The organism is Bacillus sp. PAMC28748, from assembly GCF_014250415.1.
In the GTDB taxonomy this organism is placed as follows: domain Bacteria; phylum Bacillota; class Bacilli; order Bacillales; family Bacillaceae; genus Bacillus; species Bacillus licheniformis.
In genome coordinates this window covers 1,381,974-1,612,659 of the sequence record NZ_CP060192.1, presented here as the reverse complement: position 1 = coordinate 1,612,659, position 230,686 = coordinate 1,381,974, and the positions used below count along the sequence as shown (strand labels likewise).

Genomic DNA, 230,686 nt, shown 5'->3' with positions numbered 1-230,686 from the left:
AAAGCTCGCCGGCCAGAATGGAGGCTTCTCTATTCAAATCGATCACTTCTCCGGTAAATGCGTCCGGCATCGTTAATCCGCTTTGCGTCAGAAGCAGTTCTGCACCGCTGTCTTTCAGTACGTATCCGATCCGCTCGGCCGGATAGCCGGGGTCGATCGGTACATAGGCCGCTCCCGCTTTCAAAATCGCGAGCACGCCGGCCGCCATTTCCAGCGAAGGCTTCACCATGATCCCAACCCGCTGTTCAGGGCCGGCCCCTTTTTCGATCAGCAGCCGGGCCAGACGGTTGGCGCGCGCATTCAGCTCTTTGTACGTCCACTGCACGCCGTTGTACACCGCTGCCCCGCGGTCAGGCGTGCGGAGGACTTGCGCTTCGAACAGCTCATGGACTGTTTTGTTCTGCGGCACGTCGAGAACTGTTTCGTTCCATTCGTACAAGATCCGCCGTTTATCGGCTTCATCCAGAAGCGAAAGGTCTGAAAGGCTTGCATCCGGGTTTTCGGCAATCGCTTCGAGCAGGTTGACCCAGTACCCGCTCCAGCGTTTGATCGATTCGCGCTTAAAGAGAGCTGTATTGTATTCCATTTCAAAAACGAGAAGTCCGTCTTCTTCCGCCGCTGTCAACGTCAGATCAAATTTCGCAGTCTGATGGGCAAAATCATACGGTTTAAGTGTGACTCCTTCCATTGACAAGTCTTTCAAATCGGCATTTTGCATTGAAAAGACGGCATCAAATAACGGGTTTCGGCTCATGTCGCGCTGGATGTTCAGCTTCTCGATCAGTTCTTCAAACGGGTAATCTTGATGCTCAAATGCGCCGAGCGTCGTTTCTTTTACTTCCTCAAGGAATGCAGAAAACGGCTTGTCTCCTTCAGGACGCGTTCTTATCGCAAGCGTATTGACAAACATGCCGATGATACGGCTCAAATCTGCATGCGGCCGCCCGGCAGCCGGAGAGCCGAAAATGACCTCGCTCTGTCCGCTCAGTTTCGATAAAAACGTACTGTATGAGGCAGCGAGCACCATGTATAAAGTGCTTTCCGTTTCCTTGGCCAGTCTTCTGAGCTGCTGGACAAGCTCCGGTTTCAGAGAAAAGCTGATACGGCTTCCTTCAAACGTTTGAACAGAAGGACGCGGATAGTCTGTCGGGAGCGTCAAAACAGGCAGTTCGCCGTCAAGCTCCTTGAGCCAGTATTCCTCCTGCATTTTGTGCCGTTCAGTGAGCAAGTGCTGCTGCCATACAGCATAGTCTTTATACTGAATCCTCAGCGGTTCAAGCGCCTCTCCCGCATAAAGCCTTGTCATCTCATCGATCAGCACGCTGACGGAAGCGCCGTCTGAAATGATATGATGCATATCGACAAGCAAAAGATGTTTTTCTTCCGTGACACGTATGATGCTCATTCTAAATAACGGAGCCTTTGTTAAATCAAACGGCCTGATGAACTCTTTAATCAGCTTTTCCGCTTCTTGTTCATCTGCATCGATGACATCAATGGTCAATTCCGCAGCTTCCCAAATCCGCTGAACAGGTTCGCCGTTCCTGATTTCAAACGTCGTGCAGAACGCTTCATGGCGCTTGATCAGCATTTGCGCGGCAGACTCCAGGCGCTTCAGGTCAAGCTTTCCTTCAAGTTGGAGAACGGCCGGCATGTTATAGCTTTTCTCAGCGCCTTCAATCTGCTGAAGAACGTACAGCCGTTTTTGCGCCGACGAAACGGGGTACGTTTCCCGGTCCGGCGCCGCTTCAATATAAACGGCAGATTTTTTCTCAGATTTTGCCGCCGCCTGGGCCAGGCTTTCGATTGTCGGCGCCTGGAACAAGTCTTTCAGCTGCAGGTCAACATTCATCTCTTGCTGGATGCGGGCGATGAGCGTCATTCCGAGTAAAGAGTGTCCGCCGAGTTCAAAAAAATTGTCATGCACACCGATTTTCGGTACATTGAGCACCTCCTGCCAAAGATCGGCAAGCTGCGCTTCTGTGCCGCTCCTTGGCGCCGTATATTCCTTTTGCGCGGCCTGCGCGATATCCGGTTCAGGCAGCGCCCTTCTGTCGATCTTTCCATTGCCTGTGAGCGGAAGCTCATCAAGCTGCATAAACACAGACGGGATCATATAGCCTGGCAGACCTTCTGCCGCATGTCGGCGAAGCTCTTGGCTCGAAAGCTCCTGATCAGCCGTAAAGTATGCACAGATCATTTGATCTCCCGCCCCGGTGTCAACAGCAAGAACAGCGGCTTCCTGAACCATGTCATGCGTTAGGAGATGATGCTCGATTTCGCCCAGCTCGATTCTCTGTCCGCGAATTTTGACCTGATGATCAATCCGACCGATAAATTCGAGGCATCCGTCGGCAAGCCATCTCGCCATATCACCCGTCCGGTAAATCTTTTCGCCGGTTTTGAACGGATGCGCCGTAAACTTTTCAGCCGTCAGTTCAGGGCGGTTAAAATAGCCGCGGACAAGGCCGTCTCCGCCGACGCATAATTCTCCCGCAACCCCTGCCGGCTGTACATTGCTGAATGAATCAAGAATCAGAACCTCCGTATTGCTGACAGGCTTTCCGATCGGTATAGCCTGCGCATCGTCCGGCACTTCATTGACTGGATGGTAGGTTGTAAAGACCGTGCTCTCAGACGGACCGTACATATGAAGCAGCCGCCCTCTGCCAACTGTCTTCAGAGCTCTTCTGACATGATCGACAGATGCACGTTCGCCGCCGAACAGAACCCTGCGGAGTCCCTTCAAACTGTCCGGCCGCATGTCTGTCAGCAGATTGAATAATGCGGTCGTGATCATTAAAATCGTAATCTTTTCTTTTTCGAGTACATGTGCGAGCCGGCTCATATCAAGAATCGTGTCTTTTGGAGCTATCACCAGCTTGGCGCCGTTCAGCAATGAACCGAACACATCAAACATAAAGGCGTCGAACACATAATTTGAAATCGAAAGAACGATATCGGATTCCATCACTTCCAAGTAATTCGCGTTTTTTACAGTACGCAAAATATTCCGGTGAGAGACCATATTGCCCTTCGGCGTCCCTGTCGTTCCAGATGTGTACGTTAGATTTGCCATTGCTTCCGGAGAAATCGGAAGGCGCAAATCAGACGCATCTCCCATATAAAGGTTTTCATCCTCAACAAATAGGATGTCGCCGCCAAATTCCGCCGCCTCAGCGAGCGGCTTCATCGCCTTTTGCGTTAAAAGAACCGCCGCTCCGCTGTCCTTGAAGAAATGTTGCACACGCTTTTCCGGATGATCGGGATCGATCGGCACATAAGCCCCGCCGGCTTTCAGCACAGCGAGAATGCCGATGACCATTTCAGCCGACCTGGCCGTAAGAATGGCCGCCGTCGTGCCGGCTTGCACGCCACTTTCGCGGAGGCGCCTTGCCAATTGGTTCGCTTTCCGATTGAGCTCATCATATGACCATACTTTGTCTTCAAATTGCAGGGCGGGATAACCGCCTCTTTCTGCAGCCTGTTCCTCGAATAGCTGAACGATCGTTTTCTCCCGCGGATAATCGCTTGTCGCGGGGTTGAACGCGACGAGCTGGCGATTCGTTTCTTCTTCTGTCAAAAGGCTGTACTCGCCGATCCTGAGCATCGGATCAGCCGCCATGTCCTCCAGAAGGTTCAAGTATGCTTTCAGCATCCTTTCAGCCGTATCTTTTTTAAACAGCTTCGTGCTGTAATCCAAATCGAGTATCAATTCTCCCTGCTCTTCTTTTGCCTGCAGCGTCAAGTCGAATTTTGCAATATTGAAGTTCGTTTCATAAATCGAGAGGTGCAAATCGCCGAGCAGCGGAATGTCTTCCCATGCATTCTGCAAAATAAACATCGTGTCAAAGATGGGATGACGGCTTAAATCGCGCGATGCGCCAAACTTCTCCGCAAGCCGCTCAAACGGATAATCCTGATGCTCAAAAGCATCGATTACCGTTTTCTTTACATCATTCAGGAAGTCTGCGAACGTTCTGCCCGGGTCCACTTTTGAACGGATCGCCAGCGTATTGACAAACATGCCGATGATTCCTTCCAGATCGGAATGTCTGCGGCCGGCCGCCGGCGTCCCGACGATCACATCTTCCTGCCCGGAGTACTTTGCAAGAAGCATGTTGTACGCAGACAGCATGACCATGTACAATGTCGCGCCGTTTTGCTCTGCCAGCACGGCTAATTTTTCTTTCAGGTCTTTTGGCAGGACTGCGGATACCCTGTCTCCTTCAAAGCTTTGAACAGGCGGCCTCGGCTCGTCCGTCATCAGCTGCAGTACGGGAAGCTCGCCGGCAAACATGCTTTCCCAATAGGCCTCTTCTTTTTGAAAGCCTTCTTGTGCTTGCGCCCTTTGCCAGAAGGCATAATCTTTGTAATGCAAACGCAGCTCCGGCAATTCCTCCCCGTTATACAGCGCGGCCAGTTCATTCAATATGATCGAAATCGACACGCCGTCAGATACGAGATGATGCATATCGAACAACAGCAGATGTCTGCCGTCTGCAAGGCTGACGAGACCCGCTCTCATCAGCGGAGCTTTGGCGAGATCAAAGCGGCGGACAAATGATTTCGCGATTTGTTCGATCGGCTTGCCTTCCGCCTTAACCTTCTCAATCTTGAACTGAACCCTTTGATGAACGGTCTGCCTCGGCTCGCCATCCACAACTGTAAACGAAGTACGCAGCGCCTCATGCCTATCAATCAGTTTTTGAAAAGCAGCTTCAAGGCGCCCAGAGTCAAGAGTGCCTTCAAGCATCGCCGCGGCCGGCATATTGTAGCCGACTCCGGCACCCTCCAGCTGGCTGACGATATAGATTCGCTGCTGCGCCAATGAAAGAGGATAATCGTCACTTTCCGGCGCCGGTTCAATTACCGCGAATCCGTCTTTCTCGGCTTCAGAAACAAAGCCGCTCAGCGCCGCTACTGTCGGCTTTTCAAATAGGACTTGCAACGGAACTTCGACTCCGAAAGCTTTATGAATTTTTGCCAGCATGGTCATCGCTTTGAGAGAGTGGCCGCCCAGATCAAAAAACTGGTCGTGGATTCCGACTTGTTCAGCTCCGAGCACTTCCTGCCATATACCCACCATTTTTTCTTCACATTCATTTCTCGGCGCCGCATATTCTGCAGTCCCGCTGACAGACACCTCATGGCGAAGCAGCGCTTTCCGGTCGACTTTTCCGCTTGCCGTCAGCGGTATTTCATTAAGCTCGACAAAGCAGGAAGGGATCATATAATCAGGCAGGTGTTTGGATAAGTGCTCCCTCAGTCCCTGAATGTGAATCTTTCCGCCTTGTTTCGGAACGACATAAGCGCAAACCTCAAGGCTGCCGCCGGTTTCATGCCGCGCGAGGACAACTGCTTTTTCGACAGCAGGGGCTCCTTGCAGCACCGACTCTATCTCGCCAAGCTCGATCCGGAAGCCGCGGATTTTCACTTGATCGTCTCTTCGGCCGATAAAATCAACTGTACCGTCAGGAAGCCAACGTGCAGTATCCCCTGTTCGATACATGAGACCTCCGGATACAAACGGGTCTTTCAAGAACCTGTCTCTGGTCATGTCAGGCAAGTTCAAATAGCCTCGCCCGACTCCGTCTCCTGCAATATACAATTCCCCTTCGACGCCATCAGGAAGGAGTGCGCCGTTTTCATCCAAAATATAAAAACGGTTATTTCCTATCGGCCGGCCAATCGGTACATAGGCCGTATCGTATTGAAGATCTGTGCGGTTTGTAATCGTAAAAGAAGAGGCATCCACACAAGTTTCCGTCGGTCCGTAAACATTCGTAACAGCAGGCACGGATTCAGCTGTTTCTGCAAATAACTGAAGCAGCCTTTCCGTCGCAACCCTTGATAAAGCCTCTCCTCCAACAAGCATATGCCTCAATTTGACGCCTGAAAGATCATCAGCCGCAGCCAAAAGCTGCAAATGTGCCGGTGTACCGTCTGTCACATCGATTTGATGCCGGCGGTAATAATCCGATAAAGCGCGTCCGTCGGAAACCGTCTTTTTCGGTACGATGTACAACGTTTGCCCGAGCAATAGAGACGTAAAAATCTGCTGAACGGAAGCATCAAAATGAAATGGAGCCAGAAGCGCCAGTTTCAAATCATCCTGATCGTATGTACCAACGGCCTGTTGAAGTCCTCTGACAAGGTGGTGGACCTGCCTGTGTTCAATCATGACGCCTTTTGGACGGCCCGTTGTACCGGAAGTATAAATGATGTATGCAAGGTGCCCGGCGCCTGCCGCTGAAGACGGATAGCCGTTTTCCCGCGATTCAGAAAGCGCTTCGCTGAACTGCACCGTTTCAGCCGTTTCAAAAGTCAGCCCGCTGTCTGTGATAACCGCTTTCGCCTTTGAATCCTCCAGCATAAAACGGATTCTTTCTTCCGGAAATCCAGGATCGATCGGTACATAAGCTCCGCCGGCTTTCAAAACGCCCATCATCGCCGTGATGACCCGCTCTGACCGCTCCATCACTATCGCAGCCGGAGCATCAGGCCCGATGCCTCTTCTCCGAAGCGCCATTGCCAAGCGGCTCGATTGTTCATTCAACTCCCGGTACGAAAGTTTTTGTCCTTCATATACAACCGCTGTTTTTTCGGGATGATCGGCTGCTTTTTGTTCAAATAAACCGTGCAGGGTCATGTTCTTGTCATATGCAATGGTTTGGCTTGATGCACGCTTTAACAGCCGCTCTTTTTCAAAAGCGGGAACAATCTCCAGTTCAGCGATTGTTTTTTGCGGAGACAGCAGGGCATCTTCAAGCAGCGTCATCAGCCGTTCATATAACACGGCCATTTCTTCCGAAGTAAAAAGCTCCTCCCTGTAATCAAAATCAATCGCAAGCGTCCCGGTATCCCATCTCTCTTTCACATGAATGGAAATATCGTTTACTTCACTGCCGCTGAAAATCGGCTCGGTAAGAAACGACACCGTTTCTTTTTGCTGCCATTGCATAACCTGATATTCCAGTGAGACGGCGAACAATTTGCTGACATGCGGCTGTCTTTCCCGCAAATCATTAATCAGCAGATTGTACGGATACTTTTGATGCCGAATGATTTTCAGCTGGTCCTTCATTCTTTCCTGCACAAATGCACTAAAGTCTTGGTGTACTTCAATGGAGGCTTTCATCGGAATCGTCGACACAAACATCCCGAGCATCTGTTTTTCTTTTGCATTTGTCCGGTTACCCATAAATGTTCCGAGAACGACGTCTTTTTGTCCGGTTACCCGGTGCATATAGATGTGCAGAATGGATAGGAACAGGGAGAGTACACTGATGTTGTGTTCATTACAATACGTTTGAATTTTTTTATACAGGTCAGGGGAAATCTCTTTTGAAAAGCGGGCTGCATCCAATTGGATCTGATACGTATCGCTCGCTTTTAACGATACGGGCTCCGGAATCGCTTCATATTGTGCGTTCCAATATGCTTTATCCTTCTGGAAACGCTTCGAATTTTCATACTCCAATTCGCTCTGGATATGTTCCGTAAATGATGACTGTACAGGTTCAAGGTCGGTTTCCCCTTTGGCAAGCTTCAAATAAATATCTGTAATCCGGTTGCCTAGGATCGTCATAGAAATGCCGTCGGAAATGATATGATGAACTTTTGCAAAAAACCAGCTTTCTTCTTCACTAATGCGAACAACGGCAAATTTAAACAGCGGACTGTCATACAAAGGCAGGGGCCGGCGCGCCTCAGCTTGTCCCCATTTAAGAACGCCGTCTGCTCCTCCGCTTTCTGAAGCATCAAAATATTCAATTTGGAAAGGTTCGTCTTCCGCTATATACTGCTTCGGCTCATCCTCTCCTTCAAACATCAGCCTGAATCGCATCGTGTCATTCGTACGAACAAACTTGCGAATCGCTTCAGTCAATAACCCGGAATCGATTCCGGATGCAGATTTTAATTTTCCAAAGCCGCTCAAATTTGAAACACTTGTACCGGGATAGAACTTTTCCGTGTACCAAATTCGCCTTTGAGCATGTGTCAGCGGGTAAAATGTGTTTCCCATTCTTTATTCCTCCTTTATCTCTTGTTATGTATGACGATGCGAACAGCCAAGCCGCAATGCAATGTTGCGGTTTTGCGATGAGCGAAAAACGCTGTCACAGATTTGTCGTTTCCAATAAAACATTATATTGGAAATAAAAAGAAAAGAGCCCGCCCGAATAAAAACGGGCGAACTCCCTGTTTATTCGGCAACCTGTCAACCGTAGCACCGTCAGCACCTTAGGCCATGGCTTTGCGTCCCTGCGTTTCCGCAGGTTTGCCTTTATCTGCTTTTCTTGATATAAATTCATTTTCTGCTCACAGTTAACTTTAAATGAAAATTTTGTTTTTTTCACCGAAAAATAGGTGAAAAGTTTCATGCGGGATACCGAATGTTGTACATGAATGTTAATGCGCGATCCCGAAATCGACAAAAAAATATGCGGGAAAACGAAAAAAATCGTTTAAATCCGCAAAAAATTCCAAATCTTAGATAAAGAGTATATTAAAATATTAAAAAAACAGCATGGACTTCATAAATAAATCATGAAGGTCTGTTAAAGCTTCGGCGCTTCCTTTTACAATGTTCATTCAATTAAAACGTTTCTTTTACCAGGCCGTTTAAACTGACGAGAAAAGACAAACCGGCTTGCGAAAACATTGAAGCAGAATGTTAAATTTGCTGAACTGTCTCATTCTGAACGGTATCTTGAAATACTTCCGATGCTCCATACAAAAAAGCAGGCTGAGTTTCGCCTGCTACATGGTTTTTGAGAGCCCGATCGTCCGTTCGATGATGATCAGCGCAATCACTGAAACCGTGATAAAAATAACCGAAATCGCATGAACGCTCGGATCAAATGTCTGGTCAATATAGCTGAATGTACGAACCGGTACAGGCGTGACAGCCGGTGAAGAAACAAACAGACTGATTGATATTTCTCCGAATGACGTTACAGAGGCAAAAACGGCTCCCGCAATGATTCCCGGTTTAATAAGCGGCAAGATGACATGAAAAAAGGTATGCCAGGGACCTGCGCCGAGATTCATGGATGCCAGTTCAAGCTTCTGATCCACGTTTGCCATGCTGACTCCGACCGTCCGAACGACATACGGAAGGCTGATCAGCATATGCCCGGCGGCCAGCCCGGCAAACGTGCCGTTTACCCCAATCATTGTCAATAAATAGAGAAATGATACGCCTAATGCGATTTGGGGAATCATCAACGGCGATAAAACAAAAGCCTGAATCGCCTGTTTTCCCGGAAAGTTCAGCCGCGCCAATGCATAGGCTGCAACTGTTCCAAGGATCACCGCAAGAGGCGTTACAACGAGAAGCAGCATAAAGCTGACCCAAATCGATTCCATCCAGCCGCTGCTGCTGAAAACTCCGGCAAACCAGCGCAGCGAGATGCCTGATGGCGGGAACTTCGGATATTCGTCCGGGCTGAATGCCGACAGTATGATCACGAAGACGGGCAGCGCCAAAAAGAAGTATACCAATAAACCCGCTGTCCAAACACACGCATCAATCCATTTTCCCCTGCGCATACGTCGCAATCGCCTACCCATTTATTCTCGCCTCCCAACGCTTTTGGAAAATGCCAAGGATTCCAATAACCACGCTGACAACGGCTAATAAAGTAATCGACATTGCGGCTGCAAGAGGAAGATGAAAGACTTGCATGACCTGCTGATAGATGGACAACGGCAGGAGCGGCTGCATCCTTCCCCCGACGAGAAGAGGCGTAATATAGCTTCCGGCAGAAAGCGAAAACACGATCATTGCTCCTGTCAGCAATCCCGGAACCGTCATCGGCAAGGTAACGAAAAAAAATGTCCGCAGCCTGCCCGCTCCAAGGCTCATCGAAGCAAATTTAAGATCAGGTTTCACTTCGCTTAAAGAACTGGCAAGCGGCAGTACTGCAAACGGCAGCATAACCTGGACATATGCAATGATGACTGCGTTCATATTCCATAAAAGCGGCAGGGGCTTTTCAATCATCTTCATACTGATAAGCGCCTCGTTGACGATCCCGTTTTGCGAAAGCAGCACAATCCAGGAAAACGTCCGAATGACAACACTGGTCAATAAAGGGGAAACAAGCAAAATGTAAAACAAAGCCCGCAGCCTGCCGGTTGGCGCCTTAACGAGTAAATATGCCGCCGGATACGCCATCACAAGGCATAAAACAGTGGTCTTCAACGCCGTCCAAATCGTTATACCGATTGTTTTCAAATAAACGTCTGAAGAGAACACCTCGACATATTGAGAAAAACTATACGTATCGAGCGTATTCATCATAGCGTCCACGTCTCTGAAACTTAATAACAGCAGCAGAACAAGCGGCAAAACAAGAAAAACGCCGAGAAATAAAAGGACAGGAACTAGCAAAAACCAATAAAACCGTTTTTGTTCAACAGCCCTCATCTGCATCCTCCTTAACATCCAGCGGAACAAAATCGCCCGGCTCCAAAGAAAGATACACTTGATCTCCCGCCTTCGGCAATCTAGGGAATTGAGGATCGGGCGCCTGAATGATCCATTCTCCTTTGAAAACAGCGGCTTTCAGCCTGAGAGCATGCCCGGCGTAACTGACTTCGGTTATTGTTGCAGGCATTTCAATCAGCCTGTTCTTTTGCTTCTCGAAGGAGACTGAGATCCTCTCAGGCCGCACCATGAACAATACAGAAGTTTTTTTTGAGAGTTCCTGGTTGATTTCAAATGTCAGCGGAACGCCTTCATACACTTCGAAATCGACCGTTTCGTATCCATAGCCGCCCGATGAAGGCTGTATCTTCGACGCACGCGCTTTCAGTAAATTGACCTGTCCGATAAATTCGGCCACAAATTGATTGGCAGGCGTGCGGTACACGTCCAACGGAGTGCCGAGCTGCTGAAGCCTCCCGCATCCGAGAATTCCAATCCTGTCCGATAAGCTTAAAGCCTCCTCCTGGTCGTGCGTCACTAAAATCGTTGTAATGCCGACGCGCTTTTGGATGCTGCGCAGCTCCGTCTGCATTTCTTTTCGAAGTTTCGCATCCAGGTTGCTCAGCGGCTCGTCTAGCAAAAGCACAGACGGCTGAACGGCCAATGCCCGGGCAATCGCCACCCGCTGCTGCTGACCCCCGCTCAGCTGATGGGGCATGCGATTAGCAAACGCTTCAAGCCTGACAAGAGCGAGGCATTCCATCACCCGTTCTTCAATCTTGCGGCGGGGCCATTTTCGGACTTTCAAGCCGTATGCAACATTGTCAAAAACGCTGAGATGCGGGAATAAAGCATAATCCTGAAAAACCATTCCGATATGTCGGTCGTATGGCGGCAAATCAGTTACATCTCGTCCTCCTATATATACAAAACCTGACGTCGGTTCAAGGAACCCGGCAATAATATTCAGGAGCGTTGACTTTCCGCAGCCGCTCGGACCAAGGAGGGAGAAAAACTCCCCTTCTTTGACTTCAAGCTGTACGTCTTCCAATGCGATGGTGTTTCCGAAATGCCGGCTGACATGCCTAATCTGAATTGCGCTCATGTTTGTCACCTATTTTCCGCCAAGTACTTGATTCCAGCGATTTGTCCAATCGCCTAGATCTTTTGCCGCGACTTCATAGTCAACCCATTTTAAATTCCTGTAATAATCCTCCCCTACTTTGATCTTCCCTTTTAATTTATCGCTGTATTTCACTTTTTTATTGGCCATGCCGTAAAACGTTCTATCGGCAAAATCTCCTTGCACTTCTGGACTGAGCAGATGATTTAACAGCTTGTACGCATTATCCTGATTAGGACTTCCTTTCATTAAAGCCCAGCTTGCAACTGCTGCGACTGCACCTTCCTCGGGATATGCAAATCCCAGGTCAAGACCTGCATCCTGCAAAGAAAAAGCGCGGCCGTCCCAAAACGGAACAACCCATGCATCCCCACGTTCCAGAAGCGTTTGTATCGAGCCTGGATTATCGGGATAGGCCGTTATGTTGTTCTTTAAATCAGCCAAGCTGTTGAACGCTTTATCCACGTCTTTCCCGTTTGACTCCAGGCCGCCCTGGGCATTGATTAATCCTACAAAAAACTGAAGCCCCGCCGAATAAGCCGGCGATGATATGGCGACATGACCTTTATAGCTGCTGTTCCAAAGATCCGTCCAGCGCTTAGGCTCCTGTGGTACAAGATCCTTTCGGTAGACAATTCCGAGCTGTCCCATACTGAAACCGGCCGCATACTGCTTTCCATCATCGGTGAAGCGTTTCTGAACAGAGTGGTACAGATCGCGGACATTCGGAACCTTTTCCTGATCGATCGGTGCCAGCAATCCCGCCGACTGCGCTCTGTGAATCGTGTCCGGCTGCAGAATTAAGAGATCATAGGGAGCATTTCTGCCATTCGATGCCTTGAGTTTTGTGAACCACTCAGAGTCTGTCCCTGCGACAACTTTGACCTTCAGCCCTGTTTCTTTTTCAAAAGATTCGAGGCTCGGCTTGATATGTTTTTCCCAATCGCCCCCATAGACGCCGATAACGACTGTATCTGATTGTTTGCTTTCCTGACTTCCGTTTCCGCCGCATCCCGAAAGGAGGAGCACCGCTGCAAGAGACAGAATAAATAAAGCAGAAATTTTACTTTTCATTGTCATCTCACCATTCCCGTGTTATTTTTTCCAGCCAGTTTTTCCACAGCGGCCGCAACTTCGCTTTTACTGATCGGACCGTTATGTTCTTTTGAGAAATAACGGTGGACTAAATGTTTAACATGTGACCTTTGATGAGCCGGAAGCTGTCGCAGAAGCCGGGCCAATGTGCTGCTGGCTTCTTCTGTCCAGCACCGTTCGTATTCTTCTCTGGCGATTCCGAAATCCCATTGTTTCCGATGTTCGCCTGCTTTCTTTTTTCTGATTTCAGCTGTTTCTTCCAGATCAATAATGAAGGAGCCAGCGCCGTTTTCTTTTACAGCAACGCCGTATTGATGATATGCCGCTTCCGGGCTCAGCAAGCCCGCTTCAACTTCTCCTAAAATCGATTCAGCTTCCCGGCGGAAGGGATTTCCCCAGCCTCCGCCGCCTGGTGAATGAATGCTGATAACATCCCCTTTATTGAGCTTTAGAACATCGATCTTCGACATCGTTTTCTCCTGAGGCTGATCCGGATAAAGGCGCACCCGCCCGAGCGCTCCTGCCGTTCCCCCGGCGAGCCCCCACGGATGAAAACGCATCCTCTCCATCCCTCTTGCGGTCACAATTGATTCTGGTGCCGCCGCTTCAAACTCCAGCCCGATTGCATGGCCTCCCCTGTGAAAACCGGCTCCGGCTGTATTTTTGATCAATTCATAGCGGCGAACATGGATGTCGATGTGCTGTTCAAGGCTTTCAATCGGCGTATTTTTCAAAAATCCGGAGGCATGGTCAATTCCATCTGCTCCGTCCATGTCATGCTGGCCGCCTCCTCCGCCTCCCATCGGTTCGACCACCGACATCTTCCTGCTGCCAGTTGATTCATCGGGAACCGACAGTACGACAATCGCTGACTGACCGGCGCCTGCTGCAGGCACGGCTTTCGGAAGCGCCTTTGCCAAAGCGCCCAGTACAGCATTATAAAGTCTCATCGTGATCGAATGACGAATGCCGACCGCCGCAGGATATTCCGGATGAACCAGCGTACCCTTTGGAGCGATAACTTGGATCGGCCGTGTCAGCCCCCCGTTAATCGGAATATACGGGTCTTCACTTATGATATAGTTGATCAGGCCCTGATATAGAAATGAATGTTTGCTTCCATTAGTGACAAGGTTAAATGCTGTCTTCACCTGAGGATCACAGTCTGAAAAGTCCAATGTGATCTCCCCTCCCGAGACGTTTGCCGTAACAGCCAAGCGGATCGGAACGTCAGAAATCATATCGTCATCAAGATAATCTGAAAAACTGTATGAACCTTCCGGAATCCTGCTGATTACCCGTCCGGCTCTCATCGCGGCTTGTTCGAGCAAATCATCCATTCCTTGTTGGACCGCTTCTTTTCCAAACTTTCCGACCATTTCTGTCAATCGATTCTCCGCCGTATTGACCGCGGCCACCATCGCATGAATATCCCCTTCATTTAAGTCGGGAACCCTGCTGTTTGCCCGCAAAACCTTCAATATATCGCGATTTTCTCTCCCCTTTTTGTAAATCCTTGCCGGCGGTATTCTCAGGCCTTCCTGATGGATGTCTGTCGCGGTCGGCGAAATGCTTGCCGGGACAAGGCCGCCGACATCGCTGCAATGGACAAAGCACCACGCGTAACTGATTATCTCGCCCTCCAAGAAAATCGGCTTCACCACATGAATATCAGGCAAGTGGGTCGCCAATCCGTCCGTTGTATAAGGATCGTTTGTGAGGATAATATCTCCCGGTTCAAATGGGCCGCTTTCTTCGATGACCCGTTTTAATGAAAGCCCTAAAAAAATCGTGACGCCGATTGTTTTCGGATAAACGAAAAACTCCCCTTCCGGCGTCGCAAGCGCAGTAGCGAAATCAGCCGATTCTTTTACAAATGTGGTAAAGGACGTCCGTTCAATAACGTGCCCCATTCCCGCGGCTATCGCGTTAAAGTAGCTTCTCATCATTTCCAGCCGGGCAGGATCTGTGCGCATGGTCAGCTCTCCTTCCGTTCAATGATCAAATTTCCGGCATGATCGGTTTTCCCGCTCCAATTTGGCAAAATCAGCGTCGTTGTATCGTCCTGCTCAACAATGGCCGGCCCATCTATTCTCTGTCCGCTCCTTAAATCTGAACGGCGGTATACGGAGGCTTGATATGTACCGCCTTTCATGATGATCTTTCTTTGGCTGACAGGTTCAGCTTCGGGCAGATTACTTTGACATCCTTTTCCGCCTGGCGGTTTCGGCGTCTTGCCTATAATGCGGACGCGCATATTCATCAATTCAATGCTTGCTTTCCCATCGCTGTGTCCATATTGCTTCCCATGTAAGAGATGAAAGGAGTCTGCGATTTCACTCGTACTTTCGCCTTCCAGCCATTCCGGTGAAACAGGGAGCTCAATTTCATACGCCTGACCTTTATAACGGGCATCAAGCAAGTAAAGAAGAGAGGCTTCAGTCACCATGTCCGCCCGTTGTTTCCGCAGCCATGTTTCCGCCTGTTCTTGCAGCCTCATAAACTCCACTTTTAACTCAGCCGTTTTTATTTGCTCAAGCAGCACCTGTCTTGAACATACAGCATCGTAGATAAAATCAGCCGTCAGTGCGCCCAAAGCCGATAGAGTTCCCGGATGCGGCGGGATCAGCACATTTTTGGCCTGAATTTCCTCAGCCAAAAAATTAGCAGTAACCGGGCCTGCGCCTCCAAAAGCCATAAGGCTGAATTCACGCGGGTTAAACCCGTGTTGCTCCATGACATTGCTTAGTTCCGTGTACATATTGGCAAGCGCAACTTGAATCATCTTATCCGCGGCTTGCTCCACATCTGTGCCTAAATACTCGGCAACCGGGAGGAGCGCTTTTTCGGCTCTTTCCCGGTACAGTTTCATATTTCCTGCTGCAAACCTGTTTGGGTTTAAATAATGACATATAAGAAACGCATCTGTAAGTGCGGCCTTTGTTCCTTTTCCGTAACAGGCCGGCCCCGGATCAGAGCCAACTGACTCCGGCCCTACTTTCAAGAGACCGCCGCTGTCAATCCATGCCACCGATCCTCCGCCGGCACCGATCGAATACATTGCTACAGATGGAATCGCAATCGGAAATCCCGAGATTTGATTTGACTGGGTAAAGGTCGGCTCTCCTTTTTCAACAATCGAAATATCTGCGCTGGTTCCTCCGACATCAAAGGTGATGATATTGGCCTCGCCGGCGGCTTCCGCCGTTCTGATGGATCCTATGACCCCCGCTGCCGGTCCGGAAAAAAGCGTTTTGACAGGTGCCTCGGCAGCCGATTCAATGTCCATCAGTCCTCCGTTGGACTGGGTGATAAACGGCTGCGCCGATATTCCTTCCTGGACAAGCCTCTCTTTCAGCGTTCCAAAGTAGTGATGGATATTCGGTTTGATGTATAGATTCGCGACGGACATAACCGTTCGTTCGTATTCTCTCATTTGCGGCCAAAGCTCCGCAGACGTTGCCACCTCAAGCTCGGGCGCTATTTGCCTGATCCGTTCGGCAGCCTGGCGTTCATGGAGCGGATTCCGATAGCTGTGCAAAAAAGAAACAACGATTCCTTTTAAGCCTTTTCTTAAAGCTTGTCCAACCGCCTCATCGATATCTTCCATATGAAGCGGCAGCTTTTCAGAGCCGTCATAAAGCATTCTTTCTTGAATGGGAAACACGTTTTTCCGAGGAATGAGGGGCTCCGGCATTCTAGATCTAAAATCGTAGGGTACCGGAAGCCGGAGACGCTGAAGCGAAAGAATATCACGGAAACCTTCGGTTACGAATAAAGCAATATCAGCCCCTTTGCGTTGTAATAATGTGTTCAAACCGATTGTCATGCCGTGTACAAAGTGATGAATTTCTGAAGGCTGGACACCCCGAGTTTTCAAGAGAGCCAAGCCGTTGATGATTCCTCGGGCCGGATCTTCGGGAACGGTCGGCGTTTTAACTGCGGTCATGCTTCCGTCCGCCGGATTTAACAATGTAAGATCGGTAAAAGTTCCTCCAATATCAATTCCAAGCCGGTAACCTTCTTCATTCAATCCCGATCTCCCCTTTTAAAAATATCCTTTTTTTTAAAATATTTTACTATCATACTAATCAAGCATGAGAAAGTAGTCAATTATGTTTAATTACAATATTCCAAGTCTTTTTTGTTTAATATTTTATTTTAAGATACCATAAAATCACATTTTCAATTGTGTTGTTCACAGTATTTCACATTTTTGGTGTTCAGCTTTTCTTCGGTCCATCGACACATTCCTGTCATAAAGAGGACTAATTAACTACTAAAGCAAAGATCATCTGTTGCGACAAAAAACCTAAACGTCTCGCAGATTTGATCATAAAGATTCATTTTCATGGATATTCAGGATTTATTGCCCAATTCCCTGTGGCAAAGTGGTACACTCTGTACTATATAAGTCGCAGGAAGGGCAGATTTCCAATGAAAGTCTACGAAGCGGAAACCCTAATTTCAGCTATGAAGCAAAGATCTGATGAATATAAAAATTTGAGAGAACAGCTCGTCAGCTTAAAAAAAGCGTTAAACAGCGTCGCAGAACTTGATGAGTTTCAAGGAAAAGGCGCCGATGCCATTAAAGCGTTTTACAGAGACCTATCAGGAGTCGTAGACGGCTGGCTGGATTTAACCGATATGCAGATTCAGTTTCTGAATGGTGTATCTTCTGCTGCCGAAAATGCCGGACTTTCAGAGGATACGTTCGTTGATGTTCAATTTCTTGAACAGGAGCTTGCAAATGTCCACATTCACTCTCAAAACATGGTCTCCGCACAGCAGCAAGAGCTGTCGAATATTTTAGGACAGATAGATGATTTAATATCGCTACAGCCGTTCTCATCCGATGAAATCAAACAGCAGCTTGACGCTGCAAACCAAAACAGAAAAGACACAATCAAGGCTGTCGAAGATCTTGATGGACTGCTCAAAAGAGAATACTCGGCCTCTGAACATATTCAGCAAATGATCCAGACCGACTATTCCGCCTTAATCGACGCAACAGGAAAAGGGAAAAACGCGTCTCCGTTAAACTACAATTCACATATCTATCAAAACAGTGAAGTCTATAAAATGAAACATCGCATGCATCAAGAGGCAAGAAGCTACATCGCAAATAAACAAAAACAGTATGAAACAGGAAAAGCCGAAAAAGCAGAGGAACTTTAGGCTTTCAGATTGTCCAAAACCCCGTTTTCACAAGCGGGGTTTTCTTTTTCATTTTGTCAACACGCCTCCGTTTTAACCGATATTGTATACAGGTGAAACATGAAAGCGATTTAAGCTGAAATTGGGGACGAAAATTAATCTTCTCGTGTTAGCCGTTATTCTGATCTTTTCGTCAGCACTCGGGATTTTCATTATCAAAGAGCTTTCAAAAGAGTTAGAACAGATGGCGACAGAGAAAGCCAAAAGCGATTTGAAATTGAGCTACCGTTATTTGAATGAATCTCTTGAAGGTGATTGGGAAGTCAAAGAAGACAGGCTCTACAAAGGTTCGACCCTTATCAACGGAAATGAAGAACTCGTCGACCAAATCGGCAATGATACGAAAGACACTGTCACCATCTTTCAATATGACACGCGCGTATCTACAAATGTGACGGTAGACGGAAAACGCGCTGTCGGAACGAAAGTGTCTTCGGAGGTAGCAAATGCGGTTTTAAAAGAAGGAAAAAACTTTTATGGAAAAGCAGATGTAGCGGGAAAAACATATCAAACGGCATATATGCCGATCAAAGACAAGAGCGGTGAAGTTATCGGCATCTTTTATACAGGGGCCGACCAGGATATGATCACAAGCACTCTTCAATCGTTCCTGAAAATTTTTGCTATCGTTCTGACTGCTTCAATCATCATCTCCATTTTGCTTGTCCTCATTTTCACCAAAAGGATAGGCGGAAGGCTCAGAATGCTGACTCATGCTTTTGAACAGGCGGGCAGCGGCAATTTGACAACCGAGATCCAGGATGATTCGACAGATGAACTGGGCGACTTGTCACATCATTTCAATCAAATGAATGACAGCCTAAACCGGCTGATGCAAAAAATTTCACAGTCGTCGCACAGTGTAGCTGCCGCTTCTGATCAGCTGACATCTGGAGCTGAAGAAACAAGCCTCGCTTCTGAGAAAATCACCGAAGCCGTCCAGCATATCGCAAGTTCATCGGAAATGCAGACATCGGGGATAGCAGGCAGCAAACAAGCCGTTGAACAAGTTTCCGCCGATATTCAAAACATATCAGAAAACGCTGCGATCCTGAATGAAAAGAGCCAATACGCCCGCAAAAAAGCAAAACAGGGGGCAAAAGATATCTCCGAAACGATGCGGCAAATTCACACGATGCATCAATCGGTCCATCAAAGCGGAGAAATCATTGAAATGCTTAAAATACAAGATCATATGAAATCGGCAGCATTTCAAAAGCGATCACGGAGATTGCCGATCAAACCAACCTGCTCGCTTTGAACGCTTCAATAGAAGCTGCAAGAGCAGGAGAACACGGAAAAGGATTCGCCGTCGTTGCGGAAGAAGTTCGCCGTCTTGCCGAACAGTCGCAGCAATCAGCCAATCAGATCTCCCACCTCATTTCAGGGATTCAATCAGAAATCGCAACCACAACCGATTCAATCATGACAGTGAAAACGGAAGCGGTCAACGGCGTCAAAATGATCGAAAAGAACAAAAGGACATTTGAATCTATTGACGGCTTAATGGAAGAGTTCAGCGTAAGAATTTCCGACTTGTCTTCCGACGCCCGGCATATATCGCAAAGCATTCAAAACATCACAACATCATTTACAGCAATCTCAAAAGAAGTTCAGGAAACATCTGATTATTCACAACAAGTCGCAGGTCTGACAGAAGAGCAGTTTGCGGCTATGGAAGAAGTCACCGCCTCTGCAAATGAACTCTCCAAACTGGCTGAAGATTTGCATCAGCTCATCGGTGAAGTCAAAATGAAATAGCAGGGAAAAAGGGCTGCCGTTAAAACGGCAGCTTCTTCTTTTCCGCCGTACAGGAAATCAAATCGCCGATAATGTCTTCTGCACGCTCATACGGGAGATCAATCTGCAGCATCTTCCGCAGAACAGATTTAAGCCCAGACGATATGCTGAGCTCTTCTTCCCAGCATTTTTCTTCCTCGTCGGACGGGGTAAAACCGGAGTACAGGAGAAACAATGCAAAATGCCCTAACGCATAAAAGTCACTTTTGACTGAAACTGCACGCATCAGCTTTTTTTCCGGGTGCCGGTTATCAACGCGTTCTCTCTCAGTCAGGCGGCATGCCAGTCCGAAATCTATGATGCGGATCGTTCCTCGATTCACAATCAAATTTGGGATCCTCAAGTCCCGGTGAATAATCCCCCGGCTGTGAAGAAGTGAAACGCTGTGAAGCACCTCCTTCAATATGCTGATCGTTTGCTGTTCATCAAAGACACGCCCATCATAAAAGAGCAAATCTTCAAACGTTTTTCCTTCAATATACTCCATTACGATAAACCGCTCGCCGGCCGCTCGAAGCACCTCATATAGACGGGGCGCGGCAGGCAGATCCAATTCCCGCAAAATTTCAGCCTCGCGGTTGAAAGACCGCCGGCCGGCTGATGTCCATGCTTTTGTTTTTCTCTGCTGCTTGATGACGCGGAAACCGGATCTTCCAAGTTCTTCGGCAAGATATGTGATGCCGTAGCTGCCCATCCCGAGCACACGGTTGATTCGATATCTCCCCTCCAAGACGGTTCCTTTTTTGAGCGGGCGGTCAAACAGCCATCTTATCAATGTTTTCACGTGATTTAGCTGCTGCCGAAAAATTTCTTGTGCTTTCTTTTGTAATGGCGATGACCGTACCCTTTTCTTTTATAATCGCTGCTGCTGTACTTTTTGTATGATTTCCGTCCGTAATCGCTGCTGCTGTATCGTCGGTTTTTGCCGTTTTGAAGTGCCTTCAATAGCTTGCGAAGCAACTCGATCAGCTCCTTTTCTGTCTTGTATTTCATATCATTCGCGCAGAAAGGCTTGATAAAGGGGGCTCTGAAAGTTTTTCTTTCATATGAAAAATTTAAATTTTGAACCTCTAAAACTTTCTAAACGACCGGCAAAATTTTAAAAAAAGCGATTTGATAGACGGAAACTCAGCATTTCAAGAGGAAAAACTTATTAATCTCCCCTTTATTTCTCAAATCATTTTTACGATAATAAAGTTGTATTTACTTCCGGTCCACTGCGGCCGAATGATTTAACATAAGAAAGCAGGACAACAAGAATGGACAAGATTAAATCTTTGCTGATCACCTTGCTCGCCGTCGCCGTCGTGATCATCGGTATTGTATCTGGCGACTTTTTCACTTCAGAACACCAGCCTTCGGGCCGGCAAAACGGCTCAAACTACGATGAAGTGCTGATTTTTCCTTCGGACCGCTATCCTGAAACAGGCGCACACATTCGAAAGGCTATCAAAAAAGGGCACTCCGAAATCTGTACGATCGACAGGGACGGAGCCGACGAACGCCGAAAGGATTCATTGAAAGATGTTCCTTCCAAATCAGGCTATGACCGCGACGAGTGGCCGATGGCCATGTGCGAAGAAGGCGGAACAGGTGCTTCTGTCGAGTATATCAGCCCGTCTGATAACCGTGGAGCAGGATCTTGGGTGGGCAATCAGGTAAGCGATTATCCGGACGGGACGAAAGTACTTTTCAAGATTAATTAACACTGGGGGTACGGTCTTTGATCAAAAAGTGGGAAGCACAAGAAATGACGATGTCATACCATCAGTTTACCGTTTATCAGAAAGGCGGAAAGCCGCCCGTTATGGATTGGACAGACGAGGATATTAAAAGAGGATATACAACGGGAGAGCACGCGGTCTCGTTTGAAGCTCTCGAAAACACGGCATCTTCAGTAGAAGTCCGTTTGAATGCCCAAAAACAGGTGCCCTCCTTCAACAGGCGCGTCACCGTTCCTTTCGAAGTGCTTTATGACGGGGTAGAAATTGCAAGCGTCCTATCCAAGAAATTGACATGCGATATTCCGCAAGGCGCCTATCAGCTGACATGCTATACAATAATGCCTGATCACAGCGGCACTGCACAGATCACCTATCTTCTCGATTTTAAACAGGCTTGAACAACGGATAAAGGCGCCGGTTTCATCCGGCGCCCCTCCTAAAGCTCTTCCCCGTTTGTCTGAATGACGTTTTGGTACCAGTAAAAGCTGTCTTTTTTAATTCTCTTCAAGTCCTTTACATTCTCTTCATCACGGTTAATATAAACGAAACCGTATCTTTTCTGGTAGCCGTTCAGCCAGCTCAATAAATCTGTAAATGACCAGCTGCAGTAGCCGATTAAATCGACTCCGTCGTTTAAAGCCTGTCTGCATTGTTCAAGGTGCGCACGCAAGTAGGCAATTCTGTAGTCATCATGAATCGTGCCGTCATTTTCAACCTTATCGAATTCCCCCAGCCCGTTTTCCGTTATGAAAAGCGGAAGCCCATAGCGGCTGGAAATCCTGCGAAGTCCGATTCTTAGACCGATCGGGTCAATGGCCCAATCCCAATTCGATGTCTCAAGATGAGGGTTCCTTTTTGTTTTGTATAAACCCGGCATGCCTGTTTCCTGATTGCTTCCCTTTTGGCCGGTCGTATTCATCTTTCCTTCCGATACCCCGTCAAGAGGATTCATTTCATATGTGATGGTTTGATAATAATTCACACCGACAAAATCGGGTTTTCCTTTTGCTAAAAGCTCCATATCCCCATCTTCAATTGTCGGCGCCCAGCCTTTTTCCTTCAGATACTTTAAAGGGATGTCCGGATATGTTCCCCGGCAGTACATATCAAGCCACCAATAGTTTGTAAATTCCTCGGCATTCTCGAAGGCGAGGATATCATCCGGACGGCTGGAGAGGGGATATGCAGGCGAATAAGCAAAACTCGGTCCGATTTTTCCATCGGGAACATACCGGCGAAAAGAATCGATTGCCTTTGCATTCGCTAGAAATGCAATATGGTTAGCCTCATAGAAGCGTTTTCTATCCTTCACACCCGGGGGATGCATCGCTGTGATAAAGCCGTGATTAAAGTTGTAATTTTGCTCGTTAAGGGACACCCAATATTTAACCCTGCCTCCATACCGCTTATAGAGCGTAACGCAATACGCATTGAAATCCTCTATAATTCTTCTGGATTCAAAGCCGCCGTATTCATCCATTAAAGCCTGGGGAAGATCCCAATGATAAAGCGTCAAAACAGGTTCAATATCATGAGCAAGGAGCTCATTAATCAAGTCATCGTAAAATCTCAAACCCGCTTCATTGGCTTCTCCCCTGCCCTGCGGAAAAATCCTCGGCCAGCTGACTGAAAAGCGGTATGCTTTTAACCCCATCTCAGCCATTAAAGCAACATCTTCTTTAAAACGGTGGTAATGGTCGACCGCAATGTCTCCATTGCTTCCTTTAAACGTTTTTCCGGGAATCTTTGTGAACACATCCCAAACCGAAAGCCCCTTGCCGTCTTCATTCCAGGCTCCTTCGATCTGGTAGGCTGCAGATGCTGATCCCCATAGGAAATGATCTGGAAATGGGCGTAGTCGCTGATGAATCATATAGCTCAACTCCTGTTTCATATTTTGATCCGGATGCTCCTTATCATATCCTATGAAACGCGTTTCAGATCAAACGTCATCTAAAAACAGCTCCGCCAAAAGCTTTTCCCGGTGCTGAAGAAAATACTTGGTTAAAGTGTAATGATCCGTATCCTCATAGTTCACTTCAGCGATTTGTTCACCATCAAAACTAAAGATTTCGGCTTCCGGATACCCTAATAAAATGGGGGAGTGGGAAGCGATGATAAACTGAGCCTGGCTGGATTTCGTCAAATCATGAATGATTTTCAAGAATGCCAGCTGTCTTGCCGGAGATAAGGCCGCTTCAGGCTCATCTAGAAGATAAATCCCCTTTTCTTTAAAACGATGCTTGAAAAGCGATAAAAAAGATTCGCCGTGCGACTGCTCGTGAAGAGATCTGCCTCCGTAGCTTCGAAATCCCGTGATATCCACTTCATCAATATGAGTGGCAAAATGATAGAAAGATTCAGCGCGCAGAAAAAAGCCGTTTGTTACTTTGGGAAGCCACGACAATCTGATATAGTCTCCAAGAGCCGATCCGGAGCCGTACACTTCATATGTGTTATTTCTTCCCCCGCCGGCTGTGTTAAATTCGCATTTATCTGCGATTGCTTCAAGCAGCGTCGATTTGCCCGATCCGTTTTCCCCGACAAAAAATGTTACGTTTTTTTGAAACGTCAGTTCTTTTAAATGTTGAATAGCAGGAATTGAAAATGGATATTTTGCATAAGAAGGAACTCCTTCCCGAAGTAAAGTCAGCTTTTTTAAAAACATGCGGACACCCCCTGCTTTGCTTTTACTCAACTGTATCACGTTTTCTTGGAGGGTAACGAAAAAAAGAGGTCTGCGCTTGTGCACAAACCTCTTTACTTAAATCGAAAATACTTCTTTTAAATGGGCGTCCAGATCAGCTAAATATTGATCCACTTGCGGATTGCTGATTACATCATGGACAGAGAATGTTTTTAAAGGCTTCATGCCGATGAATTCCTGCATTTTGTGCAAATGAAACAGCGCTTCATCAAGGCTTTTACCTTCGAAGAATGTCCCCGCCTTGGAGAATACATCCTTCGGCGCGTTCCATGTGGTTGAAAACATATACTTTTTATCGGTAAACAGTCCGCCTCTTCCGTAGTCTTCAGACCCTTGATAAAAAAGCCCGTACTCATAAATTTCATCAATATATTTTTTAAATAAAGCAGGAACGCTGAACCAGTAAACAGGCGTCTGATAAATAACGGCATCAGCCCACTTGAATTTCTCGTGTTCCTCCGGGATTTGATAGCCGTCTGCCACCACTGTTTTTTTCACTTCATATTTTTCGCTCAGCTTGTCCGCCATCGCTGTAAAAATAGTGTGATTGAGCTGTCCTCTTGCATGGGGATAGGCTTCATGCCCGTTGATGATTAAAATATTTTTCATCTTTCTTATCCTCCTTATGTTTCAATTTGCCAATACCTTTATGATTCCATCTTTCACCTTAAAAAGTAAAGCAGGTTGCACAATCAATCATTTTATTTTTTCCCAATACTAATTATCTTATTGCCTAATCCCTACTTCAGTGCTATGGTTTACTTGACTAAAGGAATAGGAGGATTGTTTTAAGTGAATAAATTGCATACGTATAAGCGCATTACATTGTTGATAACTGTGTTGGCGCTTGCTCTTATAACAGCTGCATGCAGCACAGCTCAAAATAAGGCTGAAAACAAAAAAACGGCCTGGGATGAGATAAAGGAAAAAGGGAAGATCGTGGTAGCGACTTCAGGAACCCTTTACCCCACTTCATATCATGACACTGATTCCGGCAAGGACAAGCTGACCGGCTACGAAGTTGAAGTCATCCGTGAAGCGGCTGAACGGCTCGACCTGGATGTCGAATTTAAAGAAATGGGCTTTGACGGCATGCTGACTGCGGTGGGGAGCGGACAAGTAGACGCTGCCGCCAACGATATTACGATGACAGACGACCGCAAAGAAAAGTTTTTGTTCTCTACGCCTTATAAATATTCATTCGGAACGGCTATCGTCCGCAAAAAAGACTTATCAGGCATCCACACGCTTGAGGACTTAAAAGGAAAGAAAGCCGCTGGTGCAGCTACGACAGTTTACATGGATATCGCACGCAAATACGGAGCAGAGGAAGTCATTTACGACAACGCGACAAATGATCAATTTTTAAAGGATGTAGCGAATGGAAGAACCGACGTCATCTTAAACGACTACTACCTTCAAAAGCTCGCGCTCGCCGCAATGCCTGATCTGGATCTGACAATTCATCCCGATCTTAAATACTATCCGCATCAGCAAGGCATGATCATGAAAAAAGGAAACACTGAACTTAAAAAACAATTCGACAAAACGATTGATGAAATGCTGAAGGACGGCACAATCAAAAAGATTTCGAAAAAGTTTTTCGGCGGTGCCGATGTTTCGAAAAAGCAGGATATCGACTATATCGATGTCGATGTGAATAAATAGAGGGATTTAAATTGGGCTCTATTCAATGGGAGTATATTTTTAATGCAGAATTGGCTGCGAAATCGTTTCCTTATGTGATGCAAGGCATATGGAATACGCTTTTCATTTCTTTTGCGAGCATGTTTGCCGGTTTAATTCTCGGTTTTTTCATCGCGCTTGGGCGCATGTCCGGGCTCGCTTTGCTTCGTTGGCCGGCAAGAATCTATATCTCGTTTATGAGAGGCGTTCCGATCCTTGTCATACTATTTATCCTTTATTTCGGTTTTCCTTATATCGGAATCCAATTTACGGCTTTGGCTGCTGCCTTAATCGGCTTCAGCATCAACAGCGCCGCATACATTGCCGAGATTATCCGCTCGGCCCTGTCGTCCGTTGACAGAGGGCAGTGGGACGCTGCAAAATCGGTCGGATTCTCCTACTGGCAGACGATGCGCCACGTGATTGTCCCTCAATCGGTTAGGATTGCGCTCCCGCCTCTTGCGAACGTGATGCTTGATCTCGTTAAAGCGTCTTCCCTGGCCGCCATGATCACCGTGCCTGAATTGTTTCAGCAGGCAAAAATCGTCGGCGGACGGGAATTCGACTATATGACGATGTACATTTTAGTTGCCTTGATTTACTGGGCCATTTGCTCGGGGATCGCTTTGCTCCAGGATTTCCTGGAAAAGCGGACAGAGGTTTATATCAAAAAATAATATGAAGCTGCCGGGTACTCCGGCGGCTTACTATACTGTGAAACGGAGGCGGTATTATTCATTTCCTCAGATCAACTCATTTTCACGCAGAAAACCTTTATACGATCGACAGAAACAAAGTAAGCTATCAAACCGATTCATCTGGCCATTTCCAAGCCTCATACGTCTACTGCAACCATGCGAATGAGGAAGACCGAATTCATATATCCGTCTTCTTTGAAGGAAATGACCGGCCCTCGCAAACCTTTCCATTCATCGTTCCCGCTCATTCGTCCAAGGAAATCAACATCAGGCTCCAGCATGTGCCCGCGGGCAGACATATCGTTTATATCATCACCCAGACCTTCATGTTCGATCCAAAGGCTGAGTGCGATTGCAAATGGAATCGGGATGCCGACTATGTAGCGCCCTACTATTTTGAATTGATTTCACATGCTCCGCATCCTGACCGGCTGCCGGCACACCCTGCTTATATTGAACCCGTTAACTGTCAAATATACAGCGGAAGCGCATCTCAAACGGGATTGATTTACCTGTCTGACAAAGCAGGAAACCCCGTTGAAAAATCCGGCCGAGAAGGTCTGTATATCTCTTTGGTCAACCAGGAAGCGCATCGTTTAAAGGGCTATTTATATTACTTTCAAAATGGAGAATATCAAGAGTTCATGATCAGTCAAACTAAAGCTCAAGCATTCTCCTACGAACTCGCTCCTGAAACCGTCCAGACTTATCCGATAAACTTAAAAATACTCGGGAGCAATTATTTCCGATTTCTGTCGACATCCATCCCGCCGGACGGAGCATACCGGGACGCTCCTTTTCCGGCGAGGATGATTTACTACTCCAGGCTTTATACGTGGTAGACTCGGACCGGAATGTTATTCCGTTCCATCCCCCCGCCGGACCTTCTTAGGCTGCTTGTGCGGCAGCACAGGCAGCTCCTTATACCAAAGGACAACCCGCCTTTCACCCGAATATTGCATGGATGAGAGCCTTTTGCAGCATTAAACACCCGCCCCATCCGCATATTCCAAATACAACAGAAATGATAACCGGGAATGATGCTTTTAAACTCAAAACCACGATCAAAAGAAGAACCGCTGTGGCTGGAAACCCCCATAGCACGCCTTTCGCAAATTGGCTTAAATGCTTTAAAGATTCCCCTTGTACACTCAGCCAAAATAAACTCAGCAGACTGACAAGCGGCAAAGCCGCAATCATTCCGCCCATTTCAGGCGATTTTCGTGCAATCTCGGTTATAATGGCAATCAATATTGCAGAAACCCCGATTTTTACTATTAAAAACATGATTTTGCCTCCCGGCTTAACAAGGAAAATGCTGTTTTAACCATTTCGACTTCTTCCTCATTTAATTGCTCCAGCACCTTTTGCAGTTTTTTCGGATTAAGTCTCGTATGCCGTTTCACTGCTTCTTCACCTTCAGGCGTTAACGTGACGTAGACTTTGCGTTCATCGCTGCTGTCCCTGTTTTTCTGTACAAGCCCTTTTTGTATTAGTCTTTTCACATGTTCTGATGCCGTATTATGAGAGACATCCAACAATCTTGCTAAATGGCCAATGGTCACAAAGCGGTTTTTTTCGATATGCTGAAGCATCCGAACCGCTTGGTGAGACAATTGATCATCATGTTTCATGTGCAGATGGTAGTAAATATCCGTCCAGTTCTGATTCATCACTTCTATGGTTTGTTCCGTATTCACTTTCATCACCCTCTCTAATTATATCTTATAATACGATATATTCTTAAATCAAGACATAAAAAAACCCGGCTTCACCGGGTGTTCGCTTTTATTTATTTCAGATGCTTTCTCAGAAACGCCAGCTTTTCGGTTTGGAACGGCGGAATGTATTCGTGTCCAAAATAACGGTACACTTTTATTTCTTTATCCGTTTCCAAGTGATTGTAAGCCGCAAAGACGGTGGATGGCGGAGTGATGGTGTCAACCAGTCCGATCGACATGAGTACGGTCGCTTTGACCAATTGGGCAAGGTTCATGACATCGAAATAAGACAGGGTATGCATGGCCGCCTGCTCAATATCCGGACTGGTGTTTCTTCTGAAAAAGGAGTTGATTTCGAGATATGGCTGGTCGATCGCTGTATCGATCGCTCGTTGAAAATTGCTTAAATAAGGGTATTCGGACACGGCTGCTTTTGGAATATCGGACAGCGCCGAAACCGCGACGGCCAGCCCGCCTCCTTGGCTTGCCCCGATCACCCCGATCCGCTTTTCATCGACTTCAGCAAAACCGCTGACCACTTCGACTGCTCGTACGGCATCTAAATAGACCCCTCTGTAGTAATATGTTTTCGGATCGAGGATTCCTTTTGTCATCCAGCCGGGTACATGTCCGTGATGAGAGATCTCTGTATCTTCACTGCTGTTCTGTCCGCGGACCAGCATACCGAATGCCGCATAGCCGTGAAGAGCCCAATTGACAATATCGTGAATGTCTCCGTCATAGCTTGCGTTATAGCCGTGGTATTTGACGATCGCAGGATGAGGCCCTTGGCGGTCGGGTACTGCGTACCAGCCTTTAATTCGCGCTCCCCCGATGCTTCTGTATGTAAGCCAGTAGACTTTTACCCCGTCAGCCGGATATTCATGCGGTTCAAGCTGCGGTCCCGCTTTTTCATTTGCCAATTCCTCCAATGAACCCTTCCAGAACTCTTTAAAATCGGCCGGTGCCGTCCGTTCAGGTTTATACTGATAAAGCTGTTCAAGCGGCATATCATAAGGCTGCTGCATCTTTCTTTCCCCTCTTCTTTTCATTTTTTGAATATTCTTATCATAACATTCCCTTTCAAGGCTGTGTATTGATTCTGTTACTCATGCGCCTCCCATTATCTGACCCCCGCCACACAAAACCGCTTTTTTCAATTTATGTTATAATGCTAGATTGAAACTAAAAATATGGATTTGCGCGGAGGTTTTTTTGTGGCTTCACAATCCTTTCTGCAGCTGAACTCAATATTTATCAGTATATTAATAGAAGCGATTCCGTTCGTCTTGATCGGGGTTTTTATATCAGGTTTGATTCAAATGTTTGTGACGGAGGAGATGATGGCGAAAATCATTCCGAAAAACCGATTTCTCGCCGTTTTGTCAGGAACATTTGCCGGGGTATTGTTTCCGGCTTGCGAGTGCGGCATCGTTCCGATTGCCCGCAGGCTGCTTTTAAAGGGAGTGCCGCTTCATGCGGCGGTCGCCTTCATGCTGACGGCCCCGATCATCAATCCGATTGTATTATTCTCGACATTCATCGCTTTCGGAAACAAATGGGATGTCGTGTTCTACCGGGGCGGGTTGGCGATTGCGGTGTCTCTCATTGCCGGGCTGATCATCTCTTATCAATTTAAAGGGAATCAGCTGATCGAAAACGGGACGCACGGACATCACCACCATGTCCATGAGAGCCAGTCTTTCCTGCAAAAGCTCGGCGGGACGCTCCGCCATGCAGTTGACGAGTTTTTCTCAGTCGGAAAATATTTGATCATCGGCGCATTTGTCGCAGCAGCGATGCAGACGTATATTAAAACATCGACTCTTTTGGCGATCGGGCAGAATGATGTATCTTCCTCCCTCGTTATGATGGGGCTGTCATTTGTGCTGTCCCTTTGTTCAGAGGTCGACGCTTTTATCGCTTCTTCTTTCAGCAGTACGTTTTCCCTCGGCTCCCTCATCGCCTTTCTCGTATTCGGAGCGATGGTGGACATCAAAAATCTGCTGATGATGCTCGGCATCTTCAAAAAGCGCTTTGTGTTTGTCTTAATCCCCTACATCGCCGTTATTGTCTTAGCCGGATCACTGTTGGTAAAGGGGTGAGAACATGTTTCGCACATTCATTTTAATGTTGTTTACGTTTTTCTTTTTTCATCTTCATGCATCCGGCAATCTGACAAAATATATTAATATGAAATACGCTTACCTTTCATACATCGCTATTATTCTTCTGGCCATTTTGACAGCTGTGCAATTCTACATTTATATGAAAAGCTCGGATGAAAAAGGATGTAACCATGAATGCGGATGCGGCCATGACCACGATCATGAAAAAGATAAGCCTTTTCTGCAAAGAATGTTCATTTATTTCGTGTTCTTCTTCCCTTTATGCACCGGACTTTTTCTGCCGGCAGCGACGCTTGATTCCAATATCGTCAAGTCGAAGGGCTTCTCGTTCAAAGCGATCGAACAGCCGGAGCATTATGCCCAAACCCAGTACCTGCGCCCCGACACAAGCATCTACTACGGCCAGGATGGGTATGATGAATTGATGAATAAAGCGCTGAAAAAGTATAAAGAAAAACAGCATATTACATTAAAAGATGATGATTTTTTGAAGGGCATGGAAACGATCTATCATTATCCGGGAGAATTCCTTGACCGAACGCTCGAATTCGACGGCTTTGCTTTTAAAGGGGAAGCGATCAGTGACAAACAGCTGTTTGTCCTCCGCTTCGGCATCATTCATTGCATCGCCGACTCCGGCGTCTATGGCATGCTGGTCGAGTTCCCTGAAAATATGGATATTAAAGACGACCAGTGGCTTCATGTAAAAGGAACGCTGTCTTCCGAATACTATCAGCCTTTCAAATCTACAATTCCCGTGCTGAAAGTGAAGGATTGGTCTGCAATAAAAGAGCCGAAAGATCCTTACGTTTATCGGACATATTAAAAGCCGGCACTTCATGTACCGGCTTTTCTTTTTCTGTTTACGATTTGTAGCCTGCTTTCTTCATCAGCATTAAATCGATAAACAACTGACATCTTGTATTAAAATCATTGAGATCAATCGATGTCATTTCCAATATTTGTTTAATTCGGTAGTTGAGCGTGTTTTGGTGGATAAACAGCTGTTCTGCGGATGGCTTGACCTTGCAATTGTTGACGAGATAGATTTCAAGCGTTCTTAAAAATTCGGTGTGGCTTTCTTTATCTTTTTCTTTCAGCAGCTGAAGGTCCGGGTTTACATATTGCAGATGATCGTTTTTTGCGGCGATTTGGTCAAGATATTTGAAAAGCCCGAGCTTTTGATATTCATAGGGAATGTGTTCTTGGCTTCCCGTGATCTCCGCTGCTTTCGTCACTTGGAGCGCCTCTCTGTAGCTTTTGCCGAGGGAGAGCAGGCTGCTGTACTCATTGCCGACCCCGATCAAAATAAGGGGCAGCATTTGCGAGCGCAGATGGGTCAACAGACGGTTGATCAGTTCTGAGGCAGCGGCCAGCGCGGAACGCTTGCGCGACACACTGCCGACAATGATTGCGATATTCGAATGATCCTCCAGTACGTGACTGATGTTGTCTTTCAGGTTTAAATAAGACCGGATCGTTTCCTTTAGATCTTCGAGCAGTTCATCCTCCCCGTCAACGACTTGAAGCACCATGACGGTAAACACGGCCGGCAGGACGACGTTCGCTTTATCGGCGGCGGCCTTCAGCTCTTTTTCCGTTTGAAACTGATCGTTAATTGCCTTTTTGTAAAGCTCTTCCGCCTGTTCTTCTTTTTCTTGTTTGAGGCGTTTTTTCTTATAAATGATCTTCCCGACATGAAAGGAAGCTTGATATAAGAAATCAAGCTCTTCATCAGACAGGTTGTCTTCAATCTCCTGCACCCAGATATAGCCCATTATTTCGTCTTTATGCTTGGCGCTGACGACAACCCGCTGGTTTAAGCCGATTTCTTCAATCTGTTTTACCCGAAAAGGAGTCGGAATCGTTTTCAATTGATCAATAATGCCTTCTTCGACGAACTTTTCAAAGATCGGCAGCGGACATTTTTTGGAGAAAATCGTTTGCTGGTTTGCTGCATCAAAATGGTTAATATAATAGGAGTTGTAAGCTAATAAGAAAAAATCTGCGCTTTCCAGTATGACCGGCTTTTTCAGCTCCCCGCTGATAAAGTCAATGATCTCATTAATGTTTGAAAGAGAAACAACTTGTTCTAATAGCTCTTCCATATCCTTTCTCCTACTCGTTTTTAACTTAATCATACTTCTCCTTTACACTCTTGTATAGACTTATATGCGACTTTTAAAAAAATGGGATCAATCCCCTGTTAGAAGGGGGAGAAGGCCTATAAAAAGAGAGACGGAGAATGGTTCCCCATCTCCGTCATCGTTACAGCGTTTGTTTGTATTGCTCGAATTCATCAAGCACCTGCTGCTCCGGTTTTGACGTCAATAGACTGACGACAAACACAAACAGCAAGCTGGCGGCAAAGCCCGGAATCATTTCATAAAGAACATCGGAAAGCCCGGCTTCCGCCCAAATGATGACGGTAAGCGCTCCGGCAACCATTCCGGCAAGCGCCCCCCATTTTGTCATCCTCTTCCAAAACAAACTTAAGATGACCACGGGGCCGAACGACGCTCCGAAACCCGCCCAAGCATAGCTGACAAGACCGAGAATCGTATTGTTTTTTGTCCAGGCGAGACAGAGTCCGACAATGGAAACCGCCAAAACCGAAAGCCGTCCGAAAAAGACGAGTTCTTTATCAGATGCAGAGCGCTTAAATAGTGTTTTGTATAAATCTTCAGTTAGAGAACTTGATGTCACAAGCAGCTGGGAGGAAATTGTACTCATAACCGCTGCCAAAATCGCCGAGATTAAAAATCCTGTGATTAGAGGGTGAAACAGGATGTTACCCAATTGAATGAAGATGGTCTCCGGATCATCCAAGTGAAGCCCGTTCTTCGAGTAATACGCAATACCGAGCAATCCGGTCAGCAGTGCGCCCGCACTTGAAAAGATCATCCAACCCATGCCGATCCGGCGCGCTTTCTTCGTTTCCTTGATGGAGGATATCGCCATAAAGCGCACGATAATATGAGGCTGTCCAAAATAGCCGAGGCCCCATGAGAACAAGGAGATGATGCCGAGGACGCTCGTACCTTTAAAAATATTGAGGAGGTTTGGATCGATCGACTGGATCTCGCTGAAGGCTTCTCCAGGTCCTCCCGTCTGAATGACCGTCACAATCGGAACAAGAATTAACGCGACAAACATAATGATGCCTTGGACAAAGTCCGTCCAGCTGACTGCCAAAAACCCGCCGAAAAGCGTGTAGGCCACGACAACGCCTGAAATGATCCACAGCCCTGCATGGTAATCCAAATTAAATATGCTGTTAAATAAAACGCCCCCGGAAACCATTCCAGATGATACATAAAACGTAAAAAAGGTAATAATGACGACTCCGGAAAATATTCGCAGGATCTTTGATTTGTCATGAAAACGGTTTTCTAAAAATGCAGGGATAGTGATTGAATTGCCCGCTACTTCGGTGTATGACCTTAGACGCGGCGCTACAAATATCCAGTTCGCCCAAGCGCCGAGTACGAGTCCGATGACAATCCACGAACCGCTCAGGCCTGTTGCAAACATGGCGCCCGGCAGCCCCATCAAAAGCCAGCCGCTCATGTCTGATGCGCCGGCGCTGAGCGCCGTGACAGCAGGCCCGAGCGTTCGTCCGCCAAGCATATAGTCTGAGAGGTTTGCTGTCCGTTTGTAAGCGTAATACCCAATATAAAGCATCCCTACCATGTAAATCACGATGGAAATGATCAATTGTACGTTCTGAATAAGAATCTCCCCCCAAGATGCCGTTTATCTAAATTTTTAGACTAATTTCTCTTTTTTTGAAGGCAGCCTATAATAGGCTGCCTTCGTCCCCCTGTTTAACCCCTTTTCTTACACCTTAAAACATTTCGCTGATCGTTTTCGCCTGCATGTGAAGCGCAAGATAATCAGGTCCGCCCGCTTTAGAGTCGGTTCCCGACATTTTGAAACCGCCAAACGGATGGTAGCCGACGATCGCCCCTGTACAGTTGCGGTTGAAATACAGATTTCCGACATGGAATTCTTGTTTTGCCCTGTTGATATGATCGCGGTTTTTAGTAATGACCGCGCCTGTCAGGCCGTATTCGGTGTTGTTGGCAACTTCCAGCGCCTCATCAAAGCTGCTTACTTTTGAGAAAGCAACAACAGGTCCGAAAATTTCTTCCTGCATTAACCGGGCTTTCGGATCTAAATCGGCAAAGATCGTCGGTTCGATGAAGTAGCCTTTTGAATCATCGCCTTTTCCTCCGCTGACTAAGCGGCCTTCTTCTTTTCCGATTTCGATATAGTCCATGATTTTGTTAAAGGATGCCTGATCGATGACAGGTCCCATGTAAACGTCCGCGCTGTCGGGCTCTCCGACTTTCTTGGACTCCGTAATTTCAATCACGCGCTTCAATACTTCGTCATATACCTTTTCATGCACGACAGCCCGTGAACCTGCTGAACATTTTTGGCCTGCAAAGCCGAAGGCAGATGTGAAAATTGATTGTGCAGCCAATTCAATATCACAGTCTTCATCAACGACGACCGTATCTTTTCCGCCCATCTCAGCGATCACTTGTTTTAAGTGGGTCTGACCAGGCTGAACCTTCGCTGCACGCTCAAAAATGCGCGTTCCGACTTCCCTTGAACCGGTAAACGTAATGATGCTTGTTTTCGGATGGTCCACCAAATAATCCCCGACTTCAGCTCCGCTTCCAGGGACGAAGTTGACTACTCCTTTTGGAAGTCCGCTTTCTTCAAGCACTTCAACAAACTTTGCGGCAATGACAGGCGCTGCGCTTGCAGGCTTCAGTACAACTGTGTTTCCTGTCACGATCGGCGCAACTGTCGTTCCGGCCATGATCGCGAACAGGAAGTTCCAAGGCGGAATAACAACCGTAACACCAGTCGGTGTGTACACATATTGATTTCGTTCGCCTTCACGGCTGTTAACCGGCTTTCCTTTCGCAAGCTCAATCATTTGCCGCGCATAGTATTCCATAAAATCGATCGCTTCTGCCGTATCCGCATCCGCTTCATTCCAAGGTTTTCCTGCTTCTTTGACTAAAAGCGCAGAGAACTCATGCTTTTTGCGGCGCACTTTGGCAGCCGCGCGGAATAAAACAGCCGCTCTTTCTTCAGGATCTGTGTATCTCCAAGTTTCAAACGCTTTCGCAGCCGCCTGAATGGCCTTTTCCGCATGATCCTGAGTAGCCTTGGATACCGTGCCTACAACTTCTTCTTTGTTTGCAGGGTTGATCGATACGATCTTGTTTTCCGTTTCATAACTTTCTCCATCGATAACAAGAGGATAGGACTGACCCAGCCATTCGTTATTTACCGTTTCCAGAGCTTTTTCGAATGCCTTCCGGTTTTCTTCGATCCCGAAATTTGTAAATGGTTCGTGTTTGTAAGGTGTTGTCATGCTAATCTCCCCTTTTTATCGTTTTATTTCTTCGTCATGCCTTTAAACGCAAAAGCGATGTTGGCAGGCCGCTCAGCAAGCCGTCTCATAAAGTATCCGTACCAGTCATCTCCGTAAGGAAGATACACGCGCATATTGTAGCCTTCCTTCACCAGTTCCAGCTGAGTTTTGCTGCGCATCCCGTACAGCATTTGAAATTCGAAGCGGTCTTTGCCGATTTGATGCTCATTCGCAATTTCTTTGGCGAAATCAATCATCTTGTCGTCATGAGTTGCGATAGCTGTGTAATGGCCGCTCAGCAGCTGCTTTTTAATGAGCTTTTTGTAATTCTCATCCACATCCTTTTTGTCAGGGAAAGCCACTTTCGGCGATTCTTTATAAGCTCCCTTCACAAGACGGAAAAACGGATTTAATGAATTGAGCTCCTCCAAATCCTGTTCGGTCCGGTACAAATAAGCCTGCAGGACGGTGCTGACATACTCGTATTTCTGCCTGAACTCCTTAAAGAGGTCAAGCGTCTTTTGGCAGCGCACTTCATCCTCCATATCGATTGTGACCATCACTTGGTGCTGCTCGGCACATTCCAGAATACTGTTCATATTATCCCTGACAAGGTCAAGGTCAATATCGAGTCCCAATGACGTCATCTTTAATGAAACATGTGAATTAAGCTGTTCCTGAGCAATCAGCTGAATGGCCCGAATGCATTCCTGCGTGCGCTCCCTTGCGACTTCCCTGCTGTTCACAAATTCGCCCAAGTGATCGACTGTCACAGTCAGCCCTTGTTCGTTAAGCCCCTTAATAATCGGAATTGAAGCTTCAAAATCTTTTCCTCCGATAATTTTTCCGGTCGCGACGGAACTCCCCCAATTTCTCGCCAGGCGATTCAGGATGCTGCTTTTAGATAAGAATAGGAAAAAGTCTCTTGTTATCACTTCCATTATCACACCCCGCCATCTCATGAAATATTTCTTTATATTCTTAATTTTATAAGAGCCAAGGGTCGATTCACAATATTTCGAAAAAACAAAAAAGCTGACGATTTTTGTGGTTTTTCCACAATGTTTTACATCTGGTGGGATTTTTTCAGAAACTTTCTTCCTGAAACTTGGATGGTATACAACAATAGAATCAGGAAGAAACTTCGGTAAAGAACAGAATGCGTTTTTGGCGAATGGCCTTGCTGCCGTTCCGCCCCGCTTTTTCTGAAAACGCTTTCTGTTATACTAAACCATTTCCCTATGGATACAAAGAAAAAACCCTTTAAGAATACTTAAAGGGAATATCATTTTATGCCCACACCTCGTCTAGCGTTTCTCTAAACAGACGGTCAAGCTCCTGCGTCAGATCTTCATGATCCGTTTTATATGCTTTGGCAACTGTCTGAAGCCGCTCAAGTTCACGCTCAATAAATGCGTGGAGAATGGGGTTTTGAGGTTCAAGATTGAACTCCTCCCCTTTCTTTTTCCTTTCAAGCAGCTGATGGATTTCTGTTTTCAGCGGTCCGTCTTCCGTAAGTTCGTCAAGCAAAACCTGAAATTCAATCGGAGGAACCGTCCGGCGGCTTTCGATCCACTGGCAAGCCAGAATCGGGCGGAGTACATAAAAATATTTTTTGATTTTCACTTCTTCACGCGTCAGGTAGTCTCGGAAATTTCCCGACGCCATATTGAGATAATGGTACATACAGGAGACTGGAGAAAAGGCGCGGCTTTTGAGCCGCCTCATTTTTTCTGCCAGCGAATAGGCTTCATCATAAACGGGTCCCGAAGAGAGCCATTCGAGAAGCGGAGGATTTGATTTCCGGAACAGCCTTAACGCTTTTGTCAGCTCCCAGCCGCTGATATCGAGAGAATCGTCAATCGGCAGTTCAATCACATCGCGCTTTGCATCAATTGACAGATACCAGTCTTTTTGATGGACATAAATAAATCTGACGTCGTAATCGCTGTCCTGTGAAGGAAAGCCCCATGCCCTGCTGCCAGATTCAACGGCATAGAGGATTTTGACGCCATATGTTGCTTCAATGTTTTTCAGTTCTTCTTCAATTCGCTGTTTCATGATAAGTACACCGCCAGTCTATCGTTTCTATTATTTACATTATAGTGTCCGGGCCGGCAATAAGCGACTTTTTTAAAGCCTTAGGGGCGGAAAAACCTTATCCAGGGAAAAATTGGTGGCGGGGTGTAACGTGATGCCCATCCTGATCCCCTATACTGTATCAAACGGACAAACGGTCAAACAAGGCCGAAAAATCCGGCATTCATCTGCGGATAACGGAAAGAGCCAATGATCAGACAGACCATTGGCTCTTTGCTTATTCCGGTATATTTAGCTTAATTAAACGTTTGTTTAAGATTGACCAAGCTTTAGCATCTCCACAATATAGTCGGCCGTTTCTTCGGCAGACCGGTTATCGGTTTCCACTTTTAAATGGTGAAATGCATAAATGCTCTTTCTTTCATTGAACAGCTGTTTCATTTCTTCAATTGTGCGGTTATGAAGAACCGGCCTGTTTTCAATCAAGAGATCCATCCGCTGCTTCCAATTCTCCCATCTTAAATCAAGAAAGATGACAAAGCAGTGTTCGAGGCACTTCTTTCTGATTTCCTCCTGCTGAAAAGCGCCGCCCCCTAAGGATACGATGTTGCCCATTGTATGTTCGCACATCTGAAAAATATATTCTTTTTCCGTCTGTCTGAAAAACGCTTCCCCTTTTTGCTGAAACATCTCCGGAATGGTCATTTGAAAGTCTTTTTCGATCTCGTGGTCGATATCGATAAAGTCACGGCCTAATTTCTTTGACACAAGCTGGCCGATGGTTGTTTTTCCGACGCCCATAAACCCGATCAGCACAATATTCTTATCTCTTATTGCGGCATTCATTTCCAGCTTCTACTCCTCCCTGCATAAAGGAATCAAATATCTAAAGTATATGACAATTCCATCTGTAATGATATAGTGTGCCTGTTAATAAAAAAAGAGGCTGACTTCAGCCTCTTTTTAGCTTATTTCCACCAGTCGTCAAACATTGAAGCAGGGACTTGGCGTTTGTGCTCGGATGCCTTGTAGCGTTTTTCGATGGCCTCTGCCACCTCGCTGGAGACGGCTTTTCCTTCAAGGTAGTCGTCGATGTTATCATATGTCAGGCCGAGCTCTGTTTCATCGGATTGCTGAGGTTTTTCATCAAGCAAATCGGCGGTCGGGGACTTCGTATAAAGCCGCTCCGGCGCTCCCAGCTCTTCCAGCAGGCTTCTGCCCTGGCGCTTTGTCAGTCCTGTAAGCGGCAAAAGGTCTGCGCCCCCGTCTCCGTATTTCGTAAAAAATCCGGTAACAGCTTCTGCAGCATGATCTGTCCCAATTACCAGCAGCTGATTTTGACCTCCGATCGCATATTGGGTGATCATCCGGACTCTCGCTTTTACATTGCCTTTGTGAAAATCGGCAAGCGCCTCTCCCGTGACTGACTGATATTGAGCAGCAAATGAACCTACAGTTGAAGCAATGTCAAAAGCAAAAGACTTGTCCGGCTGGATAAATTTCAGCGCCAGCTGGGCGTCATCTTCATCCTGCTGAACACCGTAAGGCAAGCGGACCGCAATAAATTCCGCCTGAATGCCTTCTTCCCTCAATTCTTCAACAGCCAGCTGGGCCAGCCTGCCCGCCAATGTGGAGTCCTGTCCTCCGCTGATGCCTAAAACAAAGCCTTTGGCACCCGTTTTTTTCAAATAGCTTTTTAAAAAACCGACCCTTTTTTCAATTTCCTGTTTCGGTTCGATAGAAGGCTTTACATTCAGTTCCTGCATGATTTTTTCTTGTAAAGTCATCCGTCACTCCTCCTTTTGACTGAATGAACCGTAATGATTATGTCTTTAACTATAGCATATGTCTCATTTCAAAGTGAATATTGAGGTGCGCAAAGAACCTCCCCCTTTGCGAATAAAAACGGAGCCCCCTGGCAAAATAACAAGAAGATTAGAGGGGTTGAAACGATGAAACGACAAGCGAAAAAAGGAGATTTAAAATGGTGGCAGCTGTCCATGATCGGGGGCGGCTGCACAATTGGAACGGGGTTTTTCCTCGGCTCAAGCATCGCGATTAAGAAAAGCGGCTTTTCCGTATTAGCCGCCTTTCTTCTTGCTGCCCTTGGCACTTTTCTTGTTTTTCAGCAGCTGGCGAAATTAACGGCAGATCATCCTGTTGAAGGGTCTTTTTGTTCTTACGCCAGAGAGGCCTTCGGCAATTGGGCGGGGTTTAGCAATGGCTGGGTCTACTGGTCATCGGAAATGCTGATCATCGGGAGCCAGTTGACAGCGATTTCCCTGTTTACGCGCCATTGGTTTAACGAGATTCCGCTGTGGGTGTTCGCCTCTATTTATGCGATTCTCGGATTGATCGTCATTTTCACAGGGCGCAGCAGCTTTGAAAAAACGGAAAACATATTGGCCGTGTTGAAAACGGCGGCCATTTTAATGTTTATCATCATCGCTGTCTTGGCATTGTGCGGGCTGCTGCCTGGAAAAACGCCTGAAGTGCAGTTCCCTGACCGGGTTCACGAATTGTTTCCTTTCGGCTTTATGGGATTGTGGACGGGGTTGATTTATACATTTTACGCTTATGGAGGAATCGAAGTCATGGGTCTGATGGCGATTCACTTAAAAGACCCGAAGGATTCATCAAAGTCAGGCAGCCTGATGCTCATAACCCTTGCTGTGGTCTACGTCGTATCGATCGGGCTGGCCATGCTCCTTGTACCACGCGGAACATTCACCGAACAGAACAGCCCGTTTATTACGTCATTAAAAGACTTTCATCTCGATTTGATCATGGATATTTTCAACGGCATTTTTATTATTGCCGGTTTTTCAACGCTGACCGCTTCCCTGTTCGCCGTCACCACACTGATGGGAACAATGGCGAAAAACGGGGATGCACCGGCCTGCTTTGCCAAAAAAGAAAAGGCGAAAGTATCGTGGCCGGCACTCGGCCTGACAGTGCTCGTTCTCGCTGCTTCCATCGTCTTGTCGCTCATTTTGCCGAAGCAGCTTTATGAACACATGACGACGGCCGCCAGCTTGATGCTGCTCTATAACTGGATGTTTATCCTGCTTTCCAGCAAAAAGCTCACAAAACCGAAAATGAAAGGGAATGTCCAGATTGTCACAGCGCTCGTCCTGATTTTGTTCGCCGTTTCGGGTACGTTATTTGAAAAAAACAGCAGACCCGGTTTTTTTGTGAGCCTTCTCTTTCTTGCCGTTATTGCTGCTGTGACGATGCTCATGAAAAAAAAGTGGGCGGATCAGGAAGAGAAAAACGGGCAGACATGATCAGCGCCCCGCCTGCAGCAGTTCGAGAATTCCCTGATAGCCGAAGTAGCATCCAAATACGATCAGACTGATGCCCGCGAGCCAAGTCGTTCCCTGGATCATCCGCGGGCTTAAAAATGTTCTGAATGTCCCGGCTAGAAAAGACATGGCCAAGTCCCACAGAAAAAGTCCGATTAAAATGCCTGAACTGCAGATCAGCAGCTGGTATGATTCGTACGCCTCTACCGTTTTCGCCAAAATGCTTCCGTAAATGCCGAGCCAGAACATGATGCTCAGCGGGTTTGAAAGGGAGATTACCAGCCCCGACAAAAAAGATTTGCGGTATGACCCTTTCTCTCCCGCACCTCTCATCAGCGATACTTCCTTCGCCTTGACCAGGCTCTCGATCCCCGTATAGGTCAAAACAAAAAAACCAAACAGCCATAAAAACGTTTTTAAGAATGGCGCTGTCAAAAATTGCGCAACTCCAAAGTAGATTAAAGCCATATATAGGACATCCGCCGTTACAGCGCCAAGGCCAAACAGCCAGGCATGAAAGAATCCGCCTTTCATGCCTCTGTCGATCTGCGCGGCATTCACAGGTCCGACTGGTGCGGCCAATGACAAACCCAAAAACACATAGCTCAGGAAGATGTTCAACATATCGCGTCCCCCTTCCGCGGATAACTTGTACAATGTATTCAAAAAGAGGACATGATAGAACAAGCAGCTTAAAAAGCCTTTTCCCGCAATGGGAAAAGGCTCTTCTTTATATGCCAAGCTTTGATAGCGCAAACGTCCAAATGCAAATGATGAAAAGCAGAACCAGGCTGTATTTAACGGTTTGGCTGAAAAGCTTTGATTCCTGCCCTGTCTCTTTAACCGCGGCTGTTGCAATCGCAATCGACTGCGGTGAGATCAGCTTGGCCATCACGCCTCCCGCGGTATTTGCGGCAAGCAGCAAAGCCGAACTTGTCCCGATTTGCGCTCCGGTGACTGCTTGCAGGTGGCCGAATAATGCGTTGTTGCTGACGACTGAACCTGTGATAAAGACACCGATCCAGCCCAATACGGGACTGACGAACGGAAAGATATCCCCCGCTTTGGCGAGCGCCAGTCCGATGGTTGAACTCAATCCGGCATAATTGGCCAAGTTTGCAAAACCCATCACAAAGCAAATGGTGAGAACGGGAAGCCACAGTTCCTTGACCGTCTCTTTCAGACTGGAAAGTCCTCCGCGGAAACTGATGTTTCGGCTCATCACAATCGTGATGATCACCGCGATCAGGATCGCCGTACCCGTCGCTGAAATGAAGTCAAGCTTCATCACAGCATCAAGCGGTGCCTGTTCCGGAGATATCGGCGGCGTTTTCAGCACTTCCCGGTGAAGAAAAGGCATGTTGAATAAAATTGTCGTTTGCTTCAGGAATCCGCCTTCCTGAAAAAGCCCCTTAAAACCGGGCAGGCTCCACACCGCAATGACGGCGGTCAAAATATAAAACGGTGACCAAGCGTTCATAATGTCTGCTGCACGATATTTTTCAGCGGGCACATGTTCATTCCCGGTTTCCCTGTATATGTGGCGCGGCTGCCACTTTTTCAAAAACAGCGCCAGCGCTCCCATGCTGATTAAAGCGGCCAAAATGTCGGCAAGCTCCGGCCCCAAACTAATCATTGTTAAAGTCTGCACCGCCGTATAGCTGCCGCTTAATACGAGAAGAGCCGGCAGCGTTTCCCTTATTCCTTTAAACCCGTCCAATATGAAAACGAGCAGGAACGGGACAAAGAAAGCGATGACCGGCAGCATCAAAGCGAGCGTTCTGGAAAGCTCAACCGGTGTTAAGCCTCCCATCTGCGCTCCTGTGATAACCGGAATTCCGATGGCTCCAAAGGCTCCGGATGCCGCATTCGCTATTAAACATAGGGATGCCGCTTTCAAAGGTTTAAAACCAAGCTCGACAAGAAGAACGGCGCTGATCGCAATCGGCACACCGAAGCCTGCCGCACCTTCCAAAAAGGCGTTAAAACTGAACCCGATCAGCAATAGCTGAAGCCGCTGGTCGGACGAAATTCCGGCAATGCTCGCTCTGATCACTTTAAACTTTCCGGTTTTGACAGAAATTTTGTAAAGCCATACAGCCATCAGGACAATATATCCGATCGGCCAAAGGCCGTTAGCAATTCCAAGTAAAACGGCGGAGACAGCTTTCGCAGCCGGCATGTGAAAGAAGAACACCGCTACAATAAAGCTGACCGCCAGCGTCAAAAATGACGCAATGATTCCTTTCATCTTCAACACGGTCAGTGCAAGAAGAAAGAAAAGAATCGGCAGTATGGCGGCAAAAGCGCTGATAAACAGATTTCCAAACGGATCGTATATCTGCTGCCACATTTTCATCATCTCGCAATCTTCATGATGTTAGTATCTTCATGGTGTTCAGTTACGCCTGCAGTTCAAAATGCGGTTTTAGAATTGCTTTTAACACACCTGCGCTATGCTTGAATTGTTGTTTTTCCTTTTCGTTCAGATCGAGCTCAACAATTTCCCTCGCTCCGCATCGGCCGACAACCGCCGGAACTCCGATATAAACATCATTTTCTCCAAATTCACCATCAAGATGAGCGCTCACGGTCAAAATTGCTTCTTCATTTCGATAAATCGCTTTCGTAATACGTGCGAGGCTCATGGCAACTCCGTAGTATGTCGCGCCTTTTTTCTCAATAATGTGGTAAGCGGCGTTTTTTACATTGTCAAACAGTTCATCTAGATCTTCCGCTTTGTATTTCTCATTTCTTTTCAGCAAGTCGCTGACGGGAACTCCGCCGATATTCGCATGGCTCCAGACAGGCAGCTCCGTATCTCCGTGTTCACCAATGATATAGCCGTGCGCATTGTGGGCAGCGACACCGAAATACTCGCTGAGCAAGTAGCGGAAACGGGCAGTGTCAAGCGTTGTGCCGCTTCCGATGACGCGTTCTTTTGGAAGGCCGCTGAATTTCCAAGTCGCATAAGTCAAGATGTCGACAGGGTTTGTAGCGACGAGGAAGATGCCGTCAAAACCGCTGGCCATGACTTCTCCGATGATTCCTTTAAAAATTTTCAAGTTTTTTTCGACTAGATCAAGGCGGGTTTCACCCGGCTTTTGGTTCGCTCCGGCGCATACGCAGACAATATCAGCTTCTTTGCAGTCATCATATGTGCCGTACCATGTTTTCACAGGATGCGGAGCAAATGCTTTACCGTGGTTGAGATCCATAACATCGCCCATTGCTTTGTCTTTATTTAAATCAATGATCACAAGTTCGTCTGTGATACCTTGGTTAATTAACGTAAATGCATAGCTGCTTCCAACAAAACCCGCACCGATCAAAACTGTACGATTGACTTTTTGGTTTCTCATGACTCATCATTCCTTTGCCGTTTGTTTTAAACTAAGCTGTTTGTGAAATTCTTCACATTCATATTGTGCAATACTTCACATACTTTTTCAAGTGATATACATTTTTATTTATGTCTATTTTGTGTCTCCACGTATTTCTTCCTTAAATTTGTACATTTTCTGGTAAAAATATGCCTTATGTCTAAAGAAAAATTGATAAACGCGTTGCAAAAGACGGTTTTATCTGCAAGTGCATCGGGCCTATATCAATATAAGGTTTCCCATTTTCAGCGCTCATAACACCACTATTCTTCAGCATGATTCAATTATCGCCTGCTATAGTGCTGTCCAAACTAACATTTTAAATATTCAATCTTTTAGTTTGTTAGTAAAGCTTACAAAAATACTGCCAACCCTATTCGATTTTGTCATGATAAATTCTAGAATCTATCGGATGGGGAGTGTTGCAATTGAAATTGGCGGATTTGAGGAAGAGCGGACACGCGCCTTCCTTGTTGTCATCTTTTTTATATTTCGATGTCAGCTTTATGATTTGGGTGTTGCTGGGGGCGCTTGGTGTTTATGTTACGGCTGATTTTGATTTATCGCCTTCACAGGTCGGATTGATTGTCGCCATACCTACTTTGGCCGGATCGTTTTTCCGGATTGCGCTCGGCATTTTAACCGACCGTTTCGGACCGAAAAAGACGGCTGTTGGCGGAATGCTGGTGACGATGATTCCGTTGTTATGGGGATGGCAGTTCGGTTCATCGGTCGCCGAGCTGTATATCATCGGAATTTTACTCGGTGTGGCAGGCGCAAGCTTTTCCGCTTCCCTTCCTATGGCGAGCCGCTGGTATCCGCCGCACTTGCAAGGTCTTGCCATGGGGATCGCCGGGGCGGGAAACAGCGGAACACTGCTTGCTACGCTATTCGGCCCTCGCCTTGCGGAGCAAGTGGGCTGGAACGGCGTCATGGGACTGGCGCTGATTCCTTTAACCCTCGTGTTATTCAGCTATTTCCTTATGGCTAAAGAACCTCCGAATCAGCCGGCTCCTAAACCGCTCAAAGACTATTTTGCCGTTTTCAAAGAAAGGGACACTTGGTATTTTTGCCTTCTCTACAGCGTGACATTCGGGGGTTTTGTCGGCCTGTCCAACTTTTTAAGCTACTTTTTTGCATCCCAGTATGCCGTTCCGGCGGTAAGAGCCGGCGAATTTGTCACGCTTGTCGTTGCATCCGGAAGCTGCCTCCGCCCTGTCGGCGGATTGATTGCCGATAAAATCGGCGGCGTGCGTTTGCTTCAATTCCTCTTTATCGGAGTGGCTCTGTGCATGTTCTCGGTCAGTATGCTCCCGTCTCTAGGCGTTGTCACAGCCGCATTATTTATCGGCATGGGCTGCCTCGGAATGGGGAACGGCGCGATATTCCAGCTTGTACCGCAGCGATTTCAACAAGAGATCGGGATGGTGACGGGGATCGTCGGCGCTGCGGGGGGAATCGGCGGATTCTTCCTTCCGAATATCCTCGGAACGCTGAAGCAAATTACAGGTACGTATTCAAGCGGGTTCCTAACCTTTACCGTTATTGCATTTTTAGCGCTCGGTCTGCTTTTGTTTGCTCAGGCCGGATGGAAAAAACAGTGGAAAGCCGAGGAGAAATCAATCCGAATTTAAGGGGTAGCCGCTCGATTCTTTTCGGGCGGTTTTCTATGCGGCATATCCTGTTTGATCTTTTGGTTATCCGGCCCGATCATGACAATTGGATGCTCATCATCACCCTGATCCTCCTGAATCATGAAATGCAGATTCAATCGCTCTCTCCGCAAATTCCATAATCCCGCTGTCAAGCGGATAAAGCCCGTTTGGCTCCTCAGACTTGCGAACCTCCCAGAATCGATCGGCTAAATCCTCATGTCCCTTAAACGAATGATCAGACAGGCATATGATATCCTCCGCAATTTGCTTTCCCCATTCAGATTCAGGCGGCACCTCTTGTTTTAAACACAGCTTAATCCGCTTGATGATAGAGAGCCATTGCTTTGTGATGAAATCGTCACTCTCCGCCTTCGGAAGCCTTTCTGCTAAAATCTCAGCCTCCTCTTCAGAGAATGATTCCTTCCATGGTTTATGCCGGGGCTGTCTGACGAGCTTGAGAAGGTCTTCCCAGCTCAAGCTTCCTTCGATTTGATACATGTTCAGCAAAGTATTTGTATGCTCCAGGCTCTTCGTCAGCTGTTCGATCTCCGAATTAAGGCGCCTTTTATGCATTTCGATGATACTAATTGTATCCAATTGATTCATTAACGTCTTGATATGCTCCAATGAAAATTGAGCAGATTTCAAGATCATAATTTTTTCGAGCTCTAACAAATCTTCCTTCGAATATTGCCTTCGCCCATTCGGCAGTGTAGAGCCCGGTTTTAATAAACCGATTTGATCGTAGTAGCGGAGCGTCCTTACGGATATCCCCATCATCTTCGCCACCCGCCCGGTTGTCAGTTCCTCTTTCACCATATCTCCCTCCTAAAATATTGCTTGAAGATTACGTTACGTCACCATTTAAAATGATTTTATCTTAAAAACAGGAGGGTTTTGTGATGGAATGGAAAAATCCTTGGAACAAAAAGCAGCTGGTCTGCTTGTTTTTGATCGCATTTGCAGCCGTGCCGATTTTCATTGAATATTTATTAAAGAATGCTTTGGATCTGCTTTTAGGCGAAGGCATGCTTTCAGCCATGTTGATGAGTATCGCAATGGCGGCCGTTTTTATTCTAAGCTTGTACTATATCGCCTTAAAGCCGGACCGTCTGTCTTGGCGGGAAATCGGAATCTCCCGGTTCGCCCCTGCATACTTGATTCAAATAGCGGGATGGACGGTTTTTTTAATCGTGATGACGTTTGCCGTTATGGAAATCCTGATTTGGTTCGGCGCAGGCTACGAAAATACAAAAACAAAAACGATCACTGCCGATCCTTCATGGTTGAGCATTGCAATGTCTTTCGCTTCTGCCTGCATCGTTTCTCCCATCTACGAAGAATTGTTTTACCGCGGTTTTCTTTACCGCTGGTTCCGCGCTGAATTCGGGGTTGTATGGGCACTTGTTGCAAGCAGCGCCCTCTTTATGATCGCTCATATCCCCACATACAACACCCTGGCCGTTAACTTTGGAACAGGGCTCGTGTTTGCCTGGACATACGAAAAAACACGATCGATTATACCTGCGATGATCATCCATAGTTTATTTAACGCGATTTTGCTGTTTTTCACAATCTTACTCACATAATGCAGCATGCGGAAGTTTTTCAAAAGAGATTCGTCAAATTCGAATACCAGATGTTAATCCATATCATGTTGTCCGTATAAAGCAGGATGCCGATGACGATCATCAGCGCGCCTCCGATCTTCATGAGCATATTCGAATATTTCATAAGCGGCCTGATGTTTCCGATAAAAAACGCCATGAGCAAAAAAGGAATGGCAAAGCCTAAAGAATATGCGGTGATCATCATGAATGCGCTCCCAAAATCAGGGTTCTGAAAATTTGCGTATGCGATCGTTCCGAATATAGGCCCGATGCACGGCGTCCAGCCCGCCGCAAAAATCATTCCGACCAGCATTGAATTCAGCAGGCCTATTTTTCCCTTTCTAATCGAAAAGCGCCGCTCCTTCATCATAAAAGCCGGCCGGAAAACGCCGAGTAAGAACAGTCCCATGACGACGAAAAATATCCCGCCCAGCATGCGGATTAAGTTATGGTATTGCAAAAACAGCAGACCAACCGAGCTGGCAGAGAAACCCAATATGTAAAAAATCACAGAAAAACCGGCCAAAAAAGCCGCTGCGTGAATCATCACCGATTGTTTGATATGCTTTGCATGCCGGTTTTTCAAATCGCCGACCGAAATCCCGGTGATGTAGGAAATAAATGATGGATACAAAGGCAGGCAGCAAGGAGAAATAAACGACAGGAAACCGCCGCCGAATGCCAGCCATAAAGCGGCCATATACTTCCACCTCTTTCATGTTTATATATTTTTTACCATGCGATTCTCTTTCTCTAGCATAACATAAAAAACCGCCTATCATGGCGGTGATTTTTTGTATATTTGAAGCCGCCGCCAGCTGATCTGGGGGCGGCTTCTTCTTTATCCTTTTTAACCGTTTAAAGCGGCTTTTTTCATATTGTCCTGAAGTTCCAATATGCGTTTTGCCCCTTCTTCGCGCAGGCGTTTGTTCTCATCTTCAATCTGCTTCGTCTCCTGCATGCCTTTGACAATCGTATTCCAAGATTGTTCGATCGTTTCAATATCGATGCTCGGTCTTCCGGACATTCTGGCGATTTCGACGGACTGGCTTGAAATATTTTCCGCGTTGCGCTTCAGCATTTCGTTGGTGCGGCGGTCGAGTTCGCTCATTGAATCGGCGACAAGTTTTTGGCGCTTGGCGGTAACGGCCTGGATGATGCCGTTTTTGAAAATCGGAATCGTAATGATGAATGCCGAGTTGATTTTTCCGATCAGCTTTGTGTTGCCGCGCTGGAGCAGGCGGATTTGCGGCGCCGTTTGAATTGCGACCATCCGCGCCATATCGAGATCATACACCCGTTCTTCCAGCGCTTGAATGCCGTTTCGAAGCGTATCAAGCTCCATCTGCGCCATCTGGTTTCCGCTGGCCGCTTTCGCTTCATATTCGGGGATGAGCCGCTGCAATTCTTCTATTTTCATCTGGCCGGCTACGACGTATTTTTCCAGCTCCACATAGTATTTAAGGTTGCTTTCATACATTTCATCAAGCGTCACGGTCGATTTTGTCATTTCATCTTTATATTTTGAAATTTCGACATTGATTTTTTCGATTTCACCGCCGAGCGTTTGATATTTTTTAAATATTTTCTCGATCATGCTGTTGCCGCGCTTAAATAATTTAGAGAGCAAGCCTTTTTGTTCTTCAAAGTCATTCTTGTCAAAGCGGTCCATGATTTTTCCGAGCTGCGTCAACATCGCGCCTGAATCTGTCACACTGTTCGTTCTCATCATGGAAAGAATGCGGTCAGAGAACTTGGATATTTCAAGAGCGGGCTCCTTACCGAATTCTAAAAGCTCCACTTGGTTTTTCACGTCAATTTGTCGGGCCAGAGCTTGCACATCCGGCTCCTGGCGGAGTTTCGCACGGATGTCCTCCGCTTTTTCAACCGTGATCTCTTCCTCTTTGCTAATATTGACGATGCTTGTTTCATTTGGATTTGCCATCAGAATGGCCCCCTCCTTAAAAGATTTTATTGATGAACTTCCGGACGATTGACGGCTCTTTAAACTCCTGGTTGAAGGACATTTCATCAAGCCAATGGGTATCAAAGTGCTGCCTGTCGATATAGTGGTCAATACACTTATGGCCCGGCGGATTATAGATGATAATGTCAATGCCGATTTCATTTAACAAAAGCAAGGCGGCCGCGTCCGACCGGGTGAGTGTCCCCGTCTGTTCCGTGTGATACAAGATCAGCTTCGGCACGGTCTGTGAATAGTCAAATGTCTGAATCATATTCAATAGCGCTGCCGGAAGCTGTACCGCTTGGGTAAACAAATACAGCTGTACATCGGCTGTCTTTTCATTGTTCAAAGCCAGCATCTTCGGGCTTTTGCACATCCTGGAAACCGCTTGGGCAATGCCTCGCTGTACTCCCTCAGGCAGATGCTTGTAGCGCCATATATTGCTCTCCATTAAACGGCCTGGATCGATCATCCCCGTTTGATCAAGCGCATCGCTGTAATGGAATTGATAATTCGACGTCTCTTCCTTTGTAAACGGGAAGCGCCGGATCGTATGCGACTCCTTATACTCCGTCAGTGTCTGCAGACGGTCCCAGTACTCTTTTTCATTGCTGGAGACGCCCATGACCATCGCGAATAAATTCGGAATGTTAACCGTTGATTTAGACGCCTGAAAATTAGGTCTGATAAAGGCTCGTTCCTTCGCAATTAAAAACAGTTCATCATATGTTGTCTTCAAAGTCACAGAGGCCGGAGTATGCTCCCTGAACTGCCAAGGTTTGTACATTAGCGAATCCTCATTGTGCAGGACAGTATCCAGCTCCTTCGCGGAACGGTACGCCACCGTTGCTTTGCGCTGGGGCTTTTCAGTCGGGAACGGCTCTAATGCAGACGTGTCCGGGTATGTGAAGACAAAAGAAAGCTTTTGCTCGGGATCAAGCTGGCGAAATTCGTCTTTTCCCTCCGGATGAAACAGCAGCACATCGCATCCGACAAGCATCAAATAGTATAAAAAATACCGTTGGCTTTTGGTGGTGTCCCCGTACCAAACCACTTTCGGCATCGCCGTTTCGCAGTCGGCCCCTTTCAGCCACTTCTCCAAATGGTTGCCCATCCATTTGACAAGGTCAAGGAGGACCCGGCGAAAATCCGGATCGTTCAATCCTTTTTCATGAAAGGACTGAAACAGCTGCAGCACTTCGATAAGCGCCTTCCTTAAATGCCGGTGCATAGCGGGATCAGGGTGCTTAGGAATCAGCTGCTCCCCGTCAAGAAAAGCGGCAAACCGATTGACGGAAAGTCCTTTTTCTTTCTGGTTCACCATATGGATCCGCTGTATGGCCTGAAACCTTTCCGGAGAAATGGTCTTATCAAGCGTCTCGCTTAACACATGCACATCACCGGACGCATACAGCTCATGGAAATATATGTAGTAATCCGTTTCATCGTGCGGAGTTCCAAGAATCCGTCCCGCCAGACGGCTTATCGTCAAATGACTGTTTTTTTCATACGGGGTTCTCTCCGGGAGCGGCTTCTTGATGATCTGCTTCCATTCATCATCATTGACCAGGGCGTTTTGAATATTAATCTCTTGATTCATAGCGCTCAGCCGTCTCCCCTTTCTTCTGAGTCAGTGTCGCTCTTACGTCCAAATACGGCACACATGCCCGCTCTTGTCACGGCATAGGTTGTCCCGAACTTTCTGATTGTTCCCGCAGGAAAATCATGCGCTCTCTTTCGGAGCGTAGACGAATCAATCCCCCACTCTTCACATGCCTGCTGGGAACTGAGAATCTCGCTGCTCGTGAGATCGACTATTTTCATCATGGCTGTTCATCCTAAAATTTCATTTGTTTTCTCCTGAGAAATTCACAATGTCTGCCTTTGAGATCATGGTGGTAGTGCGGCTCTTTTACAGTAGAAGCACTGATCTTTTAAGCGTTTTGCCCATTTCCAATCACCCGTCCCAGACTAACTCCCGAACGATCCAAGGTTTGAAAACGGTTTGGACGCTCTAAGTATATCCGTATAGCTGTGGTTTTCATGATATACCCCGTAGATTTCAGCCTTTAATAATATTTTTTTGGCCCAGCTAAGGTACGGCTTGATTTCGATCATTTTATTTGAGAAAGAACTTTTTACAACGCCGCGGGTGCCGTCGGCACTTTCGACGATGCTTAAGGCATCCAGATAATCCTCCATTGATATAACGTGCAGGCTTTGGACCGCTTTTATTTGTGACGGATGAATCACGCTTTTTCCGTGAATGCCGTTGGCCAGGTCAAGAAGCGTTTCATTGATCAATCCGTCCATATACCGATTGATCACAAGCGAAGATTCCCCCGCCTCAGCCCAATTCGGCGCAAAAGGCGGAACCGTTCGCGAAGCATCTCCAAAGTACTCCCAGACAGGCCCCGAAATCACGAATTGCAAGCCGAAATAATTGACGATATCTTTGATGAAATCAGAGATGACCAAAATGTCGTAAATCGGCGTTTCCGGTTTTCTTCTTAAGCCGTAGAGACCGCACAAATCAGTCGCCCCGATTCTGATATTCAGAATGATATCCTGATAAAAGCCAAGCGTTGATTTTAATTCCTGCAGCGCCTTTGCCCTCGTTTCCATCGCCAGCAGATCAGGTGTCTCAAAGATCGGCATTCCGTATAGCACAATGCCGGATTCTTGCGACAGCTTCGTTAAAGTATCAAGGTAGTGCTCTGCATTCAACATCGAAAACTTCGGAAATACGAATCCGGCAAACAAGTGAAGCGCGCGGCCGAGCTTGTTGCCCAATTCGAGCATCTGCTCAGGTTCCCGCACTCGGATAAACATCAGCGGCAGCACATCGCTGTTGATGTTCTGCAGTTTTTGCGCCTGATAAATCATATCGGCCTGACTGACAAGATTGTTTTCAGCCTGTAGAACCTCACAATCGCCGATCGAATCTTCAAGGCAAAAAACGACCGAGCACAATTCTGGATACTTGTTATTGATGATGACATCTGCTATATCTTTTCGGTTCCCCGGAACATAGAGCGCAGCTCCAAGCGCATACTCGAGAATGCGCTTCGGAGAGTCCTTTGTAACCGTACCCGGCAGTTTGAAAAAGACATCTTCTTTTTGAGAGGCGGATAAAAAATCAAAGTATTGCACATGGGTCACCTTCTTTGAATAGGAATCATACACCCCTTTGATGTAAAAAAAGGGCGGAGCAGATCTACTCCCCCCTTTATGTTTTGCAGTTTGTTATTCTTCCTTTGAAGCCGCCGTTTGCTCTTTTACAGCTTTTTGCTTGTTCATATAGTGAATGATAAATGTTGCGGCAAAAGCAATAATCAGAATGATAAAGAAGACGCTGTGCGGCATTTCAATATGCCATACACTCGCAGCCATTTTCAGTGCGATGATTCCGATTAAAACAAAGGCCGTTGTTTCAAGTTCAGGCACTTTGTCAATCAGCGTCAAGAAGAATTTCGCAACGGTTCTCATCATCAAGATGCCGAGCATGCCGCCGATCAGAAGCACCCATACCTTTTCAGATACGGCAAATGCCGCCAGGATGCTGTCGACCGAAAATGCAAGGTCCATGAGCTCTACCGAAATGACAGTCGCCCAGAAGACCCCGAAAACGCGTACCATCCAGCTGTCTTTTTTGATGGCGTTTGCTTCATCATCGCCCTCACCGATGAAGAAGTGCTTGATGACGAGCCATGCCAGATATGCGGCTCCGAGCAGTTTGATCCACCAGAATTTAATCAGGATCATACCGAGTCCAATGAATAGAAATCTAAAGAAGTAGGCCCCGATTAAACCGTATGTCAACGCTTTTTTGCGTTGTTTTTCCGGAAGGTGCTTCACCATGACGGCGAGAACGAGGGCGTTATCCGCAGATAAAAGCCCCTCCAGCACGACCAGCGAGCCGATCAGCCCCCAGGAAACAGGGTCCGTTAATACTTCCACCCACATTTCCCAATCGAAAAATGAGGCGTAAATTGACATAATATGATGAAATAACTCCACTTTCGTTACCTCCTAATGATGAAAAAGCAAGACTGAATCACGCAAAGGTGACTCAGCCGGCAAAACTAGACTTGCAGGCCGTAGTTGCGGCAAAGCGATGCCAATCCGCCGGAAAACCCGCTGCCGATGGCATTGAATTTCCAATCTCCTCCGTGACGGTACAATTCGCAAACAACAACCGCTGTCTCAATTGAAAAATCCTCTCCCAAGTCAAAGCGAAGCAGCTCTTCATTTGTTGATTCATCTACGAGCCGGACAAACGCATTTGAGACTTGTCCAAAGTTCTGGCTGCGGCTTTCCGCCTCGTGAATCGTCACCGTGATGCCGATCTTTTCAACATGAGCGGGGATTTTTGAGAAATCGACGATGATTTGCTCGTCATCGCCTTCACCTTCTCCTGTCCGGTTGTCGCCCGTATGAATCACGGCGCCGCTTGGATGCTCGAGGTTGTTGTAAAAAACGAAGTCGTGATCATTGATGCATCGATCGTTCTGATCGACAAGAAAAGCCGACGCGTCCAAGTCAAAATCGGCGCCGCCGGTATATTTGTTTGTATCCCAGCCTAAACCGATCAGCGCTTTCGTCAAACCGGGGTTCGTTTTCGTTAAATCGATCCTTTGTCCTTTAGATAATTGAATCGCCATCGATACTACCTCCTTAAGAAAATGTCAGCCGGACCAACGGACGCCATCCGGCGCCTGCTGTCCGGATCTTCAAAATCAGCCGACCTGCAGGCCGAAATCGGTGGCGATCCTCGCCAGCCCGCCTTGATAGCCTGAGCCGATCGCTGAGAACTTCCATTCCCCTCCGTGGCGGTACAGCTCTCCCGTGATCAGCGCTGTTTCAATCGAGAAATCTTCACCCAGATCATAGCGGATTAACTCTTCGTTCGAGTCTTCATTGATCACGCGAACGTAAGCATTTGACACCTGTCCGAAATTTTGGCGGCGAGCCTCCGCTTCATGAATCGTAATCACAAAAGAAATCTTTTGAATATCGGCCGGCACTGCATTCAAATTGATTTTTACCTGCTCATCGTCTCCTTCGCCTTCCCCTGTCCGATTGTCGCCTGTATGTATGACAGCTCCGCCTGCGCCCTCGGTCTGATTATAGAAAATAAAGTCCTTTTCAGAAGAGCACTTGCCTTCTGCGTTGAGCAGGAACACGCTAGCATCCAGGTCAAAATCAGCACCGCCGTCATATTGATTGACATCCCAGCCAAGGCCGACGACAACTTTCGACAATCCGGGATTTGTTTTTGTTAAATCGATTTTTTGTCCTTTTGCTAATGAAATTGCCATGTTGATCTCCCCATTTCTTATATGAATGTCAGGCGTAGCGTTTAACGATTTCCGTAATGCTCGTATCGTTTGTGCCTTCTCCGACAGCGGTGAATTTCCACTCGGCGCCGTCACGGTAAATTTCGCCCGCAATCAGGCTTGTCCGCCCAGAATAATCGTCCCGCAGATTGTACTTGACCATCTCACTGCGATCATTCATGTTGACGATGCGTATAAAGGCATTTTCGATCATTCCGAAATGCTGGCTTCGTTTCACGCAATCGTATATATTCACGACAAAGACAAGCTTATGAATATGCGAAGGAACTTTTTGCAAATCTACAATGATTTGTTCATCATCTCCGCTGCCTTCGCCTGTCAGATTATCTCCGGTATGTTCGATGCTGCCGCATCTGCTCCTCAAGTTTCCGAAATAAATGACGTTCTTGTTCTCTGTGACTCTTCCGTTTTCCAGCATCAGCACGGATGCGTCACAATCAATATTCGGGGTTCCTCCCCCAAACAGCTTTCCAAAAAAACCGCCGCTTCCGGACGCTACCGGATCCCAGCCGAGACCGACTAAAATCTTCGAAAGCCCCGCTTTTCCTTTTGTTAAATCAATCCGCTGACCTTTCTCTAAAGAAATAGCCAAACTGTTCACTCCTCCGTTGAATCATAACCTTAAAGATCACAGTGCTGGATGAGAATAAGAGTTTGAAAGATCCAATTATCACGCCAGCGTGATTCATATCTTTACAAATACAAGACCAATGAATCATTATTTAACCTGCTTAACTATATATACGGAAAGATTCAGAGAAAAGTTTCGCGGTTTTTCGATATTTTTTTATCACATTTTCATCCCGGTCAAATTATCGACAACAATAGTAGCGATTGCACGAAGTCAGCGCCTTTGATATGATGTATCTAAAAGATATATATCAAATAGATATAGAAAGGCGGTTTGTATGACAAAAAGAAATCACACGACTTACGCGCTGCTTGGATTGATTACGGCCGGCTACCGAACGGGTTACGAAATGAAACGAATGATCGACCAAAGTTTGAATCATTTTTGGAAAATCAGCTACGGGCAAATTTATCCCGCACTGCGTCAATTAACGGAAGCAGGCTGGGCCGCGGCTTCTCCGGCGCTCTCGGACAAAAAGCAGGACAGAAAAGAGTACATGATTACCGCTGAAGGTCAAAAAGCGCTGCAGAGCTGGCTTGAAGAACCGATCAATGACATCGCTTCAGAAAAAAACGAGTTTTTGCTGAAGCTGTTTTTCAGCAAGGAAGAATCGCGGGAGAAAACCGCTTTGAAAGTGAAGGAGTACCAACAAAAGCTTGAAGAACGGCTTGAAGCATATAAAGCAATCGAGCAGTCAATTCTTTCGTGCAGCTCCCATTCAAAGGACAGAGAGTACTGGCTTTTCACGTTGGATTATGGAAAACGCACCACCTCGGCCGGAATTGAATGGTGTGAGGCCACAATCAATCGGCTGAATGGAAAGGAAGGGACCAATGGGTAAAACGATCATCAACAAGCCTTTTACGGCCGCCCCTGAAGATGAAGTCGTTGTATTTGTGATCGGGATGAGAGTAAACAAGTGGCATGCTGTTCATAAATGGTGGCCGGTTTTTACCGCCATGCCCCCTATGATAAAGGAGCTTTATCAAAACAAAAACCTCGGCTTTTTAGCAATGGAATCATTCATCAATTTCAGGACGATTTGTCTTATTCAATATTGGCGTTCTTTCGAAGATTTGACAGCATATGCAAAGGGTGATAAACATATGGCGGCTTGGCGCCGTTTTTATCAGAAAACAGCCGCATCAGGCGCTGTCGGCATCTATCATGAAACGTATTCGGTTCCAAAAGGGCGCTATGAGGCTTTTTACCATAACATGCCGGTGTTCGGCTTGGCAAAAGCGTACGGACATCAACCTGTCACCCGCGGAACCAAAACTGCTGAACAGCGAAAGCGGGGAACTGAAATAATCTGAAGGGGCTGTCGTTGCGACAGCCCCTTTCAACTTAAAAAGCTCCTGCCCCGTCGCCTCCGCCCGCTCCGGAACCGCCTGCATCATATGCACCGGCGTGCTGCTGCGAATCCGGCAGCTGCCAGCTGTAAAACGGATAATGCAAACAGCCGGCTGCAGCCATACCCAGTACAGGGGAAGCGTAATCAAGCCTGTTTGCTGATTGATTGAGCCACACGGCAGATTCATCCTCCACTTCAAGCACAATTGCAAAGATCATCGTTTTTTCGTTTTGTGACAGGCTTCTCCCTGAGAACAAATCTTCTTTTCTCAGATGGTTCCTCCAGGAAAGAATCGATCTTCGGCAGATGGAGGCATACCTGCTTTCTTTCACGGCCGGAATGAAGGCAATTAATAAAATAGACAGCCCGACGCATATGCCGTAATACAAAATGGTATGAACGCTGTCGGTAAAAACAGACGCCAAAAACAATCCGGCCAAAAACAGAATCGTATACAGCTTTGACTTCGCAAGAACAATGCCTGCCGACAGTGCAAAACCAAATATGACGCAAGCCGCCATGAATCCGGCCTGATGTACCACATCTGCATACAGAATAAAGAGCAGGAGCCCGGTATGGACTGAAAGCAGTGAAAGCGACAGCATTCTCAGCCAGCGGTTTTCTTGAAACAGTTCCCTGAATTCAGGCGCTTGTCTGACGCTTTCCGTCCATTTTTGAACCACGTTTTGAAGAATGATCCTCTTTCGTTCATATTTTCCCAGCTGCTCCTTGTGCTTGCATTCCTCCTCAGTCGGCCCGCTGAGGGAATCCAGCCTGAACATATAGGTATCGCTGACCGTCTGCTCAAAAAGTTTTTCGATTAAGAGCTGATCAGGCTTTGGCAAATCTGCCTTGCTTCCGGAGAATTCAAATTCATATGTGTCATCAGGCGCCTTAGGATCGTCGAGAAACCTCTCTTCAGCCTGCACCTTCTGCATAGTGACCAATCCCCGCTGATAAAGCGAAAGCAGGCCGGCCAGGAGATCGCGGTCTGTGAAACGGCCTTTTTTGTAAAGAAATGCGACAAGCACGGGATCAAAGGACTCGAGTTCTTCAAACGAAAGCATGGCGCGGCGTCTCTTCTTCAAAAACGAAAGCATGACAGCCATGATGACCATGAACCCCACAATCCCCGAAAAAATCAAAATCATCCTTTCAGCGCCGGCAATTCGTTCATCCCGCTCAGCGTAGCGTTTCGCCTCGTCTCTCTCCTCCTTCAGCAGCTCATCCTTTGTCTGGTAAGAAGGGTGCCGGACCGCCTCCTTCAAGGCGCTTTGCGGAAAATATATCCTCAGCTCGGAGCCCGTGCCTGCGCGATAGAGTCCTGTCTCATAGGTGACCGATGAATCGTTCACCTTCGTAATCTTTCCGTTTCCTTTTTCACGCAAAAACGCATGAATATCCCGTGCCTTTACCGAATCAGGCAGGCGCACTTCAATCTTTACGCGGCCGAAATCGGTATTTGCCTTTTGGTAAAATGAATGGATCAAAATCGACGTATCTTCAAACTTTTGTGCGGCATCTTCGATCACATAGCGAAACATCACATTTTTCGTTTCATCCTTTGATGCCGAATAAGCAAAATAAGTCCCGTCTTCCTTCTTTGTCTTTAACGGGATGGCTTGACCGCCTTTTCTCCGGTGGTCGGGAAGGAGATAGGCTTTAAAATTCTTCAGGCGGCTCGCGGTTTCTTCGCTGAACGATCTTGTCGCCCCTTCAAAAGAACCTTTAAAATCGTATCTGTAAACTTCCTCTACACTTAAATCGCCGTTTTCTTTTACTGTTGCGCGTATATCAGCCCGCTCGATCGAAAAGGATTTGCCTGCTTCAGAAAAACCAGTGACGAGAAAAAAGGCAATGAACATAAAAAAGAAAAAGGAGTGCTTCATCGTTTAGTAAATCCTTTCGTTTTTTGTATCTGCCTTATATACGGAAAAGCAAGGAAATTGTTTCAAGCGTTCACAGAAATGACAGAGATGTCAAATTTATCACTACGGTCTGCCGCACAAGCCATAGAAGAAAATGTGCAGCATTTCCTCTGTAAACTTCCTGTTTTTTTCAAAGGCTTTACCCAATGTTTTTGAATGTTCAATGATCATATTCATAAAGATGAGAAAGCTTTCCGCGGTGATTTTGGAAGAGATTTCGCCTGTCCGATGACCTTCTTCAATCATTTGGAGCATAAGGGGAATGATTTTTTCATCGTATTGCTGCTTCACATAATCCATAATTTCACTGTCTTCGATCATCACCTCTTTGATGACCGTTAAAGCGAATTTTTGATTATTGGCTGCCCTTTTTTGCAAAATCATCAATTCAATTTTTTCTTTAACAGAAATATCTTTGTTCATATATTCTTCAAACTCGCTGATGGACTGATCGATATAATCTTTAAAAACCTCTTTCAGGAGCGCTTCTTTGCTTCCAAAGTAATTATAAATCGTCACCTGCGAAACGTTTGCCTCTTTTGCGATATCGGTTATCCGGATGCGCTTTGGCTCCCATGTTTTGAGCATATCCAAAGCCGTCTTTTTGATCTTCTCCTTAATCAGCAAAGCCCTTTTTTCAAATCCGTTCATATAACCATCCTTACTTATCTTTCTTAATGAAATTATAACATAAATATATTTCATTAATTTTCATTGACAAAAAAGTTCATAAGAACTTAAAATAATTTATGTAATTTATAATTATTAAAATTTCATTATTTTCATTACGGAGGTTCCACATGCTTACTGTTGAACGGCTCACGAAGAAGTTTTCCAATGGCAAAGGTATCTTTGATGTTTCTTTTCATGTTCAAAAAGGGGAAGTTTTTGGGTTTTTAGGGCCGAACGGAGCCGGAAAATCGACGACCATCCGACATATCATGGGGTTTATGAAGCCTGATCAAGGCGACATTAAAGTAAACGGAATGGATGTTTTGAAGCAGCAGGGCGATATTCAGCGGCATATCGGCTATCTCCCCGGAGAGATTGCATTTATCGAAGGAATGACGGGAAAACAATTTCTCGATTTCATGGCAGACATGCACGGCTTAAAAGATACAGCCAAGCGCAATGAACTTATTGAACGGCTCCAGTTCGATGTTCATACTCCGATCAGAAAAATGTCAAAAGGAATGAAGCAAAAGGTCGGGATTGTCGCCGCCTTTATGCACAGCCCCGAAGTGATTATTCTTGATGAACCGACATCAGGCCTCGATCCGCTGATGCAAAAAGTATTTATTGAAATCGTCCTCGAAGAAAAAGCGAAAGGAACGACGTTTTTAATGTCTTCCCACAGCTTTCCGGAAATCGAAAGAACCTGTGACAGAGCAGCCATTATAAAAGACGGCATCATCATTGCCGTCAAGGATATTCATGAACTGCAGTCGATGCAGCGAAAAGTATTTGAAGTCACATTTGAAAACACGGGCGACATTCCCGCCTTCATGAATTCAGGTCTGCAAATTGAGTCCCGGACGGACAACCGCGTCAAAGTGGCCGTTTTAGGGAACCATGATCAATTTATTAAAGAAACCGCCAAATATCACATTCGGCACATTGATGCTTCATCACAAAGCTTGGAAGAAATTTTTATGAACTACTATAACAGAAAGGGGACAGCGCAATGAACCTCTCCCTGTATAAACAAATGCTGAGAACAAACATGAAAGGAATCATGAGCTACGGAGTAGGCTCCGCATTTTATATCCTTTTGATACTGGGCATTTATCCAAGCATCGCGGGCAATGCGGAGGATATTGAGAAAATGATCAAATCGATGCCGGAAGGCTTTCTCAATGCTTTTGGGTTTGAAAACGGACTTGGGAATCTTGAAGATTTTATATCTGGAGAATATTACGGATTAATCTTTATCGTGATCTTATCGATCTTCTCTGTCATGCTGTCGACAAAGCTTTTGGCAAAGCTGGTGGATCAAGGGTCAATGGCCTATATTCTGTCTGCGCCGACAACGCGCGGAAAAGTGGCTTTCACCCAAGCAGCCGTCTTAACGACAGGTCTTTTGATCATTATGGCCGTGACGACAGCGGTCGGACTGGCCGGCTACCATTTGATGCTGGGCGGTGATTACGATTTTAATGTGTCAAGGTTCCTCGTTCTGAACCTGCTTGGCTTTCTGCTCTTCTTTGCAGTCGGCGGCATTTCGTTCCTCTTTTCGGCCATTTCAAATGATGAAAAAAGAGCCCTCGGACTTTCCGGAGGCATCACGTTCTTATTCTTCAGCTTCGACTTGCTAGGCAAATTAAGCGAAAAAACAGAATGGCTGAGGAGCCTGTCGGTTTTCTCTTTATTCAGACCGGGCGATATTGTGAACGGAAGCACCGACATCGCTCAAGTGTCTCTTGTTCTCGCCGCAGTCGGTTTTGCCGCCTTCGCACTCAGCATTCTCATTTTTAAAAAGCGCGACTTGCCGCTGTAAAATAAAAACGCCGCTCCCGATCGGGAACGGCGTTTGTCTCAGTATAATATTTTATTCAACGACCCGTCTTACAACTCCGTTGAAAGCTTTCTTCCAGTACGGGTTGCTCATAGAATCGACGGATACCCCGCGTGAGCTGTTATCGTTCAGGAATGTGCCATTGCCAAGATAAATGCCCACGTGGCCGTTCGTTTTGTATGTGTCAAAGAAGACCAAGTCTCCGCGCTTCATTTCAGACGCGCTGACAGCTCGTCCCTTGCCGACAAGCGTGCTTGTTGTCGCACCGAATCCAAGCTCTACGCCTGCTGATGCATAAGCCCAGCGTACGAATGATGAGCAGTCGAAGCGGCGGTTGTCGATATCAGCTTGTGAACGTCCGCCTCCCCATTTGTACGGAGATCTGCCGACAATGCTTGAACCTGTGCTGATGGCAGCTTCAATCGCGTTTCCATTGCTGCTTACAACAGAACCGGAAGAGTAGTTTCTTGACGGGCTGCTGCTTTTCTTGCTGCTTGAAGAACCGCTGTTGGACGATCCGTCAGATTTGCTGACTGAACCTGAATTTGAGCTTGATGAAGATCCTGAATCAGACTTTTCAGCCGTCGCAGATTCTTCTTTCGCTTTTGCTGCTGCAGCCGCCGCAGCTCTTTCTTCTTTAAGCTTTTGTTCAAGAGCGGCTTCTTCTTTTGTCAGAGAGCCCGCTTCTTTTTTCAGATCGCTCAGCTCTGATTCTGCTGCCGCTTGCTTCGTTTGCAGCTGCTTAGAAAGGTTTGCCTGTTCTTTCAGCTGTTTATCAAGATCCGATTTAAGCGTTTTTAAATCGGCTAGTGTTTTTTGGATTTCGTCCAGTTTTGTATTTAAATCAGACATTGCTTTTTCAAGCTTGTTTTTATCTTTCTCCTGCTCGTCAAGCAGGTCTTTGTCCGCATCAACAATTGTTGAAACAGCAGTTGCACGAGTGATAAAATCTCCGAAGCTTTGTGCGCCCAGAAGGACATTCAAATAGTTTTGGGATCCGCCGTTTTCCTGCAGGCTGCGCACGCGATTTTTAATCACTTTTGAACGCTCTTCAATCCGTTTTTCGGTTTCTTTGATTTCTTTTTTCAGAGCTTCCACTTCTTTTTTCGTTTTTTTGTTTTCTTTTTCTTTGTCTTCGATTTTGTTGCTTGTTTCAAGTGCTTTTTTATCAAGCTCTTGGATTTTACCTTCAAGCTTTTTCTGCTCGTCTTGCAGCTTGGCGATTTCTTTCCGCTTGCTCTCGATGCCTGAATTCACTTCAGAACGCTTTTGCTGAATTTCTTGTTTTTGCTGAGATGTTTCTGCCGATGCCGTGTTGTTCATAAAGGGGGTAAATAGACTAGCTGTTCCGAGAATCGACGCTAAACCAAAAGTATAAACCTTTTTCTTCACTTTCTACTCCTCTTTCCTTTATGTATTCTTGTTTTTTCATTATGTAAATTCGATTGAACATTATTAAAAAATGAATCTTATGACCTATGATTTATATATCCGTTTCTAATGTACAGACGTTATTATACCATCTATTTTCGACAATAGGCGCCAATTTATATTACATTTATATTTCGTTTTTGTTTCAACGGTGTCATGTTTTGACTAATCATGTTTTGTCTCTCGTATTCTCTTCGATTTGACCCTATCTGCTGTTTTTCATATGCTTGTCTTACTGAACAAGAAAACGAAAGGAAGGCCGGTGACAATTGATGCAGCTCAGCATTCTTGACCAGGTTCCTATATCAAAAGGCTCGGATGCGCATTCAGCTCTAAAGCATTCTGCAGAGCTGGCGGAACTTGCGGATCAATGGGGGTACAAAAGGTATTGGTTTGCCGAGCATCACAGCACACGGGGGCTTGCCAGCACCGCTCCAGAAATCATGATCGCACACATTGCGGCAAAGACGGCGAATATTCGCGTCGGTTCGGGCGGCGTTCTGCTGCCCCAATACAGTCCCTTTAAAGTGGCTGAAAACTTTCGGCAGCTTGAAGCCCTTTATCCCGGGAGAATTGACCTGGGGATCGGCCGCTCTCCGGGAGGCACAACTAAAACGAGGCTGGCGCTGACAGACGGGGTTCATAAAAGCCTGCACGAATTCCCGAGACAGTTACAAGACTTGGTTAGCTTTCTGACTGATTCCGTGCCTTCCGGACATGATTACTTCGGAATTAAAGCCTCCCCTTTGACGGATTCGCCCCCGGAGGTGTGGCTTTTAGGCCTGGGAGAAAACAGCGCAAAATTGGCCGGTAGCATGGGAGCGGGATACGTATTCGGCCATTTCATCTCTCCCGCGAGAGGAAAGAACGCCTTTCAATCATACCGTGAAAGCTTTCGGCCTTCCCCTTTCTTTAAACGCCCCCAATCATTGGCCGCCGTTTTCGTCGTTTGTGCGGAGTCCGATGAAAAAGCCGAGGAGCTCTGCTTGAGCCAAGATTTATGGCTTCTCCGGGTTGAAAAAGGGCTGGACAGCCTTGTCCCAAGCATTGAAGAGGCGAAATCGGCCGCTTACACAGCTGCCGATAAAAAGAAGCTTGCCCAAAACCGCAGCCGTATGGTGATCGGGTCTCCTCAAACAGTCAAAAGAAAACTGCTCGAGCTTTCTGAACGATATCAAACAGATGAGTTTATGATTTTAACTAACGTCTACCGGTTTGAAGATAAGAAGCAGTCTTACGAAAGACTGGCAGAATTATTTTGAACGAAAAACATCCCTTTTCAAAAACCGTTGAAAAGGGATGTTTTTGTTAGAACGTATTATAGACATTCTCACACTCTTCCGCTGTCGGCTCGTAAAAACAATGCGATTTAAAGCGGCCGACATGCGGCTGATTGTACCACTGTGCGGGACACGCCCCCGCCGGTCTGAAATACCACAAACTGAACTTTGCCGGCCAAAGCCGCTCCCCGTTGACCGCCCTGCGTGCCAAACGCCTTTCGCTTTCCCGCGCCCTTTGATAGAAATAACCGTGCGTCACGGCTTCAAAGGCATGCGGCTGATGGATCATTTGCGGAATGGTGCGAAGTCCCACAAAGTCGGAACAGTTTGCCCTGATGCGATTGATTCCGACATTTCCGACCATAAGCATACCTTGCACGCCCTCGCCTTCAGCCTCCGCTCTCAAAAGTCTTGCCAAAAGACTGATATCTTTAGAAGAAGCCTGAACGACTGCCATTTTTAGTCACCCCCATGATGTCGTCACCTTTATCATATTCTGTTTCATTTAGGTGATGACGATTTCGGGATTTATCTTTGACATTGCCCATGAAAGAAAGCTATTCTTCTATTATCAGAACCCGAGAAAAAACAAAGGGGAACGGAGGGATCGTGAATTGTCAGTATTAAAAAGCCCTGAATGGGTATACAAACGATTAATGGAAAAAACGGACCAAACAGTTATTGTCGACGTGAGGTTTCATTTGACAAAACCGGACGAAGGCCGAAAAGCGTATACGAAAGGCCATGTGCCCGGAGCCGTTTTCATTGATTTAAAAGAAGATCTGTCGCGCAACCCGGAAGAGCACGGCGGCAGACACCCGCTTCAAGACCCTGACCTTCTGGCCGCGAAGCTTGGAAAAATCGGCATTGACCGGCAAACAGATGTCGTTGTTTATGATGACAGCGGCGGCATGTTTGCAGCGCGCTTTTGGTGGCAGCTTCACTATCTCGGGCATGACAGCGTCTATATCATGGATGGGGGACTGTCCAACTGGATCAAAGCGGGCTACGAGGTGAACGCCGAGGATCCTCGTCCTAGCGAGCGCGAATTTAAGCCGGCGCTCAGAGAAAACGAACTGCTCGATGCCAAAGAAGTACTGAAGCGAATCGGCAGAGAAGGCTCCATTCTGATCGATGCGCGCGATCCTTCAAGATACACCGGGGAAACCGAGCCTCTCGATCATCGGGCCGGCCATATTCCCGGCGCTAAAAACTTTTTTTGGAAAGGCAATCTAACCGAAGGCGGATTATGGAAAAGCAAAGAACAGCTCAGACAGCATTACGCTGCTTTGGACCCGGGCAGTGAAATCGTCGTCTATTGCGGATCGGGCGTATCAGCCTGCCCGAATGTACTCGGCTTAAAAGAAGCCGGATTTGAAAATGTGAAGCTGTATGCCGGCAGCTGGAGCGATTGGATCAGCTACCCAGACCATCCGATCTCCACTGGAGCCGAGGACGATATTTGATCTTACAAGAGGCGGCGGCCGGGGGCTTTTCCACCCCAGCCAGCCGCCGTTTATTATATGTTTTTGCTCATAAACGCCTTTCCGTCATGGGCATCGATAAAGTAAGGGTATACCGGCCGGTAGACAAGCCTGTAGAAGTCATCCTTTTCCCGACTGTAGTCCCTTTCCCACTGCAGCTTCACATCAAATGCCGCTGCAAAAACGGCTTTCGCTTCCTCCTCTGAAATGGATGGCGAAGGACTCAGATCGATCAGCGTTTCCGGCTCGATTTCCGGGCCGTGATAACCGACGACCCTGCCGGTTGTCCGATTGATGCTGATATTGGCAGAGCCAAGCCTTAACGGCACCCCTTTGTATTGAAGATCAAATTGAAAAAATGCGTTTGACCTGTCCCCGTCATTTTCCGCCGGATGCATTCGAAAAAGCCGATCAGCGTCGGGATAAAGCCTGTACAAAAATTGCAGCGCCCGTTTCAAGCAGTCTTCCCCGCTCAAGACAGGGGGTCCTTCCGATTTGATAAAAGAAGCGATTCCTTTGAGCTTCCCCGAGTTTTTGTCTTTCACGATTTTCAACGTATTTTGGTTCCATGTTTCAAAGTAGCCGGCTATACTCCGATCTCTCGGCTCAGGGTCGTCTCCCAGGCGCCACACTGTTCCAATTGACTCTCCCAAATCGGTTTCGCGGATTTTTCGCATCGAAGGGGTAAAGCCGATCATGTCATCGATATCAGCATGACGGTCAGCCTCAGGCAGCACAGGGAGCGGCAATGTGTCTTCTTCTTCCTCGTCATCAGCCGCAGGCTTCATCTGGCGTTTTTCCGTGATATCGGCGGGATAGCTGAAAAACGGCAAGTCTGCTTCGTAAATAAGATGCGGGAGATCATCTCCCCCTTCATAAAGTTCACTGCGGATTTTTTCAACCGCCAATTCGAATTGAACATGTTCAAGATAATCGGCTGTTACCGATTGCTTATCAGCTATCTGCTTTGGAATGGAGAAAGAGCTCGTCCCGCCGTTATAGCGAAACTCAATCACCTCTCCGTTCTTGGCGACCCGGACATAAAAGCCCGTCTGCGGCAGCGGAAGATCAAGGACAGTCTGAACATACGTAAAACGAACGAATTGTTCTGTTACCTTCTTTTCATGGAAAACAAATTCATAAGGCGCATTCGGGTAATGCTGTTCTGTAAACTGAAGGGCGATTTGCAGCAGCCTTTCATCAGGAAGAGCTTCCTCCACCACCGGTTCATACTCTTTTGTCAAACTGATTAAGCGGCCTTGATGATCTAACTCCACCGATATGTCCCGCTCCGGCTCTTCAATGTCCTGCCAAGCGAAAAAAACCCGCCTCTCTTTTTCGTACTTCTCTCCGTAATCTTCGATCATGAGCTGATAATGTGGGGGAACCTTACTGATGGATTGCGCTTTTTGTTTTAACTGTTCACGAACCAAATCCTGTCTACCTCTCTTTCATTTTCTTCTCCTTATGTATACGAAATATACTATCAATCGTTTCATGAAAATTGAGATAATTGGATTTAACTGGTGAACTTACATGACATTTTTTAACCTGACATTAAAATATCTCATTCCTTTTGTTGTGCCTTTCATCTCAAAAATACCTTTGCGGATCAGCTCTAAAATGCGGTACTCGATAAATTCATCTCCGATGTTCTCCTCCAGATGGCCAATGACTTCGCCGATCAAGCTGAGACAGTTGATAAAGGTGTTGGCTGAACGGTTTTTTTGAAGCTGAGCCAGTTTTTCGATTATGAACGAATCAAAAAAATCCTCCTTCACGCTTTTGATTCTACCGTCTTCCCATACCCGCAACACGCTTGTCTGCTGAGACAGCGCTGTCCATTCCTCTGCAAGGCGCCGTCCTTCAGCGGCTGTCACAGCCGCCTGATCCCCTTGTTCATAAATGAATCTCAGGTTTTCATCATTCAATTCACCAGAACTCCGGGTATGGGGGAAGAACTTCGTCGTATTCAAATGGAAAACAGCCAGGTTCATTTGTCGGAGGATATGGTGTACAAACCTCAGTCCAGTCTGTTCGTGTGCATGATCTCCTGTCCATATAAAGACAGAGGCTTGCTCAGGAATGCCGGACAATGCAGAAACCGCCACTTCAAAACGGCTGTATCTCTTTCCAGACTCGTGAAATCGGTCATTCAGATATGTTTTCAACCATTCATAACGATTGACCCTGCCTTCTTTGGCTTCCAGCTTTTGAAGCGGTCCGATGGAAAATAATTCAGGCAGAACGATCAGACTCTTTTCATGGGTTCCTCCCGACTGTTTGAGCATCATGTTTATACTGCCGCCGGCAGACTCGCCGAAGGCAATGTGAACGATATTGTTTTGCATCATAATCTCCTTTTATTGAAAGTTGTAATAGCAACCTGATCAGCGCGATGCACGGTATATATTAAACTCGTTTCTTTTACTATAAAATAAAAGGTAACACAATTAAAAAAGCCCCCATTCCGCCATTCAATAAAGGGCAGAACGGGAGCTGAAAAAACGGCCTTTGCTATTCCAGCTGTGATGGATACAGCGTCATGCCGCCGTCAACGAATAAAGTCGCGCCCGTTACATAGGCGGCTTCTTGCGACACAAGCCATGCCGCTGCGGAAGCCACTTGTTCAGGCTCGCCAAATTCGTTCATGGGTATCTTTTTCAGCTGTTCCGACTTGCGGCTTCCCTCCAAGTCTTCATTGCTTTCGGTCGCAATCGTTCCCGGCGCAATCGCATTGACGCGGATTCCTTTGTCCGCATAGTCTAGGGCAAGCGTTTCTGTTAACAGCTTCATTCCGCCTTTTGAAGCGGAGTAGTGAACATTTTTCGGTCTCGGAATTTGCTGATGAACGCTGGATATATTGAGTATGCTTCCTTTCATGCGGCGGTCCGCCATATATTTTAAGGCTTCGCGTGCGCAGAGAAACGCACCGGTTAAATTAACGTCGATCACTTTCTGCCACTCATCAAGCTCAAGTTCGTGCGGAAAGGCGCCCGCGCCGTTAAATCCTGAATTATTGACCATAACATCAAGTGAACCAAAGTGTTCAACTGCTGAATTAATCAGCTTTTTCACGTCCTCTTCGGAAGACACGTCAGCTTCTATCGCAAGGGCGTTTCCGCCCGCTGCTTGAATATTGTCGACGGCTTCCCGTGCGCCTCCGGGATCGCTGTGATAATTGACAACCACATTCATCTTTTCTTTTCCAAACCGTTCTGCAACCGCCTTGCCTATACCTTTTGAAGAGCCGGTCACAATTGCTGTTTTTCCTTTTAAATCACTATACAACCTAAACACCCCTCAATTTCTTTTCTCCATGTACATTACCCGGTATCAATATGATCAAACAAAATGTTAATACACACCTTTAGTATGATCTTTTTTAAACATATGGAAAATTCAGAATTATTTTGTTAATATCTAACTTGTACTTACAACAAAATAAGGAAGTGATATGATTTGGTTAGTAAAAAGAGTGTTAAACGAGGTTTGATCACAGGTCTCATTGGTATTTCTATTTATTCTTTAGGTATGCACCCGGCCCAAGCCGCGCCATCGCCTCATACTCCTGTTTCAAGCGATCCTTCATACAAAGCGGAAACATCGGTTACTTATGACCCAAACATTAAGAGCGATCAATACGGCTTGTATTCAAAAGCGTTTACAGGCACCGGCAAAGTGAATGAAACAAAGGAAAAAGCGGAAAAAAAGTCACCCGCCAAAGCTCCTTACAGCATTAAATCGGTGATTGGTTCTGATGATCGGACAAGGGTCACCAACACAACCGCATATCCGTACAGAGCGATCGTTCATATTTCAAGCAGCATCGGTTCATGCACCGGATGGATGATCGGTCCGAAAACCGTCGCAACAGCCGGACACTGCATCTATGACACATCAAGCGGTTCATTTGCCGGTACAGCCACTGTTTCGCCGGGACGGAACGGGACAAGCTATCCTTACGGCTCAGTTAAATCGACGCGCTACTTTATTCCGTCAGGATGGAGAAGCGGAAACACCAATTACGATTACGGCGCAATCGAACTAAGCGAACCGATCGGCAATACTGTCGGATACTTCGGATACTCGTACACTACTTCATCACTTGTTGGGACAACTGTTACCATCAGCGGCTACCCAGGCGATAAAACAGCAGGCACACAATGGCAGCATTCAGGACCGATTGCCATCTCCGAAACGTATAAATTGCAGTACGCAATGGACACGTACGGAGGACAAAGCGGTTCACCGGTATTCGAACAAAGCAGCTCCAGAACGAACTGCAGCGGTCCGTGCTCGCTTGCCGTACACACAAATGGAGTATACGGCGGCTCCTCGTACAACAGAGGCACCCGGATTACAAAAGAGGTGTTCGACAATTTGACCAACTGGAAAAACAGCGCACAATAATACACGAAGACAGCCCGCTTCCTTTTGGAACGGGCTGTCACATCTAACGGCCGTATACTTAATTTCCTTTAAGCCTGTACTTTTTGCCATCTATTGATATCGTGAAATTTGAAGGACCGCTGATCGGCAAATAATAGACAAGCTGAAACTCCGCTTCCTCACCAGGTTTAATGGTTTTCCAGATTGATAGAGTCACTCTGATGCGGTGGAAATCTCCTGTCAGTCCGCCAATGTTCGGTCCCGTATGCCCTTTAGAAATCACTTCAACATGATCGCCGCTCCAGCTTCTAAACCGAGGGGAAGTGGATGTCGGCGCATCAAATTCGATAAAAGAACCTCCCGTAATCGTGACATCGCTGTTGTTGATCAGCTTCATCACCGGGTGGATCGGGTAATTTTGATCTCCTAACGGAAAGTTCGTCAACTCTACTTCTGCATCTAGTGATTCATCAGGCAAAGGTGATGTGCTGAGTCGATTATCGTATGGTGTTGTATCCGAGAATTTATGATACATCGTTCTCGTTAAGGTATTGCCGATACCGTATTCTCCTTTACTGCCGTTTCGTTCGGGATACCAGTCATAATCACCGCTCAAATCCCAAAACATGACACCCCCGATTCCTTTATCAATGACATAATCCGCCTTCGTTTTGATCGATTCCTCATCCTCTGTCGATAGAAATACTTTCTTTTCTGGATTCCAAAGCCAAGGCGCTGCCAGCCCTGCGTCATAATGCCTTTTATAAACGCCTGTCAAATCAGCCTTGCTCAATCCATACCTTTCCAGATAAGAACCAGCAATGCCCTTTTCAAGGTTTTTGGCGTGCCACATCGGGTTTGCCCCTGCTCCAATTTCATTCCCCTGCTCATCTTTATCGTGCCAAATATTATCGATTCCGGTTGCTCCGTCACCGCATTGCCTGAGTCCCTGAGGGCAATCTGCGCTTTTGGCTCTTCCCCACAGCCCATTTGCTCCGCCGGTCACATTTTTCCAGCCTCTCGTATAATAAGGCACACCGATATTGATTCGTCCCGATTCTACTGCCCCTCTAAAATAATGGTAAGCCCAGTCCGTATTTAAATATCCGATCCCTTCGTATTCCGGCGTAGTATAAATGTTGGACTGCTTGAGTTCGGCATCTTCGCCGTTATCGAATAAAGAAGCGTTCGGTCCGACAAACTCATTCCAGGCTCCATGAAGATCGTAGGACATGATATTGACATAATCGACATATCGAAGCGGCTTAAACGTTTCCATCCCCCTCAGTAAATATGCCGAGGATGGTGCTGCAATGGTCAGCATGTAGTACTTTCCATCTTCAGCGGACGCTTGATCAAGCTTTTCTCTTAATGTTTTCATCAATGCCTCGAAGCTTTTATTTAATCCCTTGCGCCGCGGATTGGCGATGTTCCAATCTGCCGGATTCCCTGCATCCTGCATCGATGTAGGGTACTCATAGTCAATATCGATTCCATCGATCTCATATTTTCTGAGAAACGCAACGACCGATTCCGCAAAGGTGTGAATACCCTTGTGGTTTACAGATCCATCTCCATTCGTTGTCATCGAGTAAAAGCCGCCGCTTGGAATTCGCTTTCCGTCCTTGTCGACATAGCCGCCGGTTTCGGCCCAACCGCCGACAGCGGCCAAAACCTTCACATCCGGGTATCTATCTTTATATTGATGGATAAGGTTAAAATGCCCCTTATACGGCAAGGTTTGATCCATTTTTACATCGGGATGCTCCGGCCAAGTCATCCCGATGGACGGGTTGTTCTCATCTGCCTCTTCTCCGACTGAAATCCGATGATCTTCCCCGATGTGGGCAAACGCATAATTAATGTGGCTCAAGTACTTCCAGGGGATATCGCTTACTAAATAACGATCTTGATTTCCTTTTCCCGTACGCCAGCTCGTAAAGTAACCGATGATTCTCCGGTCTAACTGATTGGCCAGCTTTTCACGGCCGTCCTTGTCGTATACATCGCAATACGGCACATGTTCAACGCCCGAGTCCCATAGCCCTTCCGGACGGCAGTCCGGTCTTTCGCTTGAAGTCTCTGCGGAAATCTGCCGGTTCGGGATAAAAAGCGCGAGGAGCAGCATACAAGATAAAAAAGATGAAGCGGCTTTCTTCATGTTTACTCAGACTCCTTTGTCCATAAAGAGAGACGTGAGAAGCTGTTCCCCAAATCTCTCTTTATCGTTTTCTATCCATTTGACTTTCTCTTATTCGCAGCCTCCGATCAGCCGCCATACGCCCCATTCACCGGATTGATCAGGCCGGTCGCCTTTCGTCCACCATTTCGCTTCATACACTTTTCCGTTAAATGCAACCCGCTCTCCGCCTGTGTATGCGCTCGTCTCTTTCCATTCGTCATATGAACAGGCTTGGTCAGAATTCGTCGTGACCTCTACCGTTGGTCCGGCATGGAGCTTTCCATCCGCATCCTTTGCTGAAACAGTAAATGAGTAGGCCGTACCCGGCTTCAAGCCGCCTATTTCCGCTGATGTTTCTTTTACAGATATCGACCGGTTTTCAAATGACACGACATATTCCGCAATGTTTGCTCCGCTGCTCGGCGCATCCCACGCCAGGCTGACACTTGTAGCAGTTTTTCCGGTTACACGCACATTCACAGGTGCCGATGAAGGCGGCTCCGGATTGCCTCCGTCCGGTGCAAAATCTAAATCGGCTGCCAATTTATTGAGAAGCGTCCGATTGGAATCGCCGCTGAAATCCCAGAACATTGCTCCGCTTAATCCGTTTGCTTTAATAAAATCCGTTTTGTGGCCGAATGATTGTTCATCATCATAAGTGATGAAATTGCCATTTTCCGCATTATACAAAAACGGCACTTTTGCTTGATCGTTCCAATACCTTTTATAGCCGTTTTGATTCACATAGTTCCTTTCAAGATCTGAAAAATCGAATACGCCCTTTTCCCATGTCCCTTCTTTAGCCGGTCCGCATTTCTGATATTCTCCGTGCCCCCCTGGTTCACAACCGCTCCAGCCCCTTCCGTAGAACGGTGTTCCAAGCACTAATTTGTCACCCTTGACACCGGCTTCCTTGTAGCGTTTCACAGTGTTTTCAATATTGTAGGTCTCAGCGTTTGGAACGCCTGCTTCTTTCGCTTTTGGATCATAGAACAGCGGTGCATTATGGGCGCTTATGCTTTGCCATCCGCCATTAAAGTCATAGGTCATAATGTTAATCCAATCCACGGTTTGAGCGATTTTATCGAGCTCAGTGTTGCTTACATAATCGGGACTTGCGCCGGATGCGATCGTCAGCAAGTATTCCTTGCCGTCTTTTGCTTCTGCAGCGTCAAGTTTTTTGCGCACCTCTTGCAGGAGCAGCGTGTAGTTTCTTTTATCTTCCGGACGTGTGCTGTTCCCCGGCAATCCTCCGCTGACCGGATTTTCCCAGTCAAGATCGACCCCGTCAAACCCGTATTTCCTTAAAAACTCAACGGCCGAAGCGGCGAAATTCTCCCTTGCCGCAGGATCTGCCGCGACATCTGAAAAGCGGTTAGACCAAGTCCACCCCCCGACCGATATGAACGTTTTCAAATGAGGGTGGCTCTTTTTCAGCTTCAACAATTGTTTAAAGTTGCCGCGGATCGGTTCATCCCAGACATCCCCGGGATTTGCCTTTTGTGCGTCAATCCAGGGATCGCCCATCACGATTGTTCCATTTGGCGCGTCGATCACTCCGTTTTCATCCTGGCATGACCACGTTTGAGGATTGGGGCCTGTCGGATCAGGGTTCCCATGCCTTCCCTCCCAGCAAATATCAGCAAAGGCATAATTAATGTGGCTGACTTTCGAAACGTCCATATCCCAAACTTGAAAATCCCTTCCATAAGCACCCCATGATGGATAGTAGCCGATGATTTTATAGTTTTTTCCGGAATCGGCTTTTGCAACTTCCCCATTCACAAATGAGAGGCTCAGCATCATAACAAAAATGAAAGAAAAAACGAAAAACTTTTTGCTTTTGTTGATCAACACGATTTTCATCTCCTTTACAAGCAATTTTTTGGCAAGCTATGAAACTAGAACTCTCTTTTTCCTCACCGCCTTTTTTGCTGGTTTTATATTTTTCCTTGTCATCTAATAGCAGCAGATACATTGAAGACAACAAGGGAAAACGCTTACAAAAGTGAGATCGACAGCATGGTTTCATTAAAATTTTGGCGTTTGAAAAGCTGGTTCTGCAGAGGGTGAAACACGTATAGACGTCTATACATTTAAGTGTAAAAGAAGACTTTCCAATGGGTGAAGAATGCATAAATTTGTTATGACAAATTTATATTAATCAGAATTTTCTGAACTGTCAACATGAAGTAATTGAATAAAACAACCGCCGCTTTCTACCCCATTTCACATCTTATTAAGCCAAGGAATAGAAGCGGCATCTCTTTCATAGACCGGCGTAAGACGTGAGGCGAATATCCGGACAGTGTTGTAAAGCGGCTTTGAGAGAAGGTTCCGTCAGCAGTGAAAGTTCATATGCCCGAGGATAATGGAAGGACGATTTTTCAAGCAGACATTTATCGACATAAGCCGGATGGCACATCACTTCAATCACAGCTGCGTCTTGATAATCATTAAAGAAGCTCGATAGATCCTTCAATCGGTCGACTTTCAGCTCAAAAGCATCGTTCGACCTTACACCCTTCCACAGTGAAGGATGGTCATGATTGACCTTTCTGCAAGGCAGATCATACTCTTTCGCAACCTCTACAAACACCTCAGGGAGATTTCCGTATGTATGAATATGATGATGGCTGTCGATATGTGTCGGATTTAAACCGCAGGACAAAGCCTTCTCTATTTGCGCTTTCCACTCTCGATATACTTCCTCAAGATCAATGTCGAAAAAACCTTGGTAATACAAAAGCTTGCGAAAATTCCCTTCTTCATCTGTTATCGTATGCAGTCCGCCAAGAATCGGACGCCCGGCCGTCAATGTCAAGTGGATCCCGACTCCGAGTTCTGGATTTTGCCGTGCGAGTTCGACGGCATGATCCGCTTCTTGCATATTGACCATGAGGGTAGTCGATGTGAGGACCCCGTGCTGGAAAGCTTCAATAATGCCAAGGTTGACTCCCCTTGAAAATCCAAAATCATCTGCATTTATGATTAGAGATTTCACGCTTTCATTTCCCCCTTTGTCCATAATCGCGTTCAATGAAGAACTCAACGCGGTCACCGCGAAAATAGGCCATAGAATACTCGACAACCTCTTCAGACGCCAAAAATGTTTGCGTCGATATCTGGAAGCAAGGCGTGCCTTGTGTAATATTTAAATGGTGTGCAATCTCCTCATCAGAAATCACAATCTTGATTTGCTCCTCTGTTCTTTTAATGTTGTTTCCCTGCCTGCTGATGCACTGGTAAAGTGAGATATTCGCCATTTCTTCCGTTACTTCGGGTACGAGATCCGTTCTGATATAGGCTGTTTCAAACTGGATTTCTTCATCGTCTGCATAGCGGATTCTTTTTACTTGATAGACCATTTGTTCAGCGTCGATTCCGAGACGGGTTTGGAGTTTTTCGGACGGCTTTATTTTTTGCAAATCAACAACCTTGATTTTCGGTTTAAAGCCTTGAGCCTTCAATTGTTCTGCATAGCGGAGGCTGCTGGAGCTTAAGATCTGCTTTACTTTTCCTTTGGCGACAAATGTCCCTTTTCCCTGCTTTCGGTAAATAGCCCCTTCCATAAGCAAATGATTCAGCGCGGTCCGCAGCGTCGTCCGGCTGACATCATAAATTTTGCAAAACTCGGACTCCGTCGGCAACAGGCTGCCCGGCGGATAATAACCGCTTTCAATCTTATCTACAATATCTTGTTTAATTTGACTGTGGAGCTGTGGTTGTTTCGCCATACATTTTCTCCTTTGGGGTGAGTTCGTAATTATAGAATAACACAAAAAGTTCCCCCAAAAAACAATTTGTTATAACAAATATGTATGGACAAATTTGTTATAACATGTTAAGTTTCAATTGTGTGAAGCGCTTTCATAAAAGAGAGTTAAGGAGGGGGATTATGGCGCTGAAAGTAGTTGTTATAGGCGGAGGTTCCAGCTACACACCAGAAATCATTGAAGGCATCATCAAACGGCATCATCAATTTCCAGTGAATGAGATTGTACTGGTTGATATCGAGGAGGGCAAAGAAAAGCTTCGCATCGTCTCAGAACTCGCGAAGCGAATGATCAGACATGCGGGGGTTCCCATCGAACTGAGCCATACAATAGATCGGGCAAAAGCATTGAAAGGCGCCGATTTCGTAACGGTTCAAATCAGAGTCGGCGGACTGAAGGCGAGAGCTTTAGACGAAAAAATTCCGCTCAGCCACGGCCTGATCGGCCAGGAAACAAACGGGGCGGGCGGCATGTTTAAAGCTTTGCGCACAATTCCCTTTATGCTGGATATCGCCCGCGATATTCATGAGATTTGTCCCGAAGCATGGCTGATTAACTTTACCAATCCGGCGGGCATCGTGACGGAAGCTTTGCTGAAGCACGGACCTCATCAAAAGGTCGTCGGGGTATGCAATATTCCTTACAACATGAAAAATAGCATCGCAGAAATTTTCGGCGTGGATGTAAACCTCGTCATGATTGAATTCGCGGGCATCAATCATTTTGTTTTCGGAAAAAGAGTTTGGATCGACGGGATCGACCGGACAGAAGAGACGATTGAGCTTCTGTTGAATGATCACTTCGGCTACTCGCCTTCCAATATTGCGGCGCTGCCGTGGAATCGCCAATTTTTGCGGTCTTTGCGAATGCTTCCGAGCCCTTATCATCAGTACTATTATCAACATGAAGATGCGCTCGCAAAAGATATCGAAGCGTACAATAACAAAGGGACGCGCGCAGAAACCGTCATGGAAGTGGAGCGGCAGCTGTTTGAGAGATACAAAGACGCCAAGATCCATGAAAAGCCTAAAGAACTGGAAAGCCGCGGCGGAGCTTACTATAGTGAATCAGCCTGCTCATTAATGAACTCGCTTTATCATCATTCAATGGATATTCAGACCGTGAACACACTGAATAAAGGAAGCATACCAGACCTTCCAGATGATGCGGTGATCGAAGTCAACAGTGTCATTACAAAAAGCGGACCGATTCCCCTGACCGTCGGAAAACTGCCCGATGCCATCAGCGGGCCGATCATCTTGATGAAAAAATTTGAACAATTAGTGATTGAAGCTGCGGTCACCGGCGACTACGATACGGCATACTTAGCCATGATCACCAATCCATTGGTCTCTTCTGATCACAAAGCTCAAAAGGTGCTCGATGAAATGCTCGAGGCTCATAAACGTTATCTCCCGCAATTTTTTGAGGAGGTCCGTGCACATGAAACAAAATAAAATGATGGCATTCATCGAATCAAACATCATGCCGATCGCCGGAAGGATCGGTTCCCAAAGGCACCTGATTGCAATACGCGACGGATTCATCGCCATTATGCCTCTTATCATCATCGGTTCCCTCGCCATCCTGGTCAATAATTTTCCAATACCGGCGTTTCAAAACTTTATGACCGGTCTTTTCGGCGAGGGATGGACGGCTGTCGGCGGAGCGATATGGAATGGCTCTTTTGCTCTGTTGAGCCTTTTAGCCGTTGCGGCTGTCAGCTTCAAGCTGGCCGAGTCATATCACACAGATGGTCTGTCTGCCGCATTAATCGGGGTTGGCGCATTCGCCGTGCTTACACCGACCACTGAAGACTTTGGCTTCTCAATGACTTGGCTGGGAGCCCAAGGTCTGTTCGTCGGCTTAATCGTGGCTTTGCTGTCGACAGAAGTCTTCCGGCTGTTTTCCAAAAATGAGAAATTGAAAATCAAAATGCCTGAAGGAGTGCCTGACGGCGTCACAAAATCCTTGAATGCTCTATTGCCGGCTGCCGTCATCTTATCCACTGCCGGGCTATGTAACGCTCTGATCGTTCACTTTTCGGGGCAAAGCATCCATGAGCTTGTTTTCAGCACGATTCAAGAGCCGCTTCAAGGCCTTTCCAACACGGTTGGGTCAGCCTTGATTTTTACTTTCTTGAATCATTTGCTCTGGTTCTTTGGATTGCATGGAACAAACATCCTCGGGCCGATCATGGAATCCGTCTACCTCCCGCTCATTCAGGAAAATCAGCACTTATTCTCGCAAGGAATGAGCGCTTTTGAAGTGCCGTATATTGTGACAAAGCCTTTCTTCGATTCTTACGTATTTATGGGGGGATCGGGAACAACATTGGCTCTGCTTGCCGCCATTTTAATTGCCGTGAAATCGAAGCACTACAAAACGATAGGAAAGGTGTCTCTCGCACCCGGCCTTTTTAACATCAATGAACCCGTTCTGTTCGGCCTTCCTATTGTATTAAACCCGATCATGTTCATTCCGTTTATCTTGATTCCATTAATTTTGACGATTACATCATATATCGCTTTGGCTTCCGGTCTCGTCCCGAAAACTGTGGCGATCCTTCCGTGGACGACGCCTCCGATTGTCAGCGGATATCTTGTCACCGGAGGATCAGTCCGAGGGGTCTTTTTGCAAATCTTCAACCTGGTGCTGGCCACCCTGCTCTACCTCCCGTTTATAAAAGCGGCTCAACGTTCCGCCTTGCACCAGACAGAAAATGAATAAATAAGGAGTGAATGTTATGGCAGATACACTTCAATTGGAACAGGTCTCATTTGAAATCATCCTTCACGCCGGAAATGCGCGTTCTTCTGCAATGGAAGCGTTGCAACTTGTGAAACATCACGAATGCGAAACCGGTTATCAAAAGATACAAGAAGCAGAATCGGAGCTGAACCAAGCGCATCAGGCACAAACCCGCCTCCTGCAAAAAGAAGCACAGGGCGCAGGCCTTTCACCCAATCTATTATTAATCCATGCTCAGGACCATTTAATGACAGCCATAACTGTAAAAGATTTGGCGAAAGAAATGATTGATTTATATCAAGAGCTTGGGAAAGGAAGAGAAAAATGAAGATCGCACTTGTATGTTCAGCCGGAATGTCTACGAGTATATTGGTAAAAAAAATGCGGGAAGAAGCGGAAAACCGTTCATTGAAGGCGGAAATTAATGCGTATGCTGAGGCAGATTTGCCAAGCGATCTGGATGAAATTGATGTGATACTGATTGGTCCGCAGGTCCGGTATTTAAAAGGGCAAATGACAGAGCGTGCCAAGCCGTATCATACACCCGTGGCCGTCATTGACCAAATGGCTTATGGAATGATGGACGGGGCAAAAGTGCTTAATCAAGCAATCAGCCTTGCAACCTGATGCTTTCCGCAAAGAACCTCGTTTCCTTTGAAAACGGGTTCTTTTTTATATTTGAAGTTTAAAAGAATGATTTTTTGAAAGCGTTTGATTTTGTATAATAATTGGTAAAGGATGTGATCATACATGATTTCCTCACAAGTGAGATCCAAGCTGATTGAGATTGTCGGCTCTGCCAATTATGACGATTCGAACGCCGGACGGCTCGTCTATTCCTATGATGCGACACCACAGTTTCAATCGATGCCTGACGCGGTCATTGCCCCGCGCAGCAAGGAAGAAGTATCGCGAATCGTGAAAATCTGCAACACGCACCGCATTCCGATTGTGCCGAGAGGTTCAGGTACAAACCTATGTGCCGGCACATGCCCGACTGAAGGGGGGATTGTCCTCCTGTTTAAGCATATGAATCAAATTTTAGAAATCGATGAAGAAAATTTAACGATAACCGTCCAGCCCGGTGTGATCACACTTGACTTAATTCACGCCGCTGAAGAAAAAGGATTATTTTATCCGCCCGATCCGAGCTCAATGAAGATCTCGACAATCGGCGGGAATATTAACGAAAACTCAGGCGGCCTCCGCGGCTTGAAATACGGAGTGACCCGCGATTATGTCATGGCGCTGGAAATCGTTCTTGCAAACGGGGACATCATCCGCACCGGCGGCAAGCTGGCCAAAGATGTTGCCGGCTATGATTTGACGCGTCTGTTCGTCGGTTCTGAAGGAACGCTCGGCGTCATCACTGAAGCAACATTAAAACTCATCCCGGCACCCGAAACAAAAAAAACCGTCCTCGCTCTCTATCAAGATATCGACTCTGCAGCACAAACTGTTTCAAATATCATTGCACATAAAATCATTCCGACGACACTCGAATTTCTCGACCAACCTACGATTCAGGTGATCGAAGACTTCGCGAAAATCGGCCTTCCCGTCCATGCCAAAGCGGTTCTCCTGATCGAACAGGACGGCACCGAAGATGCAGTTCGCCGTGATATCGCCGTGATTGAAGAGATTTGCAAAAAAGGAAATGCTGTGTCCGTTCAAACTGCGCAAACAGAAGCTGAAGCGGAAAATCTTCGGGAGGCCCGCCGCACCGCCCTTTCGGCTTTAGCGCGGTTAAAGCCGACGACCATTCTGGAGGATGCTACGGTACCGCGTTCTGAAATTGCTGAAATGGTAAAAGCGATTAATTCGATCGCCGAAAAGCACCAAATATCGATTTGTACATTCGGGCACGCAGGCGACGGCAACCTTCATCCGACCTGTACGACAGATGTCAGAAACAGTGAAGAAATGAAACGGGTCGAACAGGCTTTTGAAGACATCTTTAAAAAAGCGGTTGAACTGGGAGGAACAATTACCGGAGAACATGGGGTCGGCGAAATGAAAGCCCCCTATTTGGAACTGAAGCTGGGCAATGCGGGAATCGCCGCCATGAAGGCGGTAAAACAGGCATTGGATCCAAACAACATCATGAATCCCGGGAAGATATTTGCGAAAGACTCCCGCAAGCGAGTGGTGGTGACAAGATGACGACAGCTGACGAAAGAAAGGTCATTGAACAGCAGTTTAAACAAAGAATGGATGAGGAAGAGCTGCTGAATTGCATGCGCTGCGGCTTCTGTCTGCCGTCATGCCCCACCTACATCGAATCCGGTTTTCAAGAAAGCCATTCTCCGCGCGGACGCATCGCGCTCATGAAAGCGGTCGTCGATGGGACGATCGAGCCTGATGAGGATGTCGAACGGTCACTCGAGCTTTGCCTCGGCTGCCGCGCGTGTGAACCTGTTTGTCCGTCAGGCGTAAACTACGGACGCTTGCTTGAAGAAGCGAGAGATATTATTCAGCAGAACAAAAAGCACGCCTTTCCGGTTAAAGTGCTTCGCCGCGCAGTATTCAAAGGGCTTTTCCCCCATCCAAACAGAATCAGGGCGCTGACCGGAATGCTCGGCTTGTATCAGCGTTCCGGCATGCAAAACGTGATTCGCAAATCCGGCTTGCTCCGGCTTTTGCCGGACCACCTCGCGAAGATGGAGGCGGTTTTGCCGAAGGTTCCTAATATGAAACAGCTGAAAAAACGGCCGCACCTGCTCCCTGCGATCGGGGAGAGAAAAAAACGGGCCGCCTTTTTCTCAGGCTGTCTCATGGATACGCTGTTTTTGGATACGAATATGGCAACCATTGAGCTGCTGCGGCTGGCTGGCTGCGAGATCATAATTCCCGAACAGCAGACCTGCTGCGGCGCCCTCCACGGACACAGCGGCGAAAAGTCTGAGGCCATCCTGCTCGCAAAACGAAATATTCAGGCATTCGAGGATTCAAACGCGGACTTTATCATAACAAATGCAGGCGGATGCGGAGCTTTTTTAAAGGAATATGATCATCTCCTGAAAGATGACTCCGAATGGCGGGAACGGGCAGCATCTTTCACAGGAAAATTGAAAGACTTTTCTTCCGTCTTGTTGGAACTGAACTTCGATCAGCAATCCCTTGAACTGCCGGAGCAAATCGTCACATACCAAGATTCGTGCCATTTGCGAAATGTCATGAAAACGTCCACTGAGCCGAGACGCCTTATTCGCAGCATCAAGGGCATTGAATTCAAGGAAATGAAAAATGCCGAAAGCTGCTGTGGATCAGCCGGCATTTATAACATTGTCGAATCCGAAATGTCGATGAAAATTCTCGATACTAAAATGGAAGCAGCAGCAGCGACCCGGGCCGCTACGATCGTTACGGCTAATCCCGGATGTCTGCTGCAAATGAAGCTCGGCATTGAACGAGCAGGACTTACAGACCGAGTGAGAGCCGTTCATCTGGCGGATTTATTACTGGAAGCCGTCCAGAAGTGACCAGACTGGCTCACACCTGTATATTTCTCGGGAAATAAATCGAAATATGTCCTTTGCTGCTATTTCCGGACAGCAGGAAATTCTCCATTCGGCTGGATGAAGCGCAAACCTGTTACCTGTCCGGAATCGCCGGCTTCAAATCGGACGCTGAATCCCGGCAGATTTTTTATTTGAAATGTCAACTCACGGTAAGGTTCAAGTTCGTAATCAGGCTGACCGGGCAATGAAACCCAGAGCGTCCGGTTGTTTCTGAGAGACACAACGACATCTGTTCCGTCTTCCAATGCATACTTCCCTGTTAAAGAAGCAAGAAATTCAGGGTCGTACAATTGCTGATCCGGCTTCCTGACAAATTCGATTTCTCTAGCGCCTTCCGCCATTTCAAACGGTATGGAAAGGCGGCTGATATGTCCGTGTATATCGGTGTCGAATGATGCGAGCATCGCCATCTCCGTGAGCGGCATTTTCATCTCGAATATATTGTAATGATAATGCTTCAAAGGCATCACAAACGAATTGAAGAGCGCCTGTAACACGCCGTCTTTAAGCTCTATTTTGATTTCGCCGTAGCCGGGATGCTCATATACACCTGTGTAGTCCTTCAGGGCATGAGAAGGATTCGTTCCTTCAATTTTGGTAAGATCCGCGGTTCGATCCACTCCTAAAGCGGCTTTCATTATTTTTTCCGCTTCGCCTTTCAGCCGGCCGCTCCAATCGATCTCTTCCAATCCAAGCAAGCGGTCAAAAATGTTGTACGCCAGAACATTTGGAAGAAAGCTGCCGTTCATATTTGTCAAAATGACAATGCCGATCTTTTCATAAGGCATGAAAGCGACAAGCGATGAAAAGCCGTCGATATTTCCGCCATGATGAATCATATGGCGACCGCGGTACGGTTCCACAAACCAGCCGAGTCCATAGCTGCAGACCGGAAGCTCCTTCGCTTTAATAATGGAGTCGCAGGAAATGCAAGGCGTATGCAGTTCATGAAGGCTTCCATCTGATAAAACCCCGTTGAATTTCTCGCTGCCAAGCTGAAGAAGCAGCCAATTTGCCATATCCACGGCATTGGAATTAATCGACCCAGCCGGCCCGATCGCATCGATATTACGAAAAGGTATTTTTTCAACCGTTCCGTTGTTCTCTTGATATGGAAAGGCAAAATCGGAAAGCTTTTGCATATCTTCGACCGAAAAGCTGCTGGATGTCATATGCAAAGGTTTGAAAAGCCGCTCATGAACAAGATCCTCCCATGTCGTCCCCGCTATTCTTCCAGCAAGATAACCAGCCGTCATATACATCAGGTTCTGATACTGCCACTTTGATCGAAAATCCTGATTCGGCTCAAGGTAGCGGATCCGTCTGAAAAGCTCCTCCCTTGAAAAGGAGGAATTGTACCACATCATTTCGTGTCTTGGGAGACCAGAACGATGGCACGCCAGATCACGGGGAGTCATCCGTTCAGTTGCTACCGGATCGTGCATCTTAAACTCAGGGAGATATTCCCTTACCGGCTTATCCCACTCCATTTTCCCTTCATCAGCCAATACCGCCATCGCCGCCGTTGTAAATGCCTTGGAGGCGGAACCGATCGCAAATACCGTTTCCGGGTTGACCTTTAATTTCCGTTCTTTATCCCTGAATCCAAACCCTTCCGCCATGATGATCTCGTCTTCCTTAATGACTGCAACCGCGGCTCCAGGAACGTTCCACTCTTTCATTTTTTCTTCGGCGAATGCCCGAAAGCCTTTTAATGCCTTTAATGACTGTTTCATCTTACTCTCCTCACTTGATTTAAGAGTCTTATGACGGTTCATGGTGTCCGTATTTCATACGTTTGTTCGCCCAAATGGTTTCATTTAGAAAAAATTTGTATATTTATTCACGAATTCCAAAAGATAGGTATAAGGCTTAAAATGTCTAAAAAACAAGGAGGTACTGTTCAATGTTTGGTTTTATTTGGTCATTGATCATTGGCGGAATTTTGGGCTGGCTGGCCGGCCTCATTATCAGACGTGATGTACCCGGAGGAATCATTGGAAATATTATTGCGGGATTTATCGGTTCATGGCTCGGCTCGATGATTTTGGGGCGCTGGGGTCCGGTGGTCGGCGGGTTTAATATCATACCGGCCTTGATCGGGGCGATCATTTTGATCTTCATCGTCAGCCTCGTCATGAGAAGCATGGGCGGTCGAAATCGCAATGCTCAATAAGCAGACGGTTTGCGACGGTTTCTTTAGAAGCCGTCGTTTTTTATTTCATTATGCTGCCGTCTTTTATATAATTAATTAGAAACACGAAATATTTTCAAGGGGAGGCTGCACATTGGAAAAAGTGGCAGAAAAAAGACCAAAGCGCTGTGAGGTGCCGGAGGAACTGACTTGGAATCTTACTGATTTATTTTCTTCTTATGAAACTTGGGAAGACGCACTTGTGAAAATTGAGGAAGATCTCGCATCCATCGGCTCATTTAAAGGAAGGCTGCATGAAGGAGCCGGCGTATTGCTGGATTGTTTATCGCTGCGGGAGATACTGCTGAAGCGCCTAGTCCGGGCCGCCGCCTATACTCACCTCAGAAAGTCCGAAGATTTGACAAACCCCGTCAACCAAGCTGATGCTTCAAGGATGGCCGCGCTGCAAGCAAAAATAAACGCCGGGCTTTCATTTATCCAATCGGAAATTCTTGAATTCCCCGAAAATCAAGTGGAGACGTACATAAAAAACGAGAAAGGACTGGAGCCTTTCAGCAAAATGCTGACGGAGATAATGGAACTCAAGCCGTATAAACTTGCTCCCGAAACAGAGGAAGCGCTAGCCGTTTTAGGCGAAATACATGATGCCCCGTACAAAATTTTCGGGATGGCGAAGCTTGCGGATATGCAATTTTCCCCGATTCAGGACCGAAACGGCAATACACTCGCCAATTCGTTCGCGTTATATGAAGGAAAATACATGTTCTCTCCTGATACGCATATTCGCAGAACCGCATTCGACTCCTTTACCAATACCCTGCAAACATACAAAAACACCATCGCCGCCATCTATGAAACAGAGGTCAAAAAACAGGTCAGCATGTCAAGGCTGCGCGGATATGAATCCGTCACCCATATGCTTCTTCAGCCGCAAAGCGTCACGCTCGAAATGTACCGCAACCAGCTTGATGTGATTAAAAACGAACTTGCACCTCATATGCGCAAGTATGCCGCCTTGAAAAAACGCGTATTAGACCTCGACGAAATGCGCTTCTGCGATTTGCAGGCTCCGCTCGATCACGACTTCAGTCCAAAGACGACTTACGAACAGGCCGGCCGGATGATCTTGGACGCTTTACAAGTGATGGGGCCGGAGTACACGGAAGTCATGGAAACCGCCTTGACTGAGCGGTGGGTTGATCTCGCTGACAATATCGGCAAATCAACGGGCGCGTTTTGTTCAAGTCCGTACGGAGCGCATCCTTTCATTTTGATGACATGGACGGATACGATGCGGGATGCCTTTACCCTTGCCCATGAACTCGGTCATGCCGGCCATTTTTACTTTGCCAACCGAGAGCAGCGCATCATGAATGTCAGACCGTCTCTATATTTCATTGAAGCGCCTTCTACAATGAACGAAATGCTTCTCGCTCAGCATTTGTTTTCCAAAACAAATGATCCGAAAATGAAGCGCTGGGTCATCAACCAGCTGATGGGCACGTATTACCACAATTTCGTCACCCATCTGCTTGAGGGGGAATATCAGCGGAGAGTCTATGAGCTCGCCGAACAGGGGCACGCACTTACCGCTTCCGTACTGTCTGAGCAAACTAGCGCCGTGCTCTCCGAATTCTGGGGCAGCGGAGTTAAGGTTGATGAAGGAGCAAGCTTAACATGGATGCGTCAGCCACACTATTACATGGGGTTATACCCTTACACCTATTCTGCCGGGCTGACAGCATCGACGATCGTCTCGCAACAGATCAAAGAAGAAGGCCGCCCTGCCGTAGACAGATGGCTGAACGTTTTAAAAGCAGGCGGTACCATGAAGCCGCTGGACTTGTTGAAACACGCCGGTGTCGACATGTCGACAGACCAGCCGATCCGCCGGGCTGTGACGTATGTCGGAACATTGGTTGACGAGCTTGAAAAACTGTACGATAAAAAAGAAGACCGGCCTGATTAACGGGCGGTCCTCTCTTATACGGTTACAGACTGCCGAGCATTGGATTTCCTTTCATTCCGATCCATAAGTCTGATTGCTCTAATAAATGGGCGGTGCGCAGCAGCCAATGTTCCTTTCCTTTCGGAGCCGTCACTTGAACACCCAGCGGCAAACCTTCATTTGTCAGATGGACCGGGACGCTCATTGCAGGCTGTCCGGTTAAGTTGGCAAGCTGTGTGAATGGTGTATATGTCAAGCTTTTCAAAAACATTTGATAAATCAGCGACTGCTGCTCGATTTTTTCCAGCTCACTCACTTTCAGGAGAGCTTCGGCTTCTTTTTCGGTATGGGTGAGCTCGCCGACCTTTGGAGCGGGGTAAGCCGTTGCCGGGGTCACATACAGATCATAGGTCTCATGAAACGCCGCCATTTGTGCAGCTGCTCGATCCCAGGAAGCAAGGCTTGCTGTAAATTCGGCTGCCGACACTTTTTTGCCTGCTTCATTCAGCACCCATGTGACAATTTCAACGTCCTGAACAGTGATCGCTCTTCCAAGCGTTTTTTCCATTCCAAGAATCATCGCGGAAATTTCACCGCTGTTCATTAAGTAGTAGTTCTCCATTAACCGGATTCCGTCAACGCCGTTCGTCTGCTCTTCGACATGGTGTCCCTGCGCTTCCAGCCATCGAACGGTGCGGCGGACGGCTTGTTTGGCTTCATCGCTGACAGGCGTTCCGACGGGTGATTCTACAGAGAATGCGATTTTCAAAGGGCGCTCCAGCCCTTTTTTCATATCCTCTTCATACTGACCTGGAAATAAAGGCGTTTGAAAAGCGGCTTCAGGCTGAATGGTTTGCAGAATATCCAGGAGCGCCGCGCTGTCCCTGACCGTACGGGACAGCACAAAATCGATCGATGCCCCCTGCCACTGCCGTCCGGCGCCCGGTCCTACAGGCGTTCTGCCCCGGGTCGGTTTCAGACCGAATAGTCCGGTAAAGGAAGCCGGTATCCGGATGGAGCCTCCCCCGTCGCTTGCCCCTGCAAGTGGAACGATTCCGGCCGCCACCGCAGCCGCAGAACCGCCGCTTGAACCCCCGGGTGAATAATCAGTGTTCCAAGGATTTCGCGACGGCCCATACAATTCAGGCTCAGAAATATTTTTTAATCCGTATTCGGGTGTATTCGTCTGTCCGAGAAATAAAAAACCGGCGCCGCGCAATTTCGCGACGAAATTCGAATCGCGCTTTGGTTTATAAGATGAAAGCAGCTTGGCGCCGGCTGTGAGAGGCTCCCCTTTCAACGCTTGGGAAATGTCCTTTAAAAGAATCGGCACCCCGGCAAACGGCTGGTGTCTGATGTCAAGCTGTTTGGATTCAATTTTGACCTGCTCTTTTCTTGTCCGAATGACTGCATTCAGTTCTGGATTGACTTCTTCAAGACGGGAAAAAGCAGCGTCGATTAATTCGTTGACCGTTACTTCCCCATGTTTGATAAGCTTAGATAAAGCAACCGCGTCATGCTTTACATAGTCAGATATATTCATATCAGTACCTCACTTTACTGTTCGCTTGTGCTTACTATTGTGCATGAGCCTTTTGGGGATTTCAACGATTTCTGTTTAGATCAAAAGGAGATGAGTGAAATGAACATTCGGAGATTGCATCCAGAACATGAGCCGCCGCTTGATTTGCTGTTGACGGCAGACCCTTCCGAAAAACTGGTTAACGATTACCTCGAACGGGGACAGTGCTATACAGCCGAAATCGACCGCCGGATTGCCGGTGTCTATGTGCTGCTGCCGACGAGGCCTGAAACGGCAGAGCTCGTCAATATCGCCGTCAAAGAAGATCTGCAGGGAAAAGGAATCGGCAGACAATTGGTTATGCATGCGATTGAAACAGCGAAAGCTCAAGGATTTAAGACGATTGAAATCGGAACCGGGAATTCAAGCATCGGTCAGCTGGCGCTCTATCAAAAATGCGGATTTAGAATCACCGGCATCGACCGGAACTTTTTCCTGAGACATTACGAGAAGCCGATATACGAAAACGGCATGCGCTGCATCGATATGATCCGCTTATCGCTCGACCTGTAAACGACTGTTAGTTTTGGGATTTTGTCATCTTTTCAGCGTGAAACGCAATCCTTGCAGTCTAGAACAGCCAATGTTTGTAATTCCTAGGCACCGGCGCGCAGGCCTGACAACGAATGCGAGGGTTTGTCGACACGCTGAAGCCGCCGGGCTCCCCGGCGGCTTCTCGTCAATATTCATCAAAACAGGACTTGATCGTTTTCGGATCATCCGTTTAGGCCAGCGCCTTTAAAAGGTTGAATTCTTCCTTTATTTTTTTCAGCAGCTCTTCATTGATGAGCACATCATATGCGGTGAATGCCATAGATTTTGCGCCGAGCATCAAGCCTTCGAACCCCCGGCTGCTCATGGCCGCTTCACGAAACTCGGGTGTGTGGCACGCATACGGCTCATCGCAAATTTGCACATAAGGATGAATGGAAGGCGCGATCTGGCTGACATTCCCCATATCAACCGAACCTCCTCCGTCCGCTTTTTCATGAATCGAATCCGGATCGACGCCCAACTCGATCATGTTTTGTGTAAAAGCGTCTGACAGCGTTTCATTTGTTTTCAAATCATCGTAAGACAGCTCATAAAAAGAGCTCTCAAGCCGGGCTCCGGTCGCAAGTGCGGCCGCTTTTGCACAATTTTTCACTTTATCGAGCAGTTCATTGACATAAGCGCGTTCCGTTCCTCTGACGTAAAACTGGGCAACCGCGTAATCCGGCACAACATTCGCCGCTTTCCCTCCCTCCGGAATAATCCCGTGAATCCGGGCATCAGGGAGAATGTGCTGTCTGAGCGCATTAATGCCGTTGAATGTCTGAATGACGGCATCGAGCGCATTGATTCCTTCGTGAGGTGCTCCCGCCGCATGAGAAGCCTTTCCGAAGAATTCGAATTGGATCGCATCCATCGCCAGCGATGTCCCGCTTTTTTCATGCCTGCAATACGGATGAACCATCATAGCGGCGTCCAAGTGATCAAAAACCCCTTGTTCGGCCATGGTTACTTTTCCGCCTTTCGTCTCCTCCGCAGGAGTTCCGTAAACATACACTTTTCCTCCGCACGATGCAATCACTTTGCTGACGCCGATTGCGGCGCCGACCGCCATCGTGCCGATCAAATTGTGCCCGCAGGCATGGCCAAGGTCAGGCAATGCATCATATTCAGCCATAAATCCAATGGAAGGACCGGGACGGCCGCTGTCAAACTCGGCCGTAAACGCCGTCGCAAGGCCGCATGTGCCTAATTCCACCTGAAAACCGTGTTTTTTCAGCTCCTCGGACAGAATCTTTGAAGCTTTGAATTCTTCGTGCCCCAGTTCAGGATGATTGCCTATATACTGGCTGATATGCAGCAGCTCTTCACGAATATTTTCGATCTCTTTCTCAATTTGTTTTTTCATAACGGTTCTCCCTTCTCGATTACCGAAAGTTTTTTCCAGGGTTGACAAAGTAAAGCTCATATCCTCAAAATGTTTAAATATATAATTATCTGAATATTAATACATTATAAAGGAGACGAACGGAATGAGCAATGGCACCCCACAGAAAACAAAACTGCACTTCCCACATACTTATGCTTTGATTTTTTTCATTATCATTTTAGCTGCACTGGCTTCATACTTCATTCCATCAGGAGAATTTAAGCGGGTTGAAGAAGACGGCCAAACGGTTATCGTACAAGGGAGCTACAAGCAGACTGACGCAGGTCCGGTCGGTTTTTTCGAGATGTTTAAAGCCATACCGGAGGGCATGATTCAATCGGCGGATATTATTTTTTATATCTTTTTAATAGGCGGAGCTTTTGGCATCATCCATCAGACCGGTATGATTCGCGCCGGTGTCCATGTGCTCGTGCAGCGCTTGAAGAAACGCGGCTTCCTCCTGATCCCCGTCACCATGTTCGTCTTTTCCATCGGAGGCGCAACGATCGGTTTGTCTGAAGAGACGATTATTTTTATTCCGATCGGAATCGCTGTTGCGAGAGCGCTTGGCTATGATTCAATGACAGGGCTGGCGATGATTTCTCTAGGCGCGGCTGCAGGGTTCACCGGCGGCATGTTGAATCCGTTCACAGTCGGAATTGCACAGACAATTGCGGAAGTCCCGGTGTTTAGCGCCTTCGGTTATAGACTGGCCGTTTATGCCGCCATGCTCGGTTTCTCCATTTTTTATGTCATGCGTTATGCTCAACAAGTCAAAGCGCACCCGAATACCGGTTTGATGTATGGAAGCGAAACAGAGATAAATGAAGAGACAGCCTCAGGACACGCTGATCTTTCCTTCACCGGAAGACACGGCCTCGTCCTGCTGATTACAGCATTGGGCTTCGGCATCAATATGTTCGGTGTTTTTCAATGGGGATGGTTTTTAAGCGAGCTGTCGGCCGGCTTTCTCATCATCGGCTTTGCCGCCGGTCTTGCGGGAGGACGCGGCATCAACAACACCTTCCATTCGTTTGTCGACGGCATGAAACAGGTTGTATACGGAGCGCTGATCGTCGGCTTCGCCCGTGCCATCGTCATCGTATTGGAAAACGGACATATTATCGATACGATCATCAACAGCCTTGCTTCAGCAATCAGCTCGCTTCCGAATGAAATCAGCGCCATCGGCATGTTCGCCGTACAAATCGCGATTAACACGTTTATTCCATCCGGAAGCGGACAGGCAGCCACAACGATGCCGCTTATGGCGCCTCTGGCCGATTTATTGGGATTCGAACGTCAGATTGCCGTATTCGCTTATCAATACGGAGATGGGATCACCAACTCAATCATCCCGACCTCCGGCGTATTGCTGGCTTCACTGTCAATCGCAGGCGTCCCTTATGAACGCTGGGTCAAGTTTGTCTGGAAGCTGATCGCAGGCTGGATTATCATCGGCGCCGCTGCGATTGTTATCGCTATGATAATTGGTATTAAGTAAACATCCGGTCCACAATATGCAGCCGGTGCCCCCGGCTGCATTCCCCCATATATGCCTCCATCTCTCTGACTATAGAAAAGCCTTACACCATCAAAACCGCCGTTTCTAAGACAATTGATCTACTAAATTTTAAGCTCAGGTTAAGGAAACCCGAAAACGGGACTTTTTATTCACTATGGCCCAAATTTGAAATTCACCAACATAAGGGCGTCTCCTAAACAAAATACTTATATTTTTAACCTGATCTGACCAGGATCTAAAGTAAAAAATGGATAAACATCAATTAAATGCACCGAAGTGCATGTCATTAGTTTTAGTCTCTTCTTACTATCCAAAGTTTGAAAACATGCCTAATCCTGCAAATCATTGACCAAAATTAGTATTTAACACCTATTTATTAATGATTCTTCAAACCTTAAAATGAGTGATGTTGTTTCTGTTTTTTTAAAGAAACTAAGGAAAAAGGAAGAATTATAATCAAATTTTCACTGTTAGATAAATGAAATGACCGGGACTTGAGTAAGATTTGTCCCGATGAAGGGCCTTTATGCCCTGGCCGCCTCATTCTTTTCATTTACATAACATTGAAAAAAATAATAAAAAAGGAGACAGACCATGCGAAGTAAAAAGTTTTTTCTGATGATGCTTTTGATGATTGTAGCAGTCGTGTCAACAGCCTGCGGAGGCAGCAAAAGCGCGAGCGGAGAGAAAGAAGATACGAAAAAAGCAGATAATGCAGAAGTTAAAATCCTAAGCTCCGAATATACGCTTCCTGATGATTCATCAACAAACCTGCACGAAAATGAACTTATACTAAAGATCAATGTTTCCGTGAAAAATACAGGGAAAGAACCATTAATGGTTGATAAAAGCCAATTCAGCCTTTACGAAGGCGACTCAAAAATGTCGGACGTCAGCGTATATGATGAAAGAAACAAAAGGCTTCGCTCTTCGACGCTGAATTCTGACAAAGAAGTCGACGGAAATATCTATTACATCGTTGAAAAAGGCAAAAAGTTTCAGCTTGAATACACACCTGACATGTACGGTGAAAATAAAGCCGATCCTGTCAAATTCGAGATCGACGGCGGCAGCGACGATTTGCTGAAAACGGCCAAAAAACTTGAAGATCCGGCAAAAGCTTTGCTAGCTTACACAGACGTAACGATTTTCGGCAAAGACAATAATAACTTTGATAAACTGGTCGACGAAAACAAACGTGAAGTCGTTACCGATTACCTTGAAGGCGCTCAAAAATCTATCGTTCGCTCTTTAGGATATTATGATGAAGAAGATGTGGATAAAAAGAAATTGAATAAACTGATCAGCGCCATCCAAAACGCCTATCAAGAAAAATCTCAAGTCAAAGCAGTTACAAAATCAATTTCAGGCGATGAAGCAACTGTTGAGGCAACCGTTACGCCAATCGATAATACAGATGTCCAAAAGAAAGTGAAGAAAAGACTGGAAGACTATGTGAAAGACAGCGGCAAAGACTTCATGTCCAGAGATGAATTGATCAATCCTGCGATTGACATCATGAGTGAAGAAATCAAAAAAGCAGAGGCGACTTCAAGTGAGAAAACCGTTGAAGTCAAACTTGAAAAATCAAAAAATGACAAATGGAAAATTGATGCTGATAATTACAAGACCGAACAATACTTCTCAAGCTTCCTTAAAAGCAACAACTAAAAAAAGCACCCTAGAGGTGCTTTTTTTCAATTACAATAAAACAAGTGCTGTCCGGCAGCGGCACACGCCGGCCGAGCCGGTCTGTCAGCTCGATTTTAGGGTAAAGGTGTTCTTCATATCCTTCCTGCACATAGTGTTCGAACACCAGAATGTTCGCACGTTCCCCTAATTCTTTCTCGATACAGCGGCGGAATTCAGACGGCGTAAAATAGCCGAACTGCTCCTGCACTTCATGCGGATAGGCTTCTTCTCCCCATGTATATGTATAGAGGAATTCCATTGCATCATTCACAAACAGTACAGCCGCGTCCTTCTCAGCCTCAAGCATTTGCACCTTTCTCCCTTTAAAATCATGGACATACCGCTTCAAGAAATCCATTCCATCCGGGTCTTTAAACCGTATCCGCCGCGTTTCCTCTTTGTTTTCGGTCATGATTCCGTCCCTGATGATGATTCTGCCTCCCGGCTTCAGAATGTCAAAGGAGCTTTTTAACGCTTGGGCAATGACGAGATGATTAAATTTTTTCCCTTCATACGGAATGTATGAAAACAATTCGTGCAATATCGATGAGAATACGATGGTGTCGACGCTTTCCTGCTCAAAGTACTCAGGCAGGTCCAATGCATCAGCCTGTTTCACATGCCAGGGCTTATGTTCGCGCACTTTTCTTTTTTGGAGCTCCTCAATGACATTGACGGAAAGGTCGATTCCGATGACCTCTGCTTCTGGATGCTGGTCTGTCAGCAAATCAAGCATCACGCCGCCTCCGGCTCCGATGTCGAGCATTCTTTCTCCAACGGCATAATCGGCAATCTTCTTTTTATAATCTTCAGCACCGTTCATATCAGACAGATAAGCCGCTTCATTTTGCAGCCGGTCAAACGAATCCTTGCGAAACTCAAAAAAATCATAAAGCAGCACGATCGCCCGTTCATATAAAGGCGATTTCTCCGCTTCCTGGCAAAATTCAATCAGCTTCAGTCCTGCCTGCGAAAATGAAAACGTGACGCCGACAATCTCAGAAGCCTGATCAAACGGCTGAACAGCAAGCGAAACGTGTTCATTTACAGGCACCTCGCCGTAAAGCAAATCGCTGATCGACATCTCTTTTAAGCACGCTTCGATAATTCGTTTTTTATAAACATTTATATGCCTCACACCCTGGTAATCACGGTACATGTCCTTCATCAGCGGCTCAAAGCTGATGTGCTTGACTGATAAAGGGTTGACAGAACGAAGCACGAGCAGAAAGATTTTGACAAACTCTTCAAAACTGAATGATGACAAGGCGGATTCCACATACCATAAATCAATCCGCTGAAAGAAGCGTCTCAGCGTATCTTCCGCCGAATGCTCCCTCAAAAACCGCTCGTACCGGCTGCTGTCTTCACCGGAATCGAGCGCTTGTCCCCGCAGTTTTCTGATCCTTTCCGCAAACGGCCAGTCTTTATTTCTTTCTCCTGTGCAGATTTGGCCGATTACCCGGTTCACGTCTCGTTCTATCGAATCCCAAAGCGCCGGCGATACCGCTTCAATGATACATTTGTTCAGCACGTATAGAACCCGCCTGATATCGATGTGCTGAAGTTCAGATGTTTCAATCCAATCGATAAGAGGAGTGAATTGGCGATACCTTGTTTCCCCGCGGATATACTGTCCGACGAGTCCATGCGTCACAATCAAAATATGGATGAGTTCTTCAATATCCTGCCGTTCCGGCATGTACGCCTGTCTTCGATCAGCATAAATCTGCGCCGACCCGATATTATGGATCGCAAGCTGAAAACCTTTTTCACGCCATTCCTTTCTTTTATGAGGCTGGCCGCACTTAGCCGCTTCACTCCATATGAGAACCTCTTCAATGATTTCTTTTTCCAGCTCAGGAATGTCAGCTTTCTCCAAAATAGAGAGCGTCTGTTCAACATAAAGAAAAACGGGATTCTGAGGCATGTTCTCTAGCGAAGAAATCCGCTCCAGGTTGATATTTTGCTCTTCAGTTAAAACGAGATACTTCAGCCATTCGGCATCCCGCAAAACATGATAATCCCCGTTTTTTACTTTTTCAATGGCTTCTAACGATTGTAAACGCCTCATACGTTCTTCCCTCTTTTTTCTATTTCGATATGATTTATCATAAGGTAAATGGTTTCATATAGAAATAGGATAATAGGCTTATAATCGCTATAATGTTTGACCGCAGTCAGCCGTTAAGATTTGGCCTGTAACTGTTTCTTGTTCGAGCAGCGCACAAATGAGCAAGGCGATATCTTCCGGTTCCGCTATCCGCTCAAGCGGGAGCTTTTGGCTGAGCCGCTTCATTTTCTCTTCATTCCCCTCCCACCATCTCGTTGATACCGCGCCCGGTGCCACACAGCTGACTCTAATATCAGGAGCAAGCGCATGCGCCAATGATTTCGTCAGACCGTGGACCGCCGCTTTTGATACGGCATAGGGTAACGAAGAGCCTGAACCGGTAAGCCCGGCGATGCTGCCGACATTTACGATGGCGCCTTGTTTATTTCGCTTCATAAAAGGTGCCGCCGCTCTCGCACAATTAAACATCCCTTTGACATTTACCGCATACAGTTCATCCCAGACTTCTTCAGAAGCCCCTTCCAAGTCATCAAGCTCGATATGCCTGGTGATGCTTGCATTGTTGACGAGCAGATCGACGGTACCGAACTCGCCCACCGCCCGATCAAACATGTCTTGAACTTCACTGATCTTAGAAACATCGGCTTTCACCGCGAGCGCGCGGCCGCCTTGACTTTCAATCATTCCAACCGTCTCTTCAGCCTCCGCTTTGGAACGCGAATAGTTGACAACAACCGCTGCCCCTCGGTTTGCCAAAGAGAGCGATACCGCTCTGCCGATCCCTGTGCCGCCTCCTGTGACAAGGGCTGTTTTATTTTTCATTTCCATTTTTCAACGCCCTTTCAACTGATGCAAGCTGTGCTGTTCCATTCCCAAACGACCAGTTCTCTTTCACGTTTTCGGCTGCAATGATCATGACGTCCTCTTGGCGGATGCCGGCGTTTTTTTGCAAACGCTCTGCAATGCGTTGGTACAGAGCCAGCTTTTTTTCGATCGGTCTCTCTTTCATTGTGATGTGAATATAAATCAAATCCTTCGTCCGTTTGATGTTCATATAGCTAGGATCGAAAAAGAACTCTTCCTCATCGTGCTGGGTGATGACCTGAAAATAATCGTCTTCCGGAACATCGATCGCCTCCGTCATCGCCTGGTGAACTGATCTGCTGATCCGGCGAAGCTCTTCCTTTGATCTTCCTTTTAAAAGATCCATCCTGACAAATGGCATATATTCATTCCTCCTTTGTATTGTTTAATAGTGTATAACGGTTATATCATTTTGTATAATTGAATCATTTGAAGGTTTCATTCAATTTTATTGAACTTGAGGTGATGGGATGGATTTCAAAACGTTAAAGACGTTTCATAAAATCGTGGCTTGCGGAAGCTTTAACCGCGCGGCTGAAGAACTGAATTATGCGCAGTCCACGGTCACAATGCAAATCAAAAAGCTCGAGGAAGACCTCGGCATTCGTTTGCTCGAGAGGGGGAAAACATTCCGTCTGACTGAAGCCGGCAGGCTTTTTTTTGAAGAAAGCAGACATATTGTCAAGGATATAGATCACCTTCAACATCATATGGCCGACTTATTGCTTGGCGAAGGGGGGAAATATCCGCCTTGGAGCGGTCGAACCGATCGCGAGCTGTGAATTGCCCCAGATTTTGGGGAGATTTTTAGCGGATTATCCGAAGATCCGGGTTTCCGTTGATATCGCCAACTCGTCGGCATTGGGGGAACGGCTGGTTCAAGGAAGCCTGGATCTTGCCGTCTGTTCGACTCCGGCAATGGGAACAGATCTTTATTTTGAACCGCTTTATGCTGAAGAACTCGTAGTGCTGCTCCCTGAGGGACACCCCGCCGGAAACAATGAACGCATTCATCTGAAAGATATTAGGGAGCACCGCCTGCTGATTACGGCCAACAATTGCACCTACCGGAAGAAAGTCGAAATCGCGTTTCAAGAGCTGCCGGGGAGCCAAATGAACACGATGGAGATCGGAAGCATGACAGCTTTGAAAAACTATGTTGCCGCAGGACTCGGCGTTGCCCTGATTCCGAAAAGCATCGTTTCCCCTCCTCCTCCCGGAACGATTGTCCGGTTTATCGACGATGACCCGATCAGCGTAACCTTCGGCATCCTTTGCAAAACCGCGGCGTTTCCGCTGAAACAGGCTGATGCAAAGCTGTACCAATATTTGAAACAGGAACTTGGAGAACCGTAAAAAACCTTCCCGGCCGATGCCGGAAGGTTTTTGATTATGAGAATGACGAGATATGGAAATGATGATCTGGTCTCAGAGGGGGATGGTCACTTGTACCTGTCCGCCTCCTGCTTCGCTGTTTTTAATCGCCAAATCGCCTTGATGAAGCTTAACAACACGAAGTGCAAAGGTAAGTCCCATCCCGTAATGACCATTCGATGTCCGGGCTTTATCTTCCATATAGAAAAGCTCGGCAGCTTTCTGCAGGCCGTCTTGAGAAAACCCTTTTCCGCTGTCAGTGATTGTGAAAATCAATTGATCAGCCGTACACACAGCTTCAAAATCGATTCTCCCGCCTTCTGGTGTGTGATCTGCGGCGTTCGTCATGATGTTCATCAACGCTCGGTGAAGCAGCTGTTTGTCAAACACTGCTTTTTTTCCTTCAAGGTTCTGCTCCTTCAACACAATGTCAATCGATTTGTTCCCTATATATGCTTCAGTCTCATGGAGAACACTTTCGACTAGCGTTTTCACAGCGCCTTCTCTGTACTCGGTATGTAATGCTTCCTCAGTTTTTGAGAGATGGATTAATTGGTCAATGTACTGTTCGATTTTTTGCCCCGCGTCAAGGATGTATCTGATATATTCCGACTGCTCTTGATTTTGCGGAGATAAGCTCAGCAACTCCGCATTTCCTTTGATGATGGTCACTGGAATTTTAATATCATGAGCCAATGCGCCGATCTGTTCTTTTTTCGTTTTCTCTAAATGCCACTGCGCCCGTAGGGAGGCTTGGAGGGCATTCCTCATGTCCATCAGGGAACTGATTACATGATCAAATTCCTTAATATTCGAGAACTCCGGAGTAAAATTTAAATTCTGTTTTTTAATTTGCTCGGCAATGGTGTTTAAAGTTTGAAAATGTTCTTTTAATCTGTTTGCAAATCGGGTTGTCACCGTAAAAACGACCGTAATTAAAAGAAGAACGATGATGCATATGCTTGTCAGCTCATAGTTCGGGAGAAACCGTCTCAGCAGTGGAGACCGAAACTCAGCGCGCAAAGGATACTCCAATACACAATACTCGTCTTTGCGTTCGATAATCATATAGCCTTTTTGACTAAAGCTGACATAAGGCCTGCTCTCTATCTTTTTCCGTACAATCGAAAGATTCGTCTCTTTCATGTTTCCCGCTGTCTTTTGTTTCGACTTTTTGTCCAGTATGGCGTACAGCATTGTATCCGGTATCATGTCTTCCGTTATCTGTTCAGCCGATTGAAGCCTGGGCTTAAGCTTTTCAGCTTCGATTTCATTGTAGTTGGCAGGATAAAACAGCCCTGCATTCATTCCTATCATATTGACCAAAACATATAAAGCCGTGATCGCGATCAGGCTGAAGCTCAAAGTGAGCATATATTTGATCAGTTCTCTGCGCAGTGTCTTTTTTTTGCGGATTATTCCCATCTGTATCCTACGCCCCATACCGTTTTGATCGGATCTCTATTGTGTTCTTTGCATTTTTTCCGAATCGTGCGGATAAATTCGGTTATCGTCGAATATAAAGCATTGCCTTCCAGCCCGTATACATGATCATAAATTTCTTCTCTTGTAAAGGTTCGTCCTTTATGCTGAGCCAATAGCTCACATATTTTAAATTCATTTTTTGTTAAATTCAGCTTTTGATCATGAATAAATACTTCTTTGCTGTCAAAGTGAAATAAAAAACCGGAAATCACCCGTTTAGTCTCGTATTTCTCTCTTCTTTCCCTTCTCAGGTGTGCATTTACTCTTGCACTGAGCTCAAGAACGCCGAAGGGTTTTGAAATATAGTCGTCTCCCCCAGTCAGGAGGCCTTTAACGATGGCCTCTTCCTCCGTCTTAGCGGTGAGAAACAGGATCGGACAATCTACCAGCGGCCGGATTTTCTCGCATAATTCAAACCCGTCCATCCCCGGCATCATCACATCAAGCAAAATTAAATCATACCCTGAAAACACGTCGAGAGATTCGGTGTTAACTTGACTTAGCGTATGAACTTGATGCTGATCGCGGCGCAAAATATTTTGTATGAGTACAAGAATATCTTTCTCATCATCTACTGCCAAAATTTTCGCCACTTGCTGACCACCCTTTTTTCATTATTCAAAAGCTTTTCTTCCTTCCCAGCGGATAAACCAAATGATGCTTAGAGCGAATACAGCTATTATAGCAAACACCATGATGAAAGCCCCCTGCTTGATTTCCCCATCTAGAACAGAGCGGAGAGACGGATCAATTTGGACAAATCGGTCAATCCCCTTATACCCTGTCAGCCTGATTCCCCATGCCCAGGGATTATATTTCCAAATGACATCGCCCAATCCCGTGTTCATCAGCGCTGTCATCAAAAGGCCTGCCCCGCCTGCTAAAATCGAAGCCCCCATTCCGAATGTACAGCTGATCAAAAAGTATATGAAATAAAGTGTGACACTTCCGGCTGCCAGCCATGCCCCAGCCTCTAAAAAAAGGGAGCTTGGCAGGTTCGGCACATGAAAAAGAGCTCTGAGCCCCAATAAGTAGAGTCCAATAGCCAAGAATACCGCAAAAATGTTCATGATCAGAAGCAGCGTGACTTTGCTTAAATAAGCCGTTAATTTGGGAGCCGTGCCGCCCAACAGCACTTGAAAACGGCCTGCCTGCTCCTCTAAGGAAGCCGTCATTCCGCACACAATTCCAATCAGAAGCGGCAATGCAATCGCAATGGCTTCAAAATACGTGCGATATAATTGATATGGATCGGGCTGTCTGTTATAGAAATAAAGCAGAAAAACACCCGCACAGATAACCGGAACACTCAAGTGAAGCCAAATAAAAGACGTACGCTTTGTTTTTTGAAAATCAGCCGCCAGGCATCTGAAAAATAACAACAAATTAAACCGCCTCCCGTTTTATCGATTTGCGATCAACGGCAGGAGAAAAAGACCGCCTAGTCAGACGCGCCAAAATAGCAAATAACAGAACAGATAGAACAACAGCCGGAGGAACGACTGCCCAGCTCGTTAAAGGATCGCCATTCTCAAGAGGCACACCGTTTGGATGGATGCCAATTGTCGGGCACATGACCCTGATCGGCCAGCTCCAAGGATTCAGCCACCAAAAAGGGCTTGATGCCGACATGATGCCCAATATGATAGTGCCCAGCATATTGAACAAAACGGCAGATATAAACCCGTACTTTCGCGCTATCCATAAACAGACGGGGATCTCCCATAGTGTCGTGAGCCAAAGCAGCAGATTCGCGGCAATGACTGTCAAATGAATGCTCGAAAATTGAGGAATGACAAACTGCATCCCAACCATGAATCCTAAAAAAACAGCTTGAGATGCTAAAGAATAGAGCGCAATGACGCTTATTTTTGCATACCAAATCTGATGCAAATCTACAGGAGAAGAAAAAATGCCGTTATAATTCGACGCTTTCTTTTCTTTCTGGTGTGATTGTGCACAAAGCAAGGCGATCATGACCGGCATTAAGATGACAGACCACCAATTATACGTACCTGCTACAAAAAATCCCGGATTCATTAAAAAGGCGAAGCAAATATTAATCAAAGGCACAATGAAGATCATTTTTCTCGAAAATGTTCTTTTAAACTTCAGGTTTTCCGCTTTTACATAATATCCGATCACTTTTCTCCGCCCTCTTTCTCCCGCGTTGATTTGACAACATCCATAAAAAGCCGCTCAAGATCGTCTCCCTTATTGATTTTCCCCTGATATCCGAGATACCCTCCGCTGATAATCCCGATATGGTCTGCGATCTGCTCGACTTCCGATAAAATGTGGCTTGATAAAATGACCGTCATCCCCTGTTCGGGAAATGACCTGATGAGTTCCCTCAACTCTTGTATACCGATCGGATCAAGACCGTTAGTAGGCTCATCAAGTATGAGTAGTTTAGGGCGATTTAAAAGAGCGATGGCGATCCCCAGCCTCTGCCTCATCCCCATAGAAAACTGCCCCGCCTTTTTCTTTCCGGTATGATGCATATCAACAGTTTTAAGCACCTCTGTTATTCTCGCATCTGGAAGGCCCAATAATGCGGCATGCACCTTGGCATTCTCGTAGGCTGTTAAATTATCATACAGAGGCGGGGATTCTATTAAAGAACCGATGTCTTTTAATACGGACCTTTTCCATTGCCGCCCCTCAAACAAAATATCCCCGGCAGTTGGGTTTAAGATTCCGGTTAAAAGTTTTAAAGTCGTTGATTTTCCTGCTCCATTCGGTCCAAGCAATCCGTAAATACTGTTCTTTTCAACTGACAATGAGACGTCTGAGACCGCTTGCGATCTTCCGAACTTTTTTTGAAGATGCCTTGTTTCCAGTAGAATTGTACTCATCATAATCTCTCCTTGTTTGATCTGATCGTACCGATATCTTAAAATATCTTTCTCAAGATTTAATCAGAATCAAACGCAAAAAACCTTCCGGTTCCCCGGAAGGTTTAGCAGTTGTGTGAGCTTTTTTAAGATGGCATAAGCTCAAGATGATGGTCAAGTTCATCCTGCAGGACGGCTTCAATATCTTTAAAACGATTCGATACGGTCGAAGCGCTGACGCCGTATTTTTTTGCAAGCTTTGCTTGGGATATCGATTTTTCCGATTTGGAGATCGTATTGATAAAATACTCCAAAGCAGCTGCAAAGGCTTCTGTTTTTTTGATGACCGGTGCTTTTTTGGCACAATACGATTTCCAAAGGCCGACCGCCCAGGACACAAATGGTTCAGAATGTCCTTCGTCAAGCATACCTTTCTCAAAAACGAGCGCTGTTTCTTTTTCCATCTCATTGGCCCATTCGATGTCTTCGGACACTTGTTCAGACGGTGTACTCTCTTCCTGCCGGCAAAGATGCATTAACACATGATGGAAATCCTCTCTCATCAGCTGCTCTTTCGTCCCGCCTTCTTCTGTAAAACGGTTCAAAGCCTCGCTTAGCCTGTCTTTGAGAGCATCCGCCATTTTTGCAGGATAGATGGTGAATTGCAAGAAGAACTCGGTATGGCTTCCGATCTTGATCGGAAAGCCGAGCACGTACTCGCCTACAAAAGGCCCTTCCCGTTTCACATTCATCCTCACGGTCAGCTCTTCATTCGTTACAGCATCCTCAAAGCGAATGCCGCCATCTGTTATATGTTTCACACGCAGCAACGCAGGGGAGAGGTCTTTCCACGATTGAACGGCTTCCTTTGTCTGCGATCTGAGAATCGAAGATCCTTTTTTCTGTAAAAAGTCTTCAAAAATCGTCAATCCTCCATCTGCCAGCGGGCGGGCAAATACTCCCCACACGCCCAGGTTAAAAACACATATCTTTTGCGCAGACTGATCCAGGTCTGACAGAAAAGAATACTGATTGAGAAATTGATCGATTGTGTCTTTATGTTCCGTAAAAGCGAATTCCATGACGTCTTTCTGGATTTGTTTCAATTCTTGCACCGCGACAGCCGGAAACGCTCCCTCTGCTTTGCCGCAGCATTTTTTATATTTCAGCCCGCTGCCGCAGGGGCAAGGCATATTTCTTTTTACTTTTCCCACGTTTAAACCTCCGTATCTTATACTACAACTTATTTATTTTATCAAAACTTTCAGGAGGGGGAAATCCGATAATGAAAATCAGTATGATTTAGCTGAAAAGTAAAATTTTATAAAAGAGGCCAAAAGGTTTATTTAAAAATAGAAAAAAAGACTATAAAATGGTTAATGTTGTGTTTTTATCATTCATTTATAATAGAGAGGATGTTATACATATTGCAATACGCTCGTTTTTGGGTTAGAGCGGGTGCATGGTTGATCGATTGCGTATTGGCGGTCGGGTTACACTTTTCATCCGCATGGATATTCGGCGACGGATCTCATGAAGTTGCTGCAGCCGCCCTGCTGGTATACGTTTTGTATCCGCTTCTGATGCCGCTGACAAAGCTCCAGGGCACGATTGGAAAAGCAATTTTTAGAATTCGTATCGTTTCTGATGATACGGGCCGACGGATTAAGCTTTGGCAGGCTTTCGTGCGCTACATCGTCTCATGGGTGCATATCTTTTTCGGTCTGCTGTATTTAACCGTCGTTTTTTCAGGAACGAAACAAGCGGTCCACGATTTCGCGGCTAGAACATATGTCATGAAAACGTCCGACACTGAGTAAACCACCTTTATTCATTTAAACAGAAATAAAAAGGGATATGAATCCCTTTCTCTATTTCCGGTATTCCAGCAGACTAACCGTCAGGTGCACTAGCAAGCACCCCAGCCACTGAACGGGAGTTAAACGTTCGTTTAAAAACAAAACACCTCCGAAGATGGTGAGGACGGGGCCGATCATGGAAATGACGGCCCCTCGTTCCGCTCCTATCCGCTTCATGCCTTCCAGCATGAATAAAAAAGGAATGACCGTCGTCACCGCCGCAATGATCATAAAAAAACCATACATTGCGGGAGGATAAGAAAGCACGATTCCCGGTTGTTCTCTCAGCGAGCGAAGCAGCGCATAACCGGCCATCGCAAGACTTGCTGCCGACATTCCATAGGCATTCATTCGAATCCCTCCGATTTGACGGACAAGTCCTCCCGCCACAACAAGATAGGCCGCATAAGCGACAGCGGACAATAGGATCAAAAAAGCCCCTGACAGGTTCGCTTCCAATGCTTGCACATCCCATCCGCCGACAGCCAAAAACAGCCCGGCATTCACAAGCAAGATGGCAGCAAACGTTTTACCCGAGACCATTTTTTTATTTACAAAGGCGGTTATGATCAATACGAACATGGGGTAGCTCATCACAATCATCCGTTCAACGGTTGCAGAAACACCGTGAAGGCCGATAAAATCAAGCAATGGCGATAGAAAAAAACAAAGCAATCCGGCCGCACAAGCTTTAAAAATCTCCGCTTTTTCAGGCTTAGCCGGAAGCTTTGAGCGATACACAATAAAAATCAGCCAAAACAGCGGCGCCGCAAATAATTGCCGGTACAACAGCACCGCTTCCGGCTGTGCACCTTGTTCATAAGCCCATTTGACAAAAATGGATTTTGAAGCAAAACACATCGTCCCAAAGACCATAAAAACGACCCCGGCCGCTTTTCGAACACCGTGTTGAATATGGCCGCTCTGCTCAGCTGTACTCTTCTCTGCTCGACTCAACTCTAAACACCCGTCCTTTTTATTCGTTGAGATGTTTTTTTATAAAATGGAGCAATGTGCTGCCCTGCACCGTCAAAATCACGCCTTTTCCCGAACATTTTGGACAAGGCTCCGGCTCTTCTCTTCCGCTTCCATTGCAATTTGGACATGTCGTTTCCAAATCGTCCGTTGCAATCACCATTTACGATCACACCTCCGTTTCCGTTTAGTATTATGCGGCCACTCCGGCCAGCCTTCCTCCATGGCCACCACCTCCTTAAAAATGCAAAAAACCCCCGTCACAAAAGGACGAGGGTCTCGCGGTACCACCTTTATTAATCGCATAAACGATTCGCTCGGAACATACGGAAAGGGGACAGTCAGCCCTTTCGATACGCTTCTCTTGATAACGGAGAGAACATCCCGGCTCCGCCTACTGCCCGTTTCAGCGAAGCGATTCAGAAGCCCATTCGGCATCAGGAGGGCATCGGTTCACACCAGCCACCGACTCTCTTAAGCCCATGCTCTGACACGTACTTGCTCTTCTTCAATATCGTTTAGCCGTACATGATTTGTAAAAAATATATTACTCTGAAAATTAGCGGGTGTCAAACAGCGTCAAATTCTTGTTTTTCTACGAACCTTTAATATACACACGATCAACAGGCACAAAACAAAGAGATTGAATGCTGCTATCCAATAAAAATATCCCGGGATGCCTATGATAAGAATCGGAAGTCCCGAGCTGAGAAATACACTGGCAAGTGCAGCATATAACACTTTTAGTAAGCCATTATATTTTTCCGCTTCAGATTCACGGTCTGTATAAATCACATTTGTTTGAACTTGACTCGGATCAGCCGCAAAGTAATGCCAATTTAAAAACTGTGTCACATGCTTCCAGCCTGCATCTTCGTAAATATGAATATATTCTTCTTGATCAAGGTTTGATGTTGTCTTATAGTCGAGCCGATATACTGTATTGCTTGGTTTTGTCTTTTCAAATGTATAGATAAATAAAAAGAATGACTTTAACATCCACCCTTGTTTGGCCATTTCATTCAGCCAGTCCTCTTCCTTCCGGTCTTGCCAGGCAAGAAAAAAACGGAATTTACGCTTTCTTTTTTTACTCATTGCTTGTATCTCCCTCTTTTTGAAAAATAGATTGACTGATCGCCACCAATTTAGACAGACGTTTAAATTCGAGTTCAACAACCGCCCATCCTTCATTCGTTAAAATATACTGCTTTCTCCGATTATCGCCGGTTTCGCCTTCCTTTTTAATCAACCCCTGCTTTTCGAGTTTGCTTAATGCACCATAAAGAGTGCCAGGCCCTAGTTTGACCTCTCCCTCGCTCATGCTCTCAACCCTTTGCATAATGCCGTAGCCGTGTAATGGTTGAGTTAATGACAATAATATGTAATATGTAGCCTGCGTAAGCGGTAGATAGTTTTCCGCCGTTTTTTTCATCACTTTTCGCACCTCATTATTAAGTATGGCTTTTTTCATTTATATATCTCATGAGCAGTACAACACCTATTAGATTGAAAATGATGCTGCCCCCAAGAACCAGCCCCCACAATACACCGTTTATCCCTGATAAAACCGCTAGATTTAATAAAAGAATTCCGCTCAAAACAAATAAAATCCCGGTAAGGTATGTATTCAAATCATTTGCCTCCTCATTTTGTATCGTCTTACGATATATCGACTAACGATATAATAGCATATTAGACGATTCGACACAAATCAAACACAGCAATCAGCCTGCAAATCAAATAAGTCAGCACAGGCTATTGCCCAAAAGGAATATCTCACATTAAAATCTAAAAAAACCGCCTAAAAGGTCATTTCACAACCTTATCAGGCGGTTTCCAGCGATTATTCCTGATTTCTGTCAGCAAACACCGTCATGGCGTCGCACATGAACTTCGCCAAGCCGGCGCCGTATTGATCGATGTTTTTCGTAAAGCGCTTGTCAGCCACATACATTTGTCCTAGACCTTTGAAAGCTTCCAGCGAATAGCTGTGGCCGGTGTTATTGTTCAGAAAGTCGTACCATTCCTTTATAGCCGCCTGTGCTTCCTCTGAGTCGGGGGCGCCTTCTCTGAGAGCGGCGATTTTTCTGTAAATGGCGTCATATTGCTGTTCCATTTTTTTTCGTTCACCTTCGGACATCGATTCGATATAGGCCTTCGATCTGTCGACGGCTTCATCTCCCCAGCGTTCCCGCGCTTCTTCCTCATACGGGTTTTGACTGAAATCAAAACCCGCGAATTTTTCCTCGTTTGTCATGTTGATTTCTCCTTTCGCAAATTGGATCGTTTTATCGATTGTCGCAATCATTTGGTCAAGCCGGCTCCTTTTCTCCAGCAGCGCTTTGCGGTGGAGCTGAAGCGCCTCATTCTTGTCAAATGAAGGGTTCTCAAGAATGCTTTTAATCTTTTTTAAAGGGAAGTCAAGCTCTCTGAAAAATAAGATTTGCTGCAGCTTTTCCAGATCGTCATCTGAATACAGCCGATATCCGGCTTCGGTTGTCTCCGACGGAGCTAATAACCCGATTTCATCATAATGATGCAGTGTGCGCACACTGATGCCGACTAAATCGGCCACTTCCTTTACTTTCATTTTCATCCATCTGACCTCCCTTCGATATTGACTATAAAGTATCCCGCAACGTGAGGGTCAATGCGAAATTTGAAATTTTTTTCGTGCAATTTTTATGCAAACAAAAAACCCGGCAAAATCACTTTGCCAGGTCTTTTAAAAATTGTTCAGCAGGACTTCTCTAAGAAACGGATCATCCAGCCACTCGTTCAGCTGGCCCGCGGAGAATCCTTTTGATACATTGAGATCGATAAGCGTTCCGCCGGCATAGCCGAAAGAAGCCGACCTGTCCGGAATGGTGTCCGGCCCTTTCGCCAGGACATTCTTCAGCTTCTTCAGAATGTTTTGAAAACTCTTCTCCAAGTCGCTTTTCGGGTCTTTGGCTGATTCAATCACTCTGGTGAGCTTCTCATTTCCGCCTTCAAGCTCTCCTCTTTCATCCAAACTGACATCAGCCAAAGACAGCCCGGCGACCGTTTTCAAAAACTCATTCACATGCCATTTTTCGTAAGCCTGTTTATCCAGCGGCGTTCCGTTTTGTTCACCGATCAGTTCTGCGTGGCCCAACAGACGCGCACCGAACCGTTTATCGCTGTCGTTTAAAACAGCTTCGATACGGGTTCTTTTTTGTTCGTCTTCGATGCCTTCAACTGTAATCCGGTTATGTCCGTCAACATGCAATGTCAGATGTTCGCTTTCGGAAAGGGAAATTCCGCTCTCCCGCAGCGCCCCTTCGATCTGGCTGTTCAAACGCTGCCTGTCCACATAAAGATTATAGATCTCAAATTGAACGCCGTTCATTTGTGACCGTAATGACGGTGCATTTTTTTGGGCTGATTCAGCCTGTTTGCTGATGGAGAGAGTGTCTGTTTGGCTGGCGGGCATCCTTTTGGAGCCTTTAGTCTTTGCCGGCACATTCGCGGCGGCCGGCTTCATCAGCTGCTCGGAATAAAGCGAAAGTTTTACCCTGTCTCTAATATTCATGGGAGCTCCTTTCATGCCAATTACATTCTATTACTTTTTATATCGGCCGGGATTTGGATCTGTTTACCAGCCGTATGTTGAATCGTATTGATAATTGATCTTCAGCTGCGGCGATCTCCAAGTTGAACTGCTCCAAGCGAGCGAATAGTATCTCACATTCCATGTCGTTTTGACGGGAAGCGCAAGTTCAGGCTTTAGATCCGGAAACAGTGTGCCGCCTGAAACCGATGTGTGCCAAACGCCTTCTTCCTTGTTCAGGACTTCTCTGTAGGTGTGTCCGAGACTTGGATATATCGTTCCCTCGGCAGAAACGCTTTTCACAGTCGCTCCTTCGGGAATGGCCGAGGCATTGGCAAGATTGACGGCGGCAACCGGAGAAACGACTCCCTGTCCCGGGCTTGAGATGGATGACGGAGACAAATTCGCCGTATAAGCACCGCTCTTCATTCTGTCGATAAATTCAAGTCTGTAAAATCCCCAGCCGTCATATGAACCGTCTTTAGACATGACGACCGCAATGTATCGGCCTGTCTCGGGAACATCCAAGCGGATGATTTCATTTTGGTTTCCCATTCTTTCAGAAGATCCTACTGCGGGATAGCCGTAAGCATCTTTAAATAAATATAGATCATAATCTGTATTTGCCGGGATGTTCTTTAGGTGAATGGCAAGCTGTTCTCCCTTTGTCGCGTAAAATTTGTAATAATCTTTATCGCTTTCGCTGTGAATCGTCGCCGAAATCGTCTTGTATTTCCACAACCCTACATCGTAAGCCTCAGCGAAAGAATTGTTGGGTTCATACTCATCTTCGTAAACATTCGCCGAAGCCGAAAATGCTGGAATCGCCATCAAAAACAAACTGAACACGAACAGAAACAAACTTTTTTTCATTTGTCCTTGCCTCCTGTTTATTCATCACCATAAAGGAACTCCCTTCCTAATATCGGTAATAAAACAGGAAGTTTAATGAATTTTTATAAAATAATGGTATTTCCCCAGATTTAATCATCTTTCGGCTCTGCCACACTGCCCAAAAAGAGAATCATTCCGGATGCTTCATCAACGATCGCAAAATAAAACGGGTGGTCTGCAGTCATGGTCACTTCAGGGACGGGGGCTGATTCGATGATTTCAACCGCCGTTGCCGCGGATGCTTCAGTGCCCGCTTCATCCACTTTGATAAATGTTTTATGTCTGACTTTATTAATTTGAGCGGCGCCATGCCCGGTAAACATATTTGAAAAATTCGCGCTGCTAAACACGGTTTTCATTCCAAGGCGTTTAAGCGGTTCATTTAACATGTAGTCTGTTTGAAATGAGAAGCGCGGCAGCTTGAGCTCCACCTGTTTCATCGTCCAGCCCTTTTGCAAGGCGCGCCATTGATCATGCGTCATGCCAGTCAGAAGCTGTTCTAGATTTGCCGCTTTTTTCGGCAGAAAAACGGCTAGTGACAGGCCTTCGTCTTGAAATGGCAGCTTGACGGCTTGAAAATGTTCGTTTTCCAGATAAGGAAAGCGGTTTGTCTGCGTCATCATGGGGTGTTTTTTTGCGGAGCCGTCCGCTGAATAAAATGGCTGTTCCGCTGTCATGTGAGGATCAAATGGGTGCTTCCAGCTTTCTTTAAAATAGACGGCATTGATGATGTAGGCAATCGTATTCGACGAGACTTTATCAACGATCTGATCGATGCGGTCTTTCGTTTTCTTTTTGACCCAGCTGTTGATTTCCTCTGTTGCCCGATTAGGATCAATTTGAAGCTGATAGGCGTCGCCAAGGCCTTTGATCGCGTCTTGAAAGCTTTCTTTCAGCTCCCTTTTGGTCCATATCGAATTAGCTGATGAAAATTCACCGTGAGGCAGCGTTTCAAGAGAACGATTAACAGATTTTGATATCCCGTTGATCGATGCCATATCCGCCTGGCTGAGATGTAAAGTGCTGAGCAGTTCCTTTCTGCTGTCTCCCGCGGCACCGTTTGCCGTCATCAAAAGTGCCTGCTGAATACTGTAAGGCGAGAGGAAGATGTTTTTCCGGCTCCCTTCTTCTTTTATCATGTCTTGAAACAAGGCGAGCGCAAATCGCTGTTCAGCTTCAGAAAACGAGGCTTCCGTTTTTTGCGCTGATCTGCCGCGCGGGGGATCAGCCTCCTTCAGTGCACCGCATCCGGCCAGCAATAAAAGACCGGCAATAACCACCATTGCACTCCATTTCGATTTCAATTGTCAACACCTCCTAATGTTGTAGTGGGTTTAGCACTGGAAAACGTTACAAAAAACGGCAGCTGATGCAAGGAATCAGCAAAAAAAGCTTATCCAATGCTGGATAAGCTTTCGGTCAATCATTGCGCTCACTGCCCTTTGACTGCCAGTTCACGCAGATCTTTTTTGACGATTTTGCCGAGCCTGTTTTTCGGAAGGCTGTCGATAAAGACGATTTCAGGAATTTTATAGTCGGACAGGCGCTCTTTGCAATACGCGATAATGTCCTCCTTCTTGAGGCCGGCGCTTTCATTTTTCACCACATACGCCCTCGGAACCTCGCCGTACATTTCATCCGGGACGCCGATGACGGCAGATTCAACTACTCCGGGCACTTGATCGATGATTTCTTCCACTTGGTCCGGATAAATGTTGTCGCCTCCGTAGACAATGACGTCTTTATACCGGCCGGTAATATATAAAAATCCGTCTTCATCGAGTTTGCCGGAGTCCCCCATATAGAACCAGCCGTCTTTCAGCACCTTTTGCGTGGCGGAAGGATTTTGGTAATACCCTTCAAAAACATACGGGCTTTTGACGACGACTTCTCCGACTTCTCCCGTCGGCAGCTCTTCATGTGTATCAGGGTCTTCGATTTTTATGCTGACTTGCGGAATCGGCTTGCCGGCTGAAGTGACTTTATCCCAGCCCATGTCAGGCCGCCATACGCTGACCGTCCATGCTTCTGTGCTGCCGTACCCCTGCACCATCATGATTCCATGGTCATTGTACTCCTTAATCAGCCGCGCCGGCACCTTGGTGCCGCCGGAAACAAGCATTTTCACAGATGACAGGTCGAATGGATGTCTTTTCATTTCCTCCAGCATGTAGGTGTAGACGGAAGGAAACGCCATCATCATATGAATGCGTTTCTTCTCGATCTCCTGCAGGATTTCAAACGGTTCGGGATCCCATAAGAAATAAAGGGCAATTCCTTCAAAAGCCGCCTGAAAAACATGGTTGAGCGAGCTCATATGATAGAGCGGGTGGCTCGCTAAAAAGCGCGTGCCTTTCAGCTGCTTCGATTTCACGTTCACCTCTGTCAAGTATGCGGCCAGACTGCCGTGGTTGACCATGCAGCCTTTCGGGTTTCCCGTCGTGCCCGAGGTGAACAGCATTAAAGCCAAATCATGCTCTGTCACCTGCTCAGCTTCCACCTTCAGCGGCCTGTTTTTAAATAAGCTCTCAAACTGTTCAGTCGTGTTCATTCCCGCACCCGCTTCAATCATCAGGCAGAACTGAAGCTGTTCGCGGAGCGGCGTTAGTATATCGGCAAATTCCAAGTCATAAAACATCACCTTCGGCCGGCAGTTGTTCAAGATTCCTTTTAATTCATACGATGTCAGCTGCCAGCTTAACGGCACGACTGTCGCTCCGATTTTAAGAGACGCCAGCAAAATGACGGGAAAATGATGATTATTTTTACATAAAACCGCGATGTGGTCTCCTTTTTGAACACCCTCCTCCAGCAGATAATGAGCCAGCTGGTTCACCCGTTGGTGATACGCTTTGAACGTAAACGTTCGATCTCCTCCGGACAATGCTTCCAACCCATCTGACGTTTCCATATGATGATTGATTAATTGCTGAAGTGTACTCAAAATTTTCATCTCCAAATTTTCATTGTTTCTCACAAAACCTGGTGAGATTATGTGACGCACAAATTCATTCTAAAACAAAATATATCCATTGTAAAACTATTTCATAATAGAATTATTATCTTTATGAACTGATAACAAAAGGAATTAAACCACTCATTTTAAAATTCACAAAATCGTTTTTTGCGGAGCATTCGCTTATGATAAAATAGACCTATGTTTGTTTGGTCAGTATGAAATTGCTGATCTACTACACGATGTCGGAAATGAGGAAACCTTCATGAATCACCATCGGATTGAAGCGAATCTATTGGACCATGCTTTCACGAAATATTTGCGGTCTTCAAAGAAATTAGACGAAGAAACGATTCCGAAAAGTATCACGAGCGGCAAAGGGTTTATTTTGCGTATCATTTACAGACACGGAACATGTACGATAAAGGAAATTTTACAGGAGGTCGCGCTGTCTCCATCAGCAACGACAACAGCTCTGAACCATTTGGAGAAAGAGGGTCTTGTGATCAGATCGAGAAATAACGATGACCGGCGCACCGTCTGGATCGAACTGTCGCAAGAAGGAACGAGGATCGCCGCACAAATGGTGGAAAACCGCCAGGCCTTGATCGACAAGCTCTTCGGCAAATTGTCAGAGGAAGAAAAAAAGGCTTTTTTTGCTGTGATTGAAAAAGTGATGATGTAAAACGGGCCGTCGATCGAAATCGACAGCCTTTTTTTATTGTGTGACGCCAAGCGCGTCCAGCGCCATTTTCAAGTGCTCTTCTTGTTTCGTTTGAAGGGCAAACATGCCGATTTCGATGCCGTAGGCGGCCTGCATTTCTTTAATATGCTCTTTCATCCGCGGCCAGACGCGTCCTCCTTCTTCTTCGTAATAAGAGATGAGCCGTGCGGTTTCGGCTTCTCCTAAAATCGTCTGGTATAACAGAAAGTCTTTAGCCGGGTCGGCGATTTTTGCTTCTGTCCAATCCAACAGCCCAGTTATGCTCTGATGCTGGTCAATCAAAATATGCGGAGGGTGCAAGTCGCCGTGGATAAACACCGTATGTTCAGGCCAATACGAGTCGTCAGACAGCCACTTTTGCCATCTTTCCCAGAGCTCGGCGCTAACCCCGAGCTCACTTTTGATCCGCTCCATATGCTCTGCTTTTGTCTGCCTGACGTCATCCGGATTCATCACATGCATGCCCGCTTCTTCTGCGTCCTTATGATCGATGCCGTGCAATAGCGCGAGCGTTTTCGCCAATGACCTGGTAAACGCTTCAGCCGGAGGCTCATGCTCCATGTTCCATACGTAATTCTTGATGTCCATGTCAATGACTGCGGCAGGCACACCCGGAAGCTCCGGATATGCAATCAGTTCGGGAGTATGAATGCGCCAATCCGGCACAGCCGCGGGAAGACGGTTTTGCAGCAGCTTCAGCACTTTCCCTTCATACACTGCCCTTTCAATCACATCGTCGCGCCGCGGTTTTCTCAACACCCAACTCTTACCTGCTTCATCTTCTGCAAAAACGACTTGAAAATCCATGCCGGACTCGTTGATTTCCGCATGCTTTCGTTTCAGCCGAAGGCCGTGTTTTTCCGCAAGTTTTAATGTATGTTCAATTTGCTCATTTACAGTTGTCATATACGATTTTCCCCTTTGCTGAAGGTTTTGAATAAAAAAAGCGCAGGTCGTCTGCCTGTGCTGGAAAGTAAACGGAAAAAAGATATGGCTAATAAACTGAAGGCAAGCTTCAGAAATGCTATTTTTAAAGGCAAAAAGAGGCGCTGGAATCCGCGCCTCTCCCTCTATTACTGCATAAGGGCTCCCTAAAAACAGGCAGACTAATCCCGATTACCCTGCACACAGGCAGAGTCTTTGTTCACGATTTAGTTAGCGAGGACAAAGTTCAATCGGAATCTGATGTATGCCATTTGGGAAATCCCTCCGTTCTTAAAAGTTAGCCTTATTTTAACAGGTGTTGGGAAGACCCGCAACGAAAAATTCAATTATTAAGAAAATCACCCTGATAAAGGAAACTCGTTCCTGGCTTTTAAAACTAATCATTCACACCCGTTCGGCGCTTTAATTCTCTTAGCCAAGCCGTATCCCCGGTTCCATAGCTCTTCTTTTGCCCTGTATCCCGCAATGACCCGTTGCTGTAGTCAATAGACAAGATGAAATCCGGAACAGAATCATATTCGGCTTCCGCAAGCCTGTCCAGCTCTGCTCCATAATGAGCGATTGCGAGATGAGCCGTTTTCTTGAGGACGGGATCCTTCTCCAGCTCTTCTTTATACACTTCTAATAAATCACGGCCGGAAGGTGTTACATATCGGCCATCAACCACTTCCAAATCTTTCAGGTGATACCCTGTCACCTCATATATCTCGCGAACCGTCTGATATTTTTGGTGCGCTTCTTTGGAATATTGTGCCGAATCGCTGCTCAAGCTTTTCATGATATGCAGAAATAACTGTTTGCTGTTTTCTCCTGATTGCAATATTTGTTCAATTTGATGGATGAGTTGCTCATCATCTGTTCCGCTTACCTTTACTTGATAATCAATCGGTGTAATCGTAAAGGTGAGCGCCGCATCCGCTGGAATGGCAATATGATATTGATCCAGCAGCGCTTGAAGCTGTTTGTTGACTTGGCTGCGCTGATATACTTTCTCATTCTCCGTCTCTACTTCCCCATTAAAAGTCACATTTCGAAAGGCGGCATCCTGCATATTATAGCTTTGCGCCTTTCCTTTGAACAGCCACTCAGTTTCATTGTCATATGCAGCCTGTCTTTCTGCTGCCGACAAGTCATTTCTGAAATAAGGGGAATTGGGGTTTTTGTATTTATCCTTAATGTAGCCTAAAGGGTCGGGTTTCGTTTTGTTCATTGCATTTATTTTGCTGTATTTTTCATCTAAGATTTTTTTCCTGATGTCACTTTCTGACACATAGGGGTTTTGGGCATTAATCTTCGTTTCTTTCCCTGTATCTGTGACAGTTCGATCATTTGCTGCTTCGTATGCCCGCCTGAAAGCTCCGGCATGATTCACAATACTGTCCTTTGAGTAGTTCAGCTTACTCAAACTTTCTTTCGATGCTCTTCCTGCTTGACTGCTGGCCTTCTTCGCAACGGCAGTGATATCGGAAGAGACATTTTTTAAAGTTGTATCAGCCGCATTTCTTTTCAATATATTCTGGACCATCAGCTGTGTACGGATGTATTGACTATTGAGACGCATTGGGCACCTCCCCTCAATTCTTTCTATACTCCCTATATCGGCTTGATTATGTTTATATTAACCTTATTAAACAGTAATTTACATGAAAACCTATTTAGCAGTCTCATCTATCTGGATGAAAAATCAAAAGGCATCCAAAAAACGGATGCCTTTTCTTATTTCTCATCTTCCCTGTCAATTTTATTCCGTATCCGCTCAATCACCTCATGCAGACCCTCAGGTTTATAAAACTCGACCGGAGAGCTCCCCTTTTCAAACGAAATCGTTTCGGCTTCAATGAGCGCCACATAGCGGCCGTTTACTTTGGCGAGGTGGATCGAGTCTCCGAACTCGGCCAGCAATCCTTTAATCTCGGTTTCTCCCAGCTTCATTTTCAGCTCTGCCTCAGGCATGTGCTCAACGATTTGAGCTGAGGCTTCGATGACTTGGTGGGTATCAAGACGTTCCTGAATCTCCCGCTTTTCGCTCGCTTCCCAGATTTCGAGGTCGTGTTCAAACTGCTGGAGTTCTTCGCTTTTGTCTTCAAATGCTTCGTACACGTGCTCCTGCACCATGTTCATCACTTGTGACTTCATGATTTCCGGCATCGACTCGCCGTACTCGACGAATTTTAAGAAGTCTTCAAAGTAGCGGGCGTGCGAGGCCTGGTGGATTTTCACTTCGCTTTCCTCTGTCATGCCCTCTTCAGGCATGTGCGGGTACTGAATCGATTTCATGTTTTTCGTCGTAATCGCCATTTCGACCTTGCGAATCAGCGACGATTCATCGGCGATCGTAGCGACCTTCGGTTCAAAGTCGCACTTCATGACAAAGACAAATGTATCATCGAAGTATTTGCGCGGTACGGCTGTCGCCACTAAAAACACGCCTCCCCTGACGGCGCTCGTGTCGAGGTATGTGCGGACGAACTGTTCGCTCAGTTCATTGAATTCTTCCTTTGTCTCCGCCAGTTTTGTTTTGTGAAACAGATTGTAGTTCGGATTAGAATCAAGCTCATGCCCCGGCTCTGTGATGAAGCGGCCGATTTTCGTCGGCACCTGCTCCGATTTCGGATGGCGTTCGGCTTTCCGCTTGACGATTTTTTTCAATTCCCCGTCTAAGAAATCCTTCAGCTCGCTGTTTTCAAATTCCTCTGTATCCAGCGTCTGAAAATGTTTATATTGCTTGTTGGCCTGCTCATCCTTGCCGTCGACCTGGATGACGTAAAAGGAGATGTAGCGAATTTCAAATTCCATGACATGTTCACCCGTTTTCCTTGTTGTTTCAGTTCTTCAAGTATAGGTAAATGCCGGTATTCCGTCAATTTGCACCTTCAAGATATACGGAGATCTTATAATACGTCTTCCTGGTCAATTTTTCGTATCGACCAAAACGCAATGGCAATTCCGACTAGAGCCAATGAAATCGGAATGTAAATGATGGAAGCAAGTGAAAATTCATCGCTTTGCTGACCGATCAACGTGGTCAAGATACAGGATGTCACAATGGTGGCAGGAACTGATTGTTTGCGCATCCCAAAGTATAATGGAATAAAACTCAGTCCTGTAGAGGAAGCAGCATAAATGAGCATACTGCCAATCTCATTCCCTACGTCATGCATCGTCAATTTTTCCGGGCTGAATTGATAGACATCATTGAGCTGCGAGAAAATAAATGCAAGAATCAGTTCGGACACGATCATTGTCAAAAAGGTCAATCCGCCAGTAAGCAGCAGTTTTGCTGCCATTAGTTTTTTTCTGCTGACTGGATATGTAAACATGACCGTGATGGTTCTGTTTTTATACTCTCCGATGACCAGTTTGGCAATCAGCACGCCGGCAAAGACAATAAACACAGACCTCACGAAAATTCCTATAAATAGCAGCATGGATGCGGCATCAGCCATCGACATTTTTGCTTGAGGGAGGTTTTTTCCTCTGATCCGATCAGGCACAATAAACCGAGAATACATAGATTTGCAATTACTGCACCTTTGTAATACCACCCTAATTTTGTTTTTTTAAACTCCAATTTAATTAAATTCAGCATTGAACTTCAACTCCGTTAAAAAACATCTATTTTTTCAATACGCCTTACAGCCAAAAAGGAAAAAAACAGACCGACTGCGGCAAGAGATAAAGGTATATACACAATTGAAGAAATAGAAAAGCCAGGGCCTGTGGAACTGATCGGCATGATGATTACAACAGATGAGATGATCGTTGCCGCAGTGGAGTACTTTCTCATTCCAAAAAAGATGGGTACTAAACTCGTTCCTGCGGCGCCAAAAGCAAAAACGATCATTTTCAGAGCCTGCTGAGACGCGATAGAAGCTGTTAATTCGCCGGGGATGATCCCATAGATTGAGTTCAGCAGAAAAAAACCAACTGCAACGCATGCGTTTGATATCAATATCGTAACGAAGGTCAGCCCGCCTGCGATCAGCAGTTTAGCAGCCAGCAGTTTCTTTCGATTGATCGGATACGTGAACATCACCAGTATTGTCTTGTTTTTAAACTCTGAAATCACTAATTTTGAGATCAGCACAGCGCCGAATACGATAAAAACGGCTCTAACAAAAGTGCCGATCAATAGAAAAGTTTCATCAATCGTTTGGAACGTCTCCTTGCCTTCTGTGCAGGTCACCATCCACAGAAAACCAAAAATGATGAAATTGGCAAAGACGGCTCCGCGTATATACCATCCCAGCTTCAGCTTTTTCATTTCAATTCTCATCAAATTCAGCAAATTTCTCCGCCTCCTTATGCGTTGACCGCATTGCCGTTGATTAAGCTGAGGAAGTAGTCCTCAAGCGAAGTATGCTTTTTATTCATGGATTCAATTTCTACATCATTCAAAATCAGAGCTTTAGAAATGGCTGTTTGAGAAGCTTCGGCATCATAAATTCGGATCGTTTTATCATTTAGTATTTTAAAATTAGCAATCTGCAGCTCATGTTCAAGCACAAAGCAAGCATGCAATTGGTTCGGCGTCACGAGTTCAATGTACTCTGTGTTCCGTCCCCTTACGCTTTCCATCGATACTTCTTCAACAAGCCTGCCGTCCCGAATCACTCCGATTGTATCTGCAATTTGCTCTACTTCGTTCAAGATGTGGCTTGAGATGAGCAATGTCATGCCATACTCTTTGCTCAATACTTGAAATAAGTTTCTGATTTCTTTAATTCCGATGGGATCAAGGCCATTAATCGGCTCATCCAAGATGAGCAAGTAGGGTTTGGTGAGAATGGCCCGCGCGATTCCAAGACGCTGCTTCATACCGAGGGAAAATGTTTTGACAGGTTTGCTGTCGATATTTTTTAAATTCACCATGTCCAGCACTTCCTGAATCTTGGCTTTATTGTGATATCCCATATACTCACAATGCAGATTTAAATTTTCTTTGGCTGTCAGATTTTCATAAAAAATCGGGTATTCGATCATGCTGCCTATTTTCCCGAGAATCTCGTATGATCGATTTGTCAGCTTATGCCCAAGGATATTGATTTCGCCGCTTGTCGGTTTCACGAGGCTCGTCAGCATCTTCATGATGGTCGTTTTTCCGGCTCCGTTCGGGCCGAGAAAACCGTATATTTCTCCCTTTCGTATATGCATGCTTACATTTGAAACAACTTCTTGACCTTTGAATGTCTTGGTAAGCCCGCTTGTTTGTACGATGTAAGTCAACTCTGTTTCTCCTTTCCTGTCTCTGCTATGTGTCTATTGTAGCGATGGACGCTGTCTTTTTTATTTCTTGTTTCTTAAGAAATTCTTACGTTTGCTAATAGGTCATTCGTTTTAACGTAATGGAAAACACTGTCCGTTCATGCGGCTTGCTTTGGAGAGAGATGTTCCCTCCCATTTTCTCAATGAGCCTTTTTGTAATTGTTAAACCGAGCCCGCTTCCCTGGAACGCTTTATTTCTCGATTCCTCAAGGGTATACAGTCTTTCAAACACCCGCTGCTGATCGTACTCACTAATTCCTTTCCCACGGTCCCATACCGTAATGACAATCCACGTCTCATCATATGTAAGGGACAATCCGATCAGCTTTCCGTCTGCACCATATTGAATCGCATTTGATAAAAGGTTTTGCAAAATCCGGTCAAGCGCTTCTTCATTTCCATGTGCATAAACCGGGGTATCCGGGATGTCGATGACAGCTTTAAAACCTTTTGCCTGAACGGCATCATAGTGTTGGAGAATGTTTTTTCTGCATATTTCGTTGATATGTATTTTAGTGAGCAGTATTTGCTTATCTTCCGATTCCAGCTTGGCCAAGTCAAAGAAAGAATTCATCAGCTGAATGATTTCGCCTGTTTTTTGATAAAGCTTCTCCAGCAGTCTTTCACGCTCCTCTTCCGCCATGTCTGAATCATTTTGGATCGCCTCGATATACCCGAGCACGACGGTCAGCGGAGTTTTCAGATCATGGGACATATTGGTCAGCATTCGTTTCATTGACTGCTCCGTTTTTGCAAAACGGGCTGTTATGTGCTGATGCTCCTCAACAAACAGGTTAATTTGCACGAGCAGAGCCCGCAGTACTTTATCAGCCGTTCCTAATAAAATTTGATCAGCCTCATGCTCATTTAGCATCACACTGAGCTTTTCCGTGATGTACTTCAAGTTTCGATCCCGTTGTCTTTTCATTTTATATTGAACGATATTGAGAGACGCCAAAATTATCAGAATGCCAATCCATAACATTGTCATCCTAAAACTCTCCTAATTTATAGCCGATGCCCCAAAGCGTTTTAATATATTGCGGGGAGGAAGGATCATCCTCTATCTTTTCTCTCAAGCGCCTCATATGAACGTTAATAATATTTTGATCGCCAAAATAATCATCATTCCAAACCGAACGATAGATTTGTTCTTTTGTAAACACTTTTTTAGGGTTTGTCACAAACAAAGTCAGCATTTTCCATTCCGTCGATGTCAGCTGAAGCGGTTCACCATTTTTTTGTACGGATACATTTTCTATATCAACCGTAAGCTCGTGAACACGTAATATTTTTTGATTTGCCGGTTCACTGACGGAATATTGCGTTGCCCGCCGAATGGCGGCTTTTATTCTTGCGGTCAGTTCGATCATCGAAAACGGCTTGGCAATATAATCATCCGCACCAAAGCCCAGCCCCAGCGCTTTATCGACATCCCCGTCTTTTGCGGAAATCATTAAAACCGGAACTTTGCTCTGTTCACGGATCATTTTCAGAAAATCCATTCCATTCAGCTTAGGAAGCATGATGTCGAGCAGAATCGCATCATAATTGCCTTGCTGAAACAAGCGAACGCCCTCTTCTCCGTCAAAAGCAAGCACGACCTCAAATCCTTCTTTTGTTAAATAATGATCGACCATTTCACTGATCGAATGATCATCTTCAATAAGCAATATGTGCTGCATCTTGTTCACCCATCCTTTTCAACATAAAAACACACGTGCAATTACACTCATTGTAATTGAAAAACGTGTGTTTTTTACAAAAATTATTCATATTTCTAGTTGAAACCTATTGTATCTCCGGATCTTTTGGCCGATACCAATCTACTTTCCCACTAGCACGGATCAAGTCACAGGCGCTGGGTTGAATAAACACAAGTCATTGGAGAGTCCCCAATGTTCCGCCCATGTTTTCCTTCCGCTTGCGACGTCAAGTATCGTCCGGAAGATTTCCCAGCCGACTTCCTCTATTGAAGCTTCGCCTGTAGCGATCCTTCCGGCATTGACGTCGATCAAGTCGTGCCAATCTTCTGATAATGACTGCCGGGTCGCCACTTTCAAAACCGGAGCCATTTCAAGGCCGTACGGCGTTCCCCTTCCGGTTGTAAATACCTGCAAATGCATGCCAGAAGCCAATTGCAGGGTGCCGCATACAAAATCGCTTGCAGGTGTCGCCGCAAAAATGAGTCCTTTCTGTACAGCCCTTTCACCGGGCGCAAGTACGGCACTGATCGGGCTGCTTCCCGACTTCGCGATCGACCCGAGCGATTTCTCGACCACGTTTGCCAGTCCGCCTTTTTTGTTTCCCGGCGACGGATTGGCGCTTCGGTCTGATTCGCCTCTTTCCAGATAGCGGTCATACCAAGCCATTTCCCGAATCAGGGCGCGGCCGACTTCTTCATTGACAGCGCGCGGTGTTAGGAGATGAACGGCATCGCGGACTTCGGTGACTTCCGAAAATAAAACCGTGGCCCCTGCCCGGACAAGTAAGTCGGCCGCATATCCGGACGCAGGGTTTGCGGTCACTCCTGAAAAGGCGTCGCTGCCTCCGCACTGTAGGCCGATCACCAGGTCTGAAGCGGGACATGTCATCCGCTTCCGTTCATTCAGCCTTTTTAAGCGCTCTTCGGCCATTTCCATAATCGATTGTATCATTTGCTGAAACCCTTGCCGTTCCTGCAGTGAAAGAATGTTTTCAGCGTCTCCTTCCGGCTCTATCTTCGTCGGAAGGAGCTTCTCGCAGCCGAGTCCGATCACCATCGCTTCACCGCCGAAATTAGGGTGCCTGGCGATATTTTGAATCGTTCGGATCGGGATTTTGGCTTCCGGCGCATTAATCGCCACGCCGCAGCCGTACTGATGATTTAATGCAGCGACACCGTCAACGTTCGGATATTTTGGGAGCAGTTCCTCTTTAATTCGTTTCACTGCGTAATCGAGAACGCCTGCGACGCATTGAACGCTTGTCATAATGCCAAGCACGTTTCTCGTGCCGACGCTCCCGTCTTCATTCCGGTATCCTTCAAATGTATACCCCTCAAGAAGGGGAGCGGGTTTTGGAACTTTGTTGGCGATGGGCAGTTCATCGAGCGGCGGAGCTTCCGGAAGCATGATATGCGACTCGGAAATCCACCCGCCTTTTTCGATCGGTTTGACGGCATAGCCGATAATTTCGCCGTAGCGAATAACGGCACCGCCCTGTGTGATGTCTGTTAAAGCCACTTTATGCCCTTGAGGAATCCGCTCTTGCAGCTTAAGCCCGCAAGGAAACACCGTCCCTTGCGGCAGTCCGCCGGCATTGGCGATGATTGCGGCATTGTCTTTTTCGTTCACCTTAATGTACAACGGGGTTTCAGTTTGATTGACAAGCATAAGGATTGATCAACTCCCCTTTTCGATCAGCGCCTTTCCGCGGCCCTTCTCCCGCCGCGGCACATGTTAGAAAGCGCTGTCAAACAACTTAATGATTGTTTTTTTCATCACGAAGACCATTCAGTATTTTGTCACGTACAAATTTTAAATGCTCATACATATGGTGATAGGCTTGATATGGGTCCCTTTGTTGAAGGGCTTTCAAAATATTCGTATGATATTCGACAGTCCGGTCCCTTTCCCTATATGGAATCTGGCTGTCGATTTTGGCGTGTGTGATCAAGAGCGATTGAATCATCCCTTCAAGCACCGGGTTGTTCGCGCTCAAAGCGATAATCCGGTGAAATTCCTTATCCGCTTCTCCATAATGATTATCCGTGCTGTTTGCTATAATATCGATCGTTTCCTGAAGCCTTTCGAGCTGACTGTCATTGATCTTTTCTGCGGCGATCGTGACAAGCCCGAGCTCCAGCGCCATCCTCGCTTCAATAATGGCCGGCAAATTATCGACTGCCAAAGCCAGCATGACAGAAAACGGCTGAATGCCGATTTTATCATTAAAATATGTGCCGTCCCGGGTTTTTCTTTTGATAATTCCGAGCGTTTCGAGCGATATTAAAGCTTCGCGGAGAACGGGTCTGCTGACATTCAGCTTTTCCATGAGCTCAATCTCCGTCGGCAGTTTGTCCCCCGGTTTCAACTGGCCGCTTGATAATAAATGGACGATTCGTTCAACAACCTGTTTTGCCAAAGTCTTGCGATTGACTGATTCGACCTGCAATGTTTCCATATCTTCTTCCACGACTGTGGGCCCCCTTTCAGTTGTTCATATTGTAAGACAAAATATCGCGTATGACAATGTCGGCTAGGGGCCTCTCAAACCGCTGTTTCCGCAATTATCGAACAAGACAAGGACGTTTAGGGTCGAAACGCCAATTTTCAATCAAAAACTGCATGGCAGCGGCATCATTGCGCTCGCCTGCTGTCATTTTCTCATATAGTTCATTTGCTTTTTCCACCCGTTCCATGTCGATTTCAATGCCGAGCCCAGGCTGATCAGGAACTTGGACATATCCGTCAGCAATTGAAAAAGGCTGTTTTGTGAGACGCTGTCCATCCTGCCATATCCAATGCGTATCAATCGCCGTGATATCGCCCGGAGCTGCTGCGGCAACGTGGGTGAACATGGCCAGTGAGACGTCAAAATGGTTATTGGAGTGAGAGCCCCATATCAGCCCCCATTCATGGCACATTTGAGCAACGCGGACGGATCCCTGCATCGTCCAAAAATGCGGATCTGCCAGCGGTATATCAACGGCGTGCAGCTGTATCGCATGCCCCATTTGCCGCCAGTCTGTCGCAATCATATTCGTCGCTGTCGGAATGCCTGTCGCACGGCGGAATTCGGCCATGATTTCCCGGCCTGAGTATCCGGCTTCCGCTCCGCAAGGGTCTTCCGCGTAGGCAAGTACATCCCGCTTTCCCTTACAAAGCGCAATCGCTTCCTCCAATGACCACGCCCCATTCGGGTCAAGGGTGATTCTCGCCTTAGGAAACCGCTTCGCTAAAGCGGATGCCGCCTCGATTTCTTCTTCTCCGGAAAGGACGCCGCCTTTTAATTTAAAATCGTGAAATCCGTATCGTTCTCGGGCTGCCTCCGCAAGACGGACGATCGCCTCGGGAGTCAACGCTTCTTCACGGCGGAGATGGAACCAGTCGTCATTTGCCTCTTGTTCACTGATATAGGGAAGCGTCGTGCGCTTTCGGTCCCCGATGTAAAACAAATAGCCGAGCATCTTCACTTTATCCCGCTGCTGGCCTTCCCCCAAGAGCGCCGCCACAGGGACGCCGAGAAATTTTCCGAGCAAATCGAGCAAAGCTGCTTCCAATGCGGTCACAGCGTGTATCGTCGTCCGCTGGTCAAAGGTCTGCACCCCGCGTCCTCCGGCATCCCTGTCTTTAAACCGGCGCCTGACGGACTGCAAAATCGATTGAACAGCGCCGAGCGGCTGATCGATGACGAGCGGCTTCGCCTGCTCCAGCGTCTGGCGGATCCGCTCGCCGCCCGGCACTTCGCCGACGCCGAGAGCGCCTGATGAATCCTTTAAAATCACGATATTCCGTGTGAAAAAGGGGCCGTGAGCTCCGCTCAAATTCAAAAGCATGCTGTCCCGCCCTGCCACGGGTATAACCCGCATGTCGGCAATAGACGGTGTTTGCGATGCTTTCTCCTCTTTTACATGCTGATGGATGTTTGTATTCATATCGATTTAGCCTCCCTCTTATTAAAGCGCTTACATTTCACATGGATAAAGTGGTGTCCGCAGGGTCTTTCTCTTTCTGCAGTTCGATGCGCTTGATCGGCCCGACGAGAAACAAATAGCTTAATACCGCGGCAATCGCGTTGGCTCCGACAAACACAAGCGCTCCGTTAAATGAGCCTGTCGCATTCACGATATATCCGATGATGATGGGCGTCGTGATGGACGCAATGTTTCCAAAGGTGTTGAAGATGCCGCCGCTCAAGCCGGCACACTCCTTTGGCGAGGTATCTGACACAACCGCCCAGCCCAGCGCGCCGAATCCTTTTCCGAAAAAGGCAAGCGACATGATGGAAACGACCAGCCAGGACGAATCTGCATAGTTGCATATGATCATTGAGCAGGACATCAGCATGCCGAGGATGATCGGCGTTTTTCTGGCAACCGTTATGGAGCAGCCCTTTTTCAAAAGGAAGTCTGACACGAACCCGCCCAGCAATCCTCCTAAAAATCCGCAGATTGCAGGAAGCGATGCGACAAAACCCGCTTCAAGGATCGACATGCCGCGCGCCTGAACAAGATAGACCGGAAACCATGTCAGAAAGAAATAGGTCAGCGTTGTGATGCAGTATTGAGCGATATACACCCCGAGCAGCATCCGGCTTCTTAAAAGCTGCTTAATATAAGGCCATTGCGACTCCTTTTCTTTTTTTTCCGCGTTCTTTCCCTCATCCATCGAGACAAGCGCGCCGCCTTCTTCGATGTACGCCAGTTCGGCGGCGTTTATTCTCGGGTGTTTTTTCGGTTCGTAAATCGTTTTCAGCCAAATGAACGACATCGCGATCCCCAGTGCACCCATAATGACAAAAACCGTATGCCAGCTGAAAGAGTGGGCGAGCCACCCCATCAGCGGTGAAAAAATGACGAGTGCGAAGTACTGCGCCGAGTTGAAGATCGCCGAAGCTGTTCCGCGTTCAGAACTTGGAAACCAGGAAGCCACCACCCGGCCGTTGCCGGGGAAGGACGGGGCTTCTGACAGACCGACGAGAAATCTGAGCGCAAATAAAAGGATTACGGCCGTTCCCGCGGCGAAAAAGCCAAGCGCACCCTGCAAAAGGGTAAACAATGACCAAAAGAAGATGCTGGCGGCGATGACGATTTTCGACCCAAAACGGTCGAGCAGCCAGCCTCCGGGGATTTGGCCGACAACATACGCCCAGCCAAATGCGGAAAAGACATACCCCATCGCCACCGAACTCAGCCCAAGCTCATGCTGCACAGAATCGCCGACGATCGAAAGTGTCGCACGGTCGGCATAATTAATGGATGTGACGAGAAACAGCATAGACACGACAAACCAGCGGACAGAACTTCTTTTCCCCGCGGTATCGGGGGAGGCTGCACGATTTTTTTTCATAGCATCTTCTCCTTTATTCATTTGTACCGAAACGACTGACTTACGGTTTGACAAATACGGTTTTCACGGCTGTAAAAAATTCTTTGGCTGCCTCCCCCTGTTCCCGTGAATGCGAGCTCGATTGTTTAACGCCTCCGAATGGCGCCTGCAGTTCGACACCGGCGCTTTCGGCGTTGACGCGAATGAGCCCCGCTTCGATTTCATCTGTGAATGACAGCATCCGCCTAATGTTTTGCGTAAAAATGGAGGCGCTCAGGCCAAATTTGACGTCATTTGCCGTCTCCAACGCTTCCTCAAGTGTATCCGCCTTGATTAAAGCGATGACCGGGCCGAAAATTTCTTCTTGGGCAATCGTCATGCCGGAAGTGACGTTGTCAAAAATGGCCGGCCTGATATAATAGCCGTTTTCGTATTTTCCATCTGCCAGCCTCTCACCGCCGAAAATGAGGTCCGCGCCTTCTTGCTTTCCTTTTGCAATATAGGACAGGCAGTTGTCAAGCTGCTGTTTGTTCGCAATCGGCCCCATCCAGACATCTTCTTTTAAGCTGTCGCCGATTGTAATCTCTTTTGTCTGTTGAAGCAGCTTTTCTTTAAAACGGTCATAAACACCATTTAAGACGATGACGCGGCTTGTCGCTGTACACTTTTGGCCTGTCGACCTGAACGCTCCGCTGATGACCGCTTCAACCGCAATATCAAGGTCGGCGTCATCCGCTACGATCACCGGGTTTTTGCCGCCCATCTCAAGCTGGTACTTCGCCCCTCTTTCAAACGCCGTCCGGCCGATGATTTTTCCTGTTTGATTCGATCCTGTGAACGTAATTCCGTTCACATCCGGGTGCTCGGCAAGCCTTTGGCCGGCCGATGATCCCGGTCCTGTCACCGCATTGACCACGCCTGAGGGAATCCCTGCTTCTTCAAAGCACGATATAACCTTAAGGCAGGTGACTGCGGTTTCCGTAGCCGGCTTAATGACAACCGTATTTCCATAAATAAGAGCAGGCGCCATTTTCCAAATCGGGATGGCAACAGGGAAATTCCACGGTGAGATGACGCCGACGACGCCGAGCGGCACCCTGTCTGTGTACATAAAAGCGGATGAATCGGTCGACGGAATCACATCACCTGTTTTCCGCAGCCCCTCTCCGGCATAGTATCTGAGAATCGCGATTCCCCGCGCTGTTTCGCCTTTTGCTTCAGGCAGTGTTTTGCCCATTTCACGCGTCGCACATTCGGCAATTTCATCGAGGCGCTGTTCCATGATGTCAGCGGCCTTGTAAAGGAATTGACCGCGCTCCGCGCCCGACAGCTTTCTCCACGCCTTTTTGGCCTGCTTGGCCGCTTCAACTGCCCGGTCTACATCCTCAATCGAAGATTTTTGCACAAGCCCGACGATATCCCGTGTATCTGCCGGATTCAAGCTCTGTTCCATCCCGCCCGATTCAGCCTTCACCCAGCGGCCGTTGATAAAGTTGAAATACGTTTTACTTTCAGCTGCAACAGACATCTTCAAGTTCCTCCTTTTTGTTTATAGGGCAGCGGTCGTTTTCGGATAACGCGCCATCGCGTTTTTCAGAATGTTTTCGAGCTGCCGGCAATGTTCTTTTTCCACCGGAACGATCGGCGGTCTCGCCGTGTTTTTCACATGAAGCCCCATGATTTCCATGCCGGCTTTGATCAAGGACACGGCATAGCCTTTCCGAAGTTTGCGGATCTCGTTGATCGGTATGATGACTTGCTCATAAATCTCTTTGACAAGCCGGTCATTGCCGTTTAATAATGCCTCGTAAAACATTCTGGAAATATGGGGAATATAATTGGATATCGCCGAAGAATATGATGTAAAGCCAATCGGAGCATAGGCCGGCATCGTGACTTCAGCCATCGGCATTCCGTTGAGCCAGCCCAGCCTGTCACCTATCGTATATGACAAACTGATATTCAACGCCATATCCCCTATGCCGTCTTTAAGTCCGACAAGCTGCTCGAGATCGGTCAGCCGCTGAATCTGTTCAAGCGTCAAAACCGCATTGTCTCGCTGATAAATGATTGCGTTTAAATCCGTGCTTTCAATGATTGTTTTCGTGTATTGATAGAGGCCTTCCTGCTCTCCGTGTATCAAGTACGGCGGGAGAATCAGATAGCCGTCGGCCCCTTTTTCCTCGGAAATCCGCGCCCATTCCAAAGCGGTGCTTAAGTTGCCGCCCACTCCTGTGTAAACAGGCACCTTCCCGTCCGCAGCCGAAACGGCGATTTCGACCATTTGCTCATATTCCTTTGTGCTGAGAGATTGAAACTCTCCTGAGCCGCAAGCGATAAAAACCGCCTCAAGCCCTTCATCCAATAAAAAGCGGATGTTTTCGTAAAGTGCTTCTTCCTCCAGTTTTCCTTCCCTGTTGAAGGGCGCCACCGGAAAACCCAATATGCCTTCCGGCGCCTTCCGTAATTGACTCATCTCCGTCATCCCCCTGTCGTTCATTTTCTGAGAAAGCGTTGTCATTCTGTTGAAATACGATGTCTCTGTTTTAGTAAATCCCTCCATTCATCTTTTTGTTTAATTGTAAGACAAATAAACAAATTGTCAATATCATTATTTTCTGATTTTTTCATTTCAGGCAAAAAAAAAAGAGACTGAAGACACAGTCCGTCTTCAGCCTTGGGCCTCAGCCCCTTGTTGTGCGGCGGTTTTTTTCCGGTAGATAAATGCCGATAAAGAGATGCTCAATTCGTATAATACAAGGAGCGGGACGATCACCAGCACATCTGAGATGAAATCGGGCGGCGTGATCACAACCGATACGACAATCAGCGCAAAATAAGAAATTTTTCTCATTTTACTGAGCTTGGCCGGATTTAAAATCCCGAGGCTCGTTAAAAACATCACGATGAGGGGCATTTCAAACAAAAACCCGAATGGCAGTGTGAGGTTCATCATAAAGCGAAAATAATGCTCCGCCGTAAACATCGTTTGAAAATGGCCGGCGGACAGGCCGATCAAAAACTGAAGAACGAGCGGAAAGAGTACAAAATAACCGAATACAATCCCCAAAATAAAAAAAATGAACAGCCCCGGAATATAAAATAATGCCGTCCTCCGTTCGTGGTCGGTCAGCGCAGGCGCCACAAACCGCCATGTCTGAAAAGCAGCCACCGGTATGGTGGCTGCGATCGCCAGCACCCCCGCAATCATCATATAAACCCAAAGAATATCCCCCGGCCCCAGTACAGCAAGCTTTTCATCAAGGTCTCTGATCAGCCAGTCATAGATGTCCTGAACAAACAAGAAGCCGGTGATGAGAAACAGAATAAACGTAAGAAGCGTTTTAATGATTCGCTGGCGCAGCTCTTCAAGATGGGCAATCAAATGTGTTTCCCTTTTTTTCACCTTCGCCTTCCTCCCCTTCGCATGTTAAACAGAAAAAAGAACAGACGGGTTCACCCGCCCGCTCTATTGATCATCGTGCCGATGGATCGCTTTGCTTCTTCGCATCAGACCCCTGTCCGATCTCATTGTCATCGGCAGAGACTAAAGACTTTGTCGCGCTTTTGAATTCGGTCAGCGTTTTTCCAAAAGCCCGGCCGATTTCCGGGAGCTTTGAAGGCCCGAAAATGATCAGCGCAATTACCAGAACCAAGATGAGACCAGGAATACCGATATTTGAAAGCATTTGCTGTCATCCTTTCATTGATTACTGGGTTACTTTTTTCTCCTTTTGCTTCACTTGCTTCTGATGGGCCCTTGTATGTGCGAGGAAACGGTCTTCTTCTACTTCGTTTGACTTCTTCACGCCTCCAGGCACAATGTTGGAAGCGGTCCGTTTCAGCCCTGTGTAGTCTTTATGATAAACATAGGAAGCTCTTGTCGAAACCGCCGCACCCGGCTCTGTCACATACGGGACGACGCGGTAATCTGTCCGCCATTCTTCCGGGGTGACCGTACAGCGCACATAGCCGCGGTAATCATTGAAAAACTTTATATGAGGATTGTTCGATAAAATCTTATCCGTATCCGCTCTTTTATCAGCGCCGTTTCCTCCCGATGTAATCGACGTCCCGACGAACTCCACGCCAAAGATGTCCGATTTCGGATTGTCAAAATCAACGAGCAGATTATTTGCCCAGCTGGCATGCACATCACCGGTAAGGACGACGATGTTGTTCAGTTTTTGAGATTTGATGAAGTCGATCACCCGCTTGCGCTGAGCGGGATATCCGTCCCACGAATCCATGCTGTAAATCGGCGCCGCGCTTGTCCCAAAGTTCCACTGCGCAAAGAAAATCTGCTGTGCGATAATGTTCCAGTGCGCCTCGGAGCGACTCAGATTGTCAAACAGCCAAGCCTCCTGCTCCGCTCCAAGCAGCGTCCGCTTCGGATCATTCGATTCATCAGAAGGCGGCTTATTGCCATCGCCGTTAGCCTGGTCATCGCGATACTGACGGGTATCCAGCACGCTAATGTCAGCTAAATTGCCGTAGGAAAAATTCCGGTACAATTGCATATCAGGACCGTTCGGCAAGGATTGGCGGCGGAGCGGCATATGCTCGTAATAAGCTTGGTATGCGGCGGCGCGCCGTTTAATAAACGCTTCAACTGACTGGCCTTTTTCCGGGATGACATTCGCATAGTTGTTCTCCACTTCATGGTCGTCCCATGTGACAACCCACGGGAAGGCGGCATGCGCAGCTTTCAGGTTTGCATCTGAACGGTATTGGGCATGACGGTTTCGGTAATCGAGCAGTGACATGATTTCAGGACCGCTGTGTGTTCTGACATTTCCTGTTTTCGAAACATATTCATTCGGACCGTACTCATAAATATAGTCGCCGAGATGAAAAACAAGATCGAGCTTTTCCTTTGCCATATGCTGATAGGCGGTATAATAGCCGTGTTCGTACTGCTGGCATGAAGCAAAAGCGAATGTGAATTTAGCAACATCTGCCCCGGGCGCCGGAAGCGTCTTTGTCTTGCCGACAGGACTCAGCTGGTTGCCGCATTTAAAGCGGTAATAGTATACATGATTCGGTTTCAGCCCGGATACCTCGGCATGTACCGAATGTGCAAGGTGAGGTGTTGCTTTTTCGGTTCCCCGTTTGACGACACGGCGGAAGCGTTCGTCTTCTGCGAGCTCCCATTTCACGGATACAGCTTCATTTGGCATCCCGCCCCCGTTTAGCGGATCGGGCGCCAGCCTTGTCCACAATACGACGCTGTCAGAAAGCGGATCTCCCGATGCAACGCCAAGTGTAAACGGATATTCGGAGAACCTCGGTGCTGCATTGACTTCCATTGCCCCCATCGATTGCGCGATCGCAAGTCCGAGCGAAAGCCCGGCTATTTTGCCGGCCCCTTGAATAAAGCGGCGGCGGTCAAACGTATTGTCCTTGAGGCTTTCCTCGCTCAGTTTTTTCATCCATTCCTCCAGCGGTCCTTCATGTGTCATTCGTATTACCCCTCTCTATACAAATGATTGATCGGGTTCTATTATAGGCAGAATTTATTAACGTTCTGTAAAGTATTGCAAATAGGAGAAGAAACGCGATACATGGTCGATCAAGTCACTCCGCCAGTATATATGTCGAATTTTGTCGCAAATCAATCCAATCGCCTATGATTTCGACAAAAACCCGGTCGTTTCCCGCAGACCGATTCTCCCGTTTTTCTTCACATTATCTTTAAAGAGAGAAAACAAAAAAGCCCACACCATTGCCAGACAATGATATGAGCTTGATCACCAAGTGACTTTATGTAAGACGATGTTTTAACAAAATGTATTGCAATGTTTTTTTATTTGCTTTCCATGTTTAAGGCTTTCACTACCACTTTTGTTGCCTCTGCAATAAGCTTATCATCATACTTGGCATCCTTTTTATCCCGGCTGGATAATACTGCGAGAACTACAGGATCTCCTTTTGGCGGCCAAATGATGGCAATGTCGTTCCGGGTTCCATATGATCCCGCTCCAGTTTTATCAGCCACTTCCCAGCCTTCCGGCACACCGGCGCGGATTAAGGCGTCCCCGGTGGTATTTCGTTTCATCCAATCGATTAAAAGCTCGCGTTTTTCACTTGGAAGTTTATCTTCAAGAGCAAAAGCTTGAAGGCTTGTCGCAAGTGCTCTTGCTGTACTGGTATCCTGAGTTTCTCCCGGATTCACTTCATTTAACTCCGGTTCGAATCGTTCAGGATTTGTAACCTCATCACCAATCTTCCTCAGTTCCTTTTTCAAACTTTCAGGTCCGCCAATTTGTTTAAGAATGAGGTTCTGTGCCGTATTGTCACTATATCGAAGCGAAGCATCCGCAAGCTCTTTAAGCGTCATTCCCGTATCAACATGCTTTTCCGTAATCGGGTTGTAGTTTACAAGATCATCACGTGTATATGTTATTCTCTGGTTCAGATCTTCTATTGATTTCTGTTGTAAAAGCACGCCTACGGTTAAAGCCTTAATCGTCGATGCAAAAGCGAAGCGCTCATCCGGCCGATACGTTACCGTTCGGTTTGTACCAGTATCTAATGCAAAGATCCCGAGTTTTGCATCAAATTGCTCCTCGAGTTTTGCAAAATCATCTTTCATCTCCGTCTTTTCATCTTTCTCGGCAGAATGTGAGGCATTCGAGTGATTGCTGCCGCATCCTGCAAGTGCGACGCAAGAGAAAAGCAACACAGCTGCAACTTTTTTCAGTTTTAAAGTACTGAACCATAATTTCATCAAAATCGTCTCCCTCCGTATGAATATTTGATTGATCGTGACTAGCTGTGCTAATCAAGAGGCATTTCAACTAAGGCTGGCAACATTCGTGAAAACCCCTTGCACCTGAAAACACGGACGGCCAACTCAAACATCAAATCTTACAAGTGTAGTCTTTTGAAGTATTACATACGTAAGTTTTAAATGCAACCGTTTTTTTGGAAGGAATAAAAAACGAAAAGGTCATGAGGGGAATGGCCATGAATGCCGACAGAATGATGACCTCGTTTAAACCGGTGACAAATGAATGGCTGGGGGCATCATCTTCGAGTGATGGAATAAAAAAAGGAAAAAAACATTTTATGTCACTCCAGTTAAATTGACTTCTTAACATGGCAAACCTATAATGAAAGTATTACATTTGTAAGTATAGGATGATGGAAATGAAAAAAATACCTCAAATCTCTGATGCGGAATTAGAAGTGATGAAAGTCATCTGGAAGCATTCTTCGATCAATACCAATGAGGTGATTAAAGAGTTGTCCAAAACCAGTACATGGAGCCCTAAAACCATCCAAACCATGCTGCTGCGCCTCATTAAAAAAGGAGCATTAAACCACCATAAAGAAGGCCGGGTTTTCGTTTATACGCCAAATATAGACGAAAATGATTATATAGAAGTGAAAAGTCACAGTTTTTTAAACCGGTTTTACAATGGCACTCTTAATTCGATGGTATTAAACTTTTTGGAGAATGATCAGCTGTCAGGTGAAGAAATTAATGAGTTGTATCAAATACTAGAAGAACATAAGAACAGAAAGAAGGAATGAAATGAGCAGTTCTTTCTTTATTCCCTTTTTGGTTAGTCAAATTCTATTGTCTCTGTTTTTTTCTCTCATCATACTCATAAAAAAACTGCTGAAGGCTCAAATCACTGTAGGCACCCACTATCATCTTAGCGTGATTTCTCTTTTGGCATTGATCGCTCCTTTTCTCCCCTTTCATTATCTAAAAAGCAATCATTTTGACTGGATTCTGAATTTAGGAGGAGCTAGCTCAACGCTATCTCACACCCGTTCCACAGATAAGACGGCGGAAGCAATTGGCCAACATGCAAACTGGGTGCAGGATTTTTCGATGTCGATTGAACAATCGTCCTTCAAAATGATAGATTCAGCCTTTTTCGCAGTCTGGATATTGGGCATTGCTGTTATGCTTATCGCTACTCTTTATAGCAATCGAAAAATCGGCAAAATAAAAAAGAGCCTGCAAATGGTTAACAACAAAGAGCTATTAACCCTTTTTCGTACATGTAAAGAGGAAATACGCTTTCATCAAAAAGTGATTTTAGGCTGTTCCCCATTGATAAAATCCCCCATAACATTTGGGGTTGTCCGTCCATATATTATCTTGCCAAAGGATATTTCAATGTTTTCTGCCGACGAGATGAAATGTGTTTTGCTTCATGAACTGTACCATTGTAAACGAAAAGATATGCTCATCAACTATTTTCTTTGCCTGTCCAAAATCGTCTATTGGTTTAATCCTCTCGTGTGGTATTTATCAAAGGAAGCAAAAACAGAGATGGAGATTTCTTGCGACTTTGCCGTATTAAAAACGCTTGATAAAAAATTGCATCTCAAATATGGCGAGGTGATTTTAAAATTCACTTCACTTAAGCAAAGAACGTCATCTTTGGTAGCCGCTTCTGAATTCAGCAGCTCATACAAACATATCAAAAGGCGGATTGTCACAGTTGTCAACTTCAAGGCGGCATCACCTTTGCTAAAGGTGAAAAGCGCCTTAGTGTTCGCCCTTGTTCTTGGGATCATTCTAGCCGGCACTCCTTCTGTATCTATATTGGCTATGCAAAGAGATACGCACTTTTTATCTGGTGCAAATGTAGAATACGAAGATGACAGCACCTTTTTTGATGGCTTCTCAGGAGGTTTTGTCCTGTTTGATTCTAACAGGAAAAAGTATACAATATACAATAGGAAAGAAAGCACCGCCAGATTCGCACCTGCTTCTACATACAAGGTGTTCAGCGCATTGCTCGCACTGGAATCCGGGATCATCACGAAGAACAATTCTCAAATGACGTGGGACGGAACTCAATATCCGTATAAAGAATGGAATCAAGACCAGGATTTATTCTCTGCGATGAGCAGCTCCGCAACATGGTATTTTCAAAAACTGGACCGGCAAATTGGAGAGGATCATTTGCGTCGCTATCTCAAATCTATCCATTATGGAAATGAGGATTTCTCAGGTCCGGCGAATTATTGGCTGGATGGCTCTCTTCAAATTTCCCCTCTTGAACAGGTTAATATGTTAAAAAAGTTTTATGATAACGAATTTGATTTTAAACAGTCTAATATTCAAACTGTGAAAGATTCGATACGTTTAGAAGAATCAAATGGCAGAATTCTATCCGGTAAAACCGGGACTTCAGTTATCAACGGAGAACTTCATGCCGGCTGGTTTGTCGGATATGTAGAAACTGCCGAAAATACTTTTTTCTTTGCTGTTCATATTCAAGGTGAAAAACGGGCTGCCGGAAGCACTGCTGCCGAGATTGCACTTTCCATCTTGGATAAAAAAGGGATTTATCCATCCGCTTCCCGATAACAGTTTTGCATTTTATCCTATGAACATGAATAATGCGCAGATAGATGAATGGTTCTTTCACCTTCCTAAATAAAACGGAACTTGGAGGCAAGATCATGGAAACCCTTTATACAGAAAGATTGACTTTGAGAAAGATGGAATTGGAGGATGCAGATGTCCTCTGTCAATACTGGTCAGACCCGGAAGTCACAAAATATATGAATATCGCGCCTTTTACAGACGTCTCACAAGCGCGGGACATGATCCAAATGATCAATGATTTAAGCCTTGAAGGGCAGGCAAACCGCTTTTCGATTATTGCAAAGGAAACGGGTGAAGTCATCGGGACATGCGGCTTTAATATGATCGACCAGGAAAACGGCAGAGCTGAAATCGGCTATGACTTAGGAAGAAATCATTGGGGAAAAGGCTTTGCTTCCGAAGCTGTCAAAAAACTGATCGACTACGGCTTTACAAGCTTGAACCTCAACCGAATCGAAGCGAAGGTAGAGCCCGAAAACACGCCTTCAATCAAACTTCTCAACTCGTTATCCTTTCAAAAGGAAGGACTGTTAAGAGAATACGAGAAAGCAAAAGGAAGACTGATTGACGTATACATGTTTTCACTGCTGAAAAGAGAATACGCTGGGTAACCGGCATGCAGAAGAGCTTCCTCACTTTAGAGGAAGCTCTTTTTAACCTCTTTTTCCAGCGCTTTCACTCAACCGCTTGGCTTCCAAAAAGAAAACCTGAATGAATTTTTTCGTGTTGACGCGGGCGGAGGGCAAGACGGCGGCAGAGTCTTTCTGCAGTTCTTTCATTTTTTTGCTGATGACGGTAAAGTCAAAAAACCGGGACGCATAGCTTTCAAACCGCGGATTTGAAAAGTCTGTTAAACCGAGTGATGCAAAATGGTTTAGCGAATGGCTGACCGCCCGCCGTATCCGCTGCTCAGACGCTTTAACCTCCCTGTTGATCTCTGCGGGTGAAGCAGCCGGTCCGAGCTTTTGCACGGCAATCTGATGAAAAATCTGTTTGAGCGGCGGAAAGTCCTTTTCATATAATGAGGTCTGTTCATCATCAAACAAATACTGAAGGATGGCGATTAAATCCTGGGATCCGCTCTCCCCGACGATTCCGAGTTCAGACAGGAGAAATTCGCCCGTTTCCTGAATGCTTTTTTCCCTAAAGCCGTTTTTCCCCCCGCCGCCGAGGCTCACAAGCCGGTTCAGCGAAGATTGTATGTCATGGATCGACCGTTCCAGCTCGATGCGCTCCTTGACTTTTTGAATGACATTCAAGATTTCAATGCGGTTAATCGGTTTATGTATATAATATTCGATCCCCAGGGAATAGGCTTCACCGATCATTTCCTTTGATTCCACCTGGGAGATCATGATGATCTTCCCTGAGAAAACGCCGTGCAAATGACGAACCGTTTCAATTCCGTCGCGGAGCGGCATTAAAAGATCGACAAATAAAATATCAATTTGCTGCAAATTCAGGACGTGTCCTTCCAAATCGCAGCCGTCTTCCGCTTCTCCGGCCACTTCACCCAAATCTTCGTCTTCAATGATTTGTTTTAAAATCGATCGCACAGCACGGTCATCATCTGCAATAAAAAAACGCACAGGCCTTCACCCTTTCTGAATCAATTGTTGAACCGGAAGTCTGATCGTAAACACAACACCGCTTGCATCATTCCGGAATCGAATGCTCCCTCCAAGCTCCTCGACAGTTTCCTTCACATAAGACAGACCGATTCCGGTTGAAGGAGTTCCGAATTCATCATATTTTGACGTGTATCCCGGCTCAAACACCACATCTCCGACTTTCTCGGGAATGCCCGGTCCGTCATCTTCCACGCGGCATTCCAGCATGTCATCGCCGCGCCTATAGAGGCTGAGTCTGATGGAGCCCTGCTTTTGAATCGCTTCCACCGCGTTCGCCATAATATTATTAATTACGGATAATACGGTATACACATGGTATTTCGGATGTTCTCCGTCTATCGAATAATGAAAGTCAATGTCTTTTTCGAGCGATTCAGCATACTTTCGATTTATGCCGGTCACAAGCCGGACCAGATCCTCTGCAGCCATGTAGTCTCTGAAGCTTTCTTTGGAAATTAATTTTGAAAGTCCGGCGAAAATGCGCTGATTGTCTTTTTTGACCTCATGGATTTCACCGGCGAGGCGCAGCACTTTCTGGCTGATCTGCCGGACGGAGGAATTGTTATCGCTCTGTCTATTTAAGAGCCTGTACAGCTGATAGGACTCGTTTGTAATCTCTTCAGTATTCTTCAACGTCTTTTTCAAATGAACGGTTTCTTCATATAAGTTTGAAACGATCATCAGCATGTGCTCATTTTGTTCGCGGATCTGCTTTTCCCGCGATTGCGTTTCATACAGCTTCATGACATTAAAAAAGCTCAGCACAATAAAGCTGTGGGAAAAAGCAATCGCCATCATGTCGCGGATTTTTCCCGGGGTGACGGTAGACTCGAACATCATATATTGAACGGCCAGTTCGGCTCCATCGGCAATCAGTTCGATTCCGAAGCCGAGAAACCCGATGTAGAGCGGGCGAAATTGAAATCGTTTCACTTTTGCCAAGTAGAATAGAAACGCATATGTGAAATAAAAGAAAAAAGTCGGATAATGGTAGTAAAAGGATGACAGCCAATCGATCTGCCCCGGCCCAAATCCATCAAGCAGCACACGAAATCCGACGACTGCCGCCCCCGTTAAAAAGCCGGACAGCACAGCCGGCACATTCCGCAGCAGCAGCAAAAGAAAGAAGAAAGTCGGAACCCCGAAGCTGACCCTGAAGGTCTCGTTCAGCGGATAAAACTTCAGCTCTCCTGCCAGCGGCACAGTTAACATCATCACCATTAAGATATAGCCGTCTTTTTTAACAAGCCGGGCCGCTTTTGTCATCACGCTTCCCCGATTTCCACCCATCATGCTGATCCTCCATTACAAACGTGTTGCTTTATTTTGGCGTTAATCGCACAATATCCGCAACTCCCATTTTACCCACAGTCGATTTGATTTTTAAATCAATCGGCTTATTTTTTAAATTTTTTTGTCGCTTTTTGTAGGTTTATGTAGGTTCCATTATAAATTGAATGTATATTTTCTCTATTTGAAAACGCTTATATTTTTCCGCAACTCACTCCCTTGTGCAATCCAAACCCCTTTTTCCCAGGAAAGAACAGGCTTTAAAACAACTTGTGCGGAACAGGCTTTTACCCCTTTGCCTTCTGCCGCCATGCTCAAATCACCGCTTTTAGAGCCTCGTATTTTTTCAGCAAACCTGCAGGCTTTAACAGGTCAGGATTGGAGGAATTTCGATGAATGAAGTATTGGAAGAACGCTATGACGCCCGCTTCTGGCAATCCCGCCTTGAAGATTTGGTCGAACATTACCGTCCTTTTTCCTCAAGCGGACGCAACGCCGAATACATTCCCGCTTTAGGAAAAATCGACTCTAACCAGCTCGGCATCTGTGTGATCGGCTCTGATCAAACGATGATCAAAGCAGGAAATTCGGACGTATCATTCACACTCCAGAGCATCTCGAAGGTGATCAGCTTTATCGCAGCGTGTTTGACGAAAGGGATTTCTTACGTATTAGACCGTGTTGATGTAGAACCGACGGGAGACGCGTTCAATTCAATCATCCGCCTTGAAATGCACAAGCCGGGAAAGCCGTTTAACCCGATGATCAACGCCGGAGCGCTGACCGTTTCGTCGATCCTTCCCGGTGAATCGGCACTGGGAAAAATGGAGTCGCTTCATGACGTCATTGAAAAAATGATTGGAAAACGGCTTGAGATCAATGAGGAAGTCTTTCGGTCAGAGTGGCAGACCGCCCATCGGAACAGAGCATTGGCCCATTATTTAAAGGAAACCGGCTTCCTCGAAGCAGACGTTGAAGAAACGCTTGAAGTCTATCTGAAACAATGCTCTATGGAAGGAAGCACTGAAGACATCGCCTTGATCGGCATGATTCTTGCAAATGACGGATACCATCCTTTCCGCCGTGAACATGTCATTCCGAAGGATGTCGCGCGGCTGACAAAAGCTTTAATGCTGACGTGCGGAATGTATAATGCATCAGGAAAATTCGCGGCCTTTGTCGGCATTCCGGCAAAAAGCGGCGTCTCCGGCGGAATCATGTGCGCGGTGCCCGCCAGCGTGAAAAGAGAACAGCCTTTTCAGCACGGATGCGGCATCGGCATCTATGGTCCGGCGATTGACGATTACGGAAACAGCATGACGGGCGGAATGCTTTTAAAACATATAGCCCGTGAATGGGATCTCAGTATTTTTTAAAATTACAAAAAAAGAGGTGAAAGCATGCAGCAATTCCTTCAAGAAGTCATTGGTGTCACAAATGATTTTCTTTGGTCAAAACTATTGATTATTATGCTTCTTGCTTCGGGACTGTTTTTTACTTTTAAATCTAAGTTCTTTCAAGTTCGCTTGCTGAAAGACATGTTCCGTGTTTTAAAGGAAGGAACGCCCGACAAAAACGGAATTTCGCCTTTTCAGGCTTTTTGCATCAGCATGGCCGCGAGAGTAGGAACAGGAAATATTACGGGGATTGCGATCGCCATTGCCTTGGGCGGACCCGGCGCTATCTTTTGGATGTGGATCATCGCCATCATCGGTTCGGCGTCAAGCTTTGTCGAAAGCACGCTGGCGCAAATTTATAAAATAAAGGATAAAGACGGCTTCCGCGGCGGCCCTGCTTACTATATGGAAAAGGGCTTGAAAAAACGCTGGATGGGCGCGGTTTTTGCCGTCTTGATCACATTGTCCTTCGGGATCGTGTTTAACGCGGTCCAGTCCAATACAATAACGGTCGCTTTTGAAAACTCGTTCGGGACAGACCGTCTCACACTGGGAATTATCATCACGATTGTTTTCGGCATCATTACATTCGGGGGAATCAAACGGATCGCCAAGCTGTCCGAATATATCGTCGTATGCCTGGCCGTCTTATATATCGGCGTCGCCGTTTTCGTCATGCTGATGAATATTACGAAACTGCCGGACGTCATCTCTTTGATTATCGGTCATGCGTTTGGCCTTGAACAAGCGGCGGGCGGAGCCATCGGCGCGGCCCTGATGAACGGGATCAAACGCGGCCTCTTCTCGAATGAAGCCGGGATGGGCAGCGCGCCGAATGCCGCAGCCGCAGCCACTACGAGCCACCCTGTCAAACAGGGCCTTGTCCAGGCTTTAGGAGTCTTTACGAGCACTTTGGTGATTTGTTCAAGCACGGCTTTTATCATTTTGTTTTCCGATGCGTATAAAGAGCCGGGGCTTAGCGGAATCGAGTTGACGCAAGCGTCGCTCAGCACGCACATCGGAGCATGGGCCTCAGGCTTTCTCGCCATTATGGTGTTCCTGTTTTCTTTCAGCACCTTGATCGGAAACTACTACTACGGCGAGACGAATATCGAATTCCTGCACACGAACAAAGCATGGCTCTTCATTTACCGGATCTGTGTGCTTGCGATGGTCATCTTCGGATCGGTATCAAAAGTCCAGCTTGTGTGGGACCTCGCCGATTTGTTCATGGGCCTGATGGTCATCGTCAACCTGATTGCGATTTTCCTGCTGTCAAAAGTGGCATTTGCCGCCTTGAAAGACTATGTGAAACAGCGCAAAGCGGGCAAAGACCCGGTCTTTTATAAAGATGTCATTAAAAACCATGAAGGCATCGAATGCTGGGAGCACTCCGGCACCGAACAAAAATCCGAAAGAAAAAATGCGATATAACACGAAAAGCCGCCGGGTACGGCGGCTTTTTCACGTTCATTTTAAAACCGCTTCACGCCAAAAGGTATAAAACATTTTTCCTCTCGTATCCGTCATGTCTCCGAAGATTTACTTAACCTGCTTTGGCAGAAACGGGGTTCAGCCATGAATATGAAAAGAAGCCGGATAGGCCCGCTTGCGCTGACATTCGCAGCAATGGCGGCGGGGCTTGCTTCAAGAAAGACGGCCGATATGCTGCCGGACATCGTGAATGTATATTTAGGGGATGCGCTGTGGCTGATGATTTTCTTCGGCGCAGGCTTTCTGTTCAAAAACGCGAAGACGGCTTCCGCGGCGCTGATCGCGCTGGTGTTTTGTTTTTTGATCGAATGCAGCCAGCTGTATCACGCTCCATGGATTGACAATATCAGAGCCGCTCCGCTCGGAGGGCTCATTCTCGGTTATGGATTTTTGTGGAGCGATTTATTGGCTTATGTGCTCGGCGTTTCCGCAGGCGCCGAGGGCGAAATGCTGTTCCGCAAACGAAAAAGACAGCCGTAACGCCGTCTTTTTGGGGAATATTTACACACTTTGATTTTGAGTCTTTTTACGGTTTAAAACAAACATAGCAAGTCCGATAATAAGAAAGATCGGTCCAATGAGTAAAGCACGATACAGACCGGCATTTCCTGTATTCGGCAGCGGGTTGCCTCCTGTTTTTTCGACATGTCCAGTGTCTCTATCCTTTTTGGCAGGAGGAGTTGCGGTATTTGTCTCTTCCTTATGATTCTCTACCGCATGCTTTACGATTTGCCCATCTTTTTTAGCTTCAAATTCGAATCTCTCCTCATTTAAAATAGATCCTCAGGGCAATCGTTTCCGTGTGTTTGTTAAAACGGGCGATCCCGTTTTCATCGGTTTTCCCAAAATTCCCGCACCAATTGATTAGTGAAACATACTCCATTGCTTTATTAGCCGTTGTCTCCTCCATATCCTCTTTTTTGGTTTCAGACCGCCGCCGCGCTTTTATTAAATAATATTCCCGTTTTTTAGGCAGACTACCTGAATAAAGGAGGCAGGTCATATGAAATTAAGCAGCAAACTCATCCTTGGATTAACGGTTTCATCACTCGCCGGCAAGTTTCTTGAAAAGTTGCTGATTCAAGATAATGTCAGCCCCAATATCACGGCGTCATTTAATCAAGAAGCAGATATTCCGGACATTGATGCGTCCTCTTACATCCATCATTTCGCCTCGGTCATCGGCAGTGTGGTCATCGGGCGCAACGTTTTCATCGGGCCTTTCTCTTCGATCAGAGGAGACGTGGGATTAAAAATCTTCATCAGCCATGACTGCAATATCCAGGACGGAGTTGTCTTGCACGGATTGAAAAACTATGAATACAACAGCCCTGTTACTGAACATTCCGTTTTTAAGGATCGTGAATCGTATTCCATTTACATAGGCGAGAAAGTGTCACTCGCCCCGCAATGTCAAATTTACGGCCCCGTTCGAATTGACAAAAATGTTTTTGTCGGGATGCAAAGCCTTGTTTTTGATGCCTATATCCAGGAGGATACGGTGATCGAACCGGGAGCAAAAATAATCGGTGTTACAATCCCCCCAAAACGATTTGTCTCGGCGGGTCGTGTGATTTCAAACCAGGAAGATGCCAACCGGCTGCCAGAAATAACCGATTCCTATCCATATCATGATCTCAACTCCAAAATGACATCCGTCAACCTTGAATTGGCAAAAGGCTACAAAAAGGAAGAAAGACAATGGAAACTGTGAAAGAAATTTTGGTTGTCTACGGGCGAATCATTACCATCCTTCCGCTTTTATTGGTTGTCACATTGTTCATGGGAAAACGCTCAATCGGAGAAATGCCTGTGTTTGATTTTTTAATCATTATTACATTGGGTGCCGTTGTCGGAGCGGACATAGCCGATCCGAAGATTGAACATTTGCATACCGCCGCTGCGGTGGCTGCGATTGCCCTATTGCAAAGACTCGCTTCAAATCTCATGATCAAATACCGAACGCTGGGACGTCTAATTACATTTGAACCGACCATCGTCATCAAAAACGGAACGTTTATCGTCGGCAATCTGAAACGAATCAAATATTCAGTGGATAATATTCTGCAAATGCTTCGGGAAAAAGACGTTTTCAATGTCAGCGACGTAGAAATGGCGTTTGTAGAGGCGAACGGAAATTTAACGGTATACAAAAAGCCAAATAAAATGGAAATCACAGCTGAAGATATGGGAATTCAAAAAAGCAGCGGCGAATTTTCATATCCGGTCATCGTTGACGGAAAAGTGTACACGTCTGTCCTTCAGCAATTGAATGTAACAGAAAGCTGGCTCAAAAACCAGCTGAAGAAGAAAGGGCTTGAACGAATGGATGAAATCTTTTTCGCTTCGGTTAATCAAAACCATGAACTGCATGTTTCGCTCGATAATCAAACGACGAAAATTGAGCCGGAGCTTTTGCATTAAAAAGCTCCGGCGTGTTTTAAATTCCGCCGGAACTGCCTTTTTTCATCCGCCGCTTTCGGGACAGAAATCGTTGTGAATCATATAATATTCGAACACCCGCTGCAGCCACTCTTCTTCTTCTTTTGTAAATGGTGAAGGAAATTTCTCTGCCAGCTGCCGCGATTCTATTGTCTCCATCTGTCCTAAAGCCGACAGCACGCCCTCTCCGACAAACTCCAAACTCGTCTTCATATACCGGTCTGCCATGTCCTGCACCTCGGGGTCATCAACCGGTTTTCCCATGAGCCGCTTGGCTTCCTTAGATAAACGAACATACTCTTGATCCAATTTGGCCATCTCTTCCTCTGATTTGCCGAATACATCATCGGCAAAACTTTTAGACACCTGCTGTTCAAGCCATTCGCGCTGCTCCTTCTCCGTCTGGATGCTGTTCAGCAGGCTCATGAAAACAGAACTGTCGATTTCCTCTTCCTCTTCCAGAAGACCGATCGTCCTGTCGATCGCTTTCAGCCCTGTTTCAATATGCTCCTTCCTCTCCTCCAGCACCCTTTTCTGCTCCTGCAGCGCCTCAATCAGACCAGCATCGAAGCATGCATCCTTCATGAAAGCGCGAATTTGTTCAAGGCTGTACCCCAGAAACTTAAAACATATGATCTTCTGCAAATCTTTCGCATCTCTGTCTGTGTAGAGACGGCGGCCGGTTCCCGTCTCTTTTTCAGGTTTCAACAGGCCGATTTCATCGTAATAATGGAGCGTCCGAATGGATGTCCCTGTCATTTCTGAGAAAACACCGATTGAATAATACTCATCTTTTTTCATAAGAGTCACCTCCAACTGACGATTCATATCCATCATAAAGCCTCACGCTGCTGGAGGTGCAAGCTTATTTGTTCAAAAATCGTACGATGCTGCGCAGATTCCTCAAAAGCAACTTCAGTTTTTAATCCGGAGCAGATTCGTCGATCAAGTTCTGCAAGTCTTTTTTTAAAGTCCCCGCATCCGTTCCAATCACAATTTGAATATGATGCCGGTCAATTATGATCACACCGTGCGCCCCCAATCGCTTTAATTGGGCTTCATCCGCCAATGACGTGTCTTTTAATTTCAGTCGCAAACGGGTAATACAGTTTTCACAAGTGACGACATTCTCACGGCCGCCGATATACTTGAGAATACCTGCCGCCATAGACTGCTGCAGCCGGTCTCCTTCAGGTGTTTCCTGCTCCCTTCCGATCACCGGAACGTTTCGCTTTATAATCACAAAGTAAAACGTAACATAATAGAGCGCGAAAAAAGCAACGCCCACCGGTATGATCAATAATCCGCCGTCTGACAAATTAAGATTCAGCAAATAATCGATGGCGCCCGCTCCCCATGAGAAGCCGTGACGAATCCCCAGCAAACAGAGCACCGCTCCGGCAAGTCCCGTATAGACCGAGTGAAGAAAATACAATAAAGGCGAAGTAAATAAAAACGTGAATTCAACCGGTTCCGTAATCCCGGTGATCAGCGATGTGGCTGCTCCGGAAGACATGAGTGCTTTCGTTTCTTTTTTTCTCGTTCTGGCTGCATGCGCTATTGCCAAAGCGATCGCCGGAATGCCGAACATCATCGTGATAAAAAACCCGCCGAGAAAGTAGCCGGCTGTCGGGTCTCCATTCAAAAACCGTGCAATTTCCCCTGTCACCGCTTCTCCGGATGCCGTCTCATAGCGTCCAAGCCCAAAATATATATACGTATTCATGACATGGTGAAGTCCGAACGGAAGCAAAAACCGGTTCAGAAATCCGAACACAAAAACACCGAAAGCGCCAAGACCAACAAGCGACTGGCTAAAAGCGTCGATCGCCGCCTCTGCGTAAGGCCAGACGACCGAAAAAAACCCTGCCACCGGAATCGTCACCAATACGATCATTGTAATCGGAAACTTCTCTCCGCCAAAAAAAGAAAACATGCTTGGCAGTCTTGCATGTTGAAATTGATTATAAATGAAAGCCGCCATCAGGCCGGCGAGCACCCCGCCGAAGACGCTCATATCAAGGTCCGGATTCAAGATGCCGATCCCCTCTTTTAACACGGTTATCGCCAAATATCCTGTCAGCGCAGGAATCCCTTTATCTTTTGAACGGGCAAAGCCCATGGCGATGCCGATCGCGATCAGGACATCCATATTGTTCAAAATCACGCCTGACGCTTGAAAAAGAGGTATATCCAGCATATCCTCCGCAGAAAGCCGCAGCAGCAGCCCGGCGATCGGAAGAACGGTAATCGGAATCAGCAAAGACTTTCCAAGCAGCTGAAGTATATGTTTCATTCCGGCATTCTCCTTATGTCAAATTCCTAAATGATACAAGCTGGACATCCGCAAGCTTGTTCAAGCGGATGACAACGTCCGGATCGGTTAAAAACTCAAGTTCATCGACTCTTGGATAAGTATATGAAGAGTTCGTCAAAAGCTCCTTATCGAGGTATGCCGGGTGGGCCATGACCTCCACGGTATTATGTTTTTCAAACAGTTCAGAGACGGCTTCTTCACCCTTTAAGGCCGCTTCAAGGACAGGTGAGAAAGAGTCTGTCGTTTTCACTCCTTTTTCCGTTATTATGGCGCTCTCCATATTACGTCTGACAGGCAGGCGATACTCCTTGGCGAGCGACAAAAATACGTCAGAGATGCCCGGATAAGCATTGATGTGATGGTGGCTGTCCAAATGATCGGGTTCCAAGCCCATGTTGATGCATGTTTCAATCTGCGTTTTCCACTCGCGGTATAATTCATCGGCATCTATTGTAAAAGCACCTTGATAAAATGCGAGATTGCGAAAACTTCCCTTTGAATCGACAATCGTCCGGTGGTCAGACAAAAGCGGCCTTCCGCAGGTCAGCACCAAATGTACGCCGATCCCAAGTCCGGGCGATTCGCGAGCCAGCCGGGCCGCGTGACCAGCGCCCGGCATATTCGTCATAAAGGTCGCTGATGTTAAAATTCCGAGCTTATAGGCATCAATAATTCCGTAGTTCACACCTCTTGAATATCCAAAATCATCAGCATTGATAATCAGTTTTTTCATCGATCCGATACCCCTTATCTGTTTTTTTAAAAAAGTATGCGGCGGCATACGGTTTTACCCTAAATAGAAAACGACAAAAGTGACTGGTGAAAACTGATGATTGGTAGATTGACAAAAACCTCCCGAGTCTTTTAAACTATTTTTCATATATTTTAAAAAACTCTAAAAAAGGAGGCCGGGGTCTCGAACGACAGAGCCTCAACAATGAGATGACAAATCCGATCCGAACTTCTTTACAACAATTTCCTGTCATTATACTTGACGGCGCGATGGCCACCGAGCTTGAACGGTACGGCTGTGATTTGAACGATAGCCTGTGGTCTGCGAAAATTCTCATCGAAAACCCCGAGCTTATCAAACAAGTCCATCTGGATTATTTCCGTGCGGGCGCCGATTGCGCGATTACAGCCAGCTATCAGTCGACGGTTGAGGGTTTCACAAAACGCGGCCTTAGCGAACAAGAAGCGCTCCACCTCATCCGGGAGTCTGTCCGTCTTGCTGCAGAAGCACGCGATGAATTCTGGGCGGCTCCGGAAAACCGCGAAGGCCGGCCTAAACCGTTTGTAGCAGCTTCAGTAGGCCCTTACGGCGCCTTTTTAGCGGATGGTTCCGAATATCGGGGAAATTATGGCGTCACAGAAGATGAATTGGCCGATTTTCACAGGCGGAGAATGGGCGCTTTAATCGAAGCAGGCGCCGATATTTTGGCATGTGAGACAATACCGTGCCTTTCAGAAGCAAAAGCTATCGTTCATTTATTAAAAGAGTTCCCGGATACACATGCGTGGATCAGTTTCAGCGCTAAAGACGGACGCCATATCAGCGATGGTACGAAAGCCGGCGAATGCGCGAAGTGGCTCGATCAGCATGACCAGGTTGCGGCAGTAGGAGTAAACTGTACGCGGCTGGAGCATGTCTCTTCGCTCATCGGCGGCATCAAAAAGCATACAGCTAAACCGATTATCGTCTATCCAAATTCCGGTGAACAGTATGACCCGGAAACGAAAACATGGCATGGCGCGGCATGTAAAACTTCTTTCGGAGAAAGCGCCCGCAGCTGGTATAACCAAGGGGCACAGCTGATCGGCGGCTGCTGCAGAACAACGCCTGAGGACATCAAAGCCGTCGCCGCCTGGGCGAGAAAGCTGGAGGTATAATGGAACAGTCAAACACCAATCGCCAGAACTTTCAAAGAAAAATGCAAACGAGACACCTTATCATGCTTTCCTTAGGAGGCGTTATCGGCAAGGGCCTTTTCTTAAGTTCCGGTTATACGATCTCACAGGCTGGTCCTGCCGGAACGATTCTAGCCTACTTGGCCGGGGCTCTGATCGTCTACCTTGTCATGCTCTGCCTCGGCGAATTATCGGTCGCCATGCCTGTCACCGGATCGTTTCATATGTACGCCTCCAGATTCATCGGGCCGGGCACCGGATTCACCGTCGCCTGGCTATACTGGCTGACCTGGGCTGTCGCGCTCGGTTCGGAATTTACCGCTGCCGGGTTATTAATGCAGCGCTGGTTCCCCGATACTTCAGTCTGGATGTGGAGCGCGGTATTCGCTGCACTGATTTTCGCGCTCAATGCTGTCTCAGTGAGATTTTTCGCCGAATCCGAATTTTGGTTTTCAAGCATTAAAGTGCTTGCCATTATATTGTTTATTATATTAGGAGGAGCGGCGATATTCGGCATCATCCCGATACAAAATGCAGACGCTGCACCGCTTCTTTCAAACTTTGCAGGAGAAGGCGGTCTCTTTCCAAACGGCTTCCTTCCAATTTTTATGGCGATGCTCTCCGTGAATTTTGCGTTTTCGGGTACGGAGCTGATCGGAATTGCCGCCGGAGAAAGCGCCGAACCGGAAAAGAACATTCCAAAAGCGATCAAGACAACACTCTGGAGACTGGTGCTTTTCTTCATCGGAACGATTTTCGTGCTTTCGTGCCTCATTCCGGTTAAAGAAGCCGGTGTGATCAAAAGCCCATTTGTCGTCGTCTTTGACCGCATCGGTGTTCCATATGCGGCCGACATCATGAACTTTGTAATTCTGACGGCTCTGCTTTCCGCGGCCAACTCAGGCTTGTATGCATGCTCCCGGATGCTCTGGTCACTGTCAAAAGAAAAAACTTTGCACCCCGTATTTCAAAAGCTGACTTCACGGGGAATCCCGTTGAACGCGCTGATCTTCAGCATGCTCGGCGGCATTCTGTCGCTGCTCTCCAGCGTGTTTGCGCCTGATTCCGTCTACATCGTTCTTGTGTCGATTTCAGGGTTTGCCGTTGTTGCTGTCTGGATGAGCATTGCGGCTTCGCAGTTCATGTTCCGCAGACGCTTTTTGGCTGAGGGAAACACCGCAGACGACTTAAAATACCGGACACCGCTTTATCCGGCCGTACCGATTGCCGCTTTTCTGCTATGCCTGGCATCCTGCATTGGCATTGCCTTTGATCCGAACCAAAGGATCGCCCTTTTTTGCGGTGTGCCGTTTATGGCGTTATGCTATACCATCTATTATGCAACAAACCGAAAAAATAGCTGGAATCCGTCTGAGCCCGTTAAGAATGCAAGTTTGCATGTTTCATTTTCTGAATACGAGGAAAAGAAAAACTAAAATCCCGTATAAAGGAGCGAATGGTTATGGAACATGTGAAAGCCCTTGCCATCAAAGGCATCATGACGATTGTGATTCTGTACCTTGTTCTAGGGCTCGGGTTTAGTTTTAGTTTTGAAAACACCCTATTCATCACGATTGTTCTTGGCGCAGTATCCTATTTGCTGGGTGATTTGTTTATTCTGCCGAAAACCAACAACATCACGGCCACTTTAGCCGATTTAGGCGTCGCTTTTCTTGTCGTTTGGCTGATGGCTCTTGCGATGGGAACGGCTGCCAACACCGCTGCATTGGCCGCGTTTTTTGCAGCTGTCGCTATGGCGATCGGTGAATACATTTTCCATTTTTACTTGATGAATAAAGGCCTTGGCTCGCCCAACCGCAGAATGGAAACGAGAACGGAATAACAATAAAAAAAGAACGTCCAGTTGGCTGGACGTTTCTTAATTTTGGATAGAGATTTTCCCAATACGGCCGCACTCTTCTGCAAACCAGATCGAATGGGCTGATCCGGCCGCTATCCCGTGCGGTTCAGAATCTGCCGTCGGGATTGGATATTCCGTAATATCCCCGTCGACTGTAATGCGGCCGATTTGACCCGCGCCCCATTCCGTAAACCACAGTGCTCCGTCACCGCCGGCGGCAATCGCGTGCGGGCGTGCATGCGCTGTCGGAAGCTGGTATTCGCTGATCTTTCCTGAGACCGTTATTCTCCCAATTTGATTTGCGTTTATTTCTGTAAACCATAAAGCCCCGTCCGGGCCGGCAGTGATCCCGACCGGGCCGGATTGTTCTTGGGGCAGCGGATACTCGCTGATGTCTCCATCTGCCGTTATTCGCCCGATGGAGCCGCTTTGGTTTTGTGTAAACCAGAGCGCGCCGTCTGCTCCCCTTGTAATAAATGACGGGAAGGCTCCTGGTTTGGGCAGTTTGTATTCTGTTATTTCGCCTGAAGAGGACAGCCTGCCGATTTGATGTCCGGCCATATCTGTATACCACATGGCGTCGTCACAGCCTGCAGCGATTCCAAACGGGGCAGCACCCGGTGGAAGAGCATACTCGGTTATTTTCCCTTGAGGCGTGATTTTGCCGATTTTCCCCGCTTTATACTCTGTAAACCAAAGCTCGCCGTCAATCCCGGACGTAATAATCGAGGCGCCTGCGCTCTCCGTCGGAATCGTATATTCGGTGATATCCCCGGACTCTGTGAGCATACCAATCCGGTTCCCCTTTTGTTCAGTAAACCAAATGCGCCCGTTTGCACATACTGTGATCCCGTACGGCCCCGATTCGGGGTCGGGAACCTGATATTCAGTCATGCGAATCTGCATGGATACCCTCCCTTCCTTTTTCCTGCAAGCTATTTTGCCCCAGGCATCTCTCATTTTTATGTTACCTCAGGGGGAGCATGCAGTGAAACAAAAAATTCCATCAATATGAATTGTACAGGCTCACTCTAGTATCATAAAATGGTTTTAAAATATAACTTAATTTTCTATATGTGGTTCAATAAGGATTTAATTGCCGGTCTTATCATTTTAAAATATTTTTATATTATCGCCCTATCAATTCATTGCCGGCGGCATATTTTGTGTATAAAGGCAGCCGCTGTCTCAAGCGCGCCCAAAACCAAGTAAGAAGTGGATGTGTTCTGTATGTTTGAAGATGAGAGACTGAATCGCTTGATTTACCTTTATACCCCTCTTTATGCTGAGGATTTTCCGATCATTCTGTTCTGGATTCCAAAAAGCGGCTGCACGACGCTGAATCGCTGGTTCTTTTTCCAAAACGGTCTGCTTGAAGATGTCAATCGAAGATGCGCCGGAGAAGTTCACCACTACAGAAATTCGATCTATACGCAGAAGCCGAATTATGTGAAGGATCTTCTGACGGATTTAAGAGAGGGTAAAAAGGACACTTACAAGGTTGTACGCAACCCTTTTCGGAGAGCAGTCAGTTCCTTTCTGGCAGCGATTTGCTCCCCGAATTTTATTTGTCTGTTCAACAGTGATATAAACACAGGGCTTTCTTTCACGCAATTTTTGCATCATCTAAAAGATCTCGGGACGGATATCAATGCCATTGACCGACACCTTGGTCCCCAGTATATCGAAGGAGAAGAAGAGTTTGTCACCAATTATATTTACCTCGAGCAATTCAGCGCACAAATCAGAGAGATTGAAAACAAATACAAATTATTGAAATCTCCGTTATCACAGCTGTCACAATCACCGCACCATCTGTCAGACATTATGATTAAAAAAGGGAAGTTTGCTGACACCGTTTTGACTATGTCAACCTTCGACTGGGCGTTTCCGACTTTTGAGAGCTTTTACAATGACGAAACAAAAGAATTGGTGCACGACATTTTTGCGAAGGACTTTGAAGTGTACGGCTTTGATTCGAAGCATATCAAGTAAACCGGAACTCGGTCATCACATTACGATCTCCTTTCAATTCGATTACATTTTGGAAAATTGATTCCAAATGGTTTCTTTTTCAGAGACGATCGTTTAGAATGCCCACTAAAGGTCATTTTAAGATTCACTTCTGTTTGAAGAAAGGAGATATATCATGAAAAAAAGCATATCATCTCTCATGATCGGATTATTGGCTGTCGTGTTGGGCGCCTGCTCTTCAAATCATGATGATCAGCAATCCCAGGCCAACGATCAAGCGAAAACCGCACAAAGCGGGCAGCAGGATCAGGAAAAGCAAATAAAAGCAATGCAGAAAAAGCTTGATCAGCAAAAGGTTGATGACACAAAAACAGTGGCTGTCGTAAACGATGAAAAGATCACAGGCAAGGACTATAACAGCGTATTATCAACCGCTCAAATGCAATATCAGCAAACAGGACAGGACCCGACTTCTAAAGATGCGGCGCAGCAAATCAAAAAGCAGGCGATCGACAGCCTGATCGGACAGGCTTTAATTACGCAGGAAGCGGACAAAAAAGGCTACAAAGCATCTGAGAAAGAAATTGAAAAACAGCTGGACGAAAGCAAAAAGCAGTATAAAAACGAGCAAGATTTTGAGGAAGCGGTCAAAAAAGCAGGCTTAAACATGAACACGCTGAAAAGCGACATTGCCGACAGCATCAAAACAGAGAAATATATTGACAAAGAACTGCCGACAGATCAGGTTACAGACAAAGAAATCAAAGACTATTATGATCAATTTGCCGCACAGCAAAAAGACAGCGGACAGAAAAACACACCTGCGTTTGACGATGTCAAACAGCAAATCCAAGATATGCTCAAACAGCAAAAAAGACAGGAAAAACTCGGACAGCAGGTCGAAAAGCTTAAGAAAAGCGCCGATGTGAAAGTGGAAATTTAACAAAGTCAGCCATCCTGTAGCGGATGGCTGACTTCGTTTTATTTATTAATATCTTTTTTGGACAGATGGCCGTCTTTGATCACAGTCTCATTGATATTGCCTTTCGTAACGGCATACGGCTCAAGTAAAATCGCCGGTACTTTGGCTTTGCCGTTTTCGACGGTTGTATCGGTTTGAATCGCTTCGCCTTTCGCCGCTTGAACAGCCATTTCAGCGCTTTTTTTGGCAAGCGCGGGAATCGGTTTGTAAACGGTCATCGTCTGCGTACCGTTCACAATTCGTCGGACGCCTTGAATTTCCGCGTCCTGTCCGGACACCGGAATTTTCCCGGCCAGGCCCGCCTCCTGAAGCGCCTCGATCACCCCGCCAGCCGTACCGTCATTGGCGGCGATCACGGCGTCGATATCTCTCGTCTTGTTCAATGCTTTTTTCATGTTCTTTTTCGCTTCTTCTGGCAGCCAGTCTTTCGTATATTCGTCAAGCACGAGCTTGACTTTGCCCTGCCGCTTCAACGGTTCGAGCACTTTCATGGCGCCGTTCCGGAATAAGACCGCATTGTTGTCAAGAGACGATCCGCCGATATATACGAAGTTTCCTTTCTTCGCTTTTTTTACAATCGCTTCCGCCTGCAGTTCCCCGACCTTTTCGTTATCAAATGAAACGTAATAATCAACATCCGCGTTTCGAATCAGCCGGTCATACGAAATCACTTTTACACCGGCGCTGTGCGCCTTTTTCACGATCTCCGCCGCGGCATCCGCATCTGCCGGTACAACAACAAGCACGTCGACGCCTTCGCTGATCAAGAGCTCGGCCTGCTGAATCTGAACTTCTTTATTTCCGTTAGCGGCAAGCGTCTTGACTTCCCCCCCGAGGTTTTTAACTTCTTTCTCGAACGCTTCTTTATCTTTGTACCAGCGTTCTTCCTTCAGCGTATCGATGGCAAAACCGACGTACAATTTGTCGGAGTCGGCAATCAGCTTTACTTTTTCTTCACGGTTGGCGCTTTTTTCAGCAGAATTGAATGAGCACCCGGCAACAGCTGTGAGGAGACTGAACAGCGCAAGTGCCAACAGCCCTCTTTTCACATATATCGACAACATTAAAACCCCCCATTCTGTATCGGCATCAGAGCTTAAACCGTTTGATCATCACATTCATCCGTTCAACCATCTCTCCCAGAAGCCTTGCGCTTTCGTCCATCTTTTCAATCGAGCCGCTTTGCTCATGTACGGACGCTGAAATTTCTTCAGAACCGGCCGCGCTTTCTTCGGAAATCGCCGCGATATGCTCGACCGAGCCGTTAATCTCCTCGCTTGAACGTCTGAAATGCGATAATGCCTCCGAAATGTCCGATACACGGCCAGCCATATCCGTCACTTTATTTTTAATCTCTGAAAAGTATCGGCCGGAAGTCTCAATCTGGTTTTTTCCTTTATGAACTTCTGAAAAACCGGTTTTTAAATCACCGGCCATGGAAGATGTTTCGGTTTGAATCGCCGTGACGATTTCGGTGATGCTGCCGACAGAGCTTTTCACTTCTTCAGCCAGTCTTTTCACCTCGCCGGCTACAACGGCAAACCCTTTTCCGGCGTCGCCGGCCCTTGCCGCTTCTATGGACGCGTTTAATGCGAGCAAATTCGTTTGTTCGGCCATACCTGTTATCATTTCGACAAGCTTGTGGATTGACTGTGTCTGTTCCTCCAGCACACTGACTTTTTCTACGGATGCTTCCATTACATGATTGATGACATTCATTTGCTCCAATGATTGAGCCATCTGTTTGTCGCCGTCGACAGACACGTGAAGCACTTCTTTTGAAAACCGGGCCAGCGTTTCGCCGCTTTCATGAGCGTGCTGAATTTGCCCGGTGAGCTCCTGTGTCTGCTCGGAAATATTAGCTGCTTCATTTGCCTGATTCGTGGCCCCGTTTGCCAATTCTTCAACGGTGACAGCGATCTGTTCGCTTCCTTCTCTGACATCAGCCGAGACGCTCGTAAACGTAAGACATTGCTTGTCGACTTCGGCTGCGATCCCTGATACTTCGACGATCATCTCACGCAGGCTTCCGCCCATATGATTCACCGCTTGCGAAAGCTGGCCGATTTCATCTTTTCCTTTGTAATCAAGGGCTTCAAAGTTCAAATGACCCTTTGCAATTTCTTCGCTTGCTGCCACAACACGCTTCAGATTTTTCTTGATCTGCCGGCTGACAATGATCAGGAGTCCCGCCGACACAATCGCCGAAATCAGAATTGAGACGCCTAAAATATAAATGGTTTTCGTCATATTGGATTGGGCTTGTCCAATTGACTCAACATTGGTTTTGACAGCGTTTTCTTTCAAGCTTTCGCCTAACGTCATCGTCTCCTCTTTGAGCTTGTTCGCTTTTTTCTGAAGGGTTAAAAATTTCTCGGTGTTGATTTGCTGCACGTTGGGAACAATTTCGCTGAAAAAGTACTCATCCAGTGAATGATTGTTTTCAATGATTTGATCGAACATGTCAAGCTGCTCATCCGAATGAAGCTCTTTTTTCAGCTTTTTGGCCGTATCGGCAAATTCCTGGCTGTACTTCATATAATCGGTCAGCTTGTCATCCTGGGCGTTTATGATGTACTCCGGAATGTGCAAATATTTATTTTGATATAGGGACATCAGCTTTGCCGACTGAACGGCCGTTTCATTTTTCGATTTCGTATCCTGAACCGTCTGGCTCGTATCTTTTAACAGACCATATGTAATCAAAACGGATGTTAAAAACGCTGTTAACATCACAAAGAAAATAATGCCGTATTTGCCGCCGATTGTGATATTGTTCCATCTTGGGCTTTTCACATTGCTCCCCCTTCTTCCAAACAAAGTAGTTTTTATTTATATCGGCGGCAGCTGATACTTTTTTACAAAAATATAGTGATAAAGACCTTGTTTACAAGAGTGGTTTTTTTCTCAAGAAGTCGCTAAAAATAAAATACGCCTTTGAATAGTTCAAAGGCGTATAAAACCGGGTTTATTCAAGCGACTCTATCGCCGCAATCACATCCGCTTCATGAAAAGATCCCATCAAACATAAAGATTCATCCGGACGCGCGGCATGGGCGGCGATGATCCGTTTGGCCGCTTCAATATTTTCTAAAATGCCCAAATCGCTAAGTCTTCTCGGAAAACCGAGCCCTTCATAAAAGGGAATCAGTTCGGCTATTTCATCTGTCCGCCCTTCTAAAGCAAGCTGCACCAGTATCCCGTAGGCTACCTTTTGGCCGTGCAGCACACGATGGGTTTCGGGGATGAACGTCAAGCCGTTGTGAATGGCATGGGCCCCGGCCATTCTGCCGTAGCGGCCCGCATATCCGCCTACTGTGCCTGCCAGCGCAATGACCGCTTCGAGGACATTTGTGAAAGCTGGGGAGGATTCGCCTTTTTCAAGGCTCTCTATGGCTTTCAGGCTTTCTGTCAACAAAATATCCCGAATATAGACAGACTGCCTCAGCCCTGTCTGAACCATGATAGAAAGCGAATCGGCCGTATTTCTGATGATCGCTTCTGCCTCATACCATTTCGCAAGCGTATCGCCGATTCCGCTTTTCACATAAGCGACCGGTGAAGAGAGAAGCAGCAGCGGATCGACCAGTGTCAAATAGCTGGAGCGCTTCTGATATTGGACGCCCGAAAAGTTACCTTCATCGTCATAGATGACGCTTAACGGCGTGCTTGCCGCACATGTTCCCGGGATCGTCGGAATCGTCATGACTTCAATGTTCAGCAAATCGGCGGCTGCCTTCGCTGTATCTAAGACGGTTCCCCCGCCTATTCCTATGATGACGTCTGCTGATTCTGCTTCCTCTGCTGCTTTTTTAATCTTATTTAGGGAACTGCAGCCCGTATGCTGAACGACTTTCCAATCGGCTGGAGGCGTCGTATAACGTGTAAAAGCTTTAAACGATTTAACCCCTGAAATGATGACAGGACGTTCGAATGCATTCGCAAATGACGGCAGTTCTTTCACGATCCCCTCTCTGCAAACGTATTGGTTTGGACCGCTTCTGACAATATCTTCAGGCTGCATATTTCCCCACTCCTTCTATTCTTTTCTAATATTTATCATCTCACTTTCTAACAAGATGTCAAACGATATCACAAACCGCTCAGCAAGGGGCAGTGCTTGGGATACACCTCACACTGCCTGAGGAAAAGTGGACAGCCGGTGTTTACAGAAAAGGATCAGAGCCTGCTCGCTTCTCTTGCACCGCTTATCGGCCGGCATCTTCAGCAATTCAGACACCATCTGCCAAAAAAAGACGTGTTTCACATGAAACATGTCGGAGGCATTCTGATTTTGTCGGAAGACCTGCAGCTCTTGTCATGCAATCGAGCGGCCCTCCATTGGCTGAACATCTTGCGCGGCTGGGAAAGCATCGGCAGCGAAGCCGTGCCGAGACCCGTCCGAGCCGTCTGCACGCGCGCAGCGGCTGAAACTACAGCTCCGGCAAAAACGGTCATCTCGATTCCAGGCCATTCCTGCCTATCCATTAAAGCGAGCCGTTTAGACGGATTTGGACCGTCAGGCCAGATCGCCGTTTCATTTGAGCCTGCTTCACCCGCAGAAACCATTCCGCTGATAGCGGAAGCCTACAGCCTGTCCGACCGGGAAAAAGACATCGCTTACCGGGTCATCCGCGGACTATCAACAAAAGCCATCGGAGACGAATTGCATATATCGGCTTACACTGTTCAAGACCACTTGAAATCGTTTTTTTTGAAGACGGGCGCAGGAAACCGGAGGGAGCTGATGTGGAAGCTGCTTGATGATGTGCTGGAGTGAGAATAAGGCGGGCGAAAACTGTTCTCACGTCCGATTCCCCAGATGAGACACGCAGTGTTATTCCCCGTGTCTTGTCTTGCGGGGATCAAGACCAGCCAATTCAGAGGATTTTGATGCCTCTGCTATCTTTTTCATCATTCCACCCCGTCCTGCTCATTTAACAGCTCGTCCAAACGCGCAACTGCATCCTGCTTTTCAAACGTGCTGAACGATAGGTCGTCATACGAATCCAAGATGCGGTAATGGTGAGAAATCAAGTTTTGCTGAAGGCGAAACTCTCCTTTTTTCTCAATGTCCCGCCACCACACCTTTCCGCCAAGCGTCTTCCCTTTTGGTCTGTCGATGCTTCGGTGAGCAACAGTCTCCACCACCTCAAGGGGCTCATCCCCGAGGACGGCCTGCAGCACTTCACTGTTCCGAAAAAGCGCGCATACCGCGACAACATGCGCCCAGCCCGCAGCCGACCTGCCCTTTTCGATTTGCACGAGCGTTTTCTTCGACATCCCGAGCACGTTCGCCATTTTCTCCTGCGTATAGCCGCTTTCCGCCCGGATTAATCTTAATTTGGATGAGATCAGTTCGGTTATGTATTCTTTATCCATGGAGAACCTCCATTGTAACTTTTAGTGTAATTTTACACCAAAAGTTACAATGGTTCAATCTTTATAACCCGTTTTTTGCTGTCAGTTTAATCCTCTCCTTATGATATTCACCATTCTGGTTCCTTTCCACGACAGCTTCAAATTGCTCACTTTTTTCTGGGGCATCACCTAACCAGACAACATTGACTATATCAGAATGTGTTCCGCCTTCCTCTTGCTCATCCTTTTCGTAATCAACCGTCTCTTTTCCATTCACAAAAAACACGACTCTCTTTAACTCCGCATCTTCACTCGTTTTCTTCGAAACATAGCCATTCCAATATTGATCTCCCCTTTCTTTAGAATACGAGAGCTCCCATTCCCCGTCTGAAGTCAGTTCGCTCAGTTTGCTATGTTCAAAAAACAGACAGTAAATCGTGATTCCGATGCCCAGCATCATCGTGAAGGCAATTGATGCAATCCATTTCTTTTTCACTTTCAGTACCTCTTTTTTTCTTCCATTGTATCCTTTTTTTCATTAAGCAACATCATACAAGAAATCTCCCATAAACATGATAAACTTAAACATCATCACACCAAGGAGGCCCGCCATGCGAAATGAAACCCGCACGCTTTTCCTCGACCCTGATCTAAATGTTGAAGCCTACCGCTTTAAAGGCATTATCCAGAAGTTTCCGAATCACTTCCACGAGTATTTTGTGATTGGTTTTATTGAGAAGGGGCAGCGCTATTTGCTTTGCAAGGGAGAAGAATACATCATTAATCAAGGCGATCTCGTGCTTTTCAATCCTTATGACACGCACAGTTGCGAGCAGATTGACGGAAAGGCGCTCGATTACCGCTGCATTAACGTGATGCCTGATGTTATGAGAGGATTTGTGAAGGAGATCACTGGGGCCGACAGCCTCCCATATTTCACGGAGAATGTCTTGTTCCGCCATGAGCTGAACGCCAGCTTGAAGGAGCTACACATTCAAATATTGCAAAAAGAAAAAGCCTTGAAAAAAGAGGAGCTTTTTCTCAACCTTCTCGAAGAGCTGATTCGTACGTATTCTGATGTCACGTTTCTTGAAAATGCACCTGAACCGTCCGACGAAGTCAAAGCGGTGTGCAGTTATTTGGAATCCCATTACCAGGAAAACATTACGCTTGAACATTTAAGCAGGCTGACAGGCTGGAGCAAGTATCACCTCCTGCGGTCGTTTACGAAGCAGAAAGGAATTTCCCCCTACAGCTACTTGGAAACCGTTCGTATCAATCATGCGAAGAAGCTGTTGGAAGAAGGCGTAAAACCAATCGATGCGGCTTTCCAAACAGGCTTCAGTGATCAGAGCCATATGACGAAATTTTTCAAGCGGCAGGTCGGGCTGACGCCCAAACAATATATGAAAATTTTTGAATATGACAGGCAGGAGATCAAAGGATGAAGACAAGACGCGAAACCGCCGGACACCTCGCAGCTGTGATCACGATCATCATCTGGGGTACTACTTTTGTCTCAACAAAGGTGCTGCTCGAGGATTTCCCGCCCGTAGATATATTGTTTTACCGTTTTCTCATCGGGTTGATTGTGCTGATCATGGTGCATCCGCATGTGCTGACTTTCCGGAGCTGGAGGCAAGAAGCGCTGTTTGCGGGAGCAGGTTTATGCGGAGTGAGGCTTTACTTTCTGTTGGAAAACATCGCGCTTACTCTTACCTACGCCTCAAACGCCGGCATGATCGTCGCGGTTATTCCGATGATCACCGCGGTATTGGCGCATTTTCTCCTTTCGGGCGAAAAGCTGGAGCCCCGCTTTTTCATTGGGTTCGCCGCCGCTTTCACTGGACTTGCGCTCATTTTCTTTAATGGACAAATGATGCTTAAATTGAATCCGCTCGGCGACATTCTCGCTGCTGCCTCCGCATTCGTCTGGGCGGCATATGCGATTTTGATGAAAAAAATCAGCACATTCGGTTACCATACAATCCAATGCACACAGCGGATCTTTCTGTACGGTTTGCTATTCATGGTTCCCGCTCTGTTCCTGTTTGATTTCCGCTTCGACGCAAGCCCTTTTTCCTCCCCCGTCAATTGGTTGAACATCCTATTCTTAGGCGCGGGCGCATCTGCGCTTTGCTTTGTGACATGGAACTGGTCGGTCGGTGTGCTTGGAGCGGTAAAAACGAGCGCTTATATCTATATGGTGCCCGTCATCACTATTGCGGCATCCGTTATCATTCTGCAAGAAAAACTGACATGGGTTGCTTTTTGCGGAGGAGCGCTCACATTGGCCGGCCTTTATATTTCTGAAACAAAACCAAAACCGCAGCTGAAGGAGGAACAAATTTGAGGGAAGAGACAAAATGCGCACTGATCATCGATGAAAGCCTGCCGCTCGGGCTAATCGCCAATACAGCTGCCATCCTGGGGGCGGCCCTCGGCAAAAACAAACCCGATCTGATTGGAGAAACTGTAACAGACGGCTCGGGAATCGACCATTTAGGTATCGTCAAAATCCCAATCCCCATTTTAAAAGGCAATGCCGAGCTGCTTCATCAATTAAGTCAAAAGCTGCTGACCGACGAATTCAACGATATTCTGACGGTTGATTTTACCGATGTAGCGCAAAGCATTCATACATATGAAGCATATATTGAGGCATTTCAAAGCACCGCAGCTTCCGATTACCGCTATTTTGGAATCGGCATTTGCGGGGATAAGAAAAAAGTTGCGCGGCTGACAGGAAGCTTGGGGCTGTTGAGATAAACAAGATACGGAAATTGACTTCGCTTCATTTAGTGAAGGAGTCAATTTCCGTATTTTTTTATGTCATATGTTTGAGATCTATTAGTGAAAGCATAATGAAAGAAAAGAAGAACAATCGGGGATGCAGCTGTTGTAATAGCGTGCTGAAATCGCTATTGGCACGGCGTTGTCTGCTGTGTTATTTGCAATATTTGGCGAACTAATATCTCATTAATTTCCTTATTTAATGAAAACTGCATAAATACATAATATAATATATTTATGCAGTTTTTCTAATCTTTAATATATATCAAGTATCGTGGAGGCATTAACATTGAACACAGACAAACAAGTATTCATTGAAACGCAGAAAACAGCCAAAACCCTTAAAACTTACCGCGATAAGAGCGACGAAGAGCTATTAGCCTTTCTCGCTAAACAAGATTCACTGACCTTAAATCAGCTGAAAGTCTATTACTCAGATCCTTCATTTGCGCTTCATTATTTCATCAGTGCAGCATTTTTCAGTATAATATTGGCTTCGTTCATAACTGCAATTCTTTCTGGTCAAGCAGATTCGATATTCCCTTTCATTTCCGGCATCTCCATTATAATATTAGCTGTCATATTTACGGGGTGTTTATTCTGGGTGCTTAAACAGCTTGTCATCCTGAAAAAAAAGCCGATTCAATTCATTACACACTTTTCCAAGAAAGCCGAGTTTGCACGTATCGTAAAAATGATTGATTATGTTTTACAACAAAAATACAAAAAGGCATTAAAAAATATACCGAACCAATAAAATCTCATGTTTTTTATGAATAGGAGTGACAATCCAATGAGAAACGAAAAACAATTATTTCAAAAAGCTGAACATACAGCCAAACTTCTTGAGTCTCACAAAAGTGACGAAGAGCTGCTTACATACCTTGCAAATCAAGAATTTGTTACATTAAATCAGCTAAAAATCTATTTTTCAAATCCAAGTTTTACATTAACGTATTTGATTAAAGGGATTTTTTTTAGCAGTATGACTGCTGTCATTATGGCGGCCTTTTTATCTGGTCAGATCTCCTCCCTCAACCATGGTCTTTCAAGGCTATTTTCATTCTTCTTCATGTTCTATCTGATCTTCTCTTTTCTTTGGATCGTCAAGATGCTGATCTCCTCGCGAAAAGGACCGATGCAAACAATCCTGCACTTCCAAAAAAGAGCGGAATATTCCAGAATCACGGGTATGATTGATTTCATTTTAGATGAACGCTTTAAAAAGGAATTCAATTAGAAAGCAGAGGAACATTCCCCTCTGCTTTGATTCTCTATCATTCAAACTAAATAAGAAGGAGACCAAGACATGCAAACAGACAAACAACTATTCGAAGAAACAAAACAAACCGCTGAAACTCTATTGTTATCGAAAGCTGAAAACGATGAAGAGCTGATGGCATACCTCGAAAAACAAGATTTATCCACGTTAAACCGGCTGAAAGTTTATTTTTCAGGTCCTACGCTAAAACAGCCACGTGATCAAAGCTTCGCTCGCCAGTTCCATATTCGCCTCCATTGTAACTACTGTATGTTCGGGTCAAGCCAATTCCATTTTACCCGACGTTTCAAAAGGTTATTTTCCGGCTTTGTTATCGATATTACTTATCATGAGCTCCATCTGGGTGTTCGGCACGATCACTAAATCTCAAAGAAACAAAGAACAAAACTTTTTACACTTTAGAAAAAAAACGAACCATACAAAAATTATTGGAATGATTGATTTCGTTTTGGAAAATAAATATAAAAGTATTTCAAATTAAAAAAAAGCATCCCTAAAGATGCTTTTTTTATGCTTACTCGCCGCTAGACAAATTCTGTCTTCTCTCCTGCTCCGCAATGATTTCATTGTCCTCGGCATTGTCTCTCGTCACTTTCTGGGTCAAAATCGCGCCGACCGCCACTAAAATCATCACGGCTATGTAATAGCCTTTTTCATTGAGCTGCAGATTGTCCGCATTGTATAGCCCGATACCAAATAAAAAGACTCCCGCGAAAAATGTGAAATATGACATAACCGTAAAGGCCGTTGTGTTTCTTCTTCTGTATTTATGCATCTTAATACCTCCTAAAGAATAAAACCATTATACTTGATTTACGTCTCCAGAAGAAGAATGTTCTTCCTTTTTGCTCACAATTTAGTAAATATGTAACACCTTGATAAAAAAGGCCCACAAAATAAAAAACCGGGAATGACTCCCGGTTTTTTAATGCTTTTCTTCGCCTAAAACAGCTTCAGCAATATTGACGGCATGGTCGCCGATCCTTTCCAGGTTGCTGGTGATATCGACGAAGATCACGCCGGCTTGTCCGCTGCATAATCCGTCGTTTAAGCGAAGAATGTGCTTTTTGCGAAGCTTGCGTTCCATTTTATCAATCTGATTTTCTTTTTCGACTACGCGTCTTGCGGCATCTTCGTTATTTTCCCCAAGAGCGGTGATGGACTCCTTAACAGTGGAAATGGTCAGGTCAAGCATTTCCGTTAAATCAGCCATTGCCGCTTCGGAAATTTTCACCCTGTTGGATTGCTGGTACTCACCAAGCTCAACCAAGTTTTCAAAGTGATCGCCGATTCTTTCAATGTCTCTGACAGTATCCATTAACATATGATGTTCTTCAGATTCTTGTTCAGAAAGCGTAGTGGCGGACAATTCGATCAAGTAATCGGTTATCTTCCTGTCCAAATTGTTGATCGCATCTTCTATTTGAAAAGCGCTTTGCGCATGTTTTGCCTGTTTTGTATTAAAAAACTCTTTTGTTTCCTCAAGTCCCTTTACCGCAAATTCACCCATGCGCAATACTTCTTCTTTCGCCTGTCCCAGCGCAATTGAAGGAGACTGCTGAATGAACAGCGGATCAAGATGTGTTGCTTTATAGTCCACAACCGAATCTTTGCCTGGAATCAGCTTCGTAACGATCAAAGCCAATATGCCGACAAACGGAAGCTGAATCAGCGTATTCGACGTATTAAAGATCCCGTGGGCAAACGCAATCACCATCTTAGGGTCCAGCCCTAAAGAGGATTGAAGCATTAAAATCAAAGCTGTGAACGGCTTCAGCAAGATCAGGAAAATCGCTGTTCCAATCAGGTTGAACAATACGTGAACGGCCGCGGCCCGTTTGGCTGCCACTGAGGCGCCAAGAGATGCCAGTACAGCGGTAATCGTCGTACCGATATTGTCTCCGAATAATACAGGCAGAGCGCCGTTTAGATCTATTAATGAATCGGCAAACAGCCCTTGCAGGATCCCGATCGTTGCACTTGAGCTTTGGACGAGAACGGTGAAAAGGGTGCCGACGAGCACGCCGAGAATAGGATTCGCACTCATGCTGACTGTTAAATCATGAAAAGCTTCAACCGTCCGGAGCGGCTTCATCCCGCTGCTCATTAATTCCAAGCCGTAGAAAAGCGCACCAAATCCAAACAGAATTTGTCCGATGTTCTGAAATTTTTTGCTCTTTAAGAAAAACAGCAAAAATGAACCAATGGCGATGATCGGAAGCGCATATGCCCCAACGTCAAAGCCGATAATAAAGGCTGTGGCCGTCGTTCCGATGTTCGCACCCATAATGACGCCGATCGCCTGGCGGAGGGTCATAAAGCCGGCGCTGACAAGACCGACAGTGATAACGGTCGTGCCGGAACTGCTTTGAATTAAAACCGTGACAATCATACCTGCCAAAACACCCATCAGAGGGTTGCTTGTAAAACGATCTAATATGTCTCTCAGCTTATCTCCGGCTGATTTTTGAAGTCCTTCTCCCATAAACTTAATACCGAGAAGAAAGATCCCGAGACCTCCAATGAATTCAAAAAGCAATTTCTGCACATCTATTTCCAAAGTCGTGCCCCCCTAATTCGACATAAATCTACAAACCAAACACTATGATTATGATGGAGATTAAAGCCTATGTAAACGATTCAAATCGAAAATTTACAATAACTTAACATTGCCGGCTGATGATTTACATTCCCTTAACATTGCCTGGACTCACCGCAAATATACCCCATTCCAGCTGGCGAAAATCCCGAACTTTTTCATAGGTCAAACCGTATTTAAAACTAAGGAGGGGTACATATGCAGAACAGAGCCGACGGTTCTAAGATCAACATTCAAAAGACAAAAGGGGAACGGGTTTGGAACGCATTTGGCTATTTCTTTTACCTGGGATCGATCATTCTATTGGCCGCTGTCTGGGGATCGCTCCCCGAAAAGGTGCCTGCACATTACAACGCACTCGGTGAAGTGGATCGCTGGGGGTCAAAATGGGAGCTTTTCATATTGCCGGGAATCGGATTAATTATCCTTCTGTTCATGCAGTTCCTAGAAAAGCACCCTGAGATTCACAATCATCCAAAGCGCCTGAATGAAACAAACGCTGAACACTTCTACCTGCTCAGCCGAAAGTTGATCAACCGCTTAAAAAATGCATGCTTAATCATTTTTTCTCTCATATTAATTGAATCCGTGTCAATCGCTTTAGACTGGGGAAGCGGATTTGGCGGGTGGTTTCTTCCGATTGCCTTACTCGGCACTGTCATGCTTGTGGCCATAGGTTTAATACAGCAAAGGAAAATCAAATAACGGTCAGGTGCATATTTGTGAGTTTTAATAGTGAAACTGTCGCGGGGGATGATGGATGAGCCGCAATCCAAACAGAGGCTACTATCGAGGCTCTTTACAAGTTAATACACACTGCAAATTCATGCGCTGCCATCAGCTTTCAGTTTTTCTTCTCAAGCAGCCGCACATGCCTGTCTTTTTATTCCTTCATCATTAGCTCTGGAATTCAGTCGATATTTTACTTATTTTAATAAAAGTAACTTAGGCTATAAAGTATGTGCGGTGATTGTGGCGAGTCTTTTTTGATCTATCTTTTAAAAAAAGAGTGATGAACACTGTAATTCTGTTCATCACTCTTTCGAATCCTATTGATCATTATTTCGCTTCTGAGATTCTTGCAACGATTTGAGCCAATCCTTCTTTAATTGGCGTGAGCGGACGGCCGAGCACTTTTTCAAAATCATCGCTTTCGACTTCAAGTGTGCCTTCACGAATGCCTTTTTGGATATCGACAACCATCGGAATCAGAAAATCCGGCACACCCGCATTTTTCATGATATCGCGATAGGCAGCATCGTCAACATGCTGAACGGGAACTTCTTTGCCCAATACTTCCCCAAGGGCTGAAGCGATTTCTTCCTGAGTTAATAGTTTGCCTGAAAGTTCGTAAACGGTGTTTTCGTGGCCTTCGCCGGACAGAACCGCTGCCGCTGCATCCGCGTAATCCTGCTGCAGCGCCCAGCCCACTTTGCCATTCTCTGCTGATGTCACCCAAGGGGCTCCCGCCAAAACGCCTTGAATACTCGACATTTCATTTTCCAAGTACCAGTTATTGCGCAAGAAGGAGTATGGAATCCCCGTTTGCAAAATCGCTTCTTCAGTTGCTTTGTGAGTCGGCGCAAGGAAGTTTTTGCTTTCGCGGGCATTCGCAATGCTCGTATAAGCGATAAACCGAACTCCGGCGCGCTCTGCGGCAGCTACCGCATTGCCGTGCTGACGGATTCTCGTCTCATTGTCTCCATCGGCAGAGATAATCAGCAGACGGTCAATGCCTCGAAATGCGGATTCCAATGTTTCCGGGCGGTCAAAATCCCCGTGGCGCACATCGACCCCGCGCGCCCGCAGCGCTTCCGCTTTTTCCGGATTGCGCACGCTGACCGCCAGCTGATCCGCCGGTACAGTTTCCAGCAGCTTTTCCACAATTTTCGATCCTAATTTTCCGGTTGCCCCCGTTACTAGCATTTTCATATTCGAATTCCTCCTGAATGTTTTAATCTTGATCTGTAACAAATTTCGTTACACTTGATGTAACTATCATAATTACAAATAGGCTGCTTTGTCAACAGGAATGTCCTTTAACCTGGCTAAAACGTAATATGGTTTGTGGTATGATCATGTCAAAAGGAGGAAGTGATATGAGAAAAAACGCTGCCACTGAAGAAGCCATTCAAAGATGGAACCGGTTTGCAGATAGCTATGCTGCAAACCATACTGAACAAGGCGATATACATAAAGAAGTCTTTTTGAACCCCGTCATCTTTTCTCTCATTGAAACGGTGAAAAATCAAAAAGTGCTGGATGCCGGGTGCGGAGAAGGATATTTAAGCAGAATGCTGGCCGCCCGCGAAGCAGTTGTAACGGCGGTTGACTATTCGACAAGAATGCTTGAGATCGCCAAGGAAAGAACGCCGGACGGATTGCACATTCATTATCGGCACGGCAATTGTGAGGACTTGCATTTTTTAGATGAGCAAAGCTTTGATATCATCATATCGAATATGGTCATCCAAGACCTCGCAAATGATGAAAAAGCGTTTCAGGAAATGCACAGGTTATTAAAAGATGGAGGATGCTTTATTTTTTCAATATTACACCCTTGTTTCGTCACCCCGGAAAGCGGATGGGAAAGAACCAAAGACGGCCAAAAGCTCCATTGGAACGTTGATCGGTATTTTTACGAAGGCGCATATGAGCAGCCGCTGGGCGGCGAGGAGAAAATGTTTCTTTTTCACAGAACACTGACAAGCTATATCAATACGATCATCAAAGCCGGCTTTCAATTAGAAGCGGTCGAGGAACCGAGACCGTCAAAAGAGATGCTGAAAAAATACCCTTCATTTGAAGAAGATCTCAGGTGCCCCGATTTCATCGTTTTTAAATTAAGAAAGCCCGGCGGCGATGTCCGATAGGCCCCGAATCCGATAGACCTTTTCCTACCCTTTTTGAGTATTTGTTTTTCTTCGCGGCCAAATGACGGCTGGAATCAGAGCCAAGGATAACAGCCCGCCCGCCAAGGATAACACGGCATAGCTTGAATGAGCGACAACCATTCCGGAAAGAGCCCCGCCGGAAGCCCCCGCCAATGCGATCAAAACATCAAGCGTTCCCTGCACTTTCGCACGTGTTGAAGGCTCGGTCGAATCGATAATTTGTGCAGTTCCGCTGATTAATCCAAAGTTCCATCCCAATCCAAGCAGCGAAAGGGCAACGATCAATAAAACGAGCGAATCGCTGGGAGCCAGCGCCGCCACTGCACCAGCGAGCAGCAGGGTCACCCCTGAGGCGATGCTTATGGCTGTCCGGCCAATTTTATCAACAAGAATCCCTGTGACAAGTGACGGAAGATACATTGAACCGATATGAAAACCTATCACGATCCCGACATCTCCCAAGCTGTGTCCGTGGTGCTGCATATGAACGGGCGTCATGGTCATAATCGCAACCATCACAATTTGGGTAAGCACCATAACAGCGGCACCAATTGTAATCCCCTTTTGATCGTCCGAAGCACCGGCAGACTTCGATTCGTCTGCTAATTTATTTTCTTGTCTATAGGTTTCGATTTTTTTGGCGATCTCCAACGGATCCGGCCGAAGCAAAATATAAAGCACAAGCCCTGCCAGAATAAAAGCTGCCGCCGATAAAATAAACGGTCCCGCAAGTGGCGGAACGCCGATGATCGAAGCAAATTTCCCCATGACATCCACCAAATTGGGGCCCGCAACCGCTCCAAATGTTGTCATCACCATTGTGACGCTGATCGCTTTAGCCCGCTGCTTTTTATCAGCCAAGTCAGTGCCGGCATACCGCGCCTGCAAGTTTGTCGCTGTGCCCGCTCCGTAAATAAGCAGGGAAACGAACAACAATATGATGCTGTTGATCACGGCCGCAGCAACGACCCCGATTGCGCCGATCCCGCCGACCATAAAGCCGGCGGTTAAGCCCGTGCGGCGCCCGTAACGCTGAGAAAGTCTCCCGACGCCGAAAGCGGCTCCTGCCGATCCTAAAGTAAATAAGGCAGAAGGGACTCCTGAAAACGCATCCGTCCCAAGCATTTGCTTTGCTAACAGGGCGCCTACCGTAATCCCGGCAGCCAGCCCCGCACCGCCGAAAATCTGCGACAGACTCACGATGAATAATACTCTTTTGTACAATCTCTTTAATCGATCCGGAGAATCTATGTAACTCTCAACCGTTCGTTCAGAATACCCCGCCACCTCAACACCTTCTTATTTAAAATTTGTCCCCGCTTTCAATCACGGCGGTTCCTTTCGTTTATGAATAGTTTGAATTTTACTACAAAAGAACCTTTTGTCAATTTGCTAAGGGCATGTCCCCTTCAACATTTTATGAACTGAATTTATCATATTCCGATTTTAGATTGTGGCGGCATTGCGGGCATTAAAAAAACTAGTCACCGAATCAGTAACTAGTCAGATGATGTGCTTTTATTTCTTGACTTGCGACACGGTCAGTCCGTCACCGATCGGAATCAGCAGGGATTCTAATTGGGGTGGGCGGCGACGCCTTGATTGAATTTTTTCATTGATTCGGTATGTCGCTTCGGCATAGCATTATCGTCCGTGCACTACCGCATGCAAGTACGTTATCGGCAACGATTAACAACCAAAATGGCAAACAAGACGCTTCGGCGCGAGGGGTTCTTCTGCTTTTCTATTTCTCCGTCAATATATAGCCCCAATTTGTCTCATTCCTTTGTTTTGAATAATTTATAATCATACTTTAAATTCAAAACCTGAAGAAAGAGGGGCGAAAAATCTTAAGAATTAACTGAGCTCTTTTAATAACAGTTGGTCTGCTTCTCTTTCCATAAAATAAAATAGAAGAAGTTAACCTTAGAAACCTCTTCTTTTGATATTTGGTATATTAAATCATGTAAAGACAATAATGAATAAAAATTCGTTTATAAAGCAGGTGATCCCATGCCAACGAACAGATTAATCAACGAGAAGTCGCCATACCTACTCCAGCATGCACACAACCCCGTCGACTGGTACCCGTGGGGCGAAGAAGCCTTTGAAAAAGCAAAGCGCGAAAACAAGCCGGTACTTGTCAGCATCGGCTATTCGACTTGTCATTGGTGCCATGTCTATTAAAATAGCCAAATGTATAAGTACTACTACTTGAATAGACCATTCCTGTTAGACACACTCGCGAATCCAATACATCGTTACCCTTTTCCGTGATTTTAAGGCTATAGGATCTTCTGTCATTAGGATTTTTTGTTCTCTCAACAAATCCTAAAGTTTCGAGATGATCGATATGGATGTCTGGTGCAATACAGCTGCCAAAGTTGCTAAGTTTTTATAGAACATGAATATAAAGTCAAAGAATTGACCGGTGGTATTGCAGCATGGAAAGAAATGTACTTTCCTGTCACAAACTCAGATCAAGGCAATAACATACCTGATAATTGTGGGTGTTGACTTAGTGCAAGATAAAAGATACTGGATTGTGGGTGCTTCTCGAGATCATGTAATGAGAGCTGTCCAAGGTGGTTTTGCTCAACTTTGTCATGGCAAAGAGGCACCTTTAAAAAAGATGAATACTGGTGATTGGATTATTTATTACTCTCCCAAGATGAATTTTAAGGAAAGCACACCACATCAAAAATTTACTGCTTTAGGCAAAGTAGTAGATAATAATATTTTTTAGTTTGAAATGGGAAATGACTTCAAACCTTTCCGGAGAAAAATAAGTTTTATTCATTGCACAGAAACACTGATTCGCATTAATCCCATAGCTTTCTTTCATTAAAGACGAGCAGCGTTGGGGATATTCTTTTCAATTTGGACATTTTGAGATAAATGAAAAAGATTTTAAGCTAATTGCAAAAAAAATGGTCGATGCTTAAGGAGATTAGAAAATTCTAATCTCCTTAAAACTTTCTTATATATTTTTGACTTGTCACTCTTTGCCTGGATATATTTCCAACACGATTACCGGTCGGACATGAAAGCGAACCTTGCTTTGATCGGGGCAATCATTTCATTCACGGGTGCGGCTTACTTTAAAGATATTGATAAGTATATAGAGAAGAAGGAAGACAATTGAACGGATTTTCTAAGCATTGAAACACGTACTCATAAAAAGCCCCTGAACCATTCTGGATCAGGGGCTTGCTTTCCCAGCAGTTTAATAGGTAATGGATTGATATGGAATCAACCATAACTTTTACTAAACTCATTCTGGGCTTTTTATCAAGTTATTTAATTGCGAATACTAGAAACATACCGTTTTCCGCCTTCCTTAGAAGTAACATATTCCCGAGGAACGTTAAGTCTATTGGTAGAATGATAACTTACATAAAGTTTCATATTTGCTCGGCTCGTTACGATAGCCGTATGATCCATCCAACCATCAGCATAGCGAAGACCTATTTTATTATGGTAATCATAGTGATATACATCTCCAAGCTTTACATTTGAATATGTATCAGAAACAGTCTTCATTTTTATTCCGCCGGCTTTTAAAATGTATGATCTAAAGGCTCCTGCATTAACCCAAGCACCTGTATAGGGTTTCCATTCTTTAAAGTACGGCATTCTTCCAGCTCTTAATGCTTGGGAAACAAAGTTAGTACAATCTTTGTCTTTATAATATTTATAGTTTTTATTTGGTTTCAAGGCATATTTTTCTGCATATTTCATTGCAGCGTAACCACTATATCCTTTTACAGATAATGGCATCACGGTTAGTTGATTAGAGTTAACAGCATTGAAATTCATACTTACTGGTTTATTTTCACTTTTTACTTCTTCTTTATCATCCTTTTTCACTTCTTGCTTATATTTCTTTAAAAATTCATCTAATTTAACATCCGTAGAATATCCTTCATCATTTTCATATTGTAGAGTTGAAGAAGAATTATTTAATTGTGTTACATTTAGTTGATTAGAAGAATTATTCAATGGTATTACATTTAATTGATTAGAAGAATTTTTAACTTCAGATAAACTTAAATTAGAAGTATTTGTTGATTGAGAACTTGGTTTCTCAGAAGCTGTTTTGGGAATTTCAAGTTTAATATTATCACCCAGAGATGTTGTTACTTTTTCAACACCAAAAACAAAGTTTCGAGTAATATAAGCTTCAACAATTAGCTTATTGTTTTTTTCAGAAGTCTTAACATCGTCTATATCGTATGTAAACTCGTGGAATTTTTGTTTGTCCACTTTACTTAACGCAGAATACAGTAAGACTCCTTCGTCGGAATCAGTCAATTTAGACTCTTTAGGATGAGCTAAAGGAGTGTTGTGTTCAAAGTCATATTTTTGTTGTTCCAACATATCCTTAACTTTTTCGTAACCAATCTCGGTGGTAATTGAAACTTTTTCTTTAGCCTCTTTATTAGTAGTGGCTGCAAAAACTTCATTTGTTGACACTAATGGTGACAACGATAGACATAAAACTAGTGAAGCGAGCAATTCTTTTTTCATACGAAACCTCCAATAAAATCTAAATATAAGTAATATTTATCATTTACACCAATTGAAATATGGCATAAAATACATGTAATAATATATCATAAAAACAAATACATAAAAAGGTATCGGAGGAAAAAATGAAAAAGAAAACTAAAGTTATACTTTCTCTCTTAGCAGCACTTATAGTTATATTGATAGCACTTCCGGTTCTATCTCCTGTTGTCTTTACAGATTCTTCGGAAAAAGGAGCAATCAGACACGAAATTTATAAAAGAGGATATCCCTACCAAAGCTACTTTGCAGTTCTCCAGAAAAGAGAAGGAGACAATGAATCTGGGAATCTTTATTATGTAAATTGGCTAGATTGGAAAGATGAAACAGGGCAAACTCCTCACTTATGCTATTCGAAAAAATCATCAGATGGTGAATACGAAGTAAGTTGTGGCACAGGGCCGTAAAAATAAATTTTAAAATTGAATAAGTCCAAGACGGAAAGCCTGCGGACACTGATCGTTGTACAGAGAAATTTGTGCTTCGATCGGTGTCCGTTTTTTTTTGCAACTAACCATATGTCTATCGCGATTACTAGCTATGAAAGGAGTAATTAGACATTAAACAAGCAAAAAAGAAACAATCACAGAAGCAACAGGAGCGCTCAGATCGTTTCTGGCAATCAATGATGAACACAAACATGCAAACACTCAGACGTGGCAAAGGCGGCGCTTATAAACGCAGAAAGTAAGGGGAGTTTCAGGATGAAATACGGATTCGCTTATAAAAACGGAAAGCTTGTAAATATCTTTTGCGGCAGAGAAGAGCTCTATAACGAGTTGAAAGCCTTCTTATTCAAAACCTTCAGTATCAGCGTGAAAGAGGTATTGAGGCCTCAATATATCGCAGAGCAAAAAGCAAACAACTGGAATGACACCTACTCTATTTAATTATCAGGAGGGAAAGCACTATGACAGATCAAATGATTGCTTGGGAGATTGAGGAATGGATTCGTGATTATAAATTCATGCTGCGGGAGATCAAAAGGCTCAACCGTTTGTTGAACAAAGTAGACTTTACTAGCACAAAACTCACTGCAACATACGGGGATGAAGCAGGCATGCCGAGGGTATCAGCAGGCGTCAGTCAGGCAGAACTACGGCAGATGGACCAAAGAGAGAGACGGATCCACAAATATGAATCTATTGTGCATTACCTGGAGAACGCAATGGAACACATTGAAGAAGAAAAGCACCGTATCGTTTATGATTGCATGATGGAAGGCATGAGCTACACTGCTATTGCAAACCACCTTGATTGCTCCCGGGATACCATCAGAAAGATCAAAACAGCCATAATCGGCAACATCGTCAATAAAGTCAAAGAAGCCAACTTTCTGCAATATTTGAACTCGTTTAAATCGGCGGTGTAAAATGGGAGACAGGATCGGCGCGGCGGATTATTCCTGCGTGACCACAAATTTAAAATAATGGGTGAAATCCCCATCAATAAGCGAGGATCAACTCAACTGGGAGTCCTTACATTGTGAATCGGGTGATAAAACAGATGCAGTATTGCGTAGATGTTAATCCCCGACAATATATGGTTTTATTCAACAGTTTCGTTCGACAAATTTTGCGAATTGTTAATCATAACATTTCATTCCCGATATTAAAACTGGGAGTGAAGCTATCCCTTCTGTTAGCTAGTACCTGTGGTTATATTGCACAAGGTGTTGTATACGCAATTATTTAAAGAAAGTGTTGATTGATATGAACAAAGAAACATTTAAATATATTCTAATTTTATTTGCTATCTTTGCTGCCATTCAAGTTACAAACGAGATTGACTTTACTAACTATTGAGTTATAAATAGACTTATTCAGTTTGTAATTTGTATAATTATTTTTTTGATTATGACTTATATATTTCCAGAAAAAAGAAGAAATAAAAGTAAACCCTAGAATAGAGCTCCCTTTGAGCTCTATTCTTTTTATTATATAAGAGGGGAATTTTTGAAAAGTAACTGTGGTAAGATAAAATCAAATACTTTTTCCATCAAAAAAGATGAGGTAATCCTATGTCACTGAAAAAAGTCCCTAACAGACTCATAAATGAAAAGTCACCCTATCTCCTTCAGCACGCCCACAACCCCGTCGACTGGTACCCGTGGGGCGAAGAAGCCTTCGAAAAAGCAAAGCGCGAAAACAAGCCGGTACTTGTCAGCATCGGCTATTCGACTTGTCATTGGTGCCATGTCATGGCTCATGAAAGCTTCGAAGATGAAGAAGTTGCGAAGCTTCTGAATGAGAAATTCGTCTCCATTAAAGTGGACCGCGAGGAGCGGCCTGATGTGGATTCGATTTATATGACGATCTGCCAGATGATGACGGGGCAGGGCGGCTGGCCGCTGAATGTGTTTTTAACCCCTGATCAGAAGCCGTTTTATGCGGGTACATATTTTCCGAAGACGAGCCGTTTTAACCGTCCGGGGTTTGTTGAGGTGGTGAAGCAGCTTTCCGATACCTTCGCGAAAAACCGGGAGCATGTTGAAGATATTGCCGAAAAAGCGGCCAACAACCTGAGAATCAAAGCGAAAAGCGATGCCGGCGATTCGCTCGGCGAAGACATATTGAGGCGGACGTATCAGCAGCTGATCAACAGCTTTGATGCGGCGTACGGCGGTTTCGGCAGCGCGCCGAAATTTCCAATCCCCCATATGCTGACATTTCTGCTTCGCTATCATCAATACAGCGGCGAGGAGAACGCGCTGTACAGCGTGATGAAAACGTTGGACAGCATGGCGAACGGCGGCATTTACGACCATGTCGGCTACGGGTTTGCCCGCTATTCGACAGATGACGAATGGCTTGTTCCCCACTTTGAAAAAATGCTTTACGATAATGCTTTATTGCTGATCGCATATACTGAAGCCTATCAAATCACGAAAAACGAACGGTATAAACAGATTTCCGAGCAGATCATCACATTTGTCCGCCGCGAAATGACCGATGAGAAAGGCGCTTTTTATTCAGCGCTTGATGCCGACACGGAAGGCGTAGAGGGCAAATATTATGTGTGGTCAAAAGAAGAAGTCCTTGAAACGCTTGGAGATGAACTTGGCGAATTGTATTGCGCGGTCTACAACATCACGCAAGAAGGGAATTTTGAAGGCCATAATATTCCAAACTTGATCTACACCAGGCTGGAAGACATCAAGGATGAATTCGCGCTGACAGATGAAGAGCTTCAGAACAAGCTTGAAGAAGCGAGAACAAAGCTTTTTGAAAAACGTCAGGAAAGAACGTATCCTCATGTCGACGATAAAGTGCTGACTTCTTGGAACGCTCTGATGATCGCGGGTCTTGCCAAAGCGGCGAAAGTCTACAATGCGCCCGAATACCTGGAGATGGCGCGAGCTGCAGCCGAGTTTATCGAGAATAAATTGATTCAAGACGGTCGCATCATGGTCCGCTACCGTGACGGCGAGGTGAAAAATAAAGGATTTATCGATGACTACGCCTTCCTGCTGTGGGCCTACATCGAATTGTATGAAGCATCACTTGATTTAACCGATTTGCGAAAAGCCAAAAAGCTCGAAGCAGACATGAAGGGGCTGTTCTGGGATGAAGAGCACGGCGGTTTTTATTTTACGGGAAGCGATGCCGAGGCTTTGATCGTGCGGGATAAAGAAGTATACGACGGCGCCCTCCCGTCCGGAAACGGCGTCCTGGCCGTGCAGCTGTCCCGGCTGGGCAGGCTGACTGGCGACTTGTCGCTCCATGATCAAGCGGCAAAAATGTTTGCTGCCTTCCATGGAGACGTCTCTGCTTATCCGAGCGGCCATACAAACTTTCTCCAAGGTTTGCTGAGCCAATTCATGCCGCAAAAGGAAATCGTTGTGCTCGGAAAACGGAATGATCCGGACAGACAGAAGATCGTAAGCGCTTTGCAGCAGGCCTTCCAGCCGAATTATGCCGTCCTCGCCGCAGAATCGCCTGACGATTTCAAAGGGATTGCCGACTTTGCGGCCGAATACAAAGCAGTCGATAACAAAACGACTGTCTATATTTGTGAAAATTTCGCCTGCAGGCAGCCGACGACGAATATAGACGAAGCGCTCGATCAGCTGGTTTAACCGGCGGCAATCATGGGAATAACATTTGCAAACACCTAATCGAAAGGGGTTATGACCATGAAGCAAAAGAATCTGATCTCAGGTCTCGCCGTTGTCGCCGGAGTCACCGCATATATGCTCAAAGACGAAACAAACAGACAAAAACTGAAATCGTACTTGCAAAACGTCAAAGAAAAGATCCCTTACTTTTCGGAAAAACACAACGTAGATTCATTCCCGGTTGAAAAAGCAGGACACCCGTCTCCGCATGATATCGAAGATAACAAAATGGTATCGGAAGGATCCATGTACCCTGTTCAATACTACGACGAAAAGAAAAAATAGCGATGCATGAGCTGTCATATTTATGGCAGCTTTTCTGCTGCCGTTCTAAAAAACTGCAAGCGGATTATAGATATAAAAATCCAAAAATAAAAGCCGCCCGGTCGGCAGCCTCTTCAAGCCTTATATTTTATTTTCATAACAATAATGATTGACAAGCTCTTCAATTAAATCATGCTCTGGAAACTCCCCGTGAAACTCAAAGGGAATCTCCTCGACAAACCGGCCGCGCCGGTATACATGGATCGCACCGTTTTGTCTGGTCACGCTGTATTCCGGTTCAAACGTGTATCCGTTCCGCTCTATTGCACCCATTGATCATTCCCGCCTTTCAAAACAGCAGTTCATACACTTCGTTTAATTCTCTTGTCCGTTTATGGTCCTGTTCATTCAGCGCATATTTCATCTCATGTTCAAGCACTTGATTCAGAAATTCCATTTCCCGCTCCTCCAAGTGCTCGACAAACTCTTCCTCATTGGCATATCGCCCGGAAACGATTTTTCTGTAAATGTTTTGTCCTATGCCGTGTTCAAGGTGATTCGACAGTGACTCACGGAGGTAGCCCAATGTTGTGTCCATGATTCATACTCCTTTTTTACCTTTTAGGTTGGGTAATTCTTAATGATTCATGCATAAGCGGCCTAAATTTTCAATAAGAAAAAGGCGATACACCATAATGCTGTGCAGATAAAAACTTTCTCCTTCCCACATGGTAAGCGCCTAAAGCCAAAAAGACTGAACACGCAGCAATAAGAAAGACGGCTTTTCCCCCGTACAAGGCAAGCATCATCCCCCCCAGCCAAGGCCCTAAAAACTCACCGATGTTGTATAAGTTTTGCATGCCGTAATACGCGCCCTTCATATGATCCGGAGCCAGCTCGTCCAAAAGGACATTCATTGAAGGAAAACATAAAATTTCGCCGATTGTCAGAACAAACATCGAAAGCATAAAAACAATCCAGCCATTTGCGATAGAAAAACCGATATTCCCCAAAATGCAAAAAACGGTTCCAATTGATATTGTTGTTAAGGATTTATACCTCTCAAATAAACGGGTGAGCGGCACTTGTAAAAGGATGACCGTCACCGCGTTTAACGTGATTAAAGTCGAAAATATTTTAACTCCGTTTGCAAAGTCGTTATTTAAATACTGCAGCAAAGTGCTTTCCATTTGCGAATAGCTGAACAAAAAAAGGATGCCGCCGGCTATGTATAATCGAAGAGCCTTGTCTTGCTTTAACGTCTTCAAAACTGAACCTGCCTGGACTTTTTCAGGAGCGATTTTTGTCTCTTTCACCGTGGTCAGCCGAATCATCATCAAGCTCAAAAGTATGGCATAGCCAAAATAGACCAGCCCTGTGATGATAAACGGCGTTCCGGTTTTGGCAAGACCAAAATAAGCGCCCAGTAAAGGGCCGACAGCAGCTCCAACATTGATGGCCAAATACCGCAAAGAGAAAATGCGGAATCTCATCTCCCGTTCTGATAACTCAGCCATCAAAGCCTTTGACACAGGTTCAAAACACGAATGGCAAAGCCCGCTTAAAATATTCAGCAATAAAAACCACATGAAATCATGAACAAGTCCAAAAAGAATGAATACAAAGCTCCAGATGAAAATGGATGAAAGCATCACTTTTTTTCTGCCGATTTTATCTGAAAGCGCTCCTCCGACTACCCCTCCTACAGTGCTTGAAAAATAGCCTAAACCGATGACAAGCCCGATGGTTCCAAAATCGGCTCCCGTTTTCATATGGAGATAGAGCGCCAAAAACGGGGTTGTCATCGACTTAGCCGCCTTCGTGACAAGCGTGCCTATCAGCAAAAATCGGATCAACGGATGAAGGCGGCTGAATGCTTTAAATTGCGCAAACATCCGAATTCTTTTCCCATACGGTATGATCATGGAACCACGTTGCAAGCCGGCTGATACGGCCTCTCAATTCGGCTTCTGTGCGTCCGATAATTAAACAGCTTGCAATTGCGTCTACACTGGAAGACGAGCCGTGGAACCTGTCTCCGGCTTGAGCGGATATATTTTGTTTCGCTATCCAGTCTGCGGCTGGCGCAGGCTTGATTTCTTTCAGCACGCCGTCTTTCGGCGGAATCAACAGCCAGCCGCTTAGGCGGTCCGGATTGTTGTCCACCTCCGGTATATGAAATTCCAGGCCGCATTGCGCTTTAACACACACTTCATTGATATCAAAACCGAAAGTCTGCGCAGTTGCTTCACGGACCATAGCGCCGCCGGTTCTACTGGCCACTTCACAAAACACCAGTTCATCATCTGGTGTATGAAACACTTCAGCATGGAATGTTGTGGTATTCGGAACAGGAAGGGCAGCAAGCGCTTTTTGAACAAAATCAGTCAACCGCCGGGTAAGCGGATTTTTCAATTCAAGCTGGAGGCTGCCTAAAAACTGATGATCTTGAAACGCCAGACACCCGTTGATATAACGCGACGGCCAGCTGAGGACAATTTCTTCATCAAGGATGAGGCCGTCTATATGATACATATCCCCTTCGATAAACGACTCAACTTCCAGATGATCGGGAAGACCTTTCGCAAGAAAATTCCACACGTCCTGCCGATTCCTTAAAACGGTTGTATCAACAGACCCCGATCCGTAAATAGGCTTAACGACCACAGGAAAACCGAAAGTTTGAACAAACTTATATAAGTCGGCCGCCGAGTCGATTTTCTTAAAATCTGGAACCTTCACACCGGCTTTTCTTACTTGCTCTTTCATTAATATTTTGTTGCGGAACAGCAGAGCACTTTTGTAAGACTGCCCTTTTATCCCCAAAAGCGACCTCAGCTTCCCCGCCCTCAGCATATCAAATTCCGAGGATGCAATAATCGTTTTAAAGTGATACGTTTCATTCAGCTCCAAAGCGCGCATTTCGATGCATCCATTAACCGGATAATCGTCAAATGCTTCGATCACATCATAATTCCTGCATTCATCCGCACGATCGGTTGAGGTCAGCATCGCCACCGGTTCATCCAGTCCCTTCAGCCATACATCATACGGAGACTTGCTATAAGCTGTTTTATTTAAGATAAGCGTACTCATAACAATTTCTCCTTTCTTGTAATACATGTTTTTCAACTTTATAATAGTAAAAGTATTTAGATAACTCTAATATATCTTTATCTAGTATTAATAACTTTTATTTATAAATAGAGGTGTGAAATATGAATCTCCATGCACTGCGATTGTTCTATTCGGTCGCTGAAACAGGCAGTGTCACTCAAGCCGCCAAACAGTTAAGTATCAGCCAGCCCGCCGTCACCTCGCAAATTAAGAAATTAGAACGCGAGATCGACTGCACCTTATTCGTTCCTAAAGGCAGAGGGATCCTGCTGACACAGTCCGGCGCAGAGCTTGCAAAACAGGCCAAGCGGCTGTTTTCACTTGAAAAAGAAATTGAATCGTACGTGGAGCAGTTAAGGGAAGGGTCAATTGGAAAACTGCGTATTGCCTCCACCTTCCTCCCCGCCAATTATTTGCTGCCAAGATGGCTCAGCCGATTTAAACAGCAATTTCCGAAAACGGAAGTTGAAATCACGACAACGAATTTTCAAAAAGCTTGTGAACAGCTGATCAACTACGAAGCGGACATTGGCCTGATCGGCGGGACAACGGAATTCGGCCCCTTCTTAAAAGGAACGCTGCTTTTGGAAGATGACATGTTATTCGTAGTCAATCAAAAACATAAATTCGCCTCAAAACACGTGGCATTAGAGGAGATTGTAAAAGAACCTTTCGTCTTTCGCGAGGAAGGAAGTTTTTCGCGGGAAAAATTGATTTCGCTGTGCAACCTGCATAACGCGGGAAAACCAAATATGGGTGTACAAATAAACGGATTAAACGAAACAATCAGAACGGTTATGGAAGGATACGGTGTAACATTCGTATCCGCTCTTGAAGTAAACGAATATATCGCCCGCGGAGACATCGCAAAGGTTCATGTTGATAAAGCCGTAATAAAGAACCCGATTTCGCTATGTGTAAGGACGGAAGACCATCTATCTCCATCTGCCCTTAACTTTATTCAAATGATCGATTCGACCGATGAATATCCTCTATAACGGACGTCATCTCGATTTCCATTAAATGGGTTCTTTACAAAGCTCGACCGGCTGTGGAACGCCGTAAACTGCCGGGGGTTGTACTGTTGAATATTATTGAGCGCATGTTTGGTGAGGTGTTTTAGTAGTCAACAGCAGCAGACGGGCCGTCTCAATGTGTGAATCAATGGTTTTTCAATTTATGACAACAACACAAGGAGCCAGCAGCTATTCTCGGGGCGGTGTTCGCGAGGACAGCTGCTTCCTTCAATCGTCATGCGAAGCTCCGTCTTGTGGCCGGAGGCAGACTTTCTTCTGGATTTAGACCTATATGTGGAATAAAACCGGATCCCAGCTTAAGAAACTAACAGCACACTGTCCTACGCCTGATCCTGCATTATGAAATCATCACTTATAAGATATACTTGGGCTTTTTCGTTATCTTGCAAAGGATATTTTTAAAAATGCCAAAATTTCCGAATAAAAAGTGGTATGATTTTTGGTAGAAAGGACGGCTGGTGCCTGTGGTCAAAAAACGGGTCAATTTTTCTCTGCAAACAAAAATTATGGGCTTGATTGCAGCACTGCTTATCTTAGTAATCGGCTTGCTGACAGTCACGTTTGCCGTTCAGCAAACAAAAGAAGGAAGAAAACAGTCCGAACAGCTTGCCGTTCAGACTGCAAAAACCATTTCTTATATGCCTCCGGTAAAAGAGCTCTTTCAAAAGAAGCGCGGGCATAAGGGAGAGGCGCAAGAGGTCATTGAACAAATGAAAGAACAGACCGGTGCCTATACTATTTATGTCCTCAACGAAAAGGGAGAGATCAAAATCGCCTCGGAAAAGAGAGGTCAAACGAAGCTGACAAGAAGCAGAAAAATCTTGTTCGGCGGCTCTCACATCTCTGAAACAAAAAACGATGGCCGCATGGTGATCAGAGGAAGTGCGCCGATTATCCAGGAACAAAGTGGTTACAGCAAGGTCATCGGCAGTGTGTCTGTTGATTTTCTGTTAAACGAGACAGAACAACGTATTAAAGAGAATGTGAGAAAATTGAGCTTCATGGCTGTTCTCGTTTTGCTCATAGGATTTGCGGGTGCCGCCGCTCTTGCCAAAAGCATTAGAAAAGATACGCTTGGCCTTGAACCCCAAGAGATTGCATCTCTTTACCGTGAACGAAATGCGATGCTGCGTGCGATTAAAGAAGGGATCATTGCCACCAACCGTGAAGGAGTCGTCACAATGATGAACGTATCGGCAGCGGAAATGCTTAGGCTTCCCGAACCTGTGGTCAACCGGCCAATTGATGACATCCTGCCCGGAGCCGGAATAATGTCTGTCCTTCAGCAGCGGCAGATGTTGCTGAATCAGGAGGTCTGCGTCAACGATCAAGTGTTTATTTTAAATACAAAAATGATGCTCCAAAACGGTCAAACTTACGGAATTGTCGTAAGTTTCCGTCAAAAAACCGAGTTAAAAAGGCTCATTGACACGCTGACAGAGGTGCAAAAATACTCTGAAGATCTCCGCGCGCAAACACATGAATTCTCAAATAAGCTTTATGTGATCCTAGGCCTGCTTGAGCTAGGTGAGTATGAAGCAGCGATCGACCTGATTAAAGAGGAATACGCCATTCAAAATGAACAGCACGACATTTTATTCAAAAACATTCATTCTCAGCAGGTGCAGGCTATCCTGTTGGGCAAAATGGGAAAGGCTTCGGAGAAAAAAGTTAAGTTGTCCATTGATGAAAACAGCACGCTTGAGCCGCTTCCTGAGCATATCGGGATGTCTCATCTCATTACGATCATCGGGAATTTAATTGATAACGCTTTCGAAGCCGTAGCTGAGCAAAATGTGCGGCTTGTTTCATTTTTCATCACTGACATCGGCCGCGATATTGTCATAGAAGTGGCTGACACAGGATGCGGCGTAGCGCCTGATAAGATGAAAGCCATCTTTGAACGAGGATATTCTTCAAAGGGGATGAAGAGAGGCTACGGGCTGGCCAACGTAAAGGAATCTGTACGTGAACTTGGCGGTTGGATTGAAGTGGCCAATCAAAAAGGCGGCGGAGCGGTATTTACCGTTTTTATACCGAAGGAGAAGCAAACACGAGAGGGGGAATCCATTTGATTGATATCGTGATCGCGGAGGATGATTTCCGTGTAGCGCAAATTCATGAAAGATTGATCGAACAGCTTGATGGATTCAACATTATCGGTAAAGCGGCCAATGCCAAAGAAACAATGGAAATTCTCGAGGTCCGAAAGGCCGACTTGCTGCTGTTGGATATTTACATGCCGGATGAGATGGGCACAACATTGATTCCTGTCATTCGAAACCGGTTTCCGGAAGTGGATATCATGATCATCACAGCAGCAACCGAAACATGTCATTTACAGGAATCGCTCCGGGCGGGAATTGTGCACTATTTGATTAAGCCTGTGACTGCCGAAAAATTCAAACAGGTGCTGCTTCAATATAAGAAAAAAAGGCAAACACTGCTTTCTCAGCCACAGGTCAGCCAATCAATGATTGACCAAATCTTCGGAGACTTCTCCAGCGGATCCCGTCAGGCTGAGGATTTGCCGACAGGTATCAATTCGATTACACTGCAAAAAATCAGGGATGTTCTGCGAGACGCAGCTAAAGGAATGACAGCCGAAGAACTCGGTGAAAAAATGGGGGCTTCACGTACAACAGCCCGCCGCTATGCCGAATATCTCGTGTCAAAAGAAGAAGCGCGCGCTGAGCTGGAATACGGAATTATCGGCAGACCGGAGAGAAAATACTATTTGGCGGATGAATAAACATGAAGAACTTTGCGATTATAATGATTTGTCTATTGATCTTAATGTCGGGGGATGAAAGACAATCGTCCGCCCCGCGTCCCCCGGGAGGGCCGGTTGAAATCGTCGTACCCGCTGAGCCTTCGGGCGGCTGGGATTTAACGGCTCAGGCGATACAATCCGTCCTTAAACAAAAACAAGTGATAAAAAGCGAAGTGAAGATCGTCTATAAACCCGGAAGCGGCGGTGACAAAGGCTGGAAGTATATAAATAGCAGCGATACGTACACCATCGGCATGACATCCAGCTTAATGCTGAGCAATTACATTCTCGGACAGAGCAAACTGAAAACAGACGATTTCACCCCGCTGGCGATTCTTGCAAAAGAATGGCAGACGATCGCTCTTCCAAAAGGATCGGAAATAAAGAGCGGAAAGGATTTGCTGAATGAGATCAAAAAGAACCCCGGCAAGGTAAAAATCGGTTTTTCCCCCGGACTTGGCAATGATGACCAGCTGTCATTCGTCAGGGCGGCCGATATGTACGGAGTTGACCCTTTTAACATTCAATATTTACAGTATGAAAGCAGCGAAGAGCTCATTCAGGCGCTTATCAGACATGAAATTGACGCCGCATCGATGACTCTATCAGAAGCTAAAACATATGAAAGAAGCGGCAGCATCACACTTGGGGCTGTTACTTCAGACAAAAGGCTTCCCGCATATCCGCATGTACCGACGTGGAGAGAGCAGGGCATCCCGTTTGTATTTTCCCATTGGAGAGGTGTATTAGGCCCGAAAAATATGACCAAAGAAGAAATTTCCTACTGGGATCAAGTGTTTAAAAAGATCACATCCTCACCGGAATGGAAGCAGAAAATAAATGAACAGGAATGGGAAAGCTATTATTTAAACAGCAAGGAGACGCAACGATTCCTTGAGGAGCAATCAGCATTTTATCAAAACATCATGGCTGGGGATTAACCGGGTATTTCGCGTCTGCGGAATACTTTTTTTATGTATTTAAAAATGGTCAAAAAGAACAAAATGATTTTAAAAAATTAAAAATACATAAAAACCAAATTATTTACTTCAGAAAGTTCTTCTCATATGATGACAAAAAGGCAAGGCTTAGGGGGAACAGGAGAGAAAAAAATGTAAGCGGATTCATATGAGGGGGGAATAACTGTGTTAGCAATTTTAGGTTTTTTCATGATGCTTGTGTTTATGGTATTGATCATGACAAAACGGCTTTCTGTTCTGACGGCATTAGTCTTGACACCGATAGTGTTTGCGCTGATCGCCGGATTCGGATTCAGCGATGTCGGCGACATGATGATTTCGGGGATTCAGCAAGTCGCGCCAACCGCCGTTATGATTATGTTTGCAATTTTATATTTCGGGATTATGATTGATACTGGCCTGTTTGACCCAATGGTCACAAAAATATTAAAAATGGTCAAAGGCGATCCGTTAAAAATCGTCGTCGGCACTGCGGTGCTCACGATGCTGGTCGCATTGGACGGAGACGGATCAACAACATATATGATTACAACGAGCGCGATGCTCCCGCTCTATTTGCTGCTTGGCATCCGCCCGATTATATTAGCGGGAATCGCAGGAGTCGGCATGGGGATTATGAATACGATTCCATGGGGAGGCGCAACACCGCGGGCAGCGAGTGCGCTCGGGGTTGACCCGGCTGAATTGACCGGCCCGATGATACCTGTCATCGTAAGCGGCATGCTTTGTATGATCGGAGTTGCGTATATGCTCGGAAAAGCGGAGCGAAAACGCCTCGGCGTGATTGAACTCAAACATCCGGCTGGTGCCAATGAAACGGCCGCCGCTGCGGAGGATGAGTGGAAGCGTCCGAAGCTTTGGTGGTTCAACTTATTGTTGACGCTTTCATTGATAGGGCTTCTCATATCAGGAAAAGTAAGCTTGACCGTTCTGTTTATTATCGCGTTCTGCATCGCATTGATTGTCAATTATCCAAACCTCGATCATCAGAGACAGCGAATTTCGGCGCATTCGAGCAATGTATTGGCTATCGGTTCAATGATATTTGCCGCAGGGGTCTTTACCGGAATACTAACAGGCACAAAAATGGTAGATGAAATGGCGATTTCGCTTGCGTCTATGATTCCTGAACAAATGGGCGGCTTTATTCCGATGATAGTAGCCTTAACAAGCGGCATTTTCACTTTTCTGATGCCGAATGACGCTTATTTTTACGGAGTGCTCCCGATTTTATCAGAAACCGCTGTCGCATACGGTGTTAATAAGGTCGAAATTGCAAGAGCCTCCATCATCGGCCAGCCGATTCACATGCTGAGCCCGCTTGTGCCTTCAACACATTTGCTTGTTGGGCTTGTCGGGGTTTCCATCGACGATCATCAAAAATTTGCGATAATGTGGGCGGTGCTCGCTGTCATCGTGATGACAGGATGCGCGCTTCTCATCGGATCCATATCAATTTATTGATGGTGTTGATCGCTTCAATGCCCTTATGAGGGCGATACACGTATCGCAGCATACCTTTTCACATAGCGGCCTTTTTAAGCTTGCAGAGACACTCCTGTTTTCTGCGGGCTTTTTCTTTTGGATAAAAAAGACCTCCCTTATACCTTTTCATAAGCCTTTACTGTGTGGCTTGGCTTCACTTGAAACACAACATCTTTCGGACCCGTTGTTTGAAATGGACCCCAGAGGCTCTCCGGAGCGGGCGGGTTTCCGCCCATCATTGGCGCCCGTATTGAAACACAGCCAAGCTTATAAAAAAAAGAACCAGGAGCTGGTTCTTGATCATAGCGCCTGAGAGGGCTGCCAATAACATCTCGACAGCCCCAAGCGCCTTAAAAATTTCATTATTTATTCCCATCAGCTGAGGCACGCTTGCCAATTCCAAACACATAATAGCTGGCGGCAACAACCGCAAGGAAAATAACCCCGACAATCAGAGACACGCGTGTGTCATTGTTGAACCACATGCCCACCAATACCATAAGAAGGAAACCAATCGTCAAATAGTTCGTCACTGGGGCGAAAGGCATTTTGAACGGATGTTTGTCAATTTCAGCTCCTTTTGCTTTTCTGAATCCGATATGGCTGAGCAGAATGACAAACCACGGAATCATCCCCGGGAGCACGCTCGCACTGTATACATACACAAAAATATTAGGCGGCGCAATATAATTTAAAACGACGCCGATTGCCAAACCGATCAAGACGGCAATCGTCCCGTATAACGGCACGCCATTTCTGGAAATCTTCGTAAAGAATTTTGGCGCTTGGCCGTTTACTCCCAATGTATAAAGCATGCGGCCCGCACTGAAAATTCCGCTGTTGCAGCCGGACATTGCCGCCGTCATGACGACGAAGTTAATAATGCCGGCTGCCGCCGTAATTCCGACTTTCGCAAAAGTGGATACAAACGGACTACCGATTGCATTCAGCTCATCCCAAGGATAGACTGTGACAATCACGAAGATGGCGCCAATATAGAAAATTAAAATACGCCAAATAATACTTTGGATCGCGTGTCTCAGCGTGTTTTGCGGATCTTTTGCCTCCCCCGCCGTAATTCCTATCAGTTCGACCCCTTGATAAGCGGCGATGACCAGCGACAGCGCAAAGAAGAATCCTGAGAATCCGCCTGTAAAGAAACCGCCGTGCGACCAAAGGTTTGAAAACCCGATCGCTTGTCCGCCGTTGCCGAATCCGAAGAAAATAATCCCGAACCCCGCTGCAATCATTAATACAATCGTAACGATTTTAATCATCGCAAACCAAAATTCAAACTCACCAAATGATTTAACAGAGACAAGGTTTGCTCCTCCGAGAATCGCCATTGCGATAATGCCCGGTATCCAAGCGGGAAGATCCGGAAACCAGTACTTCATGTACTCCCCGACGGCGATGATCTCGGACATCCCGACAATCACCCACTGAAACCAGTTGCTCCACGCGGTCATATATCCGGCCAACGGGTGTATATATTGATGGCCGAATGTCGCAAATGAACCGGTGCTTGGCTCTACATATAGCATTTCCCCCATTGCACGCATAATAAAAAAGATAAAAATTCCGCAAATGGCATAAGCAAGCAGGACGGAAGGTCCTGTCCACTTTATCGTGCTGGAAGATCCCATAAATAAACCGACGCCGATAGTGCCGCCAAGCGCAATCATTTGGATGTGGCGCGCGCCCAGGCCTCTCTTCAATTCTTTGTTCGCCACTTCTTTTCCTCCTCTTACACGGCTGATGTCACCCAAAAAACTATATGATGACAAAGCATCTTCATCGTATTAAGTAGTAATAAAAATCTGATAATTACAATTAGTATATATCTCAAAATTTACTTATTCCATCATAATAAACTCCTTCCAAAAATACAATTGTTTTTTCCAGGAGAACAAATTTTACTCTATCTATTTATTAAGAAACAACTATCCCAATATAAAGAATATTCTTATAATATCAAAAAGCAGTACGCATCTTGAATAACCAATCAAAATGCGCCCGTTTTTCCTTATAAACAATGGCCGGCGGCCGATTCTTTTTCAATGTTTAAAATATAATACAACTCATCAAGTTTTTGTATTTGATAGGTTGGTACAATACCAGTGTCATTTGCTATCATGCCCGGATTCATCCAGCATGTATCCAATCCGGCCAGCCGCCCCCCTTCTATGTCCGCTGTCAATGAATCCCCGATGATCAGCCCCTGATCGACAGAAAAATGAGGAATCCGTTCAAAAACGTAATCAAAGTATTCTTTCATCGGCTTTTGAAAACCGGTGTCTTCTGAAACAAAAATCCCTTTAAACATCGGGTACAATCCTGAAGCTTGCAGGCGCTTATACTGCGTTTTTGAAACACCGTTCGTCACGATATATAAATCATATTGATCCCGCAGGCTTTTGATTAATTCAAAAGCGCCGTCTATCAGCTGATGCCCTTCTTCAAGGAAGCTGCGATACTTCTTCTCAAGCAAAACGCCGTCAGCCTCAAGACCATATTCTTTGAATAAAAGGGAAAAGCGTGTGTTCACCACTTGGTCGCGGTCCATCTCCCCTTTTTCGAACACCCTCCATAAACCTTGATTGATTCGTTTATAATTCGCTTCTATTTCAGCTGTCAAACGAATTTGCTGCTCCTCAAAAAGCATTCGCAATGCTGACTTTTCTGCCGCACCGAAGTCTAATAGTGTATCATCCACATCAAAAAATAAAGTACGATAATTTTTCACGAGTGTTCCTCCGTTTAGCATTTTAGTAGCCGGTCTTGCTGTCTTTTATGGCTTCAAGCTCGTTTTTCAGCAAGCTCATCGTCTCTGCCTTTTCTTTCTCTGTCTGAATGTCAAACGCCAGCTGCTCTGTAAACTCCCATATGTCCTCCAGTCTTCGCCTGATCTGATAAAACCGCAAAGCGTTCTGATCGATTTCAAATCCTTTATGAGTCTCGCAGTAAACGCGCAAAAACTCTTGAGCATACGGCTGGTTAGCAAAGAACATCAGATCCGCTTCAACAGGGGCCAGTTTCAAGCCCTCCCAATCGATCAGAATCAATTCCCCGCCCGTTTTCATCAAATTCCAGCCATGAACATCTGTATGGCACAAAGCCAATCTTCTGCCGCTGCATTTCAAATCATCCGCCAGGGATAAGGCTGACTCCATCATATCGCGGATTGCTCCGCTGTAGGGTTGAATGAGTGTCGCCAGCTCACAAGGCAGGTGATCAAGCCATTGTGTCATCTCATCTAAAAACGAAATATCATATTTTTCTTTAATTCCTTCTGTCTTCACCGGGATCGTCTCATCATATCGGTGCAGCTCCGCTATGATTCCGGCGAGCTTCTCCACGCACCCTTTGCCGAGCGGCTGATCTCCAATGGTTTCACCGGCAATGTATTCATAAAGCATATACACCGCATCGTCATCTTCACACTTGTATTCTCCAGCTGTTGTCAAAAGCGGCACAGGCAGCCTCCCGTTGAGAGCGGTGTGATCCCCCAGCCACCCCAGAACAGGGATGTAATCATCGATTAAAGCTGCCCATTTCGCTGTCGATGCCCTATTTTTATCATACACTTTTAAAAAGAAAGCCGCTTCACCGTCGGTTACTTGATAAGCAAGTGCTGTCCACCCGCCTTGCTCGGGAGAAATGTTCACACTGTCGATTCCATAATGGTTCTGCAGCATTTTTTTAATACTGAACATTCCGTTCACCTCCGCAAAAAACGCACTCCCGGCTCACCTGCCGGGAGTGCGGCCATCATTTGATTAGTCAATTTCCTTTGCATCAGGTTTCAGCTGCTGAACGCGCCTCAGATACTGTCTGACTTTCTCCGCTTCTGCGAAAAGGTATTGTTCATTCAGATGTTCAGCAACTGCTGCTGCTGTCTCTTCAAACAGCTCCCACATCTTAAACAAACTGTTCCATACCCGCTTATAATCAGCTGGCGGATACGTCTCCAAAAGCCTTTCCCACGTATTTTGATCAACATAGCGATCCAAAAATTTTGCATTTTTGCCTATGCTCAGCGAAAAGCCCGTTTCAAAGCCGACCTTCCATTCGAGCATTTTCAACAGCATGGCCCTGACGAGATTTAAATGATCGAGTGCATAAAGAATTTCCTGCCGCCACAAGCCTTTGGCCACATATGTCGATGTCCACCAAAATTCATTGCAGCAGTCGGCGAAGCATTGCGGGGACGGTTTTTGCACCCAATATTCCCGATCCGTCGGCGGCGGGATGACGGGCAGATCCTGATCCTTATCCAACAGGATCACGGTCAAGCCGTCTTCCCTGCTATATTCCAGCTTTTCTTCAAGCGGCACAAGAATCAAATCAATGCGGCTGCCGTCTGTAAATAACATCAAATACGAAAAGCGGTTGCCAAGCTCATTCGGAAACAGCTCCATCGCTTCCGGCGTCTGCATGATGATCCGCTCTCCAAAAACGTCCACCAAGCCCGGCTCATCGAGAAAAGACTGCATATCTGTTACAACATAGACAATATCATAATCGCGAAAAGGGTCCTTCGGGACGTTTGGGTTCGTCCGCGGGACGTTTGGGTTCGTCCGCGAGCCGTTCATGCCGACCGCTCTGACACGGCTGTCCTCCCGTGCGACCTTCAGCACCAAATCGATGATTTCCTGCTCTGTACGCATGTATATACCTCCTCTTTTTGATTGTTGTAGTAAATCTTGATGAGGAGGTCCGCGAATACACGGTTATATGAAATGCTCTAAAAACGTCATCGACATGTCCTCCTTCTTTTAGCGAATGGCTTTCAGGTAGTCTTCAAGGCGCTCCAGCTGTGAAGAAAAGCCTTCGACCATCCCCTTATCCAGCAGCTGTTGAAGCTCTTTCGGAGAAGAAAAATGTGAGCGTGTAATCAGTTTTGTCCCCACGTCGCGCTCTTGAAAATAAACCTCATTCAAAATCTCCGGCATGCCGGGAACAACATTCCCTTCCTCGTCTGTAAACATATCCGTGTACACGATCTTTTCCGGCGCCGCAATCTCTTGAAAAACAGCCTTGCCGCAAGATTTCCGGCCATAGAATTCGCCTTGGTTTTGATCTCTGCATTCCATACAGTAAAGCCATACGCCATCCGGCTGAAACTCAAACCTGCTGTTGGCAGTCTGCCATCCTTTCGGCCCCCACCAGCTTTCCAAATGCACTGACCCAGAAAAAGCCTTAAACACCAGCTCCCGTGGCGCCTCGAAACTCCGCTCCATGACCAGAGTTTTCCCCTCCGCTTTCGCTTGAACGCTGTGTACCGCTTTGTGATCGGACATCTTGATTCCTCCTTGATTGGATATCTAAATGAAACGACGAAAAAAACCGTGGAAACCCTGTGCCAACAAGTGTTTTATTTGCGAATCTTGACCAGCTGCCGCTCCTCGAAATAAAACAGGCCGGCAATTTCATCGATGTATTTCTTTTTATCCAGCTTGACATGCTTGCCCAGCTGAAGGTTCTCTATATCAATGAAAAAGTCTAAGCGGTCGTCTTTTTCTTTGTCTTCCTCACCGTCCCAGCAAGAGTAAACTTCTATATCTTCACCCTCGGGAATATTTGAATTGATATAGCTGAATAGCGCCCTTATGTCATTTCCGGGTCTATGTAAACAGCCGGTTGCCTCATATACAAACGGCTTGCTGAGTTTTGTTTTGACCATTTCGTATCCTGGATCAAGCTTAACGATGCTAATCAAACCTTCTTCTGTTTGGTCTCGGAAGCTCCCCAGCGGAAGCTCCCGATCGGCTGCAATAAAATGATGAAGTGTCAACTGTCTTCCCTCTTCTTTCCTTTATAAAAAAGAACCCTATTAAAGGGTTCTTCAAATCGCTCATTTTTCCTGCTTAGCAGTTGTTTCCGTCAAGATCGCACTGCAAGCCGTCAACAGGTTTTTGTCTGCTTTCTTTTTCGATCGCCTGTTCAAACACTTCCTTCGCCGCGGCTCCGGCAATCCGCTCATTGCCGATGATAAAAGTCGGAACGGCCGTGATGCCGGCTTCTTCGTAAGCGTGTTGGAGCGCCTTCCGCTGCACGTCCTGATATGTTCTTGCGCTTAAAGCTTCTTTAAAAGCATGTTCATCCAGTCCGGCTTCTTTGGCCAGCGACGTTAATACGTCGATGTCGCCGATATCCTGCTCTTCCTGAAAAAACGCTTTGTAAACCCGGTCATTGTACGCTTTCCCTTTACCGTGTTCTTTTGCGAAGTGATAGCCTTCATGAGCCAGATCTGTATAAGGATGCGGAGAGACGTTCGGCAGCTTCATATTGACGCCCCAAGCCTCGATTCGCGGCTTAATGGCGCCGTCCCACATCGCCAATTTGGCCGGGTCGTTTAACGGATCAAGCTGCTCCGATGGGCGCGGCCTCAGTTCGAATGGCAGCCACTCGACTTCCACATCTTTGCCTTCGATCGCTTTTTCGAGCTGGTCTTTTCCGAGAAAACAGAATGGACAGACATAATCGGAATATACTTTAATATTTATTGTCATGTTTTTCTTCCTTTCTTGTCACCCAATCAACTATATGTAACAATAATAGTTACAATTATGTCATCTGTCAAACTTTTAGTATGGAGTTAAAATCGGCAATGATCGGGAACTTTCAGCTGTCTATATCGTATTATGATGCGTTACAGCTTGCGCCATCAACTTCTTTGACATTATATCGATAAGGAGTTTATTAAATGAAAACAGAAAACAACAATAGCATGAAACCGTTTTTCTCAATGATTCTCACATCCGGCGTACCCAGGCTGGCTTTAAGCGCCGGTTTGACCGCAAGCCTCGTCACGACTTTGGTCGGCTTGTCCATTCCGCTGTTGACAAGGGAAATGGTTGACGGCTTTTCCGCCAATTCGATCAATCTGGCCTTATCGGGAATCCTTGCGCTCGTTTTTATCGTTCAAGCGGTCTGCGACGGGTTTTCGACCTATTTTCTTTCTTACGCCGGGCAGAAAGTGGTCGCTTCCCTGCGGGAGCGCATGTGGTTCAAGCTGCTGCGCCTTCCTGTCCGCTACTTTGACGAAAAGACGAGCGGCGAAACCGTCAGCCGAGTTGTCAATGATACCGGCATTGTTGAAAGCTTGATTTCCGACCATTTTCCGCAGTTTGTTTCCGGAATCATCACCATTGTCGGATCTGTGGTCATTCTGCTGATCATGGATTGGAAAATGACGCTTCTTATGCTGATCTCCGTTCCGATCACGACCTTCATCATGATCCCGCTCGGCATGAAAATGCAGCGCATTTCCAAAACAATGCAGGATGAAACAGCTTCCTTCACCGGACATGTCCAGCAGACATTAAGCGAAATCAGATTGATGAAAGCATCAAACGCCGAGCATACAGAAAAAATGAAAGGGTTATCAGGCATTTCAAAGCTCTTTCAATACGGCCTCAAGGAAGCTCGGATATTCGCGCTCGTCTCCCCGTTCATGCACCTTGTCATTATGATTGTGATCGTCGCCATCATCGGCTACGGCGGCATCCGCGTCTCTGAAGGGACGATGTCGGCAGGCTCGCTGATCGCCTTTTTGCTTTATCTGTTTCAAATCATTTTCCCGATCACATCGTTCACAATGTTTTTCACTCAGCTGCAAAAAGCAAAAGGGGCAACAGAGCGGATCATCGAGATTATGCATTCTGAAGAGGAAGAAGGCCAGGAAGGGCTTGAGATGGACATCTCCAATCTGCCGATACATGTCGAGAATGTAACTTTCACTTACGCCGGTGGCGAGCCGGTCTTACGCGGGGTATCTTTCGACGTCGATCCCGGGCAGATGATTGCGTTTGTCGGTCCGAGCGGCGGCGGAAAAACCACGATGTTCGGCCTCTTGGAACGATTTTACGAACCGGACTCAGGAGCCATTAACATCGGGGAAACACCGATCAGCAAGCTGTCGATGAAATCGTGGCGCAGCCAGATCGGCTACGTATCTCAAGACAGCCCGATGATGTCCGGCACCATCCGTGAGAACTTATGCTACGGCTTGGATCACGCCGACAGCATTGATGATCAAGAACTGTGGAAAGTCGCGGAAATGGCGTATGCCGATACATTTATTAAACAATTCCCTGAGCAGCTTGATACAGAAGTCGGCGAACGCGGCGTCAAGCTGTCCGGCGGACAGAGACAGCGGATCGCCATCGCCCGCGCCTTCCTGCGCGACCCGAAAATTTTAATGATGGACGAAGCGACGGCCAGCCTCGACAGCCAATCAGAAGCCATCGTCCAGCAGGCGCTTGCCCGCCTCATGGAAGGCCGCACCACCTTCGTCATCGCCCACCGGCTATCGACAATCGTGAACGCGGACCAAATTATGTTTATCGAAAAAGGCGAGATTACAGGGCGGGGACGGCACCATGAGCTGATTGCTTCGCATGCGCTGTATCGGGAGTTTGCTGAGCGGCAGTTGACGTGATCTTTTATAAAAGGAGGAGGTCATTCACATGAACTTTCAACTCGAGGAAGCCATCGAAATCCTGGAGCGCACACCACAAACATTGAGTCAGCTGCTGACCGGATTATCAAACCCCTGGATCAGCTGCGATGAAGGCGAAGACACTTGGAACGCCTTTGATGTAGTCGGCCATCTGATTGAGGGAGAAAAAAACAACTGGTTGCCCCGAATCAAAATGATCGTGACAAAAGGAGCAACGGAAACTTTTCCGCCGTTCGACCGCTTCAGCCAGTTGAATCAAAACGACGGGAAAACGATTGAACAGCTGCTTAACGAATTTGCTGAAATCAGACGGGCGAATCTGAAAACATTGCGGCAGATTCTTGATCCTGAAACCGACTTCGAACAAACGGGGATGCACCCGGAGTTTGGAATCGTCAAGCTTAGAGAATAGATCTCAACTTGGGTTGCCCACGATCTCACTCACCTCTCGCAAATCGCAAGAGTGCTGGCGAAGCGGTATCAGGATGATGTCGGACCTTGGAAAGCTTATTTGCGGATTTTAGCTGAGTAAAAAAACATCCGCTCGTTTTACAGCGAGCGGATGCTAGATTTTTCGGCTCAGCGCTGCCTGTCAGGCTCAAAAAAGCAGGTAAGATATGACGAATGAAACCCTTGAATCTTCAACACCAATCAAGGCTATTATGAACTGATTTCTCTTACATGTGCTGCTTTCCGTGAACTGAAGGTCGTCAAAACAACAACAATCGCAATCATAACCCCCAATGCCCCAAACCACGTAATAGAAGCCAGCGACACTTTTTCTACAAAAATCCCTCCGATTCCTGCACCTGCGGCCATGGCGAATTGCATCATCGATTGATTGATGCCGAGCAATACACCTGACAATTCGGGTTCAAGCGTCGCTAAGTGATATTGCTGCGTCGGGCCGGTAGACCATGCGGCGAACGACCATAATATGAGAATCAACAGTACTCCGACATAGGAATGGGTGACAAGCGACAGCAAAATCAGTGCGATGATATGCAGCGCCATCCCGCCAACGAGCGTAAAAGGAACTCCCCATTTATCAGTGCTATATCCGCCAAACTTCGATCCAACCAAGCTGGCGATTCCAAATATAAGCAAAACGCCGCTGAGCAAATTGCCGCTGATCCCTGAAACGGTCAGAAGGTAAGGAGACAGATAAGTATATGCAACGGAATATCCTCCGAGCCAGAAAAAAGTGACCGATAACCCCATCGCTACTTTCCGTTTCTTTAAAAGGGAAAGCTGCTGAAGCAAAGGGACGGGCTTATCGCCTTCAGTATGCGGCAATGTTAAGAATAGAACAATCATTGCGATGAATCCCAATAAAGCAATTCCCCCAAATACAGACTTCCACCCTAATGCTTCTGCCGTCATTCTTCCGAGTGGAACACCTATAATCAAAGAAGCGGTAAACCCCATGACGACTGTAGCAATTGCACTGCCCTGCTTACCCGCCGGTGCGATCTTGGCGGCAATCGTTAAGGCCGTGACCACAACCATGCCTGCCCCCAAAGCCATAACGACACGCGCTGCAACAAACCAACCATAACCAGGCAGGGTAAAAGCCAAAATATTTCCTATCACAAACAAACCGAGAGCATACATCATTAACTTGCGCCTATCCATACTTGCCGTCAACGCCATCAGGACCGGGGTGAAAACAGCATACACCAGTGAAAAGATCGTAATGAGCTGCCCCGCTGCAGCTAAAGTTATCCCGAGTGTGTGGGCGATCTGATCCAAAATACCGGAAATGATGTACTCTGAGGTCCCTACCAAAAAACTGATGATTGCTAAAAGATAAATTTTCCAAGTGCTAAACATTATCGTTCGCTCCTTTATCACATTATACATTTACATATCACGAAATAACGATATGTAAAATTAAAAAATAAACACATCGAAATATGTCGATATGTATGGTGTAAAAATAAACATCATCAAGAGATGTTTATTTTTTAATGCTCATCATATCTCTGTTTTAAGAAAGTCAGCAAGCTTTCCAATGGCCTCTTCGTCTCTTTTGTAGTACGTATACTTTCCGATTCGCTCCGCCTTAATCAGGCCGGCTCTTAAAAGGATCGCGAGATATTGGGAAGCCGTCGATTGCGTCATTTTCAATTTGTCCGTGATTTGGCTGACACACACCCCGATTGTGTTCATATCAATCCCTTCATGGGGCTTAAAATGACGATCAGGCTCCTTCAGCCATTGCAAAATTTGCAGCCTTGATTCATTTGATAAAGCTTTGAAAATTTCAATAGGTTCCATACCAATCATTATATCTTCATATCGAAAATTGTCAATATGTATTGTGCCCTTTTATTCTTAACATCAAATTCTGGCTGACAATTCACTCCCCAAAGAATAAAAAAATCGTTGCCATTCAAGCAATCTTTGTGTATATTGTACATATTGTGTATATTGTATATAAACAAAAGAGGGTTTAAAATGAAAATTATAATTTCGAATAGTTCAAAGCAACCCATTTATGAACAAATTTACACCCAAATTAAGGATCAAATTCTTGCGAATGAATTGAAACCCGGACAGCCGCTGCCTTCTATGCGCCAATTGGCAAAGGACATGAATGTCAGTCTTATTACGTCAAAGCGCGCTTATGAAGAACTGGAGAAGAATGGGTTCATTTATTCCGTAGTCGGGAAAGGCTCTTTTGTATCAGATCAGAATGACGAAATAATGAAAGAAGGAAAAATGAAAGCCATCGAAGAGCAATTGTCGGCAGTGATAAAAAACAGCAAAGACATAGGCGTTACCCTTACAGAATTAAAAGACTTGCTTACCATTTTATATCAGGAGGAAGAATGATGGACAATGTAATTGAACTCCGGCATGTTCATAAATCGTTCGATGGTTTCCAGCTCAAGGACTTTTCGATGAATGTAAAAAAAGGTTTTATCACCGGATTTATCGGCGGAAATGGCGTGGGAAAATCGACAACGATTAAACTGATCATGAACTTATTGCAGCCTGACAGCGGAACAATTACGGTATTTGGCATGAATTACAAGGAGCATGAGAAAGAAATCAAACAACGTATTGGCTTTGTATTTGATTCCAACATATTTTATGAACATTTAACGTTAGCTGAAATGAAAGATATTGTGAAAAGATCCTATGTCAATTGGGATGAACAAGTATTTAATGATTATGTGAACACATTTAACTTGCCGCTCACAAAAAAAATCAAGACGTTCTCAAAAGGGATGATAATGAAAGCATCATTAACCGTTGCTTTGTCCCATCATGCGGAATTAATTATTATGGATGAACCGACGTCCGGACTCGACCCGATTTTCCGCCGGGAGCTGTTGGAAATCTTGCATCAGCTCATGCAAGATGGGGATAAGACGATCTTTTTTTCGACTCATATTACAACTGATTTAGATAAGATTGCAGATTATATCACGTTCATTGATAAAGGAGAGCACATCTTTACAAAGGACTTTTACGAAATTGAGGAACAATATGCAATTGTAAAAGGCGGAATGGAGTTGTTAGACCGGGAGACCGAACAGGAATTTATAGCGGTTCGAAAATCAACTCATGGATTTGAAGCATTGACTGCGAATAAATCACGAACAGAAAAAATCTTTGGGGACATGGCGTTAATAGAAAAACCGACCCTTGAAGATATTATGTTCTATACGAAGAAAGGAGCCAAAGAACATGTTCAACTTAATTCTTAAAGATATTATCTTGCAGAAAAAAACATTGGCGGCTTCGTTTTTGGTATTATGTGTTTATTTAATGTTAGATATTTCTCCAATCTGGGTTGGGGTTGTATTTAGTATAGTTATATCGATGTATGCCTTTTCAATAGATGAAAAGTCTTCTATACATATGCTTCTCAATTCTTTGCCTTATACACGGAAAGAGATTGTCAGTTCAAAGTATATTGTCGTCGTTCTCTTTACATCTATGGTGGCTGCAGCCATATTTATCGTACACTTCATCATTCACCGGGAATTTACGATCTGGAAAGACATCTTGCTAATGGTTGCCATTGTGATGACAGCTGCTTCATTCATGCTGCCATTCTGTTATAAATTCAAAAGCAACTATCTCGTGATTGCTTCTATTGCTGCATTTGGCTTATATATGCTAACGATTAACTTTCTCGTCCAAAATTTGAACGATCAAATTAGAGAGTTCATTCACATGCTTCTAACCTTACAAAATACTTTTCTCTATCTGATCGTTGCCATATCAATTATTACGCTGTATGGGTGTTCATGGCTTCTGTCGATTCGGATTTATAGAAATAAAGTGTTTTAAATAGGATAGGGCTTTTTTCCATCATTGACACCGCTTCATATTCATCCTCGGATAAAAAAACTGCACCGTCACACTCCTAGTCAGGTTGTTACGGTGCAGCGTTTGATGGGGATGATGAAGACCAAGGCCGTCTTTCAATCGCCTATTCTTCCAGTTCAATAAACGAGTATTTCTCTGGATCGGCCAATACATAAAAAAGTCCGAAGAACATCTTCCACCCACGAACCGGACTTCCGCATCTAAACTTTAACACTTCTCCTTCATCTAAAGTAAACCTCAAAGCTTGGCTTACACACCAATCAATTTTCACTTGGATCTCATGTTCGCCAGGCTCCAAATCAATTCGCAGTCTCCCGCCATCTTTGATTTTTCCAGCCTCGACACCATCAATCAGCACTGTAAATTTTCTCATTTTATTCATAAGCTGCGATGTTCTGTTAACTTCAATGTACGTTTCATTGTTCATGGTTACACTTCCTTAAAAGATAAGTATATATACGAGCATCGTCCAAACCGCCCCGGCATTCCGCTGTGCGCTTCACTTACAATCTAGCGCACTTCGATTTTTGATAAGACTTATTCCTCTTTCAAACATAAAAATACCCCTCCAGATCATCCAATCCAAGAGGGGTACAAACTTTTATTTCAACCGACTCCTACTCCACCGTCACACTCTTCGCCAGGTTCCGTGGCTTATCAACGTCACAGCCGCGGTGCAGCGCTGCGTAGTATGCGATCAGCTGCAGCGGGATGACGGAGACGAGCGGTGCGAGCTCCGGATGCACTTCAGGCAGGACGAAGCGGTCGTCTGCTTCTTCCAGGCCTTTCAGGGAGATCACGCAAGGGTTGGCGCCGCGGGCTGTCACTTCTTTGACGTTTCCGCGGATGCTTAAGTTGACGTGCTCCTGTGTCGCAAGGGCGATGACCGGTGTGCCGTCTTCGATCAATGCGATCGTACCGTGCTTCAATTCGCCGCCGGCGAAGCCTTCAGCTTGAATGTAAGAAATCTCTTTCAGCTTCAGGGATCCTTCGAGGCAGACGAAATAGTCGAGGCCGCGGCCGATGAAAAATGCATTGCGTGTTACGGTCAAGTATTCACGGGCGATCATTTCCATTTCGTCTTTTTGGTCGCAAAGGGCTTCCATCGCGTTTCCGATAATGCCGAGCTCTTTGACAAGATCAAAGCCGAGTTCTTTGCCGCGGCTTTCCGCAGTCACGGCTGCCAAAATTGCGAGAACGGCGATTTGCGCCGTATATGCTTTTGTTGACGCTACCGCGATTTCAGGGCCGGCATTCAGTAAAAGCGTATAGTCCGCTTCACGGGAAAGCGTAGATCCCGGTACGTTGGTCAATGTCAGCGCTTTGTGTCCGAGCTTTTTCACCTGTACGAGAACCGCGCGGCTGTCAGCCGTTTCTCCGCTTTGAGAAATAAAGATAAACAGCGGCTTCTCAGAAAGCAATGGCATATTGTAAGAGAATTCGCTTGCGACATGGACTTCAGCCGGAACTTTCGCCCATGTTTCAATAAATTGCTTGCCGACAAGACCTGCATGGTAGCTAGTTCCGCAGGCGATGATATAGACGCGGTCGGCTTCAGCAACAGCGTTTGAAATGTCTCCAGGAATGGAGAGCTTGCCGTTTTCATCTTGGTACGTCTGAATGATTTTCCGCATGACAAGCGGCTGTTCATCGATTTCTTTTAACATGTAGTGAGGGTATGTGCCTTTTTCGATATCGCTCGCATCAAGCTCTGCAATATATGAGGCACGTGACATCAATTCTCCGTCGAGGTTTTTGATCACGACTTTTTTGTCTGTGACAATCACCATTTCTTTATCCATAAGCTCCACGTATTCGTTTGTCACTTGAAGCATCGCCATCGCATCAGACGCGACAACATTGAAATTGTCTCCAAGGCCAACAAGAAGCGGGCTTTTATTTTTCGCAACATAGATTGTTTCTTTGTTTTCATGATCGAATAATGCAATCGCATAAGAGCCTTTGAGCAGCATGAGCGTTTGGCGGAACGCTTCTTCTGTGTCAAGGCCGTTATTGACGAATTGCTCGATCACTTGAACGACAACCTCTGTATCCGTATCGCTTTTAAGGGTTACATCGTGTAAATATTCGCGCGTCAGTTGAACATAGTTTTCGATGACGCCGTTATGAACAAGTGTAAAACGGCCTGATGCGCTTTGATGCGGATGAGCGTTTAGACGGCTCGGTTCTCCGTGAGTCGCCCAGCGCGTGTGTCCGATTCCCGCTTGTGACTTCACGTTTGCATCAACGGCTGCGCGAAGATCGGCGATCCGTCCTTTTTCTTTAAACACGTGTACGCCGTCTTCGTTCGCTACAGCGATTCCAGCTGAATCGTAGCCGCGATACTCCAGCTTCTCCAAACCTTTAAGTAAAATTTCCTTTGCATCAAGCTGGCCAATATAACCTACAATACCACACATAATTTTCTTCCTCCTAAAGTCGCAGGCAGGAGACGAAGAAAGTCTGCTTGTCAGGCGGGGACTTTCATCGTCCCCTCCTACATGTTTTTTATGGAAGATCATGCAATTTCCCTTTGTTCAAAGAGTCGCCTCTTTGGTTTGAGGAAATCCTTGCGGCTGTGATCTTTGAGGTCAGCCGGGAGGCATCCGCCGAAAATTCGATAAACCTCCATCCTCGTCAACTAAGCTGTTTCATCCGTACGCTTAGTCCGGGCGCTATAACTATAAAAATTTTTCTGCCCTGCCTTTCCTTATAAATTAAACAAGACAAGCTGATTTTACTATACGCTAAAGGAACCGTCAAACATTTTTCAAAATGGTTCACATTTTTTCCAAGATTGAACGGTTCCCTTTATCTTATGTGAAATCAGCATGTCTCGTTCTTCAGTCTTCTGCGGAAAATTACTCTGCTCCCATTTCAGCTTTCACGACATCTGCAATGCGGCCTACGTACTTCTCGCAAAGCTCCTTCGTTTTCGCTTCAGCCATGACACGGACAAGCGGCTCGGTGCCGGATGGGCGCACAAGGATGCGGCCGTCACCGTTCATTTCCTTCTCAACTTCTTCGATGACCGCTTTTACCTTTTCGTTTTCCGTTACTTTATGTTTATCGGTTACTTTCACATTCAAGAGGAGCTGCGGAAACTTCTGCATCTCTGCCGCAAGCTCAGACAGCGGCTTGCCTGTCATTTTAATCGTGTTCATCAGCATGATCGCAGAAAGCAGTCCGTCGCCTGTCGTATTGTAATCAAGGAAAATCAGGTGTCCCGACTGTTCTCCGCCGAGGGTAAATCCGCCCTTTTTCATCGCCTCCACTACATAGCGGTCGCCGACCGCTGTCTGAACGCTTTTAATGCCTTCCGCTTCAAGCGCTTTGTAGAAACCGAGGTTGCTCATCACCGTGGAGACAACGGTATTGTCCGTCAGGCGCCCCTCGCTCTTCAAGTACTTCGCGCATATGTACATGATTTGATCGCCGTCTACGATATTCCCTTTTTCGTCGACAGCGATTAAGCGGTCGCCATCCCCGTCAAACGCCATGCCGACGTCAGCTCCCTTTTCCTTCACAAATTCTGCCAGGGCTTCAGGGTGGGTTGATCCGACTCCGTCATTGATGTTTAATCCGTTCGGAGAAGTCCCCATCGTCGATACATCTGCGTCAAGATCGGCAAACAGGTGGGTCGCCAGCGAAGATGTCGCCCCGTGCGCACAGTCAAGCGCGACATGAATGCCTGTGAAGTCTTCATCAGCAGACTGCTTAAGAAACTGCAAATATTTCTGTCCGCCTTCAAAGTAGTCGTTCACCATGCCCAGATCAGCGCCTACAGGCCTTGGCAGGTGATCTTCCGGCTGATCCATCAGACGCTCGATTTCAAGCTCCTGTTCATCGGAAAGCTTAAAGCCGTCGCCGCCGAAAAACTTAATTCCGTTGTCCTGGACAGGGTTGTGGGAAGCGGAAATCATCACACCCGCCTCCGCGTCCATAGCCTTCGTCAAATATGCGACTCCGGGCGTCGAAATCACGCCGAGACGCATGACTTCTGCTCCTATCGAAAGAAGGCCTGCTACAAGGGCCCCTTCCAGCATATGCCCTGAAATGCGCGTGTCACGGCCGATCAGAACCTTGGGACGCTCCTTATCTTTTGTTAGGACATATCCGCCAAAGCGTCCGACTTTAAAGGCCAGCTCAGGTGTAAGTTCACTGTTTGCCACGCCTCTTACACCGTCTGTACCAAAATACTTGCCCATTAATATCGCTCCTTTTTGATTCATGAAGGTTGTGAATCCTTTTCAGAATGATTCTCTTCTTCTTCATCCTGACCATTGTTTTTTTCGTTTTGGGTTGTTTGAGATGAGATTTTCACTCGAATGCTTTGCCGCGGCAGCGACCATGTCATGTTCTGCGGACCGTTTACTTCCAGCTTTACATTGTGCTCGCCGTCATCGAGATCCGCCACATTGACATAGAGCTCGACGTCGGAAGGCTGGAGTTTTTCGATCGCGGCTGTCGAGCCCTTTGCCGTGATATCCAGCTTGCCTGACTTCGGATCGAGAAATTCAAGATCCCGGCTGTCATTCAGCCCCGCGGTTTTAATTGAAACTTTTTTCAGTTTTTTCTCTTCTTCCTTGTCAACTTTCACCTTGATTTTCACTTTTTCGGGTGACACCTTTTTAGCGCCGTCCGGCACTTTAATGCCGGCTTCCAATTCAGTATCATCCTTTATTTTACTTAAATCAATCTCGTCGGCCTCGACAAATTCTAACGAATCAAGAACATTTTGCGGCCCGTAGACGGTCACCTCTCCCGGACTTATATCGAGGCTGGAAATGCTGATGCCGTCCGGAAGGCTGCCTTTCCGGTCAACTTTGACCGGAATCTTTTTGCTCGGGCTCGTCACCGGAACGGTGATTTTAACGACGGAAGGGCTGACTTCAACCGGCAGGACATTTCCGTCCTTGTCGTATACTGTAAGCTTGGCTTCTTTTTCAACCGTCTGGTCGACGCCCTCTAAATTGATCGTCGCCTTGATGTTCTGGATTCTGTCGATCACGGCTTTTGAGCCGGTGACGCTGACGTTTTTCGGGTTGATGATCGGCAGCTCCGGCGTGTAGCCGTCTTTCATTTTGTTTTTATTATAAAAATCAACCTCGACCGGGAATTCCTTCGTCGTTTTTTCTTCGATCGTCACGGTTGTCACCGATGGATTGATGGTCAGAGTGAGGCCGTCGGCAACATTTCTGGCCTTCAGCTCGACTTTATGCCTGCCTGTTTTCAGGTTTTGCATGTCGGCATAAATCTCAAAATCCTTCACTTGTCTGACCTTCTTGACGGTTCCGGTCGGGCCTTTAATCGTGACATTCACCGTCTGCGGCACGCCTGTTACGACGTAGTTTTCATCATCATAAAACGATTTGACCGGTATATCGGTGAGCGTCGCTTCGTCTGTTGTCGATGTCGGGAAAAACGATTCACCTGGTTTCTTCGGAGTCGGCGCCTGAGCGCTGTGGACCGCAAAGTAAAGAAGAAACGCGAACAATAACGCGACAACTTTGACAGCCCAGGGATTGTTTAAGAACTTATCCATTTTTCTTCGCCCTCCAATACCAGCGATTTGAGGAAGTTTCCCGCGAATTTTTCTTAAATTCCGCTTCAAGCATATTTTTCAATGCCTCTTCCGATAAATCACGGTGAAGGTCTCCGTTTTTGGCGACGCTGATGCCGCCCGTCTCTTCGGATACAACAACCGTCAGACTGTCGGTCACTTCACTGATTCCCACTGCTGCTCTGTGCCTCGTTCCAAGCTCTTTTGAAATAAAAGGGCTTTCAGAAAGCGGAAGGTAGCAGGCAGCTGCAGCAACCTCATCGTTTTTCATAATCACGGCTCCGTCATGAAGCGGAGTGTTCGGAATAAAGATGTTGATCAATAGCTCAGAGCTGACCTTTGCATTCAAAGGGATCCCCGTTTCTATGTAATCGCCCATTCCCGTCTCCCGTTCAATTGTCAGAAGCGCGCCAATCCGGCGTTTCGCCATATATTTAATCGCTTTTGTAATCGCATCAATCGTTTTCTGCTGCTGCTCTTCCTCAGGTGTTCCGCTCCTCGAAAAAAAGCGCCCCCGCCCCAGCTGTTCCAGCGCTCTCCTCAATTCAGGCTGGAAGATGATAATAATCGCCAGGAACCCCCATGTGATCGCCTGGTCAACCAGCCACTGCAGGGTGCTTAATCCTAAATATTGACTGGCCAGCCTGACGAGAACAATGACCACGATTCCCTTTAAAAGCTGAACCGCCTTTGTCCCGCGGATGACCATCATTAATTTATATATTACGTACCAAACAAGGAGAATATCAACGGCATCGCCGAGGTACTGCAAGAAAGGGATATCCTCAAAAGCCATTTCCTCGTCCTCCAAGAATTCAGTCATTAGTAAGGTTAATATGTTTCAAAATGGTATGATCTATTATTTTTATATATACAGGGGCTATTATAGCACAAATTGATTTTCCAAGTGAAATGGCGGCCCCTCATAAAAAAAGAGCAAAGCTCATTCGCCCGCTTTGCTCTACTCTTTAGACTCCTTCACACCAAAAACCGATTTTCCGGTCGATTTGATCTTATACCAGATCCAGTCGAACACCTCGTTGATCTCATGGATCTGACCGGTGACTTGTCCTGCTGAAGCCGTATATTTTTCACCGTTTACAATCGTGACATCGCCGTCGACTTTGCCCTCTATAATCAGCTTTCCGTTTTTCACGGTCACATCGCCTTTGACAACTTCGCCTTCAGGCACGATGACCGTGTTGTTTTTCACCACAAGATTAGGCTGGCTGGATACGCTGAAATCGTGATCGTTTTTCCAGCTGGAGAAAAAGCTGCCGCCCATCAAAATTGCAAATAAAGCCGCCGCCACTAAAAACGGATGGGCTTTAAGCCACCTGTTGATCGATGCCGTCCGCTTTTCTTTCGGCAGATTCGCCAGCACATTGGCTGTAAAGTTCGCCGGAGCTGTAAGATGCGACGTGCTCTGGACAAGAGCGATGGATTTTTCCATTTCATGAAGGTGCTTTTTGCAGCCTTCGCATGATTGGAGGTGCTCTTTTAAACGCGTTTCATCTTCCGGAAGTATGTCTCCGTCAAGGTATTTATGCATAAGCTGAACAATATGCTCCGGACAGCTCATTTCATCACCCCACTTAAAGATCCCTTAATTGTTTTCTGAGAGCCTCTCTGCCCCTGTGTATCCTCGTTTTCACCGTACCTACGGGAATATTGAGGATTTCACTGATCTCAATGAGTGAAAGCTCATCAATGTACTTTAATACGATGACCGTCCTGTATTTATCGGGAAGCCTTAAGATTTTTTCCTGGATGGTGCTGTGCAGCTCCAAAGAAACCACTTCATCCTCTGGAAGCGCAACATCCGCCGCAACCTGGGAATACATTGTCAGTCCTTCAGTCCCTGCCACCTCTGCATCCAAGTAATAGTCCGGCTTTTTTTTACGGATACGATCGATGGTCAAATTGGTTGCGATTCGATAAAGCCATGTGGAAAATTTCCGGTTGATATCAAAACTGTCGATATTCACGTATGCTCTGATAAACGCTTCCTGCGCAATATCTTCCGCCTCATGCGCATTGCCGAGCATACGGTAGCAAAGCTGATAAATTTTGTCATTGTAAATATCCACGATGTCTGCAAATGCGTTACGATCGCCTTTTTTCACCTGTTTGATTCTTTTTTTAATCATTGTTTCCATATTTATCTAACCTCTGCCTTCACCGGTCTTTATGTATACGAATTGGTTTTTATAAGGTTTCATTAAATTCATAAAAATAGTTTATCAAATTTTTGGCAGGGTGTAGATGCTTTGACAGGGTTCATGCGCTTAATATTAGCTTAAAATTATTATACATCATAAATATTATGAAGTTGAGACTTCTATCATAAAAAAGAGCAGCCTGAAGCCGCTCTTCAACTGCACCTAAAGCAGCTTTTCGCCAAACAGCGATCCCATTAAGGCTACAGCCGCTTCCGCCGTCCTGTTTTTCTCATCCAATATCGGGTTTACTTCGACAAACTCGGCGGACGTAATCAGCTTCGATTCCTCAAGCATTTCCATAGCCAGATGGCTTTCCCTGTAGCTGATGCCTCCTGCTACCGGAGTTCCGACACCCGGTGCATCGTTCGGATCAAGCGCGTCCAAATCGAGTGACAGATGGACACCGTCCGTCCTGCCTCGCAAATAGTCTATCGTTTCTTCCATCACCCTTGTCATGCCGAGGCGGTCGATTTCATGCATCGTATATACTTTGATCCCTTTGTCGCGAATCAATTCTTTTTCCCCGTCATCAAGTGACCTCGCACCGATGATGACGATGTTCTCCGCTTTAATTTTAGCTTCTTTTCCATAGATGGCGGTCAGCCCTTCGTGGCCGATTCCCAGGCTGATGGCGAGCGGCATGCCGTGAATGTTGCCTGAGGGAGACGTTTCTTTTGTATTTAAATCGGCATGGGCGTCATACCAGATCACACCCAGGTTTTGATAATGCTTCGCAAGGCCGGCAAGCGTTCCGATCGCAATGCTGTGGTCACCGCCCAGCACGAGCGGAAAAGCGCCAGAAGCTACGATATTATCGACAGTCTCAGCAAGTTTTACACTCGCTTTTGTAATCGCTTTCAAATTTCTTAGCTCTTCAGATGCCGGCTCCCCGCCTTCTTTCTCATCCTCTCTTTGCCCGATCGTCATATCGCCGAGGTCTTCAATATCCTGACAAAGACATTCCAGCCGTTCATTAACACCTGCACAGCGAATCGCGCTCGGTCCCATATCGACTCCCCGCCTCAGCTGTCCAAGATCCATCGGCACGCCGATCATTGAAATCTGCTGTTTTAACATATGATATCCCCCTTTCAGACCTTCATTGTACCTTCCGATTCGGAATTGACTCAACAAGACATTTTTTTGAATAGTTATACAAAAAAGACAAAATAAAAAGGACATCCGAACAGGATGTCCAAAAACTGGGCTAGCTGGATTCGAACCAGCGCATGACGGAGTCAAAGTCCGTTGCCTTACCGCTTGGCTATAGCCCAATAATGGTGGAGGGGGACGGATTCGAACCGCCGAACCCTGAGGGAGCGGATTTACAGTCCGCCGCGTTTAGCCACTTCGCTACCCCTCCAAAAACAGTGCCGGCCAGAGGACTTGAACCCCCAACCTACTGATTACAAGTCAGTTGCTCTACCAATTGAGCTAGACCGGCATGATACGGTATCTTATGCAGTTACCGGCGCGGTTGTGTCTAAAACCGCTTCGAAAAATGGTGGAGGATGACGGGATCGAACCGCCGACCCTCTGCTTGTAAGGCAGATGCTCTCCCAGCTGAGCTAATCCTCCGAAGTACAGGACGTACAAGTGCATGCGTTGCAACAGGACGTTGCGCTTTTAGCATGCCTTCCTTGCCTTTGAAGTACAAGTGCGCGTTGCAACAGAATGTTGCTCCCTTTAGCATGCCTTCCTTTTCCCAGCGTGCCGTCCAAAAAAGAATGGTGACCCGTACGGGATTCGAACCCGTGTTACCGCCGTGAAAGGGCGGTGTCTTAACCACTTGACCAACGGGCCATCACCGTGTTTCAAGCAGCTCTCGTAAAGCTGACAAAAGTTATTATATACAGGTTCCTCCCCATTTGTAAAGAGGTAAATTAAAATTTTTATTTTCAAATTTTTTATTCATAGAGATTGAGAAAAGCGCGGAAATTTTGTTTAAAATAGGGCTATCTGATGTGCAAGAGAGGGGACCGAATAATGATACTGGTAAGTTCATGTCTGGCCGGAGTGGAATGCCGCTATAACGGTTCGCACAGCTATGTCGAAAAAATCAATAAGCTCGTTGAAGAAAAAAAAGCGGTGATGGCTTGTCCCGAGCTGCTCGGCGGATTTCAAACACCAAGGGAACCGGCCGAAATTATAGGCGGGACGGGAGAAGACGTTTTAGACGGCAAAGCGGTGATCAAGACACAATCGGGAAATGACGTAACAGACCTATATATAAAAGGGGCATATCAAACATTGGAGATGGCAAGGCAAATCAAGGCTGATACGATCGTGCTGAAGGAAAACAGCCCGTCTTGCGGCAGCAGCCATATATACGATGGAAGTTTCTCAAGCAAAAAAATAGCCGGCAACGGCCTTACGTCGGCACTTCTGAAAAAAGAAGGCTTCCGTGTGATTTCCGAACATCAAATAGACGAGCTGTAGTACCAGGACATAAGCGCAGTTCATCTGCGCTTTATTTTATTTCGGCGTTCAGATGTTTAGAACCTAATTGAAACAAAATTTTAATATTTATCTTTTGTCATTGAAATTATATTCCAGCCATAATATACTGAAAATTAAGAAATATATGCATTTTATGATCAGGAGGATTTGTCGATGGAAAACAGCCATTTAGGTTCCTTAACAACCGAACGCCGCAATGAAAGATCCAAGCGCATTCACCAGGCAGAAACGATCGATATGTTGAAAATCATGAATGATGAAGATAAAACGGTAGCCGAAGCTGTACAAGAAGTCTTGCCCGATGTTAAGACCGCCGTTGACTACGCCGTCGGGTCGTTAAAGAAAGGGGGACGGATCATCTACATCGGTGCCGGTACAAGCGGGAGGCTCGGCGTACTTGATGCAGCTGAATGCCCGCCGACATTCAGCATATCTCCCGAGTCGGTCATAGGCATCATTGCAGGGGGAGAAAAAGCTTTGTACAATGCCGTCGAAGGCGCTGAAGATCATGAGGCTTTTGGCAGACGGGATTTAGAAGCCGTTAACCTCTCAAACAATGATACCGTAATCGGAATCGCCGCCAGCGGCCGAACTCCGTACGTCCTAGGCGCCCTGAAGTATGCCAAGAAAACAGGTGCCAAGGCCATATCGCTGACATGCAATGAAAACTCGGCGATCAGCCAGGCGGCAGATCACAGCATAGAAGTAGTCGTCGGCCCTGAAGTCATTGCCGGATCGACGAGAATGAAAGCCGCAACCGCTCATAAAATGATTTTAAACATGATCTCAACGGCGGCCATGATCAAAATGGGGAAAGTCTATGAAAACCTCATGGTAGATGTAAAAGTAAGCAATGACAAATTAAAGGAGCGGGCGATCCGCATCATCCAAACGGTCACAGGTATGCCAAAAGAAACAGCGGCGCAAGCGTTGGAAATGTCCAATAACCAAGTCAAAACGGCCATCATCATGCTGAAAACAAACGAAGATGCAGCCGCTGCAGAAAAACTGCTGGAGAAATCAGAAGGCGATATCGAAAAGGCCCTATCCATTTATGAAAAATCTTAAATAAGAAAGGAAGAAACAATGGCTGCAGGAGGATTGGAAATCATTCAGAATATGCTTCACAAATTGCCGCAATCTGAACGAAAGCTTGCCGAATACATTTTGAAAAACCCCCACGAGATCGTAAACGGCACCATTCAGGAGGTGAGCTCTTCGGCAAAGACAAGCGGGGCGGCGGCGATACGGCTCTGCAAATCTTTGGGGCTGAAAGGCTTTCAAGATTTAAAAATGAGAGTCGCCGGTGATTTAATGAAGCCGTCTGATCAGGGATACCGGGATATCGAACCGCAGGAGCCGCTCCATTCAATCGTTCAAAAAACAACCAGCAATTCGATTCAGGCGATTCGCGATACCTTTGAAAACATTGACCACGAAGAACTTCAAAAAGCGATTCAAATATTGATCAACGCAGAAACGGTTCATTTTTGCGGGATCGGGGCTTCAGGAATCGTCGCACAAGACGCCCAGCAGAAATTTTTGCGCATCAATAAAAAGGCCACCGCTTTTAGTGATATGCATCTTGTTGCGACATTAATCGCCAATGCCGGCGAGAATGACGTTCTGTTTGCTATATCCCATTCAGGAGAAACACAGGAAATCGCCAATGCAGTCAGGCTCGCCAAAAAACATGGTATTAAAACCATTGGGCTGACGCGGTTGGGACAGTCTGCTGTCGCTTCATTAAGCGATATCGCCCTGTATACGTCATGCTCAAATGAAGCGCCGTTTCGCAGCGCCGCCACCTCCTCTCGTTTAACTCAGCTTTACATGATTGACTTACTGTTTTTAGGCATGGCCGCAGAGCGCTACGAGGACATCATTCAGTATATTGATCAAACAAAAGCGGCCATCCGCATGATGGGAATTTAGCGAATTGTAAAAAAGGGGGATATAAAATGAGCGATGAGAAAAAATATGCCGGGCTGGCAAGACTGATTTTACAACACATCGGCGGCCCGTCTAACGTCGCAGATCATACCCACTGTATGACGCGCCTGCGCATCACGCCTGTCAACAGTCAAAAAACCGACATCGACTCGATCAAAGCGCTTGAAGGCGTGATCGGCGTAGTTGAGGAGGAAACGCTTCAGATTATCCTCGGCACAGGCGTTGTACAGCACGTATCAGACGAGTTCGGGAAGCTGCTTAAATCCGCAGAACACGTTGACTTAAAAGAATCCGCAGCCAAACATAAAGCGGAGATTTCCAAGAAAAACGCGACGCCTTTCAAGCTGTTTCTCCGGCGAATCGCAAGCATTTTTATACCGCTGATCCCCGCTTTGGTCGCCTCAGGCTTGATTACCGGAATCACCAAAGCCGTTATCCAGGCTGGCTGGCTCGCGGAAACCTCACAAACCGCGATTATTTTAACGGTAATAGGCTCAGGTCTATTTACGTATTTGGGTATCCTGGTGGGGATCAATACGGCGAAAGAATTCGGCGGCTCCCCCGCACTCGGCGGATTAGCCGGTATTTTAATCATTAACCCCGCCGTTGGTGAAATTTCACTTTTCGGTGAAGCGCTTTTGCCGGGACGCGGCGGTTTAATCGGCATTTTATTCGCAGCTGCATTTATCGCTTTTCTCGAAAAACGGGTCAGGCGCCTTGTACCTCACTCACTCGACATCATCATCACACCTACAGTCTCCCTTCTTATCACAGGAATCGTCACCTACGTTGTCTTCATGCCTGTCGGCGGCTTGATTTCCGACGCCATTACGTCAGGTCTTCTCGCCATCTTAGATCTTGGGGGCATTATCGCCGGCTTTGTACTGGGCGCCACCTTCCTTCCGCTCGTCGTAACCGGACTTCATCAAGGACTGACACCCGTTCATATGGAATTAATCAATTCAATCGGCGATGACCCGCTGCTGCCGATTTTGGCCATGGGGGGCGCAGGACAAGTAGGCGCCGCTTTTGCGATCTATTTCAAAACGAAAAAAGCAAAGCTAAAAAGAGCCATTGCCGGCGGACTGCCGTCAGGCCTGCTCGGCATCGGCGAACCGCTCATATTCGGTGTAACCCTTCCGCTCGGACGTCCGTTTTTAACCGCGTGCCTCGGGGCCGGAGTAGGCGGAGCATTTCAAGCGTATTTCAAAATTGCGACCGTATCGATAGGCGTATCAGGGCTCCCTTTGTCGTTTTTGGTTCATACCCACCAAGTTCTTTTGTATATTCTCGGTTTGTTTATTTCCTATGCTGCCGGCTTTGTCTTAACATACTCCTTTGGTTTCAAGTACGATATGGCAGTTGAATTTGATTAAACGTTTGTTTAAAATTTCCCACTATGCAATTTTTAACAGAAAGGAGTGAAGCAAGCTGAAAAAGTTTATGATCAGTGCGGCCGCGTCCCTATTGCTGCTGACATGCTTTTTTCCGCTTCCGTCCACAGCACAGACTGCCATCGGGAACGAGACAAAACAGCGGCTGACATATCCTGTTTTAACGAAAGCGAAAACGCCTGAAGAAGCCGGTTTTTCTTCGAAAAAGCTTAAAGCTGTGGACCGTCTGATCGAACAGGATGTCAAAGCGGGCTTTCCCGGCGCTGCCCTTATTTTGATTAAAGACGGAAAAATCATCAAAAAAGAAGTCTACGGCTACAAGCAGAAATACAACGGCCTCATAGCGCTCAAACATCCAAAAAAAATGAAAGCAAACACGATGTTCGACCTAGCCTCCAATACAAAAATGTATGCCGTCAATTTTGCCTTGCAGCATTTAGTGAGCACCGGAAAGCTTGACTTGAACAAAAACATTTCTCAATATCTCCCTGATTTCAAAGATCACCCGGAAGACGATGTAAAGGGAAAAAACCGGCTCCGCGTGATTGATTTGCTTCATCATAACGCAGGCTTCCCTGCAAGCTGGAATTATTACGACCCGAAATCAGCCGGACACCTCTACTCTCAATCACGGAGCAAAACGCTTGAATATCTTGTGAAAACCCCCTTGGCATATGAACCCGGCACAAAGCAAATTTACAGTGACATCGACTATATGCTCCTCGGGCTGATCATTGAAAAAATCACAAACGAGCGTTTAGATACCTTTGTTGAAAACCGGTTTTACCGGCCTCTCGGATTGCGGCATACTTTGTTTAATCCGCTCCAAAAGGGCTTTAAACGGTCGCATTTTGCAGCTACGGAACGATTGGGAAACACCAGAGACGGCACCATTTCGTTCCCAAACATCAGAACTTACACACTTCAGGGGGAAGTCCACGATGAAAAAGCATTCTATTCAATGGAAGGCGTTTCTGGGCATGCCGGCCTGTTTTCCACCGTTGACGACGCAGCAGTGCTCCTTCAAGTCATGCTGAACGGCGGCGGTTACGGAAGACAGCATCTATTCAGCAGTTCTGTCATTTCACAATTTACAGAGCCGTCAAAAACAAATCCCACATATGGACTAGGATGGCGGCTCAACGGCAATACCGATATGGAGTGGATGTTCGGCAAGCACGCCAGCAGCAAAGCATACGGCCATACCGGCTGGACGGGAACGGTTACTATCATTGATCCCGTGTATCAAATCGGCATTGTGTTGTTAACCAATAAAAAGCACTCTCCTGTTATCAACCCTAAAGAAAACCCGAATCAATTCGAAGGTGATGAATTTGCAACCGGAAAGTACGGCAGCGTCATTACAGCTGTTTACGAGGCGTTACATCACCAATAGGAGGCGACCCTTTATATGAAAAGATTTCTTCAATGCGCGTTGATTGCATTGCTGTTATCGTCTCTCGCTTTGCAGCCGGCCGCTCGCGAAGCAGAAGCAAAACAGCGTCCGGAACAAAACATCAAACAAATGGTCAGCAGCATGTCGCTTGAAGAGAAAATCGGGCAAATGCTGATGCCTGACTTTAGAAACTGGAAGAAAAAAGGGGAATCGAGCGCCAAAGGATTAACAGAAATGAATGACGAAGTTGCTGGAATCATTGAAAAATACCGGCTCGGGGGCGTCATTCTTTTTGCTGAAAACGTCACAGGCACAGAGCAGACTGTACGGTTAACGGACGGCCTGCAACAAGCGAGCCCTGACATTCCGCTCTTTATCACGATCGATCAGGAAGGCGGGATTGTCACGAGACTCGAATCAGGCACAAACCTGGCCGGCAATATGGCAGTCGGAGCATCGAGAAGCAGCAAAAACGCCTTCAGATCAGGAAAAATCATCGGAAAAGAATTATCATCACTGGGCATTAACGTGAATTTCAGTCCTGTACTTGATGTCAACAACAATCCCGACAACCCTGTCATCGGCGTCCGTTCTTTCAGTTCCAAGCCTGAGCTGACTTCAAAGCTCGGCATCCAGATGATGAAGGGCCTTCAGGACGAGCAAATGATCGCCACAGCAAAGCACTTTCCCGGACACGGCGATACAGCGGTTGACAGTCATTACGGATTGCCGCTTGTTCCGCATAATGAAAAAAGGCTGAGAAGTGTTGAACTTGCGCCATTTCAAAAGGCGATCGATGCAGGTATTGACATGATCATGACAGCGCATGTCCAGTTCCCCGCCTTTGACGATACTACCTATAAAAGCAAAAAAGACGGCGAGGACATCATGGTGCCTGCTACGCTTTCCAAAAAAGTCATGACAGACCTTCTCCGCAAAGATCTCAGCTTTAAGGGCGTTGTTGTAACAGACGCTTTAAATATGAAAGCCATTTCTGATAATTTCGGACAGGAGGAAGCCGTCGTCATGGCTGTTAAAGCAGGAGTCGACATCGCACTCATGCCCGCGCAAGTCACATCGCTTGAGACCGAAAAAAATCTGGCGCGTGTATTCGAAGCTCTTCTGACAGCCGTTAAAAATGGGGATATCCCCATGGAACAAATCGATCAGTCGGTGGAGCGAATCCTTCAATTAAAAATAGACCGAGGCATCATAGATCACACCGGCTCCGAACCGCTTCAGAAAAAAATCAAATACGCCTTGAAAACGGTCGGCAGCAGCAAACACATGAAATACGAAAAGAAAATGGCAAGGGATAGCGTCACTATCCTTAAAAACGACAAAAGCACCCTGCCGTTTAAACCGAAAAAAGGGGACACCGTCCTCATTCTCGCTCCATATGAAGAGCAAACAGCAGCAATCGCAAAGACCATCAGCAAAATAAGGAAAAACATCAAGGTAGTCGAATACCGCTTTGCAGAAAAAACGTTTGAGGAAGAGATTCAAAAGAAAATTGACGAAGCCGATTATGTCATCACAGGATCATACGTCATCAAAAACGATCCGGTTGTGAACGACGGTGTCATTGATGACAGCATTCAAGACTCAAGCAAGTGGGCAACCGCTTTTCCGCGCGCCGCCATGAAATACGCGCAGGCCAACGGAAAAAAATTCGTCTTAATGAGCCTGAGAAACCCTTATGACACGGCAAATTTTGAAGAAGCCGAAGCCGTGATTGCGGTATACGGCTTTAAAGGCTATGCAAACGGACGCTTCAGGCAGCCGAATATCCCGGCCGGAGTGGAAGCCATTTTCGGAAAGGCAAAGCCTAAAGGAACATTGCCCGTAGACATTCCTTCAGTCACGCGCCCCGGGGAAACCCTTTACCCGTATGGCTACGGATTGAATATTAAAAACGGCAAGCCGCTTCACAAAGGAGGGTCATGATGGGAAAAAAAGCAATCTGGCTGCTTGCTGGAATGTTTGTCTTCAGTACACTAACCGCAGCAGCTGCCTTTCCGGACAAAGAAAAAAAAGCAAAGGTCTCACCGGGTATTGAAGTGCTCATGAACAAAAAAAGCATATTAAAAGGAAAAAGGGTCGGTCTCATTACAAATCCAACCGGTGTCAATTCGACATTAACAAGCAGCATCGATTTGCTTCACCAAGCCCCCGGTATTGAGCTGACCGCTCTCTATGGTCCAGAGCACGGTGTAAGAGGAGACGCTCAAGCCGGTGACAAGGTTGACTCTTATATTGATGAAAAAACCGGTCTCCCCGTCTACAGCCTCTACGGAGATACGAGAAAGCCGACACCGGAGATGTTGAAAAACGTTGACGTCCTGCTATTTGATATCCAAGATGTCGGAACACGGTTTTACACTTACATTTACACTATGGCATATGCGATGGAAGCGGCAAAAGAAAATGATATTCCATTCATCGTCCTTGACCGCCCAAACCCGCAAAACGGCTTAAAAGTTGAAGGGCCTGTCCTAGATCCGGATTATTCTTCATTTGTCGGAATGTATCCCGTCCCTCTAAGTCACGGAATGACGGCAGGAGAATTGGCAAAGCTGTTTAATGATGAATTTAACATCGGAGCCGACCTAACCGTCATAAAAATGAAAGGCTGGAAGCGGCAGATGTTCTTTGAAGACACCGGTCTTCCTTTCGTCCTGCCTTCCCCGAACATGCCGACGCCGGATACGAGCATCGTCTACCCGGGCACAGGTTTAATTGAAGGAACCAACATGTCAGAGGGAAGGGGCACGACAAAGCCATTTGAATTGATTGGTGCGCCTTACATGAAAAGTACGGAGCTCGCCGAAAAATTAAACGGTCTGAAGCTGCCTGGCGTCAGATTCAGAGCCGCCTCCTTCAATCCGACATTTTCAAAGCATCAGAATAAACTGTGCCACGGGGTGGAGCTTTACGTGACCAACAGGTCCGCTTTTAAGCCTGTAAATACCGGTATTGCGATCATCAAAACCGTCCATGACCTCTACCCGGACGACTTTGAGTTCCTCCCTTCAGGCAATTTCAACCGTCTGATCGGGAACGGATGGGTCAAAACAATGATTGAGCAAGGCGCTTCAATTGATGAAATCGCCAAAAAATACGAAGCAGAGCAAAAACGGTTTATGAATATCAGAAAGAAGTATTTGCTTTATTAGGAAGAGCGGGAGCCGCTCTTCTTTATTTTTGATTAGACTGTTCAATCATTCCCATCTCATGTAAGATATGTGAAACTGCGTCTTATTAGAGGGGAGATACTTCAGATGGATTTTTATCTTGTGGATGTGTTTGCAGAAACAAAATATACAGGAAACCAGCTCGCTGTTTTTAAAGCAGAAAAGAACCTATCAAGTGATGAAATGCAAAAAATAGCCAGGGAAATCAATTTTTCCGAGACTACTTTTATATTGGGAAAACAGGGAAACGGCGGGTACGATGTCCGAATCTTCACCCCGGAAAAAGAAATTCCGTTTGCAGGACATCCAACGCTGGGCACAGCGTTTATCATTAAGAATGAAATCGAAACTGAACCATCTTCTAATGTCATTTTAAATGTAACAGCAGGCGCAATACCGGTGACGTTTGAAAAAGGTGCTGATCAAATCATTTGGATGAAGCAAAATCCGCCCGTGTTTAACCGAACCTTTGATAAAGAAATGATGGCGGGGGTAATTGGAATCGACACATCTGATATGGATTCGAATTTCCCGATACAGGAGGTTTCTACAGGGCTTCCAGCGGTTATCGTACCGTTAAACTCGTTAAATGCAGTTAAAAAATGCAAAATCAACAAGGATCGGTTTGAAGCTTTCATGAAAGAAACAGAGCAAGTCTGCTCGTTTTTACTACCGAAACATATCATGAACAAAACCACATCAATGCACGAGTATTTTGCGACTGTTTCAGCGTTCCTGAAGATCCGGCAACAGGAAGCGCAATCGGGGGTCTCGCAGGGTATTTACTGCATCACGGCTATTTTAATCAACACTACCTCAGCATAAGGGCTGAACAAGGATTTGAAATAAACCGCCCTTCCCTGCTTCATCTTGAAGCCCAAATAACGGAAAACAGCACAGAAATTCACGTCGGGGGAAACGTCCACCTGATCGCTAAAGGAAGTTGGCAAATTTGAACACAACTTTGAATATCAGAAAGAGGCACTTGCTGACGTCCGGCGAAAAGCAACCACTAGCCAAATCACATTCACAATCGCTAACAGAACGCAAAGACCTGCGACACCCAGTAATGCAGAAGCATTTCCGCCAATAGCGCCAATCAACACAAACACTGGACTCATAGTCAGCGTGATGATTAACCCAATTCCGCAAAGAACAGCCATTACAAACTTCATTGCATCAAACCCGGCCATATAAACAGCGAGGGGCAGCATATAAAAGAGCAAAACGGTTCCGATTGCCGCCCACATCCCCAAAGTGCCAAACTCATTAGCATGAGGGCCTGAATGAGCGAGCGGAGAAAGTGAAGCTGCGACTATCATAGAACAAAACAGAAAAGCGGAGATTAAAGTCCAGATCATTACACTTACTCTATTGGTTTTCATTATATTTAACTCCCGCAAGATCTGAGTCTGCCAACTATGAGGGCAGACTCGTCTTTTTGTCCAAATGATGCGCTTTTTTCAGCTCGCTTCTTGCAAGCAAATGCCCAAACAGCGCGGCCAGAATCTGTTGGAACAGCATGCCAACGACAACGGGCACCGCCACTTGAGGCGGAAAAAAGCTAGTGGCCAACACAGCGCCCGCGCTAATATTCCGCATTCCTCCAGTAAAAATTAAAGCCACGATTTCCTCCTGGGGCCGCTTCATCAGCCGTCCTATCAGCCAAGCTGTCAGGTAGCCTGTAAATGCCACCAAAAAGACCGTAACGGCTATCGTTAAAAACTTTAAATCGACGTTTTTAAGGTAAGAAGCGACCACCGAGCTGTTAATCGCCACTACGGCGGCTAACCCGACTTTCGAAAACGGAGCACAATTTGCGCTTAATCGCGCTGTCCGCTCCGGCGTTGAAAATTGATTGACGAGCATTCCCAATAAAGAAGGAATCACAATCATTCCAACTAACCCCTTCATCATGCCGATGACATCCATTTCAACATGCGCCCCGGCCAAGATGGAAAGACTGAATGGAACAATAAAAGGCGAAAGAATCGTGTCCACTAAAATAATTGACAGGGTTAAACCGATGTTACCTTTATACATTGCAGCCCAAATCATGCTCGTAATACCCGTCGGAATGACAACACCAAGGGTAAGCCCTGTAATCGTCAATGAATCCCCGCTAAACACAAGATGCCCCGTGCTCCATGCCAAAACAGGCATAAATATGTGCAAAACAAATAAAGCGAGAAACATCGGCAAGGGATGAGCCACCGCTGTTTTCAGCGACTGAAAATTTGCTCCCAGGCTGCCGGCAAACGTCATAAACGCAAAAATCCACGGCACAAGACTCGCCAGCCCATTTAAATAATCTGCAAGCAGTACTCCGCTGACAACGCTTAAAGGCGTCAGCAAAGGCATAATCTTACCAAGTGTTTTATTGATTGTCTGAAGCATAGATGTAAAACGCCCGCTCTCTTTAAATCGAATTTACATTCATTATAACAAAAGATGGAATATCAAAACAGGAAGGGAATACAGAAAGAAGGCAGGATGATGGTGAAGCTTTTAAGCATAATGGGCTGAATTTCTTTTTTTATATGGGAACACGGACAAAATGGACTCTATTTTAAACATTCTGATCTGTTGTTTTTGGAAGCAAAATGCTTTCACATAACCGTTTTTTATTTCTTTCACAAGAATCGCCCGCTTAGAAAAACCGCTTTTTTTCATGTATATGATTTCTACCGGAATGCCGTCTTCCATGGAACGATACAACAGCTTATTCATCGTCTCACCTCACATTCTATTTTATACGAACATTTGTTCTTGATCAAGTGTAAACAAAATGTAAATTTTGGCATTATTCGAGTTCATGTATGAAAATATTAGCATTTTGAAGAAACTTTTTAAGGGGTTATTGCGTCAGTAAATACGTCACATATAAAAGAAGGAGTACCCGACATGGCAAGAACATACAGAACGCGAATAAAGAAAAGAAAAAAGCAGAAAACAAAAAGAAGGCTTATCATATTTTCCTTTTTGGTTGTTTGTGGATTAATTTATCTTGCACTTCCAAGCGGTATGCGAGATCACCAGGAAAACCAATTGCAAGCAACTGAAAAAAAGGCACAGCCTGAAGCAAAGAAAAAGCCAACACAAAATGAAACAAAAAAGAGCAAAATCGTCACAAAAAATGATAATGCTCAATTGGATCAATATTTGAAAAGCATTGGATTCAGCGGCACAGCATTGATCGTAGAAGATGGAAAAGTGGTGACAAGCAAAGGGTATTTATATGCAAACCGCGAGGAAATGGTTCCCAATACACCAGATACCGTCTTTTATGTGGGGTCATCACAAAAAGCGATTATTGCAACGGCAATTTTACAGCTGGAGGAAAAAGGATTGCTATCTGTAAATGACCCTGTTTCTAAGTATCTTCCCAATTTTCCAAACGGCTCAAAGATCACCCTTTATCATTTCTTGACGCACACATCCGGAATTAGGGGTCACAAAGAAGGCCGCGGATATATTTCGCCGGAAGATTTAATTAAAGATATCGAAAAACGGGGTGTAAAATACCCAACTGGGAAATGGGATTATAGAGACTCCAATTACTCGGTTCTGGCATACATTGTTTCCATGGTAAGCGGTGAACCAGTCGACCAATACATCAAAAAGCATATTTTTAAACCTGCCGGTATGAAACATGCAGGCTTTTATAAAACATTTGCTAAAGAGTCAAATCCATCGACAGGATATAAATTAAACCTGCAAAAAAAGCTTTATACGCCTGACATGCCGGATTTATCACAGCTTTACGGGGCCGGTGATATTTATATGACCGCTTATGACATGTATTTGTTTGATAAAGCACTTTACGAAAGAAAAATCATTTCCAATGAAAGTTTTATGAAAATGTTTACGCCGAATAAAGCAACATACGGCATGGGCTTTTATGTGTCTCCAGGAAGCTATTCAAGCCACGGTGTCATGCCCGGCTACAACATATTAAACAGTTTCAGTCTGACAGGGAGCAGATACGTCATTCTATTTTCAAACATCCAAAACAACATTAAGTCTTTTGGCAGTGTGAATAATCGGATCTTCTCTATTTTAAATGGATTTTGAACAGCAGAGAAAGTTTTTACAGCTAAAAGGGATTTTAATTATAAATGTAGAAGATAGATGATAAATGAATTTTCAATATAAAGGAAGGTCGTCATGTCATTATTAACGCTTAGCAAAATCGTGACCATTATAGGCGTTGCTGCATTATTTATATGGACTTTTAAAGACTCAAAACAGCATGAACCTGATACGTTAAAGTACGCAAGTTATATGTTGTCTCTTCTTGTCTTTGAAGTCACACTGAACGTTTTATGGGGATAAAAATAAAAGCAGGCATTTAGCCTGCTTTTATACATTCAATAAGTCTAAAAGCAAAATATCGCAAAAACAAAAAAAGCTTTCCCCACAACAGGAGAAACCTTGTCATATCAACGTATTCACTTAAGCTTCCAAGCGGGCTCGAACCGCTGACCTCTTCCTTACCATGGAAGTGCTCTACCTGCTGAGCTATGGAAGCATTGGCTCCGCAGGCAGGATTCGAACCTGCGACCGATCGGTTAACAGCCGATAGCTCTACCACTGAGCTACTGCGGAATAAGAAAAGCTTCAATTCATGCAGGGTAAAGATATATAACAGCTTGGCGGCGTCCTACTCTCACAGGGGGAAGCCCCCAACTACCATCGGCGCTAAAGAGCTTAACTTCCGTGTTCGGCATGGGAACGGGTGTGACCTCTTCGCTATCGCCACCAAACTATGCCTTCAGGACGAAGGTACTGGGCGTTCCTCACAGGATGTGAGGGCCTTTAGCCGAGTTTCCTTGCCTTTGGCTTTCTGAGAGGTGTTCTCTCAAAACTAGATAACGGACAGACGATTCACAAATATTTAGGTTAAGTCCTCGATCGATTAGTATCTGTCAGCTCCATGTGTCGCCACACTTCCACCTCAGACCTATCAACCTGATCATCTTTCAGGGATCTTACTTCCTTATAGGAATGGGAAATCTCATCTTGAGGGGGGCTTCATGCTTAGATGCTTTCAGCACTTATCCCGTCCGCACATAGCTACCCAGCGATGCCCTTGGCAGAACAACTGGTACACCAGCGGTGCGTCCATCCCGGTCCTCTCGTACTAAGGACAGCTCCTCTCAAATTTCCTGCGCCCGCGACGGATAGGGACCGAACTGTCTCACGACGTTCTGAACCCAGCTCGCGTACCGCTTTAATGGGCGAACAGCCCAACCCTTGGGACCGACTACAGCCCCAGGATGCGATGAGCCGACATCGAGGTGCCAAACCTCCCCGTCGATGTGGACTCTTGGGGGAGATAAGCCTGTTATCCCCGGGGTAGCTTTTATCCGTTGAGCGATGGCCCTTCCATGCGGAACCACCGGATCACTAAGCCCGACTTTCGTCCCTGCTCGACTTGTAGGTCTCGCAGTCAAGCTCCCTTGTGCCTTTACACTCTGCGAATGATTTCCAACCATTCTGAGGGAACCTTTGGGCGCCTCCGTTACCTTTTAGGAGGCGACCGCCCCAGTCAAACTGCCCACCTGACACTGTCTCCCTGCCCGATAAGGGCAGCGGGTTAGAAGGTCAATACAGCCAGGGTAGTATCCCACCGATGCCTCCACCGAAGCTGGCGCTCCGGTTTCCAAGGCTCCTACCTATCCTGTACAAGCTGTACCAACATTCAATATCAGGCTGCAGTAAAGCTCCACGGGGTCTTTCCGTCCTGTCGCGGGTAACCTGCATCTTCACAGGTACTATAATTTCACCGAGTCTCTCGTTGAGACAGTGCCCAGATCGTTGCGCCTTTCGTGCGGGTCGGAACTTACCCGACAAGGAATTTCGCTACCTTAGGACCGTTATAGTTACGGCCGCCGTTTACTGGGGCTTCAATTCGCACCTTCGCTTACGCTAAGCGCTCCTCTTAACCTTCCAGCACCGGGCAGGCGTCAGCCCCTATACTTCGCCTTACGGCTTCGCAGAGACCTGTGTTTTTGCTAAACAGTCGCCTGGGCCTATTCACTGCGGCTCTCTCGGGCTTGCACCCTAACAGAGCACCCCTTCTCCCGAAGTTACGGGGTCATTTTGCCGAGTTCCTTAACGAGAGTTCTCTCGATCACCTTAGGATTCTCTCCTCGCCTACCTGTGTCGGTTTGCGGTACGGGCACCTCTCACCTCGCTAGAGGCTTTTCTTGGCAGTGTGGAATCAGGAACTTCGCTACTATATTTCGCTCGCCATCACAGCTCAGCCTTACGGGAAACGGATTTGCCTATTTCCCAGCCTAACTGCTTGGACGCGGATATCCAATACCGCGCTTACCCTATCCTCCTGCGTCCCCCCATTGCTCAAATGGTGAGGAGGTGGTACAGGAATATCAACCTGTTGTCCATCGCCTACGCCTTTCGGCCTCGGCTTAGGTCCCGACTAACCCTGAGCGGACGAGCCTTCCTCAGGAAACCTTAGGCATTCGGTGGAGGGGATTCTCACCCCTCTTTCGCTACTCATACCGGCATTCTCACTTCTAAGCGCTCCACGAGTCCTTCCGGTCTCGCTTCACAGCACTTAGAACGCTCTCCTACCACTGTTCGCAAGAACAGTCCGCAGCTTCGGTGATACGTTTAGCCCCGGTACATTTTCGGCGCAGAGTCACTCGACCAGTGAGCTATTACGCACTCTTTAAATGGTGGCTGCTTCTAAGCCAACATCCTGGTTGTCTAAGCAACTCCACATCCTTTTCCACTTAACGTATACTTTGGGACCTTAGCTGGCGGTCTGGGCTGTTTCCCTTTCGACTACGGATCTTATCACTCGCAGTCTGACTCCCAAGGATAAGTCTTTGGCATTCGGAGTTTGACTGAATTCGGTAACCCGGTAGGGGCCCCTAGTCCAATCAGTGCTCTACCTCCAAGACTCTTACCTTGAGGCTAGCCCTAAAGCTATTTCGGAGAGAACCAGCTATCTCCAGGTTCGATTGGCATTTCACCCCTACCCACACCTCATCCCCGCACTTTTCAACGTGCGTGGGTTCGGGCCTCCATTCAGTGTTACCTGAACTTCACCCTGGACATGGGTAGATCACCTGGTTTCGGGTCTACGACCACGTACTCATGCGCCCTATTCAGACTCGCTTTCGCTGCGGCTCCGTCTTTTCAAACTTAACCTTGCACGGGATCGTAACTCGCCGGTTCATTCTACAAAAGGCACGCCATCACCCGTTAACGGGCTCTGACTACTTGTAGGCACACGGTTTCAGGATCTCTTTCACTCCCCTTCCGGGGTGCTTTTCACCTTTCCCTCACGGTACTGGTTCACTATCGGTCACTAGGGAGTATTTAGCCTTGGGAGATGGTCCTCCCGGATTCCGACGGAATTTCACGTGTTCCGCCGTACTCAGGATCCACTCAGGAGAGAACGAAGTTTTGACTACAGGGCTGTTACCTCCTATGGCGGGCCTTTCCAGACCTCTTCATCTACCTCGTTCTTTTGCAACTCCGTACAGAGTGTCCTACAACCCCAAGAGGCAAGCCTCTTGGTTTGGGCTGTTCCCGTTTCGCTCGCCGCTACTCAGGGAATCGCATTTGCTTTCTCTTCCTCCGGGTACTTAGATGTTTCAGTTCCCCGGGTCTGCCTTCTCATATCCTATGAATTCAGATATGGATACTGCTCCATTACGAGCAGTGGGTTTCCCCATTCGGAAATCTCCGGATCAAAGCTTGCTTACAGCTCCCCGAAGCATATCGGTGTTCGTCCCGTCCTTCATCGGCTCCTAGTGCCAAGGCATCCACCGTGCGCCCTTTCTAACTTAACCGTTAAAAAGAATCACTACGTGATATCTTGCATTACAATTGAATGTGAATGTCTACTTTCGTTATCTAGTTTTCAAAGAACACGCTTTGAAGGAATGATCCTTCAAAACTAAACAAGATCCAAACGCACCTGTCTATAAGACCGCAAGGTCTTATATTCCGTATAATATCCTTAGAAAGGAGGTGATCCAGCCGCACCTTCCGATACGGCTACCTTGTTACGACTTCACCCCAATCATCTGTCCCACCTTCGGCGGCTGGCTCCAAAAGGTTACCTCACCGACTTCGGGTGTTACAAACTCTCGTGGTGTGACGGGCGGTGTGTACAAGGCCCGGGAACGTATTCACCGCGGCATGCTGATCCGCGATTACTAGCGATTCCAGCTTCACGCAGTCGAGTTGCAGACTGCGATCCGAACTGAGAACAGATTTGTGGGATTGGCTTAGCCTCGCGGCTTCGCTGCCCTTTGTTCTGCCCATTGTAGCACGTGTGTAGCCCAGGTCATAAGGGGCATGATGATTTGACGTCATCCCCACCTTCCTCCGGTTTGTCACCGGCAGTCACCTTAGAGTGCCCAACTGAATGCTGGCAACTAAGATCAAGGGTTGCGCTCGTTGCGGGACTTAACCCAACATCTCACGACACGAGCTGACGACAACCATGCACCACCTGTCACTCTGCCCCCGAAGGGGAAGCCCTATCTCTAGGGTTGTCAGAGGATGTCAAGACCTGGTAAGGTTCTTCGCGTTGCTTCGAATTAAACCACATGCTCCACCGCTTGTGCGGGCCCCCGTCAATTCCTTTGAGTTTCAGTCTTGCGACCGTACTCCCCAGGCGGAGTGCTTAATGCGTTTGCTGCAGCACTAAAGGGCGGAAACCCTCTAACACTTAGCACTCATCGTTTACGGCGTGGACTACCAGGGTATCTAATCCTGTTCGCTCCCCACGCTTTCGCGCCTCAGCGTCAGTTACAGACCAGAGAGTCGCCTTCGCCACTGGTGTTCCTCCACATCTCTACGCATTTCACCGCTACACGTGGAATTCCACTCTCCTCTTCTGCACTCAAGTTCCCCAGTTTCCAATGACCCTCCCCGGTTGAGCCGGGGGCTTTCACATCAGACTTAAGAAACCGCCTGCGCGCGCTTTACGCCCAATAATTCCGGACAACGCTTGCCACCTACGTATTACCGCGGCTGCTGGCACGTAGTTAGCCGTGGCTTTCTGGTTAGGTACCGTCAAGGTGCCGCCCTATTCGAACGGTACTTGTTCTTCCCTAACAACAGAGTTTTACGATCCGAAAACCTTCATCACTCACGCGGCGTTGCTCCGTCAGACTTTCGTCCATTGCGGAAGATTCCCTACTGCTGCCTCCCGTAGGAGTCTGGGCCGTGTCTCAGTCCCAGTGTGGCCGATCACCCTCTCAGGTCGGCTACGCATCGTCGCCTTGGTGAGCCGTTACCTCACCAACTAGCTAATGCGCCGCGGGTCCATCTGCAAGTGGTAGCTAAAAGCCACCTTTTATGATTGAACCATGCGGTTCAATCAAGCATCCGGTATTAGCCCCGGTTTCCCGGAGTTATCCCAGTCTTACAGGCAGGTTACCCACGTGTTACTCACCCGTCCGCCGCTGACCCAAGGGAGCAAGCTCCCGTCGGTCCGCTCGACTTGCATGTATTAGGCACGCCGCCAGCGTTCGTCCTGAGCCAGGATCAAACTCTCCATGAAGTTTGATAATGACTACGCACACTCAAATGTGCGATTTATAAAAATGAATTAACAGGTACGTTTTGTCTTGTTTAGTTTTCAAAGATCATTTCCGCTTCGTTCAGCGGCTTTAATAATATAACATCAAGCTCACGTATTTGTCAATAACTTTTCTCAAAATTATTTTTTGGAGCTTTTTCATGTCAGCTGTTTATCAGCGACGAATAACAATATAACATGTTTATTTAATTCCGGTCAACCCTCTTTTTAATTTTTTTCTTAAGATGAATTATTGTTATGTTCTATTTTAAACAAGCATAGGATGAAAACAAAGCAGCATGGACAAGGAGGAGTTTTTCTGTGAACCATTTTTATGTGTGGCATATCAAACGGATTAAGCAGCTAATCATTATTATGATAGCCGCTTTTGCGACAGCAAGTTTTTTTTATGTGCAAAACCTGCTCCCTCTTCCTGTGTTTTCTACAGAAGGCGGAGCAAAAGCGGTATATAGAGGAGATTCAGATACAAATGAAGTAGCCCTTACATTTAATATCAGCTGGGGAGATCAAAAGGCAATGCCCATTTTAGACACATTAAAAGCAAACGGTATTAAAGACGCGACCTTTTTTCTATCAGCTTCATGGGCAGAGCGCCACCCGGATGTCGTAGAAAGAATCCGTAAAGATGGTCACCAGATCGGGAGTATGGGCTATGCTTATAAAAACTATTCGCAAATGAAGAAAAGCGAGATCAAAAAAGACTTAGCAAAAGCACGACACTCCTTTCAAAAACTCGGGCTTGACGACCTTACGCTTTTAAGACCGCCGACCGGCCAGTTTAATAAAGACGTACTCGATGTTGCTAAACAGTACGGCTACACCGTTGTTCATTATAGTATTAACTCGGATGACTGGACGAACCCGGGGGTTCAAAAGATCGTCCAAAACGTAAATGGAACGGTAAACGCCGGTGACATCGTGCTCTTTCACGCTTCAGATTCCGCCAAACAAACAAAAGAAGCCCTGCCAGAGATCGTGCACCATCTCAGAAGCAAGGGGCTCAAAAACGTAACCGTCAGCGAATTAATCGCAAATACGGATGCAAAATCTTCAGAAGTAAAGTAGCAGCCGGTCTAAGCGCGTGCCTGAAATTTTGGCAGCATTAAAAGCTGAAAAGCGTTGCAGGCTAATAAAGGAAGCAGCATTAAATAGAGCCAGTCCTCTTCATTGACCCTTAACGCCGGGAACCACTCCATCACAGTAAAAACAAACATTAGAAATAATGCGGAAACGAACGTTTTTTTAGAGGACTGTTTTTGCTTTGCATAAGCGGCCGCAATGCCTACCGCCAAAATAAAGAGCGGCAGCCAAATGTACGGAATGATGGAGCCTCCATCTTTTTCAAAAAACAGAAAGCGCAAGTAAACCAAGTCAAACGCGACAAATATAATCAAAAACAGCTGAATCGAATTCCACAAAGAATGAGATCTGAAAATTTCCAGTGCAAAGCGGTGAATCGTTAAGAAAATCACAAATCCCATTTGAGCAATCACGCTAAAGATCATGCCAACCCCGATAAACCAGAAAAGAACAGACAGAATCTCCAATACCTCGAAGGAAAGAAACAGCTCCTTATATCTTCCCCACTCTATGGCAAAACCGACAATACTTGTAGTCAAAGCTCCGACACCCAATACGGAAAAGAAAAATCGGACGAGATTACGGCTTTTCATTGTAGACTTCCCAACCCCTAAATAAACCGCTGTAACAGCGATATTTTGTTATGTATAAATTTTTAAAAGACATTCATATTAAAGGTAAGACGAGTTTTCGAAAGGAGCTTAAGCATGTTCAAGACCGCAATGCTATCGATAAGCTGTTTTCTGTTTCTATCTGTAACAGCTTGTGCTCCCACGGACCAAGCAGCTGAGATGGACTATGAACAAACCAAAAAAATGGTTGTCGATATATTAAAGACAGATGACGGAAAAAAAGCGATTCAAGAAATATTAAATGATGACAAATTAAATGAAACACTTGTAATGGATGAAAAAACTGTCAAAGAAACCGTTGAAAAAACAATGACCTCCAAAAAAGGAGCTGAATTTTGGAAAAAAGTCTTTGAAGATCCAAAATTCGCTGAAGGCTTTGCCAAAACACTTCAAAATGAACATGAAAAAGTGCTGAAAAAACTGATGAAAGATCCTGAGTACCAAAAAATGCTGATGCAGGTCATGCAGGATCCTGAAATGGCCAAAAAATACGGTGAACTTGTCAGAAGCCAGGAATTCCGAAGCCACCTGCAGGAAGTCATATCTGACACTCTGACAAGCCCTCTTTACAGAAAGCAGTTTGAAGAGGAACTGAAAAAAGCTGCTGCTGAAAGCATGAAAGAAGAAATGAAAGGCGGCGAAGAAAAACAAAGCTGAGCCGCTTTTCATTCCCTAAAAGCTTCTTCTGCGGAGGAAGCTTTTTTTGCTCTTTAAGCTTTTGCGCCAATGCTTTCGTCGATTTTTTTGGCGATATCCAAATAAATGGCGCCGGTCGGGTGGCTTTCATCATAAACGGACGGCGCAAATTCGCTGTCATCCCAATCCGGCTGCTTCAGCGGAATTTTGCCCAGAATTGGAACGCCTAGTTCCTCTGCGAGCTTTTCGCCTCCGCCTTTGCCGAATACATATTCTTTCTCGCCTGTTTTGACGCTTTCGTAATAAGCCATATTTTCAACGATCCCCACGATTTCATGATCGGTCTTCAAGGCCATCGCGCCCGCTCTTGCAGCGACAAACGCGGCAGTAGGGTGCGGCGTCGACACGATCACCTCTTTGCAGCTTGGAAGCATTGAGTGAACATCAAGCGCTACATCGCCTGTTCCCGGCGGCAGGTCTAAGATAATATAATCGACATCCCCCCATTCAACCTCATGGAAGAAGTTATTCAGCATTTTTCCAAGCATGGGGCCTCTCCAAATGACAGGGGCATTGTCTTCAACAAAGAATCCCATCGAAATCACTTTGACCCCGAATCTTTCAACCGGCACGACCTTTTCTCCTTCGATCGTCGGCCGTACAGTGATTCCCATCATATCCGGAACACTGAAACCGTAAATATCGGCGTCGATTAATCCGACTTTCTTTCCGATTCGCGCCAGGGACACAGCCAAATTGACCGACACCGTCGACTTGCCGACGCCGCCTTTGCCGCTTGCCACAGCTAAAAACACAGGCTGTTTTTCACTATTCAGCAGAGATTGATCCTGCCCTTTGGCAGACTCTTGATAACTCATTACGACTTCTTCGGGCAGCTCCTCAAAACGCAGGCCGACCGTCTCTGCACCGGCTTCTTTCAACCGTATGACGATTTCCTGCTGAAGCTGCATTTGTTCGGCAGATCCCGTTTTTGCGAGCGCCACCTTTACGCTGACGTGCCGTTTTTCGGGTTTTATTTTAATTTCTTTTACGGCATCCAGCTCTCTGAGCGGCTTGTGAAGAAATGGCTCGTCCAAATCGCCGACTATCTTTTTTACATCGTCTTCTCGCAACATTGATCTCACCCTTTGTTGTATTCGTTTACAAAATAAGTATAGCATATCTTTCCTTATAGTGTCTTTGACACAAAAAGAAACCCTCTTATTCAGGAGGGTCTCTGTCTTCTGTAAAGTAGCGCAATACGCCTTTATAAACGGATGCTGCGATTTTGTCCTGATATTTGGGCTTGGCCAGCTGTTTTGCCTCTTCCGGGTTAGACAAAAACCCGATTTCGACAAGGGCCCCGGGCTTTTTAACATTTTGCATCAAATAAATTCCGTGTATCCGCTTTGCCTTCCGCGTCGTGTTTTCAAGATTATGTCTTAATTCATCCTGAATAAACTTGGCGGCCCGTTCATTCTCTTCATATTGCCCGTAATAGAAGCTTTGCGCACCGCTCCATCGCGCGGAAGGAATCGCATTCAAATGGATGCTGAGGTAAAGATCGGCTTCAGAATTGTTGATCATATCGACCCTCTTCCGCAAGTCTTCAGCTTTTCTTCTGCTGAGTCCCCTCGTTTCTTCAGGAGCGAGATCATGATCGTCCTCCCGCGTCAGCATCACCAAGGCGCCCTGCTCCTGGAGATAGTCCCTGATTCTTAGGGATACTTCAAGAGCCACGTCTTTTTCAAGGAGTTCACCGCTTGATGCCCCTCCATCGGCGCCCCCGTGTCCAGGATCAATATAAATGATTTTGCCGCTCAGCGGAAGATTCCATGACCGCCA

Annotated in this window: 207 protein-coding genes, 7 tRNA genes, 3 rRNA genes, 7 pseudogenes, 1 riboswitch and 1 other annotated feature (2 of these 226 only partly in view); of the genes and pseudogenes, 84 read left to right on the top strand and 140 right to left on the bottom strand. The window is 46.2% G+C overall.

From position 1 onward, the window contains the following. From H7F26_RS08225 to H7F26_RS08195, 7 genes are all read right to left on the bottom strand, one after another. Nucleotides 1-8,029, bottom strand: the 5' portion of a protein-coding gene (locus H7F26_RS08225; RefSeq protein WP_074788390.1) for a non-ribosomal peptide synthetase. 2,747 nt of this gene lie to the left of the window's left edge; only the first 8,029 of its 10,776 coding nucleotides appear in the window; the start codon lies at nt 8,027-8,029; the stop codon falls past the left edge of the window. A 183-nt stretch (nt 8,030-8,212) separates the two neighbouring features. Next, nucleotides 8,213-8,299: riboswitch (cyclic di-GMP riboswitch) on the bottom strand. A gap of 467 nt (nt 8,300-8,766) precedes the next feature. Continuing rightward, nucleotides 8,767-9,579 carry an ABC transporter permease gene (locus H7F26_RS08220; protein ID WP_016886078.1) on the bottom strand — a complete coding sequence of 271 codons (813 nt, stop codon included), beginning with the start codon at nt 9,577-9,579 and terminating at the stop codon, nt 8,767-8,769. Further along, nucleotides 9,572-10,438, bottom strand: a complete 867-nt coding sequence (locus tag H7F26_RS08215) for an ABC transporter permease (protein ID WP_003178827.1) — start codon at nt 10,436-10,438, stop codon at nt 9,572-9,574. The genes H7F26_RS08220 and H7F26_RS08215 overlap by 8 nt, the downstream gene beginning before the upstream one ends. Beyond that, nucleotides 10,425-11,543: an ABC transporter ATP-binding protein gene (locus tag H7F26_RS08210; protein WP_003178825.1), complete on the bottom strand. Its 1,119-nt coding sequence runs from the start codon at nt 11,541-11,543 to the stop codon at nt 10,425-10,427. The genes H7F26_RS08215 and H7F26_RS08210 overlap by 14 nt, the downstream gene beginning before the upstream one ends. 9 nt (nt 11,544-11,552) lie before the next feature. Continuing rightward, nucleotides 11,553-12,635 (bottom strand): ABC transporter substrate-binding protein, encoded by a 1,083-nt coding sequence (locus H7F26_RS08205; protein ID WP_003178823.1) that lies wholly within the window; start codon nt 12,633-12,635, stop codon nt 11,553-11,555. Between the two features lie 2 nt (nt 12,636-12,637). Next, a complete protein-coding gene (locus tag H7F26_RS08200; protein WP_017473995.1) occupies nt 12,638-14,632 on the bottom strand; it encodes a hydantoinase B/oxoprolinase family protein in 1,995 nt (664 codons plus the stop codon). Between the two features lie 2 nt (nt 14,633-14,634). Beyond that, on the bottom strand, nt 14,635-16,689 hold the full coding sequence (locus tag H7F26_RS08195; RefSeq protein WP_017473996.1) for a hydantoinase/oxoprolinase family protein: 2,055 nt from the start codon (nt 16,687-16,689) through the stop codon (nt 14,635-14,637). Between the two features lie 404 nt (nt 16,690-17,093). On the opposite strand from H7F26_RS08195, the gene H7F26_RS08190 reads away from it, so the two are divergent. After that, the gene (locus H7F26_RS08190; RefSeq protein WP_003178817.1) at nt 17,094-17,834 is read left to right on the top strand and encodes a ribonuclease YeeF family protein; all 741 of its coding nucleotides are present in this window, start codon (nt 17,094-17,096) and stop codon (nt 17,832-17,834) included. Nucleotides 17,835-18,024: 190 nt separating this feature from the next. Further along, nucleotides 18,025-19,634, top strand: a pseudogene (locus H7F26_RS08185) (methyl-accepting chemotaxis protein). Between the two features lie 19 nt (nt 19,635-19,653). On the opposite strand, the gene H7F26_RS08180 reads toward H7F26_RS08185, so the two are convergent. Together H7F26_RS08180 and H7F26_RS08175 are read right to left on the bottom strand one after the other, a co-directional pair. Continuing rightward, nucleotides 19,654-20,457: a serine/threonine protein kinase gene (locus H7F26_RS08180; protein ID WP_017473997.1), complete on the bottom strand. Its 804-nt coding sequence runs from the start codon at nt 20,455-20,457 to the stop codon at nt 19,654-19,656. A 5-nt stretch (nt 20,458-20,462) separates the two neighbouring features. Continuing rightward, complete coding sequence (locus H7F26_RS08175; RefSeq protein ID WP_003178812.1) at nt 20,463-20,666, bottom strand: hypothetical protein; 204 nt, start codon at nt 20,664-20,666, stop codon at nt 20,463-20,465. Between the two features lie 266 nt (nt 20,667-20,932). Here H7F26_RS08175 and H7F26_RS08170 point away from each other — a divergent pair, with 266 nt between their 5' ends. Together H7F26_RS08170 and H7F26_RS08165 are read left to right on the top strand one after the other, a co-directional pair. Next, nucleotides 20,933-21,379 carry a NucA/NucB deoxyribonuclease domain-containing protein gene (locus H7F26_RS08170; protein ID WP_003178810.1) on the top strand — a complete coding sequence of 149 codons (447 nt, stop codon included), beginning with the start codon at nt 20,933-20,935 and terminating at the stop codon, nt 21,377-21,379. A 17-nt stretch (nt 21,380-21,396) separates the two neighbouring features. Then, nucleotides 21,397-21,795, top strand: a complete 399-nt coding sequence (locus H7F26_RS08165) for a competence protein ComJ (RefSeq protein ID WP_003178808.1) — start codon at nt 21,397-21,399, stop codon at nt 21,793-21,795. Nucleotides 21,796-21,833: 38 nt separating this feature from the next. Here the strand turns inward: H7F26_RS08165 and H7F26_RS08160 are convergent, their stop codons facing one another. The 3 genes from H7F26_RS08160 to H7F26_RS08150 all read right to left on the bottom strand — a co-directional run bounded on the left by H7F26_RS08160 (nt 21,834) and on the right by H7F26_RS08150 (nt 24,713). After that, the gene (locus H7F26_RS08160; RefSeq protein ID WP_003178806.1) at nt 21,834-23,270 is read right to left on the bottom strand and encodes a glycoside hydrolase family 1 protein; all 1,437 of its coding nucleotides are present in this window, start codon (nt 23,268-23,270) and stop codon (nt 21,834-21,836) included. A 69-nt stretch (nt 23,271-23,339) separates the two neighbouring features. Then, complete coding sequence (locus tag H7F26_RS08155) at nt 23,340-24,065, bottom strand: AAA family ATPase (RefSeq protein WP_003178804.1); 726 nt, start codon at nt 24,063-24,065, stop codon at nt 23,340-23,342. Between the two features lie 96 nt (nt 24,066-24,161). Next, complete coding sequence (locus H7F26_RS08150) at nt 24,162-24,713, bottom strand: NAD(P)H-dependent oxidoreductase (protein WP_003178803.1); 552 nt, start codon at nt 24,711-24,713, stop codon at nt 24,162-24,164. Between the two features lie 183 nt (nt 24,714-24,896). Between H7F26_RS08150 and H7F26_RS08145 the strand changes: the two genes are divergently transcribed. From H7F26_RS08145 to H7F26_RS08135, 3 genes are all read left to right on the top strand, one after another. Continuing rightward, the gene (locus tag H7F26_RS08145; RefSeq protein ID WP_003178801.1) at nt 24,897-25,772 is read left to right on the top strand and encodes a transporter substrate-binding domain-containing protein; all 876 of its coding nucleotides are present in this window, start codon (nt 24,897-24,899) and stop codon (nt 25,770-25,772) included. Between the two features lie 11 nt (nt 25,773-25,783). After that, entirely contained in the window at nt 25,784-26,467 is a 684-nt protein-coding gene (locus H7F26_RS08140; RefSeq protein WP_003178799.1) for an amino acid ABC transporter permease, read from the top strand. Between the two features lie 302 nt (nt 26,468-26,769). Beyond that, nucleotides 26,770-27,330, top strand: coding sequence for a hypothetical protein (locus H7F26_RS08135; RefSeq protein WP_003178794.1), 561 nt, complete (start codon nt 26,770-26,772; stop codon nt 27,328-27,330). Between the two features lie 103 nt (nt 27,331-27,433). Here H7F26_RS08135 and H7F26_RS08130 read toward each other — a convergent pair whose 3' ends face one another. From H7F26_RS08130 to H7F26_RS08120, 3 genes are all read right to left on the bottom strand, one after another. Beyond that, the gene (locus H7F26_RS08130; RefSeq protein ID WP_003178792.1) at nt 27,434-27,775 is read right to left on the bottom strand and encodes a DUF3147 family protein; all 342 of its coding nucleotides are present in this window, start codon (nt 27,773-27,775) and stop codon (nt 27,434-27,436) included. Beyond that, a complete protein-coding gene (locus H7F26_RS08125) occupies nt 27,766-28,194 on the bottom strand; it encodes a MarR family winged helix-turn-helix transcriptional regulator (RefSeq protein ID WP_003178790.1) in 429 nt (142 codons plus the stop codon). The genes H7F26_RS08130 and H7F26_RS08125 overlap by 10 nt, the downstream gene beginning before the upstream one ends. A gap of 86 nt (nt 28,195-28,280) precedes the next feature. Then, a complete protein-coding gene (locus H7F26_RS08120; protein ID WP_003178789.1) occupies nt 28,281-29,237 on the bottom strand; it encodes an acetylxylan esterase in 957 nt (318 codons plus the stop codon). 165 nt (nt 29,238-29,402) lie between these two features. Between H7F26_RS08120 and H7F26_RS08115 the strand changes: the two genes are divergently transcribed. Beyond that, nucleotides 29,403-30,314 carry a permease gene (locus H7F26_RS08115; protein ID WP_003178764.1) on the top strand — a complete coding sequence of 304 codons (912 nt, stop codon included), beginning with the start codon at nt 29,403-29,405 and terminating at the stop codon, nt 30,312-30,314. Nucleotides 30,315-30,318: 4 nt separating this feature from the next. Further along, nucleotides 30,319-31,164 carry a TIGR03943 family putative permease subunit gene (locus H7F26_RS08110; RefSeq protein WP_003178762.1) on the top strand — a complete coding sequence of 282 codons (846 nt, stop codon included), beginning with the start codon at nt 30,319-30,321 and terminating at the stop codon, nt 31,162-31,164. Nucleotides 31,165-31,201: 37 nt separating this feature from the next. Here the strand turns inward: H7F26_RS08110 and H7F26_RS08105 are convergent, their stop codons facing one another. The 7 genes from H7F26_RS08105 to nadE all read right to left on the bottom strand — a co-directional run bounded on the left by H7F26_RS08105 (nt 31,202) and on the right by nadE (nt 39,563). After that, entirely contained in the window at nt 31,202-32,446 is a 1,245-nt protein-coding gene (locus H7F26_RS08105; protein WP_003178760.1) for a PucR family transcriptional regulator, read from the bottom strand. 160 nt (nt 32,447-32,606) lie between these two features. Then, nucleotides 32,607-34,022, bottom strand: a complete 1,416-nt coding sequence (gene putP / locus H7F26_RS08100; protein ID WP_228767668.1) for a sodium/proline symporter PutP — start codon at nt 34,020-34,022, stop codon at nt 32,607-32,609. A 163-nt stretch (nt 34,023-34,185) separates the two neighbouring features. After that, nucleotides 34,186-35,736: an L-glutamate gamma-semialdehyde dehydrogenase gene (pruA, locus tag H7F26_RS08095; protein WP_017474002.1), complete on the bottom strand. Its 1,551-nt coding sequence runs from the start codon at nt 35,734-35,736 to the stop codon at nt 34,186-34,188. 23 nt (nt 35,737-35,759) lie between these two features. Then, the gene (locus H7F26_RS08090) at nt 35,760-36,671 is read right to left on the bottom strand and encodes a proline dehydrogenase family protein (protein ID WP_170865397.1); all 912 of its coding nucleotides are present in this window, start codon (nt 36,669-36,671) and stop codon (nt 35,760-35,762) included. 355 nt (nt 36,672-37,026) lie between these two features. Then, on the bottom strand, nt 37,027-37,797 hold the full coding sequence (locus H7F26_RS08085) for a nucleotidyltransferase domain-containing protein (protein WP_017474003.1): 771 nt from the start codon (nt 37,795-37,797) through the stop codon (nt 37,027-37,029). 291 nt (nt 37,798-38,088) lie between these two features. Next, complete coding sequence (locus H7F26_RS08080) at nt 38,089-38,622, bottom strand: shikimate kinase (RefSeq protein WP_009330247.1); 534 nt, start codon at nt 38,620-38,622, stop codon at nt 38,089-38,091. A gap of 122 nt (nt 38,623-38,744) precedes the next feature. Continuing rightward, on the bottom strand, nt 38,745-39,563 hold the full coding sequence (nadE, locus tag H7F26_RS08075) for an ammonia-dependent NAD(+) synthetase (RefSeq protein ID WP_003178747.1): 819 nt from the start codon (nt 39,561-39,563) through the stop codon (nt 38,745-38,747). Nucleotides 39,564-39,728: 165 nt separating this feature from the next. On the opposite strand from nadE, the gene H7F26_RS08070 reads away from it, so the two are divergent. Further along, the gene (locus H7F26_RS08070) at nt 39,729-41,063 is read left to right on the top strand and encodes an amino acid permease (RefSeq protein WP_017474004.1); all 1,335 of its coding nucleotides are present in this window, start codon (nt 39,729-39,731) and stop codon (nt 41,061-41,063) included. On the opposite strand, the gene H7F26_RS08065 is transcribed toward H7F26_RS08070, so the two are convergent. The 3 genes from H7F26_RS08065 to H7F26_RS08055 form a co-directional block, all read right to left on the bottom strand. Further along, the gene (locus H7F26_RS08065; RefSeq protein ID WP_025807200.1) at nt 41,064-41,702 is read right to left on the bottom strand and encodes a LysE family translocator; all 639 of its coding nucleotides are present in this window, start codon (nt 41,700-41,702) and stop codon (nt 41,064-41,066) included. A gap of 109 nt (nt 41,703-41,811) precedes the next feature. Beyond that, the gene (locus H7F26_RS08060) at nt 41,812-43,434 is read right to left on the bottom strand and encodes an L-lactate permease (RefSeq protein ID WP_026080770.1); all 1,623 of its coding nucleotides are present in this window, start codon (nt 43,432-43,434) and stop codon (nt 41,812-41,814) included. A gap of 49 nt (nt 43,435-43,483) precedes the next feature. Further along, nucleotides 43,484-44,443, bottom strand: coding sequence for an L-lactate dehydrogenase (locus tag H7F26_RS08055; protein ID WP_003178742.1), 960 nt, complete (start codon nt 44,441-44,443; stop codon nt 43,484-43,486). A gap of 449 nt (nt 44,444-44,892) precedes the next feature. Here H7F26_RS08055 and H7F26_RS08050 point away from each other — a divergent pair, with 449 nt between their 5' ends. Further along, complete coding sequence (locus H7F26_RS08050) at nt 44,893-46,098, top strand: nitrate/nitrite transporter (RefSeq protein ID WP_003178740.1); 1,206 nt, start codon at nt 44,893-44,895, stop codon at nt 46,096-46,098. 99 nt (nt 46,099-46,197) lie between these two features. Here H7F26_RS08050 and H7F26_RS08045 read toward each other — a convergent pair whose 3' ends face one another. Next, the gene (locus H7F26_RS08045; RefSeq protein ID WP_003178738.1) at nt 46,198-46,938 is read right to left on the bottom strand and encodes a MerR family transcriptional regulator; all 741 of its coding nucleotides are present in this window, start codon (nt 46,936-46,938) and stop codon (nt 46,198-46,200) included. An 83-nt stretch (nt 46,939-47,021) separates the two neighbouring features. Between H7F26_RS08045 and H7F26_RS08040 the strand changes: the two genes are divergently transcribed. After that, complete coding sequence (locus tag H7F26_RS08040; protein ID WP_003178737.1) at nt 47,022-47,708, top strand: CPBP family intramembrane glutamic endopeptidase; 687 nt, start codon at nt 47,022-47,024, stop codon at nt 47,706-47,708. Between the two features lie 19 nt (nt 47,709-47,727). Here the strand turns inward: H7F26_RS08040 and H7F26_RS08035 are convergent, their stop codons facing one another. From H7F26_RS08035 to H7F26_RS07995, 9 genes are all read right to left on the bottom strand, one after another. Beyond that, nucleotides 47,728-48,429 (bottom strand): cytochrome c biogenesis CcdA family protein, encoded by a 702-nt coding sequence (locus tag H7F26_RS08035; RefSeq protein ID WP_003178735.1) that lies wholly within the window; start codon nt 48,427-48,429, stop codon nt 47,728-47,730. A gap of 150 nt (nt 48,430-48,579) precedes the next feature. Then, complete coding sequence (locus H7F26_RS08030; protein WP_003178733.1) at nt 48,580-49,674, bottom strand: toxic anion resistance protein; 1,095 nt, start codon at nt 49,672-49,674, stop codon at nt 48,580-48,582. A gap of 16 nt (nt 49,675-49,690) precedes the next feature. Beyond that, nucleotides 49,691-51,295 carry a YceG family protein gene (locus H7F26_RS08025; protein ID WP_185855249.1) on the bottom strand — a complete coding sequence of 535 codons (1,605 nt, stop codon included), beginning with the start codon at nt 51,293-51,295 and terminating at the stop codon, nt 49,691-49,693. 5 nt (nt 51,296-51,300) lie between these two features. After that, the gene (locus tag H7F26_RS08020) at nt 51,301-51,522 is read right to left on the bottom strand and encodes a helix-turn-helix domain-containing protein (protein WP_003178729.1); all 222 of its coding nucleotides are present in this window, start codon (nt 51,520-51,522) and stop codon (nt 51,301-51,303) included. 144 nt (nt 51,523-51,666) lie between these two features. After that, nucleotides 51,667-52,848 (bottom strand): HpcH/HpaI aldolase/citrate lyase family protein, encoded by a 1,182-nt coding sequence (locus H7F26_RS08015; protein ID WP_017474007.1) that lies wholly within the window; start codon nt 52,846-52,848, stop codon nt 51,667-51,669. Nucleotides 52,849-52,941: 93 nt separating this feature from the next. After that, the gene (locus H7F26_RS08010; RefSeq protein ID WP_061577951.1) at nt 52,942-53,715 is read right to left on the bottom strand and encodes a TerC family protein; all 774 of its coding nucleotides are present in this window, start codon (nt 53,713-53,715) and stop codon (nt 52,942-52,944) included. Nucleotides 53,716-53,780: 65 nt separating this feature from the next. Continuing rightward, complete coding sequence (locus H7F26_RS08005; RefSeq protein ID WP_003178725.1) at nt 53,781-54,359, bottom strand: TerD family protein; 579 nt, start codon at nt 54,357-54,359, stop codon at nt 53,781-53,783. A gap of 75 nt (nt 54,360-54,434) precedes the next feature. Continuing rightward, on the bottom strand, nt 54,435-55,016 hold the full coding sequence (locus tag H7F26_RS08000) for a TerD family protein (RefSeq protein WP_003178723.1): 582 nt from the start codon (nt 55,014-55,016) through the stop codon (nt 54,435-54,437). 28 nt (nt 55,017-55,044) lie between these two features. Further along, on the bottom strand, nt 55,045-55,647 hold the full coding sequence (locus H7F26_RS07995) for a TerD family protein (RefSeq protein WP_003178721.1): 603 nt from the start codon (nt 55,645-55,647) through the stop codon (nt 55,045-55,047). A 316-nt stretch (nt 55,648-55,963) separates the two neighbouring features. On the opposite strand from H7F26_RS07995, the gene H7F26_RS07990 reads away from it, so the two are divergent. Further along, the gene (locus tag H7F26_RS07990) at nt 55,964-56,527 is read left to right on the top strand and encodes a PadR family transcriptional regulator (protein ID WP_003178719.1); all 564 of its coding nucleotides are present in this window, start codon (nt 55,964-55,966) and stop codon (nt 56,525-56,527) included. After that, nucleotides 56,520-57,002: a DUF4188 domain-containing protein gene (locus tag H7F26_RS07985; protein WP_095240202.1), complete on the top strand. Its 483-nt coding sequence runs from the start codon at nt 56,520-56,522 to the stop codon at nt 57,000-57,002. Before H7F26_RS07990 ends, H7F26_RS07985 begins: the two co-directional genes overlap by 8 nt. A 31-nt stretch (nt 57,003-57,033) precedes the next feature. Here the strand turns inward: H7F26_RS07985 and H7F26_RS07980 are convergent, their stop codons facing one another. Together H7F26_RS07980 and H7F26_RS07975 are read right to left on the bottom strand one after the other, a co-directional pair. Continuing rightward, the gene (locus H7F26_RS07980; RefSeq protein ID WP_095240201.1) at nt 57,034-58,929 is read right to left on the bottom strand and encodes a DUF2207 domain-containing protein; all 1,896 of its coding nucleotides are present in this window, start codon (nt 58,927-58,929) and stop codon (nt 57,034-57,036) included. Nucleotides 58,930-59,031: 102 nt separating this feature from the next. Continuing rightward, nucleotides 59,032-59,619: a TetR/AcrR family transcriptional regulator gene (locus H7F26_RS07975; protein ID WP_003178714.1), complete on the bottom strand. Its 588-nt coding sequence runs from the start codon at nt 59,617-59,619 to the stop codon at nt 59,032-59,034. Nucleotides 59,620-59,768: 149 nt separating this feature from the next. Here H7F26_RS07975 and H7F26_RS07970 point away from each other — a divergent pair, with 149 nt between their 5' ends. Next, entirely contained in the window at nt 59,769-60,656 is an 888-nt protein-coding gene (locus H7F26_RS07970) for an ABC transporter ATP-binding protein (RefSeq protein WP_080627076.1), read from the top strand. Further along, nucleotides 60,653-61,465 carry an ABC transporter permease subunit gene (locus H7F26_RS07965; RefSeq protein WP_185855248.1) on the top strand — a complete coding sequence of 271 codons (813 nt, stop codon included), beginning with the start codon at nt 60,653-60,655 and terminating at the stop codon, nt 61,463-61,465. Before H7F26_RS07970 ends, H7F26_RS07965 begins: the two co-directional genes overlap by 4 nt. 51 nt (nt 61,466-61,516) lie before the next feature. Here H7F26_RS07965 and H7F26_RS07960 read toward each other — a convergent pair whose 3' ends face one another. Further along, complete coding sequence (locus H7F26_RS07960; protein WP_003178705.1) at nt 61,517-62,875, bottom strand: C40 family peptidase; 1,359 nt, start codon at nt 62,873-62,875, stop codon at nt 61,517-61,519. A gap of 308 nt (nt 62,876-63,183) precedes the next feature. On the opposite strand from H7F26_RS07960, the gene H7F26_RS07955 reads away from it, so the two are divergent. After that, a complete protein-coding gene (locus H7F26_RS07955; protein ID WP_003178703.1) occupies nt 63,184-64,176 on the top strand; it encodes an LLM class flavin-dependent oxidoreductase in 993 nt (330 codons plus the stop codon). A gap of 46 nt (nt 64,177-64,222) precedes the next feature. Here the strand turns inward: H7F26_RS07955 and H7F26_RS07950 are convergent, their stop codons facing one another. Further along, complete coding sequence (locus H7F26_RS07950; RefSeq protein WP_003178702.1) at nt 64,223-64,651, bottom strand: cell wall hydrolase; 429 nt, start codon at nt 64,649-64,651, stop codon at nt 64,223-64,225. Between the two features lie 55 nt (nt 64,652-64,706). Between H7F26_RS07950 and H7F26_RS07945 the strand changes: the two genes are divergently transcribed. Then, entirely contained in the window at nt 64,707-65,660 is a 954-nt protein-coding gene (locus H7F26_RS07945) for a sulfurtransferase (protein WP_009330257.1), read from the top strand. 53 nt (nt 65,661-65,713) lie between these two features. Here the strand turns inward: H7F26_RS07945 and H7F26_RS07940 are convergent, their stop codons facing one another. From H7F26_RS07940 to H7F26_RS07930, 3 genes are all read right to left on the bottom strand, one after another. Then, entirely contained in the window at nt 65,714-67,111 is a 1,398-nt protein-coding gene (locus tag H7F26_RS07940) for a YcdB/YcdC domain-containing protein (protein ID WP_003178696.1), read from the bottom strand. Nucleotides 67,112-67,210: 99 nt separating this feature from the next. Beyond that, a complete protein-coding gene (locus tag H7F26_RS07935) occupies nt 67,211-68,029 on the bottom strand; it encodes a DUF1835 domain-containing protein (RefSeq protein ID WP_011197523.1) in 819 nt (272 codons plus the stop codon). A 166-nt stretch (nt 68,030-68,195) separates the two neighbouring features. Next, nucleotides 68,196-68,969: a glucose 1-dehydrogenase gene (locus H7F26_RS07930; RefSeq protein ID WP_003178692.1), complete on the bottom strand. Its 774-nt coding sequence runs from the start codon at nt 68,967-68,969 to the stop codon at nt 68,196-68,198. Between the two features lie 171 nt (nt 68,970-69,140). Between H7F26_RS07930 and H7F26_RS07925 the strand changes: the two genes are divergently transcribed. After that, complete coding sequence (locus H7F26_RS07925; RefSeq protein ID WP_003178689.1) at nt 69,141-70,091, top strand: trypsin-like serine peptidase; 951 nt, start codon at nt 69,141-69,143, stop codon at nt 70,089-70,091. 58 nt (nt 70,092-70,149) lie between these two features. On the opposite strand, the gene H7F26_RS07920 is transcribed toward H7F26_RS07925, so the two are convergent. From H7F26_RS07920 to H7F26_RS07905, 4 genes are all read right to left on the bottom strand, one after another. Beyond that, entirely contained in the window at nt 70,150-72,231 is a 2,082-nt protein-coding gene (locus H7F26_RS07920) for a glycosyl hydrolase family 18 protein (protein ID WP_061577947.1), read from the bottom strand. A gap of 90 nt (nt 72,232-72,321) precedes the next feature. Continuing rightward, nucleotides 72,322-74,118 (bottom strand): glycosyl hydrolase family 18 protein, encoded by a 1,797-nt coding sequence (locus tag H7F26_RS07915; RefSeq protein WP_395958631.1) that lies wholly within the window; start codon nt 74,116-74,118, stop codon nt 72,322-72,324. 403 nt (nt 74,119-74,521) lie between these two features. After that, entirely contained in the window at nt 74,522-75,256 is a 735-nt protein-coding gene (gene chbG, locus H7F26_RS07910; protein ID WP_003178679.1) for a chitin disaccharide deacetylase, read from the bottom strand. Between the two features lie 4 nt (nt 75,257-75,260). Beyond that, nucleotides 75,261-75,989 (bottom strand): GntR family transcriptional regulator, encoded by a 729-nt coding sequence (locus H7F26_RS07905; RefSeq protein ID WP_009330260.1) that lies wholly within the window; start codon nt 75,987-75,989, stop codon nt 75,261-75,263. Between the two features lie 161 nt (nt 75,990-76,150). Here H7F26_RS07905 and H7F26_RS07900 point away from each other — a divergent pair, with 161 nt between their 5' ends. The 6 genes from H7F26_RS07900 to H7F26_RS07875 all read left to right on the top strand — a co-directional run bounded on the left by H7F26_RS07900 (nt 76,151) and on the right by H7F26_RS07875 (nt 82,261). Continuing rightward, nucleotides 76,151-77,485 (top strand): 6-phospho-beta-glucosidase, encoded by a 1,335-nt coding sequence (locus tag H7F26_RS07900; protein WP_011197520.1) that lies wholly within the window; start codon nt 76,151-76,153, stop codon nt 77,483-77,485. Continuing rightward, nucleotides 77,472-78,758, top strand: a complete 1,287-nt coding sequence (gene celB, locus H7F26_RS07895) for a PTS cellobiose transporter subunit IIC (protein ID WP_003178673.1) — start codon at nt 77,472-77,474, stop codon at nt 78,756-78,758. The genes H7F26_RS07900 and celB overlap by 14 nt, the downstream gene beginning before the upstream one ends. Nucleotides 78,759-78,774: 16 nt before the next feature. After that, on the top strand, nt 78,775-79,107 hold the full coding sequence (locus tag H7F26_RS07890; protein ID WP_003178671.1) for a PTS lactose/cellobiose transporter subunit IIA: 333 nt from the start codon (nt 78,775-78,777) through the stop codon (nt 79,105-79,107). Beyond that, complete coding sequence (locus tag H7F26_RS07885) at nt 79,104-79,406, top strand: PTS sugar transporter subunit IIB (protein ID WP_003178669.1); 303 nt, start codon at nt 79,104-79,106, stop codon at nt 79,404-79,406. Before H7F26_RS07890 ends, H7F26_RS07885 begins: the two co-directional genes overlap by 4 nt. A gap of 123 nt (nt 79,407-79,529) precedes the next feature. After that, complete coding sequence (gene glcD / locus H7F26_RS07880) at nt 79,530-80,942, top strand: glycolate oxidase subunit GlcD (RefSeq protein ID WP_003178667.1); 1,413 nt, start codon at nt 79,530-79,532, stop codon at nt 80,940-80,942. Next, nucleotides 80,939-82,261 carry a (Fe-S)-binding protein gene (locus H7F26_RS07875; protein ID WP_017474013.1) on the top strand — a complete coding sequence of 441 codons (1,323 nt, stop codon included), beginning with the start codon at nt 80,939-80,941 and terminating at the stop codon, nt 82,259-82,261. The genes glcD and H7F26_RS07875 overlap by 4 nt, the downstream gene beginning before the upstream one ends. Nucleotides 82,262-82,320: 59 nt before the next feature. Here H7F26_RS07875 and H7F26_RS07870 read toward each other — a convergent pair whose 3' ends face one another. Then, complete coding sequence (locus H7F26_RS07870; RefSeq protein WP_009330263.1) at nt 82,321-84,036, bottom strand: serine hydrolase; 1,716 nt, start codon at nt 84,034-84,036, stop codon at nt 82,321-82,323. Nucleotides 84,037-84,206: 170 nt separating this feature from the next. Between H7F26_RS07870 and H7F26_RS07865 the strand changes: the two genes are divergently transcribed. After that, entirely contained in the window at nt 84,207-84,476 is a 270-nt protein-coding gene (locus tag H7F26_RS07865; RefSeq protein WP_003178661.1) for a GlsB/YeaQ/YmgE family stress response membrane protein, read from the top strand. Between the two features lie 112 nt (nt 84,477-84,588). Then, nucleotides 84,589-86,424: an oligoendopeptidase F gene (gene pepF, locus H7F26_RS07860; protein WP_011197518.1), complete on the top strand. Its 1,836-nt coding sequence runs from the start codon at nt 84,589-84,591 to the stop codon at nt 86,422-86,424. A gap of 22 nt (nt 86,425-86,446) precedes the next feature. Here pepF and H7F26_RS07855 read toward each other — a convergent pair whose 3' ends face one another. Then, nucleotides 86,447-87,946: an amidase gene (locus H7F26_RS07855; RefSeq protein ID WP_003178655.1), complete on the bottom strand. Its 1,500-nt coding sequence runs from the start codon at nt 87,944-87,946 to the stop codon at nt 86,447-86,449. A 99-nt stretch (nt 87,947-88,045) separates the two neighbouring features. Here H7F26_RS07855 and H7F26_RS07850 point away from each other — a divergent pair, with 99 nt between their 5' ends. After that, nucleotides 88,046-88,498, top strand: coding sequence for a GNAT family N-acetyltransferase (locus tag H7F26_RS07850; protein WP_009330265.1), 453 nt, complete (start codon nt 88,046-88,048; stop codon nt 88,496-88,498). Between the two features lie 211 nt (nt 88,499-88,709). On the opposite strand, the gene H7F26_RS07845 is transcribed toward H7F26_RS07850, so the two are convergent. Beyond that, nucleotides 88,710-89,885: a M20 family metallopeptidase gene (locus H7F26_RS07845; protein ID WP_003178649.1), complete on the bottom strand. Its 1,176-nt coding sequence runs from the start codon at nt 89,883-89,885 to the stop codon at nt 88,710-88,712. A 124-nt stretch (nt 89,886-90,009) separates the two neighbouring features. Here H7F26_RS07845 and H7F26_RS07840 point away from each other — a divergent pair, with 124 nt between their 5' ends. Continuing rightward, nucleotides 90,010-91,410, top strand: coding sequence for a YfcC family protein (locus H7F26_RS07840; protein WP_071583596.1), 1,401 nt, complete (start codon nt 90,010-90,012; stop codon nt 91,408-91,410). 615 nt (nt 91,411-92,025) lie between these two features. After that, complete coding sequence (locus H7F26_RS07835; RefSeq protein WP_021838069.1) at nt 92,026-93,102, top strand: DUF4352 domain-containing protein; 1,077 nt, start codon at nt 92,026-92,028, stop codon at nt 93,100-93,102. A gap of 10 nt (nt 93,103-93,112) precedes the next feature. Here H7F26_RS07835 and H7F26_RS07830 read toward each other — a convergent pair whose 3' ends face one another. From H7F26_RS07830 to H7F26_RS07820, 3 genes are all read right to left on the bottom strand, one after another. Continuing rightward, the gene (locus H7F26_RS07830) at nt 93,113-95,197 is read right to left on the bottom strand and encodes a class I SAM-dependent methyltransferase (protein ID WP_003178642.1); all 2,085 of its coding nucleotides are present in this window, start codon (nt 95,195-95,197) and stop codon (nt 93,113-93,115) included. Between the two features lie 87 nt (nt 95,198-95,284). After that, nucleotides 95,285-96,025, bottom strand: a complete 741-nt coding sequence (locus H7F26_RS07825) for an SDR family NAD(P)-dependent oxidoreductase (protein WP_003178641.1) — start codon at nt 96,023-96,025, stop codon at nt 95,285-95,287. Continuing rightward, nucleotides 96,009-96,422 carry a tautomerase family protein gene (locus tag H7F26_RS07820; protein WP_003178639.1) on the bottom strand — a complete coding sequence of 138 codons (414 nt, stop codon included), beginning with the start codon at nt 96,420-96,422 and terminating at the stop codon, nt 96,009-96,011. Before H7F26_RS07820 ends, H7F26_RS07825 begins: the two co-directional genes overlap by 17 nt. Nucleotides 96,423-96,531: 109 nt before the next feature. Between H7F26_RS07820 and H7F26_RS07815 the strand changes: the two are divergent. Beyond that, nucleotides 96,532-97,417 (top strand): annotated as a pseudogene (locus H7F26_RS07815) (LysR family transcriptional regulator). 72 nt (nt 97,418-97,489) lie between these two features. On the opposite strand, the gene H7F26_RS07810 reads toward H7F26_RS07815, so the two are convergent. The 6 genes from H7F26_RS07810 to H7F26_RS07785 form a co-directional block, all read right to left on the bottom strand. After that, entirely contained in the window at nt 97,490-98,860 is a 1,371-nt protein-coding gene (locus tag H7F26_RS07810) for a sensor histidine kinase (protein WP_003178633.1), read from the bottom strand. Further along, entirely contained in the window at nt 98,851-99,513 is a 663-nt protein-coding gene (locus H7F26_RS07805; RefSeq protein ID WP_003178632.1) for a response regulator transcription factor, read from the bottom strand. Before H7F26_RS07805 ends, H7F26_RS07810 begins: the two co-directional genes overlap by 10 nt. A 21-nt stretch (nt 99,514-99,534) precedes the next feature. Further along, entirely contained in the window at nt 99,535-100,305 is a 771-nt protein-coding gene (locus tag H7F26_RS07800; RefSeq protein WP_003178631.1) for a lantibiotic immunity ABC transporter MutG family permease subunit, read from the bottom strand. A 1-nt stretch (nt 100,306) separates the two neighbouring features. After that, the gene (locus H7F26_RS07795; RefSeq protein WP_003178630.1) at nt 100,307-101,065 is read right to left on the bottom strand and encodes a lantibiotic immunity ABC transporter MutE/EpiE family permease subunit; all 759 of its coding nucleotides are present in this window, start codon (nt 101,063-101,065) and stop codon (nt 100,307-100,309) included. After that, nucleotides 101,062-101,778: a lantibiotic protection ABC transporter ATP-binding protein gene (locus H7F26_RS07790; RefSeq protein ID WP_011197516.1), complete on the bottom strand. Its 717-nt coding sequence runs from the start codon at nt 101,776-101,778 to the stop codon at nt 101,062-101,064. The genes H7F26_RS07795 and H7F26_RS07790 overlap by 4 nt, the downstream gene beginning before the upstream one ends. A gap of 125 nt (nt 101,779-101,903) precedes the next feature. Next, the gene (locus H7F26_RS07785) at nt 101,904-102,971 is read right to left on the bottom strand and encodes a YecA family protein (RefSeq protein ID WP_003178628.1); all 1,068 of its coding nucleotides are present in this window, start codon (nt 102,969-102,971) and stop codon (nt 101,904-101,906) included. A 252-nt stretch (nt 102,972-103,223) separates the two neighbouring features. On the opposite strand from H7F26_RS07785, the gene H7F26_RS07780 reads away from it, so the two are divergent. After that, a complete protein-coding gene (locus H7F26_RS07780) occupies nt 103,224-103,577 on the top strand; it encodes an RDD family protein (RefSeq protein WP_011201549.1) in 354 nt (117 codons plus the stop codon). A gap of 51 nt (nt 103,578-103,628) precedes the next feature. On the opposite strand, the gene H7F26_RS07775 is transcribed toward H7F26_RS07780, so the two are convergent. The 10 genes from H7F26_RS07775 to H7F26_RS07730 all read right to left on the bottom strand — a co-directional run bounded on the left by H7F26_RS07775 (nt 103,629) and on the right by H7F26_RS07730 (nt 112,000). After that, complete coding sequence (locus H7F26_RS07775) at nt 103,629-104,573, bottom strand: DMT family transporter (protein WP_003178626.1); 945 nt, start codon at nt 104,571-104,573, stop codon at nt 103,629-103,631. Nucleotides 104,574-104,592: 19 nt separating this feature from the next. Next, nucleotides 104,593-104,754, bottom strand: coding sequence for a tryptophan RNA-binding attenuator protein inhibitory protein (locus H7F26_RS07770; RefSeq protein ID WP_003178625.1), 162 nt, complete (start codon nt 104,752-104,754; stop codon nt 104,593-104,595). 100 nt (nt 104,755-104,854) lie between these two features. Next, nucleotides 104,855-105,112: a binding site (T-box leader), on the bottom strand. 58 nt (nt 105,113-105,170) lie between these two features. Then, nucleotides 105,171-105,686 (bottom strand): DUF2812 domain-containing protein, encoded by a 516-nt coding sequence (locus H7F26_RS07765; protein ID WP_003178624.1) that lies wholly within the window; start codon nt 105,684-105,686, stop codon nt 105,171-105,173. Then, nucleotides 105,679-106,023, bottom strand: coding sequence for a PadR family transcriptional regulator (locus tag H7F26_RS07760; protein WP_011197515.1), 345 nt, complete (start codon nt 106,021-106,023; stop codon nt 105,679-105,681). The genes H7F26_RS07765 and H7F26_RS07760 overlap by 8 nt, the downstream gene beginning before the upstream one ends. 19 nt (nt 106,024-106,042) lie before the next feature. Next, entirely contained in the window at nt 106,043-106,222 is a 180-nt protein-coding gene (locus H7F26_RS07755) for a hypothetical protein (protein ID WP_003178622.1), read from the bottom strand. A gap of 212 nt (nt 106,223-106,434) precedes the next feature. Further along, nucleotides 106,435-107,187 (bottom strand): MerR family transcriptional regulator, encoded by a 753-nt coding sequence (locus tag H7F26_RS07750; RefSeq protein ID WP_003178621.1) that lies wholly within the window; start codon nt 107,185-107,187, stop codon nt 106,435-106,437. A gap of 129 nt (nt 107,188-107,316) precedes the next feature. Then, on the bottom strand, nt 107,317-108,144 hold the full coding sequence (locus H7F26_RS07745) for a DUF4885 family protein (RefSeq protein ID WP_003178620.1): 828 nt from the start codon (nt 108,142-108,144) through the stop codon (nt 107,317-107,319). Between the two features lie 63 nt (nt 108,145-108,207). Continuing rightward, entirely contained in the window at nt 108,208-109,035 is an 828-nt protein-coding gene (locus H7F26_RS07740; protein WP_003178619.1) for a PPC domain-containing protein, read from the bottom strand. A 110-nt stretch (nt 109,036-109,145) separates the two neighbouring features. Further along, complete coding sequence (locus tag H7F26_RS07735; protein WP_003178618.1) at nt 109,146-110,360, bottom strand: serpin family protein; 1,215 nt, start codon at nt 110,358-110,360, stop codon at nt 109,146-109,148. Nucleotides 110,361-110,488: 128 nt separating this feature from the next. Continuing rightward, nucleotides 110,489-112,000 (bottom strand): class I adenylate-forming enzyme family protein, encoded by a 1,512-nt coding sequence (locus tag H7F26_RS07730; RefSeq protein ID WP_003178617.1) that lies wholly within the window; start codon nt 111,998-112,000, stop codon nt 110,489-110,491. A 277-nt stretch (nt 112,001-112,277) separates the two neighbouring features. Between H7F26_RS07730 and H7F26_RS07725 the strand changes: the two genes are divergently transcribed. Then, on the top strand, nt 112,278-112,697 hold the full coding sequence (locus H7F26_RS07725) for a MarR family winged helix-turn-helix transcriptional regulator (RefSeq protein ID WP_003178616.1): 420 nt from the start codon (nt 112,278-112,280) through the stop codon (nt 112,695-112,697). A 33-nt stretch (nt 112,698-112,730) separates the two neighbouring features. Here H7F26_RS07725 and H7F26_RS07720 read toward each other — a convergent pair whose 3' ends face one another. The 18 genes and pseudogenes from H7F26_RS07720 to blaP all read right to left on the bottom strand — a co-directional run bounded on the left by H7F26_RS07720 (nt 112,731) and on the right by blaP (nt 132,707). Then, a complete protein-coding gene (locus tag H7F26_RS07720; protein ID WP_009330279.1) occupies nt 112,731-113,642 on the bottom strand; it encodes a macrolide 2'-phosphotransferase in 912 nt (303 codons plus the stop codon). Nucleotides 113,643-114,057: 415 nt separating this feature from the next. Then, nucleotides 114,058-115,242 (bottom strand): DUF4885 domain-containing protein, encoded by a 1,185-nt coding sequence (locus H7F26_RS07715; protein ID WP_003178614.1) that lies wholly within the window; start codon nt 115,240-115,242, stop codon nt 114,058-114,060. 155 nt (nt 115,243-115,397) lie between these two features. After that, nucleotides 115,398-116,477, bottom strand: coding sequence for a DUF3900 domain-containing protein (locus H7F26_RS07710; RefSeq protein WP_003178613.1), 1,080 nt, complete (start codon nt 116,475-116,477; stop codon nt 115,398-115,400). 95 nt (nt 116,478-116,572) lie between these two features. Then, nucleotides 116,573-117,270, bottom strand: a pseudogene (locus H7F26_RS07705) (ABC transporter permease). 15 nt (nt 117,271-117,285) lie between these two features. Next, nucleotides 117,286-117,969 (bottom strand): ABC transporter permease, encoded by a 684-nt coding sequence (locus tag H7F26_RS07700; RefSeq protein WP_009330281.1) that lies wholly within the window; start codon nt 117,967-117,969, stop codon nt 117,286-117,288. Nucleotides 117,970-117,983: 14 nt separating this feature from the next. Further along, nucleotides 117,984-118,907: an ABC transporter ATP-binding protein gene (locus H7F26_RS07695; RefSeq protein ID WP_009330282.1), complete on the bottom strand. Its 924-nt coding sequence runs from the start codon at nt 118,905-118,907 to the stop codon at nt 117,984-117,986. A 94-nt stretch (nt 118,908-119,001) separates the two neighbouring features. Then, a complete protein-coding gene (locus tag H7F26_RS07690) occupies nt 119,002-119,937 on the bottom strand; it encodes a HAMP domain-containing histidine kinase (RefSeq protein WP_003178607.1) in 936 nt (311 codons plus the stop codon). 1 nt (nt 119,938) lies between these two features. Continuing rightward, a complete protein-coding gene (locus H7F26_RS07685) occupies nt 119,939-120,619 on the bottom strand; it encodes a response regulator transcription factor (protein WP_085959544.1) in 681 nt (226 codons plus the stop codon). A gap of 174 nt (nt 120,620-120,793) precedes the next feature. Next, nucleotides 120,794-122,320: a galactarate dehydratase gene (gene garD, locus H7F26_RS07680; protein ID WP_003178604.1), complete on the bottom strand. Its 1,527-nt coding sequence runs from the start codon at nt 122,318-122,320 to the stop codon at nt 120,794-120,796. Between the two features lie 88 nt (nt 122,321-122,408). Then, nucleotides 122,409-123,110: a FadR/GntR family transcriptional regulator gene (locus H7F26_RS07675; protein WP_154495802.1), complete on the bottom strand. Its 702-nt coding sequence runs from the start codon at nt 123,108-123,110 to the stop codon at nt 122,409-122,411. 106 nt (nt 123,111-123,216) lie between these two features. Beyond that, nucleotides 123,217-124,584 (bottom strand): glucarate dehydratase, encoded by a 1,368-nt coding sequence (gene gudD, locus H7F26_RS07670; RefSeq protein WP_003178600.1) that lies wholly within the window; start codon nt 124,582-124,584, stop codon nt 123,217-123,219. 37 nt (nt 124,585-124,621) lie between these two features. Further along, complete coding sequence (locus tag H7F26_RS07665; RefSeq protein ID WP_009330286.1) at nt 124,622-125,998, bottom strand: MFS transporter; 1,377 nt, start codon at nt 125,996-125,998, stop codon at nt 124,622-124,624. Between the two features lie 40 nt (nt 125,999-126,038). After that, nucleotides 126,039-127,505 carry an alpha-ketoglutaric semialdehyde dehydrogenase GucD gene (gene gucD / locus H7F26_RS07660; RefSeq protein ID WP_003178596.1) on the bottom strand — a complete coding sequence of 489 codons (1,467 nt, stop codon included), beginning with the start codon at nt 127,503-127,505 and terminating at the stop codon, nt 126,039-126,041. Between the two features lie 21 nt (nt 127,506-127,526). Then, nucleotides 127,527-128,453 carry a 5-dehydro-4-deoxyglucarate dehydratase gene (kdgD, locus tag H7F26_RS07655; RefSeq protein ID WP_011197512.1) on the bottom strand — a complete coding sequence of 309 codons (927 nt, stop codon included), beginning with the start codon at nt 128,451-128,453 and terminating at the stop codon, nt 127,527-127,529. Between the two features lie 195 nt (nt 128,454-128,648). Beyond that, nucleotides 128,649-129,383 carry a twin-arginine translocase subunit TatC gene (gene tatC / locus H7F26_RS07650; protein ID WP_003178590.1) on the bottom strand — a complete coding sequence of 245 codons (735 nt, stop codon included), beginning with the start codon at nt 129,381-129,383 and terminating at the stop codon, nt 128,649-128,651. 70 nt (nt 129,384-129,453) lie between these two features. Further along, on the bottom strand, nt 129,454-129,666 hold the full coding sequence (locus H7F26_RS07645; RefSeq protein WP_003178588.1) for a twin-arginine translocase TatA/TatE family subunit: 213 nt from the start codon (nt 129,664-129,666) through the stop codon (nt 129,454-129,456). Nucleotides 129,667-129,687: 21 nt separating this feature from the next. Further along, nucleotides 129,688-131,439, bottom strand: coding sequence for an alkaline phosphatase D family protein (locus tag H7F26_RS07640; RefSeq protein ID WP_003178586.1), 1,752 nt, complete (start codon nt 131,437-131,439; stop codon nt 129,688-129,690). 344 nt (nt 131,440-131,783) lie between these two features. Beyond that, nucleotides 131,784-132,707 (bottom strand): class A beta-lactamase BlaP, encoded by a 924-nt coding sequence (gene blaP / locus H7F26_RS07635; RefSeq protein ID WP_003178584.1) that lies wholly within the window; start codon nt 132,705-132,707, stop codon nt 131,784-131,786. A gap of 422 nt (nt 132,708-133,129) precedes the next feature. Here blaP and H7F26_RS07630 point away from each other — a divergent pair, with 422 nt between their 5' ends. The 3 genes from H7F26_RS07630 to H7F26_RS07620 all read left to right on the top strand — a co-directional run bounded on the left by H7F26_RS07630 (nt 133,130) and on the right by H7F26_RS07620 (nt 135,949). Next, on the top strand, nt 133,130-133,516 hold the full coding sequence (locus H7F26_RS07630) for a BlaI/MecI/CopY family transcriptional regulator (protein WP_003178582.1): 387 nt from the start codon (nt 133,130-133,132) through the stop codon (nt 133,514-133,516). 1 nt (nt 133,517) lies between these two features. After that, nucleotides 133,518-135,317, top strand: a complete 1,800-nt coding sequence (locus tag H7F26_RS07625) for a BlaR1 family beta-lactam sensor/signal transducer (protein ID WP_009330289.1) — start codon at nt 133,518-133,520, stop codon at nt 135,315-135,317. Nucleotides 135,318-135,412: 95 nt separating this feature from the next. Then, nucleotides 135,413-135,949: a GNAT family N-acetyltransferase gene (locus H7F26_RS07620; protein WP_003178577.1), complete on the top strand. Its 537-nt coding sequence runs from the start codon at nt 135,413-135,415 to the stop codon at nt 135,947-135,949. A 42-nt stretch (nt 135,950-135,991) separates the two neighbouring features. On the opposite strand, the gene H7F26_RS07615 is transcribed toward H7F26_RS07620, so the two are convergent. Beyond that, complete coding sequence (locus H7F26_RS07615) at nt 135,992-136,927, bottom strand: response regulator (protein ID WP_003178575.1); 936 nt, start codon at nt 136,925-136,927, stop codon at nt 135,992-135,994. Between the two features lie 6 nt (nt 136,928-136,933). Further along, a complete protein-coding gene (locus H7F26_RS07610; protein WP_003178573.1) occupies nt 136,934-138,262 on the bottom strand; it encodes a sensor histidine kinase in 1,329 nt (442 codons plus the stop codon). A 389-nt stretch (nt 138,263-138,651) separates the two neighbouring features. Here H7F26_RS07610 and H7F26_RS07605 point away from each other — a divergent pair, with 389 nt between their 5' ends. From H7F26_RS07605 to H7F26_RS07585, 5 genes are all read left to right on the top strand, one after another. Next, complete coding sequence (locus tag H7F26_RS07605; protein ID WP_003178571.1) at nt 138,652-139,635, top strand: glutaminase; 984 nt, start codon at nt 138,652-138,654, stop codon at nt 139,633-139,635. 24 nt (nt 139,636-139,659) lie between these two features. Further along, the gene (locus H7F26_RS07600; protein WP_009330290.1) at nt 139,660-141,090 is read left to right on the top strand and encodes an alanine/glycine:cation symporter family protein; all 1,431 of its coding nucleotides are present in this window, start codon (nt 139,660-139,662) and stop codon (nt 141,088-141,090) included. Nucleotides 141,091-141,234: 144 nt separating this feature from the next. After that, nucleotides 141,235-141,630, top strand: a complete 396-nt coding sequence (locus tag H7F26_RS07595) for a ribosomal maturation YjgA family protein (protein WP_003178567.1) — start codon at nt 141,235-141,237, stop codon at nt 141,628-141,630. Between the two features lie 523 nt (nt 141,631-142,153). Continuing rightward, nucleotides 142,154-142,864 carry a gamma carbonic anhydrase family protein gene (locus tag H7F26_RS07590; RefSeq protein ID WP_003178564.1) on the top strand — a complete coding sequence of 237 codons (711 nt, stop codon included), beginning with the start codon at nt 142,154-142,156 and terminating at the stop codon, nt 142,862-142,864. Next, nucleotides 142,852-143,574: a DUF421 domain-containing protein gene (locus H7F26_RS07585; protein ID WP_009330291.1), complete on the top strand. Its 723-nt coding sequence runs from the start codon at nt 142,852-142,854 to the stop codon at nt 143,572-143,574. The genes H7F26_RS07590 and H7F26_RS07585 overlap by 13 nt, the downstream gene beginning before the upstream one ends. Before the next feature lie 42 nt (nt 143,575-143,616). Here the strand turns inward: H7F26_RS07585 and H7F26_RS07580 are convergent, their stop codons facing one another. The 3 genes from H7F26_RS07580 to chbG (H7F26_RS07570) all read right to left on the bottom strand — a co-directional run bounded on the left by H7F26_RS07580 (nt 143,617) and on the right by chbG (H7F26_RS07570) (nt 146,642). Beyond that, nucleotides 143,617-144,393, bottom strand: coding sequence for a MerR family transcriptional regulator (locus tag H7F26_RS07580; protein WP_003178558.1), 777 nt, complete (start codon nt 144,391-144,393; stop codon nt 143,617-143,619). Between the two features lie 121 nt (nt 144,394-144,514). Then, nucleotides 144,515-145,888, bottom strand: a complete 1,374-nt coding sequence (locus tag H7F26_RS07575; RefSeq protein WP_009330292.1) for a PTS transporter subunit EIIC — start codon at nt 145,886-145,888, stop codon at nt 144,515-144,517. Nucleotides 145,889-145,901: 13 nt separating this feature from the next. Further along, nucleotides 145,902-146,642, bottom strand: a complete 741-nt coding sequence (gene chbG / locus H7F26_RS07570) for a chitin disaccharide deacetylase (RefSeq protein WP_009330293.1) — start codon at nt 146,640-146,642, stop codon at nt 145,902-145,904. A 209-nt stretch (nt 146,643-146,851) separates the two neighbouring features. On the opposite strand from chbG (H7F26_RS07570), the gene mmuM reads away from it, so the two are divergent. From mmuM to H7F26_RS07555, 3 genes are read left to right on the top strand one after another with little or no spacing between them, the layout of a single operon-like run. Next, complete coding sequence (gene mmuM, locus H7F26_RS07565; protein ID WP_003178553.1) at nt 146,852-147,799, top strand: homocysteine S-methyltransferase; 948 nt, start codon at nt 146,852-146,854, stop codon at nt 147,797-147,799. Continuing rightward, nucleotides 147,799-149,253, top strand: coding sequence for an S-methylmethionine permease (mmuP, locus tag H7F26_RS07560; protein WP_185855246.1), 1,455 nt, complete (start codon nt 147,799-147,801; stop codon nt 149,251-149,253). The genes mmuM and mmuP overlap by 1 nt, the downstream gene beginning before the upstream one ends. A gap of 26 nt (nt 149,254-149,279) precedes the next feature. Beyond that, entirely contained in the window at nt 149,280-149,660 is a 381-nt protein-coding gene (locus tag H7F26_RS07555; protein ID WP_003178548.1) for a DUF2512 family protein, read from the top strand. Between the two features lie 36 nt (nt 149,661-149,696). Here H7F26_RS07555 and H7F26_RS07550 read toward each other — a convergent pair whose 3' ends face one another. Next, nucleotides 149,697-150,584 carry a virginiamycin B lyase gene (locus tag H7F26_RS07550; RefSeq protein ID WP_011197502.1) on the bottom strand — a complete coding sequence of 296 codons (888 nt, stop codon included), beginning with the start codon at nt 150,582-150,584 and terminating at the stop codon, nt 149,697-149,699. Nucleotides 150,585-150,908: 324 nt separating this feature from the next. On the opposite strand from H7F26_RS07550, the gene H7F26_RS07545 reads away from it, so the two are divergent. Both H7F26_RS07545 and H7F26_RS07540 read left to right on the top strand, forming a co-directional pair. Beyond that, nucleotides 150,909-151,673, top strand: coding sequence for a sulfotransferase family 2 domain-containing protein (locus H7F26_RS07545; RefSeq protein WP_003178544.1), 765 nt, complete (start codon nt 150,909-150,911; stop codon nt 151,671-151,673). A 154-nt stretch (nt 151,674-151,827) separates the two neighbouring features. Beyond that, entirely contained in the window at nt 151,828-152,595 is a 768-nt protein-coding gene (locus H7F26_RS07540; protein ID WP_009330296.1) for a SurA N-terminal domain-containing protein, read from the top strand. A gap of 38 nt (nt 152,596-152,633) precedes the next feature. On the opposite strand, the gene H7F26_RS07535 is transcribed toward H7F26_RS07540, so the two are convergent. The 3 genes from H7F26_RS07535 to H7F26_RS07525 form a co-directional block, all read right to left on the bottom strand. Continuing rightward, nucleotides 152,634-153,698, bottom strand: a complete 1,065-nt coding sequence (locus H7F26_RS07535; protein WP_003178540.1) for a sugar ABC transporter substrate-binding protein — start codon at nt 153,696-153,698, stop codon at nt 152,634-152,636. Nucleotides 153,699-153,723: 25 nt separating this feature from the next. Continuing rightward, a complete protein-coding gene (locus H7F26_RS07530) occupies nt 153,724-155,430 on the bottom strand; it encodes a methyl-accepting chemotaxis protein (RefSeq protein ID WP_017474022.1) in 1,707 nt (568 codons plus the stop codon). A 172-nt stretch (nt 155,431-155,602) separates the two neighbouring features. After that, nucleotides 155,603-156,658: an iron-containing alcohol dehydrogenase family protein gene (locus H7F26_RS07525; protein ID WP_003178535.1), complete on the bottom strand. Its 1,056-nt coding sequence runs from the start codon at nt 156,656-156,658 to the stop codon at nt 155,603-155,605. A gap of 138 nt (nt 156,659-156,796) precedes the next feature. On the opposite strand from H7F26_RS07525, the gene H7F26_RS07520 reads away from it, so the two are divergent. Next, nucleotides 156,797-157,414, top strand: a complete 618-nt coding sequence (locus H7F26_RS07520) for a helix-turn-helix transcriptional regulator (RefSeq protein WP_009330298.1) — start codon at nt 156,797-156,799, stop codon at nt 157,412-157,414. A gap of 134 nt (nt 157,415-157,548) precedes the next feature. Here H7F26_RS07520 and H7F26_RS07515 read toward each other — a convergent pair whose 3' ends face one another. Together H7F26_RS07515 and H7F26_RS07510 are read right to left on the bottom strand one after the other, a co-directional pair. After that, nucleotides 157,549-158,016: a helix-turn-helix transcriptional regulator gene (locus tag H7F26_RS07515; RefSeq protein ID WP_017474023.1), complete on the bottom strand. Its 468-nt coding sequence runs from the start codon at nt 158,014-158,016 to the stop codon at nt 157,549-157,551. Between the two features lie 61 nt (nt 158,017-158,077). After that, nucleotides 158,078-158,491, bottom strand: a complete 414-nt coding sequence (locus H7F26_RS07510) for a hypothetical protein (RefSeq protein WP_009330299.1) — start codon at nt 158,489-158,491, stop codon at nt 158,078-158,080. A gap of 115 nt (nt 158,492-158,606) precedes the next feature. On the opposite strand from H7F26_RS07510, the gene H7F26_RS07505 reads away from it, so the two are divergent. The 6 genes from H7F26_RS07505 to H7F26_RS07480 all read left to right on the top strand — a co-directional run bounded on the left by H7F26_RS07505 (nt 158,607) and on the right by H7F26_RS07480 (nt 162,433). Then, entirely contained in the window at nt 158,607-159,443 is an 837-nt protein-coding gene (locus H7F26_RS07505) for an AraC family ligand binding domain-containing protein (RefSeq protein WP_003178527.1), read from the top strand. Then, on the top strand, nt 159,440-160,348 hold the full coding sequence (locus H7F26_RS07500) for a DMT family transporter (protein ID WP_003178525.1): 909 nt from the start codon (nt 159,440-159,442) through the stop codon (nt 160,346-160,348). The genes H7F26_RS07505 and H7F26_RS07500 overlap by 4 nt, the downstream gene beginning before the upstream one ends. Next, nucleotides 160,345-160,764, top strand: coding sequence for a DUF2000 domain-containing protein (locus H7F26_RS07495; RefSeq protein WP_003178523.1), 420 nt, complete (start codon nt 160,345-160,347; stop codon nt 160,762-160,764). The genes H7F26_RS07500 and H7F26_RS07495 overlap by 4 nt, the downstream gene beginning before the upstream one ends. A gap of 313 nt (nt 160,765-161,077) precedes the next feature. Then, the gene (locus H7F26_RS07490; RefSeq protein WP_003178521.1) at nt 161,078-161,545 is read left to right on the top strand and encodes a hypothetical protein; all 468 of its coding nucleotides are present in this window, start codon (nt 161,078-161,080) and stop codon (nt 161,543-161,545) included. Between the two features lie 36 nt (nt 161,546-161,581). After that, entirely contained in the window at nt 161,582-162,028 is a 447-nt protein-coding gene (locus tag H7F26_RS07485) for a hypothetical protein (protein WP_185855245.1), read from the top strand. Nucleotides 162,029-162,097: 69 nt separating this feature from the next. Continuing rightward, a complete protein-coding gene (locus H7F26_RS07480) occupies nt 162,098-162,433 on the top strand; it encodes a hypothetical protein (protein ID WP_021838043.1) in 336 nt (111 codons plus the stop codon). Nucleotides 162,434-162,584: 151 nt separating this feature from the next. Here H7F26_RS07480 and H7F26_RS07475 read toward each other — a convergent pair whose 3' ends face one another. Together H7F26_RS07475 and H7F26_RS07470 are read right to left on the bottom strand one after the other, a co-directional pair. Continuing rightward, nucleotides 162,585-162,845 carry a YiaA/YiaB family inner membrane protein gene (locus H7F26_RS07475; protein ID WP_003178515.1) on the bottom strand — a complete coding sequence of 87 codons (261 nt, stop codon included), beginning with the start codon at nt 162,843-162,845 and terminating at the stop codon, nt 162,585-162,587. Between the two features lie 150 nt (nt 162,846-162,995). Continuing rightward, nucleotides 162,996-164,630: a Na/Pi cotransporter family protein gene (locus tag H7F26_RS07470; RefSeq protein ID WP_003178514.1), complete on the bottom strand. Its 1,635-nt coding sequence runs from the start codon at nt 164,628-164,630 to the stop codon at nt 162,996-162,998. Between the two features lie 237 nt (nt 164,631-164,867). On the opposite strand from H7F26_RS07470, the gene H7F26_RS07465 reads away from it, so the two are divergent. Continuing rightward, nucleotides 164,868-165,374 (top strand): DUF1648 domain-containing protein, encoded by a 507-nt coding sequence (locus H7F26_RS07465; protein ID WP_003178512.1) that lies wholly within the window; start codon nt 164,868-164,870, stop codon nt 165,372-165,374. 354 nt (nt 165,375-165,728) lie between these two features. Here H7F26_RS07465 and H7F26_RS07460 read toward each other — a convergent pair whose 3' ends face one another. Beyond that, entirely contained in the window at nt 165,729-166,601 is an 873-nt protein-coding gene (locus H7F26_RS07460; RefSeq protein ID WP_003178510.1) for an SDR family oxidoreductase, read from the bottom strand. Between the two features lie 167 nt (nt 166,602-166,768). Here H7F26_RS07460 and H7F26_RS07455 point away from each other — a divergent pair, with 167 nt between their 5' ends. Beyond that, nucleotides 166,769-167,542 carry a class I SAM-dependent methyltransferase gene (locus tag H7F26_RS07455; protein ID WP_003178508.1) on the top strand — a complete coding sequence of 258 codons (774 nt, stop codon included), beginning with the start codon at nt 166,769-166,771 and terminating at the stop codon, nt 167,540-167,542. Between the two features lie 24 nt (nt 167,543-167,566). On the opposite strand, the gene H7F26_RS07450 is transcribed toward H7F26_RS07455, so the two are convergent. After that, the gene (locus tag H7F26_RS07450) at nt 167,567-168,850 is read right to left on the bottom strand and encodes an MFS transporter (protein ID WP_003178506.1); all 1,284 of its coding nucleotides are present in this window, start codon (nt 168,848-168,850) and stop codon (nt 167,567-167,569) included. 231 nt (nt 168,851-169,081) lie between these two features. Then, nucleotides 169,082-169,256 (bottom strand): annotated as a pseudogene (locus H7F26_RS21885) (O-methyltransferase); the annotation flags it as partial. A gap of 320 nt (nt 169,257-169,576) precedes the next feature. Here H7F26_RS21885 and H7F26_RS07445 point away from each other — a divergent pair. Both H7F26_RS07445 and H7F26_RS21880 read left to right on the top strand, forming a co-directional pair. Further along, the gene (locus tag H7F26_RS07445) at nt 169,577-169,750 is read left to right on the top strand and encodes a DUF255 domain-containing protein (protein ID WP_073358541.1); all 174 of its coding nucleotides are present in this window, start codon (nt 169,577-169,579) and stop codon (nt 169,748-169,750) included. 334 nt (nt 169,751-170,084) lie between these two features. Further along, complete coding sequence (locus H7F26_RS21880; protein ID WP_227592761.1) at nt 170,085-170,309, top strand: EVE domain-containing protein; 225 nt, start codon at nt 170,085-170,087, stop codon at nt 170,307-170,309. A 554-nt stretch (nt 170,310-170,863) separates the two neighbouring features. On the opposite strand, the gene H7F26_RS07430 is transcribed toward H7F26_RS21880, so the two are convergent. Continuing rightward, entirely contained in the window at nt 170,864-172,093 is a 1,230-nt protein-coding gene (locus H7F26_RS07430; RefSeq protein WP_044822368.1) for an amidase domain-containing protein, read from the bottom strand. Nucleotides 172,094-172,218: 125 nt separating this feature from the next. Here H7F26_RS07430 and H7F26_RS07425 point away from each other — a divergent pair, with 125 nt between their 5' ends. The 6 genes and pseudogenes from H7F26_RS07425 (at nt 172,219) to H7F26_RS07400 (ending at nt 176,534) form a co-directional block, all read left to right on the top strand. After that, a complete protein-coding gene (locus tag H7F26_RS07425; protein ID WP_044822369.1) occupies nt 172,219-172,539 on the top strand; it encodes a hypothetical protein in 321 nt (106 codons plus the stop codon). A gap of 152 nt (nt 172,540-172,691) precedes the next feature. Further along, on the top strand, nt 172,692-172,823 hold the full coding sequence (locus H7F26_RS07420; RefSeq protein ID WP_094023959.1) for a hypothetical protein: 132 nt from the start codon (nt 172,692-172,694) through the stop codon (nt 172,821-172,823). Nucleotides 172,824-172,836: 13 nt separating this feature from the next. Then, nucleotides 172,837-173,006 (top strand): annotated as a pseudogene (locus H7F26_RS07415) (hypothetical protein). Between the two features lie 36 nt (nt 173,007-173,042). Continuing rightward, on the top strand, nt 173,043-173,504 hold the full coding sequence (locus tag H7F26_RS07410; protein ID WP_044822371.1) for a sigma-70 RNA polymerase sigma factor region 4 domain-containing protein: 462 nt from the start codon (nt 173,043-173,045) through the stop codon (nt 173,502-173,504). A gap of 648 nt (nt 173,505-174,152) precedes the next feature. Further along, on the top strand, nt 174,153-176,210 hold the full coding sequence (locus H7F26_RS07405; RefSeq protein WP_059261058.1) for a thioredoxin domain-containing protein: 2,058 nt from the start codon (nt 174,153-174,155) through the stop codon (nt 176,208-176,210). Nucleotides 176,211-176,267: 57 nt separating this feature from the next. Continuing rightward, on the top strand, nt 176,268-176,534 hold the full coding sequence (locus tag H7F26_RS07400) for a hypothetical protein (protein WP_003178502.1): 267 nt from the start codon (nt 176,268-176,270) through the stop codon (nt 176,532-176,534). 120 nt (nt 176,535-176,654) lie between these two features. Here the strand turns inward: H7F26_RS07400 and H7F26_RS07395 are convergent, their stop codons facing one another. From H7F26_RS07395 to H7F26_RS07380, 4 genes are all read right to left on the bottom strand, one after another. Further along, on the bottom strand, nt 176,655-176,846 hold the full coding sequence (locus H7F26_RS07395; RefSeq protein ID WP_003178500.1) for a YbxH family protein: 192 nt from the start codon (nt 176,844-176,846) through the stop codon (nt 176,655-176,657). Nucleotides 176,847-176,862: 16 nt separating this feature from the next. Beyond that, the gene (locus H7F26_RS07390; protein WP_003178498.1) at nt 176,863-177,111 is read right to left on the bottom strand and encodes a sigma-G-dependent sporulation-specific acid-soluble spore protein CsgA; all 249 of its coding nucleotides are present in this window, start codon (nt 177,109-177,111) and stop codon (nt 176,863-176,865) included. A gap of 70 nt (nt 177,112-177,181) precedes the next feature. Beyond that, nucleotides 177,182-178,408 (bottom strand): MDR family MFS transporter, encoded by a 1,227-nt coding sequence (locus tag H7F26_RS07385; RefSeq protein WP_009330322.1) that lies wholly within the window; start codon nt 178,406-178,408, stop codon nt 177,182-177,184. Then, entirely contained in the window at nt 178,392-179,609 is a 1,218-nt protein-coding gene (locus tag H7F26_RS07380; protein ID WP_003178495.1) for an ATP-grasp domain-containing protein, read from the bottom strand. The genes H7F26_RS07385 and H7F26_RS07380 overlap by 17 nt, the downstream gene beginning before the upstream one ends. A 122-nt stretch (nt 179,610-179,731) precedes the next feature. Here H7F26_RS07380 and H7F26_RS07375 point away from each other — a divergent pair, with 122 nt between their 5' ends. The 5 genes and pseudogenes from H7F26_RS07375 to H7F26_RS07355 all read left to right on the top strand — a co-directional run bounded on the left by H7F26_RS07375 (nt 179,732) and on the right by H7F26_RS07355 (nt 185,884). Further along, nucleotides 179,732-180,628: a LysR family transcriptional regulator gene (locus H7F26_RS07375; RefSeq protein ID WP_003178493.1), complete on the top strand. Its 897-nt coding sequence runs from the start codon at nt 179,732-179,734 to the stop codon at nt 180,626-180,628. Between the two features lie 503 nt (nt 180,629-181,131). After that, nucleotides 181,132-182,746 (top strand): annotated as a pseudogene (locus H7F26_RS07370) (ATP-binding protein). Beyond that, nucleotides 182,739-183,419 (top strand): response regulator, encoded by a 681-nt coding sequence (locus tag H7F26_RS07365; protein WP_003178489.1) that lies wholly within the window; start codon nt 182,739-182,741, stop codon nt 183,417-183,419. The pseudogene H7F26_RS07370 and the gene H7F26_RS07365 overlap by 8 nt, the downstream one beginning before the upstream one ends. Nucleotides 183,420-183,421: 2 nt before the next feature. Then, nucleotides 183,422-184,381, top strand: coding sequence for a tripartite tricarboxylate transporter substrate binding protein (locus H7F26_RS07360; protein WP_003178487.1), 960 nt, complete (start codon nt 183,422-183,424; stop codon nt 184,379-184,381). Nucleotides 184,382-184,585: 204 nt separating this feature from the next. Then, a complete protein-coding gene (locus tag H7F26_RS07355) occupies nt 184,586-185,884 on the top strand; it encodes an Mg(2+)/citrate complex secondary transporter CitM (RefSeq protein ID WP_009330324.1) in 1,299 nt (432 codons plus the stop codon). 383 nt (nt 185,885-186,267) lie between these two features. Here H7F26_RS07355 and H7F26_RS07350 read toward each other — a convergent pair whose 3' ends face one another. From H7F26_RS07350 to H7F26_RS07320, 7 genes are all read right to left on the bottom strand, one after another. Continuing rightward, nucleotides 186,268-187,638 carry an amino acid permease gene (locus H7F26_RS07350; RefSeq protein WP_003178482.1) on the bottom strand — a complete coding sequence of 457 codons (1,371 nt, stop codon included), beginning with the start codon at nt 187,636-187,638 and terminating at the stop codon, nt 186,268-186,270. Nucleotides 187,639-187,931: 293 nt separating this feature from the next. Further along, nucleotides 187,932-188,651: a YjjG family noncanonical pyrimidine nucleotidase gene (locus H7F26_RS07345; protein ID WP_003178480.1), complete on the bottom strand. Its 720-nt coding sequence runs from the start codon at nt 188,649-188,651 to the stop codon at nt 187,932-187,934. Between the two features lie 22 nt (nt 188,652-188,673). Further along, nucleotides 188,674-189,621: a phosphotransferase family protein gene (locus H7F26_RS07340; RefSeq protein WP_009330325.1), complete on the bottom strand. Its 948-nt coding sequence runs from the start codon at nt 189,619-189,621 to the stop codon at nt 188,674-188,676. 63 nt (nt 189,622-189,684) lie between these two features. Continuing rightward, a complete protein-coding gene (locus H7F26_RS07335; protein WP_185855244.1) occupies nt 189,685-190,575 on the bottom strand; it encodes an aminoglycoside 6-adenylyltransferase in 891 nt (296 codons plus the stop codon). 108 nt (nt 190,576-190,683) lie between these two features. After that, nucleotides 190,684-191,208, bottom strand: coding sequence for an SRPBCC family protein (locus H7F26_RS07330; RefSeq protein WP_003178473.1), 525 nt, complete (start codon nt 191,206-191,208; stop codon nt 190,684-190,686). 74 nt (nt 191,209-191,282) lie between these two features. After that, nucleotides 191,283-191,702: a hypothetical protein gene (locus tag H7F26_RS07325; protein ID WP_003178471.1), complete on the bottom strand. Its 420-nt coding sequence runs from the start codon at nt 191,700-191,702 to the stop codon at nt 191,283-191,285. Between the two features lie 73 nt (nt 191,703-191,775). Beyond that, the gene (locus tag H7F26_RS07320) at nt 191,776-192,420 is read right to left on the bottom strand and encodes a DsbA family oxidoreductase (protein ID WP_003178469.1); all 645 of its coding nucleotides are present in this window, start codon (nt 192,418-192,420) and stop codon (nt 191,776-191,778) included. A 194-nt stretch (nt 192,421-192,614) separates the two neighbouring features. Here H7F26_RS07320 and H7F26_RS07315 point away from each other — a divergent pair, with 194 nt between their 5' ends. After that, nucleotides 192,615-194,351 carry an ABC transporter ATP-binding protein gene (locus H7F26_RS07315; RefSeq protein ID WP_003178468.1) on the top strand — a complete coding sequence of 579 codons (1,737 nt, stop codon included), beginning with the start codon at nt 192,615-192,617 and terminating at the stop codon, nt 194,349-194,351. A 28-nt stretch (nt 194,352-194,379) separates the two neighbouring features. Continuing rightward, nucleotides 194,380-194,784 carry a DinB family protein gene (locus H7F26_RS07310; RefSeq protein WP_003178466.1) on the top strand — a complete coding sequence of 135 codons (405 nt, stop codon included), beginning with the start codon at nt 194,380-194,382 and terminating at the stop codon, nt 194,782-194,784. Nucleotides 194,785-195,032: 248 nt separating this feature from the next. Here the strand turns inward: H7F26_RS07310 and H7F26_RS07305 are convergent, their stop codons facing one another. Together H7F26_RS07305 and H7F26_RS07300 are read right to left on the bottom strand one after the other, a co-directional pair. Then, nucleotides 195,033-196,205 carry an MFS transporter gene (locus H7F26_RS07305; protein WP_003178463.1) on the bottom strand — a complete coding sequence of 391 codons (1,173 nt, stop codon included), beginning with the start codon at nt 196,203-196,205 and terminating at the stop codon, nt 195,033-195,035. Between the two features lie 144 nt (nt 196,206-196,349). Beyond that, nucleotides 196,350-196,652 carry an ArsR/SmtB family transcription factor gene (locus tag H7F26_RS07300; RefSeq protein ID WP_003178460.1) on the bottom strand — a complete coding sequence of 101 codons (303 nt, stop codon included), beginning with the start codon at nt 196,650-196,652 and terminating at the stop codon, nt 196,350-196,352. A gap of 180 nt (nt 196,653-196,832) precedes the next feature. On the opposite strand from H7F26_RS07300, the gene H7F26_RS07295 reads away from it, so the two are divergent. Genes H7F26_RS07295 through H7F26_RS07285 form a run of 3 tightly spaced genes read left to right on the top strand, consistent with a single transcriptional unit; the run spans nt 196,833 to nt 198,680 of the window. Beyond that, entirely contained in the window at nt 196,833-197,210 is a 378-nt protein-coding gene (locus H7F26_RS07295) for a GntR family transcriptional regulator (protein ID WP_009330329.1), read from the top strand. After that, nucleotides 197,210-198,091 carry an ABC transporter ATP-binding protein gene (locus tag H7F26_RS07290; RefSeq protein ID WP_025805337.1) on the top strand — a complete coding sequence of 294 codons (882 nt, stop codon included), beginning with the start codon at nt 197,210-197,212 and terminating at the stop codon, nt 198,089-198,091. The genes H7F26_RS07295 and H7F26_RS07290 overlap by 1 nt, the downstream gene beginning before the upstream one ends. Continuing rightward, complete coding sequence (locus tag H7F26_RS07285; protein ID WP_003178454.1) at nt 198,072-198,680, top strand: ABC-2 transporter permease; 609 nt, start codon at nt 198,072-198,074, stop codon at nt 198,678-198,680. Before H7F26_RS07290 ends, H7F26_RS07285 begins: the two co-directional genes overlap by 20 nt. Nucleotides 198,681-198,822: 142 nt before the next feature. Here the strand turns inward: H7F26_RS07285 and H7F26_RS07280 are convergent, their stop codons facing one another. From H7F26_RS07280 to H7F26_RS07220, 13 genes are all read right to left on the bottom strand, one after another. Continuing rightward, nucleotides 198,823-199,146, bottom strand: a complete 324-nt coding sequence (locus H7F26_RS07280; RefSeq protein WP_003178452.1) for a hypothetical protein — start codon at nt 199,144-199,146, stop codon at nt 198,823-198,825. A 190-nt stretch (nt 199,147-199,336) separates the two neighbouring features. Continuing rightward, nucleotides 199,337-201,139 carry a glutamine--fructose-6-phosphate transaminase (isomerizing) gene (gene glmS / locus H7F26_RS07275; protein ID WP_003178449.1) on the bottom strand — a complete coding sequence of 601 codons (1,803 nt, stop codon included), beginning with the start codon at nt 201,137-201,139 and terminating at the stop codon, nt 199,337-199,339. A gap of 441 nt (nt 201,140-201,580) precedes the next feature. Beyond that, nucleotides 201,581-202,927, bottom strand: coding sequence for a phosphoglucosamine mutase (gene glmM, locus H7F26_RS07270; RefSeq protein WP_011197484.1), 1,347 nt, complete (start codon nt 202,925-202,927; stop codon nt 201,581-201,583). A 20-nt stretch (nt 202,928-202,947) separates the two neighbouring features. Beyond that, a complete protein-coding gene (locus tag H7F26_RS07265; protein WP_016886233.1) occupies nt 202,948-204,264 on the bottom strand; it encodes a CdaR family protein in 1,317 nt (438 codons plus the stop codon). Then, entirely contained in the window at nt 204,257-205,078 is an 822-nt protein-coding gene (cdaA, locus tag H7F26_RS07260; protein WP_003178443.1) for a diadenylate cyclase CdaA, read from the bottom strand. The genes H7F26_RS07265 and cdaA overlap by 8 nt, the downstream gene beginning before the upstream one ends. Nucleotides 205,079-205,243: 165 nt before the next feature. Next, nucleotides 205,244-205,864, bottom strand: a complete 621-nt coding sequence (gene rsiW, locus H7F26_RS07255) for an anti-sigma-W factor RsiW (protein ID WP_003178441.1) — start codon at nt 205,862-205,864, stop codon at nt 205,244-205,246. A gap of 13 nt (nt 205,865-205,877) precedes the next feature. Continuing rightward, nucleotides 205,878-206,441: an RNA polymerase sigma factor SigW gene (sigW, locus tag H7F26_RS07250; protein ID WP_071583603.1), complete on the bottom strand. Its 564-nt coding sequence runs from the start codon at nt 206,439-206,441 to the stop codon at nt 205,878-205,880. A 225-nt stretch (nt 206,442-206,666) separates the two neighbouring features. Next, a complete protein-coding gene (gene rocF / locus H7F26_RS07245; protein ID WP_003178436.1) occupies nt 206,667-207,581 on the bottom strand; it encodes an arginase in 915 nt (304 codons plus the stop codon). 125 nt (nt 207,582-207,706) lie between these two features. Continuing rightward, a tRNA-Gln gene (locus H7F26_RS07240) sits at nt 207,707-207,778 on the bottom strand. A gap of 4 nt (nt 207,779-207,782) precedes the next feature. Next, nucleotides 207,783-207,867 (bottom strand) — tRNA-Tyr (locus H7F26_RS07235). Nucleotides 207,868-207,875: 8 nt separating this feature from the next. After that, nucleotides 207,876-207,948 (bottom strand) — tRNA-Thr (locus H7F26_RS07230). Between the two features lie 58 nt (nt 207,949-208,006). Next, a tRNA-Val gene (locus H7F26_RS07225) sits at nt 208,007-208,082 on the bottom strand. Nucleotides 208,083-208,232: 150 nt separating this feature from the next. Further along, nucleotides 208,233-208,307, bottom strand: a tRNA-Glu gene (locus tag H7F26_RS07220). A gap of 183 nt (nt 208,308-208,490) precedes the next feature. Between H7F26_RS07220 and H7F26_RS07215 the strand changes: the two genes are divergently transcribed. The 8 genes and pseudogenes from H7F26_RS07215 (at nt 208,491) to H7F26_RS07180 (ending at nt 217,857) form a co-directional block, all read left to right on the top strand. Continuing rightward, nucleotides 208,491-208,943 (top strand): 2-thiouracil desulfurase family protein, encoded by a 453-nt coding sequence (locus H7F26_RS07215; RefSeq protein WP_003178435.1) that lies wholly within the window; start codon nt 208,491-208,493, stop codon nt 208,941-208,943. 174 nt (nt 208,944-209,117) lie between these two features. Further along, nucleotides 209,118-210,032 carry an N-acetylmuramic acid 6-phosphate etherase gene (gene murQ, locus H7F26_RS07210; protein WP_003178433.1) on the top strand — a complete coding sequence of 305 codons (915 nt, stop codon included), beginning with the start codon at nt 209,118-209,120 and terminating at the stop codon, nt 210,030-210,032. An 18-nt stretch (nt 210,033-210,050) separates the two neighbouring features. After that, a complete protein-coding gene (locus H7F26_RS07205) occupies nt 210,051-210,899 on the top strand; it encodes a MurR/RpiR family transcriptional regulator (RefSeq protein ID WP_003178432.1) in 849 nt (282 codons plus the stop codon). A 26-nt stretch (nt 210,900-210,925) separates the two neighbouring features. Next, the gene (locus tag H7F26_RS07200) at nt 210,926-212,293 is read left to right on the top strand and encodes a PTS transporter subunit EIIC (protein ID WP_003178430.1); all 1,368 of its coding nucleotides are present in this window, start codon (nt 210,926-210,928) and stop codon (nt 212,291-212,293) included. A gap of 55 nt (nt 212,294-212,348) precedes the next feature. Next, nucleotides 212,349-213,707, top strand: a complete 1,359-nt coding sequence (gene pbp4b / locus H7F26_RS07195) for a penicillin binding protein PBP4B (protein ID WP_025807241.1) — start codon at nt 212,349-212,351, stop codon at nt 213,705-213,707. 15 nt (nt 213,708-213,722) lie between these two features. Then, nucleotides 213,723-215,654 carry a glycoside hydrolase family 3 protein gene (locus tag H7F26_RS07190; protein WP_009330335.1) on the top strand — a complete coding sequence of 644 codons (1,932 nt, stop codon included), beginning with the start codon at nt 213,723-213,725 and terminating at the stop codon, nt 215,652-215,654. Then, entirely contained in the window at nt 215,654-216,883 is a 1,230-nt protein-coding gene (locus H7F26_RS07185) for an exo-beta-N-acetylmuramidase NamZ family protein (protein WP_003178423.1), read from the top strand. The genes H7F26_RS07190 and H7F26_RS07185 overlap by 1 nt, the downstream gene beginning before the upstream one ends. Before the next feature lie 105 nt (nt 216,884-216,988). After that, nucleotides 216,989-217,857 (top strand): annotated as a pseudogene (locus H7F26_RS07180) (PhzF family phenazine biosynthesis protein). A gap of 15 nt (nt 217,858-217,872) precedes the next feature. Here the strand turns inward: H7F26_RS07180 and H7F26_RS07175 are convergent. From H7F26_RS07175 to H7F26_RS07165, 3 genes are all read right to left on the bottom strand, one after another. Further along, on the bottom strand, nt 217,873-218,286 hold the full coding sequence (locus H7F26_RS07175) for a DUF5391 family protein (protein WP_003178418.1): 414 nt from the start codon (nt 218,284-218,286) through the stop codon (nt 217,873-217,875). Between the two features lie 34 nt (nt 218,287-218,320). After that, the gene (locus H7F26_RS07170) at nt 218,321-219,298 is read right to left on the bottom strand and encodes a bile acid:sodium symporter family protein (protein ID WP_017474058.1); all 978 of its coding nucleotides are present in this window, start codon (nt 219,296-219,298) and stop codon (nt 218,321-218,323) included. Nucleotides 219,299-219,409: 111 nt separating this feature from the next. Beyond that, complete coding sequence (locus H7F26_RS07165; RefSeq protein ID WP_003178414.1) at nt 219,410-219,631, bottom strand: WYL domain-containing protein; 222 nt, start codon at nt 219,629-219,631, stop codon at nt 219,410-219,412. 174 nt (nt 219,632-219,805) lie between these two features. Here H7F26_RS07165 and H7F26_RS07160 point away from each other — a divergent pair, with 174 nt between their 5' ends. After that, a complete protein-coding gene (locus tag H7F26_RS07160) occupies nt 219,806-220,975 on the top strand; it encodes a serine hydrolase domain-containing protein (RefSeq protein ID WP_003178412.1) in 1,170 nt (389 codons plus the stop codon). 384 nt (nt 220,976-221,359) lie between these two features. On the opposite strand, the gene H7F26_RS07155 is transcribed toward H7F26_RS07160, so the two are convergent. The 5 genes from H7F26_RS07155 to H7F26_RS07135 form a co-directional block, all read right to left on the bottom strand. Further along, a tRNA-Thr gene (locus tag H7F26_RS07155) sits at nt 221,360-221,432 on the bottom strand. Between the two features lie 2 nt (nt 221,433-221,434). Next, a tRNA-Asn gene (locus H7F26_RS07150) sits at nt 221,435-221,509 on the bottom strand. 42 nt (nt 221,510-221,551) lie between these two features. Then, nucleotides 221,552-221,667: ribosomal RNA gene (rrf, locus tag H7F26_RS07145) — 5S ribosomal RNA — on the bottom strand. Between the two features lie 132 nt (nt 221,668-221,799). Continuing rightward, nucleotides 221,800-224,730 (bottom strand): 23S ribosomal RNA (locus H7F26_RS07140). Between the two features lie 174 nt (nt 224,731-224,904). Next, nucleotides 224,905-226,454 (bottom strand): 16S ribosomal RNA (locus tag H7F26_RS07135). The 16S, 23S and 5S rRNA genes sit together here with 2 tRNA genes alongside, the layout of an rRNA operon. A 339-nt stretch (nt 226,455-226,793) precedes the next feature. On the opposite strand from H7F26_RS07135, the gene pdaB reads away from it, so the two are divergent. Next, entirely contained in the window at nt 226,794-227,558 is a 765-nt protein-coding gene (gene pdaB / locus H7F26_RS07130; RefSeq protein WP_003178409.1) for a polysaccharide deacetylase family sporulation protein PdaB, read from the top strand. Between the two features lie 8 nt (nt 227,559-227,566). Here pdaB and H7F26_RS07125 read toward each other — a convergent pair whose 3' ends face one another. After that, nucleotides 227,567-228,166: a KinB-signaling pathway activation protein gene (locus H7F26_RS07125; RefSeq protein WP_003178407.1), complete on the bottom strand. Its 600-nt coding sequence runs from the start codon at nt 228,164-228,166 to the stop codon at nt 227,567-227,569. 114 nt (nt 228,167-228,280) lie between these two features. On the opposite strand from H7F26_RS07125, the gene gerD reads away from it, so the two are divergent. Beyond that, on the top strand, nt 228,281-228,862 hold the full coding sequence (gene gerD, locus H7F26_RS07120) for a spore germination lipoprotein GerD (RefSeq protein ID WP_003178405.1): 582 nt from the start codon (nt 228,281-228,283) through the stop codon (nt 228,860-228,862). A gap of 53 nt (nt 228,863-228,915) precedes the next feature. Here gerD and H7F26_RS07115 read toward each other — a convergent pair whose 3' ends face one another. Together H7F26_RS07115 and cwlD are read right to left on the bottom strand one after the other, a co-directional pair. Next, nucleotides 228,916-229,977, bottom strand: coding sequence for an Mrp/NBP35 family ATP-binding protein (locus H7F26_RS07115; protein ID WP_003178403.1), 1,062 nt, complete (start codon nt 229,975-229,977; stop codon nt 228,916-228,918). Nucleotides 229,978-230,062: 85 nt separating this feature from the next. Beyond that, nucleotides 230,063-230,686, bottom strand: the 3' portion of a protein-coding gene (gene cwlD, locus H7F26_RS07110; protein WP_003178401.1) for an N-acetylmuramoyl-L-alanine amidase CwlD. The gene runs 90 nt beyond the window's last position; only the last 624 of its 714 coding nucleotides appear in the window; its start codon lies off the right edge, out of view; its stop codon occupies nt 230,063-230,065.

Bases quoted from the DNA above. Each gene is read 5' to 3' on its own strand.
- H7F26_RS07625 (WP_009330289.1), top strand. From the start codon at position 133,518: ATGAGCAGTTCTTTCTTTATTCCCTTTTTGGTTAGTCAAATTCTATTG.
- H7F26_RS07515 (WP_017474023.1), bottom strand. From the start codon at position 158,016: ATGGATAAAGAATACATAACCGAACTGATCTCATCCAAATTAAGATTA.
- H7F26_RS08040 (WP_003178737.1), top strand. From the start codon at position 47,022: ATGGAATGGAAAAATCCTTGGAACAAAAAGCAGCTGGTCTGCTTGTTT.
- H7F26_RS07945 (WP_009330257.1), top strand. From the start codon at position 64,707: ATGACGATTTCGGGATTTATCTTTGACATTGCCCATGAAAGAAAGCTA.
- H7F26_RS07160 (WP_003178412.1), top strand. From the start codon at position 219,806: ATGGCAAGAACATACAGAACGCGAATAAAGAAAAGAAAAAAGCAGAAA.
- H7F26_RS08220 (WP_016886078.1), bottom strand. From the start codon at position 9,579: ATGGGTAGGCGATTGCGACGTATGCGCAGGGGAAAATGGATTGATGCG.
- H7F26_RS07340 (WP_009330325.1), bottom strand. From the start codon at position 189,621: ATGTTCAGTATTAAAAAAATGCTGCAGAACCATTATGGAATCGACAGT.
- H7F26_RS07265 (WP_016886233.1), bottom strand. From the start codon at position 204,264: ATGGATAAGTTCTTAAACAATCCCTGGGCTGTCAAAGTTGTCGCGTTA.
- H7F26_RS07740 (WP_003178619.1), bottom strand. From the start codon at position 109,035: ATGAAAAAAAGTTTGTTTCTGTTCGTGTTCAGTTTGTTTTTGATGGCG.
- H7F26_RS07950 (WP_003178702.1), bottom strand. From the start codon at position 64,651: ATGGCAGTCGTTCAGGCTTCTTCTAAAGATATCAGTCTTTTGGCAAGA.
- H7F26_RS07605 (WP_003178571.1), top strand. From the start codon at position 138,652: ATGAATGAAGTATTGGAAGAACGCTATGACGCCCGCTTCTGGCAATCC.
- H7F26_RS07500 (WP_003178525.1), top strand. From the start codon at position 159,440: ATGAAGACAAGACGCGAAACCGCCGGACACCTCGCAGCTGTGATCACG.
- H7F26_RS07810 (WP_003178633.1), bottom strand. From the start codon at position 98,860: ATGGGAATAATCCGCAAAAAAAAGACACTGCGCAGAGAACTGATCAAA.
- H7F26_RS07905 (WP_009330260.1), bottom strand. From the start codon at position 75,989: ATGGCGAAACAACCACAGCTCCACAGTCAAATTAAACAAGATATTGTA.
- H7F26_RS07690 (WP_003178607.1), bottom strand. From the start codon at position 119,937: ATGACAATGTTATGGATTGGCATTCTGATAATTTTGGCGTCTCTCAAT.
- H7F26_RS08085 (WP_017474003.1), bottom strand. From the start codon at position 37,797: ATGAAACAGCGAATTGAAGAAGAACTGAAAAACATTGAAGCAACATAT.
- chbG (WP_009330293.1), bottom strand. From the start codon at position 146,642: ATGAAAAAACTGATTATCAATGCTGATGATTTTGGATATTCAAGAGGT.
- H7F26_RS08055 (WP_003178742.1), bottom strand. From the start codon at position 44,443: ATGAGAAACCAAAAAGTCAATCGTACAGTTTTGATCGGTGCGGGTTTT.
- H7F26_RS07380 (WP_003178495.1), bottom strand. From the start codon at position 179,609: ATGAGTACGCTTATCTTAAATAAAACAGCTTATAGCAAGTCTCCGTAT.
- H7F26_RS07970 (WP_080627076.1), top strand. From the start codon at position 59,769: ATGCTTACTGTTGAACGGCTCACGAAGAAGTTTTCCAATGGCAAAGGT.
- H7F26_RS07215 (WP_003178435.1), top strand. From the start codon at position 208,491: ATGATACTGGTAAGTTCATGTCTGGCCGGAGTGGAATGCCGCTATAAC.
- H7F26_RS07715 (WP_003178614.1), bottom strand. From the start codon at position 115,242: ATGCGTCTCAATAGTCAATACATCCGTACACAGCTGATGGTCCAGAAT.
- H7F26_RS07620 (WP_003178577.1), top strand. From the start codon at position 135,413: ATGGAAACCCTTTATACAGAAAGATTGACTTTGAGAAAGATGGAATTG.
- H7F26_RS08070 (WP_017474004.1), top strand. From the start codon at position 39,729: ATGAAACGACAAGCGAAAAAAGGAGATTTAAAATGGTGGCAGCTGTCC.
- H7F26_RS07710 (WP_003178613.1), bottom strand. From the start codon at position 116,477: ATGGAATTTGAAATTCGCTACATCTCCTTTTACGTCATCCAGGTCGAC.
- H7F26_RS07855 (WP_003178655.1), bottom strand. From the start codon at position 87,946: ATGAATATATCTGACTATGTAAAGCATGACGCGGTTGCTTTATCTAAG.
- H7F26_RS08200 (WP_017473995.1), bottom strand. From the start codon at position 14,632: ATGCGCACAGATCCTGCCCGGCTGGAAATGATGAGAAGCTACTTTAAC.
- gudD (WP_003178600.1), bottom strand. From the start codon at position 124,584: ATGAATACAAACATCCATCAGCATGTAAAAGAGGAGAAAGCATCGCAA.
- garD (WP_003178604.1), bottom strand. From the start codon at position 122,320: ATGCTTGTCAATCAAACTGAAACCCCGTTGTACATTAAGGTGAACGAA.
- H7F26_RS08030 (WP_003178733.1), bottom strand. From the start codon at position 49,674: ATGGCAAATCCAAATGAAACAAGCATCGTCAATATTAGCAAAGAGGAA.
- H7F26_RS08115 (WP_003178764.1), top strand. From the start codon at position 29,403: ATGGATTTGCGCGGAGGTTTTTTTGTGGCTTCACAATCCTTTCTGCAG.
- H7F26_RS07935 (WP_011197523.1), bottom strand. From the start codon at position 68,029: ATGCAAAACAATATCGTTCACATTGCCTTCGGCGAGTCTGCCGGCGGC.
- H7F26_RS07385 (WP_009330322.1), bottom strand. From the start codon at position 178,408: ATGTTTGCGCAATTTAAAGCATTCAGCCGCCTTCATCCGTTGATCCGA.
- celB (WP_003178673.1), top strand. From the start codon at position 77,472: ATGAAACAAAATAAAATGATGGCATTCATCGAATCAAACATCATGCCG.
- H7F26_RS07985 (WP_095240202.1), top strand. From the start codon at position 56,520: ATGGGTAAAACGATCATCAACAAGCCTTTTACGGCCGCCCCTGAAGAT.
- H7F26_RS07335 (WP_185855244.1), bottom strand. From the start codon at position 190,575: ATGCGTACAGAGCAGGAAATCATCGATTTGGTGCTGAAGGTCGCACGG.
- H7F26_RS07610 (WP_003178573.1), bottom strand. From the start codon at position 138,262: ATGATGGGTGGAAATCGGGGAAGCGTGATGACAAAAGCGGCCCGGCTT.
- H7F26_RS07840 (WP_071583596.1), top strand. From the start codon at position 90,010: ATGAGCAATGGCACCCCACAGAAAACAAAACTGCACTTCCCACATACT.
- H7F26_RS07290 (WP_025805337.1), top strand. From the start codon at position 197,210: ATGGACAATGTAATTGAACTCCGGCATGTTCATAAATCGTTCGATGGT.
- H7F26_RS08190 (WP_003178817.1), top strand. From the start codon at position 17,094: ATGAAAGTCTACGAAGCGGAAACCCTAATTTCAGCTATGAAGCAAAGA.
- H7F26_RS07865 (WP_003178661.1), top strand. From the start codon at position 84,207: ATGTTTGGTTTTATTTGGTCATTGATCATTGGCGGAATTTTGGGCTGG.
- gucD (WP_003178596.1), bottom strand. From the start codon at position 127,505: ATGTCTGTTGCAGCTGAAAGTAAAACGTATTTCAACTTTATCAACGGC.
- H7F26_RS07745 (WP_003178620.1), bottom strand. From the start codon at position 108,144: ATGAATATTAGAGACAGGGTAAAACTTTCGCTTTATTCCGAGCAGCTG.
- H7F26_RS07305 (WP_003178463.1), bottom strand. From the start codon at position 196,205: ATGTTTAGCACTTGGAAAATTTATCTTTTAGCAATCATCAGTTTTTTG.
- pruA (WP_017474002.1), bottom strand. From the start codon at position 35,736: ATGACAACACCTTACAAACACGAACCATTTACAAATTTCGGGATCGAA.
- H7F26_RS07825 (WP_003178641.1), bottom strand. From the start codon at position 96,025: ATGGAAATGAAAAATAAAACAGCCCTTGTCACAGGAGGCGGCACAGGG.
- H7F26_RS07675 (WP_154495802.1), bottom strand. From the start codon at position 123,110: ATGGAAACATTGCAGGTCGAATCAGTCAATCGCAAGACTTTGGCAAAA.
- H7F26_RS07410 (WP_044822371.1), top strand. From the start codon at position 173,043: ATGACAGATCAAATGATTGCTTGGGAGATTGAGGAATGGATTCGTGAT.
- H7F26_RS07820 (WP_003178639.1), bottom strand. From the start codon at position 96,422: ATGCCATTTGTCAGGATGGATCTTTTAAAAGGAAGATCAAAGGAAGAG.
- murQ (WP_003178433.1), top strand. From the start codon at position 209,118: ATGGAAAACAGCCATTTAGGTTCCTTAACAACCGAACGCCGCAATGAA.
- H7F26_RS08005 (WP_003178725.1), bottom strand. From the start codon at position 54,359: ATGGCGATTCAATTATCTAAAGGACAAAGGATCGATTTAACGAAAACG.
- H7F26_RS07300 (WP_003178460.1), bottom strand. From the start codon at position 196,652: ATGGAACCTATTGAAATTTTCAAAGCTTTATCAAATGAATCAAGGCTG.
- H7F26_RS07645 (WP_003178588.1), bottom strand. From the start codon at position 129,666: ATGCTTTCAAATATCGGTATTCCTGGTCTCATCTTGGTTCTGGTAATT.
- H7F26_RS07770 (WP_003178625.1), bottom strand. From the start codon at position 104,754: ATGGTGATTGCAACGGACGATTTGGAAACGACATGTCCAAATTGCAAT.
- H7F26_RS08215 (WP_003178827.1), bottom strand. From the start codon at position 10,438: ATGAGGGCTGTTGAACAAAAACGGTTTTATTGGTTTTTGCTAGTTCCT.
- gerD (WP_003178405.1), top strand. From the start codon at position 228,281: ATGTTCAAGACCGCAATGCTATCGATAAGCTGTTTTCTGTTTCTATCT.
- H7F26_RS07295 (WP_009330329.1), top strand. From the start codon at position 196,833: ATGAAAATTATAATTTCGAATAGTTCAAAGCAACCCATTTATGAACAA.
- H7F26_RS07170 (WP_017474058.1), bottom strand. From the start codon at position 219,298: ATGCTTCAGACAATCAATAAAACACTTGGTAAGATTATGCCTTTGCTG.
- H7F26_RS08025 (WP_185855249.1), bottom strand. From the start codon at position 51,295: ATGAATCAAGAGATTAATATTCAAAACGCCCTGGTCAATGATGATGAA.
- H7F26_RS07870 (WP_009330263.1), bottom strand. From the start codon at position 84,036: ATGAAACAGTCATTAAAGGCATTAAAAGGCTTTCGGGCATTCGCCGAA.
- H7F26_RS08045 (WP_003178738.1), bottom strand. From the start codon at position 46,938: ATGGTGAAAGAGGAACTGACAACCGGGCGGGTGGCGAAGATGATGGGG.
- H7F26_RS07395 (WP_003178500.1), bottom strand. From the start codon at position 176,846: ATGGGTGCAATAGAGCGGAACGGATACACGTTTGAACCGGAATACAGC.
- H7F26_RS07580 (WP_003178558.1), bottom strand. From the start codon at position 144,393: ATGAAAAAAGATGAGTATTATTCAATCGGTGTTTTCTCAGAAATGACA.
- H7F26_RS07425 (WP_044822369.1), top strand. From the start codon at position 172,219: ATGAAAAAGAAAACTAAAGTTATACTTTCTCTCTTAGCAGCACTTATA.
- H7F26_RS07205 (WP_003178432.1), top strand. From the start codon at position 210,051: ATGGCTGCAGGAGGATTGGAAATCATTCAGAATATGCTTCACAAATTG.
- H7F26_RS08170 (WP_003178810.1), top strand. From the start codon at position 20,933: ATGGACAAGATTAAATCTTTGCTGATCACCTTGCTCGCCGTCGCCGTC.
- H7F26_RS07965 (WP_185855248.1), top strand. From the start codon at position 60,653: ATGAACCTCTCCCTGTATAAACAAATGCTGAGAACAAACATGAAAGGA.
- H7F26_RS07285 (WP_003178454.1), top strand. From the start codon at position 198,072: ATGTTCAACTTAATTCTTAAAGATATTATCTTGCAGAAAAAAACATTG.
- H7F26_RS07390 (WP_003178498.1), bottom strand. From the start codon at position 177,111: ATGGACACAACATTGGGCTACCTCCGTGAGTCACTGTCGAATCACCTT.
- H7F26_RS08110 (WP_003178762.1), top strand. From the start codon at position 30,319: ATGTTTCGCACATTCATTTTAATGTTGTTTACGTTTTTCTTTTTTCAT.
- H7F26_RS07545 (WP_003178544.1), top strand. From the start codon at position 150,909: ATGTTTGAAGATGAGAGACTGAATCGCTTGATTTACCTTTATACCCCT.
- H7F26_RS07550 (WP_011197502.1), bottom strand. From the start codon at position 150,584: ATGCAGATTCGCATGACTGAATATCAGGTTCCCGACCCCGAATCGGGG.
- nadE (WP_003178747.1), bottom strand. From the start codon at position 39,563: ATGACTTTACAAGAAAAAATCATGCAGGAACTGAATGTAAAGCCTTCT.
- H7F26_RS07480 (WP_021838043.1), top strand. From the start codon at position 162,098: ATGCAAACAGACAAACAACTATTCGAAGAAACAAAACAAACCGCTGAA.
- H7F26_RS07590 (WP_003178564.1), top strand. From the start codon at position 142,154: ATGAAATTAAGCAGCAAACTCATCCTTGGATTAACGGTTTCATCACTC.
- mmuP (WP_185855246.1), top strand. From the start codon at position 147,799: ATGGAACAGTCAAACACCAATCGCCAGAACTTTCAAAGAAAAATGCAA.
- H7F26_RS07990 (WP_003178719.1), top strand. From the start codon at position 55,964: ATGACAAAAAGAAATCACACGACTTACGCGCTGCTTGGATTGATTACG.
- H7F26_RS07280 (WP_003178452.1), bottom strand. From the start codon at position 199,146: ATGAACAATGAAACGTACATTGAAGTTAACAGAACATCGCAGCTTATG.
- H7F26_RS07405 (WP_059261058.1), top strand. From the start codon at position 174,153: ATGTCACTGAAAAAAGTCCCTAACAGACTCATAAATGAAAAGTCACCC.
- H7F26_RS07460 (WP_003178510.1), bottom strand. From the start codon at position 166,601: ATGAAAATGCTAGTAACGGGGGCAACCGGAAAATTAGGATCGAAAATT.
- H7F26_RS07535 (WP_003178540.1), bottom strand. From the start codon at position 153,698: ATGTTGTCGATATATGTGAAAAGAGGGCTGTTGGCACTTGCGCTGTTC.
- putP (WP_228767668.1), bottom strand. From the start codon at position 34,022: ATGCTTTATATTGGGTATTACGCTTACAAACGGACAGCAAACCTCTCA.
- H7F26_RS07885 (WP_003178669.1), top strand. From the start codon at position 79,104: ATGAAGATCGCACTTGTATGTTCAGCCGGAATGTCTACGAGTATATTG.
- H7F26_RS07200 (WP_003178430.1), top strand. From the start codon at position 210,926: ATGAGCGATGAGAAAAAATATGCCGGGCTGGCAAGACTGATTTTACAA.
- H7F26_RS08125 (WP_003178790.1), bottom strand. From the start codon at position 28,194: ATGAAAGTGAATACGGAACAAACCATAGAAGTGATGAATCAGAACTGG.
- H7F26_RS08035 (WP_003178735.1), bottom strand. From the start codon at position 48,429: ATGGCCGCTTTATGGCTGGCATTCGGCGGCGGTTTCCTGTCGTTTATT.
- H7F26_RS07115 (WP_003178403.1), bottom strand. From the start codon at position 229,977: ATGTTGCGAGAAGACGATGTAAAAAAGATAGTCGGCGATTTGGACGAG.
- blaP (WP_003178584.1), bottom strand. From the start codon at position 132,707: ATGAAATTATGGTTCAGTACTTTAAAACTGAAAAAAGTTGCAGCTGTG.
- H7F26_RS07400 (WP_003178502.1), top strand. From the start codon at position 176,268: ATGAAGCAAAAGAATCTGATCTCAGGTCTCGCCGTTGTCGCCGGAGTC.
- H7F26_RS07875 (WP_017474013.1), top strand. From the start codon at position 80,939: ATGACGACAGCTGACGAAAGAAAGGTCATTGAACAGCAGTTTAAACAA.
- H7F26_RS07835 (WP_021838069.1), top strand. From the start codon at position 92,026: ATGCGAAGTAAAAAGTTTTTTCTGATGATGCTTTTGATGATTGTAGCA.
- H7F26_RS07920 (WP_061577947.1), bottom strand. From the start codon at position 72,231: ATGAAGAAAGCCGCTTCATCTTTTTTATCTTGTATGCTGCTCCTCGCG.
- glmS (WP_003178449.1), bottom strand. From the start codon at position 201,139: ATGTGTGGTATTGTAGGTTATATTGGCCAGCTTGATGCAAAGGAAATT.
- H7F26_RS07475 (WP_003178515.1), bottom strand. From the start codon at position 162,845: ATGCATAAATACAGAAGAAGAAACACAACGGCCTTTACGGTTATGTCA.
- H7F26_RS07540 (WP_009330296.1), top strand. From the start codon at position 151,828: ATGAAAAAAAGCATATCATCTCTCATGATCGGATTATTGGCTGTCGTG.
- H7F26_RS07505 (WP_003178527.1), top strand. From the start codon at position 158,607: ATGCGAAATGAAACCCGCACGCTTTTCCTCGACCCTGATCTAAATGTT.
- kdgD (WP_011197512.1), bottom strand. From the start codon at position 128,453: ATGAGTCAATTACGGAAGGCGCCGGAAGGCATATTGGGTTTTCCGGTG.
- H7F26_RS07320 (WP_003178469.1), bottom strand. From the start codon at position 192,420: ATGACAATAAATATTAAAGTATATTCCGATTATGTCTGTCCATTCTGT.
- H7F26_RS08210 (WP_003178825.1), bottom strand. From the start codon at position 11,543: ATGAGCGCAATTCAGATTAGGCATGTCAGCCGGCATTTCGGAAACACC.
- H7F26_RS08120 (WP_003178789.1), bottom strand. From the start codon at position 29,237: ATGCAGCAGCCTTATGATATGCCGCTTGAACAGCTTTATCAGTATAAA.
- H7F26_RS07600 (WP_009330290.1), top strand. From the start codon at position 139,660: ATGCAGCAATTCCTTCAAGAAGTCATTGGTGTCACAAATGATTTTCTT.
- H7F26_RS07640 (WP_003178586.1), bottom strand. From the start codon at position 131,439: ATGACACATGAAGGACCGCTGGAGGAATGGATGAAAAAACTGAGCGAG.
- H7F26_RS08105 (WP_003178760.1), bottom strand. From the start codon at position 32,446: ATGGAAGAGCTATTAGAACAAGTTGTTTCTCTTTCAAACATTAATGAG.
- H7F26_RS08150 (WP_003178803.1), bottom strand. From the start codon at position 24,713: ATGAAAAATATTTTAATCATCAACGGGCATGAAGCCTATCCCCATGCA.
- H7F26_RS07375 (WP_003178493.1), top strand. From the start codon at position 179,732: ATGAATCTCCATGCACTGCGATTGTTCTATTCGGTCGCTGAAACAGGC.
- H7F26_RS07525 (WP_003178535.1), bottom strand. From the start codon at position 156,658: ATGCAGCCTGAAGATATTGTCAGAAGCGGTCCAAACCAATACGTTTGC.
- glcD (WP_003178667.1), top strand. From the start codon at position 79,530: ATGATTTCCTCACAAGTGAGATCCAAGCTGATTGAGATTGTCGGCTCT.
- rsiW (WP_003178441.1), bottom strand. From the start codon at position 205,864: ATGAGCTGTCCGGAGCATATTGTTCAGCTTATGCATAAATACCTTGAC.
- H7F26_RS07850 (WP_009330265.1), top strand. From the start codon at position 88,046: ATGAACATTCGGAGATTGCATCCAGAACATGAGCCGCCGCTTGATTTG.
- H7F26_RS07330 (WP_003178473.1), bottom strand. From the start codon at position 191,208: ATGTCCGATCACAAAGCGGTACACAGCGTTCAAGCGAAAGCGGAGGGG.
- H7F26_RS07595 (WP_003178567.1), top strand. From the start codon at position 141,235: ATGAATATGAAAAGAAGCCGGATAGGCCCGCTTGCGCTGACATTCGCA.
- H7F26_RS07720 (WP_009330279.1), bottom strand. From the start codon at position 113,642: ATGACAACTGTAAATGAGCAAATTGAACATACATTAAAACTTGCGGAA.
- H7F26_RS07455 (WP_003178508.1), top strand. From the start codon at position 166,769: ATGAGAAAAAACGCTGCCACTGAAGAAGCCATTCAAAGATGGAACCGG.
- H7F26_RS08060 (WP_026080770.1), bottom strand. From the start codon at position 43,434: ATGTGGCAGCAGATATACGATCCGTTTGGAAATCTGTTTATCAGCGCT.
- H7F26_RS08020 (WP_003178729.1), bottom strand. From the start codon at position 51,522: ATGATGAAAATAGTCGATCTCACGAGCAGCGAGATTCTCAGTTCCCAG.
- H7F26_RS07980 (WP_095240201.1), bottom strand. From the start codon at position 58,929: ATGAAGCACTCCTTTTTCTTTTTTATGTTCATTGCCTTTTTTCTCGTC.
- H7F26_RS07430 (WP_044822368.1), bottom strand. From the start codon at position 172,093: ATGAAAAAAGAATTGCTCGCTTCACTAGTTTTATGTCTATCGTTGTCA.
- H7F26_RS07585 (WP_009330291.1), top strand. From the start codon at position 142,852: ATGGAAACTGTGAAAGAAATTTTGGTTGTCTACGGGCGAATCATTACC.
- H7F26_RS07175 (WP_003178418.1), bottom strand. From the start codon at position 218,286: ATGAAAACCAATAGAGTAAGTGTAATGATCTGGACTTTAATCTCCGCT.
- H7F26_RS07315 (WP_003178468.1), top strand. From the start codon at position 192,615: ATGAAAACAGAAAACAACAATAGCATGAAACCGTTTTTCTCAATGATT.
- glmM (WP_011197484.1), bottom strand. From the start codon at position 202,927: ATGGGCAAGTATTTTGGTACAGACGGTGTAAGAGGCGTGGCAAACAGT.
- H7F26_RS07575 (WP_009330292.1), bottom strand. From the start codon at position 145,888: ATGAAACATATACTTCAGCTGCTTGGAAAGTCTTTGCTGATTCCGATT.
- H7F26_RS07555 (WP_003178548.1), top strand. From the start codon at position 149,280: ATGGAACATGTGAAAGCCCTTGCCATCAAAGGCATCATGACGATTGTG.
- H7F26_RS07845 (WP_003178649.1), bottom strand. From the start codon at position 89,885: ATGAAAAAACAAATTGAGAAAGAGATCGAAAATATTCGTGAAGAGCTG.
- H7F26_RS07445 (WP_073358541.1), top strand. From the start codon at position 169,577: ATGCCAACGAACAGATTAATCAACGAGAAGTCGCCATACCTACTCCAG.
- H7F26_RS08205 (WP_003178823.1), bottom strand. From the start codon at position 12,635: ATGAAAAGTAAAATTTCTGCTTTATTTATTCTGTCTCTTGCAGCGGTG.
- H7F26_RS07760 (WP_011197515.1), bottom strand. From the start codon at position 106,023: ATGAAAAAAACGGCGGAAAACTATCTACCGCTTACGCAGGCTACATAT.
- sigW (WP_071583603.1), bottom strand. From the start codon at position 206,441: ATGGAAACAATGATTAAAAAAAGAATCAAACAGGTGAAAAAAGGCGAT.
- H7F26_RS08080 (WP_009330247.1), bottom strand. From the start codon at position 38,622: ATGAATGCCGCAATAAGAGATAAGAATATTGTGCTGATCGGGTTTATG.
- H7F26_RS08000 (WP_003178723.1), bottom strand. From the start codon at position 55,016: ATGGCAATTTCATTAGCAAAAGGACAAAAAATCGATTTAACAAAAACA.
- H7F26_RS07360 (WP_003178487.1), top strand. From the start codon at position 183,422: ATGAAGAACTTTGCGATTATAATGATTTGTCTATTGATCTTAATGTCG.
- H7F26_RS08130 (WP_003178792.1), bottom strand. From the start codon at position 27,775: ATGTTTTTAATAGTAAAAATCGGGGTTTCTGCAATATTGATTGCCATT.
- H7F26_RS07630 (WP_003178582.1), top strand. From the start codon at position 133,130: ATGAAAAAAATACCTCAAATCTCTGATGCGGAATTAGAAGTGATGAAA.
- H7F26_RS07830 (WP_003178642.1), bottom strand. From the start codon at position 95,197: ATGAGGCGTTTACAATCGTTAGAAGCCATTGAAAAAGTAAAAAACGGG.
- H7F26_RS07190 (WP_009330335.1), top strand. From the start codon at position 213,723: ATGAAAAGATTTCTTCAATGCGCGTTGATTGCATTGCTGTTATCGTCT.
- H7F26_RS07185 (WP_003178423.1), top strand. From the start codon at position 215,654: ATGGGAAAAAAAGCAATCTGGCTGCTTGCTGGAATGTTTGTCTTCAGT.
- H7F26_RS07790 (WP_011197516.1), bottom strand. From the start codon at position 101,778: ATGAGTACAATTCTACTGGAAACAAGGCATCTTCAAAAAAAGTTCGGA.
- rocF (WP_003178436.1), bottom strand. From the start codon at position 207,581: ATGTTAAAACAGCAGATTTCAATGATCGGCGTGCCGATGGATCTTGGA.
- mmuM (WP_003178553.1), top strand. From the start codon at position 146,852: ATGACAAATCCGATCCGAACTTCTTTACAACAATTTCCTGTCATTATA.
- H7F26_RS08175 (WP_003178812.1), bottom strand. From the start codon at position 20,666: ATGAAATACAAGACAGAAAAGGAGCTGATCGAGTTGCTTCGCAAGCTA.
- H7F26_RS07465 (WP_003178512.1), top strand. From the start codon at position 164,868: ATGCAGAACAGAGCCGACGGTTCTAAGATCAACATTCAAAAGACAAAA.
- H7F26_RS08155 (WP_003178804.1), bottom strand. From the start codon at position 24,065: ATGTTTTTAAAAAAGCTGACTTTACTTCGGGAAGGAGTTCCTTCTTAT.
- cdaA (WP_003178443.1), bottom strand. From the start codon at position 205,078: ATGGCTTTTGAGGATATCCCTTTCTTGCAGTACCTCGGCGATGCCGTT.
- H7F26_RS07900 (WP_011197520.1), top strand. From the start codon at position 76,151: ATGGCGCTGAAAGTAGTTGTTATAGGCGGAGGTTCCAGCTACACACCA.
- H7F26_RS07750 (WP_003178621.1), bottom strand. From the start codon at position 107,187: ATGAAAATGAAAGTAAAGGAAGTGGCCGATTTAGTCGGCATCAGTGTG.
- H7F26_RS07725 (WP_003178616.1), top strand. From the start codon at position 112,278: ATGAATCACCATCGGATTGAAGCGAATCTATTGGACCATGCTTTCACG.
- H7F26_RS08160 (WP_003178806.1), bottom strand. From the start codon at position 23,270: ATGATTCATCAGCGACTACGCCCATTTCCAGATCATTTCCTATGGGGA.
- H7F26_RS07765 (WP_003178624.1), bottom strand. From the start codon at position 105,686: ATGAGTAAAAAAAGAAAGCGTAAATTCCGTTTTTTTCTTGCCTGGCAA.
- H7F26_RS07310 (WP_003178466.1), top strand. From the start codon at position 194,380: ATGAACTTTCAACTCGAGGAAGCCATCGAAATCCTGGAGCGCACACCA.
- H7F26_RS07975 (WP_003178714.1), bottom strand. From the start codon at position 59,619: ATGAACGGATTTGAAAAAAGGGCTTTGCTGATTAAGGAGAAGATCAAA.
- H7F26_RS07890 (WP_003178671.1), top strand. From the start codon at position 78,775: ATGGCAGATACACTTCAATTGGAACAGGTCTCATTTGAAATCATCCTT.
- H7F26_RS07665 (WP_009330286.1), bottom strand. From the start codon at position 125,998: ATGAAAAAAAATCGTGCAGCCTCCCCCGATACCGCGGGGAAAAGAAGT.
- H7F26_RS07125 (WP_003178407.1), bottom strand. From the start codon at position 228,166: ATGAAAAGCCGTAATCTCGTCCGATTTTTCTTTTCCGTATTGGGTGTC.
- H7F26_RS07165 (WP_003178414.1), bottom strand. From the start codon at position 219,631: ATGAATAAGCTGTTGTATCGTTCCATGGAAGACGGCATTCCGGTAGAA.
- H7F26_RS07485 (WP_185855245.1), top strand. From the start codon at position 161,582: ATGAGAAACGAAAAACAATTATTTCAAAAAGCTGAACATACAGCCAAA.
- H7F26_RS07915 (WP_395958631.1), bottom strand. From the start codon at position 74,118: ATGAAAATCGTGTTGATCAACAAAAGCAAAAAGTTTTTCGTTTTTTCT.